At 63.8% G+C, this 223,691-nt stretch carries 215 protein-coding genes and 1 tRNA gene (2 of these 216 only partly in view); 87 read left to right on the top strand and 129 right to left on the bottom strand.

Translation table 11 applies throughout. The annotated features are described in order from the left end of the window. On the top strand, positions 1-1,100 hold the 3' portion of the coding sequence (locus tag ACQY5B_RS04195) for an FAD-binding domain-containing protein (protein WP_420326246.1). It extends 100 nt beyond the left edge of the window; the window shows 1,100 of its 1,200 coding nt (coding positions 101-1,200); the start codon falls outside the window, past its left edge; the stop codon is at positions 1,098-1,100. 4 nt (positions 1,101-1,104) lie between these two features. On the opposite strand, the gene ACQY5B_RS04190 is transcribed toward ACQY5B_RS04195, so the two are convergent. The 12 genes from ACQY5B_RS04190 to ACQY5B_RS04135 all read right to left on the bottom strand — a co-directional run bounded on the left by ACQY5B_RS04190 (position 1,105) and on the right by ACQY5B_RS04135 (position 13,049). After that, the gene (locus ACQY5B_RS04190) at positions 1,105-2,022 is read right to left on the bottom strand and encodes a cation diffusion facilitator family transporter (protein ID WP_420326247.1); all 918 of its coding nucleotides are present in this window, start codon (positions 2,020-2,022) and stop codon (positions 1,105-1,107) included. Positions 2,023-2,236: 214 nt separating this feature from the next. Further along, positions 2,237-3,502, bottom strand: coding sequence for an NAD(P)/FAD-dependent oxidoreductase (locus ACQY5B_RS04185; protein WP_305969508.1), 1,266 nt, complete (start codon positions 3,500-3,502; stop codon positions 2,237-2,239). Positions 3,503-3,938: 436 nt separating this feature from the next. Further along, on the bottom strand, positions 3,939-4,655 hold the full coding sequence (locus ACQY5B_RS04180; protein WP_420326249.1) for a c-type cytochrome: 717 nt from the start codon (positions 4,653-4,655) through the stop codon (positions 3,939-3,941). A gap of 10 nt (positions 4,656-4,665) precedes the next feature. Next, positions 4,666-5,886 carry a c-type cytochrome gene (locus ACQY5B_RS04175; protein ID WP_420326250.1) on the bottom strand — a complete coding sequence of 407 codons (1,221 nt, stop codon included), beginning with the start codon at positions 5,884-5,886 and terminating at the stop codon, positions 4,666-4,668. Continuing rightward, positions 5,870-7,147 (bottom strand): sulfite dehydrogenase, encoded by a 1,278-nt coding sequence (soxC, locus tag ACQY5B_RS04170; protein ID WP_420326251.1) that lies wholly within the window; start codon positions 7,145-7,147, stop codon positions 5,870-5,872. Before soxC ends, ACQY5B_RS04175 begins: the two co-directional genes overlap by 17 nt. 93 nt (positions 7,148-7,240) lie before the next feature. Then, on the bottom strand, positions 7,241-8,938 hold the full coding sequence (soxB, locus tag ACQY5B_RS04165; RefSeq protein ID WP_420326252.1) for a thiosulfohydrolase SoxB: 1,698 nt from the start codon (positions 8,936-8,938) through the stop codon (positions 7,241-7,243). A gap of 97 nt (positions 8,939-9,035) precedes the next feature. Then, positions 9,036-9,887 carry a sulfur oxidation c-type cytochrome SoxA gene (gene soxA / locus ACQY5B_RS04160; protein WP_420326253.1) on the bottom strand — a complete coding sequence of 284 codons (852 nt, stop codon included), beginning with the start codon at positions 9,885-9,887 and terminating at the stop codon, positions 9,036-9,038. A gap of 63 nt (positions 9,888-9,950) precedes the next feature. After that, on the bottom strand, positions 9,951-10,280 hold the full coding sequence (gene soxZ, locus ACQY5B_RS04155) for a thiosulfate oxidation carrier complex protein SoxZ (protein WP_305969514.1): 330 nt from the start codon (positions 10,278-10,280) through the stop codon (positions 9,951-9,953). A 31-nt stretch (positions 10,281-10,311) separates the two neighbouring features. Further along, the gene (soxY, locus tag ACQY5B_RS04150) at positions 10,312-10,746 is read right to left on the bottom strand and encodes a thiosulfate oxidation carrier protein SoxY (RefSeq protein ID WP_305969515.1); all 435 of its coding nucleotides are present in this window, start codon (positions 10,744-10,746) and stop codon (positions 10,312-10,314) included. Positions 10,747-10,771: 25 nt separating this feature from the next. Then, positions 10,772-11,248, bottom strand: coding sequence for a sulfur oxidation c-type cytochrome SoxX (soxX, locus tag ACQY5B_RS04145; RefSeq protein WP_305969516.1), 477 nt, complete (start codon positions 11,246-11,248; stop codon positions 10,772-10,774). Positions 11,249-11,659: 411 nt separating this feature from the next. After that, positions 11,660-12,244 carry a thioredoxin family protein gene (locus ACQY5B_RS04140; protein ID WP_305969517.1) on the bottom strand — a complete coding sequence of 195 codons (585 nt, stop codon included), beginning with the start codon at positions 12,242-12,244 and terminating at the stop codon, positions 11,660-11,662. A 67-nt stretch (positions 12,245-12,311) separates the two neighbouring features. Then, positions 12,312-13,049 carry a cytochrome c biogenesis CcdA family protein gene (locus tag ACQY5B_RS04135; RefSeq protein WP_420326254.1) on the bottom strand — a complete coding sequence of 246 codons (738 nt, stop codon included), beginning with the start codon at positions 13,047-13,049 and terminating at the stop codon, positions 12,312-12,314. 74 nt (positions 13,050-13,123) lie between these two features. On the opposite strand from ACQY5B_RS04135, the gene ACQY5B_RS04130 reads away from it, so the two are divergent. From ACQY5B_RS04130 to ACQY5B_RS04120, 3 genes are all read left to right on the top strand, one after another. Continuing rightward, a complete protein-coding gene (locus ACQY5B_RS04130; RefSeq protein ID WP_420326255.1) occupies positions 13,124-13,507 on the top strand; it encodes a thioredoxin fold domain-containing protein in 384 nt (127 codons plus the stop codon). Between the two features lie 14 nt (positions 13,508-13,521). Next, positions 13,522-13,866 carry an ArsR/SmtB family transcription factor gene (locus ACQY5B_RS04125; RefSeq protein ID WP_305969520.1) on the top strand — a complete coding sequence of 115 codons (345 nt, stop codon included), beginning with the start codon at positions 13,522-13,524 and terminating at the stop codon, positions 13,864-13,866. 102 nt (positions 13,867-13,968) lie between these two features. Then, positions 13,969-15,027: a YeeE/YedE family protein gene (locus ACQY5B_RS04120; protein WP_420326256.1), complete on the top strand. Its 1,059-nt coding sequence runs from the start codon at positions 13,969-13,971 to the stop codon at positions 15,025-15,027. Between the two features lie 56 nt (positions 15,028-15,083). On the opposite strand, the gene ACQY5B_RS04115 is transcribed toward ACQY5B_RS04120, so the two are convergent. Beyond that, positions 15,084-15,671 (bottom strand): riboflavin synthase, encoded by a 588-nt coding sequence (locus ACQY5B_RS04115; protein ID WP_420326257.1) that lies wholly within the window; start codon positions 15,669-15,671, stop codon positions 15,084-15,086. 88 nt (positions 15,672-15,759) lie between these two features. Between ACQY5B_RS04115 and ACQY5B_RS04110 the strand changes: the two genes are divergently transcribed. The 3 genes from ACQY5B_RS04110 (at position 15,760) to ACQY5B_RS04100 (ending at position 20,337) form a co-directional block, all read left to right on the top strand. Next, entirely contained in the window at positions 15,760-17,052 is a 1,293-nt protein-coding gene (locus ACQY5B_RS04110) for a capsule polysaccharide biogenesis protein (protein ID WP_420326258.1), read from the top strand. Positions 17,053-17,148: 96 nt separating this feature from the next. Then, positions 17,149-18,294: a polysaccharide biosynthesis/export family protein gene (locus ACQY5B_RS04105; protein WP_305969524.1), complete on the top strand. Its 1,146-nt coding sequence runs from the start codon at positions 17,149-17,151 to the stop codon at positions 18,292-18,294. A gap of 6 nt (positions 18,295-18,300) precedes the next feature. Next, a complete protein-coding gene (locus ACQY5B_RS04100; protein WP_420326260.1) occupies positions 18,301-20,337 on the top strand; it encodes a capsule polysaccharide biogenesis protein in 2,037 nt (678 codons plus the stop codon). Positions 20,338-20,459: 122 nt separating this feature from the next. Here ACQY5B_RS04100 and ribD read toward each other — a convergent pair whose 3' ends face one another. The 5 genes from ribD to ACQY5B_RS04075 form a co-directional block, all read right to left on the bottom strand. Next, positions 20,460-21,539 carry a bifunctional diaminohydroxyphosphoribosylaminopyrimidine deaminase/5-amino-6-(5-phosphoribosylamino)uracil reductase RibD gene (gene ribD, locus ACQY5B_RS04095; protein WP_420328711.1) on the bottom strand — a complete coding sequence of 360 codons (1,080 nt, stop codon included), beginning with the start codon at positions 21,537-21,539 and terminating at the stop codon, positions 20,460-20,462. A 20-nt stretch (positions 21,540-21,559) separates the two neighbouring features. Continuing rightward, positions 21,560-22,027 carry a transcriptional regulator NrdR gene (gene nrdR / locus ACQY5B_RS04090; RefSeq protein WP_420326261.1) on the bottom strand — a complete coding sequence of 156 codons (468 nt, stop codon included), beginning with the start codon at positions 22,025-22,027 and terminating at the stop codon, positions 21,560-21,562. A gap of 134 nt (positions 22,028-22,161) precedes the next feature. Beyond that, on the bottom strand, positions 22,162-23,700 hold the full coding sequence (locus ACQY5B_RS04085; protein WP_420326262.1) for a zinc-binding metallopeptidase family protein: 1,539 nt from the start codon (positions 23,698-23,700) through the stop codon (positions 22,162-22,164). A 2-nt stretch (positions 23,701-23,702) separates the two neighbouring features. Further along, positions 23,703-24,458 (bottom strand): DUF1353 domain-containing protein, encoded by a 756-nt coding sequence (locus ACQY5B_RS04080; RefSeq protein WP_420326263.1) that lies wholly within the window; start codon positions 24,456-24,458, stop codon positions 23,703-23,705. An 88-nt stretch (positions 24,459-24,546) separates the two neighbouring features. Then, on the bottom strand, positions 24,547-24,969 hold the full coding sequence (locus ACQY5B_RS04075; RefSeq protein ID WP_420326264.1) for a secondary thiamine-phosphate synthase enzyme YjbQ: 423 nt from the start codon (positions 24,967-24,969) through the stop codon (positions 24,547-24,549). A 90-nt stretch (positions 24,970-25,059) separates the two neighbouring features. Between ACQY5B_RS04075 and yghX the strand changes: the two genes are divergently transcribed. Further along, complete coding sequence (yghX, locus tag ACQY5B_RS04070) at positions 25,060-25,965, top strand: YghX family hydrolase (protein WP_305969531.1); 906 nt, start codon at positions 25,060-25,062, stop codon at positions 25,963-25,965. Positions 25,966-26,002: 37 nt separating this feature from the next. Here the strand turns inward: yghX and ACQY5B_RS04065 are convergent, their stop codons facing one another. From ACQY5B_RS04065 to ACQY5B_RS03995, 15 genes are all read right to left on the bottom strand, one after another. After that, entirely contained in the window at positions 26,003-26,338 is a 336-nt protein-coding gene (locus ACQY5B_RS04065) for a DUF1294 domain-containing protein (protein WP_420326265.1), read from the bottom strand. A gap of 17 nt (positions 26,339-26,355) precedes the next feature. Next, positions 26,356-26,637, bottom strand: coding sequence for an HlyU family transcriptional regulator (locus ACQY5B_RS04060; protein WP_420326266.1), 282 nt, complete (start codon positions 26,635-26,637; stop codon positions 26,356-26,358). A gap of 4 nt (positions 26,638-26,641) precedes the next feature. Further along, on the bottom strand, positions 26,642-28,627 hold the full coding sequence (gene rpoD / locus ACQY5B_RS04055) for an RNA polymerase sigma factor RpoD (RefSeq protein ID WP_420326268.1): 1,986 nt from the start codon (positions 28,625-28,627) through the stop codon (positions 26,642-26,644). 124 nt (positions 28,628-28,751) lie between these two features. Beyond that, positions 28,752-30,707, bottom strand: coding sequence for a DNA primase (dnaG, locus tag ACQY5B_RS04050; RefSeq protein ID WP_420326269.1), 1,956 nt, complete (start codon positions 30,705-30,707; stop codon positions 28,752-28,754). A gap of 55 nt (positions 30,708-30,762) precedes the next feature. Beyond that, positions 30,763-31,023: a hypothetical protein gene (locus tag ACQY5B_RS04045; protein ID WP_420326270.1), complete on the bottom strand. Its 261-nt coding sequence runs from the start codon at positions 31,021-31,023 to the stop codon at positions 30,763-30,765. Positions 31,024-31,071: 48 nt separating this feature from the next. Then, positions 31,072-31,623, bottom strand: a complete 552-nt coding sequence (locus ACQY5B_RS04040) for a sarcosine oxidase subunit gamma (RefSeq protein ID WP_420326271.1) — start codon at positions 31,621-31,623, stop codon at positions 31,072-31,074. Then, the gene (locus tag ACQY5B_RS04035; protein ID WP_420326272.1) at positions 31,616-34,552 is read right to left on the bottom strand and encodes a sarcosine oxidase subunit alpha family protein; all 2,937 of its coding nucleotides are present in this window, start codon (positions 34,550-34,552) and stop codon (positions 31,616-31,618) included. The genes ACQY5B_RS04040 and ACQY5B_RS04035 overlap by 8 nt, the downstream gene beginning before the upstream one ends. Further along, positions 34,542-34,808: a sarcosine oxidase subunit delta gene (locus ACQY5B_RS04030; protein ID WP_420326273.1), complete on the bottom strand. Its 267-nt coding sequence runs from the start codon at positions 34,806-34,808 to the stop codon at positions 34,542-34,544. The genes ACQY5B_RS04035 and ACQY5B_RS04030 overlap by 11 nt, the downstream gene beginning before the upstream one ends. Before the next feature lie 4 nt (positions 34,809-34,812). Then, complete coding sequence (locus ACQY5B_RS04025; RefSeq protein ID WP_420326274.1) at positions 34,813-35,325, bottom strand: hypothetical protein; 513 nt, start codon at positions 35,323-35,325, stop codon at positions 34,813-34,815. Positions 35,326-35,345: 20 nt separating this feature from the next. Next, on the bottom strand, positions 35,346-36,599 hold the full coding sequence (locus ACQY5B_RS04020; protein WP_420326275.1) for a sarcosine oxidase subunit beta family protein: 1,254 nt from the start codon (positions 36,597-36,599) through the stop codon (positions 35,346-35,348). 110 nt (positions 36,600-36,709) lie between these two features. Continuing rightward, positions 36,710-37,270 (bottom strand): TadE/TadG family type IV pilus assembly protein, encoded by a 561-nt coding sequence (locus tag ACQY5B_RS04015; protein WP_305969542.1) that lies wholly within the window; start codon positions 37,268-37,270, stop codon positions 36,710-36,712. Between the two features lie 5 nt (positions 37,271-37,275). Further along, entirely contained in the window at positions 37,276-37,812 is a 537-nt protein-coding gene (locus ACQY5B_RS04010; RefSeq protein WP_305969543.1) for a TadE/TadG family type IV pilus assembly protein, read from the bottom strand. Then, positions 37,809-39,650: a TadE/TadG family type IV pilus assembly protein gene (locus ACQY5B_RS04005; protein WP_305969544.1), complete on the bottom strand. Its 1,842-nt coding sequence runs from the start codon at positions 39,648-39,650 to the stop codon at positions 37,809-37,811. The genes ACQY5B_RS04010 and ACQY5B_RS04005 overlap by 4 nt, the downstream gene beginning before the upstream one ends. A gap of 168 nt (positions 39,651-39,818) precedes the next feature. After that, positions 39,819-41,630, bottom strand: a complete 1,812-nt coding sequence (locus tag ACQY5B_RS04000) for a pilus assembly protein TadG-related protein (protein ID WP_305969545.1) — start codon at positions 41,628-41,630, stop codon at positions 39,819-39,821. 192 nt (positions 41,631-41,822) lie between these two features. Continuing rightward, complete coding sequence (locus ACQY5B_RS03995; protein ID WP_305969546.1) at positions 41,823-43,277, bottom strand: Glu/Leu/Phe/Val family dehydrogenase; 1,455 nt, start codon at positions 43,275-43,277, stop codon at positions 41,823-41,825. A gap of 352 nt (positions 43,278-43,629) precedes the next feature. Between ACQY5B_RS03995 and ACQY5B_RS03990 the strand changes: the two genes are divergently transcribed. From ACQY5B_RS03990 to ACQY5B_RS03980, 3 genes are read left to right on the top strand one after another with little or no spacing between them, the layout of a single operon-like run. Beyond that, complete coding sequence (locus ACQY5B_RS03990; protein WP_420326276.1) at positions 43,630-45,663, top strand: pilus assembly protein TadG-related protein; 2,034 nt, start codon at positions 43,630-43,632, stop codon at positions 45,661-45,663. After that, positions 45,660-46,193, top strand: coding sequence for a TadE/TadG family type IV pilus assembly protein (locus ACQY5B_RS03985; protein ID WP_420326277.1), 534 nt, complete (start codon positions 45,660-45,662; stop codon positions 46,191-46,193). Before ACQY5B_RS03990 ends, ACQY5B_RS03985 begins: the two co-directional genes overlap by 4 nt. Before the next feature lie 12 nt (positions 46,194-46,205). After that, positions 46,206-46,757 (top strand): TadE/TadG family type IV pilus assembly protein, encoded by a 552-nt coding sequence (locus ACQY5B_RS03980; RefSeq protein ID WP_420326278.1) that lies wholly within the window; start codon positions 46,206-46,208, stop codon positions 46,755-46,757. A 66-nt stretch (positions 46,758-46,823) separates the two neighbouring features. Here the strand turns inward: ACQY5B_RS03980 and ACQY5B_RS03975 are convergent, their stop codons facing one another. Continuing rightward, positions 46,824-47,300 carry a hypothetical protein gene (locus ACQY5B_RS03975; RefSeq protein ID WP_305969550.1) on the bottom strand — a complete coding sequence of 159 codons (477 nt, stop codon included), beginning with the start codon at positions 47,298-47,300 and terminating at the stop codon, positions 46,824-46,826. 182 nt (positions 47,301-47,482) lie between these two features. On the opposite strand from ACQY5B_RS03975, the gene ACQY5B_RS03970 reads away from it, so the two are divergent. Further along, entirely contained in the window at positions 47,483-49,225 is a 1,743-nt protein-coding gene (locus ACQY5B_RS03970) for an alpha-amylase family glycosyl hydrolase (RefSeq protein WP_420326279.1), read from the top strand. Positions 49,226-49,438: 213 nt separating this feature from the next. Continuing rightward, complete coding sequence (locus ACQY5B_RS03965) at positions 49,439-50,959, top strand: COG3904 family protein (protein ID WP_420326280.1); 1,521 nt, start codon at positions 49,439-49,441, stop codon at positions 50,957-50,959. 120 nt (positions 50,960-51,079) lie between these two features. Here the strand turns inward: ACQY5B_RS03965 and guaD are convergent, their stop codons facing one another. Genes guaD through xdhA (ACQY5B_RS03940) form a run of 5 tightly spaced genes read right to left on the bottom strand, consistent with a single transcriptional unit; the run spans position 51,080 to position 58,780 of the window. After that, positions 51,080-52,402, bottom strand: coding sequence for a guanine deaminase (gene guaD / locus ACQY5B_RS03960; protein ID WP_420326281.1), 1,323 nt, complete (start codon positions 52,400-52,402; stop codon positions 51,080-51,082). A 51-nt stretch (positions 52,403-52,453) separates the two neighbouring features. Beyond that, entirely contained in the window at positions 52,454-54,055 is a 1,602-nt protein-coding gene (locus ACQY5B_RS03955) for a xanthine/uracil/vitamin C permease (RefSeq protein WP_420326282.1), read from the bottom strand. A gap of 42 nt (positions 54,056-54,097) precedes the next feature. After that, complete coding sequence (gene xdhC / locus ACQY5B_RS03950) at positions 54,098-54,979, bottom strand: xanthine dehydrogenase accessory protein XdhC (RefSeq protein WP_420326283.1); 882 nt, start codon at positions 54,977-54,979, stop codon at positions 54,098-54,100. Positions 54,980-54,983: 4 nt separating this feature from the next. After that, complete coding sequence (gene xdhB, locus ACQY5B_RS03945; RefSeq protein ID WP_420326284.1) at positions 54,984-57,302, bottom strand: xanthine dehydrogenase molybdopterin binding subunit; 2,319 nt, start codon at positions 57,300-57,302, stop codon at positions 54,984-54,986. 14 nt (positions 57,303-57,316) lie between these two features. Continuing rightward, positions 57,317-58,780: a xanthine dehydrogenase small subunit gene (gene xdhA, locus ACQY5B_RS03940; protein ID WP_421917708.1), complete on the bottom strand. Its 1,464-nt coding sequence runs from the start codon at positions 58,778-58,780 to the stop codon at positions 57,317-57,319. 163 nt (positions 58,781-58,943) lie between these two features. On the opposite strand from xdhA (ACQY5B_RS03940), the gene ACQY5B_RS03935 reads away from it, so the two are divergent. Further along, a complete protein-coding gene (locus tag ACQY5B_RS03935; protein WP_420326285.1) occupies positions 58,944-59,867 on the top strand; it encodes a LysR family transcriptional regulator in 924 nt (307 codons plus the stop codon). Here ACQY5B_RS03935 and ACQY5B_RS03930 read toward each other — a convergent pair. The 10 genes from ACQY5B_RS03930 to ACQY5B_RS03885 form a co-directional block, all read right to left on the bottom strand. After that, positions 59,864-60,214: a RidA family protein gene (locus ACQY5B_RS03930; RefSeq protein WP_420326286.1), complete on the bottom strand. Its 351-nt coding sequence runs from the start codon at positions 60,212-60,214 to the stop codon at positions 59,864-59,866. The genes ACQY5B_RS03935 and ACQY5B_RS03930 overlap by 4 nt on opposite strands. 16 nt (positions 60,215-60,230) lie before the next feature. Further along, complete coding sequence (locus ACQY5B_RS03925) at positions 60,231-61,331, bottom strand: NAD(P)/FAD-dependent oxidoreductase (protein WP_420326288.1); 1,101 nt, start codon at positions 61,329-61,331, stop codon at positions 60,231-60,233. Beyond that, on the bottom strand, positions 61,328-62,353 hold the full coding sequence (locus ACQY5B_RS03920) for a histone deacetylase family protein (RefSeq protein WP_420326290.1): 1,026 nt from the start codon (positions 62,351-62,353) through the stop codon (positions 61,328-61,330). Before ACQY5B_RS03920 ends, ACQY5B_RS03925 begins: the two co-directional genes overlap by 4 nt. Further along, the gene (locus tag ACQY5B_RS03915; protein ID WP_420326291.1) at positions 62,350-62,829 is read right to left on the bottom strand and encodes a GNAT family N-acetyltransferase; all 480 of its coding nucleotides are present in this window, start codon (positions 62,827-62,829) and stop codon (positions 62,350-62,352) included. Before ACQY5B_RS03915 ends, ACQY5B_RS03920 begins: the two co-directional genes overlap by 4 nt. Then, positions 62,829-63,755 carry a 3,5-dioxohexanoate:acetyl-CoA acetone transferase gene (gene kce / locus ACQY5B_RS03910; RefSeq protein ID WP_420326292.1) on the bottom strand — a complete coding sequence of 309 codons (927 nt, stop codon included), beginning with the start codon at positions 63,753-63,755 and terminating at the stop codon, positions 62,829-62,831. The genes ACQY5B_RS03915 and kce overlap by 1 nt, the downstream gene beginning before the upstream one ends. A 1-nt stretch (position 63,756) precedes the next feature. Continuing rightward, complete coding sequence (locus ACQY5B_RS03905) at positions 63,757-65,094, bottom strand: aminotransferase family protein (protein WP_420326293.1); 1,338 nt, start codon at positions 65,092-65,094, stop codon at positions 63,757-63,759. A 4-nt stretch (positions 65,095-65,098) separates the two neighbouring features. After that, positions 65,099-66,172 (bottom strand): ABC transporter ATP-binding protein, encoded by a 1,074-nt coding sequence (locus ACQY5B_RS03900; RefSeq protein WP_420326294.1) that lies wholly within the window; start codon positions 66,170-66,172, stop codon positions 65,099-65,101. Between the two features lie 69 nt (positions 66,173-66,241). Next, on the bottom strand, positions 66,242-67,390 hold the full coding sequence (locus tag ACQY5B_RS03895; protein WP_420326295.1) for an ABC transporter substrate-binding protein: 1,149 nt from the start codon (positions 67,388-67,390) through the stop codon (positions 66,242-66,244). A 38-nt stretch (positions 67,391-67,428) separates the two neighbouring features. Further along, the gene (locus tag ACQY5B_RS03890) at positions 67,429-68,220 is read right to left on the bottom strand and encodes an ABC transporter permease (RefSeq protein WP_305969566.1); all 792 of its coding nucleotides are present in this window, start codon (positions 68,218-68,220) and stop codon (positions 67,429-67,431) included. Next, positions 68,220-69,005 (bottom strand): ABC transporter permease, encoded by a 786-nt coding sequence (locus ACQY5B_RS03885; protein WP_428400317.1) that lies wholly within the window; start codon positions 69,003-69,005, stop codon positions 68,220-68,222. Before ACQY5B_RS03885 ends, ACQY5B_RS03890 begins: the two co-directional genes overlap by 1 nt. Before the next feature lie 174 nt (positions 69,006-69,179). Between ACQY5B_RS03885 and ACQY5B_RS03880 the strand changes: the two genes are divergently transcribed. Next, positions 69,180-70,160: a LysR family transcriptional regulator gene (locus ACQY5B_RS03880; RefSeq protein ID WP_420326297.1), complete on the top strand. Its 981-nt coding sequence runs from the start codon at positions 69,180-69,182 to the stop codon at positions 70,158-70,160. A 1-nt stretch (position 70,161) separates the two neighbouring features. Here ACQY5B_RS03880 and ACQY5B_RS03875 read toward each other — a convergent pair whose 3' ends face one another. From ACQY5B_RS03875 to ACQY5B_RS03860, 4 genes are all read right to left on the bottom strand, one after another. Next, positions 70,162-71,394: a glycosyltransferase family protein gene (locus ACQY5B_RS03875; protein WP_305969569.1), complete on the bottom strand. Its 1,233-nt coding sequence runs from the start codon at positions 71,392-71,394 to the stop codon at positions 70,162-70,164. Between the two features lie 4 nt (positions 71,395-71,398). After that, positions 71,399-72,169 carry an HAD-IIB family hydrolase gene (locus ACQY5B_RS03870; protein ID WP_305969570.1) on the bottom strand — a complete coding sequence of 257 codons (771 nt, stop codon included), beginning with the start codon at positions 72,167-72,169 and terminating at the stop codon, positions 71,399-71,401. A 136-nt stretch (positions 72,170-72,305) separates the two neighbouring features. Then, on the bottom strand, positions 72,306-72,935 hold the full coding sequence (locus ACQY5B_RS03865; RefSeq protein WP_420326298.1) for a nucleoside triphosphate hydrolase: 630 nt from the start codon (positions 72,933-72,935) through the stop codon (positions 72,306-72,308). A 463-nt stretch (positions 72,936-73,398) separates the two neighbouring features. After that, the gene (locus tag ACQY5B_RS03860) at positions 73,399-73,689 is read right to left on the bottom strand and encodes a hypothetical protein (RefSeq protein WP_420326299.1); all 291 of its coding nucleotides are present in this window, start codon (positions 73,687-73,689) and stop codon (positions 73,399-73,401) included. A 487-nt stretch (positions 73,690-74,176) separates the two neighbouring features. On the opposite strand from ACQY5B_RS03860, the gene ACQY5B_RS03855 reads away from it, so the two are divergent. Further along, the gene (locus tag ACQY5B_RS03855) at positions 74,177-75,028 is read left to right on the top strand and encodes an alpha/beta fold hydrolase (protein ID WP_424976714.1); all 852 of its coding nucleotides are present in this window, start codon (positions 74,177-74,179) and stop codon (positions 75,026-75,028) included. Positions 75,029-75,032: 4 nt separating this feature from the next. Continuing rightward, positions 75,033-76,289 (top strand): DUF2254 domain-containing protein, encoded by a 1,257-nt coding sequence (locus ACQY5B_RS03850; protein ID WP_420326300.1) that lies wholly within the window; start codon positions 75,033-75,035, stop codon positions 76,287-76,289. A gap of 6 nt (positions 76,290-76,295) precedes the next feature. Here the strand turns inward: ACQY5B_RS03850 and ACQY5B_RS03845 are convergent, their stop codons facing one another. From ACQY5B_RS03845 to ACQY5B_RS03820, 6 genes are all read right to left on the bottom strand, one after another. Continuing rightward, on the bottom strand, positions 76,296-77,312 hold the full coding sequence (locus ACQY5B_RS03845; protein WP_420326301.1) for an AI-2E family transporter: 1,017 nt from the start codon (positions 77,310-77,312) through the stop codon (positions 76,296-76,298). A gap of 16 nt (positions 77,313-77,328) precedes the next feature. Continuing rightward, a complete protein-coding gene (locus ACQY5B_RS03840) occupies positions 77,329-77,709 on the bottom strand; it encodes a hypothetical protein (protein ID WP_305969576.1) in 381 nt (126 codons plus the stop codon). Then, the gene (locus ACQY5B_RS03835; protein WP_305969577.1) at positions 77,702-78,097 is read right to left on the bottom strand and encodes a phage holin family protein; all 396 of its coding nucleotides are present in this window, start codon (positions 78,095-78,097) and stop codon (positions 77,702-77,704) included. The genes ACQY5B_RS03840 and ACQY5B_RS03835 overlap by 8 nt, the downstream gene beginning before the upstream one ends. Next, positions 78,084-78,443, bottom strand: coding sequence for a hypothetical protein (locus ACQY5B_RS03830; RefSeq protein WP_305969578.1), 360 nt, complete (start codon positions 78,441-78,443; stop codon positions 78,084-78,086). The genes ACQY5B_RS03835 and ACQY5B_RS03830 overlap by 14 nt, the downstream gene beginning before the upstream one ends. 145 nt (positions 78,444-78,588) lie before the next feature. Continuing rightward, a complete protein-coding gene (locus tag ACQY5B_RS03825) occupies positions 78,589-78,849 on the bottom strand; it encodes a hypothetical protein (protein WP_420326302.1) in 261 nt (86 codons plus the stop codon). A 67-nt stretch (positions 78,850-78,916) separates the two neighbouring features. Further along, a complete protein-coding gene (locus tag ACQY5B_RS03820) occupies positions 78,917-79,078 on the bottom strand; it encodes a DUF1328 family protein (RefSeq protein ID WP_219514833.1) in 162 nt (53 codons plus the stop codon). Positions 79,079-79,322: 244 nt separating this feature from the next. Here ACQY5B_RS03820 and ACQY5B_RS03815 point away from each other — a divergent pair, with 244 nt between their 5' ends. The 5 genes from ACQY5B_RS03815 to ACQY5B_RS03795 all read left to right on the top strand — a co-directional run bounded on the left by ACQY5B_RS03815 (position 79,323) and on the right by ACQY5B_RS03795 (position 84,760). Beyond that, positions 79,323-80,438 carry a GAF domain-containing protein gene (locus ACQY5B_RS03815; RefSeq protein ID WP_420326303.1) on the top strand — a complete coding sequence of 372 codons (1,116 nt, stop codon included), beginning with the start codon at positions 79,323-79,325 and terminating at the stop codon, positions 80,436-80,438. Between the two features lie 293 nt (positions 80,439-80,731). After that, on the top strand, positions 80,732-82,381 hold the full coding sequence (locus tag ACQY5B_RS03810; protein ID WP_420326304.1) for a sensor histidine kinase: 1,650 nt from the start codon (positions 80,732-80,734) through the stop codon (positions 82,379-82,381). Between the two features lie 12 nt (positions 82,382-82,393). Next, on the top strand, positions 82,394-83,869 hold the full coding sequence (locus tag ACQY5B_RS03805; RefSeq protein WP_420326305.1) for a phospholipase D family protein: 1,476 nt from the start codon (positions 82,394-82,396) through the stop codon (positions 83,867-83,869). Between the two features lie 142 nt (positions 83,870-84,011). Continuing rightward, entirely contained in the window at positions 84,012-84,479 is a 468-nt protein-coding gene (locus ACQY5B_RS03800) for a baeRF12 domain-containing protein (RefSeq protein WP_420326306.1), read from the top strand. A gap of 83 nt (positions 84,480-84,562) precedes the next feature. Continuing rightward, positions 84,563-84,760, top strand: a complete 198-nt coding sequence (locus ACQY5B_RS03795; protein WP_305969584.1) for a CsbD family protein — start codon at positions 84,563-84,565, stop codon at positions 84,758-84,760. A 69-nt stretch (positions 84,761-84,829) separates the two neighbouring features. Here ACQY5B_RS03795 and ACQY5B_RS03790 read toward each other — a convergent pair whose 3' ends face one another. After that, positions 84,830-85,531, bottom strand: coding sequence for a gamma-glutamyl-gamma-aminobutyrate hydrolase family protein (locus ACQY5B_RS03790; RefSeq protein ID WP_420326307.1), 702 nt, complete (start codon positions 85,529-85,531; stop codon positions 84,830-84,832). Beyond that, positions 85,528-86,490 (bottom strand): amidoligase family protein, encoded by a 963-nt coding sequence (locus ACQY5B_RS03785; protein ID WP_420326308.1) that lies wholly within the window; start codon positions 86,488-86,490, stop codon positions 85,528-85,530. The genes ACQY5B_RS03790 and ACQY5B_RS03785 overlap by 4 nt, the downstream gene beginning before the upstream one ends. 195 nt (positions 86,491-86,685) lie before the next feature. Between ACQY5B_RS03785 and ACQY5B_RS03780 the strand changes: the two genes are divergently transcribed. The 3 genes from ACQY5B_RS03780 to ACQY5B_RS03770 all read left to right on the top strand — a co-directional run bounded on the left by ACQY5B_RS03780 (position 86,686) and on the right by ACQY5B_RS03770 (position 88,061). After that, a complete protein-coding gene (locus ACQY5B_RS03780) occupies positions 86,686-86,946 on the top strand; it encodes a DUF7218 family protein (RefSeq protein WP_420326309.1) in 261 nt (86 codons plus the stop codon). A 36-nt stretch (positions 86,947-86,982) separates the two neighbouring features. Next, positions 86,983-87,171, top strand: a complete 189-nt coding sequence (locus tag ACQY5B_RS03775; protein WP_371931736.1) for a PLDc N-terminal domain-containing protein — start codon at positions 86,983-86,985, stop codon at positions 87,169-87,171. A 392-nt stretch (positions 87,172-87,563) separates the two neighbouring features. Further along, positions 87,564-88,061, top strand: a complete 498-nt coding sequence (locus ACQY5B_RS03770; protein ID WP_420326310.1) for a Dps family protein — start codon at positions 87,564-87,566, stop codon at positions 88,059-88,061. 71 nt (positions 88,062-88,132) lie between these two features. On the opposite strand, the gene ACQY5B_RS03765 is transcribed toward ACQY5B_RS03770, so the two are convergent. Beyond that, positions 88,133-88,945 (bottom strand): response regulator, encoded by an 813-nt coding sequence (locus tag ACQY5B_RS03765; protein ID WP_420326311.1) that lies wholly within the window; start codon positions 88,943-88,945, stop codon positions 88,133-88,135. A 102-nt stretch (positions 88,946-89,047) separates the two neighbouring features. Between ACQY5B_RS03765 and ACQY5B_RS03760 the strand changes: the two genes are divergently transcribed. Both ACQY5B_RS03760 and ACQY5B_RS03755 read left to right on the top strand, forming a co-directional pair. After that, entirely contained in the window at positions 89,048-89,218 is a 171-nt protein-coding gene (locus ACQY5B_RS03760; RefSeq protein WP_305969592.1) for a NepR family anti-sigma factor, read from the top strand. Then, positions 89,211-89,756 carry an RNA polymerase sigma factor gene (locus tag ACQY5B_RS03755; RefSeq protein ID WP_305969593.1) on the top strand — a complete coding sequence of 182 codons (546 nt, stop codon included), beginning with the start codon at positions 89,211-89,213 and terminating at the stop codon, positions 89,754-89,756. The genes ACQY5B_RS03760 and ACQY5B_RS03755 overlap by 8 nt, the downstream gene beginning before the upstream one ends. A 55-nt stretch (positions 89,757-89,811) precedes the next feature. Here the strand turns inward: ACQY5B_RS03755 and ACQY5B_RS03750 are convergent, their stop codons facing one another. Genes ACQY5B_RS03750 through ACQY5B_RS03735 form a run of 4 tightly spaced genes read right to left on the bottom strand, consistent with a single transcriptional unit; the run spans position 89,812 to position 93,717 of the window. Further along, positions 89,812-90,741, bottom strand: a complete 930-nt coding sequence (locus ACQY5B_RS03750) for a metal ABC transporter permease (protein ID WP_420326312.1) — start codon at positions 90,739-90,741, stop codon at positions 89,812-89,814. After that, positions 90,738-91,955: a metal ABC transporter permease gene (locus tag ACQY5B_RS03745; protein WP_420326313.1), complete on the bottom strand. Its 1,218-nt coding sequence runs from the start codon at positions 91,953-91,955 to the stop codon at positions 90,738-90,740. Before ACQY5B_RS03745 ends, ACQY5B_RS03750 begins: the two co-directional genes overlap by 4 nt. Further along, a complete protein-coding gene (locus tag ACQY5B_RS03740) occupies positions 91,952-92,767 on the bottom strand; it encodes a metal ABC transporter ATP-binding protein (RefSeq protein WP_420326314.1) in 816 nt (271 codons plus the stop codon). The genes ACQY5B_RS03745 and ACQY5B_RS03740 overlap by 4 nt, the downstream gene beginning before the upstream one ends. Next, entirely contained in the window at positions 92,764-93,717 is a 954-nt protein-coding gene (locus ACQY5B_RS03735) for a metal ABC transporter solute-binding protein, Zn/Mn family (RefSeq protein ID WP_420328713.1), read from the bottom strand. Before ACQY5B_RS03735 ends, ACQY5B_RS03740 begins: the two co-directional genes overlap by 4 nt. A 274-nt stretch (positions 93,718-93,991) precedes the next feature. Between ACQY5B_RS03735 and ACQY5B_RS03730 the strand changes: the two genes are divergently transcribed. The 3 genes from ACQY5B_RS03730 to ACQY5B_RS03720 all read left to right on the top strand — a co-directional run bounded on the left by ACQY5B_RS03730 (position 93,992) and on the right by ACQY5B_RS03720 (position 97,704). Beyond that, a complete protein-coding gene (locus ACQY5B_RS03730; RefSeq protein ID WP_420326315.1) occupies positions 93,992-94,876 on the top strand; it encodes a sulfotransferase in 885 nt (294 codons plus the stop codon). Between the two features lie 130 nt (positions 94,877-95,006). After that, positions 95,007-95,276 (top strand): hypothetical protein, encoded by a 270-nt coding sequence (locus ACQY5B_RS03725; RefSeq protein WP_420326316.1) that lies wholly within the window; start codon positions 95,007-95,009, stop codon positions 95,274-95,276. 136 nt (positions 95,277-95,412) lie between these two features. Then, positions 95,413-97,704 carry an adenosylcobalamin-dependent ribonucleoside-diphosphate reductase gene (locus ACQY5B_RS03720; RefSeq protein ID WP_420326317.1) on the top strand — a complete coding sequence of 764 codons (2,292 nt, stop codon included), beginning with the start codon at positions 95,413-95,415 and terminating at the stop codon, positions 97,702-97,704. A gap of 420 nt (positions 97,705-98,124) precedes the next feature. On the opposite strand, the gene ACQY5B_RS03715 is transcribed toward ACQY5B_RS03720, so the two are convergent. Together ACQY5B_RS03715 and ACQY5B_RS03710 are read right to left on the bottom strand one after the other, a co-directional pair. Beyond that, positions 98,125-98,538: a hypothetical protein gene (locus ACQY5B_RS03715; RefSeq protein WP_420326318.1), complete on the bottom strand. Its 414-nt coding sequence runs from the start codon at positions 98,536-98,538 to the stop codon at positions 98,125-98,127. Positions 98,539-98,616: 78 nt separating this feature from the next. After that, a complete protein-coding gene (locus tag ACQY5B_RS03710; RefSeq protein WP_420326319.1) occupies positions 98,617-98,958 on the bottom strand; it encodes a hypothetical protein in 342 nt (113 codons plus the stop codon). Between the two features lie 544 nt (positions 98,959-99,502). On the opposite strand from ACQY5B_RS03710, the gene ACQY5B_RS03705 reads away from it, so the two are divergent. Both ACQY5B_RS03705 and ACQY5B_RS03700 read left to right on the top strand, forming a co-directional pair. Beyond that, entirely contained in the window at positions 99,503-100,891 is a 1,389-nt protein-coding gene (locus ACQY5B_RS03705; protein WP_420326320.1) for a fused MFS/spermidine synthase, read from the top strand. A gap of 194 nt (positions 100,892-101,085) precedes the next feature. Then, positions 101,086-101,859: a DUF3800 domain-containing protein gene (locus ACQY5B_RS03700; protein ID WP_421917710.1), complete on the top strand. Its 774-nt coding sequence runs from the start codon at positions 101,086-101,088 to the stop codon at positions 101,857-101,859. Between the two features lie 68 nt (positions 101,860-101,927). Here the strand turns inward: ACQY5B_RS03700 and ACQY5B_RS03695 are convergent, their stop codons facing one another. Further along, positions 101,928-102,839, bottom strand: a complete 912-nt coding sequence (locus ACQY5B_RS03695) for a LysR substrate-binding domain-containing protein (RefSeq protein WP_420326323.1) — start codon at positions 102,837-102,839, stop codon at positions 101,928-101,930. 120 nt (positions 102,840-102,959) lie between these two features. On the opposite strand from ACQY5B_RS03695, the gene proX reads away from it, so the two are divergent. The 4 genes from proX (at position 102,960) to betC (ending at position 107,424) form a co-directional block, all read left to right on the top strand. Beyond that, positions 102,960-103,916, top strand: coding sequence for a glycine betaine/L-proline ABC transporter substrate-binding protein ProX (gene proX, locus ACQY5B_RS03690; protein WP_420326324.1), 957 nt, complete (start codon positions 102,960-102,962; stop codon positions 103,914-103,916). Positions 103,917-103,980: 64 nt separating this feature from the next. Further along, positions 103,981-105,000, top strand: coding sequence for a quaternary amine ABC transporter ATP-binding protein (locus tag ACQY5B_RS03685; protein WP_420326325.1), 1,020 nt, complete (start codon positions 103,981-103,983; stop codon positions 104,998-105,000). A 9-nt stretch (positions 105,001-105,009) separates the two neighbouring features. Next, positions 105,010-105,927 carry an ABC transporter permease gene (locus tag ACQY5B_RS03680; RefSeq protein WP_420326326.1) on the top strand — a complete coding sequence of 306 codons (918 nt, stop codon included), beginning with the start codon at positions 105,010-105,012 and terminating at the stop codon, positions 105,925-105,927. Positions 105,928-105,930: 3 nt separating this feature from the next. Continuing rightward, positions 105,931-107,424 carry a choline-sulfatase gene (betC, locus tag ACQY5B_RS03675; protein ID WP_420326327.1) on the top strand — a complete coding sequence of 498 codons (1,494 nt, stop codon included), beginning with the start codon at positions 105,931-105,933 and terminating at the stop codon, positions 107,422-107,424. A gap of 118 nt (positions 107,425-107,542) precedes the next feature. Here betC and ACQY5B_RS03670 read toward each other — a convergent pair whose 3' ends face one another. Then, positions 107,543-108,175 (bottom strand): tyrosine-type recombinase/integrase, encoded by a 633-nt coding sequence (locus ACQY5B_RS03670; RefSeq protein ID WP_420326328.1) that lies wholly within the window; start codon positions 108,173-108,175, stop codon positions 107,543-107,545. Between the two features lie 476 nt (positions 108,176-108,651). Here ACQY5B_RS03670 and ACQY5B_RS03665 point away from each other — a divergent pair, with 476 nt between their 5' ends. Then, the gene (locus ACQY5B_RS03665; RefSeq protein WP_420326329.1) at positions 108,652-110,337 is read left to right on the top strand and encodes an AIPR family protein; all 1,686 of its coding nucleotides are present in this window, start codon (positions 108,652-108,654) and stop codon (positions 110,335-110,337) included. Positions 110,338-110,552: 215 nt separating this feature from the next. Here ACQY5B_RS03665 and ACQY5B_RS03660 read toward each other — a convergent pair whose 3' ends face one another. Continuing rightward, on the bottom strand, positions 110,553-113,660 hold the full coding sequence (locus ACQY5B_RS03660) for a DUF3427 domain-containing protein (protein WP_420326330.1): 3,108 nt from the start codon (positions 113,658-113,660) through the stop codon (positions 110,553-110,555). Between the two features lie 54 nt (positions 113,661-113,714). After that, positions 113,715-114,305, bottom strand: a complete 591-nt coding sequence (locus ACQY5B_RS03655; RefSeq protein WP_420326332.1) for a class I SAM-dependent methyltransferase — start codon at positions 114,303-114,305, stop codon at positions 113,715-113,717. Between the two features lie 397 nt (positions 114,306-114,702). On the opposite strand from ACQY5B_RS03655, the gene ACQY5B_RS03650 reads away from it, so the two are divergent. The 9 genes from ACQY5B_RS03650 to ACQY5B_RS03610 all read left to right on the top strand — a co-directional run bounded on the left by ACQY5B_RS03650 (position 114,703) and on the right by ACQY5B_RS03610 (position 127,496). Then, complete coding sequence (locus ACQY5B_RS03650; RefSeq protein WP_420326333.1) at positions 114,703-119,661, top strand: RecQ family ATP-dependent DNA helicase; 4,959 nt, start codon at positions 114,703-114,705, stop codon at positions 119,659-119,661. 313 nt (positions 119,662-119,974) lie between these two features. Further along, positions 119,975-120,649 (top strand): hypothetical protein, encoded by a 675-nt coding sequence (locus tag ACQY5B_RS03645; protein ID WP_420326334.1) that lies wholly within the window; start codon positions 119,975-119,977, stop codon positions 120,647-120,649. Further along, on the top strand, positions 120,649-122,940 hold the full coding sequence (locus ACQY5B_RS03640; protein WP_420326335.1) for a TnsB C-terminal domain-containing protein: 2,292 nt from the start codon (positions 120,649-120,651) through the stop codon (positions 122,938-122,940). The genes ACQY5B_RS03645 and ACQY5B_RS03640 overlap by 1 nt, the downstream gene beginning before the upstream one ends. A 5-nt stretch (positions 122,941-122,945) precedes the next feature. Then, positions 122,946-123,896, top strand: coding sequence for a TniB family NTP-binding protein (locus tag ACQY5B_RS03635; RefSeq protein WP_421917711.1), 951 nt, complete (start codon positions 122,946-122,948; stop codon positions 123,894-123,896). A gap of 50 nt (positions 123,897-123,946) precedes the next feature. Further along, positions 123,947-125,776, top strand: coding sequence for a TniQ family protein (locus ACQY5B_RS03630; RefSeq protein ID WP_420326337.1), 1,830 nt, complete (start codon positions 123,947-123,949; stop codon positions 125,774-125,776). Between the two features lie 86 nt (positions 125,777-125,862). Beyond that, complete coding sequence (locus ACQY5B_RS03625) at positions 125,863-126,087, top strand: AbrB/MazE/SpoVT family DNA-binding domain-containing protein (protein WP_305969614.1); 225 nt, start codon at positions 125,863-125,865, stop codon at positions 126,085-126,087. After that, entirely contained in the window at positions 126,084-126,473 is a 390-nt protein-coding gene (locus tag ACQY5B_RS03620) for a type II toxin-antitoxin system death-on-curing family toxin (protein ID WP_305969615.1), read from the top strand. The genes ACQY5B_RS03625 and ACQY5B_RS03620 overlap by 4 nt, the downstream gene beginning before the upstream one ends. 313 nt (positions 126,474-126,786) lie before the next feature. Beyond that, positions 126,787-127,218 (top strand): DUF1489 family protein, encoded by a 432-nt coding sequence (locus ACQY5B_RS03615; protein ID WP_420326338.1) that lies wholly within the window; start codon positions 126,787-126,789, stop codon positions 127,216-127,218. 83 nt (positions 127,219-127,301) lie between these two features. Beyond that, positions 127,302-127,496, top strand: coding sequence for a hypothetical protein (locus ACQY5B_RS03610; protein WP_420326339.1), 195 nt, complete (start codon positions 127,302-127,304; stop codon positions 127,494-127,496). Between the two features lie 15 nt (positions 127,497-127,511). On the opposite strand, the gene ACQY5B_RS03605 is transcribed toward ACQY5B_RS03610, so the two are convergent. Further along, entirely contained in the window at positions 127,512-128,030 is a 519-nt protein-coding gene (locus ACQY5B_RS03605) for a YdcF family protein (RefSeq protein WP_420326340.1), read from the bottom strand. 52 nt (positions 128,031-128,082) lie between these two features. Between ACQY5B_RS03605 and yghU the strand changes: the two genes are divergently transcribed. Then, positions 128,083-128,928 carry a glutathione-dependent disulfide-bond oxidoreductase gene (gene yghU / locus ACQY5B_RS03600; RefSeq protein ID WP_420326341.1) on the top strand — a complete coding sequence of 282 codons (846 nt, stop codon included), beginning with the start codon at positions 128,083-128,085 and terminating at the stop codon, positions 128,926-128,928. 53 nt (positions 128,929-128,981) lie between these two features. On the opposite strand, the gene hisG is transcribed toward yghU, so the two are convergent. From hisG to hisS, 3 genes are read right to left on the bottom strand one after another with little or no spacing between them, the layout of a single operon-like run. Further along, positions 128,982-129,674: an ATP phosphoribosyltransferase gene (hisG, locus tag ACQY5B_RS03595; RefSeq protein ID WP_420326342.1), complete on the bottom strand. Its 693-nt coding sequence runs from the start codon at positions 129,672-129,674 to the stop codon at positions 128,982-128,984. After that, positions 129,671-130,753, bottom strand: a complete 1,083-nt coding sequence (locus ACQY5B_RS03590) for an ATP phosphoribosyltransferase regulatory subunit (RefSeq protein ID WP_420326343.1) — start codon at positions 130,751-130,753, stop codon at positions 129,671-129,673. Before ACQY5B_RS03590 ends, hisG begins: the two co-directional genes overlap by 4 nt. Beyond that, entirely contained in the window at positions 130,750-132,222 is a 1,473-nt protein-coding gene (gene hisS, locus ACQY5B_RS03585; RefSeq protein WP_420326344.1) for a histidine--tRNA ligase, read from the bottom strand. The genes ACQY5B_RS03590 and hisS overlap by 4 nt, the downstream gene beginning before the upstream one ends. Positions 132,223-132,350: 128 nt before the next feature. On the opposite strand from hisS, the gene ACQY5B_RS03580 reads away from it, so the two are divergent. Then, positions 132,351-132,557: a SlyX family protein gene (locus ACQY5B_RS03580; protein ID WP_420326345.1), complete on the top strand. Its 207-nt coding sequence runs from the start codon at positions 132,351-132,353 to the stop codon at positions 132,555-132,557. Between the two features lie 82 nt (positions 132,558-132,639). Here ACQY5B_RS03580 and ACQY5B_RS03575 read toward each other — a convergent pair whose 3' ends face one another. Both ACQY5B_RS03575 and dnaE read right to left on the bottom strand, forming a co-directional pair. Further along, a complete protein-coding gene (locus ACQY5B_RS03575) occupies positions 132,640-133,458 on the bottom strand; it encodes a hypothetical protein (protein ID WP_420326346.1) in 819 nt (272 codons plus the stop codon). Between the two features lie 97 nt (positions 133,459-133,555). Next, positions 133,556-137,071: a DNA polymerase III subunit alpha gene (gene dnaE / locus ACQY5B_RS03570; RefSeq protein ID WP_420326348.1), complete on the bottom strand. Its 3,516-nt coding sequence runs from the start codon at positions 137,069-137,071 to the stop codon at positions 133,556-133,558. A gap of 267 nt (positions 137,072-137,338) precedes the next feature. On the opposite strand from dnaE, the gene ACQY5B_RS03565 reads away from it, so the two are divergent. Next, the gene (locus tag ACQY5B_RS03565) at positions 137,339-138,190 is read left to right on the top strand and encodes an alpha/beta fold hydrolase (RefSeq protein WP_424976712.1); all 852 of its coding nucleotides are present in this window, start codon (positions 137,339-137,341) and stop codon (positions 138,188-138,190) included. On the opposite strand, the gene ACQY5B_RS03560 is transcribed toward ACQY5B_RS03565, so the two are convergent. Continuing rightward, complete coding sequence (locus tag ACQY5B_RS03560; protein WP_420326351.1) at positions 138,191-139,699, bottom strand: MDR family MFS transporter; 1,509 nt, start codon at positions 139,697-139,699, stop codon at positions 138,191-138,193. A gap of 164 nt (positions 139,700-139,863) precedes the next feature. On the opposite strand from ACQY5B_RS03560, the gene ACQY5B_RS03555 reads away from it, so the two are divergent. From ACQY5B_RS03555 to ACQY5B_RS03520, 8 genes are all read left to right on the top strand, one after another. Beyond that, positions 139,864-140,463: a MarR family winged helix-turn-helix transcriptional regulator gene (locus ACQY5B_RS03555; RefSeq protein WP_305969628.1), complete on the top strand. Its 600-nt coding sequence runs from the start codon at positions 139,864-139,866 to the stop codon at positions 140,461-140,463. Between the two features lie 54 nt (positions 140,464-140,517). Further along, entirely contained in the window at positions 140,518-140,859 is a 342-nt protein-coding gene (locus ACQY5B_RS03550; protein ID WP_420326352.1) for an ArsR/SmtB family transcription factor, read from the top strand. Positions 140,860-140,862: 3 nt separating this feature from the next. After that, complete coding sequence (locus tag ACQY5B_RS03545) at positions 140,863-141,342, top strand: SRPBCC family protein (RefSeq protein ID WP_420326353.1); 480 nt, start codon at positions 140,863-140,865, stop codon at positions 141,340-141,342. Between the two features lie 201 nt (positions 141,343-141,543). Continuing rightward, the gene (gene xdhA, locus ACQY5B_RS03540) at positions 141,544-142,926 is read left to right on the top strand and encodes a xanthine dehydrogenase small subunit (protein ID WP_420326354.1); all 1,383 of its coding nucleotides are present in this window, start codon (positions 141,544-141,546) and stop codon (positions 142,924-142,926) included. Continuing rightward, the gene (gene xdhB / locus ACQY5B_RS03535; protein WP_420326355.1) at positions 142,923-145,265 is read left to right on the top strand and encodes a xanthine dehydrogenase molybdopterin binding subunit; all 2,343 of its coding nucleotides are present in this window, start codon (positions 142,923-142,925) and stop codon (positions 145,263-145,265) included. Before xdhA (ACQY5B_RS03540) ends, xdhB (ACQY5B_RS03535) begins: the two co-directional genes overlap by 4 nt. Continuing rightward, on the top strand, positions 145,262-146,200 hold the full coding sequence (xdhC, locus tag ACQY5B_RS03530; protein WP_420326357.1) for a xanthine dehydrogenase accessory protein XdhC: 939 nt from the start codon (positions 145,262-145,264) through the stop codon (positions 146,198-146,200). The genes xdhB (ACQY5B_RS03535) and xdhC (ACQY5B_RS03530) overlap by 4 nt, the downstream gene beginning before the upstream one ends. After that, positions 146,167-147,690, top strand: a complete 1,524-nt coding sequence (locus ACQY5B_RS03525) for an ABC transporter ATP-binding protein (protein ID WP_420326358.1) — start codon at positions 146,167-146,169, stop codon at positions 147,688-147,690. Before xdhC (ACQY5B_RS03530) ends, ACQY5B_RS03525 begins: the two co-directional genes overlap by 34 nt. A gap of 27 nt (positions 147,691-147,717) precedes the next feature. After that, positions 147,718-148,803 carry an ABC transporter permease gene (locus ACQY5B_RS03520; RefSeq protein ID WP_420326359.1) on the top strand — a complete coding sequence of 362 codons (1,086 nt, stop codon included), beginning with the start codon at positions 147,718-147,720 and terminating at the stop codon, positions 148,801-148,803. Positions 148,804-148,829: 26 nt separating this feature from the next. Here ACQY5B_RS03520 and ACQY5B_RS03515 read toward each other — a convergent pair whose 3' ends face one another. Beyond that, the gene (locus ACQY5B_RS03515) at positions 148,830-149,441 is read right to left on the bottom strand and encodes a type VI secretion system-associated protein TagO (protein ID WP_424976711.1); all 612 of its coding nucleotides are present in this window, start codon (positions 149,439-149,441) and stop codon (positions 148,830-148,832) included. 137 nt (positions 149,442-149,578) lie between these two features. Here ACQY5B_RS03515 and ACQY5B_RS03510 point away from each other — a divergent pair, with 137 nt between their 5' ends. Both ACQY5B_RS03510 and ACQY5B_RS03505 read left to right on the top strand, forming a co-directional pair. After that, complete coding sequence (locus ACQY5B_RS03510; RefSeq protein WP_305969637.1) at positions 149,579-150,502, top strand: ABC transporter permease; 924 nt, start codon at positions 149,579-149,581, stop codon at positions 150,500-150,502. A gap of 30 nt (positions 150,503-150,532) precedes the next feature. Then, the gene (locus tag ACQY5B_RS03505; protein ID WP_305969638.1) at positions 150,533-151,609 is read left to right on the top strand and encodes a BMP family ABC transporter substrate-binding protein; all 1,077 of its coding nucleotides are present in this window, start codon (positions 150,533-150,535) and stop codon (positions 151,607-151,609) included. Between the two features lie 76 nt (positions 151,610-151,685). Here the strand turns inward: ACQY5B_RS03505 and ACQY5B_RS03500 are convergent, their stop codons facing one another. Together ACQY5B_RS03500 and ACQY5B_RS03495 are read right to left on the bottom strand one after the other, a co-directional pair. Beyond that, positions 151,686-152,837 (bottom strand): COG3904 family protein, encoded by a 1,152-nt coding sequence (locus tag ACQY5B_RS03500; protein WP_420326360.1) that lies wholly within the window; start codon positions 152,835-152,837, stop codon positions 151,686-151,688. Between the two features lie 124 nt (positions 152,838-152,961). Beyond that, entirely contained in the window at positions 152,962-153,687 is a 726-nt protein-coding gene (locus ACQY5B_RS03495) for a vWA domain-containing protein (RefSeq protein ID WP_420326361.1), read from the bottom strand. 161 nt (positions 153,688-153,848) lie between these two features. Here ACQY5B_RS03495 and ACQY5B_RS03490 point away from each other — a divergent pair, with 161 nt between their 5' ends. Then, positions 153,849-154,811: an aldo/keto reductase gene (locus ACQY5B_RS03490; protein ID WP_420326362.1), complete on the top strand. Its 963-nt coding sequence runs from the start codon at positions 153,849-153,851 to the stop codon at positions 154,809-154,811. On the opposite strand, the gene ACQY5B_RS03485 is transcribed toward ACQY5B_RS03490, so the two are convergent. The 3 genes from ACQY5B_RS03485 to ACQY5B_RS03475 are packed head-to-tail and all read right to left on the bottom strand — an operon-like array spanning position 154,712 to position 157,570. After that, complete coding sequence (locus ACQY5B_RS03485) at positions 154,712-155,806, bottom strand: trans-3-hydroxy-L-proline dehydratase (RefSeq protein ID WP_420326363.1); 1,095 nt, start codon at positions 155,804-155,806, stop codon at positions 154,712-154,714. The genes ACQY5B_RS03490 and ACQY5B_RS03485 overlap by 100 nt on opposite strands. 22 nt (positions 155,807-155,828) lie before the next feature. Further along, positions 155,829-156,497: a nitroreductase gene (locus ACQY5B_RS03480; protein WP_420326364.1), complete on the bottom strand. Its 669-nt coding sequence runs from the start codon at positions 156,495-156,497 to the stop codon at positions 155,829-155,831. Beyond that, positions 156,494-157,570 carry a CaiB/BaiF CoA transferase family protein gene (locus ACQY5B_RS03475; RefSeq protein WP_420326365.1) on the bottom strand — a complete coding sequence of 359 codons (1,077 nt, stop codon included), beginning with the start codon at positions 157,568-157,570 and terminating at the stop codon, positions 156,494-156,496. The genes ACQY5B_RS03480 and ACQY5B_RS03475 overlap by 4 nt, the downstream gene beginning before the upstream one ends. 110 nt (positions 157,571-157,680) lie before the next feature. Here ACQY5B_RS03475 and ACQY5B_RS03470 point away from each other — a divergent pair, with 110 nt between their 5' ends. The 3 genes from ACQY5B_RS03470 to ACQY5B_RS03460 all read left to right on the top strand — a co-directional run bounded on the left by ACQY5B_RS03470 (position 157,681) and on the right by ACQY5B_RS03460 (position 161,494). After that, the gene (locus ACQY5B_RS03470) at positions 157,681-160,119 is read left to right on the top strand and encodes a ligase-associated DNA damage response DEXH box helicase (protein ID WP_420326366.1); all 2,439 of its coding nucleotides are present in this window, start codon (positions 157,681-157,683) and stop codon (positions 160,117-160,119) included. Between the two features lie 233 nt (positions 160,120-160,352). Beyond that, positions 160,353-161,030 (top strand): ligase-associated DNA damage response endonuclease PdeM, encoded by a 678-nt coding sequence (gene pdeM / locus ACQY5B_RS03465; RefSeq protein ID WP_420326367.1) that lies wholly within the window; start codon positions 160,353-160,355, stop codon positions 161,028-161,030. Between the two features lie 41 nt (positions 161,031-161,071). Further along, positions 161,072-161,494: a PaaI family thioesterase gene (locus ACQY5B_RS03460; RefSeq protein WP_305969647.1), complete on the top strand. Its 423-nt coding sequence runs from the start codon at positions 161,072-161,074 to the stop codon at positions 161,492-161,494. Positions 161,495-161,497: 3 nt separating this feature from the next. Here the strand turns inward: ACQY5B_RS03460 and ACQY5B_RS03455 are convergent, their stop codons facing one another. Together ACQY5B_RS03455 and ACQY5B_RS03450 are read right to left on the bottom strand one after the other, a co-directional pair. Further along, the gene (locus ACQY5B_RS03455; protein ID WP_420326368.1) at positions 161,498-162,385 is read right to left on the bottom strand and encodes an NAD-dependent epimerase/dehydratase family protein; all 888 of its coding nucleotides are present in this window, start codon (positions 162,383-162,385) and stop codon (positions 161,498-161,500) included. A 259-nt stretch (positions 162,386-162,644) separates the two neighbouring features. After that, the gene (locus ACQY5B_RS03450) at positions 162,645-163,217 is read right to left on the bottom strand and encodes a hypothetical protein (protein ID WP_420326369.1); all 573 of its coding nucleotides are present in this window, start codon (positions 163,215-163,217) and stop codon (positions 162,645-162,647) included. Positions 163,218-163,232: 15 nt separating this feature from the next. On the opposite strand from ACQY5B_RS03450, the gene ACQY5B_RS03445 reads away from it, so the two are divergent. Then, positions 163,233-163,664 carry a hypothetical protein gene (locus ACQY5B_RS03445; RefSeq protein ID WP_420326370.1) on the top strand — a complete coding sequence of 144 codons (432 nt, stop codon included), beginning with the start codon at positions 163,233-163,235 and terminating at the stop codon, positions 163,662-163,664. Between the two features lie 330 nt (positions 163,665-163,994). On the opposite strand, the gene folD is transcribed toward ACQY5B_RS03445, so the two are convergent. From folD to ACQY5B_RS03365, 16 genes are all read right to left on the bottom strand, one after another. After that, on the bottom strand, positions 163,995-164,912 hold the full coding sequence (gene folD, locus ACQY5B_RS03440) for a bifunctional methylenetetrahydrofolate dehydrogenase/methenyltetrahydrofolate cyclohydrolase FolD (RefSeq protein ID WP_420326371.1): 918 nt from the start codon (positions 164,910-164,912) through the stop codon (positions 163,995-163,997). Then, complete coding sequence (locus ACQY5B_RS03435) at positions 164,909-165,223, bottom strand: chorismate mutase (RefSeq protein WP_305972705.1); 315 nt, start codon at positions 165,221-165,223, stop codon at positions 164,909-164,911. Before ACQY5B_RS03435 ends, folD begins: the two co-directional genes overlap by 4 nt. Continuing rightward, positions 165,220-165,459 carry a hypothetical protein gene (locus tag ACQY5B_RS03430; protein ID WP_420326372.1) on the bottom strand — a complete coding sequence of 80 codons (240 nt, stop codon included), beginning with the start codon at positions 165,457-165,459 and terminating at the stop codon, positions 165,220-165,222. The genes ACQY5B_RS03435 and ACQY5B_RS03430 overlap by 4 nt, the downstream gene beginning before the upstream one ends. A gap of 45 nt (positions 165,460-165,504) precedes the next feature. Further along, on the bottom strand, positions 165,505-167,181 hold the full coding sequence (locus ACQY5B_RS03425; protein ID WP_420326373.1) for a formate--tetrahydrofolate ligase: 1,677 nt from the start codon (positions 167,179-167,181) through the stop codon (positions 165,505-165,507). A gap of 281 nt (positions 167,182-167,462) precedes the next feature. Beyond that, the gene (locus ACQY5B_RS03420; RefSeq protein ID WP_420326374.1) at positions 167,463-168,050 is read right to left on the bottom strand and encodes an MOSC domain-containing protein; all 588 of its coding nucleotides are present in this window, start codon (positions 168,048-168,050) and stop codon (positions 167,463-167,465) included. 11 nt (positions 168,051-168,061) lie between these two features. Further along, positions 168,062-168,880: a methyltransferase domain-containing protein gene (locus ACQY5B_RS03415; protein ID WP_420326375.1), complete on the bottom strand. Its 819-nt coding sequence runs from the start codon at positions 168,878-168,880 to the stop codon at positions 168,062-168,064. Further along, positions 168,877-170,796: an ATP-dependent zinc metalloprotease FtsH gene (gene ftsH, locus ACQY5B_RS03410; RefSeq protein WP_305972316.1), complete on the bottom strand. Its 1,920-nt coding sequence runs from the start codon at positions 170,794-170,796 to the stop codon at positions 168,877-168,879. Before ftsH ends, ACQY5B_RS03415 begins: the two co-directional genes overlap by 4 nt. 78 nt (positions 170,797-170,874) lie before the next feature. Then, positions 170,875-172,119 (bottom strand): tRNA lysidine(34) synthetase TilS, encoded by a 1,245-nt coding sequence (tilS, locus tag ACQY5B_RS03405; RefSeq protein WP_421917714.1) that lies wholly within the window; start codon positions 172,117-172,119, stop codon positions 170,875-170,877. Positions 172,120-172,123: 4 nt separating this feature from the next. Next, entirely contained in the window at positions 172,124-172,954 is an 831-nt protein-coding gene (gene ybgF, locus ACQY5B_RS03400; protein WP_420326377.1) for a tol-pal system protein YbgF, read from the bottom strand. A gap of 3 nt (positions 172,955-172,957) precedes the next feature. Next, complete coding sequence (gene pal / locus ACQY5B_RS03395; protein WP_420326379.1) at positions 172,958-173,473, bottom strand: peptidoglycan-associated lipoprotein Pal; 516 nt, start codon at positions 173,471-173,473, stop codon at positions 172,958-172,960. A gap of 67 nt (positions 173,474-173,540) precedes the next feature. Continuing rightward, positions 173,541-174,866, bottom strand: a complete 1,326-nt coding sequence (tolB, locus tag ACQY5B_RS03390) for a Tol-Pal system beta propeller repeat protein TolB (RefSeq protein WP_420326380.1) — start codon at positions 174,864-174,866, stop codon at positions 173,541-173,543. Positions 174,867-175,005: 139 nt separating this feature from the next. After that, complete coding sequence (gene tolA / locus ACQY5B_RS03385; protein ID WP_420326381.1) at positions 175,006-176,223, bottom strand: cell envelope integrity protein TolA; 1,218 nt, start codon at positions 176,221-176,223, stop codon at positions 175,006-175,008. 7 nt (positions 176,224-176,230) lie between these two features. Next, positions 176,231-176,707: a protein TolR gene (tolR, locus tag ACQY5B_RS03380; protein ID WP_305972322.1), complete on the bottom strand. Its 477-nt coding sequence runs from the start codon at positions 176,705-176,707 to the stop codon at positions 176,231-176,233. 3 nt (positions 176,708-176,710) lie between these two features. Next, on the bottom strand, positions 176,711-177,406 hold the full coding sequence (gene tolQ / locus ACQY5B_RS03375; protein ID WP_043142103.1) for a protein TolQ: 696 nt from the start codon (positions 177,404-177,406) through the stop codon (positions 176,711-176,713). 215 nt (positions 177,407-177,621) lie between these two features. Further along, positions 177,622-178,008 (bottom strand): tol-pal system-associated acyl-CoA thioesterase, encoded by a 387-nt coding sequence (ybgC, locus tag ACQY5B_RS03370; RefSeq protein ID WP_305972323.1) that lies wholly within the window; start codon positions 178,006-178,008, stop codon positions 177,622-177,624. A 61-nt stretch (positions 178,009-178,069) separates the two neighbouring features. Then, a complete protein-coding gene (locus ACQY5B_RS03365; protein WP_305972332.1) occupies positions 178,070-178,336 on the bottom strand; it encodes an HNH endonuclease in 267 nt (88 codons plus the stop codon). A 106-nt stretch (positions 178,337-178,442) separates the two neighbouring features. Here ACQY5B_RS03365 and ACQY5B_RS03360 point away from each other — a divergent pair, with 106 nt between their 5' ends. Together ACQY5B_RS03360 and ACQY5B_RS03355 are read left to right on the top strand one after the other, a co-directional pair. Further along, positions 178,443-179,792 carry a mechanosensitive ion channel family protein gene (locus ACQY5B_RS03360; protein WP_420326383.1) on the top strand — a complete coding sequence of 450 codons (1,350 nt, stop codon included), beginning with the start codon at positions 178,443-178,445 and terminating at the stop codon, positions 179,790-179,792. 41 nt (positions 179,793-179,833) lie between these two features. Next, entirely contained in the window at positions 179,834-180,997 is a 1,164-nt protein-coding gene (locus ACQY5B_RS03355; protein ID WP_420326384.1) for a TIGR03862 family flavoprotein, read from the top strand. A 7-nt stretch (positions 180,998-181,004) separates the two neighbouring features. Here the strand turns inward: ACQY5B_RS03355 and ACQY5B_RS03350 are convergent, their stop codons facing one another. From ACQY5B_RS03350 to dgcN, 4 genes are all read right to left on the bottom strand, one after another. Continuing rightward, the gene (locus ACQY5B_RS03350) at positions 181,005-183,188 is read right to left on the bottom strand and encodes an OmpA family protein (RefSeq protein ID WP_420326385.1); all 2,184 of its coding nucleotides are present in this window, start codon (positions 183,186-183,188) and stop codon (positions 181,005-181,007) included. Between the two features lie 4 nt (positions 183,189-183,192). Then, positions 183,193-184,056, bottom strand: a complete 864-nt coding sequence (locus ACQY5B_RS03345) for a D-amino-acid transaminase (protein WP_420326386.1) — start codon at positions 184,054-184,056, stop codon at positions 183,193-183,195. Between the two features lie 93 nt (positions 184,057-184,149). Then, positions 184,150-185,115 (bottom strand): N-acetyl-D-Glu racemase DgcA, encoded by a 966-nt coding sequence (gene dgcA, locus ACQY5B_RS03340; protein WP_420326387.1) that lies wholly within the window; start codon positions 185,113-185,115, stop codon positions 184,150-184,152. 160 nt (positions 185,116-185,275) lie between these two features. Beyond that, positions 185,276-186,277, bottom strand: coding sequence for an N-acetyltransferase DgcN (gene dgcN, locus ACQY5B_RS03335; protein ID WP_420326388.1), 1,002 nt, complete (start codon positions 186,275-186,277; stop codon positions 185,276-185,278). Between the two features lie 240 nt (positions 186,278-186,517). Between dgcN and ACQY5B_RS03330 the strand changes: the two genes are divergently transcribed. Then, positions 186,518-187,477, top strand: a complete 960-nt coding sequence (locus ACQY5B_RS03330) for an L-malyl-CoA/beta-methylmalyl-CoA lyase (RefSeq protein WP_420326389.1) — start codon at positions 186,518-186,520, stop codon at positions 187,475-187,477. A 30-nt stretch (positions 187,478-187,507) separates the two neighbouring features. On the opposite strand, the gene ACQY5B_RS03325 is transcribed toward ACQY5B_RS03330, so the two are convergent. Then, on the bottom strand, positions 187,508-188,302 hold the full coding sequence (locus ACQY5B_RS03325; RefSeq protein ID WP_420326390.1) for a hypothetical protein: 795 nt from the start codon (positions 188,300-188,302) through the stop codon (positions 187,508-187,510). A gap of 76 nt (positions 188,303-188,378) precedes the next feature. Continuing rightward, positions 188,379-188,831, bottom strand: coding sequence for an Lrp/AsnC family transcriptional regulator (locus ACQY5B_RS03320; RefSeq protein ID WP_420326391.1), 453 nt, complete (start codon positions 188,829-188,831; stop codon positions 188,379-188,381). 72 nt (positions 188,832-188,903) lie between these two features. Here ACQY5B_RS03320 and ACQY5B_RS03315 point away from each other — a divergent pair, with 72 nt between their 5' ends. The 4 genes from ACQY5B_RS03315 to ACQY5B_RS03300 all read left to right on the top strand — a co-directional run bounded on the left by ACQY5B_RS03315 (position 188,904) and on the right by ACQY5B_RS03300 (position 192,138). Beyond that, positions 188,904-189,497 (top strand): LysE family translocator, encoded by a 594-nt coding sequence (locus ACQY5B_RS03315; RefSeq protein ID WP_420326392.1) that lies wholly within the window; start codon positions 188,904-188,906, stop codon positions 189,495-189,497. 235 nt (positions 189,498-189,732) lie between these two features. Beyond that, on the top strand, positions 189,733-190,695 hold the full coding sequence (locus ACQY5B_RS03310; RefSeq protein ID WP_420326393.1) for an acetyl-CoA carboxylase carboxyltransferase subunit alpha: 963 nt from the start codon (positions 189,733-189,735) through the stop codon (positions 190,693-190,695). A 277-nt stretch (positions 190,696-190,972) separates the two neighbouring features. Beyond that, positions 190,973-191,686 (top strand): cytochrome c biogenesis CcdA family protein, encoded by a 714-nt coding sequence (locus ACQY5B_RS03305; RefSeq protein ID WP_420326394.1) that lies wholly within the window; start codon positions 190,973-190,975, stop codon positions 191,684-191,686. A 38-nt stretch (positions 191,687-191,724) separates the two neighbouring features. Continuing rightward, positions 191,725-192,138: a thioredoxin family protein gene (locus ACQY5B_RS03300; protein WP_420326395.1), complete on the top strand. Its 414-nt coding sequence runs from the start codon at positions 191,725-191,727 to the stop codon at positions 192,136-192,138. A 14-nt stretch (positions 192,139-192,152) separates the two neighbouring features. Here ACQY5B_RS03300 and ACQY5B_RS03295 read toward each other — a convergent pair whose 3' ends face one another. Continuing rightward, a complete protein-coding gene (locus tag ACQY5B_RS03295) occupies positions 192,153-193,328 on the bottom strand; it encodes a cation:proton antiporter (protein WP_420326397.1) in 1,176 nt (391 codons plus the stop codon). A 46-nt stretch (positions 193,329-193,374) separates the two neighbouring features. After that, positions 193,375-194,022 carry a GntR family transcriptional regulator gene (locus tag ACQY5B_RS03290; protein ID WP_305972497.1) on the bottom strand — a complete coding sequence of 216 codons (648 nt, stop codon included), beginning with the start codon at positions 194,020-194,022 and terminating at the stop codon, positions 193,375-193,377. Between the two features lie 188 nt (positions 194,023-194,210). Between ACQY5B_RS03290 and ACQY5B_RS03285 the strand changes: the two genes are divergently transcribed. Next, complete coding sequence (locus ACQY5B_RS03285; RefSeq protein ID WP_420326398.1) at positions 194,211-194,726, top strand: J domain-containing protein; 516 nt, start codon at positions 194,211-194,213, stop codon at positions 194,724-194,726. 93 nt (positions 194,727-194,819) lie between these two features. Next, positions 194,820-195,577 (top strand): IS5 family transposase gene (locus tag ACQY5B_RS03280; protein ID WP_420328558.1). Its coding sequence is split into 2 segments (ribosomal slippage): positions 194,820-195,141 and positions 195,141-195,577, totalling 759 coding nucleotides; the frame shifts between segments, so codons are not numbered across the junction. 19 nt (positions 195,578-195,596) lie between these two features. Here the strand turns inward: ACQY5B_RS03280 and ACQY5B_RS03275 are convergent. Beyond that, positions 195,597-196,286, bottom strand: coding sequence for a M48 family metallopeptidase (locus ACQY5B_RS03275; protein WP_305972499.1), 690 nt, complete (start codon positions 196,284-196,286; stop codon positions 195,597-195,599). A 106-nt stretch (positions 196,287-196,392) separates the two neighbouring features. On the opposite strand from ACQY5B_RS03275, the gene ACQY5B_RS03270 reads away from it, so the two are divergent. Further along, positions 196,393-196,716, top strand: coding sequence for a TIGR02300 family protein (locus ACQY5B_RS03270; protein WP_305972500.1), 324 nt, complete (start codon positions 196,393-196,395; stop codon positions 196,714-196,716). Between the two features lie 194 nt (positions 196,717-196,910). Beyond that, positions 196,911-196,986, top strand: a tRNA-Ala gene (locus ACQY5B_RS03265). Positions 196,987-197,015: 29 nt separating this feature from the next. Here the strand turns inward: ACQY5B_RS03265 and ACQY5B_RS03260 are convergent. Beyond that, complete coding sequence (locus ACQY5B_RS03260) at positions 197,016-197,333, bottom strand: hypothetical protein (RefSeq protein WP_420326399.1); 318 nt, start codon at positions 197,331-197,333, stop codon at positions 197,016-197,018. A gap of 5 nt (positions 197,334-197,338) precedes the next feature. After that, positions 197,339-198,106: a sulfite exporter TauE/SafE family protein gene (locus tag ACQY5B_RS03255; protein ID WP_305969126.1), complete on the bottom strand. Its 768-nt coding sequence runs from the start codon at positions 198,104-198,106 to the stop codon at positions 197,339-197,341. 228 nt (positions 198,107-198,334) lie between these two features. Between ACQY5B_RS03255 and ACQY5B_RS03250 the strand changes: the two genes are divergently transcribed. Both ACQY5B_RS03250 and ACQY5B_RS03245 read left to right on the top strand, forming a co-directional pair. Then, positions 198,335-200,020, top strand: coding sequence for an acyl-CoA dehydrogenase family protein (locus tag ACQY5B_RS03250; protein WP_420326401.1), 1,686 nt, complete (start codon positions 198,335-198,337; stop codon positions 200,018-200,020). 166 nt (positions 200,021-200,186) lie between these two features. Beyond that, complete coding sequence (locus ACQY5B_RS03245) at positions 200,187-200,540, top strand: carboxymuconolactone decarboxylase family protein (RefSeq protein WP_420326402.1); 354 nt, start codon at positions 200,187-200,189, stop codon at positions 200,538-200,540. A 157-nt stretch (positions 200,541-200,697) separates the two neighbouring features. On the opposite strand, the gene pheT is transcribed toward ACQY5B_RS03245, so the two are convergent. Then, complete coding sequence (pheT, locus tag ACQY5B_RS03240; protein WP_420326403.1) at positions 200,698-203,103, bottom strand: phenylalanine--tRNA ligase subunit beta; 2,406 nt, start codon at positions 203,101-203,103, stop codon at positions 200,698-200,700. 226 nt (positions 203,104-203,329) lie between these two features. After that, positions 203,330-204,085 (bottom strand): nitrilase-related carbon-nitrogen hydrolase, encoded by a 756-nt coding sequence (locus ACQY5B_RS03235; protein WP_424976728.1) that lies wholly within the window; start codon positions 204,083-204,085, stop codon positions 203,330-203,332. Here ACQY5B_RS03235 and ACQY5B_RS03230 point away from each other — a divergent pair. Next, the gene (locus tag ACQY5B_RS03230; RefSeq protein WP_420326404.1) at positions 204,011-204,259 is read left to right on the top strand and encodes a hypothetical protein; all 249 of its coding nucleotides are present in this window, start codon (positions 204,011-204,013) and stop codon (positions 204,257-204,259) included. The two genes, ACQY5B_RS03235 and ACQY5B_RS03230, sit on opposite strands and share 75 nt — an antisense overlap. On the opposite strand, the gene ACQY5B_RS03225 is transcribed toward ACQY5B_RS03230, so the two are convergent. From ACQY5B_RS03225 to rpmI, 6 genes are all read right to left on the bottom strand, one after another. Further along, positions 204,247-204,528: a YrhK family protein gene (locus ACQY5B_RS03225; RefSeq protein ID WP_420326405.1), complete on the bottom strand. Its 282-nt coding sequence runs from the start codon at positions 204,526-204,528 to the stop codon at positions 204,247-204,249. The two genes, ACQY5B_RS03230 and ACQY5B_RS03225, sit on opposite strands and share 13 nt — an antisense overlap. A 1-nt stretch (position 204,529) precedes the next feature. Next, positions 204,530-204,919, bottom strand: coding sequence for a hypothetical protein (locus tag ACQY5B_RS03220; RefSeq protein ID WP_420326406.1), 390 nt, complete (start codon positions 204,917-204,919; stop codon positions 204,530-204,532). A gap of 210 nt (positions 204,920-205,129) precedes the next feature. Further along, positions 205,130-206,203, bottom strand: coding sequence for a phenylalanine--tRNA ligase subunit alpha (gene pheS / locus ACQY5B_RS03215; RefSeq protein ID WP_420326407.1), 1,074 nt, complete (start codon positions 206,201-206,203; stop codon positions 205,130-205,132). A gap of 82 nt (positions 206,204-206,285) precedes the next feature. Continuing rightward, complete coding sequence (locus tag ACQY5B_RS03210; RefSeq protein WP_421917717.1) at positions 206,286-207,011, bottom strand: gamma-glutamylcyclotransferase; 726 nt, start codon at positions 207,009-207,011, stop codon at positions 206,286-206,288. A 310-nt stretch (positions 207,012-207,321) separates the two neighbouring features. Further along, a complete protein-coding gene (gene rplT / locus ACQY5B_RS03205) occupies positions 207,322-207,687 on the bottom strand; it encodes a 50S ribosomal protein L20 (protein WP_305969135.1) in 366 nt (121 codons plus the stop codon). A gap of 15 nt (positions 207,688-207,702) precedes the next feature. Continuing rightward, positions 207,703-207,903 carry a 50S ribosomal protein L35 gene (gene rpmI, locus ACQY5B_RS03200; RefSeq protein ID WP_305969136.1) on the bottom strand — a complete coding sequence of 67 codons (201 nt, stop codon included), beginning with the start codon at positions 207,901-207,903 and terminating at the stop codon, positions 207,703-207,705. A gap of 259 nt (positions 207,904-208,162) precedes the next feature. On the opposite strand from rpmI, the gene ACQY5B_RS03195 reads away from it, so the two are divergent. Then, the gene (locus ACQY5B_RS03195; protein ID WP_420326409.1) at positions 208,163-209,314 is read left to right on the top strand and encodes an AI-2E family transporter; all 1,152 of its coding nucleotides are present in this window, start codon (positions 208,163-208,165) and stop codon (positions 209,312-209,314) included. 8 nt (positions 209,315-209,322) lie between these two features. Here the strand turns inward: ACQY5B_RS03195 and ACQY5B_RS03190 are convergent, their stop codons facing one another. Beyond that, positions 209,323-209,547: a hypothetical protein gene (locus ACQY5B_RS03190; protein ID WP_420326410.1), complete on the bottom strand. Its 225-nt coding sequence runs from the start codon at positions 209,545-209,547 to the stop codon at positions 209,323-209,325. A gap of 27 nt (positions 209,548-209,574) precedes the next feature. Continuing rightward, positions 209,575-211,020, bottom strand: a complete 1,446-nt coding sequence (gene pyk, locus ACQY5B_RS03185) for a pyruvate kinase (RefSeq protein ID WP_305969139.1) — start codon at positions 211,018-211,020, stop codon at positions 209,575-209,577. 160 nt (positions 211,021-211,180) lie between these two features. On the opposite strand from pyk, the gene ACQY5B_RS03180 reads away from it, so the two are divergent. The 6 genes from ACQY5B_RS03180 (at position 211,181) to ACQY5B_RS03155 (ending at position 215,506) form a co-directional block, all read left to right on the top strand. Further along, positions 211,181-211,930 carry an N-formylglutamate amidohydrolase gene (locus ACQY5B_RS03180; RefSeq protein ID WP_305969140.1) on the top strand — a complete coding sequence of 250 codons (750 nt, stop codon included), beginning with the start codon at positions 211,181-211,183 and terminating at the stop codon, positions 211,928-211,930. Between the two features lie 5 nt (positions 211,931-211,935). Beyond that, positions 211,936-212,250 carry a DUF1244 domain-containing protein gene (locus ACQY5B_RS03175; RefSeq protein WP_305969141.1) on the top strand — a complete coding sequence of 105 codons (315 nt, stop codon included), beginning with the start codon at positions 211,936-211,938 and terminating at the stop codon, positions 212,248-212,250. Between the two features lie 136 nt (positions 212,251-212,386). After that, complete coding sequence (locus ACQY5B_RS03170; protein WP_420326411.1) at positions 212,387-213,319, top strand: bifunctional riboflavin kinase/FAD synthetase; 933 nt, start codon at positions 212,387-212,389, stop codon at positions 213,317-213,319. After that, the gene (locus ACQY5B_RS03165) at positions 213,316-213,786 is read left to right on the top strand and encodes a YcgN family cysteine cluster protein (protein ID WP_420326412.1); all 471 of its coding nucleotides are present in this window, start codon (positions 213,316-213,318) and stop codon (positions 213,784-213,786) included. The genes ACQY5B_RS03170 and ACQY5B_RS03165 overlap by 4 nt, the downstream gene beginning before the upstream one ends. Beyond that, positions 213,783-214,850 (top strand): threonine aldolase family protein, encoded by a 1,068-nt coding sequence (locus ACQY5B_RS03160; protein ID WP_420326413.1) that lies wholly within the window; start codon positions 213,783-213,785, stop codon positions 214,848-214,850. Before ACQY5B_RS03165 ends, ACQY5B_RS03160 begins: the two co-directional genes overlap by 4 nt. A 62-nt stretch (positions 214,851-214,912) precedes the next feature. Then, positions 214,913-215,506, top strand: a complete 594-nt coding sequence (locus ACQY5B_RS03155; RefSeq protein WP_420326414.1) for a 2-hydroxychromene-2-carboxylate isomerase — start codon at positions 214,913-214,915, stop codon at positions 215,504-215,506. A 25-nt stretch (positions 215,507-215,531) separates the two neighbouring features. Here the strand turns inward: ACQY5B_RS03155 and hspQ are convergent, their stop codons facing one another. After that, a complete protein-coding gene (gene hspQ, locus ACQY5B_RS03150) occupies positions 215,532-215,858 on the bottom strand; it encodes a heat shock protein HspQ (RefSeq protein WP_043142221.1) in 327 nt (108 codons plus the stop codon). 249 nt (positions 215,859-216,107) lie between these two features. Here hspQ and ACQY5B_RS03145 point away from each other — a divergent pair, with 249 nt between their 5' ends. After that, a complete protein-coding gene (locus ACQY5B_RS03145; protein WP_306043507.1) occupies positions 216,108-216,701 on the top strand; it encodes a transglycosylase SLT domain-containing protein in 594 nt (197 codons plus the stop codon). 40 nt (positions 216,702-216,741) lie between these two features. On the opposite strand, the gene ACQY5B_RS03140 is transcribed toward ACQY5B_RS03145, so the two are convergent. From ACQY5B_RS03140 to ACQY5B_RS03125, 4 genes are all read right to left on the bottom strand, one after another. After that, positions 216,742-217,335 carry a LolA family protein gene (locus ACQY5B_RS03140; RefSeq protein ID WP_420326415.1) on the bottom strand — a complete coding sequence of 198 codons (594 nt, stop codon included), beginning with the start codon at positions 217,333-217,335 and terminating at the stop codon, positions 216,742-216,744. A 203-nt stretch (positions 217,336-217,538) separates the two neighbouring features. Continuing rightward, positions 217,539-220,673 carry a DNA translocase FtsK gene (locus ACQY5B_RS03135; RefSeq protein ID WP_420326416.1) on the bottom strand — a complete coding sequence of 1,045 codons (3,135 nt, stop codon included), beginning with the start codon at positions 220,671-220,673 and terminating at the stop codon, positions 217,539-217,541. Between the two features lie 22 nt (positions 220,674-220,695). Further along, complete coding sequence (locus ACQY5B_RS03130; protein ID WP_420328719.1) at positions 220,696-221,874, bottom strand: aminotransferase class I/II-fold pyridoxal phosphate-dependent enzyme; 1,179 nt, start codon at positions 221,872-221,874, stop codon at positions 220,696-220,698. A 140-nt stretch (positions 221,875-222,014) separates the two neighbouring features. Beyond that, positions 222,015-223,343, bottom strand: coding sequence for an amidase (locus ACQY5B_RS03125; protein ID WP_420326417.1), 1,329 nt, complete (start codon positions 223,341-223,343; stop codon positions 222,015-222,017). 48 nt (positions 223,344-223,391) lie between these two features. Here ACQY5B_RS03125 and ACQY5B_RS03120 point away from each other — a divergent pair, with 48 nt between their 5' ends. Continuing rightward, on the top strand, positions 223,392-223,691 hold the 5' end (the start) of the coding sequence (locus tag ACQY5B_RS03120; protein ID WP_420326418.1) for a UbiH/UbiF/VisC/COQ6 family ubiquinone biosynthesis hydroxylase. It continues 948 nt past the right edge of the window; the window shows 300 of its 1,248 coding nt (coding positions 1-300); it begins with the start codon at positions 223,392-223,394; the stop codon falls past the right edge of the window.

Here is a 223,691-nt window from a genome sequence, read left to right as displayed (position 1 = left end):
ACTTCGACCTTGGACCGGGGCGACATCAGGCGGTGTCACAGCTTTCGCCCTACCTCCGGCACCGCGTCCTGACGGAACAGGAGGTACTGCACGCGGTCATTGCGCATCATTCCCCGGACGCGGCAGAGAAATTCATCCAGGAAGTGTTCTGGCGGACCTACTGGAAAGGCTGGCTGGAACTGCGGCCCTCGGTCTGGCAGGAATATCGGGCGCGGCTTTTGCATCAGCTGAACCGGGTCCAGAGCGAGGGCGGCCTGAGACAACGCTGGCAGGCGGCCTGCACCGGAGAAACCGGGATTGCCTGTTTCGACGCCTGGGCAGAGGAACTGGTCCGGACCGGCTATCTGCACAATCACGCGCGGATGTGGTTCGCCTCGATCTGGATCTTCACCCTGAACCTGCCGTGGGAACTGGGCGCGGATTTCTTCCTGCGGCATCTTCTGGACGGCGATCCGGCCTCGAACACGCTAAGCTGGCGCTGGGTTGCGGGGCTGCAGACGCGCGGCAAGGCCTATGTCGCTCAACCCGCCAATATTGCCCGCTTCACCCAAGGCCGGTTCACACCGGCCCACGACGAATTGAACACGGCGGCCACGCCCCTGGATGGCCCGGCCCCGCCGCCGCCCCTGTCGCCCCCTGCGGGCGGGCGGATGGATCCGGACCTGCGGACGCTTTTCGTGCTGCATGAGGATGACCTGTCGCCCGGCTGGATGCTCGACGCGGGTCTGCGTCCGGCAGGAACGGCCCTGCTGACCTCGGGCGCACGCCTCAGCCCTCTGGAACCAGCGCCGCAAGTCACACGGTTCCGCGCGGCGCTGGTGCAGGAGACGGCGGACCGCTGGCAAGACCGGCTTGGCCCCACCCGCAAAGCGCAAACCGCAGAGGATATCGCGGCAATGGCAGGCGACCTGGACGCCGAACAGATCGTCACCGCCTATGCCCCGACAGGTCCCGTGGCCGAGATCCTGCAAGAACTGGACGGCGTCGAGCAGCTGCTGCGCCCCTACGATGCACGGGCCTGGCCGCACGCCACCGCGGGCTTCTTCAAGTTCCGCAAGTCCATTCCCACACTGCTGGCAACCCTGGACAGTCCTGCCTGAAAGTTCAGTGACCGATCCTCTGCACGCCGGAACAGACATGCGCGGCGCATTCCATCTCGAGCGTGACATGGGTCAGGCCGTGAGCTTCCTCCAGACGGGCTTTCACGGTCTGCTTGATCGAATCCGCCTGCGCCCAATCGCCGGTCTTGATCACCATATGGGCCTGCAGGGCGGCCTGGTGCTCATCCATCTGCCACAGATGCGCATGATGCAACCCGGCGACGCCTTCCACCGCCTCGGCAGTGGCCAGCACGCTTTCCGGCGCCAGCCGCGGCGGGCTGCCCAGCATCAGGATCCGGATGACGCCGCCAATCTCGCTCCAGGCCATCCAGAGGATATATCCCGCAATCAAAAGGGTGATCGCCGGGTCCACCCAGACCCAGCCAAAGGCCCAGATCAGCGCCCCGGCCAGGATCACCGCCAAGGATCCCATCGCATCGGCCAGGTTATGCAGAAAGGCGGCACGGATGTTCACGCTGGTCTTCGACATCCTGTAGGTCAGCGCCGCGGTCGCCAGGTCGATCACCAGGGCCACGGCGGCGATGACGATGACCAGCCAGCCGACCACCTCCTGCGGGTCGAAGAACCGCAGGATGGCTTCGTAGACCAGGTAAAGCCCGATCACGATCAGTGTCGTCAGGTTGATCAGCGCCGCCACGACCTCGGCCCGGCCATAGCCGAAGGTCATGTCGGAATCCGCGGGTCGGCGCGCGATGCGCCGGGCGAGGGCCGCAATCATCAGGCTGGCCGCGTCCGAGAAATTGTGCAGCGCATCGGCAATCATCGCCAGAGACCCGGACAGGATCCCGCCCACCACCTGCGCGAGGGTCAGCGCAAGGTTCACGCCGACGGCAGCGGCCATGCGAGCATCGCCCGCCTCCGGATCGACATGCTGGTGATGATGGTGATGTCCGTGGGGCATGGTCAGAAGAAGCGCGCTTTGGCGCCAAAGGTCAACCGGCGCGCCGCGGCGGGTGAGGCGACCGCAGCAGCAGGACGTTGCGCTCCAACCGCCACATGGCCCGCAACCAATGTTTCTTTGGGCGCAAAATACCTCTGGGGGTCCGGGGGCAAAGCCCCCGGCGGATCGCCGCGCCGCAAGGCGCGGCGAACCATCCTGTCACTCCCGCGCTCGTTCAGCCGAACATGTCCGAGGTGATGCCGGCGTACCAGCCGATGCTTTCCTCGTAGGTCGCCTTGCGCAGCGCCGCGTCTTCGCCGGTCTCCGAGATGAAACCGTCTGTCTTGGCGATCTTCTCGTCCGTCGCCTCGTAGGACGCGCCGACCTTGATACCGTCGTCGGCGTCGATCAGCGACCAGCAGGTGTTCGAGAACTTGGCCGGGAAAACGCGACTGCCGGTCAATGCGCCGCGCACCGCCATCGCCGCCACCTTGGCCTGGCTGTTCGCCGAGAAGCCCGATTTCGGCATGTCGCCCTGGTTGGTCGCATCGCCCAGAATATGGATGTTCTCGTCAAGCCGCGATTGCATCGTGTGGCCGGACACCGGCGCCCAGTTGCCCTCGGTCAGCCCGGCAGCGGCGCAGATCGCGCCCGCCTTCTGCGCCGGGATCACGTTGCAGACGTCGGCCTTGACCACCTCGCCGTCGATGTCGACTTCCATCGTGTCCGGGTTCACCGACACGTTGCCGCCGCCAAAGTCCGGGCCGATGCGCTCGATCATCCCGGCATAGTGCTTGTTCCACCCCTCCTCGAACAGAGCCTGTTTCGAGAAATTGGCCTTGGGGTCGGCGATCAGGATCTTGGCCGTCGGATTCGTCGCCTTTAGCACATGCGCCACCATCGAGATCCGCTCATACGGGCCCGGCGGGCAACGGTAGGGGTTGGGCGGCGCGACCATCACATAGGTCCCGCCCTCGGGCATGGATTCGATCTGCGCCTTCAGCAGGGCGGTCTGCGTCCCCGCCTTGTAGGCATGGGGCATGGCCGTCTGCGCCGACAGGTCCCAGCCCGGAACCGCCCCGTCGACGAAATCGATACCGGGAGAGATCACCAGCCGGTCGTAGGGCAGGCTGCCGCCACCGGCCAGCGACACGGTCCTTGCGTCCCGGTCCACGCCCACGGCCCAGTCGTGCACCACGTTGATGCCGTATTCCGAGGCCAGCGTGCTGTAGTCATGGGCGATGGATTGCAGGTCGCGGAAGCCGCCGATGTAGAGGTTGGAAAAGAAGCAGGTGTAATAGGTCCGCGTGGGTTCGATTAGGGTAACGGCGATTTCGCCCTGGCTGTCCTTGGCGATATAGCGTGCGGCAGTGGCACCGCCGGCACCGCCGCCGATCACCACGACGCGCGGCTTGCCGTGGCCGGCGGCCTGCACCATTGGCGCCGACAGAGAGGCCGCCGCCGCGGCGGTGCCCAGAAAAGTGCGTCTGTTCAGAGTCATGTCCGTCTCCTCATTGTTGGACAATCGCTTTTATTGGCGCGCAATCTCTCCCCTTTTTGCTCCCGAAGAGTGTGCACGCGGGTCCCGCCCTCAAACGAAGAACCCCGCGCGGCCAGTGGGGCCGGCGCGGGGTGCCGTAATTGAAGGAAAGATCTTTGGGGCGCGGTGACCCGCCGGCGTCAACTCGGCAGGAGGCCGAAGAACGCCGCCAGCGCCAGAAACGCGCCCAACATTAGGATACGAAGAGCAAAGGACATCCGCATGAGAAATACCATCCACTTGGCACGGGGCCATGCGGACCCGGACCTGAAAAACGGACACGGTGGCGAAATACGCACCTCCGCGGCAGGACGTCCTGTCCTGCGCTGCCAGTCTTGTCCTTGGATTGCCTTCGCTCAATTGCGGAATACCTGACCCTCCCGTGCTCAGCCCCCGGTCATTCCATGCTGGCGAAATAGGCCGCCAGCGCGGCGATTTCCTCATCGCTGAGTCGCCCGGCCATCATCTGCATAACCGGGTGTGGACGCAACTTTCGCTTGTAGGCGTGCATGGCGACGACGAAATCCTCCTCGGGCCATTTCACGATCGAGGGGATGCCCTCGTCCGCGCCATCCCGCTTGTGGCAGGTCAGGCATTCAGAGGCCAGGTATTCGCCGTAGGCCACGTCACCCACGATCGCCAGGATCTCGGGCGACAGTTCCACCTCGCGCGGGACGGCGGTCGGCGCGGATTCCGGGATGTCCTGCGGATTGGCCGTGAAGGCGCGCAGGTAGGCCAGGACATCGTGACGGTCCTGGTCGTCTTTCATGCCCCGATAGGACATGCGCGTGCCCGAGATCAGCACGCGGGGGTTCTCGATATAGGCATCGAGCGTGTCATAGTCCCAAGTCAGCCCGTCGCCAAAGGCGCGTTCCATCGACCTGGAATAGTCGAACCCCTCGACGCTGCCCGCCCGGCGCCCGAAGATGCCGTTGAGATGCGGGCCGATGCGGTTCTTTGCGTCGGGGCCGATCTGATGGCAGCCGATGCATTGGCGAAACAGGTCTTCCCCGCGCTCGGCATCGCCGATCAGCTGGGCCTCCTCCTCTGCGGTTGCTGGCCCCACCAGGGGGGCCAGCGCGACGAGGGCCGTTATGATCAGCCGCTTCATCATGTCATTCCTCCTACTGCGAGAAGGACGAGAGATAGGCAATCAGCGCTTCGACATCCGCGTCCTTGCGCAGCCCGGCAAAGGCCATCTTGGTGCCTTTCACGGTGCCGCGCGGATCGGCGAGAAAGGCCGCCAGGGTCTCTGCATCCCATTCGCCGCCCATGCTACCCATGGCTTTGGAGTATTTGAACCCGTCGACAGAGCCGATCTCGCGTCCGACGATGGCGTTGAGCTGCGGTCCGACGCGGTCCTTGGCACCGTCACCGATCTGGTGGCAGGCCTTGCACTTGTTGAAGACCTTCTCGCCAGCGGCGACGAGTTCCGGGTCCGGCGCGTCCGTTGCTGCGGGGGCTGGCGCGGGTTCTGCCGCAGGTTCGGCGGCGGCAGCCGGTTCCGGGGCCGGGTCCGTCGTGGCGGGGTCTTCGACCGCTTCCTCGGGCGTCACGTCCAGAACGGTGGCGCGCATGGTGATCTCGACCGGCCCATCCTTGCAGTTTTCCATGCAGGGTTCGGACCGCCACTTGCTGTACTCGGTCTCTGCCCTGTCGTCGACGATGAAACCATCGGCATTGGGCAGGACCACCTCTGGCAGCGTGTCCTGATTCAACTCGAAATCATCGTCGATGATGTCGTTCGAGTAGAGGATGTAGGCCACGATGGCATAGGTATCGTCGACCGACAGCGACTGCGCGTTGCCGAAGGGCATCGAACGATGGACGTAGTCCCAGACCGTCGACGTATAGGGCCAGTAGGACCCCACGGTCTTGAGCGGGTCCTCGTCCGCCAGCGTATCCATGCCGCCTGCCAGCTTGGGCCAGTTGCCCACGCCCTCGGCGAAGGAACCATGGCACACCGCGCATTGCTCCTCGAAGATCGCTTCGCCGTCATAGGCGTTACCACTGCCCGCGGGCAGGCCGGTGCCATCCGGGCTGACGTCAAGATCCCATGCGGCGATCTCCTCGGGCAGCGCACCGCGACCCAGGCCGAAACGCAGCCCCTTGCTGTCCCCGTTGTCCGCGTGGGCGGCGCCGACGATGCCACCGTCAACGGCCTCTGGCGCGGCGGCCACCTTGACCGGGGCCTCCGGCTCCGGGATCGGCGCCGGGAGTTCGCCCAGCATCTGCGGGTTCTCAGGGAAATCGGCGATGTTGCGGTCGGCGAAGTTGTAGGCGGCGACCAGCATCAGGCCGACGCCCGCCACGGTGCCGACGTAGAGATTAAGAGACTTCGACATTTTCGGCCTCCCCGTTGGCTTTGACATGCCAGGTCTGGATGCAGTTGTTGTGGTAGATGGAGTTCAACCCGCGCACGTCGCGCAATTGGGCCTTGGTCGGCTGGACATAGCCCGTCTCGTCGATCGCACGGGATTGCAGCAGCATCTCCTCGCCGTTCCAGGTCGTGTCGAGATAGAAGCGGGTCAGCGCCTTGTCCTGCCCTTCGGCGGCCAGACGGGCAGTTTCCCAGGTCATGCCGCCATCCTTGGACACATCGACGCGGGTGATCTTGCCGTGGCCGGACCAGGCCATTCCGGTGATGACCAGCGGGCCGTGGCCATGCGTGATCGGCGCCTGCGGGCTGGGCGAGGTGATGACGGATTTCGCGTCCATGACCCAAGTCCACTTGCGCGAGGTGCCATCAGCCAACGTGTCGGTGTATTTCGAGGTCTCTTCGCGGCTTTCGACGGGGCCATTCACGACCTCGACGCGGCGCAACCATTTGACCCACATGTTGCCTTCCCAACCGGGAACGACGAGGCGGACCGGGTAGCCATGTTCCTTGCGCAGGGCCTCGCCGTTGGCCTTGAAGGCGACCAGAACGTCGTCCATCGCCTTTTCCATCGGGATCGAGCGGCCATTGGACGAGGCATCAGCGCCCTCCACGTAGACCCACTTGTCCTTGAAGTCGCCCGCGGCATCCAGCCCGGCCTCGGCCAGCAGGGTGCGCAGGGGGACACCGGTGTATTCCATGTTGTGGATCATGCCGTGGGTGAATTGCGCGCCGTTCAGTTGCGCGCCCGCCCATTCCATGCCGGTGTTGGCGGCGCATTCGCAGAAATAGACGTGCTGCTCGCGCGGGAACCGTTCCAGGTCGTCGTATGTGAAAATCAGCGGCTGATCGACCAGGCCGTTGATCATCAGGCGATAATCCGGCTTCGACAGTTCAATGGCGCCCGAGTGATGACGTTCAAAGGCACAGCCCTGCGGAGTGATCGTGCCGTCGAGCGCGTGGATCGGTGTGAAGTTGATCGAAGAGATCGTGTCGGCGGTCAGCCATTCCACGTTGCGGCGGATAACGTCGTCTTCGAACTTGATCGGCAGGCCATAGGGGACCTCGTCCACGCCGTGGCCGAAACCGGATGCCCAGTCCTGCACTTCGGTGATCAGCGGATCGGGGCCGGCGGCGCGGGCGCCGGTGGCGGCCACGGCCCCTGCCCCAAGTGCGGCGGCACTGGTCAGGAACTGACGGCGGGAGGTGCCTTTCGTTTCCTTGCTCATTGCGTTCTCCTTACAGATCATTTCATTCATCTATGTGAATGAATAGGCGAGAAATTCGGCGGGCCGAGGCCCGCCGGAAAAACTTGGCTGCGTTCAGGCGCCGACCACTTCGACAGTGTCGCGGGGCTGAATCGTGACGGTGCCCTGCTTGCGGATATGGCTTTCGACCACGTCCCAGATCTGCGGCCCTTCGGTGCCTTCGTTGACCGAGGCCCAGCCGGCGACGACATAGTTCTTGGCCGGGTCGATGGCCTCGCCGGTGCTGAGCAGCACCATGTCCGAGATCCGCTCGCCCTGCGGCTTGGTCACATCGCAGCGATAGCCCATGCCACCAATACGGACCATGTCGCCGCCCTGCTGATAGTAGGGGTCCGGGTTGAAGATGTTGTCGGCCACGTCCTCGAGGATGACCTTGATGAACTCGCCCGTCATCTCTGTGCGGTAGGCCTCGCCGTAGGTCATCGACGTGACGTTCCAGATGTCTTCGCGCGTGATGTCGTCGCCCGGGATCAGGGACGGCCCCCAGCGGACGCCGGGCGACATGGCGATATCGGCTTCGCGCTCGCTCAGCAGAGCATCACAGATGAGGTCATCCCAGCTGCCGTTGAAATTGCCGCGGCGATACAGCAGAGAGTCGGTCTGGCCGATCACCTCTTCGAGGTCTGCCTTGTAGGGCGCGCGCTGCTCTTCGATCAGGGTCGCCATCTCCGGGTCGGGTGCGATCACGTCCGAGAAGATCGGGATCAGCTTGTGCCGGAACCCCATCATGCGACCGTCACGCACGTTCAGGTCAACGCGCGAGACGAACTTGCCGTTGGAGCCGGAGGCGATCAGGATCGTCTCGCCCACCAGAACCGGCTCGGGCAGCGCGTCATGGGTGTGGCCGGTCAGGATCACGTCGATCCCGGTGACCTTCGAGGCCATCTTCTTGTCGACGTCGAACCCGTTGTGGCTGAGGCAGACGACCAGTTCGGCCCCCTGCCCGCGCACCTCGTCGACCATTGCCTGCATGTTTTCATCGCGGATGCCAAAGCTGTATTCCGGGAACATCCAGCTGGGGTTGGCGATCGGCATATAGGGGAAGGCCTGGCCGATGACCGCAATCTTGACGCCGCCACGCTCGAAGAACTTGTAAGGTTTGAACAGTTCCGCAGGCTCGTCCCATTCGGCGTCAAAAATGTTCTGCCCCAGCGCGGCGAAGGGCAGCCCCTCGACCAGTTCGGTCACGCGGTCAGTGCCCAGGGTGAATTCCCAGTGAAAGGTCATCGCGTCGGGCTTCAGCCCGTTCATCACGTTGACCATGTCCTGCCCCTCGGAGTGGTAGCAGGTGTAGGAGCCGTGCCAGGTATCGCCGCCATCCAGCAACAGCGCATCGGGGCGGTCGGCGCGGATCGCGTTCACGACCGTTGCCACGCGATCCATGCCGCCAACCTTGCCATAGGCCTGTGCCAGGGCGCTGAAATCACCGGAGGACAACGCATAATGCGAGCGCGAACCGTCCTCGATCCCGTAGAGCTTGCGGAAATCAGCGCCGGTGACATGCGGGACCGCGCCGCGGTTGGCCCCCACGCCGATGTTGACCGAAGGCTCGCGGAAGTAGATCGGCATCAACTGCGCATGGATGTCGGTGACGTGGATCAGGCTCACGTTGCCGAAGGTGTCGAACTGCAGAAGCTGGTCCTGCGTCAGGCTTTGCTGCGCGGCAAGCCGCGCCCAGTTGCCAAAACCGGAGGTCCCGAGCATCGCCGAGGCCGCCATACTCACCTGCAGGAAATCGCGTCTTGAGATCATGGGGAGGGGTCTTTCTGTCTCATGACACACATGCGCATGTGTGAATTCGTTAAGATGAAGAAACCCCGCGCCAGTCACCTGACGCGGGGTCGTTTATTCAGTTGCGGACGGAGGGACCTTCGACCGACAGGCCGTTGCCACGCGACTTGACGTAAAGCTCAAGCGCGATGAATTCGTCCGAGCCTGGGCTGAAGGTTTCCGCGCGGGTGTCGCGAATGCAGCCCTTGAACCGGCTGTGTGCGCCGTTCAGCTTGGCGTTTTTCAGACGGTACGTCGGAAAGCCGTTGATATGGCCTTGGCTGAGGTGGTCGGCCCGGATGTAGTTGCCGTAGTTTTCCTCGTGGCAGGAGGCGCAGGCAAGCTCGAGCTGGCCATAGCGCGTGTAGTAGATCTCCTTGCCCTTTTCCCAGGCCTCGGCTGCCGGGCCGTCGATGGCGACGTTCACCGGCATGCCGCGCGAATGCGACGCAATCATCGCCTCCATCGAGATGGCATCGGTGGCGTCGTATTTCCATGCGTCGGCGCCCATGCGGTTCACGCGGCAGTCGTTGACCTGCATCTGCACGGTGCGCACTTCGCCAGCGTCCTCGTTCCACTTGGGATAGGTCGCGGCGACACCGGCCATGCTGTCGGCGGGATCGTCGTGGCAGTCGGCGCAGGCCTTGCCCTCGGACCCCTCTGCCGTGTTCCAGATGTCCATGGCCTGATCGACGAAGATCATGCCCTGGTTCTCGAAATCGTCGGTCTGAAGCTGCTGGGTCTCGTCCGAGCGGAAGTGCCAGCCCGAGATGATCTCGTCCAGGGCGCCGTCCAGGTGGGCGGGCGCCGGGGCCTTGGTGGTCATTTCGATGTCGCCGTTGACGACCAGCGTGTCGTCGTCGGCGCCACCCGCGAAGGCCGCGGGCGCAAACAGCAGTGCGGCGATGGCCGTCATTGCCTTGAATTTCATGTTGTTACCCTCCCGATTGGCGATCCTGCCCCGCGGTGCGCAGGGCAGGAATAGCTCTTGTGGTCAGCCGACCGCGACCGACTTGGTCTCTTCGTAGACGTCACCGTCGTCGTCGTACCAGGTAAACTTCAGATCGCCTGCTTCCGGGATGGTCGCTTCGAATTCGAAGTAGGGGTTGGTCGAGATCGCAGGCGCCAAGACGACGTCGACCACGTTCTGACCGTTGAAATCGCAGGTGAAGCGATTGATGATCGAACGCGGGATGACGTTGCCCGAGCTGTCCTTGCGCTGACCCGATTCCATCTTGTGGGAAATCAGGGTCTTGATGGTCACGACCTCACCGGCGGATGCCTTCTTGGGGGCCTTGACGCGGGGTTTGACACCAGATGCCATTTCTCAGAACTCCTCTTGGTTAGCCGCAGGATCAGCCGCCGCAGCCGCCGATTGTGACCTTCACGGTCTTCATCGCGGTCTGGTAGCTGCCGTCGGCCATCTTGGCGATGGCCTGGACATCCTGGGTGCCGGCAAGGCGGATACGGGTGGATGCGGCTTGCGACCCGGCGAGCGGACCAAAGCGGAAGGCGGCGACACCGGGGGTCGGGTTGCCCAGCGCGTATACGCGAACCTCGACGGCACCGGGGGCGTCGATGGAGATCGGAACGGTGTTGCCGTTCTCGGCGATTTCCGGCGCGGTCAGCGTCAGATCGCCAGTGCCGGCATCGGCGCCGGCCAGGAATTCGTCGGGTGCACCGACAAGTTCGGCGTTCGGATCGGCCTGTGCCACGGCGCTCAGCGGAAGCAGGGCCATCGCGGTGGCACCGGCGCCGAGCGCCAGCGTGTCACGTCTCGTGAAGTCCATCATGTTTCTCCTCAGATAAACCCGGTCACTCTTCCTTGAGCGTCAGCAGGAAGGCGACCAAATCTTCGATATCCTGCGCCGACAGGATCGGCGGCAGATCGCCCTCGGGGGCCTTGCCGGTGTATCCGTCGCCCGGACGGATGAAACCGGAAGTCTTGTAGAATGCGGGCATGACTGTGCCCTCGAAGGTGTGCTTGGCGTTGGCGACGATGCCGCGCAGTTCTTCTGCTGAACGGGCCTCTCCGGTCCAGGTCAACTCGGGGCCGACCTCCCCCTGGAAAGGCACATCGGGAAGCTGGGCCACCGCGTGACAGGACACGCAGTTGCCCTTGGACTTGGTCGAAAACACCATGCGGCCGTTGTCTGCGTCGCCCGGCACACCGGTCAGGGATTCATTCACTTCGCCATATTCGCCATACACAACGTCATCGGGGGCGACGGTTTCCGCAAAAGCGGCACCGGCCACCAGGGCCACCGCTGCGGTGATTGCTGTAAGCCTCATGTTCCCTCCCTAGGCTTGCGACCCGATATTGAGATCGGACCTTCGCTCATCGCTATTGGCGTATACCGTAGGCCACAGGGTTGCACGAACGCAACAACAAATTCACGGATATGAATTATTGCTCCGTTTGGTCGCACACTGCGCTTGGCGAACGGGTCCGGGCATCCGCACCTCCGCCACGACGGACCCGCTTATTCCCTCAGCTTGTCATAAGGTTGCGCCGGATCACATGCAGGCGGCCCGCCGATTTCCGGAGTTCATTCCTGTTTTCTCCGAAACCCAACGCCGCGCAATCGAGGGTTGCGCGGCGTCCTTCCCTGCCCGTTCTTGCGGCAGTGCGGGCGGGCCATCAAAACCAGCACGCCCCCGACCCGTCAGTTTCGACAATCGTCGAATCAACCCCGACAGGCGTCAGTCGAAACTGCCGTCGTTGCGTTCCTGGATGCGGCGCGCGTGGTAGCGCTGAAAATCCTCGCCAGTCTCGTCCTGGATCTCGTAGAGCTTCTCGGCCACCCAGGTGAACATGTCCAGCGAGGTCCCCTTGGAAAAGGCGCCCGGCATGACGGCGACCTGCGCGTCCATCGCGCTGGCGCCCTCCGGCACCTCCTCTGGCAGGAAGACGATGGTCGGGGTGAACAACACGCGCCACTTGCGGGCCATCTCCCGCTCCTGCAGCACCTCGCCGTCGAAATCCGTGACCTCTGTGCTGCCATGCAGGTTCAGCTGCACGACAAAATAGTTCTCGTCGATGTACTCCGAAACTTCCGGGTCGGTGAAGACCTCCTCATGCATCTTCTTGCAGTAGATGCAGCCGCGCTGCTCGAAAAACAGAACGAGCCGCTTGCCCTCTGCGTTCGCCTCGTCAAGATCCTCGCGAAGGTCCTTGAAGGTATCGCGCATCCAGGGGCTCTTGTAGAGGCCGTCATCGCCCATTTCCTGCGCCACCACCGGCAGCGCCATGAGCACGGCCAGCGCCGCGCCGATCCAGGTCTTCATCGCCAATCTCCTCTCGGTTTGCGCGACCGGGCCCCTACGGTCCCGTGACCGCGTCTCAGAATTGCCGTCAGCTCAGCGCTGTCCACGCCGGGAAGGTCTCGATCATCCACTGGGCGATGGCGTTCACCGTATCCGTCGCGATGAGAATCGCAAACAGGATGAGCATCCCGCCCATCATCTTTTCGACGTATTGCAGCTTGTCCCGGTGGCGTGCGGTCCAGCGCAGGAAAGGCCCGGAAAAGAGTGCCGCGATGATGAAGGGTGCCGTCATCCCGATGCCATAGACCAGCAACAACAGGCCGCCGCGCGCAATGTCCCCCATGCCGGAGGCGATCATCAGGATCGAGGCCAGCGCCGGCCCCACGCAGGGCGTCCAGCCGAACCCAAAGGCCAGCCCCATCGCGTAGGCGCCCAAAATGGTGGTCGGCTCGGCGCTGCTTTCGATTTTGGCCTCGCGGTATAGCAGGCCGATGCGGATCACGCCCAGGAAATGCAGCCCGAACAGCAGAAGGACCGCGACCGCCACCCATTTCAGGTAGTCCATGTAGTCTGCAAAGGCCTGACCCACGGCCGTGGCCCCCATCCCAAGCAGAACGAAGATCGTCGTCACTCCGGCCGCGAAAAAGACCGACGAGAGGATCAGCCGCCGCTGTGCGCCGGGCGTGATCCCCGCGTCGCCGCGCAGTTCGGACATGGAAATCCCCGCCATGTAACACAGGTAAAAGGGCACCATCGGCAGGATACAGGGCGTGAAGAAGCTTAACAGACCGGCAAAAGCTGCGCCCGCGAATGAAATGTCGAGCACTGATTGCGCCTTTCCTTGATCAATTCACATATTCAGATTAAGTTGTCCGTCAGGCCTGCGTCAATCGGTGCAACATGCGATCTTTCATCTTTCTTCTGGTCACTTGCTTCGGGGTGGCCCTGAGCGCCCTCCCTGCCCTGGCAAGCGAGTATCGTCTTGTCATGGTCGAACAGCCCGGCTGTGCTTACTGCGCGGCCTGGAACGACCAGATCGCGCCCGCCTACCCGCATACGGACGAAGGCCGGTTTGCGCCGCTCGTACGCGCCGATCTGCACATGGGCCCGCCCGAAGGCATAACCTACGCCCGCCGGGTCAACTTCACGCCGACCTTCATACTTGTTAAGGGCGGCGCCGAGATCGCGCGGATGGAAGGCTACGTGGGCGAAGATTTCTTCTGGCCGGTCTTCGCCAAGCTTCTGGGCGAACACACGAGCTTCGAGACTGCCGGTAAGGATTGAGGTGGAGCGGACGCATGGCACTTCCGGTACTGCATGACGATCTGACGGACGACGAGCTTGACGCCATCGTGGACAAGGCAACCGCGGCCTCGTCCTTTCTGAAGGCGATCAGCCACGAAGGGCGCCTGATGATCCTGTGCCACCTTGTCACCGGAGAGAAATCCGTCACCGAGCTGGAAGAGCTGCTGTCCGCGCGCCAGGCCGCCGTCAGCCAGCAGTTGTCGCGCCTTCGGCTGGAAGGGCTGGTGGTGCCGCGCCGGGATGGCAAGGCGATCTATTATCGCCTGGCGGACGACCGGCCGCGCAAGATGCTGGAATGCGTCTACGACCTGTTCTGCCGCGACGAAGACGAGACCTGACCCCGCGCCCGGGCGCCGCGCGTCTCAGGACGCTTGCGCGGTTTCGGGGACACTTGCATGATACAAGGGCCAGGTTTGGCGGGTCAGGAGGAGGGCCCGTGCATGATGGAGTATCTGACCGAGCATCACTTGGTCGCCCTTGTGGGGCTGGCCACAGGTGTGCCCTTGGGGCTTGCCGCGCGGCTTGGCCGCTTCTGCACCCTGGGGGCGATCGAGGATGCGCTTTACGGTGGGTCCACCGTGCGGCTGCGGATGTGGGGCATGGCGATCGGTCTGGCGGTGCTGGGCAGCTTTGCGCTCATGGCCTCGGGCCTGCTGACCGACAGTACGACCTACTACCTTTCGATCCGCTGGATGCCGCTGGCCTCGATCCTCGGCGGGCTTGTCTTCGGCTACGGGATGGCGCTGTCGGGCATGTGCGGTTACGGCGCGATTGCCCGGTTGGGCGGCGGTGACCTGCGCAGTTTCGTGATCGTGCTGGTGATGGGCGTGGCAACCTTCGTCGTGCTCTCCGGCCCGCTGGCGCCGCTGCGCGCGCTCGCCTTCCCGCAAGTGCCGGTCACGACCGAGGTTCCTCCAGGCATCGCGCACCAGCTGGCGGCGCTGAGCGGCATCTCGGTCAATCTGGTCGGCATGGGGATCGGCGCGTTGATCCTGATCGGCTCTGCGGCTTCGCGCGCGGTCTGGGAAAAGCCGTCAAAGGTGGCCTGGGCGGCGACCGTGGGTCTGGCCGTGGTGGGCGCCTGGGCGGGTACGTCCGGGGTGGCACGCACCGGGTTCGAGGCGCTGCCGGTTGTCTCTCACAGCTTTGCCGCCCCGCTGGGCGATACGATCCTGTGGTGGATGACCGGCTCTGCCAGACCCCTGAGCTTTGCCGTCGGGTCGGTGGCGGGCGTCTGGGCCGGGGCCTTCATCGGCTCGCTCTTCAAGGGGCACTTTCGCTGGGAGGCCTGCGAGGATCCGCGTGAACTCCGCCGCCAGATCATCGGGGCGGCCCTCATGGGCGGCGGTGCCGTGATCGCCCTTGGCTGCTCCATCGGGCAGGGACTCAGCGCCTTTTCCGTGCTCGCGATTTCGGCGCCAGTGACCTTTGCGGCCATCTTTGCGGGGGCGGCGCTGGGTTTGCGGCAGCTGATCGAGGGGTTCCAGCCGGCAGAGTGATCCGCGACGGACGCCCCGGATCGCTCAAGTCGGGTCAGAGACGATCCGGAGCGCTCTCAACCCCATTCCTGCAGGCGCGCAACGTAGCGCGCCAGGGTGTCGATCTCGAGGTTGATGCGGTCGCTCAGCTTGGTCCCGCCCCAGGTCGTCACTTCCTTGGTGTGCGGGATGAAGTTGATGCCGAAATCGCAGCCGTCGACCTCGTTCACCGTCAGGGAGGTGCCGTTGAGCGCAACCGATCCCTTGGGCGCGATGAATTTCGCCAGCGCCTCGGGCGCCCGAAAGGTGACACGAGTGCTATCCCCCTCGTCCGACATGCCGACGACCTCGGCGACGCCATCAACATGACCGGACACGATGTGGCCACCCAGCTCGTCACCCACCTTGAGCGCACGTTCCAGGTTGATCCGCGTCCCCTCGGCCCAGTCGCCGATATTTGTCTTGGAGACGCTCTCTGCCGAAATGTCGACATCGAACCAGTCTTCGCCCAGGCCAACGACCGTCAGGCAGACACCATTGCAGGCGATCGACGCCCCCATGTCGATACCGGAGGTGTCATAAGACGTGCCGATGCGCGCACGCAGGTCGCCGCGGTGCTCCAACGTCCGGACGGTGCCCATGTCTGTGACGATGCCTGTGAACATGCCTTGCCCCTTCCCGGCCCTCAAAGCCTTATTTTCGTCGAACTCGCGCGGTAGAACTTTGTTCAGAAACCGGACATATAGCGGCATCATGGTCAAGGCAACTGGCGACAAACGGGTCTTTCTGTTCCTCCAGGGACCGCATGGGCCGTTCTTTTCCCGGCTCGGCACGATGCTGCGAAGGACCGGGGCCGAGGTCTGGCGCGTGGGCTTCAACGCGGGCGACCGCGCCTTCTGGTTCCACTCCAAAAGCTATCTACCCTATCGCGGCACCCCCGAGGAGTGGCGGGGCTGGTTTTGCGACCTGATCGAGGCCCGCGGCGTCACGGACATCGTGCTCTACGGCGACGTGCGCGCAATCCACGCCCAGGCCGCCGAAGAGGCCAAGGCACGCGGCCTGACGGTGCATGTCTTCGAAGAAGGCTACATGCGGCCCTACTGGATCACCTACGAACGCGGTGGATCGAACGGGCATTCGCGGCTGATGCGGATGAGCGTGGGCGACATGCGCCGTGCGCTGGAACTGTCGGACATGGAGGCGCCCTTGCCCCCGGCCCATTGGGGCGACATGCGCCAGCACATCTTTTACGGCGCGCTCTACCACTGGTTCGTGATGTTCCGGAACGGGGATTACCGCAACTTTCGACCGCACCGCTCGCTCAGCGTTTTCCAGGAGTTCCTGCTGTACCTGAAACGCCTGCTGCTGATGCCCTTCAGCTGGGCGGATCGCGTGATCGCGACAACCCGCATCCGCATGGGCGGCTTTCCCTATCACCTTGCACTGATGCAACTGGAACATGATTCCAGCTTTCAGCAGCATTCGCCCTTCGACACGATGCCCGATTTCATCGACCTGGTGATCGCGGGCTTTGCCGAGGGCGCTCCGGGCCATCACCATCTGGTGTTCAAGGCCCATCCATTGGAAGACGGTCGCGCGCGGGTACGCCGGGCCGTGGCGCAATCGGCACTGAAACACGGCGTTGCCGACCGCGTTCACTACGTCCGTGGCGGCAAGCTGGCGCGGCTCCTGAACGATGCCCGCAGCGCGGTGACGGTCAATTCCACGGCGGCGCAGCAGGTGCTGTGGCGCGGCATCCCGATCAAGGTTTTCGGCGACGCGGTCTACGCCAAGCCCGAATTCGTCTCGACCCAGCCGCTGGCAGAGTTCTTTGCCCTGCCCACACGACCGGACAACAAGGCCTACAAGGACTACCGGCGCTACCTGCTGGAGACCTCGCAATTGCCGGGCGGATTCTACTCGGCACGCGGGCGGAGACAACTGCTGCGCCAGGTGGTGGACATGATGCTGTCGCCCGACGACCCCTATGATGCCCTGTCCCGGGGCACCGCGGCGCCACGGCAACAGTTGCGCGTCGTGCACTGACGCGCAAATTCCACCGGACTGGCTTTTTGGGCCGGAGTCCGGTATGTTGCACAAAAAAACCTGAGGCAGAACAATACAGGTCGAGGAGACCGAGCAGTGAAACAACCCCCTCACCGGTGGGCGCGTGGACTCGCGCTTCTGGTCGCGGTATCGCTTGTGGCGTCCTGCGGCCTGCCCCGCGTTGGCCCCAACAAACGCGAAATCTTTGCCGGATCGGTGCAGCGTGAGGGCGATGCATTTATCGTTTCTGTAAACGATCATGTGACGCGCGCGACCGCGGTTGTTCCGGCATTGGGGTTCACCGACAGCTTCAAGAACGCGGGCGTTCTGGGATCTGACACGATCCGCCCGGGTGACACGCTGGGCCTGACCATCTGGGAAAACGTCGACGACGGCCTGCTGGCCGCCGAGGCCGCCAATTCCACCATCCTCGAAGAGGTCCAGGTGGATGGCGCGGGCTTCATATTTGTTCCCTACGCCGGCCGCATCCGCGCGGCGGGCAACACACCCGAACGCATCCGCCGGATCATCACCGAACGGCTCGAAGACCAGACCCCCGACCCGCAGGTCGAGGTGCGCCGCGTCGCAGGCGACGGATCGACGGTCAGCATGGTGGGCGCCGTAGGCGGACAGGGTGTCTACGCCATCGAACGGCCGACACGCACGCTCTCGGCCATGCTGGCGCGCGCCGGCGGCATCTCCATCGATCCCGAGGTGGCCCAGATCACCGTCTTGCGCGGCGATCACAAGGGCAAGATCTGGTTCCAGGATCTCTACGAAAACCCCACGTTCGATATCGCCCTGCGCGGCGGCGACCGCATCCTTGTCGAGGAGGACAGGCGGTCCTTCACCGCGCTGGGAGCCACCGGCACCCAGGCGCGCGTGCCCTTCGACAGCCAGGTCATCTCCGCGGTCGAGGCCATCGCCCAGGTCGGCGGCCTGACGGCAGCCGCGGCTGACCCGACGGGCGTTTTCGTCCTGCGCAACGAACCGGCCGAAGTGGCCAACCAGGTGCTGGGCCGCGACGACCTGATCGGCGCTCAACGCATGGTCTATGTCCTCGACCTGACGGAACCGAACGGCATGTTCATGGCACGTGACTTCGTGATCCGCGACCAGGACACTCTGTACGTGACAGAGGCGCCCTTCACGCAGTGGAACAAGGTGATTGCCGCCCTGACCGGCACGCTGGGCGCGGTCAGCACGCTGTCGACCGCCGCCGACACGCTGTCGGGTGGCTGACCCGCCTTGACGAGCGGACACACGGAACCGGTGAACGCCGGGGGCCCCCGCCCCCGGCGTTTGCACGTCTACAACGGCGGGTTTCTCTGGCAAAGCCGGTTACGCCGCATCCTGCGCCTCGCCGGATACCGCGTCACCCTTGGACGCCCCGGCGCGGATGGCCTTGTGGGTGTCTGGGGGCAATCCCCCTACGCGCACCGTGGAGAGGCCGTGGCCGCGCGCAGCGGTGCCGGGCTGCTCCGGATCGAGGACGCTTTCCTGCGCTCTTTGCATCCCGGGCGCGCCGGAGAGCCACCGCTGGGGCTCTTGATCGACCATAGCGGCGTGCATTTCGATGGGCGCAGGCCATCCGATCTTGAAACCCTGCTGAACACCCACCCCCTGGACGACACTGCGCTGCTGGACCGCGCGCGGGGCGTCATGGCCCGGATGCAGGAGGCGCACCTCAGCAAGTATTCCGCCACCAGGCTGGACGTAGACCCGCCCGAGCCGGGCTATGTTCTGGTGGTCGACCAGACACGCGGCGATGCGTCTGTCCGGGCCAGCGGGGCGGATCGTGCAAGGTTTCTCGAAATGCTCTTCGTTGCGCGCGAGGAGAATCCAGGCGCGCGCATCGTGCTGAAGACCCACCCGGAAACCGGCGCGGGCTATCGCCCAGGACACTACGTGCCGGAAGATGCGGCCGGCGAGGTCGCGCTTTATGACGGACCTGCCTCACCCTGGTCCCTGCTGGAGGGAGCCACCTCGGTCTATACCGTCTCGTCCCAGATGGGGTTCGAGGCAATCCTCGCGGGACACCGCCCTCGCGTGTTCGGCCTGCCCTTCTACGCAGGCTGGGGACTGACACAGGACGAAGAGGTCATCCCGCGCCGGACCGCCCGACTGACACGCGCCCAACTTTGTGCCGGGGCGATGATCCTGTACCCGCACTGGTATGATCCCTATGCCGATCAGCTGTGCGAGATCGAAGAGATCCTTGGCGCACTCGAAGCGCAGGCACGCGCCTGGCGTGAGGACAGAGCTGGCTGGGTCGCCTCCGGCATGCGGCTGTGGAAAAGGCGCCCTTTGCAGAAGTTCTTTGGATATTACAAACGCATACGCTTCGAAGATGATGTGAGTAAAGCGCGGGATATTTCGAAAGGCGAAGGGCTTGGCCACATGGTCTGGGCCAGCAAAGCCAGCGGAAACGCCGTGAGAGTCGAAGATGGCTTTCTCAGATCGCGCGGTTTGGGGGCTGAATTGGTTCCACCACTTTCACTGGTGCTGGATTCTGGCGGAATCTACTATGATCCAACCCGCACCTCGGACCTCGAAAGCTGGATTCACAAGCGTGCGGCGCATTTGCGACCCGACCAAATGCGACGTGCCCACAGGCTGATTCACACACTCATCACAAATAACTTGTCCAAATACAATATTTCCGGAACCTTACCCGATCTTCCTGCAGGTCGCCGTATCCTGGTGCCGGGGCAGGTCGAGGACGACGCCTCGATCCTTGCAGGCAGCCCAGACATTCAGCGCAACGCCGATCTCCTAGCCCGCGTGCGACAGGAAAACCCTGATGCGGTGATCCTGTGGAAGCCGCACCCGGACGTGGAAGCCGGTCTGCGAACGGGCGCCGTGGACACTCCCGGTCGCTGGGCCGATGTCGTGCTGGAGCGTTGCGATATCGGGGCGCTCCTGTGCGAGGTCGACGAGGTCTGGACCATGACCTCTCTCACCGGGTTCGAGGCGCTCTTGCGCGGATGCCGGGTGGTGACACTTGGGGCCCCCTTTTACTCGGGCTGGGGTCTGACCCGGGACATCGGTCCGGTGCCGGCACGCCGGTTACACGGCCCTCGCCCCACGCTTGAGGCGCTGGTCCATGCGGTCTTGATCGATTATCCCCGCTACTTCGACCCGGTGACTGGCCTGCCATGCCCTGTAGAATGCACGGTCAATCGCCTGAAAACCGGCAGGATTCCCTCTCCTGGACCGGCAAACAGGATACTGGCGAAACTGCAGGGCGCGCTGGCCAGCCACTCCAACCTCTGGAGACGTTAAGGCTTTATTACAGTTAAGTGACATATTCGCCTGATAAAAAGTTATTTTCAGACTTATCCACAGGAGATTGACCTTTGGTCAAGACCGAACAAGCGCGATTAACCTTCTGTTAACACTTTGGATTAAGCGCCCTGACGGCGGCGCCAGACGTGCCTGATATCGCCGCCCGCGCCCACAACATCCACAAGGTCGAAACGCGGGGCCTCGTCCAGCCGGGCCACCCCCAGCGCACCAATACCGGGATAGCCCTCGGCCCCAAGCGCCATGCCCGCGGTAAAGACATGCAGTTCGTCCACCAAGTCGTGCAGCAAGAGCGAAGCGGCAAGTTGCCCGCCCCCCTCGCAGAAGACCCGCGTCAGCCCCTCTGCCCCGAGCGCGCGCAACATGGCCAGCGGATCGATACGTCCGCCCGAGATCTGGCAGGGCAGCAGCCGGGCTCCGACACCCTCCCAGGCGGTCTTCAATTCGCTGCGCGCTTCGGGACCGTGGCAGAGCCAAAGCGGCACGTTGCGGGCGCTTTGCGCAAGCTGGCTCATCAAGGGCACATCGATCAGGCGCGAGACGACGACGCGCACAGGCTGACGCCTGTCGCCGAACCCGCGCACCGTCAGCTGGGGATCATCGGACCGGGCGGTGCCCGCGCCGACCATCACCGCGTCGTGGCTGGCGCGCAGGGCGTGAACCGCGCGGCGGGCTTCGGGCCCAGTGATCCACTGGCTTTCGCCAGTCGCCGTGGCAATGCGCCCGTCCACCGTCATGGCCAGTTTCAAGGTCACCCAAGGACGCCCCTGGGAGATACGCAAAAAGAACCCCGCGTGATCCGACAGAGCCTGTTCGGCGCCAATGCCGGTCGTCACCTCGATGCCATTTTTCCGCAGGAAGTCAAAGCCCTGTCCGTCGACCCTCGGGTCGCTGTCGGCGATGGGCGCCACCACGCGGGCGATCCCCGCCTTGGCAAGCGCTTCGCAACAGGGGGGCGTGGCACCGTGATGCGCGCAGGGTTCCAAGGTAACATAAGCGGTCGCGCCCCGCGCGGCCGCACCGACCATATCCAAAGCGATGGTTTCCGCGTGCGGCCTGCCGCCCGGCGCGGTCCAGCCGCGCCCGACGACCCGGCCATCACGGACGATCACGCATCCGACCGCCGGGTTCGGCCAGCATTGCCCCATGCCGCGACGGCCCAGCGCCAGCGCATGGGCCATGTGGCGCCGATCTTCGGATGTCACTTCTCGGCCTGGGTTTCTGGGCGCAACTCGCTGACGAACTTGTCGAAATCGTCCGCGGCCTGGAAATTCTTGTAGACGCTGGCAAAACGCACGTAGGCGACGGTGTCGATCCGGGCGAGTGTCTCCATGACGATCTCGCCAATCATCTTCGACGGGATATCGGTCTCTCCCATGCTTTCCAACCGCCGCACGATGCCGGAAATCATCTGGTCGACGCGCTCGGGCTCTATCGGACGCTTCTGAAGCGCGATCCGGATCGACCGTTCCAGCTTGTCGCGGTCGAAATCCTCGCGCCGCCCGTTCGTCTTGATGACGACCAGATCCCGCAACTGGACCCGTTCGTAAGTGGTGAAGCGACCGCCACAAGCGGGGCAGAACCTGCGCCGCCGGATCGAAACGTGATCCTCTGCCGGGCGCGAGTCCTTCACCTGAGTGTCAATATTTCCGCAAAACGGGCAGCGCATGGGCCCATCCCCTCGTAATTCTTGATATTCCTGCCTCTGGTCATGGGGTTGGGCCCCACTTATCCACAGCCACTATAGGTCAGCCGCCATAATTTGGGTAGAGGGGATTTGAGGCCGCTAGATAAAGCCCGCGCTCAGCCCGGGATATGCCAGTGCCGCCCGCGCGCCGTGGTGACATATTCCGGCCACGGAAGATCGACCGGCGCCGGGTAGTCCGCCAGCGGCGGGATCGGGGCCGCGGCGCGGCGCTCCTCGAACTCGGCCCAGCAGGTCGACCGCGCCGGCTCGTCCGTCAGCAGGCGCAGCGCGGTACGTGACAGCACCCGGCCAGCGGTCTGCACGCTCGGGTCGATCAGCTGGGGAATGCCGCCAAGCGCGTTCATCGCCCAAGGCGGATATGGGCCCCCGCGCAGCGCCGGGCGACCGATGTAGATCCGAGCCGTCGGCGCGTGCCAGCACATGTCCGTGTAATCGTCCGAGGTGCTGTTCAACTGGGCAGGCGGAAGGTCACGACGCAGGATGGCCTCAGCCTCCTGCGGCGCGATTAGGCGGGTACATTCGGGGATGAGCGGATTGTCCGTGGCCACGGCGCCGCAGGCGGTCTGCACCTGTCGCGCAAGGTCCAGCGCCTCTGCACTGTACTCCGGCGCCCCTACGTCCTGCAGTGCCTCCCAGGCGAGACCGGCCAAGGCGTGATTAGGCAGGCCGGGGCGGGACTTGCTCACCCAGATCTTTTCGACCGTGCAACCGGTGATCTGCGCGACATGCTCGGCCAGACGGTCGAGTTGGGCAGTGATCTGTTCGGCCATTTGCAGATCCGGCACACGCATCAGGTACTGCAGGTCGGCCTGCCGTGCGGGCAGATTGTCCGCCGTCGCCTGCCCCGTGGACAGGATCGCCTCTGACACCGACCAGCCGCCGCGATGCGGCAGCATCGACTCTCGCAGGGTGCGGCCCATCTGGTACATCGTCACAAGCGCATCATTGGCACCGGGCGCGCGCACGTCGGAATGGCTTTGCGGGATCGGCGGCGCACCGTCGCCCCCTTGCATCCAGCTCTGCGGCGCCTCGCAACGGAAACGGTAGACAAAGGCATAGGCCGCACCGCAATGGGTATCCCAACGGACGGTATTGGACAGCGGCAGCATGTAGAACGGGTGCCAGGACAGCATCGCCGCCAGCCCGTCATAGTATCCCGCCGCCGCGTGCAGGGGTTTCGAGCCGCGCACCTTTTCCGCCGGTTCACCGGTAATCTGCAAACCGCCGGGAATCCCATGCGCCTGCATGGCCGCCTTCGTCGCCAGGATGCCGGCGAGCGCCCCCATGCCCAGGGCGGAATGCGGATCGGTATGACCTGCAGCCAAAGGGCCAAGCCCCTCACGCGGGGCCTCCCAGGGCACCGGAGCCTGGCAATTGGCGGGCACCGCGTCGTATTCGGCGTACATGCCGATCATCGGGCCGTCGCCCTGCGACCAGCGCGCACAAAAGGCCGTGGGCATCCCGGCCGAGCCTTCCTCGACCTCGAACCCCTCTTCGCGCAGCCGATTGACGTACCATTCGGCCGAGCGATACTCGCGCCAGGCCGGTTCGCCATAGTCGAAAAGCCGTGCGCACCAAGCCGAGAGATCCTCGGCATGGTCCGCGATCCAGCGGTCCGCTGTGTCTTTGCTCACGTTCAGAACTTCCTCGGGTCGGATGCCTCGCGCAGGTAGGCAGGCATGGTCTGCGCCTCCCCCGATAACAGCAACTGGCCCCGGTCTTCCATCCATTGCTCGATTTCTTCGGGCGTGGGATCGACCAGTTCGATCCATTCCAGGCACCACTCCATTTCCTGCAACAGCACCTCGTCCGGGATATGCGCCAGGGAGACGTCCGGCTCGTTCCAGCGCGGCCCGCCCAGGAAGACGGCCGCATACATGATCTTGGCCTTCTTGGGGGGCGTGCCATTGACCAGAAGCGCCTCGTAGAACATGCGGTGGACCTCACGCCAGCCGCGCGTGCGATAGGTGGGCAGTTCCTCGTTGCCGACACCGCAGTAGGCATCGTGCAGAGCCGCCGCCATCAGGTATTCACGGCTTTGCCGGTCCCCGATCAGCGGCGCAAAGATCACCGGGATGGTGGCACCGTCGGTCAGGGTCCGCGGAGGGGCCGTCCAAGTATCGCCGCTTGCGTCGATGAAATCGATCTTGTCCCGAGTGGGCAGGAAAGCATGTTGGAAATTCTCGATAAAGACCGGCTCTCCGGCCATCTGCAGCGGCCCGCCGATGAACCGGCACAGCCGATCGCGGCTCTCGACCTCGAGACAGGTCGAAGCCGAGGCCGCCGCGCTGCGGGCGAGGTATTCAGGCAAACCGATCACCGCCCCGGCCCCGCCTGCGACGAGCAGGAGGCCAACGGCAAAAAGCGCCCGACCTTTCGTCTTGCGTTGCATACGTTCAATCCCGGTTGCGGTCTGGAAACCCTGTCAGGTCTGCGTGGCAGTCTACCAGTGGGGCCCCCCGGAACAATGGCGGAAATCCTCACCCGCCGATGTGGGCAAGAACCTCGCGTCGGTGCGGCGCATCACGGTGTTCGAAAAGGTAAATGCCCTGCCACGTCCCCAGACCCAACCGTCCCCGCAGGAGGGGAATGGACAGGCTGACGGGCAACAAAGCGGCCTTGATATGGGCCGGCATGTCGTCCGGCCCTTCGCATCGGTGAGTCAGGTAGTCCATCGCGGGCGTATCGGCGCGAGGCACCAGGCGGGAGAAATAGGCGTCCAGATCGCGGCGCACATCCGGGTCGGCATTTTCCTGGATCAACAGGCTGGCCGAGGTGTGGCGCAGAAACAGCGTACACAGCCCGTCCCGCACCCCCGCCCCGCTGACCCATTCGTTCACCTCTGTGGTGAACTCATACAGCCCGGCACCTGTCGTGCGGATGGTGAAACTTGTCTGTGGCATGGCTTTCCCCGGCGTTATGACGCACCTATCTTAGTGGCATTCGGCCCCCGGAACCGCAACGGCCCGGACCGGATCACAGGGAGCTTTGCCATGAATGACCAGACACCGCCGCGCCGGATGACGGCTGCGGATTTCGACCAGGAGTTGCTGGACCTTTACGATTTCTACGCCCACGGACGCATTACCAAGCGCGAGTTCCTGGACCGCGCCGGAAAGTTCGCCGTCGGCGGGCTGACGGCGGCCGCGCTGCTGAACATGCTGTCACCGAATTACGCGCTGGCCGAGCAGGTCAGTTTCAACGACCCCGACATCACGCCGGAATACATCGAGTACCCCTCGCCGAACGGTCATGGGTCGGTGCGCGGCTATCTGGTGAAACCGGCCAATGCCACCGGCCCGCTGCCGGCGGTGGTGGTCGTGCATGAGAACCGCGGGTTGAACCCCTATATCGAAGATGTGGCACGGCGCGTGGCCAAGGCCGGTTTCATCGCGCTGGCGCCGGACGGGCTGTCCAGTGTCGGCGGGTATCCGGGCAATGATGCGGACGGGCGTGAACTGCAGCGGACGGTGGACCGCGAGAAACTGATGAACGACTTTTTCGCGGCCTATGAATTCATGGCCGGGCACGATGACACCACGGGCAAGGTCGGCTGCGTCGGTTTCTGCTATGGCGGGGGCGTCTGCAATGCGCTGGCGGTGGCCTACCCGGAACTCGGGGCCTCTGTGCCGTTCTACGGACGGCAGGCGGCTGCCGAGGACGTTCCGCGGATCGAGGCGCCGCTATTGCTGCATTATGCCGAACTGGACGAGCGGATCAACGAAGGCTGGCCCGCTTACGAGGCCGCGCTGCAGGAACACGGCAAGACCTATACAGCGCACATCTACCCGGGCGTGAACCACGGGTTCCACAATGACTCGACCCCGCGCTACGACGAGGCGGCGGCCGAACTGGCCTGGGATCGTACCATCGCCTTTTTCAACGCGCATCTGACCTGAAAGCAGCGGGCCGGAGCCCCCCATCGCACCGGCCCGATCACCCCGTCAACACGGAGAGCAGCCAGCTTCGACTGGACGGGACCGTCATGAGCACCACCGACACGAGGTGCAGCAGGCAGATCGCGTTCAGCAGAAAGCCGAAAGGTTGCTTGGTCGTCTTGTGACGAAACACCCGCTGCCCGAGCTTGGCGCCGATGGAGCCTCCAAGCCCTGCGACAGCCAGCAGGGTGCGCTCCGGCACACGCCACCGCCCCCGCCGCGCGCGTGTCTTGTCCAGCCCAAAAAGGCAGAAAGTCAGCAGGTTCAACAGCAGGAACAGAGCGGCAAGCGCCTGAAGAGAGCCTGCCGCCGCAGGCATCGCGTCGAAATTCATGCTGCGCCGCCCCGGCTTCAGTCGAACAGACGGATCCCCATTTGGTCGATCATCTGTTTTGCCTTCCTGATAGAGGCATCCTCGGCTTCGTCGAGATCGCGGATCATGTCCGCGCGGATCAACTGGTGAGTCCTCAGTTCGCCCTTCACCTCGCCTTCGATCAGCGCGCCGACGCGGTATTGGCCGCCCTCTGCCGCAGGTTGCGGGGTGATCCGGAAGCCTTCGTACTCCACCGTCTTGGCGGGGGGCGCTTCCGCCCCACCGCCCTTGCCGCCGAATAGTCGTTTCAGCAACGACATGCGCTTACTGGTCCAGGAAGCTGCGCAGCTTGCGCGAGCGCGACGGATGCTTGAGCTTGCGCAACGCCTTCGCCTCGATCTGGCGGATCCGTTCCCGGGTCACGCTGAACTGCTGGCCCACTTCCTCCAGCGTATGGTCGGTGTTCATGCCGATGCCGAACCGCATCCGCAGCACACGTTCCTCACGCGGGGTGAGCGAGGACAGAACCCGCGTCGTGGTTTCCTTCAGGTTCTCCTGAATTGCGGAATCCAGCGGCAGGATCGCATTCTTGTCCTCGATGAAATCACCAAGCTGGCTGTCTTCCTCGTCACCGATGGGCGTTTCGAGGGAGATCGGCTCCTTGGCGATCTTCATCACCTTGCGAACCTTTTCCAGCGGCATCTGGAGCTTCTCGGCCAGCTCTTCCGGCGTCGGCTCGCGACCGATCTCGTGCAGCATCTGGCGACCGGTACGGACCAGCTTGTTGATCGTCTCGATCATGTGGACCGGGATACGGATCGTCCGGGCCTGGTCAGCAATCGACCGGGTGATCGCCTGGCGGATCCACCATGTCGCGTAGGTCGAGAACTTGTAGCCGCGGCGGTACTCGAACTTGTCGACGGCCTTCATCAGGCCGATGTTGCCTTCCTGAATGAGATCAAGGAATTGCAGACCACGGTTGGTGTATTTCTTGGCGATGGAAATCACCAGGCGCAGGTTGGCCTCGACCATTTCCTTTTTCGCCTGCCGCGCTTCCTTTTCACCCTTCTGCACCTGGTTCACGATGCGACGGAATTCGCTGATATCCAGGCCGACGTACTGGCCGACCTGCGCCATGTCCGCACGCAGTTCTTCGACCTTGTCAGAGGACCGGTCGATGAACATCTGCCATCCACGCCCGGATTTCTGCGACATGCGCTCCATCCAGTTCGGATCCAGCTCGTGGCCGCGGTATTCCTCCACGAACTCGCGACGGTTGATGCGGGCCTGGTCGGCCAGCTTCACCATCGCGCTGTCGATGGACATGATGCGCTTGTTGATCCCGTACAGCTGGTCGATCAGCGCCTCGATCCGGTTGTTGTGAAGGTGCAGACCATTCACCAGCTCGACGATTTCCGAGCGCAGCTTCTGATAAAGCGCTTCATCCTGCTCGTCGAAGGAACCGTCCTCGTTCAGGGTCGCCGAGATCCGGCTGTCCTGCATCTCGGCCAGCGCCTCGTAATCCTGGGCAATCCGGTCGAGCGTTTCCAGAACACGCGGCTTGAGCGCGGTTTCCATCGCCGCAAGCGACATGTTCGCCTGCTCGTCGTCGTCGTCGTCGTCTTCCTTGGCGATGGGATTGCCGTCGGCGTCGTATTCCGGCTCATCGCTCTTGGGCTTGGCCGAGGTTTCGACGTTCGCGGTATCGACCACCGGTTCCTCGACCTCGCCATCCTCGTCCATCTGGCCCGAGAAGGTGGTCTCAAGGTCGATCACGTCACGCAGGAGAATGTCCTCGGACAGAAGTTCGTCGCGCCAGATCGTGATCGCCTGGAAGGTCAACGGGCTCTCGCAGAGGCCCAGGATCATCGTGTTGCGGCCGGCCTCGATGCGCTTGGCAATGGCGATCTCGCCCTCGCGGCTCAGCAGTTCGACGCTGCCCATCTCGCGCAGATACATGCGCACGGGATCGTCCGTCCGGTCGAGCTTTTCCTGCCCGCCCGAAGAGAGCGCGACCTCGCCGGCCTTCTTGGTTTCGACCAGTTCGGTCGATCCCTTGTTGTCGTCCTCTTCCTGTTCTTCCTCTTCGGTGACCTGGATGCCCATTTCGGACAACATCGACATCACGTCCTCGATCTGGTCGGACGAGACCTGATCGGGCGGCAGAACCTGGTTGAGTTGATCGTAGGTGATGTAACCGCGCTCACGCGCTTCGGCGATCATCTTCTTGACCGCCGCCTGGCTCATGTCGAGGCTGATTTCCTCTTCCTGATCTTCGGACTTTACGTCTTCGTTGTCCTTGGCTGCCATGCGGCTCTCCTGATGAGGGGCTCGGGATCGGGGGCGATTCGATAAACCGACTCATTAGCGCGATTCGGTGATTCGCACACCCGTCTAACCATATTTCTTTACCAGTTCGTCACCAATTCGCTGCTTATTTGCGGCTTTTGTCGAATCGAATCTGTGACAGGAGCGAATCAAACGCACTGCGTTCCTCGCGGTCGATCGGGGCCCCGTTGGGACCAATGTCATATTCTGCGTCATCCTCGTCGCGGCGGCGTCCGGCTTGTGCGCGCACGCGCGCGGCCTCTGCCAGGCGCCAGGTCAGCGCCTCGTCGGCCCGTGCCTCGAGGTCTTCCTGGGCTTCCTTCAATTCCAGTTGCCAGCCATCCTGCGCGGCCAGCTTGGCCAGTTCCTCTGCAACCGTCAGCCGGGCAAGCTCGGCGTTTCCGGGTGCCCGGATACAGGGCACCACGGCGACATGGCGTCCAGATCGCAGGTTTTCAAGGGCCTCGGGGCCAAGTGCCGCCTCGACCACCTCCAACATCCTGTCGCCGTCGCCCAGACCACGCAGGATCGCGTCGCGCAGGGCCGCAAGTTCGCCGTCGGCACAGGCCATGTCCTCCAGCTGGACCTCGAATTCCTCCGCAATCTCGGGCGCCGACAGGATCGCTGCCAGGATCACTTCCTGGCGCAATCGGCGCTCTCCTTCTTCTCCGCCGGAGGCCAACAGCGATGCCTTGGCACCGGGGGTCGGCACCGCGGCCACCTGTTGCTGAAACCGCCCTCCACCTCGGAACGGCCGCTCCGGGCGGGACGGACGGGCCGGGCGGAAAGCCTGGTAGCGCAGTTCCTTGAGTGCCTCGCCGTAGTGATGGCGCAACGTGGGATCCTGGATCTTGCCGATCCGGGTCCGCAAAGCCTTGTCCAGCGCCGCGCGCCGTTCGGGGCTGTCCAGAACCAAACCGTCGGTTTCCTGCCGCCAGAGCAGTTGCACCATCGGCAACGCTCCTTCCAGCACCTTGACCACCGCCTCTGGCCCCTCGGCACGCAACAGATCGTCGGGGTCCTTGCCCTCGGGCATGATGGCAAAGCGCAGTCCCTTGCCCGCCTCCAGCAGCGGCAGGGCCAGGTCGATGACCCGATAGGCCGCGTTCAGGCCCGCCTTGTCACCGTCCAGCGCGATCACCGGCTCGTTCGAAACGCGCCACATCTGCTGGAGTTGCGGTTCGGTCACGGCGGTGCCCAACGGCGCAACAGAAGCGGTGAACCCCGCCTCGCTCAGCGCGATCACGTCCATGTACCCTTCGGCCACGATCAGCCGTTGCCCCCGGCCCGCCGCCTCGCGCGCGGGCTTCAGGTTGAACAGGTTGCGCGACTTGTCGAAAAGTTCGGTTTCCGGCGAATTGAGGTATTTCGCGTTGTCGTTCGGATCCATCGCCCGCCCGCCAAAGGCGATCGCCCGCCCCCGGCCGTCGCGGATCGGGAACATGATGCGGTTTCGGAATACATCGTAGGGCGCGCGCCCCTTGTCAGAGGCCCGCACCAACCCGGCACCCAGCAACAGGTCAATCTCGACACCCCGCCCGGTCAGCGCCTGGCGCAGGTTCTCCCAGCCCGGGGGGGCGAAACCGATTTCCCAGCGTTCCAACGCCGCCTCGTCCAGACCGCGCCGCGCCAGGTAGGCACGCGCCTCGGCCCCGGCGCCGGTCTTGAGCTGAAGTCGGAAGAACCCCACCGCCTGCTCCATGACCTCGCTCAGCAGGGTCCGGCGATCCGCCTTTTCCTGGGCACGCGGGTCCTGCTTGGGCACCTCCATCCCGGCCTCCTGGGCCAGAATCTCGATCGCCTCCATGAAGCCGACATTTTCTGTCTCGCGGACAAAGGAAATCGCGTCACCCTTGGCGTGGCAGCCAAAGCAATAGTAATAGCCCTTGCGGTCATCCACATGAAAAGACGCGGTTTTCTCATGATGGAAGGGGCACGGCGCCCAGAGGTCGCCCTTGCCCTGATTGGATTTCCGATTGTCCCACAACACTTTGCGGCCCACCACCTGAGAAAGGCTGGTGCGGTTGCGCAGCTCGTCAAGGAATCCGGGGGGGAGGCTCATGCCTCTCAATATCGCCCGGCGTGGGCCCTAGGCAAGGGGCAGAGTCAGCCTGGGATCAAAGCGCCTCGCACTGCGCGCGCGCGGCCTTGCCCACCTCGGGCGTCAACTGCGCTTCGGGCAAGAGAAAGATGAAATCCACCAGTTGCCCCGCGGCGTCCTTGCCCATCTCCCGGGTCATGGTACGGCGCACCTTTGCCTTGCTGTCCCCGTCCAGCCGGGCCTGTACGGCCGCATTGAACCAGGTCTCTGTCTGAACGCATCTGTCGACGTCCTGCGCCACGGCGGCGGACGCTCCGAACCCGAGAACAGCGATCATGACCAAAGCGCGCATGGCGGTACCCTTTCTACCAGACTGAACGGCGTTCTAGCCCGCGGCCCTCCGCCCGGCAACCAAGACCATGATATCGGCAATTTCATGCGCAAGCGTCCGCGCCATGGAGCGGAAGCACATGATCTGCAGCCCCTCGGCCCGCCGACTGATCGAGACCGTCATGTGCTGGCAGAGCGTCCGCGCCGCGGCACCTTCGGGAAAGGCCACGGGCCGCAGGTCGATGGGGACAAGGCGCGCCAGGACGTCTTCGGCATCCTCACCGGCCAGCAGGACGACCGCCCAGGCATCGGACTGGTCCGTCATCGCAGCATGATCGGCCAGCGCGGGATCCGGCTCCGGCCCGATCAGAAAGGCCTGGTCCTTTGCCGTCCAGAGACAGGTCGCGCCCTCGGTCTGCTCCACCCTGCCCGGTGCGGGAAAACCCAGTCCATGCGCGCGCTCCAGCGCGGCAGAAAGCGCGGCCCCCTGCCCCCGGAACGGCATCAGCGAGGTGATCCGCCCCGGGTCCAGTTCGCTCAGCGTCACGTTGCCCTTGCGCAGCGGCAACAGCCCGCTGCAGGGCGTCAAAGCCGTCAGATCAACCACGCAACCGCCCTCCATCTTCGTCAAAGGCCACCGGATCGGTCACGATACAGGCCTCTTCCGTGCCCCGGACATGATCCACCATCCTGATCTCCTCGCCGTGCCGCGCGCGCCCGTTCCTGAGAAACCCCAGCCCAAGGAAAGTGCCCAGGGACGGCGAAAACCCGACCGAGGTGATATAGCCCAAATCATTGGCCCGAACCGCCTCTACCCCCTTGTCGAACAGATGCGCCCCGGCGGTCAGAGTCCGGCCCTTGGTGACAGGCCGCAGCCCCACCAACTGTTCGCGGTCCTCCTCGATCATCCCCGGACGTGAGGCCAGCGTCTTGCCGATACAGTCCTTCTTGGCCGAGACCATACGTGCAAAACCGATATCAAAGGCGGTGGTGCGCCCGTGGATCTCGGCATGGGTAATATGGCCCTTCTCGATCCGCAGCACGTTCAGCGCCTCCATTCCGTAGGGTCCACCGCCCAGCGCCTCGGCCCGGCCCAGCAGCACTTCGAAGAGGCTGGCACCATAACGCGCGGGCACTGCGATCTCATAGGCATGTTCGCCGGAAAAGCTGATCCGGAAGAGGCGCGCGGCCACGCCGCCGATGCTGACCGGCCCGCACTGCATGAAAGGAAAGCTGTCATCACTGATCGGGCTGTCCAGCAGCCCGTTCAGCAGTTCGCGCGACTTGGGCCCGGCGACGGCAAACTGGGCCCATTGCTCGGTGACAGAGATGAACCGCACGTCCATCGCGCCACAATATGCCTGCCGTACCCAGTCGAGATGTTTCATGACCTCGCCGGCGGCGGCGGTCGTCGTGGTCATGATCCACTGGGTGTCGGACAATCGCGCGGTGGTGCCGTCATCCATCACATGTCCGTCCTCGCGCAGCATGAGCCCATAGCGCACGCGCCCCGGCTTCAGCGTCGAGAACCTGTTGGCGTAGACGAAATCAAGGAAGGCGCCCACGTCGCGCCCCTGCAGGTCGATCTTGCCCAGTGTCGAGACATCGCAGATGCCCACGCTCTCGCGCACCATCTTCACCTCGCGGTCACAGGACTCGCGCCATGTCTTTTCGCCGGGCTTCGGGAAATACGAGGGCCGGTACCACAACCCCGCCTCGACCATCGGCGCACCGCGCGCGACACTGGCCTCATGCGAGGTAGTAAACCTCTGTGGGGCGAACCCCTTGCCCTGCGACCCGGCCCCCATCGCTGCGATGGCAACGGGCACATAGGGCGGGCGAAAGGTGGTCGTCCCCGTCTCGGGGATGTCGCGCCCGGTGGCATCGGCAAGGATCGCCAGCGCCTGCACGTTCGAGCTCTTGCCCTGGTCGGTTGCCATACCCTGCGTCGTGTAGCGCTTCATGTGCTCGACGCTGCGGTAATTCTCGGTGGCTGCCTGTTTGACGTCCTTCACGGTCACGTCGTTCTGGAAATCCAGCCAGGCCCGCCCCTTGCCCGGCACGGCCCAGAGCCTGCGAACGCGGTACTCTGTATCCTCTGCCGCCGGGATCACCGGAAGCGCGCCGCTGTGCCCCAGCGCCTCGGCCACCGCCAGCCCCGCCTCGGCCCCTTCGCGCAGGCAGGCAGCGGTGGAAAAAGTGCCGCGCGCGGCCCCCGCCACAGTCATCCCCGGGACCGCGCCTTCGCGCGGGACGAAGGCGGCAATGCGCTCGTCCCAGACGGGCTGCCCGTTCAGATGACAGGTCAGGTGCACAGCCGGGTTCCAGCCGCCCGAAACCCCCAGCGCCTCGGCCTGCAACCGCTTTGTCGCGCCCTGCGGACCAATCAGGTCCACGGCCTCCAGGCTCTTGGCCCCATGTGCCCGCGCCACCTGCCATCCCGGGTAGAATGGCACATCCCCGGCCTTGTTGTCCGCATCGTGGCGGCTGTCCACCAGCGCCACGACGTCCAACCCGGCCAGATGCATGTCCCGCGCCGTCCGATGCGCGTCATCGTTGTTGCCAAAGACCGCCACGCGCCGCCCCGGCGCCACGCCCCAGCGATTGAGATAGCCGCGCAGCGCCGCCGCCATCATGACGCCGGGTCGGTCGTTGTCACGAAAGGCGATATGCCGCTCCAGCGCGCCGGTACACAGCACGGCACGCTTTGCCGCGATGCGCCAAAAGCACTCCAGCGGCGCATCGCCCGGATCGGCCAGGTGTTGCGCCACCCGCTCCAACGCGCCATAGGTGCCACCGTCATAGGCGCCGGTCACGGTGGTGCGCGGCATCAGGCGGACATTTTCCATCGTCGCCAATTCGCCAGCCAGCGCCGTGGCCCAGCTGCATCCCGCCTCTCCATCGACCTCTTCGTCCTCGGCCTGCAAACGACCGCCGAAACAGCAATCCTCTGAGGCCAGTATCACCTCTGCCCCGGCCCGTGCCGCCGTCAGCGCCGCCATCAGCCCGGCAGGCCCGCCGCCGATCACCAGCACGTCGCAAAAGGCATAGGCCTTTTCATAGCGGTCCGCGTTGGCTTCGCCCGACAGCGCGCCCAGTCCGGCGGCTCGCCGGATCATCGGCTCGTAGAGCTTCTCCCAAAACGCCTTGGGCCACATGAAGGTCTTGTAGTAGAAGCCCGCGCCAAAGAAGGGCGCGGCAAGGTCGTTCACCCCCAGAACATCGAAGTCGAGCGAGGGCCAGCGATTCTGGCTGACCGCCTCCAGTCCCTCGTAAAGCTCCTGCATCGTGGCGCGGGTGTTCGGGTCGGCCTGCGCCCCATTGCGCACGGTGACAAGCGCGTTGGGTTCTTCGGACCCGGCGGTCAGAACGCCGCGCGGGCGGTGATACTTGAAGCTGCGCCCCATCAGGCGCACATCCGCCCCCAAGAGCGCCGAGGCCAGCGTATCTCCGGCAAAGCCACTGAACGCCTTGCCGTCAAAGGTGAAACTCACCGGGCGGGTCCGATCCACACGCCCCTTGCCATCAATCCGCATCGGCATTCTCCACCAAACCGACCGAGAAAACCTCGTGCGTCAGGGTATCGCGCTCGACCACCAGCCAGGCGGTACAGCCCGCCTCGTGATACCAAAGCTCGCGCGTGCGGCCCGCAGGGTTGTCACGCAGGTGCAGCCAGTCGACCCAGTCCTGCTCCGGGGCCTCCGCCCCGGGCCGGTCCAGCATCACCGCATCGCCCTGGTAATAAAATTCGCGCCGGTCACGCTCGCCGCAGATCGGACAGGTCAATCGCATGGCGTCACATCCCCGTACAATTGGCGTCATCCGTGCGGTACAGGCGGTAGCTGACCCATTGGCCCGGAATCTCGGCCATATCCATCACGCCCCCGCATTCACCGGAATTGCCGACCACCATGTACCGCGTCCGGAACACCATGCCCTGTGCATCCTGCTTGGTGATTTCCATCCGGCCGCCGTCGCATTCGACCTGGCAGATCGGCGCGCCGCTCTCGGTGCCGCAGATCAGGAACTGCTGCAACCGCGCCCCCACCCAGGGCGCGCCACGGGCATGGCCCTGGTTGACGGGCACCACCTCGATCCGCGCCTCGCGCGCGACCTCGGTCATCCAGGGCCCGACCCAAAGCCGCACTGCGCGCACGACCTGTGCCGGCTGGTCCCGCAAATGCGCGTCGGAATAGAACCGCGTGTAGCAGCCGGGCCGGATCTCTTCCGCCTGCACGACGGCCCCTGCGAGCACCTTCATGACCGCAAGCGCGCATACCTGCAGCTTCTTCTCTCCGAAAATACTCATCTTCAGCCCTCCAGAAGCGCCTAGTGCAGGTTATGCTGCGCGCCCGTCCCTTCTTCGTCCATGATCCCGCGCCCGGTGCTGAACCGGTCAAGCCGGAACCCTGCCGCCGGCTCGTGATGCCTGTCTTGGGCGATCAGATGCGCAAAGGAAAAGCCCGAGCCCGGCACAGCCTTGAACCCGCCGTAGCACCAGCCGCAGTTCAGGTAGAGCCCCTCGATCCCCGTCTTGTCGATGATGGGAGAGCCATCGGGCGACATATCCATGATCCCGCCCCAGCTGCGCAGCACCCGCGCCTTGCCGATCATCGGCATCAGCGTCATCGCCGCCTCCATTACATGTTCTGCCATCGGCAGGTTGCCCCGCGCCGCGTAGGACGCGTAGAAATCGAGGTCGCCGCCAAAGACCAGCCCGCCCTTGTCCGATTGACTGATATAGAAGTGCCCCATGCCAAAGGTCACCACCTGGTCGATGCAGGGCTTCAAACCCTCGGTCACAAAGGCCTGCAGGACATGGCTCTCGATCGGCAGGCGCATCCCCGCCAATCCCGCCACCTGCCCCGATCGACCCGCCACGACGATACCCACCTTCCTGGCCCGGATCGCCCCGCGCGTGGTCTGCACGCCTGTGACCCGTCCTTCCTGGACGTCTATGCCGGTCACCTCGCAGTTCTGGATAAGGTCGACGCCGCGAATGTCCGCTCCCCGTGCATAGCCCCAGGCCACCGCGTCGTGCCGCGCCGTGCCGCCGCGCGCATGCCAGAGCCCGCCGTAGATGGGAAAACGCCCGTTGTCGAAATCGAGAAACGGCACCATCTCGCGGACCTGCTCGGGCGTCAGCAGCTCGGCATCGTCGCCCTGGTTGCGCATGGCATTCCCGCGCCGGGCAAAAGCGTCGCGCTGACCATCGGAATGGCACAGGTTCAGCACGCCGCGCTGGCTCATCATGGTGTTGAAGTTCAGCTCCTGTTCCATGCCCTCCCAGAGTTTCAGGGAATGGGAATAGAACTCGGAGTTGCCGGGCAGCCCGTAGTTGGCGCGGACGATGGTGGTGTTGCGGCCAACGTTGCCGCCCCCCAGATACCCCTTTTCAAGCACGGCGACATTGGTCAGCCCGTGTTCCTTGGCCAGGTAGAACGCGGTGGCCAGACCGTGCCCGCCGCCGCCGATGATCACGATATCATATTCGGGTTTCGGCTCCGGGTCACGCCAATGCGGGCGCCATCCGCGATTGCCCGTCAGCCCCTGGGCCAGAACTTTCAAACCGGAAAAGCGCATCGCCCCCTCCAACAGTACCGGAGCGTAGCAAAGCAGCCCCGCCGCCCGGGATCAATTCCCCCAGGCGACGGAACATGACGTTTTCGTGCCTGAAGCGGGCGGCTGAGCGATCAGCCGTCGTTCCAGACGATCTTGGGCGCAAAGCGCGGGCGGGTGAAGCCGTAATTGTAGAACAGTCCCGCTCCCGTCAGGCCCGGGATCGCAAAGGGCGGATCGTAATAGGTCTCGGTCTCGACCACGATCACCCGCTCATTGTGCAGCATCTGGGGCAGCTGATCGTACATGTCCGTGACCTGCGCCGTCTGCAGCGCGCTGAAGGTGCCCCGGGTCTGGGACCACTCGGCCTCGTATGCGGCGGCGTCGCCGTTGTACCGCACCAGCGTCACTCGCAGCGAGGAATCCCCGCCGGGCCGCACAAGGAAGTCCAGCAGTTCGATCATACCGTCGAGGTAGGACCCGTCGATCGGATCCGTCTCGCGCGAGATCGCGTCTGAGATCGTATAGGCTGCCTTGGTGTTCAGCGCCTTGTAGCGGAAGGCATCGTGCAAAGAGAAGGTGGCAGCCAGCAGGAACAGGACGAAGGGCAGCCAGATCAGGCTTTCCAGCGCAACGTTGCCCCGGGTATCGGCGGCGAAGCGGCGCAGGTGGCGAAGTATCGAAGAGCGGATCATGGCACTTACCTCGGTTCCTGGACGAATGCGGATGTGGCGACCAGCTGCGCATAGCCCTGCGGGTCCTTGGGCAGGGCCATGCCAAAGGATGTGGTCGGCATGGCGGGCTTGTATTTCAGGCAGGCGCGCAGCAGCATCATCTGGTTGTCGAGCCCGGGGACGAAATTGCGAACCGGCCGCGGGTCTTCCTCGGCATTGATGCAGTCGGCCGTGGGCGGGACGGCGGCAAAGTTGCGCGGATCGACCTGGATCATTTCCAGACGCAGGTTTTCCGTGCAGCTGTCGACGATCACCGCCTCGTCGCAGATCTTTTGCCGCACCTCATCGTAGGTGGGGATGGCGCCGGTGTTCAGGCGGATTTCCCGCGTCGCCAGGTCCACGCCCCTCTCGAGCAGCGCGTGCCGCAGGTTCATGTAGCCCATCTCGACCGTTGCGGCGAGGATGAAGAAGAAGACCGTGAAGTAGATCGAGAATTCGACGGTACTGGACCCCTCCTCGTCACGGCGGAACCCCTTGAGCATTTCAAACAGACGTTGGGTCATTGGATCAGCCTCAGGTTGTTGATCTGGCGTGCGATCGTATCGAAGGTGTCGTAGATCTCGGCGCCCTGGACGTGGAAGAAATGGCTGGCCGAAGAGGCGCAGGAGAGCATTTCCGCAGCGGCCGCATCATCGGTCTCGAAGGCGATGGTGAAGACGGTCACGCCGCGCTGCCGGGCCAGGTCGCATTGCTTTTGCAGGTTGCTCTTGTTCTTGGACTGCAGAGACATGTTGTAGTACGCGCCTCCACCCTGTTGCAGCAGTTCCACCTCGCCATTGACCGGATCACGAGGATCGTTCGGGCGGAACTGGTCCGTGGTCTGGCCATCGGTCATGAGGACGATGTATTTTTCCGTCTCGGGGTCGTGCCAGTCGATCGGACGACCTTCAAAGCGGGAGTCCACCAGGCCGTTCGCAATCAGGTGGCTGACCTCGTCGCGGTTGGCCGGGTCGAGCAGGGCCAGACCGTACTTCATGCCGTACTGGGTACCTGTTCCGTCGTGCATCCGCATGTCCGCGATGAACTGCAGCAGCGCGTCGCGATCGGCAGAGTAATACTGCACGGCCATCTGCTCACCCGGGCACCAGCCCCAGTCCATGACCTCTTCGTCGATGTCCCAGTGATGGAAATGCGGAACATAGTCGTCGGACAAGGGCAATGCCGTGGTGTCGAACTCGTCATCGTAGATCTCGACACAGGAGGACGGCATGTTGATGTGAACCGGATCTTCGGGGCTTTCGTCGGTCGTGTCCGGGCCGGCAGGCAGATCCCCAAGGTTCGGCGAGACGTAGGATTCCGCCCAGGCGACAAAGTCGATACTGCCGTAGCTATAGGTGCTACCGGGGATCTTGCCGCGGTTCTTGGTCGGGCCCAGGTCCGAGTCCGGTCCGTTCTGGTCGCCCTTGACCTGGAAATACCGCGTTCTTTGCTTGCCGCCCTTGATCGAGATGCCCAGGAACTGGCCGGGATCGCTCAGCTTGTTGTCCTGGGCAATCATGTAGGCCACGGCTCCGCGATAAAAGTCGTCGACGTCGCGCGGGGCGTTCTCGGGGAACCCTTCGATCTTGTGGGCGCGGTTGTAGATATCGTCGCCATCGGTGTCGAAATAGATCACGATGTTCGAAATCGCCTGTTCCCATGGGCTGAAGTAGTCACCGAGATCGACCACGGGTTCGGGATCGGGATCGGGCGTAGGCTCGGGATCCGGGGTGGGGATGTCCGGGCGTTCGCCGCGGAAATAGTCGAACAGGATGTCGCCGGGGTTCACCTGTCCTGCGAAGGGAACCAGGTTCAGCGTGGTCACGCCGTTGGTCTCATCCGTCATCACCTTGTGGACAAAGTTCTGCGCCGCGGGCTTGAGCCGCACCATGCGCTCGTTCCAGCGCATCGACCCCGAAATATCCAGCACCAGGCTGATTTCCACGTTGGCGATCTTTTCCTCGGCAACGCTGAGCGCCGGCGGCGTCAGGCTGTCATGGCCGCTCAACTTGAGGAAATAGGTCGGGATGGTCGTTTCGCCCCAGGCTTTGACCGTCCGGTGATTGAGCCCCCAGTCGACCTGGGTTCCCAGCAGGACGTGTTCCATCCCCGCCTTGTCCATGTAGTCGCGGACGACGTCATCCGAAGACAGGTACTGGTCAAGGTCCGCAGCGGCCAGAACCGCGCGGTCCATCTGCGTCTGCATCCGGGCGCGTGTTGATTCAAACCGCATGATGTCCACCGCGGCGCCGGAGATCACGAGGATCAGCAGCACCATCAAGACTGAAAACACCGTGACATTGCCGTCCTCGGGTTTCAGAAATCGGTGCGCCCGTCCGCGTATCGCTTGGCATCTTTCCATGACCATTCTCCCACTTCGACAGGCCTTTCTGGCCGCAGTAGGGAATGGTTAACAATTGTGCCGCTATTGAGGCGCAAACCGGTACAGTCTTGGATTTTTTCCGTGGTATTGCTGCTTCGGCATATCCAAATGAATAGGTGACACCACCCTCAGGTTCAGCACCCCATGTCATTGGATCAGCCTCAGGTTGTTTATCTGGCGCGCGATACTGTCAAAGGCATCGATGATCTCGGAGCCGTGCACATGGAAGAAATGGCTGTCGGACGAGGCGCAAAGCCGCATTTCCTCTGCCGCTGCGACCGTGGTCTCGAAAGCGATGGTAAAGACCGTGACCCCCCGTTCGCGCGCCAGGTCGCATTGCTGGTAGAAATTGGCCAGGTTGGACGCACGTCCGGTGCGGACGTGATAGCTGGCCGCGCCCTGGTTCAGCAATTCCACCTCACCATTGATCGGCGCGTAGGGATTGTTGGGGCGGAACTGGTCGGTGATCTGACCATCGGTCATCAGGACGATGTATTTCTCGGTCTCCGGGTCGTTCCAGTCGATCGGCCGCCCCTGAAAGCGGGCCTCGATCACGCCTTCGGAAATCAGGTGGCTGACCGCATCGCGCGTCGTCGGATCCAGCAACGCCAGCGCGTATTTCATGCCGAATTGCGCACCCGTACCGTCATGCATCCGGATGTCGTCGATGAATTGCTGCAGGCCGGCAGGATCGGCCGAGTAGTACTGGATCGCGGTGTCGTCCTCGGGGCACCATCCCCAGTCCATCACATCCGGCGCGGTGTCCCAGTGATGAAAATGGGGAACGTATTCGTCGGACACGGGCAGGTTGGAATTGGCGAATTCGAAGCTGTCGATCTCGATGCAGCTGGACGGCATGTTGATATTGATCTCGGCCAGCCCCTGCGCCGCGCCCGGGCCGTCGTAGGACGCCTCCCAACTCTCGAAGTCGATCGACCCGTAGGACACTTCCGTCCCGGGGATCTTGCCCTTGTTCTTGGTGGGACCAAGGTCGGACAAGGGCCCGTTGGAATCGCCCCGCACCGTGAAATACCTGGTGGTCTGTGTGCCCCCCTTGATCGAGATACCCAAAAACTCGCTGGAGGACGACAGGCGCCAGTCCCGTGAAACCGCCTCGGCCACGGCACCGCGAAAAAACTCATCGACGTCGCGCGGCGCGTCCTCGGGGAATCCCTGGATCTTGTGCGCGCGGTCAAAGATATCGTCACCGTCCGTGTCGAAATACATCACGATGTTCGAGATCGCCTGCTCCCAGGGCGGGAAGAAATCCGGTGTGCCGCCGTCAGGCACCTCGAGTTCGACCACCGGGACAGAAGGCCGCTCGCCGCGAAAATACTCGAACATCTCGTCGCCCGGGTTCACCTGGCCCGCGAAGGGGATCAGGTTCAGGGTCGTGACGCTTTCGGCGCTTTCGGACATGACCTTTTGGACAAAGTTCTTGGCGGCCGGCTTGAGATTGTCCAGCCGACCGTTCCAGCGCATCGATCCGGAAATATCCAGCACAAGGCTGATTTCGACGTTGGCGATGCGCTCCTCGGCGGTGGCCAGCGCGTTTGCGGGCAGAACGTCCCGGCCTGACATGCGCAGGAACAGGGTCGACAGGCTGGACGCCGCATCGGCGCCGACGGTGCGTTCGTTCAGGCCCTGGGTGACATTGATACTGGTGACGAACGAATCCAGCCCTGCCTTGGCGACGTAATCGTTCACCACGAAGGTCGGATCCTGGAACTGGTCCAGATCGGCGGCGGCCAGCACCGCGCGGTCAAGTGTCGTCTGCAGTCGCGCCCGCGACGCTTCTTGCCGCATGAGATCGACAGAGGCGCCCATGATCGTCATGGCCAGCAGCGCGATGTAGACCGAATAGATGGTGATGGTGCCGCTCTCGTCGCGGACGAAACGTCCGATCGCGCTTGAGGCGCGCAGCAGGGGGGAGCGGGACGTGAATGCAAATCTTGCCATCTTGGGTCTCCGATTTGACCGCACGGAACGAAACCGGCGGAACGGAACCCGTTTTCGAGTAAGATTCGGTCAACCCTCCGGCCAGAAATGCGGCAGAAGAATGGCCTAAGAAGATGATTTTCTACAAGTTCGGTCGGCTTTCATCACAAAGGGCGACCGATCCGGCCGCCCCTTGCGGTGCATTTGCCGCGATCAGAGCCCCTTGGCGCGATAGCTGGCCGCAACCCTGTCGATGGCCACGATGAAGGCGGCGGTTCGCAGGTCGGTGACATCCTTGCGGCTGTGCCAGACCTCGCTGATGGACTGGTAGGCGATACGCATCGTGTCATCCAGCCCCGAGCGCACCAGTTCCAGTTCGTCCGCCCCGCGCAGGTAGCGCGCCTTGAAGTCCGGCGTCATTGACCACTTGTCGCCCAAATGATCCGACAACCGCTCTAGCTCGCGCACGATCAGCTCGTGCCGAGCCTCTTCCTGGCGGCGCTGCATCCGGCCAAAGCGGATGTGACTCAGGTTCTTGACCCATTCGAAATAGGACACCGTCACACCACCGGCGTTGGCGTACATGTCGGGAATGATGACGACGCCCCTTTCACGCAGGATGTCATCGGCCCCGGCAGTGATCGGGCCGTTCGCGGCCTCGATGATCAGCGAGGCCTTGATGTTATGCGCGTTGCCAAGGTTGATGACCCCTTCCAGCGCGGCCGGGATAAGGATGTCGCATTCCGCTTCCAGCACCTGTGCGCCCTCGGCGGTATGATTGGCGTCCGGATAGCCCGTCACTCCACCATGCCGGACGATCCAGTCGCGCACCGACTGCACGTCCAGCCCGTCTGGATTGAACAGCGCACCGTCCCTCTCGATGATCCCGGTGATCCGGGCGCCGTCTTCCTCCTGCAGGAACTTGGCCGCGTGGAAGCCCACGTTGCCCAGCCCCTGGACGACGATGCGCTTGCCGTCCAGCGTGCCCGCAAGCCCCGCCTTGGCCTTGTCCTCGGTATGGCGAAAGAACTCGCGCAGCGCGTATTGCACGCCGCGACCCGTGGCCTCTGTCCGGCCCTGGATACCGCCGGCATTGGTCGGCTTGCCGGTGACACAGGCGTTGCCGTTGATGTCGGTGGTATGCATGCGCCGGTACTGGTCGGCGATCCAGGCCATCTCGCGCTCGCTGGTGCCCATGTCGGGCGCGGGCACGTTCTGCGAGGGATTGATCAGGTCCCGCTTGATCAGCTCATAGGCAAAGCGCCGGGTGATCTGTTCCAGCTCATGCTCGTCGTATTGGCGGGGATCGACGCAAAGCCCGCCCTTGGACCCGCCGAACGGCGTTTCGACCAGGGCACATTTATAGGTCATCAGTGCGGCCAGGGCCTCGACCTCGTCCTGGTTGACCTCGGGGGCGAAACGGATGCCGCCCTTGACCGGCTCCATGTGTTCCGAGTGCACCGAGCGATAGCCGGTAAACGTCTGGATCTTGCCCCGCAGCCGCACGCCGAAGCGGACCGTGTAGGTCGCGTTGCACACCCTGATCTTTTCCTCCAGGCCGGGCGGCAGGTCCATCAGCGCAACCGCGCGGTTGAACATAAGATCGACTGACTGTCTGAAGGTCGGCTCATTGGACGGCACGGCGGGCCGCTCGGTAACGACGGACATGGGTTTCCTTCCTTTCCAGTGTCCGCGCGGGGCGCGCCGCACCCCGCGCGCATGGCTCCTCTTGACGGGAGCACGCAGGATCAGCCTAGCCCGGCATGGGCCGTGTCCCAACCCCGGATTTGACCGAGTCGCCCGCAGGGCCTGCCACAACCCCTGCGGGACCATCGTCGGCCCAGGTGAAACAATGCCACAAAGCCGCCTCGCACTGTCCCGCCAACCCCTTGAGTTCAGGGAAAACTCGGCCACGACCGCCCAAGTTTGGCCATTTTGAAATGGCATAAAATTGTCATCAAATCTGATCCGTCCACGGCGTTCCGGGGCTGCCGTGGCGACCCGGTTGAAAGGTGTCCGAATGTTTAGATCAACCACCAGCCTCACGGCGCTCGCGTCGTGCGGCGCCGGCCTGCGAAACGAGCTTCGCCGCTTTGCCGCCGACACATCCGGCAACATGTCCTACCTCGCGATCGTCGGATCGCTGGTCATGATGATCTTCGGGGGCGTCGGCGTCGACATGATGCATGCCGAACTGAAGCGCACCAAGGTCCAGAACACGCTTGACCGCGCGGTTCTGGCCGCCGCCAACCTCGACAACGTGCAAGCGCCCGAGACCGTCGTCCGCGACTATCTCACGGTCATGGGGTTGGGCGACGCGCTGACCACGGTGCAGATCGAACAGGACCTGTCTTCGAAACGCGTGGCGGCAAGGGGCGAGGCATCGATCCAATCCGGTTTCATGTCACTGATCGGCGTGGATTCGCTGGACTCTTCCGGCCTTGCCGCAGCCGAGCATTACAGTTCCAACCTGGAAATCTCGATGGTGCTCGACGTGTCGGGGTCGATGGGCAGAAACAGCAAGATCGACAACCTGCGCGACGCCGCACAGGAGTTCGTCAACATCCTGATGCCGCCCGGAACCGACACGGGGGTTTCGATCTCGGTCATTCCCTACAACGCGACCGTCAACATGGGTGCCACGGTATCGCAGTATTTCGCACTGGACCGCCAGCATTTCCATTCGGCCTGCGCCGAGTTCACCGCGACATCTTTTGCGGCGACGGCACTTGCCCCCGACACACCATTGCAACAGGTCGGCCATTTCGACCCCTATTCACGTTCGACCGCCGGGGGCCACACCCCCTACCAATGGTGCCGCGACGGCGACAACGCCGCGATTGTGCCGCACAGTTCCGATGCCACCCAGCTGAAGACGCAGATCGCCGCGCTCGAGGCCTGGGGCAATACGGCAATCGACGTGGGCATGAAATGGGGCACCGCGCTGCTTGATCCCGCAGCCCGCCCGGCAGTTCAGGCAATGGCCGACGATGGCCTTGTCGCCGTGTCCAATGCCGCGCGCCCCGTGGATTTCGACGTGAACAACACGATGAAATACATCGTCGTGATGACGGATGGCGAAAACACCACGCAATTCGACCTGCCTGATAGCATGAAGGATCCCGGCGCGATGACCGGCGTCTGGGTCAACACCAAGGGCACAGAGACATTCGCAGACGATGACTATTCGGTCCGCCTGGAACGCTACAGTACCAGCACGGATATCACCGACTACTTCCCGACCTATTCGAAAGACATTTCGAACGTCGTGTTCTACTTCGACACGAACAACGACGGAATACATGACATCGCGCACAAGATCGAAGGCTTCCCGGACGGGGGCCCGAAGGACGTTGACGATTTCCTTGAAGGTGCAATCGCGACCCTGATCGGGACAGACGCTGATCTGACCGACAGCGCGCAATTCATGGGCGCGTCGGTCAAGGCGGGCAGGACTTCGTTGTACTACGGGGTGAACAACGACACCAATGGCTCCCTGCCCGATTTGGGACCGGTCATGAACCACGAGACGATCCCGGGACGCACCTACAACTATTCGACCTTCGATTTCACAAGCTGGTCAACCGGCACAGAGATCGCGAAATACTACTGGACCCGCACGGCAAGCGACTGGTCCGAACGATACCAGTCCACGGTTGACGGGGTTGGTGGCGATCCCGATCACGTCCACGAACTGAATTACATCGAACTCTACGACCGGTTCGGGACGCAGGCCGCGGCAAGCTACCTTTTCTCTCAGCCGGTCAACCACGGTTTCATCAGCAACGCGCGATACCATACGATCTCGCAGCCTTACGAGGTGGTGGCCGGCCCCAATAGCGCCGATGCGCGGCTGGACGCGATCTGCGACTCCGCCAAGGCGCAGGGGATCGTGGTTTTTGCAATCGGTTTCGAAGCCCCCTCGCGCGGCCTGGAGGCCATGTCGAACTGCGCCTCCTCGCCCGCGCATTTCTTCGATGTCGAAGGCGCCGACCTGCATGACACCTTCGCAGGTATAGCGCGCACCATCACCCAACTGAGGCTGACCCAATGACCCGCGCGTCCTTTCCCGCCCTGCGCCGCTTCTGGTCCGACGAGGCCGGCAACGCGGTTGTCCCCTACGCCCTCTGGGTGCCGCTGTTCGTGGCCATCATCGTCTCGGCGGTCGAAATCGGCATGATCACCGTGCGCCACACCCAATTGGAGCGCGCCCTGGACCAGTCCGTGCGCGAACTGAAGATCGGCGTGACCGCGCCCAGCCATGACGCGCTCAAGACGGCGATCTGTGCCAAGACCACGGTCCTGCCCGGCTGCAACGAGACGCTGCACCTGGAAATGATCCCGCTGGACATGCGCAACTACGTCGCCCCGCCGGCCTCGGCCGATTGCGCGGACATCAGCCAGGAGGCGACGCCCCAGCGCAATTTCAGTCACGGGGCCGGAGGCCAGATGATGTTCCTGCGCGCCTGCTACAAGTTCCGCCCGCTGACACCCGCGTCGACGCTGAACGCCAGCCTGCCCAAGGACACCGAGGGATATACCGCCATCGTGTCGACCTCTGCCTTCGTCTACGAGCCCAGCTGAGGAGATCCAGCCATGCGACTTCCCGCTTTCCTTGCCCGCTTTGCGCGCGACACCCGTGGCTTCGTCAACGTCGAGGCAGTGATCGTATTTCCCGCACTGCTGTTCCTGTTCGGTGTCGGATGGACCTATTTCGACGCCTTCCGACAGCAAGCGGTCAACCAGAAGGCCAACTACGTCATCGGTGACATGCTGTCCCGCGAGACCGGGGCGATCACGCCGGATTACCTGACCAATGCCCGCCACCTCCTGCGCAACCTGACCAAGACCAGCGGCGCCGAGAGCGACCTGCGCATCACGATCGTGCAATACAGCGAAAGCCATGGCGGTTGGCGGGTGAGCTGGTCGCAGCAACGCGGCGACTATCCCAGCCTCGCCGATGCGGACCTGGCGGCCTATGCAGACAAGCTGCCGTCCGGCGTCAACGGTGAACAGCTGATCCTGGTCGAGACATGGGACAACTACAGCCCGGTGTTCAGCGTCGGCCTCGATACTTTCGAGATCCGCACCTACAGTTTCACGCGCCCGCGCTACGCACCGCAAGTCGTCTTCGAGCAGCCGACCTGATTACCCCAATCGGTTGTCCGAAGAGCAAGGGGCCGCGGCATCTGCCGTGGCCCCTTCGCTATCCGATCAGCTCTTTCGCTGGCTCAGCAGGTGGATCATGATATCGGCCACCGGCTTTGTCTGCGAGGCGGCGGTGACGCCGCCAATGGCCACCCTGCGGCCCAGCCGCCACCAAAGGCCCAGCCGCCAGACGCGGCTCCCCGGTTCCTTGAGAATGATGATGAATCCGTTCGACGGCTTCATCGCAAACATGCCGCGGTCGACCTTCTCGATCTCGTCCAGACGGGCCACCACGGTGCCGTCGCTGTCGGTCAGCGCGTCTTCGGTGAGGATTAGGGAATGCCCCGTCGCCTGCCACATCACCTGCCCCGCCCAGAGCGCCCCCGCGCCCAGCGCAATCAGCACGACCTTCCAGCCCAGCGCCATCCCCGCCGTCATGAAGGCCATCCACAGCATCAGGCCACCCAGGCCCAGCATCGAGACGACCCCGATCACCCGGCGCGATGCGGATGTCGTGATGCGTGCCAGTTCTTCCTCTGCCATCTCCGGGCCTCCCGCGGTTGCGCCGGTCCGTCCTACTGTGGGTCCAGCCCGGGGGAAAGACCCCAGCCCGCCCAACATCCGTGCAAAAGGCCTTAAATCGCGCCAGTTACGGCCCGCACCGCTTCCAAGCCCGGGCACGACGCGATTATATGGGTGGCATGACCACAGCCGGACCATCCGCGATGACGCCCCCCGCCCAGCTTTCCAACCGCCTGCGCGCCCTGTTGATGCGCATTTACCCCGACCGTGACACCGATGAGCTGACCACCAGGGTGATCGAGGCATTCTGGCCGGAAAGCGCGACGGCCCGCAAACGCGCCCGCAAGCCGGGAAACTCGCTGTGGTCGCAAAAGGACGCGGTGCTGATCACCTATGGCGACAGCCTCATCGACGGGGTCTACAAGCCGTTGGACCTGCTGCGCGATTTCCTGGGCAACTACATGACGGGCGTGGTCAACGGCGTGCATATCCTGCCCTTCTTTCCCTTCACCTCGGACGACGGATTTGCCGTCACGGATTACCGCAAGGTGAACCCGACGCTGGGGGACTGGCCCGACATCAGCAGGATCGGCGCGGAATGGCACCTGATGTCCGACCTGGTATTGAACCATGTCTCAAGCCAGGGCACCTGGTTCAACGCCTACCGGCAGGGCCAGGAACCCTACGACAAGTTCTTTTACGAGGCCTCGCCCGAGGACGACCTCTCCGCCGTGGTCCGTCCCCGCACCACGCCCCTGTTGCAGGAGGTCGAGACCTCGAACGGGCTCAAGCATGTCTGGTGCACCTTCAGCCACGACCAGGTGGACCTTGATTTCCGCAACCCCGAGGTGCTGCTGGAAATCATTCGCATCATCCGGCTGCACGTCGATGCCGGGGTCAAGATCATCCGGCTGGATGCCGTGGCCTTCATCTGGAAAGAGCCGGGCACCCCCTCGATCCACCTGCCCAAGACCCACGCCATCGTGCAGCTGTTGCGCGTGCTGGCGGATTTCGCCGCCGAACCGATTGTCCTGCTGACCGAAACCAACGTCCCCAAGACGGAAAACCTCAGCTATTTCGGCCAGTTGAACGAGGCGCACTGGATCTACAATTTCCCGCTGCCGCCACTCATCCTGCACGCGATGCTGTCCGGCGATGCGCGGGCGCTGTCCAACTGGCAACGGGCCATGCCCCCTGCCCCGCATGGCTGCGCCTATCTCAACTTCTCGTCCAGCCATGACGGTATCGGGATGCGTCCCGCCGAGGGGCTGTTGCCGGACGAGGAAATCGCCCAGATGATCAAGACGGTCCAGGCGACGGGCGGGCTTGCCTCGATGCGGGCACTGCCCGGCGGCGGCACGGCGGTCTACGAGTTGAACACCACCTTCTTTTCCGCCATGCAGCGCACCTACAAGGGCGAGGACGGGCTGCAGGTGGATCGCTTCATCTGCTCGCAGACCATCGTCATGTCGCTGGAGGGCATCCCGGCCTTCTACATCCACGCCATGCTGGCGACGGAAAACGACCTGGAGGGCGTGGCGCGGCGCGGCATGAACCGGGCGATCAACCGGCATCGCTGGAACTACCCGGAATTGCGGGAAAAGCTGGCCGATCCGGACAGCGACCAGTCCCGCGTGCTGACCGCCCTGTCAGACCGGTTGCGGTTGCGCGCCAAACAACCGGCGTTCCATCCCAACGCCACGAATTTCACGCTCTCCGTGGACGACCGGGTCTTTGCGGTCTGGCGGCAAGCACTGGACCGCAGCCAGTCGATCTTTGCCCTGCACAATGTGTCCGCCGAAGAGGTGGAACTACCGCCCAAGTCGCTCAACCTGATTGCGGACGAGGAATGGGTGGACCTGCTGTCTGGAGAGACGCTGCATCCTGAGGAGGACGGCGTGACGCTGGCCCCTTACCAGTGCCGCTGGATCACCAACAGAGGTTAGGAGAGATGAGCGACGACCCTAACGGTTGATCGCGACGAGCCATCTCAAAATCAGAAACGATCCTTTGCCGGACGGCCTCAACTATATGTCGGCGAAAGGCAAAGTTTGGATCAACCTGACTCGTCAGGGGCACTTTACTTCAGAGCGGAATACTGGACTTGGAAAGGAGCCAATGTCACACTCCGATCACCAAGAAATTCGATGAGGGCTATTATGTCGAGATTTCTCTCTTTGTTGTTTTTCCTTTTCCCCATGCAACTTTTCGCGGCTGACTTCGAGTTGGTAGAGGGGCGCGACTGTGGCATCTTACTCACCGGTCAGATTCAACCCAGAGATCTGGATCGTTTCCGCGATGCCTATGAACAGGCCTACCCGGAAGAGTCCCAGTTCACAAGCGGGCAGACCATCTGCCTGGATAGCCCGGGCGGAAGCATCGCCGAAACGCTGCGGCTTGCCGAAGAAATTCGAAACCTTGGTGTGGGCACGGTTCTGCGTCAGGATACCTCCTGCCTGTCAGCCTGTGCAGTTCTGTTCATGTTCGGAACGAAGACAGGCTTGGACGGGCGGGAATTCAACCGTCGCATGCACTACACAGCCACCCTTGGCTTCCATCGGCCCAGCCTGACAGTTGACGAGACGCAAACGTACAGCGCGGACGCAGTAAGCCAAGGTTTTGACCTGTCCACGGATGTATTGCAGCGCTTGACGGAATTGGGGTCGCAAACTCACCGAAACTCGCCAATTCCCATAATCTCGACCGACATACTTGTCCAGATGATGATATATGAGGGGCAGAACTTTTTTTATATCGACACCGTTGACAAGGCGGGGAAGTGGATGATCGACGTCTACGGCATTCGATCCCGGGAACGATACGGCATGAAAGAAGTGCTGATTGCTTGTGACAATCTCTGGAACTGGAGCAGTTCCGGCCCCTATCAACCCGTGATTGAGCCGACGTTCGATGAAATTAGAGAAAGGGTTCAGAAGGTCTACTACGACAAACGGGAACCATATTCCACATACACAGATGAACAGCTTCGAAACCCCGCTTGGACCCACAACGTTCAGTACTTGGTCCATGCTCGCGCACAAACTAAAATTCAGGGATTCGAGACGGATCGCTTTTGCCGGATTGACGACTCGAATGTTAGCGCCTGCGGGTATGATTCTCCATACGAAACAAATCTACTAAGGCGCGCCCTCCCAAACTCCATTTGTCACTCAGGGATTGATGCTGATGTAGGATTTGATGATTACCAATTAATTTCTCTCGCTCCCTCCAATTTCCTCCTAAAAGATCTGCAAGATTATTTCGACGGATTTGAAAAGGAAACCCTAGAGGATGTCCAGAAATTCGCATTGGACATCGTTGGACACTGCTCGCCGTCTACAGGTTTTGGCGCCATCGTCAAGTCAACCACAACAGATGTGTCAGTCAAGGCCTCACCGGATCCAATTTCAGAAGACGTCGGAAAACTTATCACCCTGGAATGGGTCGAAATTGCCAGCGAAACTCCCAAGTTCAGTGGACCAGCCGACGCCGTCGCAAGATGTAAATCCATTTGTGAAAGCTACGAAGTGGTTTGGGGCGACGACTCGGTAACAAATTGGGCCCCGCTGAACCCGACGCAGAAGGCGCTTCGCCAGTGTCTCGATGATGACATTATCTGGTGGCAGGTCAAAATCAAGAACGGTCCAAAGGGCTGGGTGAGTGTGCGCCACTTCGGGTGAGGAATGTTTTTTCCTGCTGCCCCTTGCAGTTCTGCGCGGGGCAACATGTCGCCAGCATTGAGTTCGCATTCGTCTCCCTGACGCTGGTCTACGACCAGATGCAACGCGACTGATACCAGGTCAAGCCGCCACCCGGGCGGAGTGTGCGCCCGGCGACTTGCTCGCCTGCCCCGCTACATAGACCTCTTCCACCGCCCGATCGTCGCCCATGACTTGCAGGATGAACAGCTCTTCGGCGAGCGTTTCCGCGCGTTCCATGCGCAGCGCCATCGCCTCCGTCGCGCGGGCGTTCAGTACGACGATATCCGCTTCGGAGCCTTCCTCCAGCGTGCCGATCCTGTCGGCCATGCCCAGCACCTCGGCGTTCCCGCGCGAGGCCCAGTCAAAGGCCTGCAACGGGTGCAGGGCCTGCCCCTGCAGTTGCAGCACCTTGTAGCCCTCGTTCAGGGTCTGCAGTATGGAATAGCTGGTGCCCGCGCCCACGTCCGTGGCGATCCCGCTGGTGATCCCGCGCGCGGACAGCCTGCCGTGATCAAACAGGCCGGATCCCAGGAACAGGTTGGAGGTCGGGCAGAACACGGGATGCGCGCAGGTCTCTGCCAAGGCGTCGATCTCGCGCGGTTCCAGGTGGATGGCATGGCCCAGCAGGCTGTTCCCTCGCAGCAGGCCGTAGCCCTGGTAGACGTCCAGATAATCGCGCGCCTGCGGGTACAGCTCCAGCGTATAGGCGATCTCATCTCGGTTTTCCGACAGGTGGGTCTGGATCGGGCACGTCGGGTTTTCCTGAGCCAGCGCCTGCGCCATCTCCATCTGTTCAGGCGTCGAGGTGATCGCGAAGCGCGGCGAGATCACATAGTCGCAGCGCCCCTTGCCGTGCCATCTGCCAATCAGCGCGGTGCTGTCGTCATAGCCCGATTGCGGCGTGTCGCGCAGACCATCGGGCGCGTTGCGGTCCATCAGAACCTTGCCACCCAGCATCCGCATGTTGCGGCGCACAGCCTCGGTGAAAAAAGCATCGACCGAAGTGGAATGCACCGAGCAGAAGGCCACCGCGCTGGTCGTGCCATGCGCCACCAATTGATCCATGAAGGCGGTCGCCATGCGTGCGGCGTGCGCCTCATCGGAAAAGCGCGTTTCCTCGGGGAAGGTGTAGCTGTTCAACCAATCCAGAAGTTGTGCGCCCCAGGAGGCGATCACCTGCACCTGCGGGAAATGGATATGGGTGTCGATGAACCCGGCCAACAGCAGGTGCGGGCGGTGATCTGTCACGGGCACGCCGGGGGCCGTCCTGGCCACTTCGTCGAAATCCCCGCGCCGGACGATCATCCCGTCCCGTAGCCACAGGGCGCCATCCTCGATGTAGGTAAAGGCGTCGGTATCCTTGCCATCCGCCGGGGCGCGGTGAAAGCTCAGGATGCGGCCGCGCAGAAGTGTCTCTGTCATGGGGTTTCTCGTCTGTTGGCGGGGCGGCCTCTGAGGCCGCCCCCTGGTGTGTCAGGCGCGTTGCGCGGGCGGAATATCGTCCATCATGTCCGGTTCATCCGGCACGATCACACGCTCTTCCAGGTCCTCTTTAGGGGCCACGAGCGGGTAGAGGTACAGGAAGGCCCCGATGATGACGTAGCCCAGGGTGATCCCGTCGAACTGCGGCATCTGGAGGGTCGGCGCGTGGATGATCCCCAGCGAGGACATCGCGGCAGCCGCCAGCGCAAAGGCCCCCGCCATGCGGAACCGCGCGTCGATCACGTCGGCAACGATGGCGCCCCAGATCAGCCCGGTCAAGATCGCCCCCTGGCTGAGCGCAAGGTGCCCCTCGTAATGCGCGCCTTCCATCAGCAGGGCGGCGGTCAGGTTCGCATCGCCCAAGGCGGGCAGTCCCTCGACGCCCGAATTGCGCAACGCGTTCATCAGCGACCCCCATTTGACCATCAGGAACTCCGAGATATGCGGCAGGATGGCAAAGGACACGGCGGCCATGTGCATCGGTTTGATCGACCATGCGGTGTTTGTGATGAGGCTCACCGAGACAAAGACGAGCACGGGGGCGGCGGCGGCAATCGGGATCAACCCGGCCAAGAACGACAGGAAGCCCAGAAAGGCAGCGGCGGCGATCACGACAGCGACGCCGACGATATAGCCCGCATGGGCATCCAGTCGCTTGTAGGCCGGGTGGCCGATGTAGACCGTGGTCGGAAAGGGAGAGCCGAAGACCGCGCCGATCATCGTGCCCGCCCCGTCCGTCACCTGGCACAGACCTACGGGATAGCTGTCCCCGGCGGCCTCGGCGCTCTCGACGTTGTTCATCGTCTCGATGAAGTTGTAGATCTGCACCGGGATCAGCACCAGGAACAGTTCCGGGTTGGCGAACAGGTACTGGATACCCGCGATCATGTCGCCGAGATAGGGCACCGGCGGATAGGCCCCGACGCCGGAGAAATCGAACTTTGCCTCGCCCAGAACGATGGCGATCACTGTGCCCGCGCCGATGGCCACAAGCCCCGCAGGCACGTTGCCCGGCAGGCGAAAGCGTCCGATCAGCCCCCAGAGGATGAACAGCAGCGAGGTGAAGCCGATGACCGGGCTTTCAAAGATCTCTGCCAGCGGCACCGACCCGATAAAGACCAGTGCGATCCCGCAAAGCGTCCCCAGCATCCCCGCGCGCGGCGTGATGCGTTTGAGGAAGGGACCGACCACGGCGCCCAGCGCCGCGACGATCCCGCCCATGAAGCCTGCGCCGATGCCGACCTGCCATGCCAGGAGCGGATCCTGCGTCGCCCAGTAGATCGGGCCAATGACGCCAAAGAGATAGACGAACATCACCGGGGTGGAGATGCCGTAGGGCAAGGCCGTCACGTCGCGGCCCTGTCGCGTCGCCGCCCATTTCGCCATGACAGTATAGACCGCGACCCCCGCCAGGATGGCCACCGCCGCGCCCGGCACGATGCGGCCATAGACGATCTCGGCCGGCATCTGGAACACGAACTGGCAGACCCCGGACAGGATCAGCAGGTTTACGAGGTTGTCGGTGAACAGCGCCCAGAAGGCGCTGAAATCGCTGCGTGTGAACAGCCTGTAGGTGTAGCTTGCACCGTCCATGACGGTCTCCTCCTCCGATGTGACCAGCTCCACGGCCCGGTGTCAGGCCGTCAGTCCCTCCTGGTCTTGGTGATGGCCCTTTCGGGCCGCCTGGATTGCCCGCTCTGGGCAGGTCGCGGCAGGTTCAGAGGTCAATTCAGCCATGACTTCGGCCACCACGAAGGCGGCGATCAGGCTGGGCCGCTTGTCGCGGCTACCGCTTGCCCCGATGGGGCAGATCAATGTGTCGATGTCACCGGCCTCGCAGTTCCGGTGCATCCAGTTCCTGAATTTTGCCCGCTTGGTGGCAGAGCCGATCATGCCGACATAGGCCGCGTCACCGCGTTCCAGAGCGGCGGCGGTCAGCAGGAAGTCCAGCGCATGATCATGCGTCAGCACGACAAAGGCGCTGCCCGCCGGGGCCGTCATGATGTCGATCTCGGGGATCGCGCGGACACGCGTGTCGACCTCCGCAGTGCAGAGCGCGATTTCCTCGGGCCGCGTGTCGATGACGATGCAGGTGACCGGCAGGTGCTGAAACAGGTCGGCCAGTGCGCGGCCCACATGGCCCGCGCCCAGAACGTAGACATGCGGGCGGCTGTCCTTGGCGCGCGCCTCGCGGGTGATGGCCGCGCGCCTGTCCGAGGCGCGCAGCCGCGTCAGCCCCATTTCGACCCGCCCGCCACAGCATTGCCCGATCTCGGGTCCCAGCGGCAGGTCCAGCGTTCGGCTCAGAACGCCGTCACGCAGCATCCCGCGCGCCGTTTCGATGGCCCGGAATTCCAACTGACCGCCGCCAATCGTGCCCCAGAGGCCGGAGGCGGCGACGAACATCTCTGTACCCTCGCCGCGCGGAGAAGAGCCGCGCACCCGCGTCAGCTCCACACGGATCACTGCGCCTTCCGCGCCAAGGAACTCCGCCAATGACGTGATTGCGGATGCCATCGGCTCACCCCCCGGCCTGCAGACGGGTGACGGCCATCAGCACGCGTTCCGGCGTGGCCGGGGCATCGAGACGCGGGCAGACGCGGTAATCGGCAACCGAGGCCACCGCCATCGACAGCGCCTCGAAGACCGAGATGCCCAACATGAAGGGCGGCTCGCCCACGGCCTTGGACCGCTTGATCGTCAGTTCGCGGTTCTCCGACCAATCCGCGAGGTTCACGTTGAAGATACGCGGCCGGTCCGAGGCCAGCGGGATCTTGTAGGTCGACGGCGCATGGGTGCGCAGACGGCCCGCGTCGTCCCACCAGAGTTCCTCACTGGTCAGCCAACCCATGCCCTGCACGAAGGCGCCTTCGACCTGCCCCTTGTCCAGCACCGGGTTCAGCGAGCGGCCCACGTCATGCAGGATATCGGTGCGCTCGATCCGGTATTCCCCGGTCAGCGTGTCGATCGTCGCCTCGGAACAGGCGGCGCCATAGGCGTAGTAGTAGAACGGCCGCCCCTGCCCTTTGTCGCGGTCCCAGTGGATCTTGGGGGTCTTGTAGAACCCGGCCGCCGACAATTGGACCCGCGCCATGTAGGCGGCCTTGATGACCGCATCGAAGGACAGAACCTCGTCCCCGATCTGCACCCGATTGGCGAGGAACCGCACCTCTTCCGGCGCGACGCCCCATTTCTCCGCGGCGAACTCCACCAGCCGCGCCTTGATCTGCTCGACCGCGTTCAGCGCAGCCATGCCGTTCAGGTCCGACCCCGAAGACGCCGCGGTGGCCGAAGTATTGGGCACCTTCTCGGTCGTGGTCCTGGTGATCTTGATGCGCTCGAAATCGACCTGGAAGGCATCGGCCACCACCTGCGCGACCTTGGTGTTCAGGCCCTGACCCATCTCTGTCCCGCCATGATTCAGGTGGATGGACCCGTCGTTGTAGACATGCACCAAGGCGCCCGCCTGATTGTAATGCGTCGCTGTAAAGGAGATGCCGAATTTCACCGGCGTCAGCGCGATGCCCTTTTTCAGAACCGGCGACGTTCGGTTGGAAGCGACGATCTCTGCCCGGCGGCGGCGATACTCGGCGCTTTCCTCCAGTTCAGTCACGAGCCGGTCCAAGATGTTGTTCTCGACCTGCTGATGATAGGGGGTCAGGTCGCGCCCCTCTCCGCCATAGAAATTGGCCTTGCGCACATCCAGCGGGTCTTGCCTAGTGGCATAGGCGATTTCCTCGATGATGCGTTCTGCGGCAACCACGCCCTGCGGCCCACCAAAGCCCCGGAAGGCGGTGTTGGAGACCGTGTTCGTCTTCATCGGGCGCGAGGTCAGGCGCACATGGGGATAGAAATAGGCGTTGTCCGCATGGAACAGCGCGCGGTCGGTGACCGGCCCCGAAAGATCGGACGAGTAGCCGCAGCGCGCTGCGAAACTGCCTTCGACTGCCTGAATCCGGCCTCCGTCGTCAAAACTCACGTCATAGTCGATCACGAAATCATGGCGCTTGCCCGTGGCGGTCATGTCCTGATCGCGGTCGGGGCGGATCTTGACGGCGCGGTTCCATTTCTTCGCGGCCACGGCGGCGATGGCACAGAACAGGTTCATCTGGCTTTCCTTGCCGCCGAACCCGCCCCCCATGCGCCGCACGTTCACCGTGACCGCATTGGAGGGCACGCCAAGCACATGGGCCACCATGTGCTGCGCCTCGGAGGGGTGCTGCGTCGAACAATGCACCTGCACGTCATCGTCCTCTCCCGGAATAGCGCAGGCGATATGGACTTCGAGGTACATGTGGTCCTGACCACCGACCTGCATCCGGCCCTTGATCCGATGCACTGCCGCCTGACGCCCGGCCTCCACGTCGCCGCGTTCCAGCTTCAGCGGCGGGGTGACATGGGGATAGCCCGCATCCATGGCCGCCTGCGGATCCAGCGCATGGGGCAGAACCTCGTAGTCCACCTTGGCCAGCGTTGCCGCGCGACGAGCTGCATCGCGGGTTTCGGCGATCACCGCGAACAGGGGCTGGCCGTGGAACTCGATCTTTTCCGTGGGAAAGACCGGCTCGTCGTTGCGGCCCGTGGGGCTGATGTCGTTGACGCCGGGAATGTCGTCGGCAGTCAACACGCCGGTGACGCCGGGCGCGGCCCGGACGGCGGTCAGGTCGATGCCCTTCAACGTGGCATGGGTTACGTCCGAAACACCCAGGTAGGCGTGCAGCGTGCCCTCGGGCAGCGCGACATCGTCGGTGTAGTCGGCGCGCCCGGTGACATGCTTGGTGGCGCTGTCGTGGATACGGTCCTGATGCACGGAGCCGGTGATGGTCACGTTGTCTTTCATCGGTCTGTCCCCTCTCAGGCGGTGGCCAGTTGCACGGGCGCATCCGTCGCCGCGTCGTTTTCAAGGAAGAACCGGCGCAGAAGGTTGCCTGCCGAAAGGCTGCGATAGTCGGCAGAGGCGCGCCAGTCGGTCAGCGGCGTGAAATCCTGCGCGAGAGCGGCGGTCGCCTTGGCGAATGCCTCTTCGGACCAGGCCTGCCCAAGCAGCGCGTTTTCGGCCTTGGCGGCCCGTTTCGGCGTCGCTGCCATGCCCCCAAAGGCGATGCGGCAATCGGTGATCCGGCCCTCTTCGACCGTGACGCGGATGCCCGCCGCAACCGAGGAAATATCCTCGTCCCGGCGCTTGGAAATCTTGTAGGCTGCGTGTCGCTGGCCGGGTTGCGGCAGCGGCACGCGGATCGCCTCGACGAATTCGCCCGCCTGCCGGTCCTGCTTGCCGTAATCGACAAAGAACTCCTGCAGCGGCAGCACACGGCGGGCATCTCCTTTGCGCAGCGTGATCTCTGCCCCCAGCGCGATCAGCACCGGCGGCGTGTCCCCGATGGGTGAGCCGTTGGCGATATTGCCGCCCACGGTCCCCATGTTGCGCACCTGCCAACCTGCGATCCGGTCCCAGTAACCGGCGAGATGCGGAAAGGCGCCGGTCAGTTCATCCTGGCATTCGCTGTAACTGGCCCCCGCCCCGATCCAGAGCGCGTCATCGCGGACCTCGACCGCCTTCAGCCCCTCGAGGTGCCCGGTGAAGATCGCCGGGCCGATGGGCCGCAGGAATTTGGTCACCCAAAGGCCCACATCCGTTGCTCCGGCGACAATGGTCGCCTCCGGATGGTCCAGCAGGCAGGCGGCCAGATCGTCCACATCCGCCGGCAGGATCGCACGGTTGTTCTCGGGGCCGGTCTCCACCCGTTGACCGTCGCGCAGCGCCGTCAGGCGGGCGGTGATCTCTTCGCGTTCACGGGCAATCGGGTCGGCGGCGGGAGAGCCATAGCGGCTGATCGCAACGGCTGCGCGGATGATCGGCGCATAGCCCGTGCAACGGCAGAGATTGCCCTGCAGCGCCGTTTCCACCTGGGCTTCGTTCGGCTCGGGAACCGCCATCCAAAGCGCGTAGAGCGACACGACGAATCCCGGGGTACAGAACCCGCACTGGCTGCCGTGATGATCGACAAGCGCCTGTTGCACCGGGTGCAATCCGCCATCCGCCCCCGCAAGATGTTCGACGGTCACGACGTGGCAGCCATCCAGCGAGGCCAAAAAGCGGATGCAGGCGTTGACCGGGTCATAGCGCAGGCCATCCCGCGTCAGGCGGCCCACCAGAACCGTGCAGGCACCGCAATCGCCCTCGGCGCAGCCTTCCTTGGTGCCGGTCAGGCGACGGTCCAACCGCAGGAAATCCAGCAGGGTGCGATCTGCCCCGACGTCGCTGATGGAAACATCGCGCCCGTTCAGAATGAATCGGATCTCGGATCGGTGCGGCATGACTTCCTCCCTGAAGACTCGCTGGATTGCGGGGTTGCCAGAGAGGCTACAGCTTGCATTAGCCTCAAAAAACATCCGCAAGCGGCAAATACTTTCAACAGGTTGTTGATAATGACCCCCGGGCCTGCAAGGCTGCGACGGGTCTTTCCCGGGGGGTAACGTCATGTCCTACATTGAAAGCCTGCAAGTCTTTGTCCGCGTCACGGAACTGGGCAGCATCACATCGGGCGGGCGCGATCTGCGCCTGACCCCGGCGGTGGCCAGCAAAAGAATCAAGGAGTTGGAGCGCCGCCTCGGCGTTCGGCTGTTCAATCGGACCACCCGATCCATCACGCCGACAGAGGTGGGCCGCGTCTTTTACGAAGAGGCCCGCAGGGTGTTGCAGGCGTTGGAGACCGCCGAGGCACGGGTGGCCAGTTTTTCCGACACCCCGCGCGGCGCGCTGCGCGTGACGGCGCCCCTTGGCGTCGGTCGCCGGATCGTGGCACCGCTGGTGCCCGCCTTCACCGATTCCTTCCCGGAAACAGAGGTGCGGATGCGCCTGTCGGACCGGCGGGTCGACATTCTGGCAGACGGTCAGGACGTGGCATTTTTTATCGGTGCGCCCAAGGACAGCAACATGAAGCTGCGCAAGATCGCCGATTGCGCCCGCGTGCTTTGCGCCTCGCCGGACTACCTGCGCACGGCGGGCACACCCATGCAGCCCGAAGATCTGCTGAACCAGAACCACAACTGCCTGTTGCTGCGCTATCCACGCTCGCCCGAGTATTTCTGGACGCTGAACACCGCCGGAGGTCCCCTGAAACTGGAGGTTCGGGGACGGTTCGATGCCGACGATGGCGACGTTCTCACCGATTGGGCATTGGCCGGGCGCGGGATCGTCAACAAGCCCCGCTTTGACGTTGCCCATCACCTGGCAGACGGGCGGCTGATCGAGGTTCTGTCCGACACGCCGCCCTTGCCGATGATCTTTGGTTGTCTCTATCCGCACAAGAAACTGCAGGACCCGAAGGTCCGGCTGTTCGTGGAACATGTCGCCAGCCACAGCAAGGCACTGCTGGCAGGGTCAGAGACGGCCCCGGTCTAGGCCTTCGCCGCGATGACGATGAATTCGACCTTGTAGTCCGGCGTCGCCAGCTTGGCCTCGCCACAGGCGCGGGCCGGGGCGTGGCCCTCAGGCACCCAGGCGTCCCAGACCGCGTTCATCTCGGCGAAGTCGCCCATGTCCGCCAGCCAGATCACGCATTGCAGGATGCGCGTCTTGTCCGACCCGGCCTCTGCCAGAAGCGCGTCGATCTTTTCCAGGCAATCCAGCGTCTGCTGCGTGACGCTGGCGCCAGCGGTGCCGACCTGGCCCGCCAGGTAGATCGTATCGCCATGTGTCACGATCTGGCTCATGCGCGGGCCGGTATGGCTTCGTGTGATCTCTGTCATGTCTTGCCTCTTGGGATCAGGAAGAAAACCGCGCCGGGGACAGCGCCCCGATGACGGTGTCGGAAACGGGTGGGGCCGTGTCAGTGACAAGCCGGGCGGTGACGCGGGACAGTACGGGCGCGGTCTGCACACCATAGCCCCCCTGGCCCGCCAGCCAGAAGAACCCCGGTTCATCGGGATCTTGGCCGACAACCGGCGTCCGGTCCGGTGTAAAGCTGCGCAGCCCCGCCCAAGTATGTTCGACGCGGGTAACGGGCATCGTGACCGCCTGTTCGAACCTATGCAGTCCCTCGGCCAGCACCATGTCGTCGGCCCAGGCGTCATGAGGTTCCACCGGGTCCTCGTCGGCGGGGCTGACCATCAGCTTGCCTGCTTCGGGTTTGGCGTACCACTGCTCCGAGGCCGATACGAACAGCGGCCAGCGGGTGACGTCGTGATCCTCCGGCGCGGGCAGGATCGCCGCCGAGCGCCGCAAGGGATGCATCGGGATGGTGCGGACGCCAGCCAGGTCCGCCACTTGCGCGGCCCAGGCCCCGGCAGCATTGACGATCAACGGCGCGCGGTAATCCTGCGCGCCGGCGGTGACGACCCACTGCCCCCCCTCGCGCCGGATCTCCGTCACCTGGGCCCCTGTCTCGATCCGGCCACCCCGGCCGCGCAGCAACCGCGCGTAGCCATTCAGCATCCGGTCCACGTCGATGTCCTGCGCGTCCCACTCGATCACCGCCGCGGCGATCAGTTCGGGCCGCAGGATCGGCACCAACTCGACCGCCTGCGCGGCGCTCAGTCGTTCGAGGCCCTGGGCCCCGGCGCAGTAGTCCTCCAGCGTGGCCACCTCGTCCTCGGTGGCCACCATCATCTCGCCGCGCGGCGACAGCAGGCTGCTGTCCGACACGCCCTCGGGCCGTTCCATCAGGCCCGCGGACACCGCGTTGAGTGCCCGCAGCGTCGCATTGCCATAGTTGCGGATGAAGATCGCCGCAGATCGGCCCGTGGAATGATAACCGATCTGGCGCTCACCCTCGAGCACGGTCACCGACATGTCCGCGGCCAGTTCCGCGCCTGCGCTGATCCCGGCGATGCCGCCGCCGATCACGATCACGTCCGAGGTTGTCACGCGCCCTCCTGAAACCCGGTCAGGGTTTTGGTCAGGTTCGCGCCCAGCGTGTCCGAAAGGTATCCGCCCTCCTGGACAAACAGCACGGGCAGGCCGGTGGCGGCGATGGCAGCACCAATGCGGGCAAAACCGTCCTGCGTGACCGCCAGTCCCTGAAAGGGATCGTCGATCGAGGCATCGAGGCCCAGGGCCACCACAAGCGCATCGGTGCCAAAGCTGCGTACCCGCCCCAGCGCCGTGTCCAGCGTCTTGAGGAAATCCGCGTCCCCCGTGCCGCGCGCCAGCGGCAGGTTCAGGTTGCAGCCCATCCCCCGGCCCGCGCCCCGTTCCTGCGCGTGGCCCCAGAAAAACGGGTAGAACCGCGCCGGATCGGCGTGAATGGATACGGTCAGCACGTCGTCGCGGTCATAGAACATGCCTTGCGTGCCGTTGCCGTGGTGCACGTCCACATCAAGGATCGCGGGGCGGAAACCCCAGCCGCGCAAGCGTTCGGCGGCAATGCCCGAGTTGTTGAGGAAGCAGAAGCCCCCCGCCAGGTCCGCAAAGGCATGGTGCCCCGGCGGGCGCGACAGGGCATAGACGGCGCGTTCGTCACTGGCGATCAGGTCGGCCCCGGTGATGGCGCTCTGCGCGGACCAATAGGCCGCCTCCCATGTGCCTTCGGCAATGGGACAGGCGGTGTCGGCCTGGTGATAACCGGCCTGACCCACGGCGGATTTGGGATAGCCATCGGTGCGGTTGGCCGGGTGGATGTTGGGGATAACCTCTTCGCCCGCGCCCTCGATCCGGCGCCAGCGGGTGTAGATGCTTTCGAGAAAGGTCAGGTACTCGGGGGTATGCACCGCCGCGATGGGGCCAAGGCCCGCGTCCTGCGGTCGCTGGAACGCGCAGCCCGCCTCTTCGGCGGCAGCCTTCAGCACCTCGATCCGGCGCGGCTGCTCGGGGTTGGGCATGATCGCCCCGTTGGCCATGAAATGCTTGGGATCATGGCGCCATTGTCGGTCGTCAAAGACGGCTTTCATCGCTCTCCTTCCAGGGCCGCGCATCCGGCCTCATCCAAGAACAGATCGGTGTGACCCTTGGCGGGGACAAAGCCCAGCCGGTCGTAGAAACGGCGCGCCGCGGGGGTCCGGTCATAGACTTGCAGGCGCAGGAAGCAAGCCCCCCAAGCCCGCGCTGCGTCGGCATAGGCCGCGGCCAGCAACCGCCGTCCGAGCCCTCCGGATCGCTGGGCAGGCGACACCCAGAGGTCCGAGACATAGAGCCCCGCACCGCCGCGCATCGTGGACAGCCCCGGCGAGTAGAGCGCCAGCCCGGCCATCGCGCCGCCCTCCTCGGCCAGTTGGGCGCGAAAGGCCGGAACGTCTCCCCAGCCCGCACGCGCCAGAACCTCGGGCGAGGCGTTGTAGGTATCACCCAGGTCCCGCGCCAGGGCGGCAAGCGCCTGGTCGAGCCGCTCCACGTCAGAGCGTGCGCCCGTCCTGATCATCAATCCCATCAGATCGCCGTCCTGTCCGCGCCCTTCAGCCCCAGCATTCGGCGGGCATCCTCCGGCGTGGCAACCTCGCGGCCCATGTCCTCGACGATGCGGCGGATCTTGGCCACCTGCTCGGCATTGCTCCGCGCCAGTTGCCCGCGCGCGATCATCAGGCTGTCTTCCAGCCCGACGCGCACATGCCCACCCATCGCAGCGGCCATGCTGGTCAGCGGGATCTGGTGCCGTCCGGCCGCCAGAACCGAAAACATGTAATCCTCGCCGAATAGCTTGTCGGCGATGGTCTTCATGTGATTCAGGTTCTCCGGGTCCGGTCCCATCCCCCCCAGCACGCCAAAGACGAACTGGATGAAGAACGGCGCCTCTACCAATCCGCGATCCGCGAAATGGCGCAGCATGTAGAGGTGACTCAGGTCGTAGCATTCAAATTCGAACCGCGCGCCGCGCTCCTTGCCCATCGTCTGCAGGATGCCTGCGATGTCGCGCGGCGTGTTCTTGAAGACGAGGTCGTCGGAGTTTTCCAGGAACGGCTGTTCCCAGTCGTGTTTCCATTCGTCGATCCGCGCCGCCGCAGGATAAAGCGCAAAGTTCATCGACCCCATGTTCAGGCTGCACATCTCCGGTTCGGCCAACTTGGGCGCGGCTAGCCGCTGGTCCAGCGTCATCACCGCGCTGCCGCCGGTGGAAATGTTCAGGACCGCGCCTGTCGCTTGCTTGATCCGCGGCAGGAAAGCCATGAAATGCGCCGGGTCGGCAGAGGGCTGCCCGGTCGCGGGATCGCGGGCGTGCAGGTGCAGGATCGATGCCCCGGCCTCTGCAGCGCCAACGGCGTGTTCGGTGATCTGATCCGCCGTCACCGGCAGGTGGGGCGACATCGATGGCGTATGGATCGAGCCGGTGACAGCGCAGGTGATGAGGATCTTGCTCATGTCATCCGGCCTGCATCGCGGGTGCGATTTCCTGCGCGAACTGGACAAGGGACGCATCCAGCCCCTCGATGATCTCGTCGATATGCCCCTCGTTCAGGATCAGCGGCGGGCAGACAAGAATGTGATCCCCTTCCAGACCGTCGCGTGTGCGACGCGAATAGACGATCAACCCCTTGTCATAGGCGATGTCCACGAACCGCTGATGCGCGTTCAGGTGTTTCGGCAGGGGCGCCTTTGTGCTCCGGTCCGACATGAACTCGAAGGCGGTCAACAGGCCCTTGCCGCGCACGTCCCCGATGATGTCGTGGCGTTGCATCAAGCCGTTCAGCCGCGCCAGCAGTTTTTCCCCCATCGCGGCGGCATTGGCGCAAAGATCTTGCCTGTCGATCTCATCCAGAACGGCCAGGCCCGCCGCGCAGGCCAACGGGTTGCCCGCATACGTGAACCCATGCGCAAACCCGCCCGCGTCCAGCACGGGGTCCACCAGTCGCCTGTCGGCAACCATCGCGCCCAGAGGCGCATAGCCAGAGCCGATCCCTTTGGACAGAACCACGATGTCGGGCCGCACGCCCCAGTGATCGACTCCCAGAAAGGCGCCGGTGCGCCCCGCCCCGGTCATGACCTCGTCGAGGATCAGCAGGATACCATAGGCGTCGCAGATCTCGCGCACCCGTGCGAGATAACCCGGCGGAGAGACCAGCGCCCCCGTCGAGGCACCGCCGATCGGCTCGACGATGAAGGCCAGCACGCTGTCCGGGCCCTCCTCTTCGATCCTCTGGGCCAGCATGTCGGCATAGTGCCGCCCCGTCGCCGCGTTCTCTGGGTCCAGCCCGTCGAGATAGGCGCGCGGCGCCGGCACCTTTGGCATGACCCGCATCATGGGTTCAAACGGCGCGGTCAGCGTGGTGTAGCCGGTGGTTGCCAGCGCCCCCAAAGTGCAGCCGTGATAGGAGGGCGTGCGCGAAATGATCTTCCACCGGCTGCCCTGCCCCACCGCCAGCGCGTATTGCCGCGCCAGTTTCATCGCGCTCTCCACCGCCTCGGACCCGCCGGAGACAAAGAACACGCGGTCCAGCCCCTCGGGCATTTTCTCGGCCAGTTTCTCGGCCATGTTTTCCGAGGCTTCGGTTTCGAAATGCAGACGATAGCCAAAGGTGGATTTTTCCATCTGGCGCTGCATCGCCGCCAGCACATGTTCGTTGGAATGACCGATATTGCAGACCATCGCGCCGGACGACCCGTCAAGATAGCGGCGCCCGTTCTTGTCCCACATGTAGACGCCGCGGGCCTGGTCCAGCACCGGTTTGCGCCCGCGGCCCTGGTAGAAAAGCTTGCTCATCCCGTCACCCCGGCAATGCAGCGCAATCGATGGGCCGAAACCCTGCTGTCACTGTCGTGCCTTCGGCAAAGGGATGACCGTCGATCATGTTGATCGCCTGGAACTGGCGATCACCGGCACGGATGAAATAGCGCACGGTCTGGCCCTGGTAGTCGACGGTTTCCACCACCGCCTCGGATGTGACCATGCCGGTCGTGTCCGCGCCCTGCGGCATCAATTGCAGTTTCTCGGCCCGCAGCACCAGCTTGGCCGCGCCTTCGCTGACCTGCGGCGCCTTGTCGGCGGGCACCGGCACATGGCCGAACACCGGTACGTCCAGCACAGCCGTCTCGGCATCCTTGCCGGTGCATTTGCCCTCGATGATGTTGGAGGCACCCAGGAAATTGGCGACGAATTCGCTGGCTGGGCGGTTATAGACCTCTTCCGGCGTGCCGACCTGTTCGACGCGGCCCGCGCTCATGACGACGATCTGGTCGGACATGGCCAGCGCTTCGGACTGGTCATGCGTGACAAAGACGGTCGTGACACCGATCTGGTCCTGGATGCGCTTCAACTCCACGCGCATGTCCTCGCGCAGGTTGGCATCCAGTGCGGACAGCGGTTCGTCCAGCAACAGCACGTCCGGTTCGATGACGATGGCGCGGGCCAGCGCGATGCGTTGTTGCTGACCGCCCGACAGTTCCTTGGGATAGCGGCCGCCCACATCGGGCAATTGCACCAGGTCCAGCGCCTTTTGCACGCGGCCCGGGATCTCGGAGGCGGGCACATCGCGGTATTTCAGGCCAAAGGCCACGTTGTCGGCCACGCTCTTGTGCGGGAACAGGGCGTAGTTCTGGAACACGATCCCAAGGTTGCGCTTGTGGATCGGCACGTTGTTCACGCTTTTGCCACCGATGCGGATTTCGCCCTCGGTCGGGTCCAGCAGGCCGGCGATCATCCGCAGGTTGGTCGTCTTGCCACAGCCCGATGGTCCGAGCAGAGTCAGGAAGGTGCCCTCGGGGATTTCCAGGTTGGTCGGATGCACGGCGGTGAAGGTGCCGAACCGCTTGACGATATTGTCCAGGGTGACGGTACTCATGGGCAAGGTCCTGCGACAGAGGGGCGCCCGCCCCGGCACGCTGGCCGGGGCAGGCAGGTTGGATTGGGGTCAGTAGCCCTTCTGGACACGGCCGAAGGTCTTCGACCAGGCGGCCTCGTGGCCGTTCCAGTAGTCCGGATCGGCAAAGGTAAGACCATCCAGCGTGCCCGTGGGGTCGAAGGCAGGCAGCGTCGGGATCTTGTCACCCAGGTCGACCTTCTGCGGGTCCAGTGCAGGCGGATAGCTCTGCCCCTCGGCCACGGCGATCGAGGTCGCCGGATCAAGCATGAAGTTCAGCAGTTCCTCGCAGGCCTCCAGCGGCGAGCCCTTGATGACGAACATGCATTCCTGCCAGCCAAAGCCGTTGGGCGGGTCCATGTAGCCGATGTCATGCCCCTGCTCCTGCAGGGCGTAGATGCGGCCGGACCAGCCCTCGGTGACGTGGATCTCTTCCTCGGCCAAGAGGCTCATCAGCTCGGCGCCCGAACCCCAGTATTTCAGCGCGAGGTCGCGGTGCTGGCGCACGGCATCCCAGCAGGCCTCTTCGTCGGTGACGCCGTTCGGATCCTGCCCGGTCTGCAGAGAGGCATACCACATCCGCGTACGCCAGTCGGACCAACCGCCGATCTTGCCCTTGTGGGCTTCGTCGATCAGGATCTTGGCGCCCTTTTCCTGCATCTCCTCGTCCGAGATGTACTTGCGGTTATAGGCCAGCCCGGTGGTGCCGTAATCATAGGGCACGCAGCTGAGCGATCCGTCGGTGACGTTCCGGAAGACGTCGACCAGCTTGGGGATCACGAACTGCAGGTTGGGGATCCTTTCCTCGTTCAGCTTGGTGGTCAGGCCCAGCCCGTGATAGCGCGCGTAGTCGAAAACGCCCGACAGGTGGGCGATGTTGTATTCGCCCGGCTGACTGGCCTTGACCCGGCTGAGGTATTCGTCACCGCCGCCGAACGTGCCGTCGACCACCTCGATGCCGGTTTTCGCGGTGAACGGGTCGAAGGCATTGGCGCGCAGCGCCTCGGAGACCACGCCGCCCCAGCCGTCGAACCGGACCTGGCTGACGCTTTGTGCCAAGGCGCGGTAGGGTGTCACAAGGCCGTAGGCCGCGCCTGCGGCGCCCAGAAGGCCCAGGAAACTGCGGCGGTCCAGCCCACCGTTCATGTAGCGCTCGCGCAGGCGTTCATAACGCGTCGTGTCGTCGATTTTCCGTGTCATCTTCATCTCCTTGTCGGGTCGTGGATATGCAGGCGGTTCTATGTGCCGCTCTTGCGGGCGAGTTGCCGTGCGATCGCCGCCCCGATCAGGGGCAGACCGACCGTCATGACAATCATGACTGTTCCGAGCGCGTTGATCTCGGGACTGATGGAATTGCGCAGCATGGCAAAGATCTGCGTCGGCACGGTTTCCACCCCGCCGGGCTTCCAGAACAGAGTGCCGGTGATGTCGTCGAAGCTGATGGTGAAGGCAAAGAGCGCCCCCGCCAGCACCGCCGGCATCATCAGCGGCAGCGTGATCTGAAAGAACGTCTGGACCGGGCTGGCGCCAAGGCTCATCGCCGCTTCCTCGACGTCGCGGCGGATGGAAACCAACCGCGCCTGAACCACGAGGATCACGAAGGGCAGCGTAAAGATCACATGGCCGAACAGCAGCAGGGCAAAGCTCTTGTGCAGGCCGAGAAAGTTGAGGAACAGCAGGAGCGCCACCGCCAGCACCACTTCCGGCACCAGGATGGGCGCGATCAGAAGGGTCGAGATCATGTTGGCGCCCGGCACCTTGTACCGGACCAGCGCGAGGCTGGCCAAGACGCCCAAAGTGGTCGAGATCAGTGCCGTCATCAGGCCAAGCACGATAGAGGTGCGAAAGGCACGCATGATCGCGTCGTTGTTCCACAGTTCCACGAACCAGCGGAAGGAAAAGCCCGTCATCGGAAAACTGCCGAACTGGCTGGCGTTGAAGCTCAGCAGAACCACGACTGCCACTGGCAGGAACATGAAACCGTAGACAAGCAGGCTCCACAGGCGGATCAGGTGCCATCCCCAGCGCATCAGCCCAGCCCCTTCATCAGTTGCGCCATGCCCAGATAGCGGTTGTAGATCATGACCAGCGCCCCCAGCACGACCAGCAGCATCAGGCTGAGTGCAGACCCCAGCGGCCAGTTGAGCTGCGTGATGATCGCCTCGAAGACGAGGTTGGCGAACATGGCGTCACGCGGTCCGCCCAACACCAGCGGCGTGATGTATGTCCCCGCGCCCAGCACGAAACACAGCAGCCCGCCCGCTGCGAGACCGGGCAACGACAGCGGCAGCGTGACCTGAATGAAGGACTGCCACTTGGTTGCACCCAGCGAATTTGCGGCATCCTCGAGATTGGTGTCGATGCCGTCGAGGCTGACAAAGACGTTCAGCACCATGAAGGGCAGCAGGAAATGCACGAGGCCGAGGATCACCGTGGTCTCGTTGTAGAGCATGTTCAGCGGCTCGCTGATGATGCCCACGCTCATCAGCAGCGTGTTCAGCGCGCCCGAGACGCCCAGGATATTGATCCAGCTCATCGTGCGGATGATGTAGCTGATCCAGAACGGCAGCATCAGAAGCAGCAGCAAGAGCACCTTGTTGCCGCGCGACCGCGCGATGAAATAGGCCGCCGGATAGCCCATCAGGGCGCAGACAATCGTGGTGATCGCGGCAATCCGCAGGGTGCTGAACAGGATGTCGCGGTAGAAGCGGTCGGTCAGCGCCTCGCGCCAGTTGTCGAGGTAGAAGCCGACCTGGTCGGCCCCCGTGGCGGTACGCAGCCAGAAGCTGTAGACCACGATGAAGATCAGCGGCACCAGAAGCAGCAGAGTGACCGCGCTGATGGCCGGGGCCAGCAGGATCCAGGTTGGCGCGCCTCACGGGCTTCGACGGACATGCGTTTCCTCGTGTCTGGAGACTTGCGGAAACCATGCGAAGCGGACAATCATAGATCAAATAGATATGCAGAATGATGACTATAGGCGCAGTCTATGACCCCAGCCGATCCCGCAAGCGATCCACGCTATGAACCAGAGCGTATTGCACGCGAGCTGGACTGGAACCTGTTGCGTACTTTCGTGGTGCTGGCGGACAGTCACTCGATCACCGAGGCGGCACAGCGACTGAGGCTGAAGCAACCCTCTGTTTCCGCGGCACTTCAAAGGCTTGAGGACCGGATCGGCCGCAAGCTGGTCAACCGGTCGCCGGGGCATTTCCAACTGACAGATGCGGGTCGCCTGCTGTACCGCGAAGCGGTGGAAATCAATGGCTCGGTCCTGCGCCTGTCGACCCTGGTGCGCGAACTGACGGACGAGGTGCAGGGCCACGTCAAGATCGAGGTGGCCAGCCACGTCGTCTGCCCGGTTTTTGACCAGACACTGGCCGCGTTCCACCGCTCTCATCCCCGCGCCAGCCTGTCGATCGAGGTCCGTTCCAGCGCCGAGGCCATCGCCGAGGTCCTTGCCAAGCGCGCGTCCTTCGCCATCTGCCTGGTGCGGGATCACAGCCCCAAGCTGGAATATCGGCGCCTCTACCGCGAGTTTTTCGGCCTGTTCTGCGGGCCGGAACATGCGCTTTTCGGCCGGGACGACCTGTCGATCAGTGATCTTGCGGGGCTGGGGTCCGTCAGTTTCGAAACCGACCGGCTGCAGGATGTGCTGCGGCCCGTCACGCTGATGCGGGCCCAGGCCGACCTGGGCCAGCGGATCACCGGCGTCTCGACCAATCTCGAAGAGGTGCGGCGCATGATCATCGCCGGACTGGGCATCGGCCCCCTGCCCGTCCATGTGGCGGCGCGCGATGTACACGACGGGTTGCTGTGGCAACTGCCCCCCTACACCGACCTGCCCGCCATCGACGTGCACGTGGTCTGGAACCCGAAGGCGGTCAAGAACCGGGCCGAGGACCTGCTCCTGGCCGCCCTGCTGGAAGCCATCGAGGCCACGCCGATGGAGGAGCGCACCTACCGCTGACTCAGAACGCCATCGGAGTGAATTCCTCGTTGTCCGCGGCGACGGCGGCCCGCAATTCGCCCACGACGCCCGGGTCGGCGGCGTTCACGCGGCTCCAGTTCGGGACGAAGGGCGTCTCGTTGGGGTTGTCGAGAAAGACCTTGCCCGCCTCCACGATATTGTTGGCGAAAAGCTCGACCGTCAGTTCCTCGCGGTGGCGGTCGATGGTCAGCCCGTTCATCTTGGCGTCGTTGTCGTAGAACTCGATCAGGTCCAGCGCCACGCGGTAGTAGGTGGCCTTGAGCGCGCGGAAGACATTGGGCGTAAAGACGGTGCCATCTGCCGCCAGCTTGCGGAAGACCGCCTTGCAGATGTCCATCGACATGCGGTTGAGACCCGTGGCCGCGTCCTCTTCGCTGACCTGCTGGTGCTTGTGGTCATAGGCATCCGCGATTTCAACCTGGCAGACGGAATGCCGGCCCAGATTCCGCCAGACCTCTGACAGGACGCCGATTTCCAGTCCCCAGTCCGAGGGAATGCGCAGATCAGGCAAGAGCGACGTGCGCAGGGCAAACTCGCCCGACAGCGGGTAACGGAAGGCGCGCAGGTAATCGATGTAGTCGCGGTCCCCGATGGTACGTTTCAGCGCGATCAGCAACGGCGACACCAACAGGCGCGTGACCCGCCCGTTCAGCTTTCCATCGCCGATGCGCGGATAATAACCCTTGGACAGCTGGTAGCGGAAATTCGGGTTCACGACGGGGTAGACCAGCCGGTCGAGCAGGTCGCGTTTGTAGGTGACGATATCGCAGTCGTGCAGCGCCATGACCGAGGTATCGGCGCAGGAGATCAGGTAGCCCATGCAGGTCCACATGTTCTTGCCCTTGCCCTGTTCCTGCGGCGCCAGCCCCATCTCGGCCAGTTTGGCGTCCAGCTTTCGCATCCGGGGGCTGTCGTTCCAGAGGACAACGTGATCCTGCGGCAGCCGGGCAAAGAAATCTCGGGCGCGGCGGAACTGCTGTTCGGTGGCACGGTCGAGCCCGATGATGATCCGGTGCAGATAGGTGATCTTGCTCAGCTCATCGAGGATATTGCCCATCGCCGGCCCTTCGAGCTCGGAGTAGAGACAGGGCAGGACGAGCGTGATCTTGCGGGTCTGGGCGTAGGTCTCGATCTCGTAGATCAGCTCTTCCAGAGGGCGACTGCGCAGGTTGTGAAACTGCGCGATATTGCCGTTCTGATGGAAATCAGACATGAGATCAGTCCTTTATGTCGTTCAGTATGGCGAGGACCGCCGTATTCCAGCCTTCGGGGCCGGGACGCGCGGTGCGCCGAATGGTGCCTTGGCCCTCACCCGGAAGGGTCGGGATGCCGGGCCCGTGGTCGTTGCGCACGATCACGCCAAGGTCGGCGGCCTGCAGCATGTCGGTGTCATTGGGCGCATCGCCCAACGCCAGCGTCCGTTCGGCCCCAAGCTCGGCGGCAATCTCGCGCAGCCCGTCGGCCTTGGTGCGCCCATGCGACAGCGTCAGAAAACGCCCGCCGGACCTGCACGCGATGCCCCTGTCCGCCAGGGCTGCAAGGAATGTCTCCCGCATGGTCTCGTTCCCCTGCCAGAGTCCCGGCTCGGAATGTTGCCGTTGGCGCGCCAACGAGGCGGCTTCGGGGGTCAGGCCGGTGATCTCTGCCACTTCGGCATCGCTCATATCGCCAAAGCCCCTGAACGGCGCGCGCAAATCCGGCGGCAAGGCGTCCAGTGCGGACCGCAGGGCAACATAGGGCGTGGCGTCCCCTGCCGCGCGGCCGGGGCGATAGATCCCGGCCCCGTTCTCGACGATGGCGGGCCGGTCGCCCAGCGACAAGGCCGCGTGCAGGACGGCGACCTCGGCAGCCGTCTTGGAGGTGGCAAGGATCAGCGGAATGCCTCGCGCGGCCAATGCGTCCAGCGCGGGCTGCGCCGGGGCGAAAGAGTAATTTGCATGATCCAGAAGCGTTCCGTCCAGATCGCTGAAGACAACGAGTTTGTTCACATGGTCAACCGTTCATCCCACCCATGTGTGGACTATGGCCGTACCAAAGGTCGCTGGCCACAGCCAGCCAGGGCAACTCACGCAGCGCGCCCAATACATGAGCAAATGCACGCCATGCAGGCGGCACGCCCAATTTTTAGGCAATTTGTGAATGACGCAGTACTATGTCCACTGCCTCACGCTCGGCCATGACACGGCGGGCGTTGGGGATGTCATTGGCCAGCGCCTTGCGTTGCGCGGTTTCCTCGTCGAACCCGAATCCCAACCAGCGCGCCATCAGGCGGCGTTCCAGCTCTGCTTCGGGAACCTCCAGGAAGACCGACAGATCCCAGAGCGGCATCAGATCGGACCAGGGCGGTTCGGCGAAACACAGGTAATTGCCTTCGGCCACCACGATGCGCGTTTCCGGCCCGATTTCCTGGGCCCCGGCGATGGCGATCTCGCGCGAACGGTCAAAGACAGGCAGGAAGACCGAGGGATCCGCGGCGACGCGTCCCAGCGCGGTTTTCAGCCCGTCGAAATCAAAGGTCTCGGGCGCGCCCTTGCGCGACAACAGCCCGCGCGACTCCAGCAGGCGATCATCCAGATGGAACCCGTCCATCGGCATCAGGGCTGCCTCCGGGCCGAGTTGCTCCACCAGCGTTTCGGCCAGGGTGGATTTGCCCGACCCGGGCGGACCGGCCACCGCAACCATCAGGCGGCGCCCCTTGGGCGTGATCCCCGACAGCCGATCGGTGATGTCGCGAAGATGTGTTTCCGGGATCATCGGTCAGACCTCCTGCGCTGCGGCGACGGCGCCATTCCAGGCAGCACTTTGTGCAGCGGTTTCCCGCATTTTTGGCCAGTGCGCCCGTCGCCCGAAGATGTCTGACGGGACGTGCCTCGTCCAGCCCCAAGCGCACATGCGGCTGTTCACCCGAAGCACCGTGTTGTTTGAACTTGTCCCATCCGCCTGCCTCGCGTCCAAATGGCTGAGGGGCTGGCAGCCAGGATCGGGACAACCGGTCTTGCCGGCGCAAAAAAGATGCTCTTGACGGGAACCAATTGCTGCCTCGTGCATTCTCCAAATGACAGGCACGTCACGTGCGGGCGCAAATCTTTCCCCCAACGCCCGCACCAATCGCCCCCGCCCATTTTTTCCGGCGGGGGCTTTTTTTCGATCAAAAAGCAACGACAAAGCCGCGCACCCGACCGGGAGCGCGGCTTTGACAGCGGACAGCCCGATTTGATCAGTTACGCAGGGACGAATGAAGTGTTGGCGCGTCGCCATGCATGTCCACATGGCGCAGCGCGTCATGGTCTTGAAGGATCTCGTGGATCGCCATGACCTTGGCCACATGCGACGCGTCTGGGTGATCGACGATCACCTGCAGTCGGGCCTGCTCTGTTGCGGGTACCTGTGACAGCTCGAAGGCCTCGACGAAATTCCGCAGATCGGAGGCGAGCGCGTCCCGGACCTGCGCCTCGGCAGTGCCCACCATCAATGTGGCGGCGATAGAAAGGGCAAGAAAGCGGAGCATTGGGCAGCCTCCTGTTCTTTGGGTCGTCGAGGTTCGGGCAAAACTTGCCCAACCGGCCAAGCCACCTTGGCCTGGTCGGATGTCACAATCTGCGGATCGGGGTGTATTTCGCTTCAGCGCCGCATCTACGGAAACATGGGAAACGGGCGCGTCCAGTAAAAGGGGAAAGAATCGCGCGACAGGCCCCTTTGGGATGATGATACGTTGATCGTGTTCATCGCGTTCATTCCTTTACACGTCGGCGTGCCCGCCTCTGCGGCACCGCGGATTGCGGCACCCCGGCGGAGGGTTCTTGTCTGTGCAGGCGCATTTGCCTGCGGACGTGGACCTCCTTCCGCCGTCTTCGCAAATTCAACGCACGCATCGACCGAGAAGTTCCGCCCGGTCGATAATTCGCCGGGCAAGTCCGTACCGGGAACCGCAGAGACGCCCGCCGCGTTGTCACCGAGCCGGAGGCTTGTCTCCGACAGATGGCCAAAGGTTTCCGATGAACGTGATGTCCCTGCCCGATTGTCACCGCCCCCCCGGCAAGCACCCCTTGCGCGGCGGGGGCCCCTTGGTCTTTCTGCCCGGTCTCTTCATGACATGCGAGGCTTGGCTGCCGTTGTGCCAAGACATGGGGTTGCGCAACCGGTTGTTCCTCGACCTGCCAGGCCACGGGCCGCAGGAAGATCCAGAGACGGTGGCGCAGGATCTGGCATCGGGCAAATGGCTGGACCTGATGCTGGAGCGGATCATGGCGTTTTCCGGCGGTCGGCCCGTGCACCTCGTCGGCCATTCCAGCGGCGGACTCGTCAGCCTGCTGCTGGCGCGTCGTGCCCCGGAACTCGTGCGGTCACTCGTTCTGGTGGGATCGCCGGTCACGGGACACCGCGACCTGCCGCGAGACATCGGCGCGGCGATCCTCGCGCATGACATGGCCGGGCGCTGGTCGCTGCCGATGATGTGGCGCCTGAGCCTTGCCACGCGCGGGAATTTCGAGCGTGCAATGGCGACGGTTTTGCCACGCAAGGCCGCCGCCGGTGTGCCCGACGAGATGCGCCTGGCCCTGCAGTATCGCACCCCCGAAGCGATCCGCCAATTCGGCAAATGGGTGCTGAAGCAGGACATCACAGGGAACATGGCCGAGATCGCCCAGCCCTGCCTCGCCGTGATCGGACGGCAGGACACGGTCGTTCCGCCGCATCACCAGCTGAAGCTCTTGCGCCACCTGCCCCGGTCCCATGCCCAGCTTGTGCAAGGCGGGCACCTGCCCTTCATCGAACACCCGCGCGGCTTTTCCCGCGCGCTACGCGGCTGGCTTGCGCTTGACCATTCCCCCGGAATGGTGGCCTGCTGACCGCATGGCAGGCAAGCACACGATGAAACTGGTCCAGACGATGCTGACCCTGCGTCGGATCAGCCGCATTCTCTGGGTCCGGGTCGCATTGCTGTCCGCTCTGTCGGTACTGGCCGCACTGTCGGCTGAACTGCTGGGGCCGTTGATCCCGGACGGCCCGCGTGATCGCTTTTCCGAAGACGCGACCATGCCGATCCTGACCATCCTTGCCAATGGCATGCTGGCTGTGGCCACCTTTTCGCTGGGGGTCATGGTTTCGACCCACCGCACGCTGGCCCAGCAGACCACGCCGCGCATTCACCGCCTGCTGATGGAAGACACCTCGACCCAGACGATGCTGGCGACCTTCATCGGGGCCTTCGTCTTTGCCCTCTCCTCGATCATCCTTTACCGCGCCGGATACTATTCCGACAGCGCCTCGGTGATCGTCTTTGCCGTCACGGTTTTCGTAGTGGCCGCCATCGTGGTCTCGCTGGTGCGCTGGATCGGGCAATTGTCGCGGATCGGCAGCTTGGAATATGCGTTGCTGCGCGCCGAACAGACCGCGCGTGAAATCCTGTACCAACAGCGGCGCCTGCCCCGGCTGGGGGGCTGCAAGCTGGCGGAGATGCCCGCGGACGGCGTCGCAATCGAGGCGTCGCGCTCTGGCTTTCTGCGGCGCATCGACATGGACGAGTTGCAGAAACTGGCGAAATCCCATGAGGCCCGGGTCCATCTGGACCATCTGCCCGGAGACATCGTTCTGCGCAGTCAGCGTCTGGGCCTGTTGCACGGCTGCGACGAGCCCGAGAAGTTCGCCGCCTGTTTTGTGCTGGCCACCGACCGAACCTATGAACAGGACCCGGCCTATGCGCTGCAGGCGCTCAGGGAATCCGCCTCCAAGGCGCTGTCTCCCGGGATCAACGACCCCAAGACCGCCATCGACGTGATCGCGCGGCTGGAACGGCTGCTGTGGGACTGGGCGCTGAACCCGCCCGAAACCGAAGACCCTGTCTATGACCGCGTGTTCCTGGGCGAACTGGGCGCCGGTGATCTGGTCGAAGCCGGCTTTCGCGACATCACCCGTGACGCGGCAGGTTTCGGCGATGTGCTGACCGCGGTGGCAGAGGCGCTGGTGCGGCTGCGCGGCGCGATGCCAGAGGACGGTCGCAACGCCATTTCGGACCTGCTGGACGACCTGCGCGCGCATGGCGAGGCAGGGCTGATGACCGCGCGAGAACGCCGGCGGCTGACCGACCGGCTGGCCGATCTGGACGCCTGACCGCGCCTACTCTGCCGGTTGCAACTGCTCGGCACCCGATGGTCGCTTCAGCATCTCGGGTCTCATCAAGACGCCGAACCACAGCAACACCGGAAGCGCCACGATTGCCCCGACCGGCCCCCAGAGCCAGAGGCCAAAGACGATTGCCACGAAGACCCCCAGCGGATTCATCGCCAGCCTCTGCCCGACCACCCAGGGGGTGACGAAATTGGCCTCGGTGAAATTGGCCAGCAGGAACAAGGCAGGCGGCAGCAGGGACATGGCGCCGGTAAACTGCAACAACCCGGCGATGGCCAGACCGAAGATGATCAGCAGCGGCCCAAGGTACAGCATGTAATTCAGGATGGCGGCCGCCAGCCCCCAGAGCATGGGATACTCGACACCGATGGCCAGCATGATCAACGCCGTCACGACGCCCAGCCCCGCGTTGACCAGCGTCACGGCGGCAAAGTAGCGGGCCACGGCGCGGTCGGCCTTGCGCAGTTTCGGCTCCAACGAGCCGACGGCGGAATAAAGATCGTTGCGGGTGAGCACGAAGAAGAACAGCGTGCCGACAAAGACAAAGAACTGCGCACCAAAGTTGGGCGCCATCCACAGCGCGTCCCGCACGGTTGGCAGCGCGCTTTCACCGTCTTCGGCCGCGGGCTTGGCGCCTTCGATCTCTTCGCTGATTGTCTCGATCCCGCGAAGCACGTCCGAGAGCGAGGCGATCCAGCGTGTCGCCGCGGCCTTGAGCCGGGGCAGTTGTTCGATGAACATGTTGAGGAGCGGCTCGATCATCAGGATCAGCAGCGCGATCAGGCTGGTCGTGACCAGCAGCAAGAGGATCGCAACCGCGACCCGCGGGATGCCAACGTCGGTCAGGCGTTCGGCCAAAGGTGAAACGACGATGCCCAAGACCACCGCAAAGACAATGGGCGCAAGCAGTTGCTGACCCAGTTGCAGGGCGCCGGTCAAGGCGATCACGGTGAGGATCAGCAGCATCACGCGTTGCGCGCGTTCGCTGAGAACGGTGGTGAGCATGGTCAGGTCTCGCAGATCAATCGTCGCCGTGACTGTCACGGCCCAAGCCAGGCAGAAGCGCGCCGGCCAAGGCGCCTGCACCAAGGACCAGCGCCCCGGCTGTCAACATCGGTGCGCGGCTTTTCGGGGCATCATCCTTGGCAGAGCCGGAGGATCGTGCCCCCGTTCCCGTTGCGAACAGGCCCACGCCAAGGCCGATCAGCGCCGCAGCCGTCGGGTTGCGGCCCGCCGCGCCGACAGCGCCCCGGCCCAGGCGTCCGGCCTGTCCCATCGCGGCCCCGGTCAACGGCGCGGCGATGGCGCTTTTGCTGGTGCTTCCGCCCAGCGCCTCCAGCGCGATTTTCAGCCGGGCGCGGTCTTCGGCCGCCCGCATTTCGAGTTTCTCGATCTCAGCCACGGCGGACCTCCTGCAGGGTTTCCAGATCGCGTTTGACGTTGTTCAGGCTGCGCTTGGGCGTCAGGACCCGGGCGTTGATCCGTTTGCGGGCGATCAACACGCAAATCAGGGCAAGCACCAAGAGGCCGCCCCCCATTCCGCCCGCAGCCTCGACCAGCGTCAGGCCGCGCGTTTCCATCCAGGCGATCCCGGCGGTCGCGAGCGCATTCACTCCCGCGATGATCAGGACCAACGCCAAGGCGTAGAACACCAGGCCCGTCCCGGCCCGCGACAGGTTCTCCCCGATTTCGGCCCGCGCAAGCCGCATCTCGCTTTGCAGCAGGGAGGTCACCTGGCGCAGAACCTCGGTCAGAATGCGCGGTGCGTCGCGCAGGTCAGGACCGCTCATCATGTTCCTCCATCTGCATCCGTGTCAGAAGGTTGCGGTGATCCTGAGCGGGTGGGTGGGCGCCTCGGGCGCCGCTGTTGCGCGGCGCCCATGCATCGCGCACCTTGGTGTCGCGGGGCGGCAGATATGTTCCGCGCCGCTGCGCACGGCGACCGGCTGCGTAACCGGCCAAGGCGGTGGCCGCCAAGGCGAGTGCCGGATACCGGCGGGCGACGCCCAACGCCTGCGAGATCAGCCCCGCAGGACCGCCCGCGCCGGCGCGCAGCGCCAAGGTGCCCGCGTCGCGCGCAGCTTGCTTTTTTCCGGTAGAGCGAGAGGGTTTGCGGTCTTGCGTCTTGCGGGTCATCGGAAGGTGTCCCCTGGATTGCGTCCGTTGCAAAATGAACTGCCGGCGGCGCGAAAGGTTCCGCCTTCGGTCGCCGAACCGTCCGCCGAAAGGAAAAGGGCGCCGCTGATGCGGCGCCCTTTTCAACGGCCAAGTCACTGGCAGATCATCCCTTCTTGCGCATTGCCAGTCCCAGCAGGAGCCCGACACCAACGGCACCGGCAACAGCAAGGACAGGGTTGTCCCGCACCATCTGCGTGGAGTGGCGCGCGGCACGCTCGATCTCGTCCCGGCCTTCTTCGATGGCCCGGTCGATGGACGCCTGCGCCTCATCCAGCCGATCGCCTGCGGCGCGGGCATAGGCGGCGCCTGCCTCTGCGGCGTCGGAGGCGCCGTTGCGATGGCGGTCTTGGGTGTTCTTGCTCATGTCGTCCGTCCTTTGTCAGTGACTTTGGAAGATGCGCGGCCCGGACCTTGCCGGGCCGAGGCTCAAGTCATCCTCGGACCACGCGCGCCACCAGCGACACGACGAAGAGAACGAGGAAAACGAAGAACAGGATTTGCGCAATCCCGGCAGATGCGCCGGCGATGCCGCCGAACCCAAGTGCAGCGGCGATAAGTGCGATGATGAGGAACGTCAGGGCCCAGCCAAGCATGGTAAGTCTCCTTGTGTTTTTCCCTATGCGCCGTCCGTGGCGCTCTGGCAAAGGAACGTGCCCTGCCGCATAAAGGTTCCCGCCTTCCTGGTCGGAGACATGCCAACCTCCCGGGCGGAGAGGCAAAAAAACGCCTGAAGGGGCTTTCTTTTGGCCTTTCAATCCTACTTACCCAAGGTGATGCATTGATGATTGGGTTGGTCCGATGAAAGATACTCCGGAATTCACGACAAAGGTTGAGGACGTGACCCACCAAGACCGGCTTCGGGACCGGGAACGCCTGCAGGCGCTGGAACGGACCGGGCTGATGGACAGCCCCGCACCCGGAGCACACCAACGAGCCGCGCGCATCGCTGCACGCCTGATGGATGTTCCCGTCAGCCTCGTGTCGTTCGTGGACGACGAACGGCAATTCTTCTCCGCCGAGACCGGGCTGACCGGAGACGTCGCCGAGCAGCGCGGTACGCCGCTCAGCCATTCCTTCTGCCAGCACGTCGTCTCTTCCGAGGAACCGCTGGTTGTGCCGAATGCAGAGGCCGACAGCCGGGTCTGTGACAATGGCGCGGTCCGGGACATGAATGTCAGGGCCTACCTCGGCGTGCCGATCCGGTCCCCCGACGGCCATGTGCTGGGGTCGTTCTGCGTCATCGACGACAAGCCGCGCGACTGGACGCCAGATGACATCGCCAATATGCGCGACATCGCGGACATGATCGAATCCGACCTTCGCCTGCGAGAGACGCTCGAAGAGCGCGATATCGTCATGCAGGAGTTGACGCACCGCGTGAAGAACCTCTTTACCGTCATCAACAGCATCCTGCGCATGGAGCGCAACGCGCACGAGACCGCCGAGGCCCTGGCGGCAAGCGTGGGCGCGCGGCTCAAGGCGTTGAGCGATGCGCATGAGATGATCGTGCCCGTTGTCAACGTTCGCCGCAGCGAAGGGGCGACCACCACGCTGGATGCACTGACCCACAAGCTCTTGGCACCGCATGGGTCGGGACACGAGACGCGGATCACGATCGACGGCGAACATGTGCCCGTGGGTCCCAAGGCCGCAGTCTATCTGACACTGGCCCTGCACGAGCTGGCGACCAATGCGGCCAAGTATGGCGGCCTCTCCACCGACGGCGGGCAGCTAACGGTGAAATGGGAACGCAGCGGGTCCGAAGATGTCGTCATCAACTGGGAAGAGACCGGCCTGTCCTGGGACACCGAGGCCCGGCCGCGTTCGGGTTTCGGCTCTCGTCTTCTTTCGATCGCGGTCGAGGGGCAGCTTGCGGGTGAGATGACCACCCAGATAGAAGCGGGCATGTTCCAGAGACGGTTGCAGATTCCCCTGACCAGCCTGCAGGCCTGAGCCTCGAGAAAATCTTGGGAACCAATTCGGGACTTGCGGCATTCGCCCTTAGGGGACTGTAATTTCAGATGGGGATACTGCATGAGCAGGCAACGGCGAAATCCGCGTGAGCGGCGCGTGGGATCGAGGACATGTCCCGCCATGCACCGACGGCATGTGCCCCCGATAGCGGCCATTGCCGCCCCGCGTGTCCTCGCCCGTCCCCTTGCCTTTGCGTCCCGCCTTTCATGCCCAAGCGTCTGAACAGCCTCTATCGACTTGCACGCAGCCTGCCGGCACGCATTGCCTGCCTGATGACAATTGCGATGTTGCCGGTGGGTCTGATCGCAGTCTACCAGACCCAGGCCGTGATCGAGAGCGCGCGCGAACAGAACCGCGCCGCGCTGATGGCACAGTTGCGCGCCGAGGCCTCGCCTCAGGCCGAGACCATCGAAAGCGCCCTGGCCGCGGCACAGGGGCTTTCGGTGCTGATCACCAAGCTCGGCGCGGAAGACTGCAGCGACATCCTGAAGGGCTTTGTCGAAAGCAACGAGACCTATGCCTTTGCCGGGTTCATCGAATCCTCGGGCTGGCTGACCTGCAGTTCGACCGCCGACCGGATGGACCTGTCGCGCCGCGCGCCATTCAAGACCGTGATGGCCCGCGGCGGCGACAGCGTGCAGGTCAACCCCGAGGGTGCCGTGACGGGGCGCGATATCGTCATGGTGACGCATCCCGTGCGCGAAGGCGGCGAGATGGTCGGCTTTGTCTCGTTGTCGATCCCCCACGCGACCCTGAATGAAACCCTGGAAGATCCCGACCACGACGGGGCGTTGCGGCTGGCGGCGCTGGACATAGAGGGCGAGATCCTTGCCGCGTCGCTGGGACGTGACGCAGCACCTGACTACCTGCCGCGCGACATGGCCATGTCAGAGATCCTCCGGGAGCCGGGCCGGACGTTCCGTGCGGTCAGTGGTTCGGGCGAAACGCGCTATTTCGCCGTCACGCAGATGGTGCCGGGCAAGGTCATGCTTCTGGGCAGCTGGCCGCTTTCGGCCGTGCCCGATGCGGATAGCCGGCTGCAAAGCGCGATTGCCACCTCGCTGCCAGTGCTGATGTGGCTGGCCGGGGTCGGCGTGGCCCTGTTCGGCATCCAACGGCTCGTGATCCGCCATGTCGCGCAACTGCGCAACGCGATGCGCCGCTTTGCCCTGGGCGAACGCCAAGAAACGACGCTGGACCTGCGCGACCCGCCGGCGGAACTGGAGGAGGCTCAGCGCGCCTTCAACCGCATGGCCTTGCTGATCGCCGAGGGCGAACAACGCCGCGAACAGGATCTCAAGGACAAGGAAGTGCTGCTGCGCGAGGTGCATCACCGGGTCAAGAACAACCTGCAACTGATCGCCTCGATCATGAACATGCAGTCGCGTGACCTGGAAACCGACGAGGCCAAGCACGTCGTGTCCGAGCTTCAGCGTCGGGTGCGCGGCATGGCCGTGCTGCACCGCGCGCTTTACAACACGCCGACCAGCACGACGGTGGACGCCGCTGACCTGGTGCAGGCGGTGGTCCGCGATACGCAGGACCTCGTCGGCGCGCGCGGCAAGATCGAAATCGACACCGCGCTCGAGCATGTGGCCCTCTATCCCGACCAGGCCATCCCGCTGTCGCTGTTCGTGGCCGAGACGCTGAACACCGCGATCCGGCAAACCTGCAATGCGGACCCGCGCGACCGGATCGGCGTCCGGCTGTCCTCGAGCGGCGGTGACGAGGTGCAGCTGTGCATCGACAGCTCCCCCGCCGATCCCCTGGCCGCCGGGGCAGAGGCACCGCTCCCGGACGGCATGGCGCAGAAGATGATTGCCGCCTTTCTGCGGCAATTGGACGGAAAGATGGAAACCACATCGGATGATGGACGTTACCGGGTGACAGTCATGTTTCCACGCGCCGCCTACGGCGCCTGACAGGGGGGCCGGATGGCCGGCGACTTCGAAGTGATGATCACGGCCGACGAGGCCTGGCCGGCGTTCGAGCGGGCGGTGCTGGCTGCACGCAAGCACGTGGTGGCCGGTTTCCGGATCTTCGACCTGTCGACCAAGCTGCGCAGCGCCGAGGCCCGCGAGATCGGCACGGACTGGTTCGACCTGCTCGCCCATGCCGTGCAGCGCGGCGTGCGGATCGACCTGACCGTCAGCGATTTCGACCCGGTCATGGCCACTGAACTGCATGAACTCAGCTGGCGGACCGTGCGACAGGGTGTGGCCCTGTCCGAGGCGACAGGCGCGGGCAAGGATCAGCTGAACATCCGCGCCCACCAGCACAGCGCGCGCGCCGGGATGCTGCCGCGCCTGGCCTTCCTGCCAGCGGTCCTGCGCCGACGCTGGGAACGCCTGCGCGAAACGACCCCGGTCGAACGCCGGTTCGAGGCGGTCGGCCTGCAACGGACCGTCATGCCGAACCTGCACACGGTGTCCCATCACCACAAGGCGGCCGTTATCGACGACGAATGGCTTTATGTCGGTGGATTGGACCTGAACGAAAGGCGCTACGACACCCCAGATCATGATCGGCCTGCGCGGCACACCTGGTCTGACGTGCAGGTCATGCTGCGCGGCCCCGAGGCTGCCGCCGCACGTGCGCACCTCGAAAGTTTTCAAAAGGTGACCGAGGGCCGCGCGCCGCCGCCGCCCTGCCCCGGGCTGAAACGGACATTGTCGGCGCCTCGGCGCCTGCAACTGCCTTATCTCTCGCCCCGCACGCTGGTGTCCGAAATCGAGGAGGCACACCTGGAGGCCTTTCGCAAGGCACGCCACCTGGTCCATATCGAGACCCAGTTCATCCGTTCCAGCCGGATCGCCGAGGCGCTGGCAGAGGCCGCAGCGCGCAATCGCGACCTGAACGCCATCATCGTCATGCCGGGACTGCCCGAGGACGTGGCCTTCGACTCCTCCGAGAGCCTGGACGCCCGCTATGGTCTTGCCCTGCGCCAGCAGGCGGTTGCCACCCTGCGCGAGGCGTTCGGCGACCGGCTGACGATCGCGACGCCGGTGCGCCCGGTGCTGGCCGCCCGCGATAGTTGCGAGACGCTGGCCGGGTCGCCGCTGATCCATGTGCACAACAAGGTGCTGATCCGCGATGCGGCCTCTGTCCTGATCGGCTCCGCCAACCTGAACGGGCGGTCAATGCGCTGGGATACGGAACTGGCGGTCGAGATCACCCAGCCGGACCGCGTGGCGCGGGCGCGTCACCGGCTGTTGTCGCACTGGTGGCATGAACCGCTTGCCCCCGAGGCGATGTCGCCGGACACGCTTTATCCCCTGTGGCGCGACGAGATCCGCCGCAACGGCCTGCGTCGCCCCGAGAACCGGAGCGGTTTCCTGGTGCCCTTCGACGCCGCAGAAGGCGCCGACCTCGCGCAGGAACTGCCTGGCGTGACCGAAGACATCGTCTGAGCAGGGAACACCGGCCCGCATTCGCGCGTTGGTTTCTTGCCAGCGTGCAGAGCGAACGCGCTCTGCGCCCGGGCAGTCGCTGCCTGCGAGCAGCCGGCTGGCCGCCCCGATGTCACCACGGACAACAAAGGAGGATCACGACATGATGAGAGCCAAGGGCGTGCCGCATGGCACCTGGGTGCTGATCGCCGATGGAGAAAAGGCGCTGTATCTGGTGAACAAGGGCGACAAGGCGCATCTGCACCTGGTGGTGCGGGACCGCGCGGATCAGGAAAATCCCAAGGCACAGGACTGGGCCGAGAACCGCCCCGGCCGTTTCAACGACGGGCCCGGCGCACAGCGCTCTGCCGTGGATGACACCGATTGGCACGAGTTGGAAAAGGAACGCTTTGCCAAGACCATCAGCGAGGACCTCTACAAGGCCGCCCATGCCGGCAAGTTCGACCGGCTTATCATCGCTGCGAGCCGCCCGGTGCTGAGCGCTCTGCGCGAGGAAATGCACGAGGAGGTCACCTCCAAACTGGTGCTGGACCTGCCGAAGGTACTGACCAACCATCCGCTGGACGAGATCGAGACTGCAATCACCCGCGCTCTGGAAGACGCCGCCTGAGGTGGAACGGATCGCCCCGCGGGGCGTTCTACCAACAGAGGCCCGGAACGGCTCCGGGCAATGAGATGCAAAGGAGATATCCGATGGACAGGGATCGCCTCGAAGGAAAATGGACAGAGATCAAAGGCCGGCTGCGCGAAGCCTATGGCGTTCTTTCGGAAGACGAACTGGAAGAGGCTCGCGGCGACCGCGAGCAGCTGGAAGGCAAACTGCAGCAGCGGCTGGGCCAGACCAAGGACGAAGCCCGCAAGACGCTGGATGACATCCTGGCAAAGGTCTGAACAACAAACGGCTGACAAGAACAAAAGGCCCGCCACTCCGGCGGGCCTTTTTCCGTGTTCAGGGGGCATTCATGCGGGCGAGAGGATTTGCGACCGGTCTTCTGAATAGGCCAATGCAGCGCGGCTTAGCGCGCGAAAGATCGCGCGCTGCCGATGTGCATAAAACAGGTGTTCGGGATGCCACTGCACGCCCAGCGCAAAGGGATCGTGACAGCGTTCGATGGCCTGCACCATGCCGTGCGTATCGCGCGCGGCGACGCGAAATTCCCGGCCCAGCCGATCGACGGCCTGGGTATGCAGGGCGTTGACGGCCATCGGCGCCTCACCCGACCAGGCTGCCAGTTGCGTCCCTGCTTGGACATGTACCTCGCGCCGCGGCAGGATGGTCTTGATCGGCTGGGCCTCGGGATAGAGGGACCAGGCATCCTGGTGCAGAGTCCCCCCCGCCGCGACGTTGAGCATCTGTGCCCCGCGGCAGATGCCCAGCACGGGGATGCCGCTGGACAGCGCCTTGCGCGCGATGTCGTGTTCCATCGCGTCGCGGTCATGGTCCAACCGCGCGGTTACTTCAAGACGGGCACCGTACAGATCGGGCGAGATGTCGTCGCCGCCACCGATGATGACGCCGTCGACGCGGTCAAGGTCGATGTCCGACCGCGTTGTCCACCGCAGGGCACGCGCCCCGGCCAACCAGAGATTCAGTCGCACCAGCGGAAAAATGCGCCACCCCGAGCGTGTCGAGGTGGTCACTGCGATCAACGGGCGGCTCACCGGAACAGCTCCTCGCCGTTCTTGCCGATCACCTGGATCACTTCCTCTACCCAGCGCCCGCCATGTCCGCCACCACGCCGCCAGGCCTCGTGCAAATTGTCAAAGCGGGCCTCGTCCGTCGCCAGCGCTTCGACCAGCCACCATCGGTCCCATTCGTCCGCGATCGACCATTCCGGCTCATCCAGACGGCAATCCGGCAGGCGAAAGTGAAAGGCAGGACGGGCGCCGCTGGCCTCCTTTCCGAAGGTCGCCGCAAACCCATCGGGGTCATGCGCATGCAGGATCGGCAAGAGATCCAGCCCGTAGTTCCGCCCGTGGAGATGTTTGTGAACCAAGTCCCGGAGCACCGCCAGGTCCAGATCCTCGGCTGTGACAAGCGCATCGGTGAACTGCACGGGCCAAGGATCGACAAAGGGAAGGATGCGGCGCGACATGTCCAGCGGGCGCCAGTCGCGCAGCCAAGGTTCCAGAAGGCCATAGGCGACCACCGTACGCAGCATGTAGGGATCGTCGTATCCGGTGATCTCGGGATTGAAATGGATGCCGAACCCGGCAAATAGGCTGTCAGACGTACCCTTGCCACCAGCGTTTCGAAGAGCCTCGGTCAGGTCCAGCACCCGGTCCATCTGCTCTGGCGTCAATGGGGGCGTGACCACTTCGACGGGCACGACGGCGCGGGCGGCATCCAGCACACCTTCGGGCAGGAACTGCTGTCCGGGCTTTGCATACCGCGTGTCCAGCTCGACGCAGATCGTGCCAAGGCCACTGTCCTCGATCGTGAACAGATGCTGCCCCTGTTGCTTGACCACGCCGCCCAGCGTCCGGGCCACGATCTGCGCGGTATTCGCCTCGTCAACTCCCGAAAACTCTATTTCGATTCCGCAACGGCGCAGTTTGCCGGCACGCGTTTTCTCATTGGGCAGGGCGCGAAACCCGCCGACACGATTGCTGTTGTCCATGCCTGCGCAACGCTCCTTCTCGCCTGCCGGTTCCCGAAAAAAACCGCGTAGTTTGGTGGCTGCGGCGCGAAACGCAGGGAACCGCCAAGGGCGCCGGGCGTTTCACCCCTGAACAGTTTCGCACGTTCAAACCGGCCGGCAATGCAAAATCGCCAAGCCGGTCGCACGCGGGACATGTATGCAGGAGACGAAGCGATGGCCAAGCAACACGGCCCCTCGATCAAGGACGACGAAACCTACCAGGCGCTGCGAGACAAGGGCTATGCCAAGCCGAAGGCCGCGGCGATCGCCAATGCACAGGCGAACGACAACATGGCCCCGTCCCGCAAGGGCGGCAAGGCGGCCCCTTACGAAGAGTGGACCCGCGATGAACTGTACGACTGGGCGCGCGAACTGGATGTCGATGGCCGCTCGAAGATGACCAAGTCGGAACTGATCGACGCACTGCGCGGCTGAACCGCGACACGAAACCGAAAGGAGACTATCATGGGTATCGAAATTGCAGGTTTGGGCGGATTGATCCTGTTGGGCCTCGCGGTCTGGGCAATCGTCAACATCGTCAATTCCAGCGCAAGCACCGGCGGAAAGGTCCTGTGGACGCTGTTCGTGCTGTTGCTGCCACTGCTGGGCTTCATCATCTGGCTGATCGCGGGCCCGCGCGCCACGCGCCGCCTGGCCTGACCGAACTGCCAGATCCGATCACGGAAAAGGCCCACGCTGGTACAGCGTGGGCCTTTTCATCTGCGGCGGTCAATCAGCGTATGTCACGGCTCCGGTGCGCCCGTCGATCTGTGTCTCTGCCCCCTCGGGCGCATCGGCGCTCACGGTGATGTAGACCAGAAGACCTGCCAACAATACCGCGGCGACCGCTCCTGCGGTTCCGATGCCGGTCAATGCAGGACGATGGCGGCGCGTTTGTCTTTCGATGTCAGTGTCAGGTGGGGACATTTTGCTTCCTCTGCGGTTGTTCTTAGGAAAACGCCCACCTCTCTCCTTGCGTTCCGCGACACCTTGTCCGGAACCTTTCCGGATGCTGTTCGTTGTCTGATTAACCAACGAAACAGGAGACTTAGATGACTGACTCGCTGAAGGTCGTTCCCACCGAAGATTCCGTTTCCACCGGGGTCAAGGACACCGAAACCCTGGCAAGCGGCCTGTCGGACGTATTGGCCGACACCTACCGGTTGCTGTTCAAGACCCACGCAATTCACTGGAACGTCGAAGGGCCGCTGTTCTTTTCCGTTCACAACCTGACCGAAGAACAGTATCAGGATCTCTTTGCCGCGGCTGATGAACTGGCCGAACGGATCCGCGCCCTGGGCCATCTTGCGCCGGCGCGTCTGGACGACATCACCAACAGATCGCGGGTCGACGACGTGTCCGCCAAGGCGACAACCGCCGACATGATCGAGGAACTGGCCCATGATCACGAGAAACTGGCACACCGGCTGCATGCGCTGATCGCATTGGCCGACACGCATCGTGACCCTGTGACCGAAGACTTGGCGACCGCGCGCAGCGCCTTTCACGAAAAGGCAGCCTGGATGCTGCGCGCTCTGGCAAAAAGCTGAGGCACCGACCTGCGCAAACAAAAGGCCCGCCGAAACCGGCGGGCCTTTTCTTGTTCGCACCAGCGATCCGGTCAGCGGATCAATGTCTCTGTCGAGGCAAAGAACAGCGCCTGGCTGACCGCCGACCGCACCTGGTTTTCGGTGTACGGCTTGGAAATCAGGAAGGCCGGCTCCGGCCCCTCGCCTGTCAGCAGACGTTCCGGGAAGGCGGTGATGAAGATCACGGGCCGCTCTCCGTCGCGGGCAAGGATCTGGTTGACCGCGTCGATACCGCTGGAGTCATCCGCCAGCTGGATGTCCGACAGGATCAGGTCCGGGGCTTCGCTGCCGGCAAGATCCAACGCCGCCGCCTCGGTCCGGGCGACCCCGGTCACACGGTGTCCCATGTCCATCACGATGCTTTCAAGATCCATCGCGATGACCGCTTCGTCCTCGATGATCATGATCTTGCCGGAAATCGCATCGCGCATCTCCAGGAAGGCCGTGTCGACATATTGTCCCGCTTCCTCGGCCGAGACCTGCATGATCTGGGCGACCTCCTCGATCGAAAATTCCTCGATCGTGTGCAGCAAAAGCGCCTCGCGCGTGTTTTCCGTCAAGCGCGACAGGTGTTTCTGCGCCCGCGCCGCCAGCCCTGTCTCGCCCCCATCTTCGACCGGCATGCCCGAGGACATCCAGATCGCATGGAACACGCGGAACAACGCGACCTTGTCGGTCAGGCCGGCATCGTACAGTTCGGGGTCGTTCAGGATCGCCTCAAGCGCTGCAGCGGCATAGCGGTCGCCGCTGTCCTGGCGCCCGGTGAGTGCGCGGGCGTAGCGGCGCAGGTAGGGAAGGTTGCCGCCGATTGCGGTTGTCATGTCCGAAGATGACTGAGCCGTCATGCTTGTTGCTCCAAATATTAGTGCTACCTATGGAACCGAACGCAGGCTGCAACGTTTTGGTTCCGTAATGAGGCGTTGCGAGATCCAAAGATGACAAGACACATGACGCGAAAACAACTCAATTCAAGAGTCGTCGATGAAATCGACCGGAACTTGAGGCAGGCCTTCGATGATATGGCCCAACAGCCCGTGCCTGATCGGTTCACCGATCTGCTGGCACAATTGAAGGCTGCCGAAGAAAAGAAAAGCAGCGGGGGCCAGCAAGATGCGTGACCCCCGCGAGGAACTGACCGATCATATCGGCTCGTTGCGCGCCTTTGCGCTGTCGCTGACCCGGAACGCCGCGACGGCGGATGACTTGGTGCAGGAGACGCTGGTCAAGGCATGGACGAACATCGACAGCTTTCAGCAAGGCACCAACATGCGGGCTTGGCTGTTCACGATCCTGCGCAACACGTTCTATTCGCTGCGGCGCAAACGCAAGCGCGAGGTCGAGGATGCCGACGGCACGATGGGTGAAAGTCTTGCGACCAAACCGGATCACGATGGCCGTCTGAACCTTCGCGATTTCAAGGTGGCCTTTGACCAGTTGCCCGATACCCAGCGCGAGGCGCTGGTGCTGATCGGCGCTCAGGGCCTGGCCTACGAAGAGGCGGCAGAGGTCTGCGGCGTCGCCGTAGGCACGATCAAGAGCCGCGTGGGCCGCGCCCGCACCCGCCTTGCTGAATTGATGGAACTGTCCGAGGAGGAAAGCCTCGAGATCACGGACTCCGTCACGCAGGGCGTCGTGGGGTCTCGCCCGGCCGCCTGATCCGTTTCGCCGCCTCACACAACTCGGCCCGCCTGATGCGGGCCGTTTTTTCGTTTCAGACCTCTGCGCGCGCGCCCACGCGTGCGCGATGGGGGCCAAAGGCGCAGGCCAGCGCCAGGATGATCCCCGAAACAGTGGCAATCATGCCCGCAGCGCTGACGGCATTTTCGCCGCCCAACCAGAGCGGCCCGTAGCCCGCCAGGACATACCCCAGCACCGCAGATATCACGGCGAACAGCACCGACCACCAGACCTGCCGCTCCAGCCCGTTGGTCATCATCCTCGCCGCCGCAGGCGGGCAGATGAACATGGCGATCACGATGATCGACCCCACCGCGTCGAAGGCGGCCACGGCAGCCACCGCAGCCGTGATGACCAGCCCCATGCCGATCGCACCCACCGGCAGGCCCAAAGCCTGGGCAAAGCCCTCGTCAAATGTGGAAATCTTCAGCCAGCGCCAGAAGACCAGCGTCAGCAGCATCACGCCCGCGCAGACCACGGCAATGCGCGGCAATTCTTCGGGCACGCCGGCCAGCGCCCAAGGATCGATCAGCGAGGACCAGTCCGTCGCGCGCAGCCAGACCAGCGATTCAAGATTGCCCATCAGCGCGTGCTCCACGTCCAGGTGGACGCTGGACGTATCGCTTTGTTCAAGCAGCAAGACGCCGCCGGCAAAAAGCGTGGTAAAGGTCACGCCCATCGCCGCGCCCGGCTCGATCCGGCCAAGGCGCTTGATCGCCTCGATCAGAACAACCGCCACCACGGCGGCCCCGGCGGCCCCCAACAACATCGGGATCGCAGCCACGACGCCTGTCAGCAGAAAAGCCACCACGATCCCGGGCAGGACAACGTGGCTGATGGCATCGCCGATCAACGCCTGCCGCCGCAGGATCAGGAAATTCCCCGGCAGGGCGCAGGCGACAGAGGCCAGCACGCCGATCAGCATCGGCGTCAGAGAGAACATGACGAATTCGCTGCCCATCACGGCCCCTCTTGTATGGCGCGCGGACCGCCGATGCGACGGTCGAACTCGGCGATCTCGTCAGGGGCAAAGACCTCCTCGATCGGGGTCAGCCCGTCATAGCGCCCGGTCAGCCCTGTATCCTGATGGATTTCGCGCGCAACGTCCCAACGGCGTTCGTCGCGGGCGATCTTGGCCGCCTGGGCCCGTCCCGTTTCGGTGGCCACGCCATCTGCACGGATCAGCCCCTCACCCCGCAGGACACGCAGGGTCAACTCGTCGTGGATCGGCTCCCGTCGTGCCAGCGCCAGCAACCCTTGCCGCCGGTGCACCTTGCGCTGAAAGCGCCGATGCCGGAACACCGCTGCCGCCACGCCGCGTGCGGGCGCCAGGAACAACGACAGCAGGAACAGCAGCGCGGCGACCAGCACGATGATCGGCCCGGTGGGCAGATCCGGGGCCGAGGCCGAAAACGCCGCGCCCAGGTAGCCGGACACACCGCCGATGCCCCCGGCGTACCAGATCAGAGACTGGCTGCGCTCTGTCCAGAACCGGGCGGTGACCGGCGGGATGATCAGCATCGCCACGATCAGGATCAGCCCGACGATCTTGAGTCCGATCACAGTGACCGCCATGACCAGCGCCATCATTAGCCGGTCGATCCCCGGCACGTTGACGCCGCTCGCCGCCGCGTATTCCGCGTCAAAGGCCACCAGCGTCATCGGCCGCCGCATCACCCAGGTCGCCAGAACCGCCAATGAGCCCCCCACGGCGATCACGATGGCATCCTGAAACAGCATCCCGGCGGTCGAGCCCAGCAGAAAGCTCTCGAGCCCCGCCTGGCGGCCGGAACTCATGGTCTGGATCACGGTCAGGATGACGATCCCCAGCCCGAAAAAGACCGAGAGCACCGCACCGATGGCCGCGTCCTCGCTCAGCCGGGTGCGCCGGGTCATCCATTCCACCGCCAAGAGGCCGATCCCGGCGGTCACGGCGGACCCGGTCAACAATCCCAGCAGGTTGCGTCCGTCCCCGCCCAGCCAGACCATCGCGATGAAGGCTAGCCCGACGCCCGGCAGCGTGGCATGAGCGACGGCGTCCGAGACCAGCGCGCGCTTGCGCAGGAAAAGAAAAGTCCCGGCGGCGCCTGCAGCAAAGCCCAGCAGAGCGGCGCCCACCGCGACCAGCGCTGCGTTGTATCCCGCCTGCAGCAGTAGCGCCTCGATCAGCGGTGTCACGCGCCCTCCACCAGATTCAACTGATCGATGTGCGTCGCGGCCAGGCGCCCGCCATAGGTGGCGTTCAGCGTTTCTCCGTTGAAGGTGGTCGCAACAGGCCCTTCGGCGATGCCGCGCACGTTGATCATGAAGACATTGTCGAAATAGTCGCGCACCGTGGCCAGGTCATGGTGGACGCAGACCACCGCCTTGCCTTCGGACTTGAGCGATTTCAGCACGTCGATGATCGCCCGTTCGGTCGCGGCGTCCACCCCGGCAAAAGGTTCGTCCAGCAGGTAGAGATCCGCGTCCTGCGCCAGGGCCCGTGCCAGAAAGACCCGTTGCTGCTGACCACCGGAGAGCTGGCCGATCTGGCGGTCGGCAAAACTGGCCATGCCAACCCGGTCGAGGCAGGACAGCGCCCGCGCCTTCAGCGCGCCGGTCAGCCGCCCCAGCAGGCCGACCTGCCGATACAGACCCATCATCACCACGTCGATCACCGTGGTCGGGAAATCCCAGTCGACGCTGGCGCGCTGAGGGACATAGGCGATGCGCCCGCGAACCGTCTCGATCGGTTGTCCAAAGACGCTGACCTCACCCGACAGCCGCGGGATCACGCCCAGTGCCGCCTTGAGCAAGGTCGACTTGCCGGCGCCATTCGGCCCGATGATGGCGGTCATCTCGCCCGCCGGAAACGCCGCATCGACGGAAAATACAGCGGGCTTCTCACCGTAGGACACCGTCAGCCCGCGCAGGCTCAGGGCGGCATCCGGGCGTACCGGCGCCGCCGTCTGTCCGCCGGATGCGGCCAGGGTCACGGAAGGATCGGTCATCCGTTCAACAATCCTTTCATGCCGTCAGGGGGCACGTCGCCGCCCAGGGCCCCGGCAATGGTGGTCGCGTTGTGGTCGATCATGCCGATATAGGTGCCGACATAGGTGCCCGGCTCGCCCATCGCGTCCGAGAACAGCTCGCCACCGATGACAACCTCGTGCCCCTTGGCGGCGGCGCCTTCGATCAGCGCACGGATGTTGCGGTCGGAGACCGAGCTTTCGACAAAGACCGCGCCGATCCGGCGATCCACCAGCACATCCACAAGATCCGCGATCCGGCGCAGCCCGGCCTCGGACTCTGTCGAGATGCCCTGGATGCCCATGACCTCGAACCCGTAGGCCTGCCCGAAGTAGTTGAAGGCATCATGCGCCGTGACCAGCACGCGGCTTTCCTCGGGCACGCTGGCAAGGATACCGGCGGCATAGGTGGCCAGTTCGTCCAGTTCTGCCAGGTGCGCGGCGGCATTGGCGGCAAAGACCTCGGCACTGTCGGGCCGGGCCGCGCTCAATGCATCGCGCACGTTTTCCACGACATGCTTCCAGAGATCGGGCACCATCCAGACGTGCGGGTCGAACTTGTCGTCGTAGTCGTCATGGGCCAGCAGCAGGTCGCGCGGCATCCTCTCGGCCACTGCGGTAACGGTGCCACGGTCGCCAAGGTCCTGAAGAAACTCCTCCATCTGCGCCTCGAGGTAGAGCCCATGCCAGAGCACCACATCCGCGCGGGCCATCGCCACGATGTCGCTGCGGGTCTGGCGATAGCTGTGCGGGTCGACACCGGGCCCCATCAGGCCACGGACCTCGACTAGATCGCCCCCGACCTGCCGCGCCGCGTCTGCGATCATGCCCGTGGTCGCGACCACGGTTGTCACGCCCTGCGCCGCCAGGCCTTTGGCCGACAGTGCCAACGGCAGGGTCGCCAGTCCGGCAAGAAGCTCTCGCTTGGTCAAAGTCACTGTGCACCTCCTCAAGACGACACCCCGGCGATGCACTCGCCGAGGCGTTTCTACATGCGAGATATAGTGCGACTAATTCGCAAGAGTCAATGAAATTGAGAATTACTCGCAACTAAGAGATCAGAACCCATCCATGCAAAACAAGTTCGCCCGTTTCTTCAGCATTTTCGCCGCCGCGGGTTTGCCCTGTGCAAGGCGTCTGCGGGCTTGAGCGCTGTCCGGCGCCGTGTCAGCCTGACCTCCTGTTGCGAAATGGCAGGAGGCGCGCATGGCGGAGGGGCTTGCGCATATCCGGCATTACCCCGAGCTGGACGGCAAGACACTGCTGGTCTGCGTCGGCGCCATGAAATGCGCCACAAGCTGGCTTCACGCCTACATGGGCGAACTGGAGGGCGTCACGCCTTCGCCCCTCAAAGAGCTGCATTTCTTCAACCGAGGTTACCCGGAACATGCCCTGAGTGACATCGACCTTCTGGCAGTTCGTCGCCTGACGCTTTTCCTGTCGCAAGAGGGCCACCCGGCAGAGCATCTGGCCGTTTCGCCGATGATCCAGGCTGCGCTGGATCGGGTACAGATGATCTACGACGAAAACGCCTATTTCGGTCACATGGCCCGGATCAGCACGCCTCGGACACGGGTGATTTGCGATGTCACCCCGGCCTATTCGGTGCTGGGGACGGCCGGTTTTGCCCGGATGCGGGCCTTTTGCGCCACGCAGGACATCCGGCTGAAACTGTTGTTCGTCTTGCGCGACCCTGTCGCGCGGCTGTGGTCGCAATTGCGGCACATGCAGCAGCAGGGCCTGACCGAAGATGCCACGCAGGCCTGGAGCGACGCCCTGGGCGCGCCAGCGATCATGGCACGGGGCGACTATCGGGCGACGGTCACGGCGCTGGACGACTGTTTCGCGCCCGAGGATCTCTTGTACCTCTTCTACGAGGATCTGGCGGAGGGCGATGCCCTGCCCCGGCTATGTCACTTTCTTGGCACCCCCTGGCAGGCGCCGGGCCCCGGACTGCGCCGGAATGCCACCACGGTCGAGACCGCCCTGCCCCGTGACGCGCACGAGGCCCTGGCCGCGGCCCTGGCGCCGCAATACGCGTTCTGCCGCGCACGGTTCGGCAGAGACCTGCCGGGGCAATGGCAAGGTTAACCTGACTGTCCGCAATGCGACGGATGCGGGATATTGGCAGGCACACCGCTGACACCGGTGCAGGCCTGAGACTTCCTTGACCAGTAGTCCCGCCCCTCGGTTCGGGGCGCCCATCCAGGAGACCAGACCCATGCCCGAAGACTGTATCATCATCGACGACATCGGCTTTCGTTTTTTCAGCGAGGACAACGGCCCCTTCATCGCAAATGACCGCGCCGTGCTGCAGACATTCGACCAACTGGCGGATCGCATCGTCCAGGAAGCCGCGTTCGACCACCTTGGCGCCGCCAGCGAGGCCGTTCAAAACGCCGCAAGCCGTAAATTCGCCGAAGAGCCGAAGGACCAACCGGGTCCGCAGCACATCGAGGATTACGTGCCCGGAGACGAGTTCTTTTTCTGAACAAGTGGCAATGTGCCGGAGCAAACCACTTGCATTCGGCGCATGATCTGGGGGACATGCCGGCAAGGCTGTCAATCTGTTGTGGAAAACTCGGGTTGCAGCTACATTGTTCAGCCTGCCACCTGAGGGAATCGCCATGACCCGCTTTGCCGCCCCCATCGCCGAACAGATCTGGGACATGAAATACCGCCTGAAACAGGCGGACGGCACGCCGCTTGACCTCAGCGTCGAGGACAGCTGGCGCCGCATCGCCAGGGCCCTTGCCACGGTCGAAAAGGACCCGGCCCACTGGGAAGAGCGGTTCTACGAAGCGCTTGAGGACTTCAAGTACCTGCCCGCGGGTCGGATCACAGCAGGCGCCGGCACCGACCGCAGCGTGACCCTGTTCAACTGTTTCGTCATGGGCACCATCCCCGACAACATGGGCGGCATTTTCGACCAGCTGCGCGAGGCGGCGCTGACCATGCAGCAGGGCGGCGGGATCGGTTACGATTTCTCGACCATCCGGCCCAAGGGCGCGCCCGTGGCAGGCGTGGCGGCGGACGCTTCCGGGCCGCTGTCGTTCATGGACGTCTGGGACGCCATGTGCCGAACGATCATGTCCGCAGGTTCGCGCCGCGGGGCGATGATGGCAACCATGCGCTGCGATCACCCGGACATCGAGGATTTCATCGGCGCCAAGGCCGACAGCGCGCGCCTGCGCATGTTCAACCTCTCGGTCCTGGTCACGGATGCCTTCATGGAGGCGGTCAAGGCGGACGGCCCCTGGGACCTCGTCTTTGACGGGGTCGTCTATCACACGCTGCCTGCGCGCGACCTGTGGAACCGGATCATGCGCGCCACCTATGATTACGCCGAGCCCGGCGTGATCTTCATCGACCGGATCAACCAGGCCAACAACCTCAGCTACTGCGAAACGATTGCCGCCACGAACCCGTGCGGCGAACAGCCCCTGCCCCCCTACGGCGCCTGCCTGCTGGGCTCGGTCAACCTGGCCCGGCTTGTGAACGCCCCCTTCACCGGCGATGCACACCTCGACGAAGAAGCGCTGGACGAGCTGGTCGCCACCGCCGTCAGGATGATGGACAACGTGGTCGATGCCTCGCGCTTTCCGCTGGAAGAACAGCGCCAGGAGGCCCTGAACAAGCGCCGTATCGGGCTGGGCGTGACCGGCCTTGCCGATGCCCTGCTGATGGTACGGCTGCGTTACGGATCCGAGGAAGCGGCGCGTCAGACCGAGTGCTGGTTGCACCGGATCGCCCGCGCCGCCTACCTGGCTTCGGTGCAATTGGCGAAGGAAAAAGGCGCCTTTCCGCTCTTTGACGCCGAGGCTTACCTGGACAGCGGCACGATGCTGGGCATGGACGAGGACGTGCGCAGCGCCATTCGCGAACACGGCATCCGCAACGCCCTGGTCACCTCGATTGCACCCACGGGGACGATCTCGCTTTATGCCGGGAACGTCTCGTCGGGGATCGAGCCGGTCTTTGCCTATGCCTACACCCGCAAGGTGCTGCAAAAGGACGGGACACGGACCGAGGAAGAAGTCGTCGACTATGCGGTGCAGATGTACCGTGAGACCTTTGGCGCCGAAGCCGCCCTGCCCGAGTATTTCGTGAATGCCCAGACACTGGCTCCGCTGGATCATGTCCGGATGCAGGCGGCGGCGCAGAAATGGGTCGACTCGTCGATCTCCAAGACCATCAACTGCCCCGAGGACATTTCCTTCGAGGACTTCAAGGATGTTTACCTGCAAGCCTACGAGACAGGCTGCAAGGGCTGCACCACCTATCGTCCGAACGACGTCACGGGATCGGTGCTGAGCGTGTCCGAGGTCGAGGACGTGGCCCCCGGCGAAGCCCCGGATCAGGTCCGGGGCGAAGGCGCCCAAGGCGCCGAGGTGGTCTACATGTCCGAACCTCTGGACCGGCCCCAGACGCTCGAGGGCGCGACCTACAAGCTGAAATGGCCCGACAGTGAGCATGCCATCTACCTGACGATCAACGATATCATCGTCGGCGGCCGCCGGCGGCCCTTCGAGGTCTTCATCAACTCGAAGAACATGGAGCATTTCGCCTGGACCGTGGCGCTGACGCGAATGATCTCTGCTGTCTTCCGCCGCGGTGGCGACGTAAGCTTTGTCGTCGAGGAACTGAAGGCCGTCTTCGACCCGCGCGGCGGCGCCTGGGTTCAGGGCAAGTACATCCCTTCGATCCTCGCGGCGATCGGCGGCGTTATCGAGCGCCACATGATCGCGACAGGCTTCCTCGAAGGCGAAGGCATGGGCCTGAAAAGCGACCCGACCGCCCAAGTGGTGAACCTGGACCAACCCCGCGGCCCGGCTTGCCCCAATTGCGGGCAATACGACATGCGCATGGTAGAGGGCTGCATGACCTGTGCCTCTTGTGGGCATTCGAAGTGTGGCTAGGCTATCGACCTTTCGGCGGTGATGTAGGGACAAGTGAAACATGTCCATTCCGCCGGGTTTCGTGTCCATTTTACAAGAGATACGTGACCATTGGTGTGAGAGCGGCCTGAGAGGGCCGTTTTCACCGGATTTCCGGGTCATTCGCTCAAGCAGGTAGCCCCTGGCCCGGGGTCGCCAAAGAAAACACGGCTGGGCTTGCTGAAGAAAGCTTTGGGCGGCTTCGCGCTGTGTTCTGGCGCGATCTGAGCCTGAAAGCACTTTGCGTTTGATTTGAATCGCAACCCGCTTCTATCGGCTCACGCTAGAACGCGGAACGCGATACTGACTTCCTCAGATGAAACGCAAAGTGCTGTAAACGACAGAGGGCCGGCCACGGGTGATCCGTGACCGGCCTTTTTCGTCTGCGGGGTGGGTTGGGCGTCAGAAAGCGCCGAGCTGTGCGCGCCGTTCGAGGGCGACCTCCGCTTCGAGCGCGTGGCTGACGTAGCTGGCCTTGGTGATAAACTGATCGAGGCAGCGTTCGACCTCGGACAGCGCGCGGCTTTCATCCGTGCCGCCGAGCCAGAGCAGATCGCCTTCGTCGCTTCGCGCGGGCATCGGCGCGCCGCCGCAGCTGTCGATGTCCCGGATCAGGCGCTGCTGCAGCGCGCAGGCATGGTCCAGCACGGCGGGATCGAAAATCCCGGCCTCCTGGGTTTCCTTCATGAGTTTGCCGAAGCCGTGGCGCAGCGACACGGTCAGCAGGTCATGCGCGCCGTTCAGCAACTCCCGCAAGGCCGCGCAGTCGAGCATGGCCTGCAGGGCGATATCTTCGGTGGAAAAGGATGAGGACATATCTGGCTCCTTGATTGTTCCGGGGGACGGCGGCTCTCATGACCGCAACAAGGACGGCGCCACATGGCGCCGGGGGCTTCAGACGAGCCAGATTTCCTGCTTCCGCGCCTCATGAAGGCCGTCAAGCAACATGCAGATGTCTTCGACAACCGGATCGCACGGGTCGATCGCCGCGAACCGCGCGGCCTCGATGCGGTCTTCATCATGCACATGGCGCAGCGAAAGCAGGTCTTCGAGCGCGTCGAGTTCGCGGTGATGGCGGCGGGTCAGCATCGGCGCTGTGGTCAACTCGTCCACGAGCTTGCGCAGGCGCTTCTGTGCCGCAGGGCCGCCCAGCAGCAGCGCCGCGTTGTCCAGCGCGGTGCAGTGGGCGACAATGAACGTCGCGGCGGGCGCGACATGGAAGAGGTCTTTGGGCATCGGCAGTCTCCTTCGTTTGCCGTTGGGGTTGCTGCGCCGACAGTTTTCGGGTCGGCATTCAAGACCGCCGCGCAGTGCCTATCTGCGCCTTGGCAAAAATGAGATTGGCCACATCGCCGAGGGGCGAAGCGAATTCTGGAAAAAATTGTCGGGGAGGTTTGGCTTGTCGTTCAGCGGCTCCATTGGTGGTTTCGGGGTATTGAGAAGGAGGAGGCGCCCGCGGCATCAGGCGCCTCGTTCCGGTTCTTGCGCCGTCTGCGGCGGCGCGTGTCTTTGAGCGGAACCACCAGAGTGCGTCGAAGGCCCCGGCCTGGGCCTTGTCGTCACGCTGGCTGGAACGCTCAGGCAGAAGATCGTTCGTTCCGGATGCAGCGGAAGCAGAATCTTGGCCCCGTCCATCTTTGCGTCCGCAAAACCATGATTTTCCGACAAAACCCGCTACGTCAAATGAACGGAGGGGCGCTGGCCCTTTATCATCCAAACCGACAAGGAGATCCCCATCCGCTTTCCCGTCACCATCGTCCTGATCCTCGTCCTGTCCGCCGTGGGCCTGACCTACGAGATCGCCGCGGGCCGCGTGCTCGCGCCGTTCTTCGGCACGTCGCTGCTGACCTGGACAACCGTTATCGCGACGGTGCTGGGCGGCTTCTCCCTGGGCAGCGCGCTCGGCGGGATCATCGCGGAGCGCCCGCGCGCCATCGCATTGAAGAACGTCCGCAGCGCGCTTGTCGCGACGGCGGTGCTGATGGCGGTGTCGCCGACGCTGCTGGGCTTGTTCCATTCATGGGGTGCGCGCGGCACGGATGGCATGATGATCAGCGTCTTCCTCGTCTTCTTCCCGGCCTCGGTCTGCGTGACGCTGCCATCGCCCTTGCTGGCCAAGCTCGCCATCGAAGCGCGGCCGGGCCGAGAGGGATCTTCCCTGGGCTTTGTGTTGGCGGCCGGATCGGTTGGCGCGATCTTTGGCGCGATCCTCGCCGGGTTCGTGACCCTGCCGCTGATCGGATCGACGGCGACCTTCGCCGCCTGCGGGGCGGTGGCGCTGCTCTGCCTGCCGTTCGTGCGGGGCGGGGAGCGGGGCCAGACGGGCGTGACTGTCGCAGCGGGAGCCTTCGTCGCCTTCGCGGGCCTCGCGGGATCGCCTGCCTGCCAATTCGAAAGCGGCCTGTCCTGCCTCCATGTTGCGCAACGCGGCGCCGAGGTGCGCCTGATCTCGGACGGCACCATCCAGGCCGCGGAGCGGATCACGCCGGGCGAAGACACGGTGGAACTGGCCCTGAGCTACACCGATTGGCTCTGGGCACGCATGGATCAGGATCTGGGACCCGAGGCATCGGTGCTGTTCATCGGCGGTGGAGGCTATTCCCTGCCCACCAAGCTGCTCGCCTCGCGGCCAGAGGCACAGGCTGTGGCCGTCGAGATCGACCCGCTGGTGACAGAGGTCGTGCGCGAGCACATGCCACGGGCGTCAGCCATGCTCGCTGAAGCCGGATATGAGGTCGGTCGGAAAGGCGCCGAAGGCCGACTTGGTATCGTCCACGCGGACGGACGCGTTTACCTGAACGAGACAGGGCACCGCTTCGACGCGGCCGTGATGGATGCGTTCTCCTCCAGCTCAGTCCCCGCGCACCTCGCCACCCATGAAACCTTCGCCCGCCTGCAAGAGATCGTCGATGGCCCCATCTATGTGAACCTCCTGGATGCCCCCAACGGCCCCCTCGCCCGCGGCGTCCACGCGATCCTTCGCGGCCTGTATCCCCATGTCGAGGTCGTGCAAGGCGAGATCAACGCCTTGGGCCGGACGAACATCCTGCTCGCAGCAGCACATAATCCGTTTGCAGGCCTGAGCGCGTCTCCGGGCGACTACATCCCCACCCAAATCGCCGAAGCGCGCGCATTCACGGATGATCGAGGCTGGGTCGGGCATAGGTGAAGTGATCGAGCATGTTCTCCGAGCTTGCGGCCCGTTGCGACCCTTCGCCAAGATGGCCCTCGCTGTGGCGTAGCTTCTCCGGACCGTTCATCCATGGCACCATGCTCAGTCATGCCAGATCGCAAAGCCGGGTAGGCAGAGGTGAGTTAGTCGTCAGCACTTCCCACAAAGGCAATAGTCTCCTATGTTGCGGCATGGCATACTTGTACTTAGATGATAGCAAACATCATCAGTTTGGATTTTCGTTGGCTGCGTTCGTTATTTGCGATGATGATCCAACAGAGGAAATTGCCAAAATCTTTAATAGAAGCGGTTTTGACCCATCATCGTTTGAGTATAAGTCTTCGGCCAAGATGAAAGGCGATGATAGACTGCAAGCGCTGCGTAGCGCATTGAAGTTGTACATTGGTAGAAAATGCAAGATTGCCATTTGCGTGGTGGATGGCGACAAGAATTTGGGGCCTGCGGCTCTGAAACTTTTGAGCACCGCGCTTGACCATCCCGACCTCACCGAACAGCGACACCAGGTATTCTTCGACGAAGGGTTATTTTCATCAAAGAAGGCCGCATATGAATTGGCTGGGAGTGAAGTTGCGCTTGCGTGTTGTGAGTTTCACTTCGAACAGGACTCGCGGCATCTTCTGGGCATACAGCTCGCTGACATTGTAGCGCATACTTGCAGCACGATGTTGCTCGAAAAACTTGGGCATGTCACCAAGATGATCGTTTTCAACAACCCGATGGACAGCGTCTACCATGGGTTGGAAATCGAATTGGGGTTTGAGATGTGGGCTGGTATTCGCTGCGCTTTTCTAAGCCAGAACAAGGCAAACCCCAAGGATGACTTCGACTTAGCAAACGTTGATGTCTATCCTTGGGGCTTGTTCGTTGACGAAAGTGTGGGCGAAACGATTTCTATCGCCGCGATGGAGCGATTCGGCGAGAACTATCTTGGCTGCATTCACTAACGGCCCAGAGCCGTCATTCGCTGCACAAAACCTGAATATCCGCTTACAAGAACTCGTCGTTGATCCGGTTAAGTGGATTGGGAAAACAACTGCGCTTTTTCCTTTACCCAATCGCAAAACACCTGCGCGTCCTTTCGGTTGTCCGTGGCGTCGATCAGGAAAAAGTAATCCCTCTCGATTTCCGGAAAATCCTCCAGTTTTTTCAGAGACCCATCACTCAAATATGGGTCGATCAATGGATTGCCTGCCAGGGCAACGCCTTGCCCTGCAATCGCCGCCTGAAGCATGTTGATGTAGGTGTTCAGCACAACACCACTGGCTTCGGGTGGCGGAGTAATGTCGCAATTGCGAAACCAGTTCGGCCAACGGGCACCCGGGCGATAGATTCCCGAGAGGTGGAGCAGATTTTCCCTCAGCAGATCTTTAGGGGACGTGAGATCAGTGTGTGCTTTGTACAGCGGGCTACAAACGGGAAAAATCCGCTCTCGCATCAAGGGTATTACCTTGCCCCATGGAGGTGGCGTCTCCGCATACCGGATTGCGATGTCGATCCCCTCGGCTTCCAGGTCCAACATGCGGTCGGAAACCACGAGGTTGAGTTCGATTTCCGGGTGCTGGTTGCTGAAGTCAACAAGCCGCGGCATCAGCCAATACGTGGCGAAAGCCGACGTCGTGGTGACAGTCAGACGCTCATCGCCGGCGCGGGAAGCAACGGATTTCAGTGCAGAGGCGATCTGGTGCAAGGCGGGTGACACCTCGGATTCGAGTGCACGCCCGGACTGCGTCAGCGTGACCTTGCGGTGATCGCGGTAGAACAGTTTGGCTCCAAGTGCCTCTTCCAACTCGGCAATCTGTCGACTGACCGAGACTCGCGTCACGCCCAGATCCTCTGCCGCTCTTGTAAAATTGGAGTGTCGGCACGCCGCTTCGAAAGTGATGAGATGCGGTAATTTCGTAAGGGTCTTGCGCAGGTTTGCCATAACGCTCCGGTTAACAGATTGCGCCGGATTTTGGAACTTCACAAACCGACGCCCTTGAAAAATCATTCAAGGCAGTATCAGTCGCGGCTTGGAACGGGTCGCATTCCACGCGAGGACAACATGAAACAGTTTATCAATCTTGCGCTCGCAACGGCGCTATCAGCAACGCTCGCAGTGCCTGCATCGAGCGAGGAACTGCCCGGATCGGGCGTGACGGTCTCCCCGATCAAGGGCTCACCTGCAAACGCCTGGTTTCAGCACATGGTCCTGCAACTGGGTCTGGAAGCACTTGGCTACGAGGTCGAGGAAACGCTGGAGGCGGATTTCCCGGCGCTGCATCTTGCCGTTGCGTCCGGCGATGCGGATTATACCTTCAACCACTGGAAGCCGCTGCATAACGATTTTTTCGACAAATTGGGCGGCGAGAGTGTGATGACGCGGGTGAATGCCGCGATCAAGGGCGCTGGCCAAGGCTATTACATCGACAAGAAAACGGCCGAGGCCAACGGGATCACCCATATCGGGCAACTCACCGATCCGGCCTTGGCGGCAATCTTTGACAGCGACGGTGACGGGCGCGCCAACCTGTCGGGATGCAACCCCGGTTGGGGCTGTGAACTGGCCATCGAGGATCACCTCGATGCCTACGGTTTGCGCGACACGATCCAGCACGATCAGGGCAGCTATTTTGCCATCATGGCCGACACCATCACCCGCTATAACGAGGGCGGCGCCATCCTCTACTACACCTGGACGCCGAACTGGATCAGCGATGTGCTGGTGCCGGGAACGGACGTGGTTCAGATCGGGGTCCCCAGTGAGGGAGACTTCGACGCGGGTTTTCCGGTAAACGACGTCTACATCGTCGCAAACAATGACTTTCTCGACGACAACCCGGCCGCGGCAAAGCTGTTCGAACTGGTCGACATCCCGATTGGCGCGGTGAACGCAGCACAGGTCAAGCTGCGCGACGGAGAGAACACGCTGGACGATTTCCGCCGCCATGCGTCCGACTGGGTTGCTGCCAACCAGGACGTCTTTGACGGCTGGATCGCCGAGGCCAAACAGGCCAACTGAGTCACTCCCCCCAACTGGCAGGCGCGGCCCAGGTCGCGCCCTTTTTCCCCGAAAGGAGTGCGTCGTGAGCGATGCGCAAATCGAATGCCGTGACCTGTGGAAGATCTACGGGCGACGGGCGGACGAGGCGATGAAAGCCGTGCTGGCCGAGGGGCTGAGCAAGGAAGAGGTGCGCGACCGATTTGACTGCGTCCTTGGTGTGCGCAATGCCAGCTTCAGCGTCCGCAAGGGCGAGATCTTTTGCATCATGGGCCTGTCGGGGTCCGGCAAATCGACGCTGGTGCGCCACGTCAACCGCCTGATCGACCCGACTTCGGGCGAGATCCATGTTGCGGGGCAGCGCGTCGACACGATGGGCGAGACCGAACTGCTGGACCTGCGGTCGCGGACCATCGGCATGGTGTTCCAGCACATGGCGCTGTGGCCGCACCGGACGCTGGGCGACAACGTGGGCTTCGGGCTTGAGGTGCGCGGCATCGGCGCGGCCGAGCGGCGCGCGGCCGCCAAAAAGGCGCTGGAGGCGATGGATCTGGGCGGCTGGATCGACCATTACCCGGACCAGTTGTCAGGAGGAATGCAGCAGCGGGTGGGCCTTGCCCGCGCGCTGGCCGCGGACCCGGAAATCCTGTTGATGGACGAACCGTTCTCGGCGCTGGATCCGCTGATACGTCGGCAGTTGCAGGACCAGTTCCTGAATCTCTCGGCCCATATGGACAAGACCACGCTGTTCATCACCCATGACCTGGACGAAGCCATCCGCATGGGCGACCACATCGCGATCATGAACGATGGCGAGATCGTGCAGATCGGCACGCCCGAGGAAATCGTCACCAAGCCCACGGATGACTACGTGGCCGAATTCGTCAAGGGCATCAGCCGCGTGGGTCTGGTGCGGGCCGAAACCATCATGGAACGGCTGGACGGTCGCGAGCCGACGGCCAAGCAGGTCGCACTGAACGCCGAACTGGGCGAGATCATCGAATTTTTCATGGAGGATCAGGACCCCGTCACCGTGGTCAGCCCGGATGGGCCGCCGGTGGGGCAGATCACCATCAAGGCCGCGCTGACGGCGCTGCGCGGATAGGGGGACGTCATGGACCTGTGGAACATCTTTGACGAGGAATGGGTGCCGGTTGGCCTCTGGGTCGAAAGCGCCCTGCAATGGGTCGTGGCCAATTTCCGGTTCATCTTTCAGGCGATCAAGGTGCCCTTCGACATCGTTCTGACCGGGCTGGAAGACGGGCTGACCGAGGCGCCGGACCTCCTGATCCTAACGCTGATCGTGTTGATCGCCTGGCAGGCGGGGGGACGCAAGCTGGGCCTGATCTCGCTGGCCTGCATGTTGGGCATAGGTCTGATGGGCGCGTGGGAAGAAAGCATGACCACCCTGTCGATCGTGCTGACCTGCGTGGTCTTCTGTTCGCTGATCGGCATCCCGCTGGGCGTGTTCGCGGCCAAGAACGACCGCTTCTGGATGGTGCTGCAACCCTTCCTTGACCTGATGCAGACGATCCCTTCGTTTGTCTACCTCGTGCCCATCGTGATGCTGTTCTCCATCGGCAATGTCTCGGGCGTGATCGTGACCTTCATCTATGCCCTGCCGCCGGTGGTGCGCCTGACCAATCTTGGGATCCGACAGGTGCGGGCCGATATGGTCGAGGCGGCGCGGGCCTTTGGTGCCTCGAAACGGCAGACGCTGTACAAGGTTGAACTGCCGCTGGCGATGCCCACGATCATGGCCGGGGTGAACCAGACCATCATGATGGCGCTGTCCATGGTCGTCGTTTCGTCGATGATCTCTGTCACCGGGCTGGGCCAGATGGTGCTGCGCGGGATCGGGCGGCTGGACATGGGGCTGGCCACTGTCGGCGGTCTGGGCATCGTCCTTCTGGCCATCGTCATCGACCGCACTTCGCAAAGCTTTGGCATCTCGGCCCGCGACCGAAACCACCGCAAATGGTACGAAACCGGACCGGTCGGCGCCCTGCGCGCGCTGGTCAACAAAGGATAATCCATGTCTGACCGTCCAAACATCCTATTCATTCAGGTCGATCAGCTGACAGCGGGCGCCCTGCGCGCCTACGGCGACCAGATCTGTCACGCGCCCACCCTCGACGCACTGGCCAAGGCCGGTGCGGTGTTCGAAAATGCTTATTGCAACTACCCGCTTTGCGCGCCCTCGCGGTTTTCCATGGCGACGGGCCAGTTGGCGGGCAAGGTCGGGGCCTATGACAATGCGGCAGAGTTCTCGGCCGAGATCCCGACCTATGCGCATTACCTGCGCGCGGCGGGGTATCAGACGGCGCTGTCGGGCAAGATGCACTTTATCGGACCGGACCAGTTCCACGGCTTTGAAAAGCGTCTGACAGCGGATCTGTACCCGGCGGATTTTGCCTGGGTGCCGAACTGGAACAATGAGGGCAAGCGCGACACCAATGATCCGCGCGCCGTGCGCATCGCCGGGGTCTGCGAAAGGACCGTCCAGATCGACTATGACGAAGAGGTCACTTTCAAGGCGGTGCAGCACATCTTTGACATGGCGCGATCAGAGGATGACCGGCCGTTCTTCCTGCAGGTTTCGTACACCCATCCGCATGAACCCTATCTGTGCCGCAAGGAGTTCTGGGAACTCTACGAGGATGTGGACATTCCGATGCCGCGCGTTCCCGCCCTGCCAGAGCAGGAGCACGATCCGCATTCCGCGCGTCTGCTCAAGGATTTCGGCATGTTGGGCATCCGGTTCAGCGACGAGGATGTGCGGCGCGCGATCCGCGCCTATTACGGCTCGATCAGCTATATCGACAGCCTCGTGAAACGGGTGCTGGACGCGCTGAAGGCGACCGGCGCAGATCAGAACACGGTGATCGTGTTCACCTCGGACCACGGCGAGATGCTGGGCGAACGCGGCATGTGGTTCAAGAAGCACTTCTTCGAGAAATCGCTGCGCGTGCCGCTGATCGTCACCGCCCCGGGGCTGGATCCGCAGCGGGTGCGTGAGCTGACCTCGCTGGTGGACCTGGTGCCCACCTTCAATGCGATCGCAGGCGTCGAGGAGTTGAGCGAACCGCTGGAGGGTGGCGATCTGCTGAGCCTGACCGACAAGGGCGATCCTGAACCGCAACGTGCCGTCTATGCCGAATATCTGGCCGAGGCGACGCCGGTGCCGATCTTCATGATCCGTCGCGGGCGGTTCAAGTTTATCTCTTCGTCGCATGATGGAGAATTGCTTTTCGATTTGGAAGATGATCCAGACGAAAGGATCAACCTGGCAGCGTGTGCCAATCATCAGGAGGTTGTTGCCCGCTTTCGCGAAGAAGTTGCCCATAAATGGAACGAAGACCGGCTAACCCGCGAGATTCTGCTAAGTCAGAAACGCAGGGCCATCGTGAGAGATGCAATGGGGAAAGGGCAAAAACAACGTTGGAACCATGGCGAGAATGGTGCTGATCAGGTGATTTGGTATCGAGGCGAGCGGGGTTACAACGAATGGGCGTTTGACTATATCTGAGCCGAGACACTTCGTGCCTCAGGCGTCAAATTTTGTAACACGTGGCACCCAAAGCAGACGTTTATGACGTAACTAACCATTGTCTGTTCTGGGCCGTCCGTGAAGACGGCCCAAGTCTTCAGATTTCTACGGCTTCCGCGATTGCCAAGGCGTCTTCAAGTTCTACGCCCAGGTACCGCACGGTGCTGTCCATCTTGGTGTGGCCGAGCAGTAACTGCACCGCACGCAGGTTGCCTGTCTTTCGGTAGATCTGCGCCACCTTGGTACGACGCATGGAATGGGTACCATAAGCGCTTGGTTCCAGCCCGATTGATTTCACCCAATCACGGACCAGGCGTGCGTATTGTCGCGTCGAGATGTGCAACCGCTCGTGGAACCGCCCAGGCCAAAGGTATTCAGAACCGATCATCAACGGCTCATCCATCCAACGCAGGAGCGATTTCCGCGTGCCTTCGGTGATCTCGAAGAGGACGGGTTTTTGCGTCTTGCTCTGGATGATCGAGGCCCGCTCTTTGACCTGACCTGCAGCGAAAACATCAGCCACCAGCAGTTTCACCAGATCGCATCCACGCAGTTTGCTGTCGATGGCAAGGTTGAACAGCGCTAAATCACGATAGTTCTCGGCAATCTCCAGTCGCACACGGATCGCCCAGACATGTTTGGGCATCAGCGGCCGTTTCTGACCGACTATGCGTCCCTTGTTCCAGGCGGGACGGAGAGCGCGAATGGCAGGTAAATTTGGTGTATGCATGATGGTTCCTCCAATCCACCACGCCCTGCCACAGCGCCAACCAAACGTTGGCTCAGCAGTCTAACACATGCCGGTGCCGATGTAGCGAACTTCCGGAAGGAGCCCACTTTACCAAATGCTACGCCCTGGTCGAATGACAGGGAAGCGCAGATAGCGCCCTTTGCAAAGTCGAGGTGATCGGAAGCGACTTCTGGCCCGACCGGCCCAGAGCCGCCTTTCCTTGCTGTCATGCGCAATAGCGGCTTTTCGGCCGACCGCTCTGTCTACACCTTCAGACCTTTCCCAATGGTCAGTCTCGCAACAGTCGTCCGCTTGCACATGGCCAACACAATAGTTCGATCGCGGCGAACTTCAGGCGCAAAACATCGCCACGGGATGACGATGAGACGGTTGTCGACCTTTGCGACGCTATCTTCTATGGTGAAGAAATCCAAAGATAACATTTCACCCCGCCAAGAAGGCCAGGACGCAAAAATATGGAAGCAAAAAACCTCAGGCACTCTGAATTCTCTAACGTCTTGGAAAAGCACTACTCTGGTCGTGCGCCTGACTTTTCCAAGAGATTCCTAAAGTGGTTTCTTGAGAACATTTTTAGGCTCGATGAATTTGCAGCCGATGATGCTTGCGTTGACGCGAAACACGACAAAGGCGTGGATGCAATTTACGTCGATGATATTTCCGAAGTTGTCTATGTAATACAGGCCAAGACAAAAACGAATGACAAGGCTGCACTTGGAGATACTGAGTTAAAGGATTTTTACGGAACTCTGGTTCAATTTGATAGTGCCGAGAAGATTGAGGAACTCGCAAAAGAAACAAAAAACGAGCGACTTAGGCAAGCGATAACAAGAAATGAGGTGTCCGAGAAGGTTGCCGCCGGCTATGACGTGCAAGGTATCTTTATCACCAACGTTCCGGCGAATGAAGATGCTTACAACTACATTGAAAAAGCCGAGGTTATCGATCTGTATGACGCTACAGAGATTGCCGCGGATTATGTCGATTTGGATGTTGACGGTGGCATCTCCGAAAGGTTTGATTTCGACGTTTCCGATAGCGATGTCATCGAGTATGACGCTGGAGGCGCCTCCGCCCGAATTTTTCTCGCATCTGCCTTGAACCTCACAAAAATGAAGGGAATTTCCGACGGCGCCCTTTTCGAGCAAAACGTCCGATTGTCCTTGGGGAACACAAAGGTTAACAAGAGCATCAAGGCAAGCATTCGCGAAAAGAAAGAGCATGGAAACTTTCCATTGTACCACAATGGCATAAATGTTCTTTGCCGAGAGATACTCGAAGAAAGTGACCAAACCATTTCAGTAGACGACTATGTGGTAGTTAACGGCGCACAAAGTCTGACCTCATTGCTCTCCGAGCGATCTAAAATCACTGATGATCTGAAAATTCTTGTCAAACTCATAGAGGTCAAAGGCGACGTTTCCCTATCCCAGAAAATCACACGCAACAGCAATAACCAGAACGCGATCAAGGCGCGCGATATGAAGTCAAACCACAACTTGCAGCAACGTCTTAAAGCTGAAGTTAGCAAAGTAAGTGATGGCAATTTTGCGTATGAGATAAAGCAAGGCGAGAACAATAAAGGGAAGGAAATTATTTCCAACGAATCTGCTGGCTTGGTGTTGCTGGCTGCGGATCTTGAGCAGCCTTGGAGTTGCCATCAAAAATACAAAGTCATGGACGACCTCCATTCGGAAATCTTTGGTCGACTGGGCGTTACAGGTGCAAGAATTCTTGCACTATGGAAATGTTTTCAAGAGATACCTACAGTCCTGGACGAGCTGGAAAATAAACCGTTCGCAAATTACGCCCTTACAAAATATTTTCTTTTCTTTTCTGTGATCCAAATCATTAAGGATAGCTCGGAGGGTGTGCATATCCTAAAATCACTGGATGAGTTCTCAAAGAACGACCAACTTGATAAGCTTGCCGCAGGTTTTGCGATCTTGGCTCGGAATGCTGCGATTGATCTGAATGCTGAGCTTGCGCCGGAAGAAGACGATTACTTCGACTACAAAAACGATCTAAAGAGCCCGAAATGGTGTAGGGCCATGTCGGCAAAACTGCTCGCTCAGCATAAGAAGGATGTCCGGCGCGATAAGGCTGATTCAGTGGCTGATGCCTTCGATGAGTTGCTTGAATAACTGGTGTCTTTTCTTGGCATAACAGCTTCCTTGATGCGATCATCCATCTCTTGTCACAAAGCCGCAGCGAGCTTGTAGGCCGGATCATCAATGCTTTGGCTCAACCAATCGGCACGCCTTTTTGAATGTTCCCCTTCGTATTGCGGACTTTCCTCCCGAGTGCGGCGAACTTCCGCTCCCCGCCCGTCCTGCAGCAATTACCCAAAGCACAATTGTCACTCGAGGCCAAACAGCAGCCTCAGGGCTTCGGGTACAGGTTCATTCAGATCCCATTGAACCGTGATCGGTGCCTCTCCGTCCCAGCCGGCAAAACGGACGGGGCCTGCGTAGCGGAATGGCGCGGCGCGTCCATCTCGGAGTTTGGATTTTCGAACGAACAGGTGGATCGTCCAGCCGGGCTCTTCTCCGGATATGATCTTGCCGCGGCTGCTGGCCCGTCGGGTGCTGGTCTGGGTTTGCCAGACAAAGCGGGTTGGGCTGGCGAATTCGTCGGCGTAGTGATCGCCAACCGACATGCTGCTCTTGTCCATGGTGACGAGTAGGATCATGGCTTTGACGTCCTTGATCACAACGATGCCGGAGTTCCAAGAGCCCGTGTTGAACACGGCGCCGAATAGAGGCGGGATTTTTTCGCGGGAGTATTCTTCCCAGATCTTGGGACCTAATGCGGGCGGGACTGGTCGAGAGCCTGGCGGCTCTGCTGCCGGCGCGTATGAAGGATTGACATCCTGCTCGTAGGTAATGCTTCGGGTCTGAAAATGCCGAAGTAGACGCCAATCGACCAGTTCCGACGCCAATGCTGACAACTGAGCTTCATGGCTTTCGCTGATTGTTGTCTCGAAGGTTCCAGGACCAAGGCGGAACCATTCGGTTTCGCCGAGCAGCTTTAGTGGGAACTTGGTGAGCAAAGTTCGGATCGCTGCAGTGTCATCGGGATCGACGCTTAGATCCGATTTAATTTCGGGGTTGCGCCGGGCAAGACGACTGACACGTTCGGCGAGATCTGCAACGGCAATGCGGCCCGGGAATGCGCTTGCCTCGATCAATCCGCGCAGGGCCAACATCTTGTAGCTGCGCGTCATTCGCGTGGTCTCAAGCTCGTCCAGGAGGCCTTTGTGGACGGTCCAAGCGGCATGCATATCACCCGTCAGATCGCCCATATCGTTGACGAAGCCAAGCCAACCAGCGTGGCCAGTTCGACCAGGATTGAACCCTGCGTGCTGAACTTCAGAGGCAGTTGGCCGAACCCCGTGCCGGTCGCGGAAATCGCGGTAGAAGGCGGCCAGTTCTTCTCCGTCGCGCGGTTGGCGGATCAGGGATTTGAGGATGTCGAGGGCTTCAAGATCGTAGGTGACTTCGCAACCCGCCGGAAAGCTCATCTCATGGCGTTCAAGTTTTTCCAGAGCGATCCGGAGCGCACCTTCGCCTGCGCCGATGCGCAACAGCGTTCTGGCTTTGGTCAGGAAGATGCGGTGGTTGCCGATATAGTCGATAACAGCCAGATGCGTTTTCTCGGCTGATCGCCGCAGCCCCCGTCCAAGTTGCTGCAACCAGATCACTGGGCTTTCGGTCGGACGCAGCATTAATACGGTGTCGATCGAGGGAACATCGACGCCTTCGTTGAACATGTCGACCGCGTAGACGATGTCGAGGTCTCCGTTCTCGAGCGCTTTCAACGCGCTGGCGCGAGGGGCCGATGTCTCGCCGGAATGGACGGCCACAGCGCGCAAGCCAAGCGCCAAAGAAAACTCAGCCATGAAATCTGCGTGGCGGCGCGAGACGCAGAAGCCGATCGCCTTTTTGCCGCCACGCCGCGCCAGTTGATCCAGCGCGTTTTCAGCCCTTGCCTGCGTGGCGACGGCTTCGGTCAGGGCGGCCTCATCGAATTTGCCGCTGCGCCATGGGATCTGCGCGTATTCCACCGGATCAGGTACGCCGAAATACTTGAAAGTAGAAAGCAATTCGCGATCTATGCCAGACCAGAGATCACATTCATAGACGAGGTTTTCCTCGCACAGCCCGAGCAGATCGCCGCCATCACTGCGGTCTGGTGTTGCCGTCAGGCCCAGCAGGAATTGCGGGGTAAAGTGATCGATGATCCTGCGATAGGTCGTGGCGGCGGCGTGGTGGAATTCATCCACTACGATGTAGTCGAAGGCGTCAGGGGCAAATCGGTTTAGGTGCTGCGTGCGCGAGAGCGTCTGGATCGAGGCAAAGAGCACATCAGCACCGAAATCTTTCTCGCCGCCGCTGAACCGGCCCAGCCGCGCTTTGGGCCGGACCGCGCGGAAGGCAGCCATGGCTTGTGTCAGGATCTCTTCGCGATGGGCGACGAACAGGACGCGCGCCGCAGGCTGGCTGTCAAATGCGGCAAGGAAGGTTTTGCCGAGGCCGGTTGCCAGAACGACTAGCCCGGCGCGATAGCCTTTGGCGCGTGTCGCAGCGAGGGCGTGGAGTGCCTCTTTTTGGATAGCGTGCGGCTTAGGAGTGTCTTCGGGTGCTTCCGCTTGAACGCCGGATTGCATAGGCAATGGCGCGATCCGGCGGGCCTCGTAGTTATCGATCCAGTCGGCAGTGAGATCGGTGACCTCAGGCCGTGCCAGGAGGTTTTCGAAGGCTGCGCGGGCATTTGTCAGTGGCAGGGCGTCGGATCGGTCGAAATGGCGCAGGTTCCATTCGACACTTTCGGTCAGAGCGGACCGCGACAGGTTCGATGATCCAACGATCAGGGCGCCTGCGCCGTCCGCAAAGGAAAACATCCAGGCCTTGGGGTGAAACGGAATGCGGTCTGCCTGAAAGATGTAGAGGTGCCGGTCGTGTTCGAGATCCTGCAATAGGCGCAGTGCCGTCGGCTCCGTCACGTCCAGATAGTCGCCAGTGAGCAGCCGTAGCCGCCCTCCGCGGTCCAACAAGTCGCGCAGATGCGGCAGGACCAGCCGCGCGCCCGAGGTCATGAGAAACGAAACTGCCAGATCGATGGATTGCGCCTGGTCGATCAGGGGGCGCAGATGAGCATGGAGGGCGTCATCGCCACCGGAAATCAGCGGGCTGTCATGTGGCGCGCCGGGTATGGGGCCGATTGCGGTGGCGGGCGCTTCCAGCCGGAGATGGAAATGAGGTTCGGTCTCTATGAGGGCGACCGGGGCCTGACCTTCATCCGTTTCCAAAAGCTTTTGCGCCGGGGTCACGCGCGCCATGAGAGCAATCTGCTCCGCCTCGGTCAGATCACGCCAGCGCTTCACGTGCCGACGCGGTGCAAGGACAAGGCCACCACCATTCCGGATCAGGATAACCTGGGTATCACACTCGATCACGGTATCCATGATCGGGGTGCACAACGGACATGGGGTGGTGGCGGAAATTTCAGCGGGCACGCGTCAGGATTTTCTTAGCAAGGCATTGAGCCAAATATCTTCTTTTCGATCAGGTCGGCGATCGTTGGTCCGCCACAGTTCAACCTGCCGCAGTGCGGGGCATTCGTCCAGGAGCGCCGACAAAGATTCTTCGGTCATGTCGGTGAAATGTCGTCCGTTCTTTTGCCGGTCGCCGGACCCGAGCTTGAAGGACGCGTAGAGAATGCCGTCTGTGACCATGTGGTCGGCGAGGCGGCGCATGACAAAGGGCAGGTCCTTGCGCGCGACGTGAAGTAACGAAGCACAGGCCCATATCCCCTCGAACGAGTGGTCCCAGGAGAAGTCTTCGAACCGCATTTGCTGCACAGGAAGCCCGGCAAAATCCGCAGCTGCTTTCACCATGGTGGGCGAGACGTCGAAGGCGGCCACCTGATATCCAGCGCGGTGGAAGGCTCGCGCGTCGCGGCCCGATCCGGTCCCTGCGTCAAGGATGCGCACCGTGTCGCCAGGGGCTTGCGGTAGTAAGATGAGAAATCGGTCGCGCAGCGCCGACATGTCAACGTGCCGGGTGTCTTTCAAGAATTGCTCGGCATTGGTGTCGTAAAAATCAATCATCGAAGGCGCCTGTGTATCGGTACTACCGCAGCATTCCAGGGGTGGCGATTTAGTGTCAATCAGATGCCCTTCCTATCGTGGAACAGGTGCGGTTGGTCACTAATAGACCAGGCCCCGTTGGGCGGCAAAGCCGGTGCTCCGCGAACACAGGTATTGCTTTCCGACAGGGCGATATTTCGTGTCGTTCTTGACCCCAATGGTTGTGCCGGGCCACATATGTTATTGATTTGCAAAGCTTCGCTGGTGCGCCCTGTTAAAAGCCGTCCAACAGCCTGACCCATTCCTGGCGCAATGCCTGTCCGTCGACCTTGAAGTCGACCCGAAAACCGCGCGGGTTTTCGATCTGGCGGCGGTACACTGTGACGATGCCCCCGCCATGCGGGGCCAAAAGAGCGAGATGGCTGCGGCGCTGGATCGGCTTGAGGCTGAGCTTGGTGATACACGGCACCTGATCGGGCACAACATCCTGCGCCACGATCTACCGCATCTGATGGCGATGCGCCCCCGGTTAGCAAAGCTGGCCGAAGCGCCGATCGACACGCTCTGGCTCAATCCATTGGCGTTTCCCAGGAACCCCTATCATCACCTTGTCAAACACTATCATGATGGGCGTTTGCTTTCTGGGCACGTCAACGATCCCGAGGCGGATGCACGGCTGGTTTTTGATGTCTTGACCAACCAGATGGAGGCTTTTCGGGGGTTGAATGCGAGGGCGCCGGAAACGCTGGTAGCCTACCACTACCTGACGACACGCGGCGAACAGGATCAGGGTTTCGATGCGGTGTTCGGCCATGTGCGCGAAACCTCTGTCCCATCCGCAGGACAAGCGCGACAGGTGCTCGGGCGGTTGCTGGAGGGGGAAGCCTGCAAGACAGCCATGCGGCACATGTTGGAACAGGTCGGTTCACCGCAGACAGGATGGCCGCTGGCCTACGCGCTCGCCTGGATCTCTGTCGCGGGCGGGGACTCCGTCATGCCGCCCTGGGTGCGGATGCAGTTCCCAGATGCCGCGCGCATGGTCAAATGGTTGCGCGACACAACCTGCGAGGCTCCCGATTGCACTTGGTGCCGCGAGAAGAGCGATCCGGTGAAAGCCCTGTCTCGCTGGTTTGGCTTCGACGGATTTCGTCCAACGCCAACCGATGCCGATGGCCGCCCCCTGCAAGAACGCATCGTCGATGAGGGCATGCGTGGCAACAGCGTGCTGGGCATCCTGCCAACCGGGACGGGCAAATCCGTTTGTTACCAGATCCCGGCACTGGCCAAGTTTGATCGGACAGGCGCTCTGACGGTCGTGATCTCGCCACTGGTCGCGCTCATGGCCGACCAGGTTGCGGGTATGGAGCGTACGGGCATTTCCGCGGCAGTGACGGTGAACGGAATGCTCTCGCTACCCGAACGGCAGGATGCCTTGGACAAGGTGCGCATGGGTGACGCCGCGATGCTGTTGATCTCACCGGAGCAGTTGCGCAGCGTGTCGGTGCGATCCGTTCTCAAGCAACGCGAGATTGGATTGTGGGTTCTGGACGAGGCGCACTGCGTCTCGAAATGGGGTCACGATTTCCGGCCTGACTATCGCTACGTCTCCCGGTTCATCCGGGAAACAGTGGGTGATGAGGACCCGGCGCCGGTGATCTGTCTGACGGCAACAGCCAAACCGGAGGTGGTGCGCGATATTCGGGACCATTTTCACCAAAGGCTCGGCACGGATCTGTTGTTGCTGGATGGCGGGGCCTCACGGACAAACCTGAGTTTCGAGGTGCGCTCAACCGGCAAACGCACCAAGCTGGCGGATATCTTGTCAGTCATCGAACAGCGATTGCCGCCCGAAGGCGCATCCGGTGCCGTGGTCTATTGCGCGACACGCAAGGCGACTGAGGATGTGGCGCAGTTCCTGCAACAGCAGGGGCTGTCGGCGGAACGCTACCACGCGGGCCTGACGCCTGACGAGAAGAAGACCATTCAAGAAAAATTCCGCGTCGGTGATCTGCGGGTCATCGCGGCAACGAACGCCTTTGGCATGGGGATCGACAAGCCTGACATCCGACTTGTTGTCCATGGAGACATTCCCGGATCGCTGGAAAACTACCTGCAAGAGGCAGGGCGCGCCGGACGAGACAGAGATCACGCCAATTGTGTGTTGCTCTATGCACCGGATGACGTGGAACGGCAGTTCCAACTGTCAGCACGCTCCCGGCTGGACCGTCGCGAAATCGGCGCGATCTTGAAGGCCGTTCGACGCATGGACCAGCGGACGCGCAGTACCGGGACCGTCGTTGCCACCTCGGGCGAGATCGTAAGGCAAGAGCATGATCGTGAATTCCAGCGCGAGAGCGCCACGGATGACACGCGGGTCAAGACGGCGATCTCCTGGCTGGAAGAGGCCAAGCTCCTGTCGCGCGAGGAAAACCGGGTGCAGGTTTTCCCGTCATCGCTTCGGGTTCGCAGCCTCGATGAAGCGGGGTCGCGGATCGACAAGGCGCAGATCACTGGGATGCGGCGAACGCAATTGATGGACCTCGTGCGTCACCTGATGAACGCTTCGCCGGACGAGGGGATCTCCACCGACGAATTGACAGGCAACAGCGGGCTGACCGGTGGGCAACTGACCAAGGCGCTGGCCGATCTGGAAAGCCTCGGTATCGCGCGCAACGACACGGCGGTGACGGTTTTTGTGCATTCCGGTGTCTCAGACGACTCCCGTAAACGCTTGAGCCAGGCAACGCAGTTGGAAACCGACCTAATTGCCCTAATGCGGGAAGAGGCACCTGATGCCGAGGATCAGGCCAGCACCCCCTTCAACCTTCAATTGGCTTGCCAGAAACTGCGAGATGCGGGCCACAGCCATGTTCGACCAGATGTGATTGAAAAACTGCTGCGGGGCATGGCACGCGATGGGCGCGACCTCGATGGCGGCAAGGGGAATGTACGCCTGCGCAAGGCATCGCGAGATACGCTTTTCGTTGCCCTGCAACGCAGTTGGGCCGTTCTGGAGCAGTCGGCGGCGCTGCGAAGGCAAGCCGGAGAGGCTCTGGTCGAACATTTGCTTGGACGTCTCGCGAAAGGTCAGCGCGGCAAGGATCAGCAGGTCGAAACGACGTTGGGTGACATGCTGGCAAGCCTGACTGGCGACGCTTTCTTGCGCGGGCAGGTCAAAGAGATGACGCGTCTGATGGACCGCGCTCTTCTATGGTTGCACGAGCAGGACGTAGTGACCCTTGGCAAGGGCCTGACTGTCTTTCGACCGGCGATGACCGTGCAGCTGGCTCCCGGAAAAACCCAGTTTCTGGTCAAAGACTTTGCACCCCTACAGGAACATTACGACGAGCAGACGGTGCAGACGCATGTGATGGCGACCTATGCTGAAACAGGCATATCGTCGATGTCTGACGCTATGCGCCTATCCGAGGACTATTTCGCGCTCGATCAAGAAGCCTTCATGGGCCGCTGGATGAAGGGGCGAACGACTGAGGTCAAAAGGCAAACCACCGGGAAATCCTGGGCCAGCGTTGTCGAGTCTCTGGGCAATTCAGTTCAGCAGAAGATCGTCGCCGATGATCGGGACGCCACGAATGTGCTTGTTCTTGCCGGACCGGGTTCGGGCAAGACACGGGTGCTGGTGCATCGCATCGCCTATCTGATCCGCGTGCGTCGCGAAGATCCGCGCAGCATTCTTGTGCTGAGCTACAATCGCCATGCGGCAGTGGAAATCCGTGCGCGGCTGAGACACCTGATCGGTGATGAAGCCTTTGGCGTGACGGTTTCGACGTGCCATGCCATGGCCATGCGGCTGGTGGGCGCGAGCTTCGCCGGGGCGCAGGCCGAAAGTCGCGATTTCGACGGCATCGTCATGGAGGCGGTGCGCCAATTGAACGGCGAAGGGCTCACCAAGGCCGAGGCGGAGGCGCAACGCGAGACGTTAATCCAGGGGTATCGCTGGATCCTGGTCGACGAGTATCAAGATATTGGCCCCGAAGAATACGCCTTGATCGCGGCTGTTGCCGGACGGACGATCGACGATGAGGACATGAAGCTCAGCCTCTTTGCTGTGGGCGATGATGATCAAAATATCTACGCCTTTGCCGGCGCGTCCATCCGCTACATCCGCCAATTCGAACAGGATTATCGGGCACGACCAGAATATTTGGTCGAGAACTACCGCTCGACAGGCCATATCATCGCGGCGTCGAACACCGTGATCGCCGGTGCGACGGACCGCATGAAAATCGGCCATGACATCACCATAGACCGCAATCGTCGAAAAGAACCTCCGGGCGGCATCATGGCCGAGGGCGATCCCGTGGGACAGGGGCGCGTGCAACTGCTGCAATGCCCGCCGGGGGATCGTGCACAGGCGGTCGCGGCCGTGACAGAGCTCCAACGGCTGGAGGCCCTGGAACCAGGGTGGAATTGGTCGCGCACAGCGATCATCGCCCGGAACTGGCGACAGCTTGCTTCGGTGCGCGCTTATGCCGAAGCTCAGGGCATACCGGTCGAAATGGCAAACGAAAGCTTGCCCAGAGTTTGGCGGCTGCGGGAAATGCGGCAGTTCATAGAAGGCATCAGCCGGGATCGCACACGCCTGCTCGATGTGACGGATTTGTTGGAGGTCGTGAACGGGCTGCCGCGAAATCGCTGGTCGGACCTGATTGCTGAGGGTGTGGCCGCGCTGGTGCAGGAAATCGGGGCGGGGTCGGCCTCGGTCCCCGATCTGGTCGAGTGGTTTGGAGAATGGTCACGAGATGCCCGCGGCGAACAGCATGGCTTGTTGTTGATGACTGCGCACAGGGCAAAGGGGCTGGAATTCGACGATGTGGTGATCCTGAACGGGGGCTGGGACAGACCTTCCCGAAACGAAGATCTCGATGCACCGCGCCGCCTGTTCTACGTTGCCATGACCCGCGCCCGCCGCAGCCTTGCGGTCATAACCCAGGGAGCGCACCCCTTCCTGCCTGCGGAGGGCGACAGCATCCTGCGTCGCCCTGCGGCTTTGCCTGAGGTGAACGACCTGCCGCCAGACCGGGCCTACTTCATGCCTGAAATGAGCCAAGTGTTCATCGACTGGGCCGGGCGACTGAGGGCTCGCGATGTGAGTCTCCAAGCCATCGCTCAAGCGCGGACCGGTGACCCTGTCACTCTGAACCAACAGAATGGTCGCTGGTGGGTGACGGATCAACAGGGGCGAAGGCTGATCGGTATGAAAGGCGGATGGGGGGTGCCGGCTGGTCGCCGCATCGTCTCCGCGGCAATCGGGGCGATCGTTGCGCGCCATGCGCATGAAAGCGGTGAAGACCATCGCGACAAGCTTCAGCAGGAACGCTGGGAGGTTGTCCTGCCAGAGATCATTCTGGAGTAACCGGGCTCGTTCTCGGCGCAGGCAAAATAAAATAATGTAGATCTTCTTGCATCGATGCTCCGCGAAGATCTCATGTAATATATTGAAAATAATAAGACTATCTCCGGCTCGCCTCAGCGCTGCGCAGTTTCCAAAATGGAAACCGATTGTTCATTTCCGAAATTTTTCGTTCAGCCAATTTCCCGCTCGGACACGCCAAGGCCGGACGTAGGGACAAGACCGGCCGCGAGCTGTGAGGACGCAGAAGCGCCACGGACAACCCTGAATTCATTCGGGCTGTCTGCCTCACTGCAATTCAGAGCGGAGATGACACATGCACGTCACGCCGACTGGCGGCTACACGCTGCCAAAGCAGACCGTCTATGAGCGCAAGGTCGCGAAAGGACGTAAGGAGCACTTCACCGGACATATCGTATTGGGCGCTTCAGGAGACGAGCGCATTCTCGACATCGAAAGCCATACGGAATTGATGGTTGGGATGGTCTTGAACGCGCGCCCCGAGGTCGTTGCGGTCGAAAACCAGGTTCCGTTCCGTTGGCGGCAGGCCGATGGCCGCACAGCCACTCACTTCTTTGATTTCCGCGCCAATCTGCTGGACGGCACCCGGATCGCCGTCATGGTCAAAAGCGCATACCGGTTCCGGAGCGATCAGGTCCGCCGCGAACTCGAGGACATTGCCGCGCGGGTCACGCCGGATTTCGCAGACCATGTCTGTGCCATGACGGAAGAACATCTCGACCGCATCGAGACGCACAACGCCACGATCATGCATGACATGCGCGAGAGCGAACCGGAGGTCGATGCGGCGGCGCGTCGGGTAATGGCGGCACTGCATGGGGAAATCCGCATCGGTGATCTTCAGAGCGCAATCGGCTGTGGCGGACAAGGCTTTCCGGCGATTGTCCGTCTCCTTGCGAACGGCGATCTGAAACTGGTTCGCCATGAGCGGATTGCTCACGATGCACGCGTTCGTCGGAGGACAAACTGATGCTTGATTTCCAGCCCAGCGGCATCACCCCGAGATATGCGTTCGAGATTGGCGATGAGGTCGTTCTCGACAAAACCAAATGGATCGTCAGCGACCTGCGTGAAGACCGCTATGTGTTCGTTCAGAAAGACGGGCAGAAGCTTGCGCAGGAATTCACCACAGCGCACATCGCCTACCACGCCGCCAATGGCACTTTGGCACACCATCCGCGCCGCCCGTCGCAGGTGTCGACCCAGGCGACCGAAGAGGCGACAGCGATGTTCCTGGTATCGCGCACGGAGGAAGAGCATCGCTCCGCGAAATACCGTGAGTCGTATGTTCTGGCGCTTTTGCACCTTCACGCGAAAGGGAAGGTCAAATTCACGGACGACTCGATAAAAGCCGCGATGGCAGAGATTCAGGTGGAAGCCTGCCGGATCTACGCCAGCAAATTCGACGGGGATAGCATCTTCCTCGAAGAGCACGCGCCGAAGACACTGATTCGTTGGAAAAACCTCTACAAGAAGGGGGGATTGGCAGCGCTTTACGACAACAGGCGCGCGCGCGGTGATCGCCGAGCGCGCATGGCGCCAGAGGTCTATGCGTTGATGCAGCCAATTGTCTTTGGCTACATGGACCGAAATCAGCCCAGCAAAGATACCATTTGGACCAACGTGCAAACGGCCTTTCAGCTGGACAACGAACGCCGCAAAAAGCTGGGGCTGCCTCAGCTCAAATGCCCGTCACGCGAAACGGTTCGCCAAGCGATCGACGCGCTGGATCCCTTCGAAGTGGTGCTGTTTCGCGAAGGCAAGACCGCAGCGAGGAGGAAATTCTCGCCGGTTGGGCAGGGATTGGACATTTACAGGCCGATGCAGCGCATCGAAATCGACGAATGGCGGGTCGATTTGATGAAACTGCTCGCAACATCCGGTCTTCTGGAGCAACTCACTCAAGAGGAGCTGGAAAGCCTCGGGCTGAACAAAAAGTCGGTCCGTGCACTTGTCACTGTGGCGATAGATGTTGCGACCCGATGCATCGTGGGCATGAAGATCTCGCTCGAAGGAAGCTCCGACAGCTCGCTTCAATGCGTCGAGATGATCCTCGAGGACAAAGGTATTTACGCTGATGCGGTGGGTGCTCTGAGCCCGTGGCACATGTCCGGGAAGCCTTCGCATATTGTGACGGACTGCGCCAAATATAACATCTCCAATAAAACCAAACGCGCGATTGGAGCGCTTGGTATCACGCTCGAGCATTGTCCGGCCGGAGAGCCGGCAATGAAGGGTACGATCGAGCGGATCTTCAAGACCTTGGCGACGATGCTTCTTCCGCGTCTCAGCGGTCGGACGTTCAGCGATGTGGTCCGCAAAGGTGATGCGAACCCGGAGGCGCAGGCAGCCCTGACAATTGAAGAGTTCTGCTCGGTCCTGGTGCGTTGGGTGGTCGATGTCTACCACCGCAAACCGCATCGCGGCTTGCAAGGCGACACGCCGTTGGAGGCGTGGAACCGCTTGACGGATCAATACGGAGTCGCGCCGCCCCCCAACGCGACAGCGCGAAAGCTGGCCTTCGGCCAAGAGGAAACGCGCGTGCTTCAGCGCAACGGTCTGACGCTTATGAATATCCCATATCATGACGAGCGCCTGGCCGAGTATTTCATGCACAGACGTCAGCGGGAGCTGAATATCCGTTGGCACCCCTCCGATCTTGGTTCGATCTTTGTCGAACTGCGTGGGAAATGGATCGAGGTGAAGGCGGCCCCGGCATGGGCGCAGGGGTTGAACGCTGCGAACTGGGAACTGACCTTGCGCGAACTCAATGCCCGCCGGAAGCGGAACGAAGAGCTGTCTGCGTCGGTCATCGCAAGGGCCATCGCGGACATCACCGCCGTCAACGAAAATGCCATGCGCCGCGAGGGGATCCTGGTCGAGGTCTGGAGCAAGGAGCGGATCGAGCGGCTGGAAGACAGCATGATCGGATACGCCGATTTCGGCCACGACGACGCGCAGGACGTAGAAGAAACAACGCCGAGTATCGGTCGCTTCGGCATGATGCTGAGCGCACCTGGTGCTGGTCAGGCCTCGTCGGTTGCTCAGAACGAGGAGCCCAGCGAAGTCCATGACCCGGAAACCCCTCAGGAAATGGACCGTTACGACACATCTAACGCTCCAGTAACCACGTCGTCCGAAACCGACCCGAAAAGTTTTTCCGCGCCGGACACTTCGAACGTAATTCCCCGGCGTCGACGGAGCGGGCGCGGCACGCCCAAGGCATCCGACGACACCAACGGATTTACCTTCGAGGAATGACACTCATGTGCACCATGGAAACCCTTCCTGGCCAGGACCTTGGTCAGGAGCTGCGGGATGCGTACATCGCGACCGCGCGCGACAGGAAATTTGAAGCCGTTTTTGATCGGCTTCTTCGCAACGACGGACACGGCAACCCCCTGCCGATGCCGCGCCACTTTACCGACACCTTTGAGACCCGTGGCCTCATGGTTCTGGCCAAGTCCGGCGCGGGCAAGACGCGGATGATCAAGCGCGCTCTTTCGCGCCATCCGGCGCTGCAACCCGACGCAACGCGTCAGCGTCCCTGGATTGCAGCCCGCGTGCCCAGCCCGGCCACGACGAAAGGTCTTGGTGTCGCGATCCTCAAAGCCACTGGATACCTGGACGTGAACAAACGGCGGGTGGAACGGGAAATTTGGGATCTCGTGCGGCACCGGCTGGCCGAGCTGGGGACCATCGTCCTCTGGATGGACGAAGCGCAAGACCTGTTTGGCAAATCGAGCCCGACCGAAACTCAGAATATCCTCAACCTCCTGAAGGCGCAGATGCAGGGCGAGGGCTCTGTCATCGTCATCCTAAGCGGAGTTGATGCCCTCCAGCAGATCGCAGCGACTGATCGGCAGATCACGCGGCGTTTCAACAAGATGCGTCTTCAGGATATCGATGCGGGCGCTGATGCAGCCATGCTGCACGGTATCGTCGAAAGCTACTGCCGGAAAGCCGGACTGGACGTGCCGAGCTTTGAGGATGAGTTGCTTGGCCGGATGATCCATGTTGCTCAGTCGCGCCTGGGGCAGTTCATCGAATACCTTCTCGATACGATCGACATTGCCTTGGATGATGGCGCGCCCGCGCTGGAACGCGGGCATTTTGTCGAAGCGTATGCGACCAAGTCCAGCTGCGCACCTGCGGACAACGTCTATCTCTCGCGTCATTGGTCGCGTGTCGATGTGGAACGTATCGCCGAAGACTGACGCCTTCAAAGCGTCGCCTTTTCTTTCCTGCAATCTCTGGAGACAGTCCCATGTCGCTTCTCAAGCCTCACTTCGCATTCGATGCGCTGGAATCTGCTCTGTCCTTTGCCGCCCGTCTGGCGGCGTTTCATACCGGCGGGCGACTGACGGCTTTCCTGCGTGACATCGGGATCGCACCCATGGCTATGGTTTCTGGAGAACCGGAAGCCATTGCCCGGTTGGCTGAGGCCTCGGGGGTTGAGCAGGCGGCGCTTGAACACAACACGCCGGTCCGCGTCGGCAAGCGGGCGTATCGTTTGCGCGGGCATGTGCTGCCGGCAGAGTTCTTCGTACGGCCGAAGACGGCATATTGTCCGGCGTGCCTGCATGATGATGACGCCGCAGGCGGACAACCCGCCAAAGTGCGTCGTCATCGCTGGATCTGGGCGCTCGACGTCGTCCGGACCTGTCCGGAGCACGGCATTGCTCTGGTCCGGCTCGAAAAGGATTTCCATGACGGCGAGTTGCACGAATTGGGCTACCGCGCTCCGGCGCCGGGTTCTGCGCTGCTGGCGGAAATCTCGGCCCAGACCGCGCGCCCGGTCTCGCCGGTGCAAACCTACGTCGTCGTGCGTCTTGAGGGGCAGTCGGGTCCGGCATGGCTCGATGCTCAGGCGCTGGACTGCGTGGTTCGCGCCGCCGAATTGCTGGGCGCCGTGGTCGCCTTCGGCACGTCGGTCAACCTGGCCGAACTCACCGATGATCAGCGCGACGAAGCGGGGCGCGTGGGTTATGCGATCATGGCGCAAGGAGAGGCAGGCGTCCGCGCTTGCCTGAACAACATGTTCGATGCTTTCGAGCATGGCAGCAGCAAGCCCGGACCGCAGAAGATCTTCGGTCGCCTCTACACCGCAATGAGTGGCACGCGTTCGTTTGGCAAACACGGCGCGCTGACCGATATCGTGGGCGAGGTGATCTTCGAGCGTTTCGCGCTGGAGGCCGGGACAGAAGTCTTGGGCAAGACGCTCTCGGAGCGTCGTTTGCACACGGTTGCGTCGCTGGCCTCCGAGCAGGGGCTTGACCCGCGCACTCTGCGCAAGCTGCTGATCGCGCGGGGCCTCGTCCCGTCCGACGAGCAGGTGCATCACGCGTTCGACGCACAGGCCGGCCGCACGGTTGCTGCGCAAATGCAGCGCATGGTGACGGTCATCTCGTTGCCGAAGGCACTGGGGTGCAGCCGCCCTCTGGCGGATCAGCTCATGGACGATCGTCTGCTGACTCCGCTGGCGGGGGACCGCCCGGACGCCTCGGGTCGGACCCGCAAGGCGGTGGCCCAGGATGAAATTGACGGGGTTCTTGCGCGGGTCGCACAGGCAGCGCCTCGGGTCACTGCCGCGCCGGCAGACTTCGTGCCCATTGCGAAAGCCGCAGAAAAGGCGAAGTGCCGTGGCGTTGACGTCCTGCATCTTCTTTTCGCTGGCCACCTGTGCGGAGCGGTTCGGGTTGAAGGCGATGGTCTGGCCGCGCTGCGCGTCGATCCGGTCGCGGTCAAGGCGTTGGTCTGCGACCTGCTGACGGGACTGTCTTCGCAAAAGGCCTTCGAAGTCCTGCGCGTGCCGAGCGAGGTGGGCTGGGCGTTGGTGGATCGCGGCATCCTGCCCTCGCGGCTCATCCAGCCGGGGCAGGGGTCTCATGTCATCCACCGTTTCCATGCTGATGAGGTGGCCCGGGTCGCGGCAAACCTGATCAGCCCGTCCCGGTCACTCGAGCTGTTCGGAATGGGCGCGGAACAGTATTCTCGTCGCATGCGCCACGCCCGTATCCGCCCCGCATTTTCCCACGCTGAAATTGGTGCAGACCTCTACCATCGGGCCGATACATATCGACTCCTTGGCATGTAACATAATGGGCCTTGTCGCCCCCGGGCTGAACCTTGCCTTTTGCTGCCGCATACTGTATATACTTTCGTGAATACGAAGGCGTGGCAATGATTGAAACAAGAATCCGCAAGGTCGGCAATTCTGCCGTGATGACCTTGACGACTGAGATGCTGACGATCCTGGATGCCAAGGAAGGGGATACGCTCTTCGTCGTGCGTGGTGATGATGGCAGTCTCAAGCTCATGGCGCACGACCCATCGGTAGCAGAAGCACTCGCAGCGGCCGAGATCGTCATGGATGAGAACCGGGATATGCTGCAAGCTCTCGCATGACGCACTTCGTGTGGGTGCCGGTTGCCGCGGTCACAGTCATCCATGATCGGCAGATTGCGCGTCACGGTGGCGCGTCAGGCCTGCGCGACCGGGCACTACTGGAAATGGGCTGCGCGCGGGCGATGAACCTTTCTGCCTACGCTGACGCCAGTCTTGTTGAGGTCGCCGCCGCCTACGCATTTGGCATCGGAAAAGCCCATGCATTCGTCGATGGCAACAAGCGGACAGCCTTCGTCACGGCTGTTACATTCCTCAGGCTCAACGGCTTCACCTTCGGGCCGGACGCGATCGAGGGTGTTCGAATGATGGAAGGCCTGGCATCGGGCGATGTGAGCGAAGCTGAATTTGCCAAGTGGCTTTCCGTCGGCATGTCACCGCTTGAATGAATTCTTTAGAACCCGAAAATCAAGTAGCCCTGCCGACTCTTCGGCGGGGCTTTCTTGCATTTCGAGAGGGCAATTTATCATTGCCTTTCGATTTCGAAAAATGGACAGGTATCGCTCGCGGAATAGACATCTCCATCGCGCAGCCAGGAAGCGAAGCAAGAAAAATTAATAGGTTGGTTGCTGCGAGTGGACGTTTATTGGTTGCGCCGACAGGTGATCACCAATCTGGACCAGGATACAGACAGGGACCATATCCCCCTTGCTTGAACCCGAGGCGGGCACCGCTATGATCCCCGGCAGCCAGGGGGACGACATGGGCAAGACAACTCACCTGATCAAACTGAGCGCGGGCACGGAGAGCGTCGACAGCCTGATGGACTGGCAGGGCATGCGGCGCGCCCAGACCGAAGACGGTCTGCCCCGCCATGTCACCCGCATGTGGCCCCGGCGCGAGCAAGAGGTGCTGAACGGTGGTTCGATCTACTGGGTCATCAAGGGGCTGATCCAATGCCGCCAGCGTATCCTGCGGCTCGACCCTGTCACCGGTGCGGATGGGATCAATCGTTGCGCCCTTGTGCTGAACCCGGAAATCACCCGCACCGCGGCAGCACCCAAGCGCGCCTTTCAGGGCTGGCGCTACCTTGCCGTCGCCGATGCCCCGCCCGACCTGCCGGGAAACCGGGCCGAGGAAGACCCCCTTCCACCCGAACTTGCCGGGGCGCTGGCGGAGATCGGCGTACTCTGACCCCGCGACTGGTCTGCACCAAGAAGCGGTGAAGCCACCGGGGCCAGGCGTCCATCATCGCCAACAGATGATAGGAGGCCGACATGAAGCGCCGCCTCCTTCTTTCCGCTCTCGCCTTCGACCCGCTTTTGCCCGCCTGCATGCCGGCAGAGCAGGTTGTTAGATCCACCCCCGCCTTCATCGGGCCGCGGGATCTGTACGACACCAAGGGCGCCCGGCCGGAGCAGACGGCCAACAGCGGCGACATGCGATACATCGAGGTCCTCCTGCCCGGATGACATGCCGGGACCGTATCAGCGCCCGGCCCCGCGCAGCCAGTACCAGGCCAGCGCCACCGCCTCGCGCGCCCAGGCGCGCACCACTCGCCACCAGGGGGCGCCGGTCAGTCGTGGGCAACTGGCCGTAGCCCGCAACCCTGCCCGCCGCGCAACCAGCCGCGCCCGCGCGGTGTGATACCGGTCGGTCACGATCACCACGTCGCGACAACCCAGATCGCCAAGCAAGGGGAGCGCAAGCCGCATGTTGTCCTCGGTGGTCAATGCGCGCGTTTCCATCAGAAGGGCCTCGTCCGGCACGCCTGCCTCACGGCAGATTCGGGCCATGACCTCGGCCTCTGTGCGCGGATGGGTGCGGGCGCCGCCGGACAATACCAGCAGGCTCACCCTGCCCGCCTGCCACAACGCGACCGCATGCCTGACCCGACGCGTCAACGCGGGCGACGGACTGCCATCCGGGCGCACTGCCGCGCCCAGCACCAGAGCCACCCCTTGTGTCTTCGCACATGCTGTGTGCACCTCTGCCCCCTCTGGCATTCCGCTTCAGGACCTATAGGTTCTGCGACGAGACATGAGAAGGAAACGCGCCATGAGTGAACAGTATACGCCCCCCAAGGTCTGGACCTGGGAAAAGGAAAACGGCGGCACATGGGGGTCGCTGAACCGCCCCATCGCCGGCGCCACCCATGACAAGGAACTGCCCGTCGGGGACCACCCGTTCCAGCTATATTCGCAGGGCACGCCGAACGGGGTCAAGGTCACGATCATGCTGGAAGAGCTGCTGGCCGCCGGGCATGACGCCGAATACGACGCCTGGCTGATCCGTATCGGCAAGGGCGATCAGTTCGGGTCCGGCTTTGTCGAGGTCAACCCGAACTCCAAGATCCCCGCCCTGATGGATCGGTCCGGGACGGAGCCGGTTCGCGTCTTCGAATCCGGTGCCATCCTGATGCATCTGGCCGAGAAATTCGACGCCTTCCAGGGTCCCCGCGCCAAACGAGCGGAAATGCTCAGCTGGTTGTTCTGGCAGATGGGCAGCGCGCCCTACCTGGGCGGCGGCTTCGGTCATTTCTATGCCTATGCGCCCTACCCGATGGAATATCCGATCAACCGCTTCGCGATGGAAACCAAGCGCCAGTTGGATGTCCTCGACAGGCACCTGGCCGAGAACCGCTACATGGTGGGCGAGGATTACACGATTGCCGACATGGCCATCTGGCCCTGGTACGGGCGCACCGTGCACGGCGAATCCTACAACGCGGGCGAGTTCCTGAACGTGAAGAGCTATACAAACGTGCTGCGTTGGGCCAACGAGATCCTGGAACGTCCGGCGGTACAACGCGGTCGCCTCGTGAACCGGACCGACGAAGGCATGCTGCCCGAACGTCACGCCGCCAGCGACTTCGAAACCGGGCTGCTCGCCAAGGCAGAGTAACAAGACCCCCGGGTCCGCGGCGCGGACCCGGGGTCATTCCGTTGCGCGTGGATCTACAGCCCCAGGCAGTCCTGCAAGAGCCGCATCGTCTCGCGCTCCCCCGCTTCCAGCGGCGCAATGCGCGATTTGAACAGCGTTGCCTGGCTGCGCAGGACCGGCTCTTCGGCCAGGATCTTGAGATGGTTTGCGCGCAGGGTTTCCCCCGACGACGTAATGTCGGCAATGGCTTCTGCCGTCAGGTTCTTGACCGTCCCTTCGGTCGCGCCCTGGCTGTCGACAAGCTGGTAATCCGAAACACCGCCCTCGTGCAGGTAGGCGCGCACCAGCCGGTGATACTTGGTCGCGATCCGCATCCGGAATCCGTGCCGCGCACGAAAGGCCGCAGCCGCCGCATCCAGATCGTCCAACGTGTTCACGTCAACCCAGCAAGAGGGCACCGCCACGATCAGATCGGCATGGCCAAAGCCCAGCTCCGCCAGCGGCGCCACCTTCTGATCCCACTGGACCAGCTTTTCCTGCACCAGGTCGGTGCCCGTGACGCCCAGGTGAATGCGCCCCGCCGCCAGTTCACGCGGGATCTCCCCGGCGCTGAGCAGCACCAGTTCGACGCCGTCGACGCCCGTCACCTCGCCCGAATACTCGCGCTCTGACCCGCTGCGGGCCAACCCGATACCGCGCGCGCCGAACCAGTCAAAGGTCTTGTCCATCAGCCGCCCCTTGGAGGGCACCCCAAGCTTGACGCTCATGCCGCCTCCTCCAGGTCGACCAGCAGGCCGGGCCTGATCACACCGCCCACTGCCGGGATCTCTCGCCCCTGCCCCAGCTGCCGGGTCAGCGCGTCATAGCGCCCTCCGGAGGCCACCAGAGGCCAATCGGGCCGCCCGCGCGCCGTAAATCCGAAGACGAACCCGTCGTAATATTCCATCGACGTCCGGCCAAAATTCGCGTCGAACATCAGCGAGGACACGTCGATCCCTCGAGCCGCCAGCGCCTCGCACCGCGCGGCCATGCGGTCGACCGCGCCGGCGATCGCCGGCATGTCCACCGCGATGTCCCGCAGTTGTTCCAGCGCATTGCCGCAGGTCTCGGAAACCCTCACCAGCGCCTCCAGAAGCTCCACCTGGTCGCCCGACAGCGGCGGGTCCTGCGCGTCTGCCCGCAGGGCATCGACGCGCGCCGCGATCTCTGCCGCGCCTCTTAGCCCGATCATCGGCCCGGCCAGCGACAGCGGGTCCGGTGAGGCCAGCAGCGCGGCCCGGCTGGACGGCACCGCCGCCCGGCCCGCGTAACGATCCAACAGCGCCCGGAACCGGCGCGGCCGCCAGATGTGCCGCATCAAGGCGGCTTTGCGTGCCTCGCTGGCCTCCAGCCCCGCGACGGCGGCAATCAGGATACCGATATCGCCCACCACGGCCCGCAGCCCGTAAGGTGTGAGAACCTCCGAAAAGCGGGCAAAGACCTCGGCATCGGCGCCCGCCGGGTCAGCCCGGTCAAAGACCTCGTAGCCGACCTGGTGATACTCGGAGGGGCGTTCCGGGTGCTCTTCCTGCCGCCGAAAGATTTCTCCGGCATAGGTATAGCGGGCGGGCTCCGCCCCTTCGGCCATGTGTTTCTGCACCACGGGCACGGTGAAGTCCGGGCGCAGGATGACCTCGCCCCGCACCGGGTCATGGGTCAGGAAGGCTCGGGTACGGATGTCCTCACCGTAGAGATCCAGCAACGTGTCCGCAGGCAGCAGCACGGGGCAATCCACCGGCTGCGCACCGCTATCGACGAACCGCGCCTTGAGCGCGGCCGCCTTTTCCTTGATCGCGGCAAGACTCATTTGTGCAGGTCCAGGATCTCTTGGACCTTGGCCACCAGCTGGTCGCGCGGCACCTCGTACTGGCTTGGATGGTCCTTCCATTCCTCCAGGCTGGCATCCTCGGCCAGCTTGGCGCCCAGGATCAGGTCCTTGATCTGCACCACGCCCTTGTCCTTCTCGTCGCCGCCTTCGATCACGGCGACGGGGCTCTGGCGCTTGTCCGCGTATTTCAGCTGGTTGCCAAAGTTCTTGGGATTGCCAAGGTAGACCTCGGCCCGCAGCCCGGCCTGGCGCAGCTCGGCCACCATCGCCTGGTAGTCGCCCATGCGGTCGCGGTCCATCACGGTCACGACCACCGGCCCCTCTACGCTGCCGCCGATCCGCCCCTTTTCGCGCAGCGCGGCCAGCAGCCGGTCGACCCCGATGCTGACGCCGGTTGCAGGCACCGCCTGCCCGGTGAACCGCTTGACCAGATCGTCATAACGTCCGCCACCAGCAACCGAACCGAACTGCCGCTTGCGGCCCTTCTCGTCGAGGATCTCGAAGGTCAGTTCGGCCTCGAAGACCGGGCCGGTGTAGTACCCCAGGCCACGGACAACGGACGGGTCGATGATGATGCGGTCGGTGCCGTAGCCCTGCGCGGCCAGCATCTCGGCAATCTGTTCCAGTTCGGAAACACCCTCTTCGCCCACCTTGGACGCACCGATCGCGGCGCGCAGGTTGGCCAGCGTCTCCGCCGCTTCCAGTCTGCCAGAGGTCAGGAATGCGACGACCGGTTCGGCCTGTTCATCGCTCAGCCCCACTCCGTCGATATAAGCGCCCGAGGCATCCAGCCGGCCCTTGCCCAGCAGCTCGCGCACCCCGGCCTCGCCGACTTTGTCGAACTTGTCGATGGTCCGCAGCACCGCGTCGCGCTGGCTATCATCGTCCAGCCCCATGCATTCCAGCACGCCGTTCAGAACCTTCCGGTTGTTGACCCGGATCAGGTAGTCGCCACGCGGAATGCCGACCTTTTCCAAGGTATCCGCCAGCATCGCGCAGATCTCGGCATCTGCGGCCACACTGCCCGCCCCCACGGTATCCGCGTCGCACTGGTAGAACTGCCGATAGCGCCCCGGCCCCGGCTTTTCGTTCCGCCAGACCGGCCCCATCGCGTAGCGCCGGTAGGGCAGCGGCAGATCGTTGCGGTGCTGGGCATAGACCCGTGCCAACGGCGCCGTCAGGTCATAGCGCAGCGCCATCCAGCTGTCGTCCTCGTCCTGCCAGGCAAAGACGCCCTCGTTCGGGCGGTCCACATCCGGCAGGAACTTGCCCAGCGCCTCGACCGTCTCGACGCCCGAGCTTTCCAGCGCATCGAATCCGTATTGATGGTAAACCCCGGCGATGGTGTTCAGCATCTCGGCGCGCTCGGTCACTTCGGGACCGAAATAATCGCGGAACCCCTTGGGTGTCTGCGCCTTTGGACGCGGGGCTTTCTTCTGCTTGGCCATGAGTCATCCCGGTTGTCGGATATGTCGCGCTTCCTCTATCCCTTCGACCGGGGCGGGGCAAGCAGAGCGGCTTGCGGCTTCTTCCCTGTAGAAATACTCACCCCAGACCAAACCACGGAGCGCAGCCCATGACCGACAGAACCGATCAACTGGAAGAGGGTCTCGCCCACGCTTTGCGGGCGCTCGACGATCTCTCCGAAACCGTCGCCCGGCAGGACCGGGAGATCGCCCGCCTCACCACGCGGGTCGAGATGCTGTTGCAACGCGAAGCCTCGCGCGAGGCGGAAGGGTCCGGAGGGGTCATCTTCGGAGACGAGAAACCACCGCATTACTAGGTCACCGTCGCCATCCTGACGGGACGGCGGGCGGGGCGATCTGTGGCCTGAAAGGACGCAGGAGCGCCGTCCGACGGCCGCGTCAGTCCTTCATGTCCATCGCGACGACTTCTCCGTCGTGCAACAGGATGTCCTTCCAGCGGGGGTTGCTGCCGAACCGCTCATAGACGCTGACAAAGACCGTGTCGCGCTCCAGCCGGCGCATCCTGGACCCGCAAGGTTTGCCCTTGCGGGCACCGCAGACACGCCGCTTGATCTTCTCATAGGCCTTGTCCGTCTCCGAGATCGGCTGAGCCTCTCCGGAAGGGCCATAATGGATCTGCTCGTAGCTTTCGGGTGAGCCGAAGATCACCAACGCCGCGGTGAATTGGCGGGCACATCCATCGTCGAACCCTGTCAGATAGAAGGTCCGCGCACTGCTCATGTCCGGTGCACTGTCGTAGAGATCATAGGTGCTGCGACGCTCGGGGTAGCCTTCGATCTTCTTGCCCAGCTTGCGGCGGGGCGCATCGCAGACGCGGGCAATCTGGCCATAAGGCAGGCGCGTGCCAAAGGGCACCTCAAGCGCATCCGGCGCCCCCGGACGCGGCGCGCGGGCACGAGCCTTGGGCCTGTCGGCATCTTCGTCCAGGGCCCCGCCCCCCGCTGCGGCCAGTTCGGGAGTGTCCTCACGCTTGGCCGCGGCGGCGCGGGCGCCAAATAGGCCCAAGAGACCGCGGCGGGGCGGTTCTTCGGTCACGGGCCTGCGCGGGGTTTCCGGCGCGATCACATCGGCCTGCCCTGCATCATCGGCCAATGGCACGTCCTGGTACTTGGGAACGCCGGACAGCGGATCACCACATCCAGCCAGAAAAAGTCCCACGCAGAGGACAAATCCCCCCTTGAACACGCGAACGCCCATGTCGTTCTCCCCGAAACCCCCTGAGGTTGTAGCGCGGTCTCGGGTGTCACGTCCACCACAGCCGTCGACAGATTGTGCCGACCATCGCCGATCCAGCTCAGATTTCCTCGACCGCCAGCACCCCGTCGAGCGATTTCACCGCACCCTTGATTTCGGGGCTGACGGGGAATTCGAGTCCGGCGTCCAGTTCGACCTCACCCGGCAGACTGGGGTCGCTGAGGCACAGCTGGATCGGTCCGCGCGCCGCCTTGGGCATCTGTTCCGCCGCGCGTCCAAGGACAGAGGCGACCTGCGGCAGGGCGCCCGCGGATTCGACATAGATGCGCAAGCCGCTGCCCCCGGCCCCGGCCACCACCGTTTCGACCGGCGCGACCGACCGCCCCAGCAATTTAAGCTGATCCGATTCCATCGTCGCCTCGACCGTGACCAACACCTTGGAGCCGCTTTCCAGGTACTCGCGCGACTTCTCCAGCGCTTCCGAGAAGAGCGTCACCTCGTAGGCGCCGGTCGGATCCGACAGCTGGGCAAAGGCAAAACGGTTGCCACGCGCCGATTTGCGTTCCTGCCGCCCGGCCACGACGCCCGCGAGCTTGGCCAGCATCGGTCCATTGGACTGCACCTTGTGGGTCAGCTCATCCAAGGTCACGAAACTGCCATTGCGTTCGACCCGGCGCAGCTGCGCCATGTAGTCGTCCAGCGGGTGGCCCGAAAGGTAGAAACCGACCGCCTTGAATTCCTCGGCCAACCGTTCCGCGGGCAACCAGTCGGACACCGGCGACAGGCGCGGTTCCGGCAGGTCCTCGCCCGCTTCGCCGAACAGGGACACCTGTGCACTGGCCTTCTGTTCGTGGATCGCCGCCGAATAAGCCACCAGAGCGTCCAGCGAGTCGAAGATCCGCCGACGGTTGGAATCCAGCACGTCGAAACAACCCGCCCGTGCCATCATCTCCAGCGGACGCTTGCCGATCTTCTTCAGGTCGACCCGGCGCGCAAAGTCATAGATGTTGACGAACTCCGTCTCACCACGCCCCTCGACGACCAGCCGCATGACCTCCAGACCGACGTTCTTCAGCGCACCTAGCGCATAGACCAGTTCGCCGTTCACCACGTCGAATGTCGCCTGACTGCGGTTCACGCAGGGCGGCACCCAGGGCAGTTTCAACCCTTTGCGGACCTCTTCGAAATAAACGGCCAGCTTGTCGGTCAGGTGGATATCGCAGTTCATGACCCCGGCCATGAACTCGACCGCGTGGTTCGCCTTCAACCAGGCGGTCTGATAGCTGACAACCGCATAGGCCGCCGCGTGCGACTTGTTGAAACCGTAGTTTGCGAATTTCTCCAGCAGGTCGAAGACCTCAGAGGCCTTCTTGGCCTCGACGCCGTTTTCCGCCGCACCCTTGATGAACTTGGGGCGTTCGGCGTCCATCGCCTCCTTGATCTTCTTGCCCATCGCGCGGCGCAACAGGTCGGCACCGCCCAGCGTGTATTTCGCCATGACCTGGGCGATCTGCATCACCTGTTCCTGGTAGACGATGATGCCCTGCGTCTCTTCGAGGATGTGGTCGATCAGCGGATGCACAGAGGTGATCTCGCGCAGGCCGTTCTTGACCTCGCAGTAGACCGGGATGTTCTCCATGGGCCCCGGACGATACAGCGCCACCAGCGCGACGATGTCCTCGATACAGGTGGGCTTCATGCGCTTGAGCGCATCCATCATGCCCGAGCTTTCAACCTGGAACACCGCCACCGTCTTGGCCGAGGCATAGAGCTTGTAGGTCGCCTCATCGTCCAGCGGGATGGCGTTGATGTGGTTTTCCGCCCCTTCCGCCGGCTCGTACAGTTCGGTGCCATCCGCCGCGACGTGCAGGGGGCGCCCGGACTTGAAGATCAGGTCCATCGCGTTCTGGATCACGGTCAGCGTCTTCAGGCCCAGAAAGTCGAATTTCACGAGGCCGGCCTGTTCGACCCATTTCATGTTGAACTGCGTCGCCGGCATGTCCGAGCGCGGATCGCGGTAGAGCGGCACCAGTTCATCCGTGGGACGGTCGGCGATGACCACCCCCGCCGCGTGGGTACCGGCAGAGCGCAACAGCCCCTCGACCTGCATCCCGTATTTCAGCAGCCGGTCAACGACCTCCTCGTTGCGCGCCTCTTCGGCCAGGCGCGGTTCATCCTGCAGCGCCTTCTCGATCGAGACGGGTTTCACGCCTTCGACCGGGATCATCTTGGACAGCCGGTCCACCTGCCCGTAGGGCATCTGCAGCACGCGCCCCATGTCGCGCACCGCCGCCTTGGACAGAAGCGCGCCAAAGGTGATGATCTGCGCCACCTTGTCGTGGCCGTACTTGTCCTGAACGTAGCGGATCACCTCTTCGCGCCGATCCATGCAAAAGTCGATGTCGAAGTCCGGCATCGACACCCGTTCCGGGTTCAGGAAGCGTTCGAACAGCAGCGAATAGCGCAGCGGGTCAAGGTCGGTGATGGTCAGGGCGTAGGCCACCAGCGAACCGGCGCCCGACCCCCGCCCCGGTCCGACCGGGATCGTGTTGTCCTTGGCCCACTGGATAAAATCCGCAACGATCAGGAAGTAGCCCGGAAAGCCCATCCCTTCGATGATGCCCAGCTCGAAGTCCAAGCGCTCCTGGTATTCCTCGACGCTGACCGCATGGGGGATCACCGCAAGCCGGGCCTGCAAGCCTTCGTTGGCCATGCGGCGCAGTTCGGCAACCTCGTCGTCAGCGAATTTCGGCAGGATCGGCGGGCGCTTGTAGGCCATGAAGGCGCAGCGCCTGGCGATCTCGACGGTGTTGTCCAATGCCTCCGGCAAGTCGGCGAACAGCACGGCCATTTCCTGCGGGCTCTTGAAATAATGCTGTGGCGTCAGGCGACGGCGGGGTTCCTGCTGGTCGACATAGGCACCGTCCGCGATGCAGATCATCGCGTCATGCGCCTCGTACATGTTTTCCTTGGGGAAATAGACGTCGTTGGTCGCGACCAGAGGCAGGTTCATCTCATAGGCCATTTCGACGAAGCCGCGCTCTGTCAGCCGCTCGGCCTCGGGCGGCGTGCCGTCCTCGCCCGAGTGGCGCTGCAATTCGACATACAGCCTGTCGCCGAAAATCTCGGCCAGCCGCGTCATCAGGGCCTGCGCCGCCCCGCGATGGCCCTGTCTCAGGTGGCGCCCCACCGGCCCGTCCGGCCCGCCGGACAGGCAGATCACGTCCTCGGAATGCGCGGCCAGCTCGTCCAGTGTCACATGCGCCAGCTCTGTGTCCTTGCGCAGGTAGAGGCACGAATTGAGCTTCATCAGATGCTCATACCCGGTCTCGGTCTGGGCCAGCAGGACCAGCGGCGCGGGCGGTTTCGGGCGCTCTCCCGGCTGCGGATCGATATAGCGCAGATCGACCTGGCAACCGATGATAGGCTGCACCCCGGCGCCGCTGGCACCCACGGAAAACTCCAACGCGGCAAAGAGGTTGTTGGTGTCGGTCACGGCCACCGCAGGCATACCCATGTCGGCGCAGAGTCCGGGCAGCTTTTTCAGCCGCACGGCGCCTTCAAGAAGGGAATATTCGGTGTGGACACGCAGGTGAATGAATCGGGGATCAGCCATCCGCATACCCTATGCTGTGGTTTGCTTCCGCAAAAGCCCCAATCCGTGATCCATGACCTGACGGAGCGGCTTTGAACCGGACGGCCCTTGGCAAAGCACATTCCCGCCAAAGTCATGCCCTGTTTGCATTTTATGATAGGCCTGTGCCCACGCCAGTTACATGCCGTCGACGGGATTTCAGTACCAGTCATGCAGACCCATGCAGATAGTTTTCCGGGTGCCGATCCGACTACCGAAGCGGCCGCCCCCACCAGTTCCGCGCCAATCGTGTCACCAAGCAAAAGCCTGCGTGCAAGGCTGCGCCGTGCCGTGTTGCTGTCCGCGACCGTGCTTGCGCCGCGTCTGGCTGCCAACAAACTGGCGCGACGCTACCTGACTTCGGACCAGGCCGTGCTGGATGCCCTTGCGGGTCGGTCACATGGGTTCGAGATCATCGATCTGGGGCAGGACTGCTTTGTCTTGCGTTCGCGCTTTCGCATGAACGCGGCCAACGCGCCCCGCGTGCTGATCGCCCCCGGTCACGACGGGCATATCCGCCAATTCACCCGCGTTGTCCGCGCCCTTCAGAAACGCGGCGCAACGGTCGATATGCTGATCTATCCCGGCCACGGCCACGCTGCACGCCAGATCTGCAGCCTTGGCGACATCGTGGATACGATCTGCCGGGCGGCGCGGTCCGAAGGCCCCTACGCCGGGATCGTCGCCCATTGCGTCGCTGCCAACGCCATGTTCCATGCGCTTGAACGGGGCGTCTCGGCACCTCGAATAACTCTGATCTCGGTGCCACTGGACCTGCCCGGACTGATCCGTCTCGGCGGGCGGCAATACGGGCTGTCCGGCCGCTGCCTCGACCAGTTCGTCGACCGGGTGAGCGCGCTCGGCGCCCCCTGCACGATCTACAAGCCATGGCAACCGGTGGCAGCAACGCGGGAAGAGGACCTGTTGATCGTCCAGTCGCGCAACGATTACGCCGCGCCGATAGAAAAGGCCCGCCCCCTTGCCGCCGTCTGGCCCGGCGCAAAAATGGAAGAATTCGACCACGGCGGGCACAACGGCATCCTGAACGTCACCTCCGCGATCAATCGCATCGCCGAATTCATGGTGACGGAGAAATCCTGATCAGGTTTCGCCCAGCGGTTCCTCGCGCAGCAGCATCGAGGCAAGGCAGGCCAGCAAAGCCGCTGCCGCCGCGGCCCAGAAGATCGGGTGCAGAGCGTCCGAGAATCCGTCGAGCACGCGCGCCTGGGCCTCTTTCGGCAGAGCCTGCACCACGTTGGCGCCCAGCGCACCGATGCCGCCCGAGACGCCTTCCGGGAGCTCTCCGGCGATGTTGCGCATCAACCCGGCACTGAACATCGCGCCAAAGACCGCAGTGCCAACAGAGCCGCCGATCAGCCGGAACATGTTGGTCGAGGCCGTGCCCACCCCCATCATGGACCGCGGCACAGCGTTCTGGACCGCAGCCACACCTACGGCAAAGACCGGCCCCAACCCCAAGCCCACCAGCACCATGACAGCGCCGATGGACCACAGTGCGCTGGAGGCATCCAGCCGCGACATGCCCAGCAGCGCGAGGGCCAGCAACCCCGTCGACAGCACTGGCATCAGCTTGTAGTGCCCGGTCGCGGACATGATCCTGCCCGCCAGGGTGGACGACAGGATCAACCCGCCCATCATCGGGACCAGGAACAGGCCCGAGGCGGTCGGGCTGACGTCCTTCACCATCTGCAGGAACAGCGGCAGAAAGGTGATGGTGCCGAACATGCCCATGCCCACCAGGAAACCGACTGCATTGGTCACCAGGAAGGTGTTGTTGGAAAACAGCGGCAACGGCAGGATCGGCTCAGCGGCGCGCCGCTCTGTCCGAATGAAGCCGGCCAGGGCCAAACCAAGGCCGACGAGCAACCATGTCACCGGCTGGCTGGACCAGCCATGGCTGCCCGCGATGCTGGGCAAGAGAACGATGCACCCGAGGATCGCCGCCAGCAGCGCCGCACCTAGGTAATCGACGGGCTTGCCCGACCGCTCCAACGGCGAGGGCAGCGCGCGATTCAGAACGACAAAGGCCACCACGCCCACCGGCAGGTTGACGAAAAAGATCCAGTGCCAGCCGATGCTTTGCACGATCGCCCCGCCCAGAAGCGGGCCGATGACCGTCGACACCCCGAAGGCCGCACCGAGGAAACCCTGCGCCTTGCCCCGCTCACGCGGCGGCATCAGGTCGCCCACGGCTGTCATGCAGGTGACGATCAATCCGCCGCCGCCCAGCCCCTGCACCACGCGCCCGGCGATCACCATCTCCATCGAGCCGGCAGTCCCGCAGATCACCGCGCCCATCACGAAGACCAGGATGCCGCCCTGCAGGACGATCTTGCGTCCGTAGAGATCGGAAAGCTTTCCGGCCACAGGCGCGCCGATGGTCGACGCCATGAGGTAGGCAGTGATCACCCATGTGATATGATCCATACCGCCCAGGTCCGCGACCATGATCGGCATTGCGGTGGACACGATGGTCTGACCAAGAGAGGCAAAGAGCAAGGTCGCCGCGATCGCGATCAGTGCCAGGCGCAGCGTCGCCGGGTCAGGTCGGTCGTCGGCAAGGGCAACAGGGGTTTCGGCCAGGGACATGAAGACTTCCTTGAAACGGGGACAGCGGGCCCGCACCGGGCGGATTCGGCGCAGGCGACAGGATTGCATCGCTCGGGATCTGCGCCTAGATATGTGCCAAACACAAAAGCATGTCAACGTCATGCATTTGCTGTGCGCACGCATTTTTGCACATTGGGGGCTGCATGACCGCGCGGGATGACAGATTGAAGGCCCGGCTGGACCGCGCCGGGATCGGGGGAGAGGTGGCCGAGGCCGCCTTTGACATCGACGCCGTGCTGCAAAGCTGGCGCCGCAAGGTGGTAAAACGAGAGCTGGGCCTGCGCGCACTCGAGGACCTTGGCCTGCGGTTGGAGCTTGCCGAGCTGGATGTGCTGATGGCGGTCTCGGCACCGGTCAACGAATTCGGCGAGGCCTCTGGCGAGGAAACGATGGTCTCGACCGTGGCGACACGTCTGGCCATCGACCCGTCGCGCGCCAGCCGCCTGACCAGCCAGCTGATCAAACGCGGGCTCTTGCGGCGCGCGGTCAGCCAGCAGGACGCGCGCCGCGCCGTGCTTGAACTGACCGAAACAGGCAAACGGGCGGTCGAGGCGGTGCGCAGCTACAAGTTCCTCGTGCTTGGGTCCTACCTCAAGGACTGGACCATGGAAGAGATCCAGACCTTCCTCCCGCTGCTTGAACGCTTTTCGGCCTGGTCGGAACGGGCGGCCTGCCCTTCGGGTCCGGTGGCCGAGGAGATTGCCAAGCTGCGCGACGGCCTCTCGCAAGGCGAAAACACCTAGCCATGCGGCTAGGTTTTTCTTGACTCGGGAAGGACCGACCAGAAAGATAGCCACATGGCTAACGAACTCGACAGTTTCTTCGGTGCCATGGCCGACCCCACCCGCCGCGCGGTGATCGAACGGTTGGTTGGCGGCCCTGCCCCGGTCTCCGAACTGCATGCCCCGCATGACATGGCCCTGCCCTCTTTCCTCAAGCATCTCGGCAAGCTTGAGGCAGCCGGCCTCGTCCGTTCGGAAAAGCGCGGGCGCGTCCGCATGGTCCATATTGAAGCCGCCCCCCTGGCACAGGCGGAACACTGGCTGGCCCGGCAAAGGCGGCACTGGGAAGGTCGGACCGACCGGCTGGAGAGTCTGGCCAAGTCACTCGAAGCAGAGCACCCCCCGCGAAAGGACTGACCGATGTTCGACCTTGATCCCGCGCTCGACCTGCGACTGGAACGCATGATGGATGTCCAGCCTGCCACGCTCTGGCGCTGCTGGACGGAACCCGACCTGCTGAAACAGTGGTTCTGCCCCAAACCTTGGCAGGTGACTGAGGCGGTGGTGGATCTGCGCCCCGGTGGCCGCTTCTTTACCCGCATGGCGGGGCCGCTGCCCGACGGCAGCCAGGCCGACATGCCGAACGAAGGGTGCTTCCTTGCCGTCGAACCCGAAAGCAGGCTGGTCTTTACCGACGCCCTGCACGCCGGCTGGCGGCCGGCGGCAAAGCCGTTCATGACCGCCATCGTGACGTTCGAACCCCGGGACGGCGGCACCTTCTACACCGCCACGGCCCTGCACAATGACACTGCAGCACGCGACAAGCACGAGGAAATGGGCTTCACCGAGGGCTGGAACACAGCCGCCGACCAGATGCTGGAACTGGCACAGACCCTCTGAGCGCAAGGCGGCCGCCCGTTTTGACGCCGAAACAGGCGGCGACGATCAATCCGCAGGCGTTTTTTCCTTGCCTTGCCGCGTCCTGCCCGCCTAGCCTGACGGCCGATAACTGGGACAAGGGCGCGCTTTCTACGCCGCATCGAGGGCGCGCACCCTGCGGAATACCGCAGGGGATTCGGTAAGGCGGCGGGTCACAACCTGATGAACATCGCCTTTCTTCTCAATGGAGAGAGCGTCGAGCTGGCTGAGGTGTCACCCACCGAAACGCTGCTTGACTGGCTGCGCGAGAGGCGCGGCATGACCGGCACCAAGGAAGGCTGCAACGAGGGCGACTGCGGCGCCTGCACCGTCATGGTGACGGACGAGCGTGGCGCCCGAGCACTGAACGCCTGCATCCTTTTCCTGCCGCAACTGCACGGCAAGGCCGTGCGCACGGTCGAGGGGCTCTCCGGCCCGGATGGAACTCTGCATCCGGTGCAACAGGCGCTGGTGGATTGTCACGGCAGCCAGTGTGGTTTCTGCACCCCCGGTTTCGCGGTTTCGATGGCGACGGCGCATCTGAACGGCGACACCGGGCACAAGGATGCCCTGGCCGGCAATCTGTGCCGCTGCACGGGCTATGCGCCCATCCTGCGTGCCGCCCGTGCAGCGGAAGGGCAACCGGTGCCCGACTGGCTGAGTGCCGATCAGGCGTTCCGCGGCCCGGAGATGGCGGACAGCCCCTCGCCCACCTGCCACGCCCCCCGGACCACCGATGAGCTCGCGCGGCTCTACGCCAAGCATCCCGAGGCAACCCTGGTCGCCGGGGCGACGGACGTCGGCCTTTGGGTGACGAAACAGCTGCGCGACCTCGATACGGTGATTTTCCTGAACCGCTGCGCCGATCTGCAAGAGATCGAAGAAACCGAGAGCGGCTATCGCATCGGTGCCGGGGTCACGATGGACCGGGTACACGCGCTGATGACACCTCTGTGCCCCAGCTATGCCGAGATGATCCGCCGCTATGGGTCGACCCAGGTGCGCAACGCCGCCACCATCGGCGGCAACATCGCCAACGGCTCGCCCATCGGGGACAACCCGCCCGCGCTGATCGCCGCGGGCGCGACACTGCATCTGCGCCGCGGCGATGCCCGGCGTGCGTTGCCGCTGGAGGATTTCTTTCTGGACTACGGCAGGCAGGACCGTGCCCCCGGCGAGTTCGTCGAGGCAGTGACCGTTCCAAAGGCCCTGACCTCCTTGCGAGTCTACAAGCTGTCCAAGCGCTTTGACCAGGACATCTCGGCGGTCTGCGGCGCCTTCAACCTGGCCGTAGAGGGCGGCATCGTGACCGGCGCCTGCATCGCCTTTGGCGGCATGGCCGGCATCCCCAAGCGCGCACCCCATGTAGAGGCCGCGCTGATCGGCCAGCCCTGGACTGAAGCCACGATTGATGCCACCGCCGCCGCCTGGGCCAAGGACTTTGCCCCCATGAGCGACATGCGCGCCAGCGCCGACTATCGCCTGACCGCCGCGCGCAACATGCTCCGCCGCTACTGGGCAGAGGGCATGGGTCGGGCCACGAACGTGCTGGAAGTACAGCCATGAGCGTCGCGAAACCCCTCCCGCATGACGCCGCGCCGCTGCATGTGACCGGCAAGGCGCGTTATGTCGACGACATCCCGACGCCCGGCAACTGCCTGCACCTCGCCTTTGGCCTTTCGCCCATCGCTGCCGGGCGGTTGACCGCGCTCGACCTCGACGCGGTGCGCGCCGCGCCAGGTGTCTTGGGCGTCTGGACCTACGACGACCTGCCGTCGGAATGCGACTGCTCACCCTCGCTGCATGACGAACCGCTGCTGTCGGACGGCAGCCTGCACTACCAGGGTCAGCCGGTCTTCCTCGTCGCTGCGGAAAGCCACCTTGCCGCGCGCCGCGCCGTCGCAAAGGCGCGGATCGAGACCGAGGCCACCCGCCCGATCCTGACCATCGAAGAGGCCCTGGCTGCCGACAGCCGGTTCGAGGAAGGCCCGCGCATTTGGGCGCGCGGCGACGTGGAGGCCGCCATCGACAGCGCGCCGCATGTCATCGAAGGCCGGATCGAGATGGGCGGGCAGGAGCATTTCTACCTCGAAGGTCAGGCCGCCCTGGTCTTTCCGCAGGAAGACGGCGACATGCTGGTGCATTCCTCGACCCAGCACCCGACCGAGATCCAGCACAAGGTGGCCGATGGCTTGGGCCTGCAGATGCACAACGTCCGCGTCGAGACACGGCGCATGGGCGGCGGCTTCGGCGGCAAGGAAAGCCAGGGCAACGCGCTGGCCGTGGCCTGCGCGGTGGTGGCCGCGGCCACCGGACGCCCCGCAAAGATGCGCTATGACCGCGACGATGACATGGTGATCACCGGAAAGCGGCATGATTTCCGCATCGACTACCGCGTGGGCGTCGATGCACAGGGCGTGGTGCAAGGGATCGCGTTCCAGCAATACACCCGCTGCGGGTGGTCGCAGGACCTGTCCCTGCCGGTGGCGGATCGCGCCATGCTGCACGCGGACAACGCCTATTTCCTGCCCGCCGTGCGGATCGAGAGCCACCGCCTGCGCACGAACATGTGCAGCGCCACCGCCTATCGCGGCTTTGGCGGCCCGCAGGGCATGGTGGGGATCGAACGCGTCATGGATCACGTCGCGCATGCGCTTGGCCGTGATCCGCTGGCGGTGCGGAAGGCGAATTACTACGACCCGATGGTGGGGGGCGCTGCCCCCCGCTTGCCGGAGGCAAGCCCCCCCCGGAGTATTTCTGCAGAGAAGAAGCCCAGGAATGTCACGCCCTACGGCCAGACGGTCGAGGATTTCATCCTGCACGAGATGACCGAGGCGCTGGAGGCCTCTTGCGACTACGCGGCGCGGCGGGCCGCCGTGGCAGAGTGGAACGCCGCCAACCCGATCCTGAAGAAGGGGCTTGCCCTTACGCCGGTGAAATTCGGCATCTCCTTTACGCTCACGCATCTCAACCAGGCGGGCGCGCTGGTGCATGTCTACCAGGACGGCTCCATCGCCATGAACCACGGCGGAACCGAAATGGGACAGGGGCTGTTCCAGAAGGTGGCGCAGGTGGCGGCTTCGGCCTTTGGCGTGCCGCAAGAGGTGGTGCGCATCACCGCGACGGATACCGCGAAGGTGCCCAACACCTCGGCCACTGCTGCCTCATCGGGGTCGGACCTGAACGGGGCGGCGGTCAAGGTTGCCTGCGAGACGATACGCGCCCGCATGGCGGAGCACCTGGCGCAACTGCACCAGTGCCGACCTGACGAGGTCCTGTTCCGGGATGGTCGGGTGCAGGCTGGCGCACAGGAGATGAGCTTTGCCGAGGCCGCGGCCTTTTGTTACGCGGGCCGGGTCAGCCTGTCGGCCACAGGGTTCTACAAGACGCCGAAACTTTCCTGGGACCGAATGAAGGGCGAAGGGCGGCCGTTCTTCTACTTTGCCCACGGCGCCGCCTGCACCGAGGTGGTCATCGACACGCTGACCGGCGAATACCGGATGCTGCGCACCGACATCCTGCATGACGCGGGCGCCTCTTTGAACCCGGCCATCGACATCGGCCAGGTCGAGGGCGGGTTCGTACAGGGCGCGGGCTGGCTGACGACCGAGGAACTTGTCTGGGACGCAGAGGGACGGCTGCGCACCCATGCCCCCTCGACCTACAAGATCCCGGCCTGTTCCGATGCGCCAGAGGTGTTCAACGTCGCGCTCTGGGAGGGTGAGAACCGCGAGGAGACGGTCTATCGATCCAAGGCGGTGGGCGAGCCGCCTTTCATGCTGGGGATTTCGGCACTGATGGCACTATCGGACGCCGTCGCGGCCTGTGGGCCGGGCTATCCGGCGCTGGACGCCCCTGCAACGCCGGAACGGGTGCTGGCAGCGATTGCACGGGTGCAGGGATGAGTTTCGACCTCGCCCCCCTTCGCCGCGCGGTCGAGCGACACGGGCGTGTCGCCCGGGTCGTCGTGGCCGAGGTTGCGGGCTCTGCCCCGCGCGAGGTTGGCGCCGCCATGCTGGTTTGGAGCGGAGGGCAAGACGGCACCATCGGCGGCGGGGCGCTGGAACTAATGGCGGCCCGATCTGCGCTGAACCACGCAGGACTGACGCGGCATCCGCTGGGGCCGGAGCTGGGCCAATGCTGCGGCGGGGCGGTGACCCTGCTGACCGAGCACTATGATGCGCAGGCCCTGACCGGTCTCGAGGGGCGCGACGTGATCGCGCGCGGGGCCGGGGATATGCCGCTGGCGGTGCGCCGGGTGATCGACCGGGCCAGGGCGAGGGGCGAGGCGCCCAGACCACAGTTCCTGCAAGGCTGGATGGTGGAACCGGTCCGCCGCCCGGCCTTGCCGATCTGGATCTGGGGCGCGGGCCATGTCGGCCGCGCGCTGGTCTCGGTCCTTGCGCCTTTGCCGGACGTGGCGCTGACCTGGGTCGACACCGGGCCGGAGCGGTTTCCCGATACCATTCCAGAGGCCGTCACCGCCCTGCCCGCCCCGGCGCCGGAACGGGCCATGCCACACGCGCCCCAAGACGCCGCCCATCTGATCCTGTCCTACAGCCACGAGATCGACCTGGCCCTTTGCCACGCGGCGCTGTCGCATGGATTCGCCTTTTGCGGACTGATCGGATCGGACACGAAATGGGCCCGTTTCCGTAAGCGATTGCAGGCGCTTGGCCACAAACCCGCCCAAATCGACGCCATCTGCTGTCCAATCGGGCACAAAGCGCTTGGCAAACATCCGCAGGCCATTGCCATAGGCACGGTGACGCAGCTACTCAACTGGCAGCAAGAGAGGGACCACGCGTGGCCGACACACTCCTCAGTCTCCAGGGCCTGACCAAGATCTACCCGGGCGTGATCGCCAACGACGACGTGACCTTCGACATCGGGCGAGGCGAGATCCACGCGCTGTTGGGCGAGAACGGCGCCGGCAAATCGACGCTGGTCAAGATGATCTACGGGCTGAACGCGCCGGACAAGGGCCAAATGCTGCTGGACGGCACGCCTTACAAGCCGTCGAAACCCTCCGAGGCGCGGCAGGCCGGTATCGCGATGGTGTTCCAGCACTTCTCGCTCTTTGATGCACTGGACGTTGCCGAAAACGTGGCGCTGGGGATGGAAACGCCGCCGCCCATGTCCGACCTTGCCCGCCAGATCCGCGAGGTGTCCGAGACCTACGGGCTGCCGCTGGACCCCACGCGCACCGTCGGCACGCTGTCGGCGGGTGAACGGCAGCGGGTGGAGATCATCCGCTGCCTGCTGCAGAATCCCCGACTGCTCATCATGGACGAACCGACCAGCGTCCTGACCCCGCAGGAGGTCGAGATCCTGTTCGAGACCCTGCGCAAGCTCAAGGCCGAGGGCACCTCGATCCTCTATATCTCGCACAAGCTGGAAGAAATCCGCGCGCTTTGCGACACGGCCACGATCCTGCGGCTGGGCAAGAAGGTGGCCACCTGCACGCCGGCAGAGACCTCGGCCCGAAACCTGGCCGAGATGATGGTGGGCGCCAGTTTCGCGACGCCCGAAGCCAGGGGCGGCAAGACCCTCGAGGTGCTGCTTGCGGTGAACGAGTTGTCCCTGCCTGCGCCCGGTGCCTTTGGCACGCCCCTGCGCGAGGTCAGTTTCGAGGTGCGCGCGGGCGAAGTGCTGGGCATCGGCGGGGTCGCGGGCAACGGGCAGGACGAACTGCTGGCAACACTGTCCGGCGAACGCATGGCCCCAGCCGGGTCCATCATTCTGGAAGGCAAGGACATCAGCCGGGCCGGCCCTGTCGCGCGCCGCGATCTTGGCGTGCTGTCAGGGCCGGAGGAACGGTTGGGCCACGCGGCGGCCCCGGACATGAGCCTGGTCGAAAACGGTGTGCTGACGGCGGCGCGGCGCGAGGGAATGCTGAAGAACGGTTTCATCTCCTGGGGCAAGGCCCGTCAGTTCGCCGAGGAGGTGATCGGTCATTTCGACGTGCGCACGCCGGGGTCGGGCACGGCGGCGCGGGCGCTTTCGGGGGGCAACCTGCAGAAATTCGTCGTCGGCCGCGAGATCCTGCAAGGCCCGCGCGTGCTGGTGCTGAACCAGCCCACATGGGGCGTGGACGCGGCGGCGGCGGCCTTTATCCGGCAGTCGATCCTGGACCTGGCCGCCAAGGGCGGCGCCGTCGTGGTCATCAGCCAGGATCTTGACGAGCTGATGGAGGTCTCGGACCGGTTCGGCGCCCTGAACGAAGGGAGACTGTCCCCCACACGTCCGGTCGCCAGCCTGGATATCGAACAGATCGGCCTGATGATGGGCGGCGCGCATGACATGGAGGTGGCCCATGTGGACGAGTGAGGCCGCCGGCCAAGGGGGGACACGCCCATGATCCGGCTTGAAAAACGCCCCCAACCTTCGAAGCTCTGGACCTACCTGACCCCGGTGCTGGCCGTGCTGCTGACAATGCTCGTCGGCGGCGTGCTCTTTGCCTTCCTCGGCGCCAACCCGGTCGAGGCGATCCGCACGATTTTCTGGGATCCTCTGTTCAACGCACAATTCGCCGGGTTCACGCGGCCACAGCTGCTGGTCAAGGCGGGACCGCTGATCCTGATCGCCATCGGCCTCAGCATCGGCTTTCGCGCCGGGATCTGGAACATCGGCGCCGAAGGTCAATACATCATGGGCGCCATCTGCGGCGCCGCTGCCGGGCTTGCCTTCTACCCCGCTGAAAGTGTCCTGATCTTCCCGATCATGATCGTCGCGGGCGCGCTTGGCGGCTGGGCCTGGGCGATGATCCCGGCCATCCTGAAAACGAAGTTCGGCACCAACGAGATCCTTGTCTCCCTGATGCTGGTCTATGTGGCCGAAACCATCCTCGGCTCCGTTTCCACCGGCCTGTTGCGCAACCCCGAGGGGCGCGGCTTTCCCGGATCGCGCAATTTCAAGCAATGGGACGCGGCGCATAACAGCGACCTGATCGCCAACACCGGCATGCATTGGGGCGTCGTCTTTGCCTTCATCGCGGTGATCGGCGCCTATGTCCTGCTGACCCGGCACATGCTGGGCTTCAACATCCGCCTGACCGGCGAGGCGCCGCGCGCGGCCCGCTTTTCCGGCGTCAACCCGGCGCGCATTATCCTGATCTGCCTCGGCCTCTCGGGCGCGCTGGCCGGCATGGCAGGTCTGTTCGAAGTCACCGGCCCCGCGGGCCAGATCAGCATCGACTTCGGCTCGGGCTATGGATTCACCGCGATCATCGTGGCCTTTCTCGGCCGGCTACACCCTATCGGTATCCTGTTGGCGGGGCTTCTCATGGCGCTGACCTATATCGGCGGCGAGCTGGCGCAACTGATGCTGGGCCTGCCCGGTGCCTCGATCCAGCTGTTCCAGGGGATGCTGCTGTTCTTCCTGCTGGCCATGGACGTCTTCACCAACTTCCGCCTGCGCTGGGCCAAGAGGGAGGTGGCATGACAGGTCTCGCCCAAGTCAAAATGAACCTACCAGCTACAAGAGCTCCTCAATTCGTCAATCGAATCCTCCAACCCCGTGATATCGAACTTGGCGGTTACTGGGCTTTGACTGAACGGAGTAAACCGGACAAGCAACGAATGGCCGCCAAAGAACTCTTTGACCAAGGGAATGGAACGACCGCCACTCCAGAGGCCCAGCGCGCTATTGTCAGTGCTCGCGTCGAAATTCCTGGACTTTGCCGGACGGTCATCCACCCGGTATTCGACCTTGCCGTAGCCCTGAAAGCCGGATGCCAAATGGCAATCGGTATGAATGATGAGGCTAGTGGTATTCTCAAGACAGCGAACCATCAGCGTTGCAGGGCGCGACGGCCCAAACCGATTGCAGGTCAATGGTTCTTCGGAACGGACCGTCATATAGACGTCGGTCGTATCCTTGAAATCCGACTTCTCCGTCTGAACCTGCCATTTGCCGTTTTCTTTCGGCAGATCCTGAACGGTTGCATCTCGACCGAGGGCCTTGTCATAGCAGGAAAGCCGATCGAGGTCGTTTTCGATCGGAACGCATCCACCCGGATCGGCAAGAGCCGGCTGGGCAAGGACGACCGAAGCCAAGAGAGTAAAGGCAGCGAATTTCATATAGGCAATCCCAATTCGGTACGATTCATTGCAACCGTGCGGCATCTGGCCTTCAGTATTGCGCACGTCTTTATAACAAACCTAGCGCGGCGCCTGAAACAAGATGAGAGTAAGAATTTTCCGGAACAGGAGATTGCATGGACCTGAGCAGCATCAATCCCATCCTCCTCGTGGCCTCCATCATGGTTTCGGCCACGCCCATCCTGCTGGCTGCCATCGGTGAGATGGTGGTCGAGAAATCCGGCGTGCTGAACTTGGGCGTCGAGGGAATGATGATCACCGGCGCCGTGGTGGGATTTGCCGTGGCGGTCAATTCCACTTCGCCTGCGCTGGGGTTTGTTGCCGCTGCACTGGCCTCGGCGCTGCTTGCGCTCTCCTTCGGCCTGCTGACGCAGTTCCTGCTGTCGAACCAGGTTGCCACCGGGCTTGGCCTGACGCTGGTGGGTCTTGGCCTGTCCAGCCTGATCGGCAAACCCTACGAGGGCATCAAGAGCCCAACCCTGCCAAAGCTCGACATTCCCCTGCTATCGGACATCCCGGTTCTGGGGAGGATGCTCTTCAGCCATGACATGATGGTCTATTTCAGCCTCGCTCTGGTGGTCGCGGTCTGGGGCTTCCTGAAATACACCCGCGCCGGGCTGATCCTGCGCGCGGTCGGTGAAAGCCACGACAGCGCCCATGCGCTTGGCTACAAGGTGGTCATCATCCGCCTCATGGCGATCCTCTTTGGCGGTGCCTGCGCGGGCCTTGGCGGCGCCTACCTCAGCCTGGTGCGCGTCCCGCAATGGACCGAAGGCATGACCGCCGGCGCCGGCTGGATCGCTCTGGCCATCGTCGTCTTCGCCAGTTGGCGACCGGGGCGCGTGGCCATCGGGGCTTATCTGTTTGGCGGGGTCACGGTGCTGCAACTGAACCTGCAGGCGGCGGGCGCCGCCGTGCCGGTCGCGCTCTTGTCGGCCTCGCCCTATCTTGTCACGATCCTCGTGCTCGTGATCATCTCGGCCCGCGGCGCGCATGCCGCGCCCGCCTCGCTGGGCCGGCCTTTCCACGCCTCGAGCTGAGGCAAAGACATCAACCAACAGGGGACACACATGAACAGAAGAACCCTTCTTTCCACCGCAGCGGTTGCGCTGACGCTCGGCTTCGGCTCTGCCGCCGCTGCGCAGGACGTGACCGCCGGCTTCATCTACGTCGGCCCGGTGGGCGACGGTGGCTGGACCTACGAACACGATCAGGCCCGGCAGAAGGTCGAAGAGCACTTTGGCGACAAGGTGAAGACCATCTACCAGGAAAGCGTGCCCGAAGGCGCCGATGCCGAACGCGCGATCACCCAGATGGCTCTCAGCGGCGCCGACATCATCTTTACCACCTCCTTCGGCTACATGGACCCGACCATCGCCGTGGCCGAGAAATTCCCGAACGTGAAGTTCGAGCACGCCACCGGCTACAAGACCGCAGACAACGTCAGCGTCTACTCGGCCCGCTTCTACGAAGGCCGCGCCATCCAGGGCCACATCGCCGGCTCCATGACCAAGACCAACAAGATCGGCTACATCGCCTCCTACCCGATCCCCGAGGTCATCCGCGGCATCAACTCGGCCTATATCCACGCCAAGAAGGTGAACCCGGATGTCGAATTCTCGATCATCTGGGCCTACACTTGGTTCGACCCGGCGAAAGAGGCGGACGCCGCCCGCGCCCTGATCGAGAACGGCGCCGACGTGATCCTGCAGCACACCGACTCCACCGCGCCGCATGCGGCGGCGGCCGAGGCGGGCGATGTGGTCACCTTCGGCCAGGCCTCGGACATGGCGGACTACGCCCCCTTCCCGCGTGTTTCGTCGATCATCGACGACTGGGCCCCCTACTACATCGATCGCGTTCAGGCGGTCATGGACGGGACATGGACCAGCACCGAGACATGGGACGGCATCGGCCCGGGCATGGTCGGCATCGGCGAGATCACCGACGCTGTCCCGGCAGAGGTCAAGGCCGAGGCGCTGGCCCTGAAGGACGCGATCGCCGCGGGCGACTACCACCCCTTCACCGGCCCGCTGAACAAGGCCGACGGCACGCCCTGGCTGGCCGAGGGCGAAGTGGCCGATGACGGCACCCTGCTGGGCATGGATTTTTACGTCGAAGGCATCGACGCCGAGATCCCGCAGTAAGCGGCAAGTGTCCTACCCCAAAAAAAGAAAGGCCCCGAACCGTCGGGGCCTTTTCCATTTCCATCAGCATCCGGGCTCACTTCGCCTGCAAGTCCCGCAACGGGGTCTCGGCGTCGTAGAGCGCGTAGAACGGCACCTTGATGCTTCGGGTCGTGCCCTGGGAATGTTCGCTCGCCAGCTTCTGCTCCAGCGCCTCCCAGGTTTCTTCGGCATCTTCCATCATGAGAAAGTCGAATGTCTCTATCCGGACCCAGATTTCCGGCTGATAAACCCGCCCATTGGGATAGAGATCATTCCGTCGGTTGTACTTTTTTGCCTCTGAAATATAGCTCCCGAAGGTTTCGTCGTCGATGAGGCAGAGGTGGCCAGACCGCCGGTAATAGTACATTCGCACCGCCCAGACCTCTTCATTGATATAGCCGACGCGCTCGCCGTCCACGGTGCGTCCGCGCAGATACCGCAGGTGGCTGGCCGCATCGGTCATCTCTTCCTCGGCCCGTCCCGGGTCGATCAGCACCCCCTGCTCCATCAGGAACGCGTTTTCGCACAGCGCCAGGATGTTCGCCCGCGTCAGCGTTTCGGGCGCGCGCGCCGCAGACACCTGCACATTGGCCAACAGCGCCTCGCCCACGGTATCGACGTGGTACATGTCGTGCCCAGGCGTTTCCAGGATGCGCGCATAGAGATAGTCATTCAACGCATCCGCGTCGTCCTGCGTGGTCAGCTTGATGTCGAAGAGCCCTTCGGCCGCTTTCAATGCAATGCCAAATGCATCCTCGACCTGGCCGGCTGGATAATTGTTGTCCGGCGGCAGGTTCAGGCTGGGCGCGTGAAACCCCAATACCGCGCCCGGCTGAATACTGCGCGAGGGGAAATTGATCGCCAGCGTCCCTTCGGACACTCCCCCACCTAGCCAGGCCAGCGCGCAGGCGGACTCGCAGCGATCGCCTGCGATCACACGGGTATGCATCTGCTTGTTCCAGATCACGTCGAACATGGCGATGCCCTCGGACAACGACCCGCCGGGGCTGTCCAGGCACAACGATGCACCACCAGCGCCAAAGGTGTTCAACGCCTTGACCTTTGCCGCATCACCCGGTTCCACCTGTCCGGTGAACTTGTAGGTGCATTCACTGTCAAAATCACCGACTTCACTAATCTCACCTGCAAAAACCGGCCCGGCCGCAATGCAAAGCGCCAGAGCCGAACGCCCAAGAGTCTTCAACAAATCCAGTCTCCCTCATGTCGTTCCTGCACCCTAGGAACGGCAAGGCCTTGGGAGAAAGGACGAAATCCGAACTAATTGAACATGTTGTGTTGCGACCACGCCGGAGGCAAGCCGCACGAAACGCCTAGTTGACGCGTCGGGGCCCGAACGAACGCGCCCCCAGCACGTTGCAGCCCAGCGTCACCCGCAGCGCCCCGATCAGCTCGTCCACGTTCTCGGCGCGGACATAGCGCCCGCCGGTCCGGTCAGCGAGGCAGCGCGCGATGGTGGTGGCCACCTGAGCGTTCGTGTTGGACCAGTCGAAATGATCGCTCCGCACCTTGAACCCGATCACATGCACGGTCAGCTCCGGCGCCACTGCAGCGATCTCGGCGGCGAGGCTGCACGGCGCCCCGCCGCAAGTTTCCTTGCCGTCCGTCACCAGCACCACGGTCCCGGGCCGATTGAGATAATCCAGCGCCTCTGCCGCACGCCGGACGCTTTCGGTAAGCGAAGTCCCCCCGGCGGGCCGCAGCGCATCGACATCCGCCAGGATCCGCGGACCTGCCTGCCATTGCGGCGGAAACCGCAGATCCGTGTTGGCGCAGGTGCGGTCCCCGGCCGGGCCGTAGATCACCAGCCCCAGCCGACGCGCCGCCGCGACAGAGGGGATCACCCGGCGCATCGCCATCCGTGCCTCGGAGATGCGCGGCACGCCGATGGCATTGTAGCCGATTTCTGCCATGCTGCCGGAGCCGTCGAAGACGATCATCGCATCTTCGGTGCAACTTTCGCCGGCGCCCGTCGCCAATGGCGCAGAGGTTGCAGCGGCCAGACAGGCCGCGCCGGCCAGTCGGGGCAGCAGGCGCATAGGCATGGCTCCTTTTACGGACAGCATGGCAGGCCCCCGCGAGTCTGTCGAGCCGGCATCCCCCCGCGACCGTTGCTGAGGATCGCTGGCGGATGGACGCTTGCCGCCAATACCCCCTGAAACCGCTTTGCCTTTGGGATGCCGCGTGGCAGGTTGCCGGCATGACACTGACCACCCTTTCGGGCGCTACGCCCGCCCGCTTTGCCTTTGGCTGCATGCAGTTCGGGGGCCGTGCCTCCGAGGCCGACAGCCGCGCCATGTTCGACGCCTGCCGCGCAGCGGGCATCGCCCATTTCGACACCGCCTATGTCTATACCGACGGCGCCTCGGAGCGCCTGCTGGGCCAGTTCGCTGCCGCCGCGCGCGAGGATCTGTTCATCGCCACCAAGGCGAATTTCCCCGGCGGTGCCGGCCGTGACAACATCCGGACCTCTCTGGACGAAAGCCGCAAGCGCCTGAACATGGAGGTGATCGACCTTTTCTACCTGCATCGCTGGGACGACGACACCCCGCTCGAAGAGAGCCTCGAGACGCTCGCAGAACTGCAGCAGGCCGGAACCATCCGCCATATCGGCGTGTCCAACTATGCCGCCTGGCAGGTGATGAAGGCCCAGGCAGTGGCCGCGCGTTTCGACACCCGGATCGACGTGCTGCAACCCATGTACAACCTCGTGAAACGCCAGGCCGAGGTGGAAATCCTGCCCATGTGCGCCGCAGAGGGCATCATGCCAGTGCCCTATTCGCCGCTGGGCGGTGGCTTGCTGACCGGCAAGTATGCCCGTGGTGGCGGTGGCCGCCTGTCCGAGGACGACCGCTACGCCAACCGCTATGCCCGCCCCGAGATGCACCAGGCGGCCGAGGCCCTGGCCGAGATCGCTGCTGAACTGGGCACGCAGGCGGCCACGCTGGCCGTGGCTTGGGTGGCCGCCCATCCGTCCGGACCGACGCCGATCCTGTCTGCGCGCAACGCGGCCCAGTTGCAGTCCTCTCTGGCAGGCATGTCCTACAAGATGGATGAGGCGCTTTATGCCCGCATTTCGGCCCTCAGCCCAACGCCGCCGCCAGCGACGGACCGGCTGGAAGAAGCCACTTCGCGCGCGCCCCAGGTATCGCTCAGACGATAGCCGCGCGGCCAGGGATCATCCGGGTCCAGCATGTGCTGATGAATGCCGGTGATCCAGCCGCGCCCGCTGATCTCGGGCCAAATGGCGGGCAGATCGCCCACCGAACCCGTCCCGGCAATGCGTCCCGAGAAGGTCGAGCCGATCAGCGAGGTCGCGGTCAATGTCTCTCCTTCGGCCATGTCCCCGCGCGCATGCAGGACTGCCATGCGCGCGGACAGCGCCGTGCCCGTGGGCGAACGATCGACCTTGCCCGGCTGGATCGCCACCGCCGCCCTTGCGCGCAAACCTTCGGGTCCGCGTTCCAGCGGACCGGCAAAGAGGCAGAAGGAGATATGCCGCCAGTCCGGGTTCGTCGGATGGTGAAAGCCCAGCTGTTCCGTGGCCGCCCGGGCGATCCGCGCGCCTGTCCGGGCGATCTCGTGCGCCTCGTCGGGCACCAGTTCCAGTCCCAGCGCCTGCGCATCCACGATGACGAAACTGTCACCGCCGAATGCCGTGTCCACGGTCAGCCTGCCCAGCCCTTCGACCTCCAGCGCGGCCGCCAGTTTCTGCGCGAAACTGGGCAGGTTGCGGACATGGATCCGCTGCGCCTTTCCGTCGCGACACTCTGCCCGCACCCGAACGAGGCCGCCCGGTGCCTCCAGAGTGAATTCGGTCACCGGCTCCTGCATCGGCAGGATGCCTCCGTCCAGCAGGACCGTCGACACGCAGATCGAATTGGACCCGGACATCGGTGGCGTGTCTTCCGGCTCCATGATGATGAAAGCCGCATCCGCATCCGGGTGTTTCGGCGGCACCAGCAGGTTGACGTGCCGAAAGACGCCCCCGCGCGGCTCGTTCAGAACGAAATCCCGCAAGGCGCCGTCCCGCGCGATCCACCGGCTTTGCTCCCAGAGCGTCTCTCCCGGCGGCGGCGCGACACCGCCAACGATCACGTCGCCCACCTCGCCCTCGGCATGGGCCGAGATGACGTGTATCGTCTTGTTGCTGCGCATGGTCTGCCCCCTGCTTTCGCGTTCAATGCCAATCCACGACCTCTGACAGGTCGGCCCGTTCGGTGCGATAGGAATTGGCCGGATGATCCGGATCGGCATGGCCAAAGGCAATCGCGCAGACCAGGTCGCGATCCTCGGCGATTTCGTAGCGGTCGCGCACGAATGGCGAAAAGCTGGCCACCGCCGCCATCGCGATACTGGCCAGCCCGCGAGCCTGCAAAGCCAGCATGACCGCCGTGACATAGGCCCCGCAATCAAGCACGCCGTAGGTGCCAAGGTCCTTGGGCGCGGTGATCAGCAGGCAGTGGGGCGCCCCGAAGAGGCGGAAATTCTCGCGCATCTGCCTGCCCGAGGCCTCTCGGTCGCCCTTCTGGATTCCCAACGCGCCATACAACTGCCAACCGCAACTCCGCCGCCGCTCTCGGTAGATGCCTTCGTACCGCAACGGAAAGGGGATGTCGCTTTGCCGTTGTCCGGTTTCCACATGGGCATAGAAGGACTCGGCGAATGCAGCGGTTTCCGGCGCCGTCAGGGCGATCACCTGCCAGGGCTGCACGTTGTTCCAGCTGGGCACCTTCTGTGCGTCGCGCAAAGCGCATTCGATCACCTCACGCGGGACCGGGTCGGGCCGGTAGGCCCGGCAGGAATAACGCGCCTTCAACAGGGTCGCGAATGTCTCGGCTTCGTTCACAACAGGCCCCTTTCCCGCAACTCATTGAGGATCGCCGCCCCGTCCTGCCCCGGTTCCGGCGCAGGACCTGTCGCCCGCACCCCACCATCGAAACGCGGCGCCGGCAGAGCGCTGCCCGGCCCGTGCCCGCGCGCCGTCATGTGCGGATCACGGGCCGCCTCGTCCGGGGACAGGACCGGCGCAAGACAGGCATCGCTGTCCTTGAACAACGCCGCCCAGTGGTCACGCGGCTGCGTGGTAAAGATCCGTTCCAGCCGAGCGCCCTGCACCGACCAAAGGTCGGGGTCGAACTGCTCCGCGAAATCGGGATCCTCTGCCAGGCCCATCCGTTCCAAGAACAGGGCATGGAATTTCGGCTCCAGGCATTGCAGGGCCACATGCCCGCCGCAGGAACAGGCATAGCATCGCGACCAATGCGGCCCGTCCAGCAAGGATCGCCCACGTACGCCAGTGTCGAACCCCGCCCCCATCGACCGCAACAGCGCCATCATATGCTGCGCCCCGTCCACGATGGCGGCATCGACAACCGTTCCGCGCCCCGTTTCCCGCGCCTGCAACAGCCCGGCCAGCATCCCAACGGTCAGGTACAATGCACCGGCACCAATATCGCCCAACATCGTCGGCGGCACGCCGGGCACCTGTCCCGGCAAGCCGGCGTAGAAAAGGGCCCCGGACAGGCCGAGGTAATTCAGGTCGTGCCCGGCAAGCGCCGCGCGCGGCCCGTCCTGTCCCCAGCCCGTCATGCGCCCGTAGACCAGCCGTGGATTGCGCGCCTGCGCCTCTTCGGGCCCCAACCCCAACCGCTCCATCACGCCCGGGCGCAAACCCTCGATCAGCCCGTCCGCGGATCGGATCAGCGCGTGCGCAATGCCCAGATCACCCGCCTCCTTGAGATCCAGCGCGATGGACCGCTTGCCCCTGTCCAGCAGGCGGCTGGCACCCTTGGCCGGGTTTGCGCCCCCGGCCTTGCGCTGTACCACGATCACCTCCGCACCAAGGTCCGCCAGGTGCATGGCGGAGAAGGGCCCCGGCCCCAGCGCCTCGAACTCGATGATGCGAATGCCGTTCAGCATGGTGATCCTCCCCGCACGCAGTGAAACCGAGCGCGAGGGGAAAGGAAAGAGGCGTGCGACGGTCGGCGCGAGCGCTGTTGCTTTCCGATGGAGCGGGTTATCTCTCGACCATGACACGGCTACCCGACAGTCTGCACAGCTGGTTCGACGCGCGCGGATGGCAGATCCATCCGCACCAGCGCGCCATGTTGGAACGTGCCGCTGACCCGGCGCTGCTGCTGATTGCCCCCACCGGCGGCGGCAAGACGCTGGCCGGGTTCCTGCCCACGCTTTCCGAACTTGCCGATGCGCCACGAAACGGGTTGCACACGCTCTATATCTCGCCGCTCAAGGCGCTGGCCGCCGACATCCGGCGCAACCTGCTGATCCCCATCGAAGAGGCGGGCCTGCCCATCCGGGTCGAGGACCGCACCGGCGACACGCCCGCCAGCCGCAAGAAACGCCAGCGCGCCGACCCGCCCCATATCCTGCTGACCACGCCCGAAAGCCTTGCCCTGCTCACCTCTTACGAGGACGCGCCGCGCATGTTCGCCGGGCTGCAACGGGCGGTGGTCGATGAAATCCACGCGCTTGCGGAATCCAAACGCGGCGACCAGTTGATGCTGGCGCTGGCACGGCTTCAGGCGCTCTGCCCCGGCCTGCGCCGCGTCGGCCTCTCGGCCACGGTCGAGGACCCGAAAGCCATTGCGCGGCTCATGGCGCACGGCGATCAGCCCTGCGAAATCCTGCAGGCCGATCCCGGGCCGGACCCGGATATTTCCATGCTGGTCACCGATCAGGCCCCGCCCTGGGCCGGAGGCGGTGCAGCCTACTCCATCCCCGCCGTTCTGGAACAGGTCAAACGCCACAAGACCACGCTGATCTTTCACAACACCCGCGCCCAGGCAGAGATCTATTTCCACAACCTCTGGCTCGCCAACGAGGACGCCCTGCCCATCGGCATCCACCACGGCTCGCTCGACCGCGGTCAGCGCGAAAAAGTCGAGGCCGCCATGGTGCGCGGCGACCTGCGCGCCATCGTCTGCACCGGGTCGCTGGACCTTGGCATCGACTGGGGCGACGTGGATCTCGTGATCCAGGTCGGCGCGCCAAAGAACGTCAAACGACTTGTGCAGAGGATCGGGCGGGCCAATCACCGCTACAACGCGCCGTCCAAGGCGATCCTTGTCCCCGCCAACCGTTTCGAGGTGGTCGAATGCCTTGCCGCGCTGGAGGCGGTCAAGGAACACGACTTGGACGGCGATCCGCGTGGGCCGGGTCCGCGCGATGTGCTCTGCCAGCATATCCTGATCGCTGCTGCCTCTGGCCCCTTCGACGCGGACGCGCTGTATGAGGAAATGCGCGGCGCCGGGGCCTATGCTGGTCTGACCCGCACGCAATTCGACGCTTGTCTGGATTTCTGCGCGACCGGCGGCTACGCGCTGCGCGCCTATGACCAGTGGCAGCGCCTGCAACAGCGGCCCGACGGGCTCTGGCAGTTGCGCGACCCGCGTTCTGCCACCCGCATCCGCCAGAATATCGGCACGATACAGGACACCGACACGCTCAAGGTGAAATGGCGCGGTCGCGGCGGCGCACCTCTGGGCGAGGTCGAAGAGGGCTTTGCCGCCTCGCTGACAAAGGGCGACACCTTCCTGATCGGCGGCCAGATCGTCCGCTACGAGGGGCTGCGCGAACTGGTGGTCGAGGTGACGCGCGATCCCGGGCGCAAGCCCAAGATCGCCACTTTCATGGGCACGAAATTCTCGACCTCCACACAGCTGAGTGACCGGATCCTGCGCATGTTCCGTGCCGACGACTGGCCCGATTTGCCGCCCCACACCCGCGATTGGCTGCACCTGCAACGCGAGGTGTCGCGCCTGCCCGAACCCGGCCGCCTGCTGGTCGAGAGCTTTCCTCACGACGGGCGGCAGCAACTGGTGGTCTATGGATTTGCGGGCCGCAACGCGCAGCAGACGCTGGGCCTGTTGCTGACCAAGCGGATGGAGGAGATGGGATTGGCCCCGATGGGGTTCGTCAGCACCGATTACGCGACGCTGATCTGGGGTTTGGACTCGGTGACGGACCCCGCGCCGCTGTTCGATCTGGAGGCGCTGGAAAACGGGCTGGACACCTGGTTGGCGGGCAACGCGGTGATGAAACGCACCTTTCGCGCCAGTGCCACCATCGCCGGGCTGATCGAACGGCAGGTGGGCGGCCAGCGCAAGACCGGGCGGCAGGCCACCATGTCCTCGGACATCCTTTATGACACGCTGCTGAAATACGACCCCGACCACCTGCTGATGCAGATCACCCGAGAAGAGGCCATGCGCGGTCTAGTCGATTTCGCCCGCATCCGCGAGATGTCCGAGCGCGTCGGCGACCGCATCGATCATCTGCGCCTTTCCCGCATCACGCCGTTGGCCGCGCCGCTTTTCCTTGAACCCGGGCGGGTGCCGGTCAACGGGCTGGCGGACGAACGATTGATGGAAGAAGAAGTCACCCGCCTGCTGAACGAAAGCGGCCTTGCGCAGGTCGAGACGAAACCGGCCTGGCGGGTGCCCTGGTAGGCGCTACAAGCAAGGCGTTCCGATACGCGGGCTTTGCATCCATGAAGGTCGAGCGTTGGATAAAATGATTGGGGCAAGTGTCCGGCGCTGGCCGATCTGACGAAAGATCTTGTCTGGTGTGGTTCGCCCAGAATGTCCTGACCGGCTGACCCGCACCGGGCCGGGACGTGTACATGGCCCCCTGTGCCGTGCAACCGCTTGCGGACACCGCCTTGGCGTGTCAAGAACAAGCCATGAACACGTACGGTTTCACCTTTCATGGCGCCGTCCTGCAGGCCCTGCCGTCCGGGGCACTGCACTGGCCCGAGGCCGCGATACTGGTGGTTTCGGACCTGCATCTGGGCAAGTCCGCCCGGCTGTCCGCCGTGGGTGGCGCGCAGCTGCCGCCCTACGAGACGCGGGAAACCCTGCAACGTCTGGACGATGATCTTGCCGCCACCAAGGCCCAAAGGGTCATCTGCCTGGGCGACAGTTTTGATGCCCCGGGCATAGAGGCCGCGCTGCCGCAAGAGGACCTTCTGTGGATCACACGCCTGCAAGCCGGGCGAGAGTGGATCTGGATCGCAGGCAACCACGATCCGGCCCCTGTGACACTGAAGGGCGCGCACCGGGCCGAACACACCGAGGGCGCGCTGACCTTTCGCCATATTGCCACGGCGGACGGGCGGGCTGAGGTCTCGGGCCATTATCATCCCAAGGCGCGACTGTCCCTCAGGGGGCGCAGCGTGACCCGCCCCTGTTTCCTGATCGACGACACGCGCCTGATCCTGCCCGCCTACGGGGCCTACACCGGCGGGCTGCACTGCGACGCACCCGTCCTGTCCGACCTGATGGGGCCGGCGGCACAGGCCATCCTGACCGGTTCACGGCCTGTGGCCATTCCGATGCCCCGGCGCGCCAGAGCCAGCTGACCCCTCTTGCCCTCACCTGCGCGGCATGGCCAAGTCGTGACATGACCCTAGACACCCGCATCCGCACCAGTTTCAATCGCCAGGGGATGCTTGTCACCCTCGGCGCCTCTTTGACCCGCATCGCCCCCGGCGAAATCGAGATCGAGGTGCCGATCCGGCCCGAGGTGTCACAGCAACAGGGATATGCGCACGGCGCCCTGCCCTTTGCCATCGGCGACAGCGCGGCCGGCTATGCCGCCGTCACCCTGCTGGACGAAGACAGTGACGTGGTCACGTCAGAGATGGCGATCCACTACCTTGCTCCCGGCTTCGGGGATCGACTTGTCGCGCGTGGCAGCGTGTTAAAACCCGGAAAACGGATGCTGGTCACGCAGGCCGATGTCTTTGCCGTCACCGGTACCGAGGAACGGCACATCGCCCGACTGACCGGGACGATGGTCCGTGTCCCGCTGCGACAGGAGTGAGCCTTATCCCAGCACGTCACGCCAGCTGTGGCGCGGCTGGTAGCCCAGCAACTCCTTGGCCTTGCGGCTGCTGTACAGCGTCTCGGTCTCGCCCAACGCACCCTTGACCGGCACGCCCTCGTAGAACCTCTCGATCAGTTCCGGCGTTGTCAGCGCGACGGAATGATCATCATTGGAAACGTTGAAGACCTCGTAGCCCAGCCCGTCGGTCGCAAGGCACCTGTCGACCATCTGCCCCAGATCTCGCGCGTCGATATAGGCAAAGATGTTGCGCCGCCGCACCTCCGGATTCTCCATGTAGGCCGGAAAGCTCTCGGCGTATTCATGCGGCTCGATCACGTTGTTGATCCGCAGGCCGTAGATGTCGAAACCACTGCGTGCCTGAAAGCTGCGGGCGGAGACCTCGTTGCAGACCTTGGACATGGCATAGCTGTCCTCGGGCACGGTCGGGTGATCCTCGTCGATGGGCAGGTAATCGGGCTTGCGCTCGCCATCGGCGAAACAGACGCCATAGGTGGTCTCGGACGAGGCAAAGACGATCTTTCGGATGCCGAATTTCACCGCGGCGTCGATGATGTTGTAGGTGCCCAGCGTGTTGACCCGATAGCATTCGTTGTCCGAAGTCACGAGGATGCGCGGGATGGCCGCGAAATGCACCACCGCGTCGAATTTCGGCACGCCGGTCCCGGGCTCCAATTCATCGAGACCGGCAAGACTGCTCATGACGTCATAGACCTGGCCCGCGTCGGTGATATCGGCGATGCGGTTGTCGACGCCTTCAAGAGCCAGTGGCACCCGGTCGACGTTCAGGACCCGGTGCCCCTGTTCCAGCAGGTAGGCAACGACGTGGCGCCCGGCCTTGCCCGCCCCGCCCGTGAATAAGATCCGCATGATGCCTGCTCCTCCTGATTTTCCGTCCCCTGTGGAACTGTCAGTGCAAGGTAGCACCACGGCCCCAGACCGTCCAATTGAACGGATGCGCAATACACAGGCTCTCGATGGACAAATACGGGACCTCACCCCATGCAATGCCCTGCTTTAATAAAAAGTTACCAAAAAGCTAATGACAGACTAACCTTTCTTGGCTACACAACCTCAGGGGGTGCGTGATTCCCCCTTAAGTAGAGGATTAACGATGGCTCTGGATAGTTTAATTGGTGATGGTGGTCTGATTGGCGGACTTCTGGATGAGATCGAAATCAGCAGCGCCGTACTTGGCAGCGACGATCTTCTCGGAGACGCATTGAGCGGCGATCTGATTGGCCACGTGTCTGGCACCGTGCAAGGCGTACTGGGCGGCAACCTGATCGGCAACCTGCTGGGGGGCGATCTGCTTGGTGGTGACCTGCTTGGCGGCGTTCTCGGCGGCGATCTTCTGAGTGGCGTGCTGGGCGGCGACCTGCTCGGCGACGTGCTGGAAGGTGACCTGATCGGTGATCTGCTGGGCGGCGATCTCCTTGGCGACCTGCTGGGTGGCGATCTGCTCGGCGACGTCCTGGGCGGCGATCTGCTGGGCGGTGATCTGCTCGGCGACGTCCTGGGCGGCGATCTGCTGGGCGGTGATCTTCTGGGCGGCCTGCCGGGTAGCGATCTCGTAGACGGCGCTCTCGGCGATGTGACCGGCCTCCTCGGTGCGGTGACCGAAGTGCTCGGCGATCTGGGTGACAACGGCGTCGAAACCGCCCTTAGTGCCGTGACCGCAATCTTGGGCGAGGTTGTTCAAGGGGTTGTTTCGGTTGTGAACTTCGCCGGACCGCTGACCGATGAAGCCGGCAACATCGTCGCCGATCTTGTTGACGGCGCAGTCGAAGCGCTGGCCTTCGTGATCGATCCGGCACTGGGCGGTCTCTCCGGTCTGACCGACGGTCAACTGGCTGACCTGGAAAGCCTCGCAGCCGACCTGCTGGGCGACGGCACCGTGCTCCTGCCCGCGATCGATGCTCTGGGAACTGCGGACGCGTTGATCTTCGTGAACTCCGATTCCGATGCCGGAGATATCGACGGCCTGGTTGGCGTTTCGCTTCTGCCCGGTCTCGACCTGCCGCTTGGCGATCTCTACGAAACGCTGAGCGACATCGACGAGACACTGGGCCTGGACGCACAGGTCAACCTGACTCTCGAAAACGGCACCGGTCTTGACGTGACTGTCGATCTGTTCGACACGCTCTAAGAGACTTCAGGAAAGCGCTCATTCCTTTTCGTTGTGCCCCGAATAGACCCGGGGCACAACCTTTCGGAATTGGCACACTTGATCAAATTCAAATAACACTTCGGCGCAGCAATAAGAGATTGCGCGCAGAAATAAATAAGACCTCTTGGCCAGAGCATCTGACAGACACATTGAAATACGCGAAATATTGAGATGATCAGCGCAATATTCGCGTAATGCCTGAACATCAGACAAATCCAACCCCATTGAATAGCTATATCCGGCAGGAGAAACAGCCCGCCGGGGGCGCGAAACACGCGCCCCTGCCGATCCAGCTTCAGACCGACGACATCATGCGGTCAGCCCCTCCGGCTCATCCAGTCCGTTGGCCCGGCAGCAGGCGGTCAGCGTGTTGGCCAGCAGGCAGGCGATGGTCATCGGGCCGACGCCGCCGGGGACCGGCGTGATCGCCCCTGCCACCGCGGCACAGCTCTCGTAGTGCGCGTCGCCGACCAGGCGGGTCTTGACGCTGCCATCTTCCCTGGTGCCCTTTTCCGGCGCGTCGATACGGTTGATGCCCACGTCGATCACCGTGGCCCCCGGCTTGATCCAGTCGCCCGGCACCATCTCGGGGCGGCCCACGGCGGCGACGACGATATCGGCGCGGCGCACGACCTCGGGCAGGTCCTTGGTGCGGCTGTGGGCAATCGTCACCGTGCAGCTGTCGCCCAGCAGCAGTTGCGCCATCGGCTTGCCGACGATGTTCGACCGGCCGATCACAACCGCGTCCAGGCCACTCAGCGAGCCGTGGTGATCGCGCAGCATCATCAGGCAGCCCAGCGGCGTGCAGGGCACCATGGATTTCTGCCCCGTGCCCAGCAGGCCGACGTTGGAAATGTGAAAGCCGTCCACGTCCTTGGCCGGGTCGATCGCGTTGATCACCAGGTCCTCGTCGAGGTGTTTCGGCAAGGGCAGCTGCACCAGGATGCCATGCACCGCCGGGTCCTTGTTCAGCTTGTCGATCAGCGCCAGAAGGTCCGCCTCGGAGGTATCGGCCTCCAGCTTGTGCTCGTAGGAGTTCATGCCGGTCTCGACGGTCTGCTTGCCCTTCGAGCGGACGTAGACCTGGCTGGCCGGGTCCTCTCCCACCAGCACCACCGCCAGGCCGGGCGTGATGCCGTTTTCATCCTTCAGCCGCGCCACATGCGCCGCCACCTTCTCGCGGACCGTGGCCGCAAAGGCCTTGCCGTCAATGATTGTTGCGCTCATCCGTCTTTTCCTTCCTTGCCGATCACCCGTTCCTCACGGGCAATCACCGTCTCGATCATGAGTGTCCAAATCGCCCGGGCGAGTTCCGGATCCAGCCCCTCGGCCCGGGCCCTGTCGCCAACATTGGCCAGAACCGCCTCGATCCGGCGCGGCGCCCGGGCCGCGATGCCCTCGCGGGCCTTCAGGTCGGGCGCGCGGTCGGTATAGCCTTCACGCTCTGCCAGAAGGCGCACCAGCTCGCGGTCGATCTCGTCGATACAGAGCCGAAGTTCCGCCATGGTCTCAATGGTTTCGGGGGCAGGACGCGTCATGGATTTCCCTTTTCGCAATGGAACCTGCCCATCCCTACCGTCATTTTCCGGCGCCGTCCGGCCCCGGGAAAGCCATCCCGCAAAATTCCGGGAATTTTTTTCCAGAGCCACAGAACCGGCAGCAGCAGCACGAACCCGAGTCGGCCTTCCCTGCCGCTGCCTCCCGGGATCAGCCAACGTGCCAGCGTCACCCCGATCACCGCCGTCACGATGGTCAGGACCGGCAAACCGAACACGCCCGCGACGATGATCGTACCGCGCGGGCGTGCCCTCTTTGTCGCTCAGAACAGGCCCTCGATCTGGCCCGCGTCGTTCAGGCGGATGCTTTCCGACGCCGGCACCCTGGGCAGGCCCGGCATGGTCATGATCTCGCCGCAGACGACGACGATAAAGCCCGCCCCCGCCGACAGCCGCACCTCGCGCACCGGCACCGAATGGCCGGTGGGCGCGCCACGCAGGTTCGGATCGGTCGAGAAGGAATACTGCGTCTTGGCCATGCAGACCGGCAGGTTGCCATAGCCCTGCTCTTCCCAGAGCTTCAGCTGATCGCGGATCTTCTTGTCCATCAGCGCCTCGTCGGCGCGGTAGATCCGCTTGCAGATGGTCTGGATCTTCTCGGCCAGCGGCATCTCGTCGGGATAGATCGGCGAGAAGTTGGCGCTTTCGCCCTCTGCCACCGCCACGACCTTGCGGGCAAGATCGGCCGAGCCTTCCGACCCCAGTTCCCAGTGACGGCTCAGCACCGCCTCGGCACCGTGGCTGGCGACATAGTCCTTGATCGCCGCGACCTCGGCATCGGTATCGGTGACGAAGTGGTTGATCGCCACGACAACCGGCACGCCGAAGGATTTGAGGTTCTCGATGTGACGGCCCAGGTTCGGACAGCCCTTCTTGACCGCATCCACGTTCTCGGCGCCCAGGTCGGCCTTGGCCACGCCGCCGTTCATCTTCATCGCGCGCACGGTGGCCACGCAGACCACGGCGGACGGCGCAAGACCGGCCTTGCGGCACTTGATGTTCATGAACTTCTCGGCCCCCAGGTCGGCGCCAAAGCCCGCCTCGGTCACGACGTAGTCGGCCAGTTTCAGCGCCGTGGTCGTCGCGATGACCGAGTTGCAGCCGTGCGCGATATTGGCGAAGGGGCCACCGTGCACGAAGGCCGGGTTGTTCTCCAGCGTCTGCACCAGGTTCGGCTGCATCGCGTCCTTGAGCAGCACGGTCATCGCGCCCTCGGCCTTGATGTCGCGGCAGAAGACCGGCGACTTGTCGCGGCGATAGGCGATGATCATCGCGCCCAGGCGCTCTTCGAGGTCCTTGAGATCCTTGGCAAGGCAGAGGATCGCCATGACCTCGGAGGCCACGGTGATGTCGAACCCATCCTCACGCGGGAACCCGTTGGCCACGCCGCCCAGCGACGAGGTGATCTGCCGCAGCGAGCGGTCGTTCATGTCGACGACCCGGCGCCACTGGACCCGGCGCAGGTCGATCTCCTGCGCGTTGCCCCAGTAGATGTGGTTGTCGATCATCGCCGACAGCAGGCTGTGCGCGCTGGTGATGGCGTGGAAGTCGCCGGTGAAATGGAGGTTCATCTCCTCCATCGGCACGACCTGCGCCTTGCCGCCCCCGGCGGCGCCGCCCTTCATGCCGAAGTTCGGTCCAAGCGAGGCCTCGCGGATGCAGATCATCGCCTTCTTGCCGATCTTGTTCAGACCGTCGCCAAGACCCACCGTCGTCGTCGTCTTGCCCTCGCCCGCAGGCGTCGGGTTGATCGCCGTCACCAGGATCAGCTTGCCGTCCGGACGGTCCTGAACCGAGTTGATGAAATCCTGGCTCACCTTCGCCTTGTCGTGACCGTAGGGCAGCAGGTGCTCACCCGGAATGTTCAGCGCATCACCAATCTCCTGGATCGGCTTCTTGTTCGCCTCGCGGGCTATTTCGATGTCGGACTTGAATGCCATCTTGGTGCTGTCCCTGTTGCAGATGGTTTCGCGATGGCCCAGCCATAGCGATGTGCCGGACCGTCTGTGAAAGCGAATCCGACCTTTTCTTGCGAAACTGCGGCGAAGGTTGACCGCGTCACGAGCCATGTGCCGCTGATCGGAAACCCAAGGCTCTGGCGGGGCGAATGGTCATCGCGTTGCGCCTATAGATCACTGCTGCACCGGCGCAGAGCAACACGAACTTTCGTATCGGAAATTTTGATCCCTGCGCGTTGAACAGGGCCCTGTCCGGCGGGGGATCAGTGCTCGGGTTGCCAGGCCCGTTGGTCGGGGACGTGAAGGCGCAGGACATCGCCGATCGCCACGCGGCCCTCGCGGGCGACAGAGGCGGTCACGCCGCGCCGTCCAGCGGCAGCAGGTTTGAAGCCGCGTCCCTTGCCGGGTGCTACCGTTTCGATGCTCTTGGCGGGAAATTGGCAAGGACGGTTCTGCATGTCCACGGTCAGCGTCGCCCCGGACGGCGCTTGCAGCCTGGACGACGGCGGGACAAAGCTGAAGTCCGGCAATCCACTGAGAACCATGGAGGCGCCCAACCGTGCGGGATCTATCGCGTCCACCCCGATCAGGGCCGCGATTTCGGCCAGTTCCTCGGCACTGATGAGGCTCAGTTGGCGTTCGTTCCGGATTTCCGTTCCCTTGGGATACTGCGACTTGACCCGCGAACAGGAAAGCCGCGTCGCCCCACCGTGAAACGACCCCGCCACCCCGTCAAAGGTCAGGTCCAGGCGCTCTCGCGGTTCGGCCAGAAGTTCGACACGATCTGCGTTCGTCACGACGCCCAGCCATGTGACGGTTGCGGTGTAATCAGTGGGCTTGAGCGCGGGCATGGGGGGCCTTTCTAGGGGGCAGGAACGGATCGCCCTGCACGGGCCAAGGTAAAGAACATACGCCGCAGGGGGAACAATGCGCTTCCGTCGGTGGACAACGGGTAGGCCTTGGGAATGAGCTCGTCATAGGCGGCCACCAACCGGGCACGGGCCGTTTCGGGCATGGCCCGCAGGATGGGCCGGGCATAGGTCGCCTCTGTGAATCGGCGCACGGGGTGCCCCTCGTCGCAGGGCGGCAGTTTCTGGAAATACTCGGTCTCCCAGAGGCTGATCTCGCCCAGGCCTTCGAGCAGGTGGTAATACTGCGCCGGTTTCAGAACCTCCGGCAGGTGAACCTCCTCCACCTGGCCCGGGCAGAGTTCCTCTGCCAATGTGCGCCAAAGCCGGTGCGAGGGTGCGTTGTTCTGATGCGGCACCTGAACGGCCAGAATCCCCCCCGGAACCAGAGCATCGACCAAACCCGGCAAAAAGGCTTCGTGCCCGTCGACCCAGTGCAAAGCGGCATTGGAGAATATCAGCGCCGGGGCTTCTTGCGGCTGCCATTCTGCAATGTCTCTCTCTTCCAGCCGATCATAGACCCCCTGCCCCCTCGCCTGTTCCAGCATCGCCGGGGAACTGTCGACTCCGATCAGCCTGGCTCCGGTCGTCTTGCAGAACCGCAGGTGAAGGTCCGGCGCCACATCCCCGGCGCCACAGCCCAGGTCGATCACGTCGCCTAGGGGCAATGGCCCGATCCGCGCCAAGAGGTCCAGCGCGGGCAGCAAACGATAACCCCGGAACCTGTGGTAGGTCCCGGGGTCCCAATCGTCTTCTGTCTTCCCGGTCGTCATGCCGAGGGCTCAGGCTCCAGTCCCCCATCACCCGAGGGTTTGGACTTGGGCTTGGTCTTGGGGATCGCGGTCAGCGACGGCTTTTCCTCGACCGCGCCAGAGCCGTCGTCGTCGTCGCCCGAATGGGGCGGATCGCCCCGCATCACGCGCTTGATCTCTTCGCCGGTCAGGGTTTCATATTCCAGCAGCCCTTTCGCCAGGCGCTCCCACTCGTCCTTGCGGTCGGTGAGGATCTGGTAGGCGCGTTCATAGGCTTCCTGGATGAAGCGTTTGACCTCGTCCTCGATCAGTTCCTTGGTGTGCGCCGACACCGACAGACCCGCGGTGTTGCCCTGATAGCCCTCGTGCGCCTCGGCATAGTCGATATTGCCCACCTTGTCGGACATGCCCCAGCGCAAGACCATCGCGCGGGCCAGCGCGCTGGCCTGCTGGATGTCGCCCGCCGGGCCGTTCGAGACGTTGGGCTCGCCGTACTTGATGATCTCGGCGGCCTTGCCGGCCATCGTCATCGCCATCTTTTCCTCGCACTCGGACTTGTGCCAGTTCAGACGGTCGATTTCCGGCAGGCTGACCACCATGCCAAGCGCGCCGCCACGCGGGATGATCGTTGCCTTGTAGACCGGGTCGCATTGCGGCAGGGCCAGCCCGACCACCGCGTGACCGGCTTCGTGGTAGGCGGTCTTTTCCTTCTGGTCATCGGTCAGGACCATGCTGCGCCGCTCGGCGCCCATCATCACCTTGTCCTTGGCGTTCTCGAAGTCTTCCATGGTCACGAAACGGCGGCCGACACGCGCCGCCATCAGCGCCGCTTCGTTCACGAGGTTGGCAAGGTCGGCACCCGAGAAACCCGGCGTGCCGCGCGCAATGATGCGCAGATCGACATCCGGACCCAGAGGGGTCTTGCGCGCATGCACGCCAAGGATCTTTTCACGGCCCTTGATGTCGGGGTTCGGCACCGTCACCTGGCGGTCGAAACGGCCCGGACGCAGCAGCGCCGGGTCCAGAACGTCGCGCCGGTTGGTGGCGGCCACGATGATGACACCCTCGTTGGCCTCGAACCCGTCCATCTCGACCAGCAGCTGGTTGAGCGTCTGTTCGCGTTCGTCGTTGCCACCGCCATAGCCCTGGCCACGGGCACGGCCCACGGCGTCGATCTCGTCGATGAAAACGATACAGGGGGCGTTCTTCTTCGCCTGCTCGAACATGTCGCGGACACGGCTGGCGCCGACACCGACGAACATTTCAACGAAATCGGACCCCGAGATGGTGAAGAAAGGCACGCCGGCCTCGCCAGCGATTGCGCGCGCCAGCAGCGTTTTACCAGTACCCGGAGGGCCAACCAGCAACGCGCCCTTGGGGATCTTGCCGCCCAGACGGCTGAATTTCTGCGGGTTGCGCAGGAATTCGACGATCTCTTCGAGTTCTTCCTTGGCCTCGTCGATGCCTGCCACGTCGTCAAATGTCACGCGGCCATGTTTCTCGGTCAGCAGTTTGGCCTTGGACTTGCCAAAGCCCATCGCACCGCCTTTGCCGCCGCCCTGCATCCGGTTCATGAAGTAGATCCAGACACCGATCAGCAGCAGGAAGGGCAGAAGCGACAGCAGGAAGGACTGGAAGCCCGACTGCTCCTGCGCCTCGGCCTTGACCGGAATGTTGTTGTCCAACAGCAGGTTGGTCAGTTCCGCATCCTCGGGTTTGATGGTGACATAGTCCTGCCCCTCGTTGGTGCGATAGCGCACCTGTTCACCGTCGATGGTCACAGAGCTGACGTTCTGCGTCTCGACCGCGCGGACGAAATCGGAGTAGCCGACCTCGCGACTCTGCAGCGTGGTGCCGCCGCCCGAGAACAGGTTGAAGAGCGCCAGGATCAGGAGGAACAGAACGACCCAGAAGGCGATGTTTCTTGCGTTACCCAAGGGGGGAACTCCTTTGTAAGCTTTGCAGGCTCATAGCACAGCGAGTTGTAGTGTAACATAGAGATCGGCGCCCTGGCTTCAATGCGAGAGCAGGAAGTCGCGGAACACCTCGGCGCGGCACAGGCGCGCAGTTTTGCCAGGGCCAATACCCAGGGCGTCACAGGCCAGCAAGGTGTCGTTCCGCCAGATCGACGGCAGGGACAGGGCGGCGCGAAACGGCGGCGCGCCCGGCGGCTTCTCGGCGACCTGCCGCCAGCCGTCCTCTCCCAATGCGCGGATCGTGCATCCCGCGTAGTCGGGCGCCGTGACCTGCCACCGTCCGTCCCATGTGCCACCAGGGGTGATCACGGCCCTCTGGGCGACGGCAGCCACCTCGCGGAACATCAGCACCCGGCCCCGGTGGTGGATCACCTCGCAACCGTGCAGCGTTCCGCCGCCCCCGCTGACCAGCCGATCACGCAGCCCTTCCAAGGCCTCGGCCCGTGGCGGGTACTCTGCACCGGACACAAAGCGCAGCATGGCTGACAAAAGGCGGCGCTGCGTGGCAGGTTCGACCCTCACGTACCAATCAGGCTTCAGAACCAAGCCGCCCCAGTCGGATTGCGTGCCAACCAAATCCCATATCGTTGCGGCACGCTGGCCCAGAGCGAGGCGGTCCTCTCGCAGGCGGGCGGCCGTGTCGGCCAGGGTTTCGGCCCCCAGCCCCTCGGCCTGCAAATCCGCGAGCAGCCGGCGCATCCTTACCCGTCCATAGGTCGGGTCATCGTTGGACGGATCTTCGACCCAGGTGCCTTTCAGAACAGTCAGGTAATGGCGCAATTCGGCCCGCCCCATGTCCAGGCAGGGGCGCAAGACCTGCATGCCGCCCACTTGCCGCCGCGCTGACATTGCCGCCAACCCGTCCACACCAGAGCCACGCGCCAGGCGCATCAGGAATGTCTCGGCCACGTCGTCCCGCGTATGGGCCATCAGCACATGGGACAGCGAGCCGCGCCATGCGTCGATCAACGCAAGCCGCCCACGCCGCGCGGCGTCCATCTTGTTGCCGGTGCCATCCCAGTGCCAGCACAGCGTGTCATGGGGCCAACCCAGTGCGGCGCATTCCGCCGCCACCATCGCGGCTTCGTCCGCCGACTCGGGGCGCAGCCCGTGATCCACGGTGACCACTCGCAGGCCCACGCCCCAGTGTCTGGTCCAATTATGCGCGAGCGTCAGCATCGCCATGCTGTCGCCCCCGCCAGAGACGGCCAGACCGATTTCGGCAGGGAAATCCGGGCCAAGCAACTGGCCCATCGCCTCGGCAAACCGCTGGTCGAGGTTCACCGTATTACTGGCACCCAAGGCTCTGCCGGCTGGCTGTCGCGCGGGCCACCGCATCCGATCCGGGGTAGCGCGCCGCGACCTCACCCAACGTGATACAGGCCTCGCTCACCGAACCCAGCGCGCCCAGGGCATCGCCCAGGCGCCACAGAGCCTCGGGCGCGACCTTGGAGTCGGGAAAGCCCGAGTAGGCCGACAGGTAGCGCCGCGCGGCCTCGCGCGTGTCGCCCTGTGCCTCCAGCGCCCGTCCCTCGCCGATCAGCGCCGCAGGCTCCAGCGGTCCCATCGGGTAGGTTTCGCGGAACTGGGCAAACAGCATTTCGGCGCCCGAGTAGTCGCCCGCGTCCAGCGCCTCGAGCGCAGCCCGGAAATCCGCCTCTTCGCTGATGGCAAGTTCCCCGTCGAAAGGCAGCGCATCGGTGGCCGGCTCCGGCGCCGGCTGCGCCGGGGCGGGTGCCGGCGCGGCGTCCCCACCCAGCGGATCGGTCTCGGCCAGCTTGCCGATGTCACAACCGGGTTCCAGCTCGCAGATGCGGAATTTCAGATCGCCGATCCGGTTGGTTCCGTCCTTGACGACACGGCCCAGACGGAACTCCAGTTCCTCGGTCTTGGCGGTCAGGCGCTGCAGCTCGCTCTCGATGGCGGTGATGCGGTCCAGCGCGGACCCGCCCACCGCAACAGAGGGCGCGCCGGTGGTGTTCAACTCGGCGCGCAGCTTGCGCAATTCGACGGTCAGGACAGCAAGGTCCTGCTTGACGTCGGCCAGCGTCTCGCCCTGCTGGGCCGTTGCCATACCGCCTGCCAGCAGGCAGGCCCCGAACACCACGGCACGCAGCATGTCTTACCCCGTCAGGCTGCTGACCGAGATCACGGTCACGGCGCGGCGGTTCTTGGCATAGCATGCCTCTTCCGAGCAGATCTCGAGCGGGCGCTCCTTGCCGTAGCTGACGAATTTCAGGCGGCTTTGCGGGATACCCTTGGCCACCAGGTATTCCATCACCGCATTGGCACGGCGGGCGCCCAGCGCGAGGTTGTATTCCCGCGTGCCCTGTTCGTCGGCGTGACCTTCGATGATCGCCAGGTAATCCGGGTTGTCCATCAGCCACTTGGCCTGACCGTCCAGCACCACGCGCGCCTCGGGCGACAGCGAAGACTGGTCGACCGCGAACAGCACCCGGTCGCCGACGCGGGCCGAGAAATAGGCCGGCGAATTGGGGTCGTCGACGCTGCCGGGTGCATAGGTGCCCGGACCGCCCGCCCCCCGCGAAGCGTCGTCGCCACCGAACCGCGACGGGTTGGTACAGGCCGCGGTGGCAAGTGCCGCGCCGATCAGGATGGCCTTGGTGAGATGTTTCATGGATCAGGTCCTGCTCTTGTCATTGCGGCCTATCTATCACAGGGCGCAATATATGGGAAATGACGTCTTATTGCAGCGGGCCCCAGCTGGGGTCCGAGGCGCCCGCCGGGGTGCGCACCCGCTTCAGGTTGCGCCCCGAGATATCGACCGAGTACAACGCCGACGAGCCCTGCGCCCCCTGTGTCTCGCGCGAGAACATGATGACACGGCCGTTGGGGGCCCATGTCGGGCCTTCGTCCAGGAAAGAGGCGGTCAAGAGCCGCTCCTCGCTGCCGTCGGTGCGCATTACACCGATATGGAACCGGCCAGCGTTCTGCTTGGTAAAGGCGATACGATCGCCGCGCGGGCTCCAGACCGGGGTGCCGTAGCGCCCGTCGCCAAAACTGATCCGCTGCGCCTCTCCGCCCGTCGCAGGCATGACATACAGCTGCTGGGTGCCCGACCGGTCGCTTTCAAAAACGATCTGCTGCCCATCGGGCGAAAAGCTGGGCGCGGTTTCGATAGACGGGGCCGAGGTCAGGCGCCGTGTCGCGCCGCTGGCAAGATCCATCGCGAAGATATCGGTATTCGATCCCTGCGTCAGCGAATAGACCACCATCCGCCCGTCCGGCGAGAACCGCGGCGCAAAGCTCATCACGCCCTCACCTACCTGCAGGATCTGGCTGGCCACGTCGCCAACCGTCAGGACGTGGATACGGGGAAAGCCCGTTTCGTAGCTGGTATAAAGCACCCGCCCACCATTGGGCGAAAAGCGCGGCGCCAGCACCAGGGAGGAGTCGTCGGTCAGGTACTGCACGTTGGCGCCGTCGTAATCCATGATCGCCAGGCGTTTCTGGCGCGCATCCTTGGGTCCGGTTTCAGAGACAAAGACCACGCGACTGTCGAAATAGGGCGTCTCGCCGGTCAGCCGGCTGTAGACCTGATCGGCCACCTTGTGCGCCAGCCGGCGAAAGCCGCTGGCGTCAGAGGCGAACTGCATCCCCTGCCCCAGTTCCTGGCCGGCAAAGACGTCCCAGACCCGGAACTTGACCACCACCCGGCCCGAGGCATCGGCAGACACCGACCCGGTGATCAGAGCCTGCGCGTTGATCGCCTTCCAGTCCGCGAACTGGACCGGGGCGCCAAAGCTGCTGACCCGGGCGATATGCGCATCGCGCGGGATTTCGCGGAAAAGACCGGTGCCGGTCAGGTCGGCGGCGACAACGCGGCTGATCTCGGCCGCGAACTGTTCCGCAGCCTGGGTTTCGGCGACGAAATCGGGCACCGCGTAGGGCAAGGGTTCGATAACACCTTCGGTGATCTCGATGCGCAGGGGGCCGGACTGAGCCTGAACAGCCACAGGCAGGAAAGCCGTGGCACAGGCAAGGACCAAGGCGACTAGACGTGCGATCATCTCGGAAAACCCTCCTTCGGGCGCTGCTCGGGCCGGATCTGGCAGGTCTGTGCCCGCCCTGCGTTAACCTATCCTGATTTCCCCCGCCGCAAAACCGGCAATACCGGACCGCAGAGGGGGAATTTGCGCAGGAAATCGCTCACCGCAACCTCATCTGCTCCGGGTTGAAGGTCATCTCGATCTCTTTCCACTGCTCGTATTTCTCGGCCGGCAGGTCGTACCCGCCCTTCTCGCAGCGCAGGACCGCGCGCCGTGCCGCCTGAAAGGCAGTCTGCACCGCCGCCGAGCTGCCCTCGGAGGCTCCGATCATGCGCAGGCTGCCCGGCACGACGCGCCCGTCCTGATCGAGTTCCATCCCGACCGTCACCGTGACGTTCGACGCCTCGGACCCGTTGTCGACGATCCAGCAGGCTTGCACCGCCAGTCGCAACGCCTCGCGCTCGCCCCGCGTCATGGGGGGACCTTCGGGGACATCCGGCGGGGCGGCGGAAAGGGCATCGGCCAGCGCCGCCGTGATATCGGCGTTGACGTCCGGCAGATCCGGCGCCGCGGGTTCCGGGTCCGGCGTAGCGGTCGGTTCCGGGGGTGCATCGGGGACCGCATCGGGAGCGGGATCGGGACGCGGCGTCGCCGCCTGGGCCACGCGGGGCGTGCGCGCCTGCGGACGCAATGATTCCGTCGGCGCGAAACGCGGGCCGCCCTCGGGCACGATCTCGGTCGCGGTTTCGGGCGGCGCCGTCGGGTCGCGCTCTTCCTCGACGATCTCGGGGGCGTCCGCCTCGGGGTCCACCGCCTCGACACGTTCTTCGGCGCGCTCGGTGTTCGGATCGGGCGGCGCCACGGGTTCGCTTGCCACGCGGTCCGCCGGGCGCGCCTGGGGCCGCAAGGAGTCACTGGGCGCACGCGTCGAGGGCACCGGCGCAGGCTGCGGCGCGATCGGCGCCGGGACAGGTTCAGGATCCGGCAACGGCGCCGGGGCCGGCACGGGATCGGGTTCCGGGACCGGCTGCGGTTCCGGTACGGGTTCAGGTTCGGGTTGCGGCTCGGGCTGGGGTTCGGGCGCCGGTTGCGGTTCGGGTTCGGGCTCCGGGACGGGCTCCGGCTCCGGCGCGGGGACCGGTTCGGGTTCTGGCGCGGGTTCGGGCTCGGGCTCCGGAGGCGGTGCCACGGGTGTTTCCGCTTCGGGCTCCGGCTCCGGGACCGGCGGCGCCGTCAACAGGGCGAAATCCTCTTCGCTCAGAACGGTCACGTCCGAGACCTGCATCTCCGGCGGCTCTGCCGAGAACACGTCGCCCAGCAGCAGCCAGGCAAACAGCAGGGCATGTGCCCCGCCGGATATATAGAGATAGCGGTTCATCCGCGCCTCAGCCGCCGTCGGGTCCGTCAAGTGCCGGGCCGCCCACGTCCGTCACCAGGCCGATCGACGAGAACCCGCCCGCGTTCAAAGCCCCCATGATCTGGGCCACGTCGCTATAGGACACCGACCCGTCCGCGCGCAGGTAGACCCGGTCGTCCGAGCGTTCCGCCGCAACGGCCCGCAGCCGGTTGACCAGCTCGTCGCGGGCGATCTCGGAGTTCTGGATCAAGATCGTGCCATCCGCCGACAGCGTGACCGTCAACGGTTCCTGCGGATCGCTGGGCAGGGCCTGCGCGGCTGTCTTGGGCAACTCTACCGGCACGCCCACCGTCAGCAGAGGTGCCGCCACCATGAAGATGATCAGCAGCACCAGCATGACGTCCACGAAGGGCGTCACGTTGATTTCGGCCATCGGCTGTGCGCGGCTCCTGCGCGATCCGCGCCGCCGTTTGCCGCCTCCGGATTTGACGACCCCTGCTCCCATCGGTCAGGAATCCAGCTGGCGCGAGAGGATGGTCGCGAACTCGTCGGCAAACGCCTCGTAGTTGCCCACGATCCGGTCCGCGTCGGCGGAGAACTTGTTGTAGAAGACAACCGCCGGAATGGCGGCCAGCAGGCCGAGGCCCGTCGCCAGCAGCGCTTCGGCGATACCCGGCGCCACCACCACCAGCGAGGTGTTCTGCTGTTCGGCAATCTGGATGAAGGAGTGCATGATCCCGAAGACCGTGCCGAACAGACCGATGAAGGGCGCGGTCGAGCCGACCGTGGCCAGAACCGGCAGCCCCCTCTGCAACTGGTCCGCCTCTTTCTGGATTGCGACATCCATGGACCTGTCGATCCGGCTTTGCGCATTGGCGATCAGCCCGCCGTCCTCGCGGTGGCTGCGGCGCCATTCCATCATGCCCGCCGCAAAAACGCGTTCCGACCGCCCCGAAGGTTCCGGGCCAAGCTGCTCGAAGAGCTCGTCCAGCGGCTCCCCTGACCAGAAGGCGCGGTCAAAGCGCGTCGCCTCGCGCCGGGCGCGGCGGTAGCTGACGAATTTCTCGATGATGATCGCCCAGGCCCAGACCGAGGCGACCATCAGCAACAGCATGACGAGTTTGACCGTCAGCGTCGCGCGCATGAAAAGACCCCAGAAGGAGAAATCGATCTCCGAGGCGAGGGCAAGCGTTCCTGCTTCCATAGACCTGCTCATTTCCTGTCGGCCCCTGTGGCCGGGGCTCTGATTACCGGGATATGTAGCCGATTTGCAGGGGAAAGGCTACTGAATTGGCAGCATTCCGCTGGCACGGACCGCTTCCCATAGGCGGGGGTTTGCCCTTGCGCCCGCCGCGGCATGGCAAAGGCCGTTTCCGGGGCAGGCAAATGCCCGCTGGAGCAAGGGCTGCGCCGGCTCGTTCAATGCACCCTTTGCCGCAGCGCCGCGGGCAACCGCGCGGGCTGGCCTTCGCGGGTGACGCAGACCGCCGTCACCTCGGCGCGAAAGATCACCTCTTCGCCCCGCACGACTTCTTGCGACATGACAAGGCGCACGCCGGTCATGCTCTTGACGGTCGTCCGCACCTCGAGCGCGTCGTCGTACCGGGCAGTCATGAGGTAATCCGCCTCGATCCGCCGCACGACAAAGACGATCCCGTCGTCCTCGCGCATGGCGTTCTGGTCCAGCCCCTGTTCCTTAACCCAGTCGCTGCGGGCGCGCTCGATGAATTTCAGGTAGTTGGCGTGGTAGACGATGCCCGCCATGTCGGTGTCTTCATAGTAGACGCGGATCGGGAAACGATGCATGGGCGGGCTCCTTCCTGGCAGCGCGACCCTAGGCGCGGCGCAGGATACGGGCAACCCCGTCTCACCGCTTGCGCCGTCCCCCGGCGCTGCGGCTGTGAAAGGCGGGCGGCCGCTTGGCGACCCAGGCGAGGAATTTCGCCATGTCAGGATGCGCGCGCAGTTTCTCGACCGTGTTTAGATCGCGCGCCAGTTCGGCCTCGGTGAACCGGGCGTGGATCTCGCTGTGACAGATCTGGTGCAACAGGACGACGGGTCCGCCCTTGCCACCTTTCAGGCGCGGTACAAGGTGGTGCAGGCTTTGCCGTGCCTCCGGCGGAATGCGGCGCAGGCACAACGGACAAATAGGTTCTGATCCCTGTTCCAAATCGCTCCCCTTGTGGCCGATACTGGCATTGGGCAAGAGAATGTGACAACGCCGCCAAGGATCAAGCCATATGGATTTCGACCTGACCAACCAGCCCGAGATCGTGCAGCAGGCCTATGCCTATCTCATGCAGGGCTGGGAGATCGCGCGTGAATGGCTGATTTCGCCGGCCGCCTGGTCGCAGTTCGGATTGCTGGCCGCCGCTTTCCTTCTGGCCTGGCTTCTGACCCGACGGCTGCGGCCCTGGCTGACCCGCATCCTGACGCCAGAGGCCTCGCGCCAGTCCCTGCTGGCCTCGGCGCGCCGGTTCCTGCTGATCTTCGTGCCGCTGCTGTTGCCCATCCTGGCCTGGGCCTTTACCGGCATCGGCGAAAGCCTGACGCGGGCGATCTTCAACTCGGGCGCGGTGATCGCTTTCGGCAAACGCGTCTTCCTGTTCCTGGCCGCACGCATCCTGGTGCGCGAGATCATGCAGGATGGCTTCCTCAAGATGCTTGGCCGGGTGATCCTGCTGCCGGTCATGGCGCTGTATACCGTGGGTCTGCTGGACGTGGCCACGGACCGCCTGAACGAAATGACGATCAGCCTGGGCAACATCGAGTTCACCTTGATGTCGGTGATCCGGGGCATCATCGCCGGGTCGATCCTGTTCTGGCTGGGCCGCTGGTCCAACGACCAGACCGGTGCCTATATCCACAAGCAGGCGGACATGCGTCCCGCCACGCGGCAACTGGCCGCCAAGGCCGCCGAATTCAGCATCTTCGGCATCGCCTTCCTGCTGCTCATGAACATCGTCGGCATTCCCCTGACCTCGCTGGCGGTCCTCGGCGGTGCCATCGGTGTGGGTCTCGGCCTCGGCCTGCAAAAGATCGCGTCCAACTACATCTCGGGCATCATCCTGCTGCTGGAAGGGCAGGCCACGGTGGGCGACTACGTCGAACTGGACAGCGGCGAGGCCGGCACCATCGTCAAGACCACCGCGCGGGCGATGATCCTTGAGACCTATGATGGCCGCTGGATCGTTGTCCCGAACGAGGATTTCATCACCACCCGCGTGATCAACTATTCCGATCAGGGCAGCGCCAACCGCTACGAGGCGCCCTTTTCGGTCAGCTACAATACCGACATCAATCTTGTTCCCGACATCGTCGAGGCGGCCGTGGCCAAGCACCCCGGAGTGCTGTCGGCACCTTACCCGCCGGATTGCGAACTGCGCGGCTTTGGCGACTCGGGCATCGATTTCGCGGTGGAATTCTGGGTCAACGGCATCGACGACGGGCCGAACAAGTACACCTCGGACGTGCTGTTCCTGATCTGGAACGCGCTCAAGGACCACGACATCGAGATCCCGTATCCGCACCGCGTCGTCCAGTTGCAGCACCCGACCGAAAGCCCCGCGCCCGAGGCGCAGGAGGCGTGACGGGACAGGCGCTTGTGATTGGCGGGGGGCCTGCGGGGCTCATGGCTGCCGATGCCCTGCTGTCCGCAGGTCACACGGTGACACTGGTCGAAGCCAAACCGTCTTTGGCGCGCAAGCTGCTGATGGCCGGCAAGTCCGGGCTGAACCTGACCAAGATGGAAGAGCCGGAGCGTTTTCTGGCCGCCTATGGCGCGGCAGTGTCCGACCTCGCGCCAATGATTGGCGCCTTTGGCCCCGGCGAGGTCGCGGCCTGGACCGAGGGGCTGGGACAGAAGACCTTTACCGGCTCGACCCTGCGGCTGTTTCCCGAGGTCATGAAGGCCTCTCCCCTGCTGCGCGCCTGGCTGACGCGGCTGGATGGCATGGGGCTGGAGATCCGGACCCGCTGGCGCTGGCTGGGCTGGGACCCGGATGGCGACCTGTCGTTCGACACGCCCAAGGGGCAACGGACCGAACATCCCGCCGTCACCGTTCTGGCCCTTGGCGGCGCCAGTTGGGCGCGGCTGGGATCGGACGGGGTCTGGGCCGGGCATTTCCGGCAGGCCGGCCTTCAGGTCACCCCCTTCGCCCCCTCCAATGTCGGTTTGTCGGTGGACTGGTCCGACCACATGAAACGGCACTTCGGAGAACCGCTGAAGAACATCACGCTCACCGCCAGGGACATGACCAGCCGCGGCGAGGTCGTGATCTCGGCCCGGGGATTGGAAGGCGGCGGCATCTACCCGCTGACACCTGCGCTGCGAACCGGCCACCCGCTGCGGATCGACCTGAAACCGGATATGGACATCGCCTCGCTGACGGCACGGCTGTCCCGTCCACGGGGCAAGCAGAGCCGCGCCAACGCCCTGCGCAAGGCCTTGGCGCTTTCCCCCGCCGCGCGGGCCCTGCTGATGGAATGCGCGCGCCCCCTACCGGATGATGCGCAGGCGCTGGCGAAGATCGTCAAGTCACTGAACCTGAAGGGCGCAACCCCCAGACCGATGGACGAGGCGATTTCGACGGCGGGCGGCGTGCCGTTTGCGGCCTTGGATCGCGGGCTAATGCTGCGCGACCTGCCCGGCACCTTTTGCGCGGGCGAGATGCTCGATTGGGAGGCGCCGACCGGCGGCTACCTGCTGACCGGCTGTCTGGCCACCGGGTTGTGGGCCGGGCGCCACGCGGCAGACTGGCTGTCCGCGCATCTTATGCGCGATCAGGCTAACTGAAACTGTCCTACCGGACCGCCTGAACCGGCGTCGACCAGACCAGCGAGATGCGGCGGTTGCGCGCCCGCCCCACCGGCGTCGCATTATTTGCCACGGGCCGATCCGGGCCATAGGCTATCACCTCGATCGCGGTTTCGGGAACGCCGCGCCTGGCGATCTCTTTCGCCACGACCTCGGCCCGCAGGCGGCTCAGCAACCGGTTGATGCCCTCGGCGCCGAAGTTGTCGCTATGCCCCTCGACGCGCAAGGCCAACCCGCCCTGCCCCACGCAGATCCGCGCCACAGCCGAAAGCGCGTTCACGCCCCGGATCGACCGCGCGTCCAGCCGTGTTTCTCCCGCGAGGAACCGCACCTGCTCATCGCCTTGGGCACGGCGGCTCTGCCGGGCGCATTCGGCCACGGAGGGCTCGAATTCAATAAGCGGCAACCAAAAGCCCGCCTGAAAGACCTGCTCTGCCCCAAGGGCCGCGTTCTGTCGCTGCGTTCCGGCTGCCGGGTAGTCCTGCAGCACGGACAGCGACAGCTTGTCATCAGGCCCAAGCGCGGCGCGTGTTGACGCCTCGACCAGTTCCACGTCGACACCGGGCGGGAGGACACCCTCGACCGAAAGCTGCCCAACCGCCAGCGTGATGGTCAGCGCTTCGGCCTCTCCCAGCCAGCGTTCGACGGCCCTCAACAAGGGCGCCGCACTCGGCAGCGCGGTATCCAGGTCCTGCTGAACATCCCCGCTGGCGGGCGGCAGCCCGAGTAGACCGGCTATCTCGGCGGCGTCCAGATCGACAGGCAGCACACCGCCAAGCGCCAGGCCCGTTTCGGGATGATAGGTCAGGGTCGCGTCCGGATCGCGGCCATCGCTCTGCAACTCGACATGGCTGCGCAGGTCGGTGCCCTGCGGCAAGGCCGCAAGCCGTGTTTCGACCCGGGCCGCTCTGTCGGGATCAGCCAGAACCGCGTTCAGCGTGACGGATGTCTCTTCCAGCAGGATGCTGCCCTCGATCACCTCGGCAAAGGCGCCTTGCACCGCCGCCACGCTGGCAATCCAGTCGAGCGTGTCGGGCAATGGTGATTGCAAAAGGCGAGAGACGTCGGCACCCAGCGCGCTGCCCAGATCCTCGGACCCGATGCCGTCGGGCAGGACACCCGTTGCCGTAACCGCCCCATTGCGCCGCTCGAGCAGCAGCCAGAACGGCCTTGGCGGCGCCTCGGGCAATGTCGATACGTCCAGACGGTAGTTGGCAGGCAGATCCGCGCGCAGGGTCGTCAGCGCGCTGTCCATCTCAGGGCCACCGTCCAAACCGGTCAGAACCACGGAACCGGGCATCACCACGGCCACCCCCTGCCTTGCAGCGCCAAGTACCTTGATCGCACCAGTCATGGTCGGTCCCAGATCGGGCAGGCCGGGGTCGACCGGGCCGTTCACCAAGGCATTCTCCTGAACTCTGTCGAATACGCCTGCGAGGGCCTGCACGTTTAGCCCCGGAGGAAGCTTGCCGCGCAGGAAAACACCCCGGTGGGGGTGTCGCTCTGCCACCAGCAGAAAAGGCGCACCGTCGTCACGCACGCTGATCTCTCGCTTGATCGACAGTTCCGCGGGCAAATTGTCGAGCAGGGCCGTCACTGCCTGCGCATCTGCGGGCCAGAGCGCCTCTCCCCGGATCGTGCCGCTTGTCGCGCTGACCTCGATCTCCGCCCTGTCCAGGATAGCGGCGCTTTCGGTCAGCGCCAGAATGGCGGCATCCCAATCCCCCAGGGGCGCGCCTCGTGCGATCTGCAAGGTGGTCGCATCCGCTCCAGAGATCCGACCCAATGCCTCGGCGGTGGTGGCTGTAGTGACGTGACCGCTGAGACGCGTCCCCGTGTCGTCCTTGCGCAGGCTGTAGGTGAACTGCGCGACGCTGGGCAGAACCTGGAGGCGTACACGCACCTCTTCGACACCGTCGATCCCGCGCAGCGCGCTCTCGATCGCGCGCATGTCCGCGCGGCTCTGGACCAGACCCTCGACCGTGATCACCCGTCCATCGACGGTCAGCACGGGCGGATCGGGATACCCGGACATGAGCACCTTGGCCTGCGCGCGCAGTCCGGCCTCGATTGTCGGTTCCTCGCTGGGCACATGGAACAGTCCAAGCGCCGCCAGAATCAGGAAGATGACCAGCGCGCCGATGACTTCGACAAGCGCCCTGGCCGTCATCGGATCAGATCGCTGCCTTGCGGCTCTCGTCGAGGTAGATATCTCGCAGGCGCAGGGCACGTTGTCCCGGCGTGCCATCGCCCAGTGCCACGCCGTCGATCTCGACCACCGGCATCACGAAGGTCGAGGCAGAGGTGATGAAGGCCTCGTCGGCCCCCTGCGCTTCCTCGATGGTGAAATTGCGTTCTTCGACTTCCATCTGCGCCTCGCGCGCGAACCGCAGGACGGCGGCACGGGTGATCCCGTGCAGGATGTCATTGGACAGGGCACGGGTGACGATCTTGTTGCCCTTGATGAAATAGGCGTTGTTCGAGGTGCCCTCGGTCACGAAACCATCCTCGACCATCCAGGCGTCATCGGCACCGGCCTTTTTGGCCATCATCTTGCCCATGGAGGGATAGAGCAACTGCACCGTCTTGATATCGCGCCGGCCCCAGCGTGCATCCTCGATCGAGATCACCTTGATGCCCTTCTTCGCCGCCGGGCTTTCCGCAAGACCGGGCTTGTTCTGGGTGAACAGAACGATGGTCGGCGTCGTGGTCTCGGGGTCGGGGAAAACAAAGTCGCGGTCGTCGGGCGCGCCCCGCGTGATCTGCAGATAGACCAGCCCGTCCACGATCCCGTTCTTTTCAACCAGGTCGCGGTGGATCTGCAGCAGCTCCTCTGCGGTGACGGGGTTGCGCATCTCCAGCTCATCCAGCGACCGCTGCAGCCGTTTCGCGTGGCCGTCGAAATCGATCAGCTTGCCGTCCAGGACCGACGTGACCTCGTAGACGCCATCGGCCATGAGAAAGGCCCGGTCGAAGATCGAGACCTTGGCCTCGTGTTCAGGCAGGAAGTCTCCGTTCACATAGACGGTACGGGTCATGGGCGTGATCCTTGAAAGCGGTGTTCAGCATCTTTTAGGCAGGGCGTCTGCAGGCTGCAAGCCTCGGCCCGAGGGCAGCGGCGGCATGCCTTTTCAGCCCCAGAGCGTCGCCACGGGCGGGTGAACGCCCTTGGCATCAAATGTCAGCGGCACGTCCCGGTCCTCGGCCAACAGCAAGGGCCCGTCCAGATCGGTGACCAGAGCCCCCTGGGCCACCAGCACCGCCGGGGCCATCGCCAGGGACGAGCCGACCATGCAGCCCACCATGACATCGTATCCTTCGGCCAGCGCCGCATCGCGCAGGGCCAGCGCCTCGGTCAGGCCGCCGGTCTTGTCCAGCTTGATGTTCACCACGTCGTACTTGCCCTTGAGCGCGGGCAGCGAGGCACGGTCATGACAGCTCTCGTCGGCACAGACGGGCACCGGGCGCTCCATCCCGATCAGCGCCTCGTCCTCGCCGGCTGGCAGTGGCTGTTCGACAAGCGCGACCCCCAGCCGCACCAGGTGCGGCGCGAGATCGGCATAGACCTCGGCACTCCAGCCCTCGTTGGCATCGACGATGATCCTTGCATCGGGCGCACCGCGGCGCACCGCCTCCAGCCGGGGCATGTCGTCAGGCGTGCCCAGCTTGATCTTGAGCAAGGGCCGTGCCGCGTGTTTGCGCGCCGAGGCCTCCATCTTCTCCGGCGTGTCCAGCGACAGGGTATAGGCGGTGATCTCGGGCCCCGGTTTCGCCAGACCGGCCAGTTCCCAGGCGCGATGTCCGGCGGCCTTCGCCTCCATATCCCAAAGCGCACAATCCAAGGCGTTGCGCGCCGCCCCGGCGGGCAGAGCCTCTTGCAGCGCCATGCGAGAAATCCCCTCGGGCAAGGCTTCGATCTCGGCGGTTACGCTGTCCAGCGTCTCGTCATAGCGGGCATAGGGCACGCATTCGCCCCACCCCATGACCTTGCCGCGCGTGACCCGCACGGTCAGGACTTGCGCCTCGGTCCGGCTGCCCCGCGAAATGGTAAAGGCCTCGGCGAGCCGGAACACGTCTCGTGAAACACTGATCGTCATGCCCGTCCTTCCTGCTTCTTCTCTTTGAAAATACTCTGACGCCGCAACCTGTCGTCCCGCGCGCCGCAACGCAGGGAGCGCCCAAAGGGACGGCGGGCGGGGCGTCTTTCACGCCCGAAGGCGCGAAACAGCGTCCGCCCAAAGGCCGGACCGCCCGTCGTCAGAGCGCCTCGAGCGCCTCGGCCAACCGGTCCGCACCGTGCCGGAACGGGTCCACCGTGGGCAGGCCAAGACGCGCCTCGACCTCTTCGCAATAGCGCACCGCTTCGGCTTCGCCCATGTGCTGCGTGTTGATCGAAACGCCAACCACTTGGCAACCGGGGTTGGCGACCTTTGCCAGCGACATCGACAGGTCCCGCACCTCTTCCAGCGAGGGCAGGTCATAGTCCGGCAGGCCGCGCATATGGGTCCGCGTCGGCTCGTGGCACAGGATCAGCGCGTCGGGCTGGCCGCCGTGGATCAGGGCCATGGTCACGCCGGAAAAGGACACGTGGAACAGGCTGCCCTGTCCTTCGATCACGTCCCAATGGTCGGCATCGTTGTCGGGCGTCAGCCATTCGATGCTGCCGGCCATGAAATCCGCCACAACCGCATCCAGCGGCACGCCATCACCGGTGATCAGGATGCCGGTCTGGCCGGTGGCGCGGAAGGTCGATTTCATGCCCCGGTCGCGCATCGCCTTGTCCAGCGCCAGGGTGGTGTACATCTTGCCCACCGAACAATCGGTGCCCACGGCCAGAACGCGCTTGCCGGTCCGCATCTTGCCATCCGCGATCGGATAGTCGACCTCGGGCACCCGCACGTCGTGCAGGGCGCGGCCCGTGGCCTCGGCCACGGCCTTCAGGTCGGGCTCGTCCCGCAGCAGGTTGTGAAGCCCCGAGGCCAGGTCGAACCCTTCCTCGAGGGCCTCGACCAGGACCTTTTTCCAGGTCTGGCTGATCTTGCCGCCGCGGTTGGCCACGCCGATCACCAACGTCTTGGCGCCCGCCTCCTTGGCCGCCGCCAGGTCCATGTCCGTCAGCCCAAGGTCGGCCTTGCAACCATCCAGGCGCAACTGGCCGACACAGTTTTCCGGCCGCCAATCGCGGATTCCCTGGGCCACCTTGGCCGCCAGCGGGTCGGGCGCATCGCCCAGGAACAGAAGATAGGGTGTCTCGATCATGGACGCCTCCGAATTCAGAATTTGCCCGACCATGCCTGAGTCGCCGCCGAACTGCCTTGCGTTCCTGCGCCGATACGCGGAAATCTTCGACGTTTCTTGCAGGTTTCGACCAAAATGCCGAAGAATCATGCATGCGATGCGGAATGCCGCTCTGCAGCGAAATCCGCTTGCAGCGGCTTGCGCAGTTTTATAACCCGTATACCAACGCACACGCAACTTTATGACCGAAAGGCCCTGCCCATGTCCTTCCGCATCCAGCCCGCCGCCCCGGCCCGCCCCAACCGCTGCCAGTTGTTCGGCCCCGGTTCGCGCCCGGCGATCTTTGAAAAGATGGCAGGCTCGGCGGCCGATGTCATCAATCTCGACCTCGAGGATTCGGTGGCCCCGACCGACAAGGACAGCGCGCGTGCCAATATCATCAAGGCCATCGGCGAGGTCGACTGGGGCAACAAGACCCTGTCGGTGCGGATCAACGGTCTGGACACGCCCTATTGGTACCGCGACGTGGTGGACCTGCTGGAACAGGCGTCCGAGCGGCTTGACCAGATCATGATCCCCAAGGTCGGCTGCGCCGGGGACATCTATGCCGTCGATGCGCTGGTGACGGCGGTGGAACGCGCCAAGGGCCGGACCAAGCCGATCAAGTTCGAGGTCATCATCGAAAGCGCCGCAGGCATCGCCCATGTCGAGGAGATCGCCGCCGCGTCGCCCCGGCTTGAGGCGATGAGCCTCGGCGCCGCCGATTTCGCGGCCTCGATGGGCATGGCGACCACCGGCATCGGCGGCACCCAGGAAAACTACTACATGATCCGCGAAGGCCAAAAGCACTGGTCCGATCCCTGGCACTGGGCCCAGGCCGCGATCGTGGCCGCCTGCCGCACCCACGGCGTGCTGCCCGTGGACGGGCCGTTCGGCGACTTCAGCGACGACGAGGGGTTCCGCGCCCAGGCGCTGCGCTCGGCCACGCTGGGCATGGTGGGCAAATGGGCGATCCACCCAAAGCAGGTGACGCTGGCCAATGAGGTCTTCACGCCCACCGAAGAGGCCGTGAACGAGGCCCGCGAGATCCTTGCCGCGATGGAAGAAGCCAAGGCCAAGGGCGAAGGCGCCACCGTCTACAAGGGGCGCTTGGTGGACATCGCCTCGATCAAGCAGGCGGAGGTCATCGTCCGCCAGGCCGAGATGATCGCGGCCAACTGAGGTGTCGGGCCGGACCTTCGGGTCCGGCCCCTACTCCGTGCGGGTTCTGCCCGCCCTGCGCAACCGTTTCAGCAGGGCCGTCTTGGCAGCGCCCAGAGCGTCATCGTCAAGGTCGGACCGGTTGAGCGCCAACAGGTCCTCGGCTGCCTTTGCCGGTTGCACGTTCTGTCGCACAAGGGGCCGCAGTCCGGCGCGCGATACCTGCAGCCGGTCCAGCGCCACGCCCAATGGCCCCAGCGGATCAGCGCCGCACTCTTCCAACCGTGTGGCGGACACGTCGACATGACGGCCCAACCGCGCCGCCACCCTTGCCACGATGCTCTCCAGCTCTGCCGCGTCTCGAAAATCTTCGGCGAACTGCTCTGGCCCCTCGGTCAGCCTCTGGCTGCGCAGCAGTTGCCAGTAGAGGCTTTGCAGCCAGGCCTCTGGCGCGCGGGTGGTGAACCAGATGGACAGGGGCAGGTCCGGAAGCTGACCTGCCAGGACCTCGACCATTTGCCCCAGCAGCTCTGGCGCGGCTGCGTAGGTGGTGACGGATTTCCGCCCCGGCAGCAAACCGCAGAGATGTTCCGAGCTGACAAGCAGCGGGCGCGCATCAATAGGGTCGATGCCTTGCGCAAACTCGGCCACCGCCGCGCGAAATGCCACGATGCGCTTGGCGTTGCTTCCCACCGAGACACGCCGGGCGGCAAAATTCACCGGCTCGATGTGATGCGGCAAGACCAGCCGCAGGCGCGGGGCAAGGATCTCGCGCTGTGCGTCGGCCCCGCGTTGCAGACTGGTGGTGCCTGTCTTGTGGAACCCGGGATGGATCAACATCCGCATGTCCTGCCTCCCGTCACGCCGCTTCGCCCCTTCCCTAGCAGACCCGGGGATGTAGCGCGATACGCGGCGGGTATGCTCAGGCCCGCTCGTCCTTGGGCGATCCCATGACGACATAGGATGTCAGCGTACGCACCTGCGGCAGCGCGCCCAGGATATCGGTATGGAAATGTTTGTAGGCGGCCAGATCGGCCACCTCGACCCGCAACAGGTATTCCACCGGCCCGGTGATATTGTGACATTCACGCACCTGGGGCGCCGCTGCCATCGCCTGCTCAAAGGCCAGTTGCGCGGGCTTGGTATGCTGGTTCAACCCCACGGTGATATAGGCTGTAAAGCCGATGCCACGCTTTTCTGCGCTGAGCACCGCGCGATACCCCAGTATCACCCCGGTCTTTTCCAGTGCCTGCGTGCGGCGCAGACAGGCGGACGGCGACAAGCCGACCCGCTCTGCAAGGGCCAGGTTGCTCAACCTCCCGTCACCGGAAAGCTCTCGCAATATCTTGCGATCTATGGCATCCATTTCGATCATTGATTGCAGAAATACGCCGCGAGCGCCACAAAATGCAATCAAATAGCGGCATAAACCGGCGACCATTGCTCCATGACGCCTGACTTACTCCTTGCCCTTGCGCTGTTTGCCGCCGCCACCGTGTTCTCACCCGGGCCCAACAACCTGATGCTGATGACATCGGGGGCGAATTTCGGTCTGCGCCGGACACTGCCGCACCTGGCGGGCGTGGCCTACGGGTTTCCACTGATGATCCTTCCGGTCGGCCTGGGCGTGATGCAGGTCTTTGAAATCTGGCCCTTTGCCCACACCCTGCTAAAGGTCGTTGCGTTCGCATACCTGCTTTGGCTGGCCTGGAAGATCGCCAACCAAGCGGCGCCGGGCGAGGCGGGCAGGAATGCTCGCCCGCTCAGCTTTCTGCAGGCGGCGGCCTTTCAGTGGGTCAACCCAAAGGCCTGGTCGATGGCCCTGGGCGCGATCACGCTCTATGCCACCAGCCGAGATTTTGCCGCCGTGGCCTGGGTTTCAGGCACCTACGCGGTGATCGGAACCGCCTCGGCCGTGACGTGGACGGTCCTTGGCACAGGACTGCGCCGCTGGCTGAACCAGCCCGGGCGATTGCGCCTGTTCAACTGGAGCATGGCAGCAATCCTTCTGGCCGCGATGGTGCCGGTCCTGTTCGGCTGAGGTCACTCCGGAAGCGGCAACCGGTTTTCCGCCAGCACAACCTCTGGCGGCGGATCGACGAAGTGGCGCATGGCACTGCGAATGCTGGCCTCACGCGTGGCGGCGGGGTGGTTCTGTCAGGTCATCACGGGTGTCCCTAGCCCCTTCGGATCCTGGATCGGCCGGTTGCGACAAATCTTGCTTTATTGCATCCCGTGCGCGGCGAGGCCATATAGCGGCCTGCAAGGAGACCCGGATGACTCATTACCTCGACTTCGAAAAACCCCTGGCCGAAATCGAAGGCAAAGCCGAAGAGCTGCGCCGCATGGCGCGTGACAACGAGGAAATGGACGTGTCGGCAGAGGCGGCCGCGCTCGACCGCAAGGCCGAGACCTTGCTCAAGGATCTCTATGCCAAGCTGACGCCTTGGCGGAAATGCCAGGTCGCCCGCCACCCCGACCGGCCGCATTGCAAGGACTATGTCGAGGCCCTGTTCACCGAGTTCACGCCGCTGGCCGGTGATCGCGGCTTTGCTGACGACCATGCCGTGATGGGCGGCCTCGCCCGGCTGGACGATCGCCCTGTGGTGGTGATCGGCCATGAAAAGGGCAACGACACCAGATCGCGCATCACCCACAATTTCGGCATGGCCCGCCCCGAAGGCTATCGCAAGGCGATGCGCCTGATGGACATGGCCGACAAGTTCGGCCTGCCGGTGGTCACGCTGATCGACACGCCAGGCGCCTACCCCGGCAAGGGGGCAGAGGAACGCGGCCAGTCCGAAGCCATTGCGCGATCGACCGAGAAATGCCTGCAGATCGGCGTGCCGTTGGTCTCTGTCGTGATCGGCGAAGGCGGCTCGGGCGGGGCTGTCGCCTTTGCCACTGCCAACCGGGTCGCGATGCTGGAACACGCGGTCTACTCGGTGATCTCGCCCGAGGGCTGCGCCTCGATCCTGTGGAAGGATTCCGACAAGATGCGCGAGGCGGCCGAGGCCCTGCGCCTGACCGCGCAGGATCTCTTTCAGCTTGGCGTCTGCGACCGGGTGATCCCGGAACCGCTGGGCGGCGCGCACCGCGACGGCGAGGCCTCCATCGCCGCCGTGCGCAGTGCCATCGGCGGCCTTCTTGGCGATCTTGACGGCATGTCGCGCGAAGACCTGATCCGCGCCCGCCGCGACAAGTTCCTGAACATGGGCTCCAAGGGTCTGGCGGCCTGAGCCATCGCACGTCGCACTGAAATGGCCTGATCCCGCCTCTCTCAACCTACAGTTGCAGGTTGGGCGTGCAGATCCATGAACTTCCGAACCTAGGCCGCCGCCGTCGCGCTGGATGTCGCGGTGACGGCGCATGTTTCTGCGCAATCCTGTGTTCGTCGGTAACGGGAGGCCGCCGATGGCCCGAGCGCCAAGGCGAAACAATTTGCACGCGCTCGTGACGATGCGTCAGGGCTTTGTCGGGTGACAGGGGCGCCTGCGACCCGGCACTATCCCCATCATGGAACTGTTATTCGCATATGGGGCCGGGCTGCTGACCCTGATTAATCCCTGCGTGGTGCCGGTGCTGCCGATCGTCATCGCCACTGCCCTGCAGGCCAGCCGGGCCGGACCATTGGTCATGGCGGCGGGGCTCAGCCTCTCCTTTGTCGTGCTGGGCGTCGGCGTCACGGCCTTTGGCCATGCGCTGGGAATCGGCATCGACACCGTGTCCCGGGTGGGCGCCGTGCTGATGGTGCTTTTCGGCCTGGCGCTGTTGCTGCCACAGGCGGCAGGCGTGCTTGAGACGGCCACCGCCGGTCTGTCGGCCCGTGCCGATGCGCAGATCGACCAGCTCGACCGGGGTGCGCTGCGCGGGCAATTCCTGGGAGGGCTGCTTCTGGGTGCGGTCTGGAGCCCCTGTATCGGCCCGACGCTGGGCGGTGCCATTTCGCTGGCCAGCCAGGGACAGGATCTTGGCTGGGCCGCGTTGATCATGTTGTTCTTTGCGCTTGGCGTCTCGACCCTGATCCTGGGCCTGGCCTATGGTACGCGTGGCGCGATCGGCCGCTACAACAGCCAGTTGCGCGCCCTTGCGGTCCGTGCGCGCCCGATCCTGGGCGCGACCTTCGTGGCCGTGGGGCTGGCGCTTTTCTTCAATCTTAATCACCTGGTCGAAGCCTGGCTCATCGGCGTCTTGCCACCCTGGCTGATCGACCTTTCCGTTTCCCTCTGACCTCACCCCAAGACATGGACTTGCAAAGGAGCCTTCTCATGGATCGACGCCGCTTTCTGACCCTGACCGCCGGATCGGCCCTTGCCCTGCCCCTTGCCGCCCATGCGGCACCGCTGGCCTACAAGCCCGGTCTCGTGACAAAGCACCTGGACAAGGGCGAGACCGTCTTTCTGGATTTCAAGGCCAGCTGGTGTTCGACCTGCGCCGCGCAGGAACGTGTCATCAATGTGCTGAAATCGGAAAACCCGGACTACGAGGCGCAAATCACCTTTATCGACGTGGATTGGGACGAATACGGCCGGTCCGAACTGGTCCGCTCGCTGAAAATCCCGCGGCGGTCCACACTGGTTGTCCTGAAAGGACAGGCGGAACTGGGCCGGATCGTCGCCCAGACCTCGCGCGCGTCGATCAAGGGGCTGATGGACACCGCCCTGTCCGCGGCGATGGCCTGACGCCCGGCGGGGCGTCAGGCCCCGCTATCAGCCTTGCGTACAGCACGCAAGGCCAAAAGCGTGACCACCGGGCCGATCAGTTCAAAGACCACGGTGGTCCCGATGGTCAGGGTCAGCAGGATGTCCCCAACAGCCGGCAGTTCGGCCGTGGCGACCAGCGCCATGCCCACCGCGACACCGGCCTGCGGCAGCAGCGCCGGGCCGACCCAGCGGCGTTGGGCAGGCGTCAGCCCGCCGAACAGGCCGCCCAGCCATCCTCCGACAAGGCGTCCGAGGATACGCAGGACCACATAGCCCACCCCGATCCAACCAACCGCGGAAAGTGCGTCCAACTGCATCGACGCCCCGGCCAACAGGAAAAAGAGGATTAGGAAAGGCCGCTCGACCATCTCGATTTCGTGGAAGGCATGTTCGTGGTGCTGCGCCCTGTTGGCGATCACCGACCCCGCCGCCATACCTGCCAAGAGGAACGACACCTCCAGCCAGAGCGCCAGCCCGGCGGTCAGGAAGACAAGGCCCAGCGCCTCGATCCGTGTCGGCTCACCCGGGCGCAGGCGCCCGGTCAGAACGGCACCGGGCAGACCGATGACAAGGCCAAGCACCAGCGCGCCACCCACCTCCCAGAGGGCCACAAGCAGCAACCCGGGATCAAAGCCACCGTTGGCGACAGCCTGTGCGGCTACGACCGCCAGGGCAAAGACCATCATGCCCCAGGCATCGTCGATGGCCACGATGCCGCGCAAGGTATCGGCGAAATCGCCCTCGCTCCCAGCCTCACGCAGGGTTTCCTGCGTCGCGGCCGGATCGGTCGCCGTGGCCACCGCACCGATCAGGATTGCCAGTTCCGGCGGCAAGCCCGCCAGCCAGAGACCCACCGCGACGACACCCATCGTCGCCAGCACCACCGCCATGGAGACCGTCAGGATCGCCCGCCCGTGCGCCGCGACCTTGTCATGGCGCAGCGACGACCCCAGCAAAAAGGCCACCATCGTCAACGCCACGATGGACAGCGGTTCGTACCAGAGGATGGCCGCCTCCGGCAGCAGCGCCAGCCCGGACGATCCGATCAGCACGCCCATCACCAGCAGCAAGGTCACGCCGGGCACGCGCGTGCGTCGCCCCAGGGCGTCAGCCGCAAGCCCCGCCAGGAACAAGATGCCCAGCGCGATGAAGACCGGTCCGAATTCCATGCGTCTTTCATGCCGCATCGCGGCACGCCTGCCAATGCGGCGCGTGTCAGCCCGCTAGCATCCGCAACCCCTGCGTGACATCCGAGCGCACGGCCAGCCGCAGGCCCGGCTCGTCGCCAGCCTTCAGCGCCGCGATGATCAGGCGGTGATACTGTGGCGGTTCCGACCGCCGTAGCCGACCGTAGAGCGCCCGCATCGTCGGCCCCAGTTGCAGCCAGACGGTTTCCGCCATCGCCAGCATCGCGGGCGCCTGGGCCCGCAGGTAAAGCGTGCGGTGGAACTCCAGGTTGGTACGGATATAGCCCACCGAATCGCGGTTCGACACGACGTCGGCGATGGTGGCATTGATGGTCTGCAACCGGTCGATCAGCGCGATATGCGCCCGCGGCAAGGCGCGCGAGGCCAGTTCGACCTCGATCAGGGCACGCAGGGCGGCCAGTTCCTCGATCCGTTCGTTCGACAGTTCAGGCGTGGACACCCGCCCCGACGATGACATGGTCAGCGCGCCCTCGGCCACCAGACGGTTCACGGCCTCGCGGGCGGGGGTCATCGAGACATCGAATTCCCGGCCGATACCGCGCAGGGTCAGCGCCTGACCGGGCGCCATCTGCCCATGCATGATCCGCGTACGCAGCCCGCGATAGACGCGGTCATGGGCGGAAGCGGCGATCTCTGCTTTGGGTACGGCTTGCATGGCTTGTTTGTGATCACATTTTCGGCGCGGGTCAATGGGTCGTGACGGGCCTCCTGGCGGCGTTAACCCTTGCAGACGAAACAGGCTACACGTCGTGCATGAATCAAAGTTATCTTCAATTTGAGATTTATCCGACGGTTCCGGGGGGCGAACCGCGGACAGTGCCATGCACCGCAAGAGAGTTTGTCATGACCCGTACCGCACCGATGTCCGCCTACAAGACGCTTGGCGTCACGCCCGAGGACGACTTTGCCACCATCCGGCGCGCGTGGATCAGGCTGGTCAAGGCGCACCATCCTGACGTCATCGGAGGCGATATCGAGGAAGGCGCGCGCAAGCTTGCCGAGCTGAACGACGCCTATGACGCATTGCGTTGGCACAACCCCGAGAAATTGCGCATCATCGCAGAGCGCGAGGCGCGGGACAGACGCGACTACCAAGGCGACCCGGCACCTCTCCGCAAAGCGCCGGCAGAGGAAGCTCGTGCGGACAACACGCAGGCCGATCTGAAATCGCAAGCGCGGCACGAGGCCGGCCCGCAGGATGCGTCGCACCCCCAGCAAGAAGCGCCCCGATATGAAAGGCGGGAAACGCTGTGGGCCGACTTCATCTCTGCGCGGGCGCAAGAGCGTTTCCGCGCCGGTCAGCGCATTTGCACCCCCGCATCGCAGGTCGCCAGGCGCAGGATGCTCTGCCGCGCCTGACCCGCCTGCTCTTGTGGATCCGAAGGTCTAGGGTCAGGACCCATTGATTTCAGAGGGGTGTCGTGATTCACGGTTCGAAAAAGAGCGGTGAACATGTCTGATCTATTCTGGCTGACCGATGCTCAGGTGGCGCGTCTCGAGCCTTTCTTTCCGAAGTCCCACGGCAAACCCCGCGTCGATGATCGGCGTGTGCTGAGTGGGATTATCTTTATCAACCGCAATGGGTTACGATGGCGCGATGCGCCTGCAGCCTATGGTCCACACAAGACGCTCTACAACCGCTGGAAGCGATGGAGTGATAAAGGCGTTTTTGCCCGAATGATGGCTGGTTTGGCTGCTGAACACGGTGAGACGAAGACAGTCATGATCGACGCGACATACCTCAAGGCCCACCGGACAGCGACCAGCATGGGCGTCAAAAAGGGGGGCGTGGGCGCCTGATTGGTCGCACCAAGGGCGGCATGAACACCAAGCTGCATGCCATCTGCGACAGCCAAGGACGCCCGCTTGATCTGTTCGTGACCGCCGGACAGGTGAGCGACTACATCGGGGCGCGCGCCTTGCTCAGCAGCCTGCCGAACGTCGATTGGTTGCTTGGTGACCGCGGCTATGATGCCGACTGGTTCCGAGAAGCGTTGCAAGACAAAGGGATACGCGCATGTATCCCCGGTCGAAAGCAGCGCAAGAAACCTGTAAAGTACGACAAGCGTCGCTACAAACGGCGCAACCGGATCGAGATCATGTTCGGCAGGCTGAAGGACTGGCGGCGTGTTGCGACCCGGTACGACAGATGCCCGAAGGTCTTCCTATCAGCCATCGCTCTCGCCGCAGCCGTCATCTACTGGCTTTGAAACTCAATGAGTCCAGACCCTAGTCGAACCGGTATCGGTGCAATTCGGCACCGTGTTCCTTCAACCATTTGCGGGGACTGCGCCAATCGCCATATAGCGCCTCGACCTGCTGCCAGAAGGCGGCGGAATGATCCATGTGACGCAGGTGCGCGACCTCATGTGCGGCGACATAGTCCAGTACCTCTGGGTGGCCCAGGATCAGCCGCCAGGAATACATCAGGCCGCCGTCGTGGGTGCAGCTGCCCCAGCGTGACCGCGTATCCCGCAATGTCAGGCGGCTATACCCCCGCCCCAACCGCGCCGAATACCGGTCAGAGGCCTCCGCCAGCCGGTCGCGCGCCCGCGTCCGCAGCCACCCCTTAAGACGCGCCGCCATCCGGTCCTCGGGGCCCGGGACCAGCAATACCCCATCGGATTGCCGCACCTGGCGACCGCTTCCCGGCCGCACCTCGTGCAGGACGCCTTCGACGGGCAGCCGCGCGCCCGGCCCGACGACCACCGGCCCCGAGACCCCGGCGAGATGCCCGCGCAGCCAGCTTTCCTTGGCGCGCAAAAAGGCAAGCCCCTCGGACTCGGGCACTTTCTGCGGCAAGGTCAGCGTGACCCGCCCGTCCAGTTGCGAAATCCGCAGGGACAGGCGGCGAGCTCGCGCCGACCGCCGCAGGACGACCGAAACCGGAGGGTTGCCACCCAAGGTGATTTGCCCCATATGCCCCCTGCCCCGCTGCCTGTCGTCAAAGCTTTTGACATCCCTCATCTGATATGGCAGGGGGCGTGGATTGTCGACAGACACTGAGAGTTGAAGGGGATCACCCATGCCCAAGGAAGAATGGGGCACCAAGCGTGTCTGCCCCACCACTGGCAAGCGTTTCTACGACCTGAACCGCGACCCGATCGTCAGCCCCTACACCGGCGAGGTGGTCAACCTCGAAACCGGCAAGCGGAGCATGATCGCTGCGGATTCGGCAGATGCGGCCAACAAGTCCAAGGCCAAGGAGTCCGAGGAAGAAGTCGATCTGATCGACGACGATGACGTCAACGTCGATCTCGACGATGACGATGTTCTCGAGGACGAAGACGACGACAACGTTTCCCTGGACGATATCACGGACGTCTCGAACGAAGACGACGAGTCCTGATCGCTGGTCACCAGCGCTGAACACGGCAACGCCGGTCGGTTTTCCGACCGGCGTTTTTCTTTGTTTCCTCTGCCGCCACAGGCCCTACCGAGGCTTCGCGAGGAAATTCTCTCTCCGCCGCAATTTTCCGCTTGATCCCATTCGCGGCAGGGCGTAATCACCCCCGCACGGCGCCGCTGGCGTCGCCCGGGAATGGGGCCTTAGCTCAGCTGGGAGAGCGCTACAATGGCATTGTAGAGGTCAGGGGTTCGATCCCCCTAGGCTCCACCATCCCCCCTCCATCACGATGATAGGACACCTCAGACCGAGGCAAAACAGCCCAACGCCGGGCCGTGAACGCCTATGTCCAGCGGTCCGAAATCGCTGTCCACGCAAAGGCTGAAATAGCCCGCCGTCGGCAGGAAGAGCACCGTGTAGGCACCGTCTGAACGGGTCACGCTGTAACAGGTCAGGGTCAGCCCCCCGCTGAAATTGACGGTTATGGGGCGCGGACGCCGCACGCGCATACGTGCAAACTCCTCCAGCAACAAGCGGTCGCCCTGGCTTTCCACCGCAAAGCCCGCCAGTTCATCCTCAACAAGCCGCGTCACATGCGCGGGCCAATCCTGCTGCGTCATGGACCTCAGATTAAGGCGCGACGCACAAGGTTCAAGCCCGCGACCAGCAGCACAAGCAAGGTCGCCCGCCGAAAGGCGCGCTGGTCGATCCGGTTCTGCACCCGCGACCCGATCCACATGCCCGCCAGCGCCGGCGGCACCAATGCCAGCGACAGCCAGACGGTCGCCGCGTTCAACACGCCCGAGCCGATATGGGCCAGCGTCAGCGCCACCGCGCCCAGCCCGTAGATCACGCCCTGTACGCGCATCTGTTCGCGCTTTTCGGTGCCCATCGCTGTCAGGTAGGCCACGGTAGGCGGCCCCCAGACGCCCGAGAACCCGCCGATGAACCCGGCGAACACCCCGATCCCGATTTCCAGCCCCCGGTGCCCCTCGCGTGCGACACTAGGCTGCCAGCCTGCAAGCTGCAGGATCGCGAACAGGGTGATCGGTGCGCCGATCATCAGCAACAGGACCTGCCCCGGCAGCACCGCCACCAGTTGCGCCGACAACAGCAGCATCACGCAGGCAACACCCAGGAAAACCCGGAACCGGCGTACGGATTGCACGGCGGCGCCTGGCCCCTGGGCCATCGCCTGGAATCCGTTTGTCACCAATGTCGGAAGGATCAATCCCGCCAGGGCCAGTTCCGGCGCCACGAGGCTGCCGAGCCCCGAGACGAGAATCATCGGCATGGCAAAACCGACCAATCCCTTGATCACACCGGCGAGCGACGCAATTCCAATGGCAATGAGGACTGTAAGCGGGGTCAGATCTGCAAGAATTCCGGGCATGAGGGCCTCTTAGCATGTCCTGCAATGACCGCATCCGGAATCAACGGCGCGCAACAATTGAACAATACCAAATAGCCATCGGTATTTTTGTTGCGCTGCACCTGCAAAGTGGCTAGGACCATCGGGACGATGTAATTTGACCGCAAACTCTGGAACGCACGTTTCACTACACGCGCGACGGAATGGCCACGCCAGCCCGCACGGCGACAAAGAGAGAGGACCTGTTGAATGGCGCATGACGGACAAGACCTGAGCCTTGGCAGCGTGATTCTGCCCGATCTTCTGACCCTGACCGGCGATTCGATTGCCCCGATCGAAGGCATCCTGGAAACCGCCCGCGCCCATGTCCGGGACATGGTGCTGGCCGATGGCCGCGTGTCCGGCGCCTTGGTCGAGCAGAACCAGTTTGCCGCCCACGGGCTGGCCTGGCTGGCCACCTACGTCGAATCGCTGCGCCAGATGCAGGCCTGGGCCAAGCGACTGGATAGCGATGGCACCTTCGGCGAGGTCGAGCAGCTGATCCACCAGATCGCCTTTGGCGAGTACCTGTCGCAGATCCACGGCGGCATCCAGATGAACCAGGGCGAGATCGTGCGCCTGTCCGACATGGGCCTGAACCAGGATGAACGCCGCGCCATGCTGACCGATCAGGTCGAACACCTCATGCAGCACGGCAACAATCCGGGCGCCCGCACCCGGCTGGTGCAACTGATGGAGGAACGGCAGGCCGAGGTCACGCATGGCCGCACCGGGCTGGACGAAGAACTGGAGATGATCCGCGACCAGTTCCGCCGTTATGCCGTGGAAAAGGTCGAGCCTTACGCGCATGAATGGCACCTCAAGGATGAGCTGATCCCGATGGAAATCATCGAGGAACTGGCGGAAATGGGTGTCTTCGGCCTGACAATCCCCGAGGAATACGGCGGCCTTGGCCTCTCCAAGGCCTCGATGTGCGTGGTGTCCGAGGAACTCTCGCGCGGGTATATCGGTGTCGGATCCCTGGGCACCCGGTCCGAGATCGCCGCCGAACTGGTTATCGCGGGCGGCACGGAAGAGCAGAAGCAGAAATGGCTTCCGCGCTTTGCCAGCGGTGAAACTCTGCCGACGGCAGTCTTCACCGAACCCAACACCGGATCAGACCTGGGGTCTCTGCGGACCCGCGCCGTCAAGGACGAGAATGGCGACTACGGCATCACCGGCAACAAGACCTGGATCACCCATGCCGCGCGTACGCATGTGATGACCCTGCTGGCACGTACCGATCCGTCGACGGACAACTACAAGGGCCTGTCGATGTTCCTGGCCGAGAAAACCCCCGGCACGGATGAGGATCCCTTCCCCACCGAGGGCATGACCGGCGGAGAGATCGAGGTGCTGGGGTATCGCGGCATGAAGGAGTACGAGCTTGGCTTCGACGACTTCAAGGTCAAGGGCGAGAACCTGCTTGGGGGCGAGGAAGGCAACGGCTTCAAGCAGTTGATGGAAACCTTCGAATCGGCCCGCATCCAGACCGCCGCGCGTGCCATCGGCGTGGCCCAGGCGGCGCTGGACGTGGGCATGCAATACGCCATCGACCGCAAGCAGTTCGGCAAGTCGCTGATCAACTTCCCCCGCGTCTCGGGCAAGCTGGCCATGATGGCAGTGGAAATCATGATCGCCCGCCAGTTGACCTATTTCTCGGCCTGGGAAAAGGACCACGGGCGGCGCTGCGACCTCGAGGCCGGCATGGCCAAGCTACTTGGCGCGCGCGTGGCCTGGGCCAACGCGGACAACGCGCTGCAGATCCACGGCGGCAACGGCTTTGCGCTGGAATACACGGTCAGCCGCATTCTCTGCGATGCGCGCATCCTCAACATCTTTGAAGGCGCCGCCGAGATCCAAGCACAGGTGATCGCGCGCCGCCTGCTGGCATAATTCGGAAACGAACCGGTTCAGGGCCCCGCCAGGAATGGCGGGGCCTTTTTTCTTGATCACTTGTCCGTTTGACCACGCGCCATCCGCCCGACAATCTGATCCGGATCAAGGTTTCGGCCACTCTGGCGTGATCTGACACCGGCGATCACAACACCGGAGTCGCTCCATGAGTTACAAGGAATCGCTCGCCGCGTTGAAACCGCAGGTGAAAGAATTCAACGCCGCCATCGGGGAAACCGCCCAGGGTTTTGGCGCAATTGCCAAGAGCCTGCACGGCGACGGCGCGCTGACCCACAAGCAAAAGGAATTGGTCGCACTGGGCATCGCGGTGGCGATACGATGCGAACCCTGCATCATGTTCCACATCGAAGCTTTGGTGCGCCTTGGCGCCACGCGCCAAGAAATCGCGGAAACACTGGCGGTTTGCGTGGAAATGGGCGGCGGCCCGGGCGTGATGTACGGCACAAAGGCACTGGCCGCCTTCGACGAATTCAACGCCAAAGCCAAGTCGGCGGAATGATATCAAGACAAGGGATGGCCATCACCGATGATGGTGTGGCCCGCCCAGACTTTGGCCGCGGCAGGGACATGAGTGCCGGAAAACCGATCTTGCCGGAGCAAGACAAAGGGCGGGGAAGTCCCCGCCCTTTTCCATACTTCCATGACTGGCCTGGGTCTTATCCCCGCAGCGTACCGCCTGTGGCCTTGGTCACCTTCTCGACGATCTTCGCCGCGACCGCCTCGATGTCCTTTTCCTTCAGCGTCTTGCCCGTCGGCTGAAGGCGCACGGTGATGGCAAGGGATTTCTTGCCCTCGCCCAGGCTGCCGCCGATGAACTCGTCAAAGACGCGCACCTCTTCGATCAACGCCTTGTCGGCGCCCTGAGCCGCATTGACCAGCGTCAGCGCCTCGACATCCGCATTCACGACAAAGGCAAAGTCGCGCTCGACCGCCTGCAGATCATTCAGAACCAGCGCGGGCCGGGTCGCGCCGCTCTTGCGCGGCATCGGCACCTCTTGCGGCCAGAGGGTAAAGCCCACGGCCGGCCCCTTGACGTCCATCGCGGCCAGAACCTTGGGATGCAGTTCGCCAAAGACGCCCAGCACCTTCTTGGGGCCAAGGCAAAACTTGCCGTGCCGCCCCGGATGCCACCATTCCCGCGCCCCGCGCAGGATCTGCATCTTGGCCGGTGCGCCCATCGCGGCCAGTACCGCCTCGGCATCGGCCTTGGCATCGTAGAGATCCACGGGCCGCGAGGCACCGTGCACGTCCTTGGGCCCGCTGCGCCCCACCAGCAGGCCGGTGACCTGCACATGCTGTTCGCCAGGCTCGCCGCCGTGGAAGGCATGGCCGACTTCGAACAGGGCCTGGTCCATGAAACCGCGTGCCTGGTTGCGTGCCGCAGCCTGCAAGAGGCCCGGCATCAGCGCGGGCCGCATGTGGCTCATCTCCGAGCTGATCGGGTTGGCCAGCATATGCGCGTCGTCACCGCCGCCAAACAGCGCCGCCGCCGCCTGGTCGATAAAGGTATAGGTCACACATTCATTGTAGCCCAGCGCCGCCACGGTCCGCCGCGCGCTGCGTTCACGCAGTTGCATCGGCGACAGGACGGGGCGGGTCACGCCATCACTGAGGCGAGGCAGTGGCTTGCCCTGAAGCTTGGTCAACGAGGCGACGCGCGCCACCTCCTCGACAAGATCCGCCTCACCCAACACGTCGGGACGCCAGGACGGGACATGCGCCATGTCACCTTCCATGACAAACCCCAGCGCCTCCAGCGTGCGGCGTTGCTCATCGGCGGGGATGTCCATACCAACCAGCGAAATGACGCGGTCCGTGTCCAGCTTGTAGGCGCGCGCCGTGTCCGGCACCGCGCCCGCAACGACAACCTCAGAGGCTTCGCCGCCGCAGAGATCGAGGATCATCTGCGCCGCATCTTCCATCGCCTGCATGTTGTACGCCGGGTCGATGCCGCGTTCGTTGCGATAGCGCGCGTCAGAGTTGATCTTGAGCGCGCGTCCGGTGTGGGCGATCTGGATACGATCCCAGACGGCGGCCTCGAGGAAGACATTGGTCGTCTCTTCGGTACAGCCGGTTTCCAGCCCGCCCATGATGCCACCAATGGACTCGATGCTTTCGGCGTCGGAAATCACCACCTGCCCGTCCGAGAAGGCATAGGGTTTTTCGTCCAGGCCCAACAACGTGTCGCCCTGATTGGCGCGATGGATGCGCAGGGTCTCGCCCTTGACCTTGTCCGCATCGAAAACGTGCAGCGGACGGTTGCGGTCGAAGGTGAAGAAGTTGGTGATATCCACGAGGATTGAGCGCGGGCGCAGTCCGATGGCCCGCAGGCGGTCCTGCAGCCAGGCGGGCGACGGGCCGTTCTTCACGCCCCGGATCAGGCGACCCGCGAAGACGTGGCAGCCCCCCTCGCCCTGGGTGTCCTCGTCGATGGTCACGCTGATCGGACAGGGGAACTGGCCCGCGACCTTTTCGACCTTAAGCGCTTTCAGCGTACCGAGGCCGCGTGCAGCCAGATCGCGCGCGATGCCGTGCACGCCCAGCGCATCCTGCCGGTTGGGGGTGATGGCGATCTCGATCACCGGGTCGACCTTGGCCGGGTCGTTCTGCGCCAACCAGTGGGTGAACTTCTGGCCGACCTCCCCCGAAGGCAGTTCGATGATGCCGTCATGTTCGTCGCTGAGTTCAAGCTCGCGTTCCGAAGCCATCATTCCGTGGCTTTCGACACCCCGGATATTGCCCACCGACAGCGTCACGTCGATGCCGGGCACGTAGTCGCCCGGCTTGGCCAACACCACGGTGATCCCGGCCCGCGCGTTGGGTGCGCCGCAGACGATCTGTTTCACGCCCTCGTCGGTTTCCACCTTGCAGACACGCAGGCGGTCGGCATCGGGATGCTGTTCGGCCTCCTGCACCTTGGCCAGCGTAAAGGCGGAAAGCGATTTCGCCGGATCGACGACCTCCTCGACCTCGAGGCCGAGATCGGTCAGCGCCTCGGCGATCTCGTCGACCGAAGCTTCGGTGTCGAGGTGTTCCTTGAGCCAGGAGAGGGTGAATTTCATCGCTTCATGCCCCGCATATGCGTCACGTCGCGCCGTCCATAGCGGATCGGGTGATGGGAGGAAAGAGGGGGGTGGGCCTCGCGCGACGCGCCGGTTTGATCCGCGGGCAAAAGGGGGCTCTACCCCCTCGGCCTGCGGCCTTCACCCCCGGAGGTATCTGGATGCCCAAAGATACATGGAAACACGCCAAGATCGGTTCGTTCCTGCACGGGTGGCGGCCGCTGGATCAATCATCGTCGCGGATGATGTCAGGCACCCCCAATCGGTCGATCAGGCGGTTCATCTCGCGTTCGACCAGTCCGATGTTGCTGTCCCGCACGGTGGGCAAAAGGGCACGGGCGCGGCGCACCTGCGCATAATCCAACTCGGCGGTGATCAGCTCCGGGGTCTGTCCGGCGATGGCCAGAGGATGGCCGAACGGATCGAGGATCCGCGAGCCGCCCCAGAAATTCAGGTCTTCTTCCAGTCCGGTCCGGTTCACCATGATCGAGGGCGCGCCGTACATCATCGAGTAGAAGTGCATCGTCGCGGTCCAACCGGAGGGGTTGTCGAAAGCCTCTCCGACCGCCTCGACCCCGCTGGAGATCGGTGAAACCAGCAGTGTCGCGCCGTGCAGGAAGGCCAGGTGCACCAGCGCCGGGTTCCAGAGGTCGGCGCAGATCAGCAAGCCCAGCCGCCAGTCCTCGGTGATCTCCTGCGTGTCCACGAAACGGCCCTGGGCGTAGTATTTCGTCTCGATCAGCTTGCCGTAGGAGGGGAGATTGATCTTGCGGTGGATGTAGATCAGCTTGCCGTTCTTGTAGACACCCGCCGCGTTGTAGAACTGCGCCGCCGGCCCTTCCTCGACAAAGCCGAGGATCAGGATCGTGTCTCCCGCCGCCCGGCTGAGATCGATAAGGCGCGGATCGTGCCGTTTCATCGTCACGTCCAGCAGGTTCTCGGCACCGTAATGGCCAACGAGGCTGAGTTCGGGAAAGACCAGCAGGTCCAGGCCTTTCGCGCGGCTGACCTAGCGGTGGTGTTCCTCGAAGTTGGCGTCGAGATCGCCGATCCGGCTGCCGAACTGAGCAGCGCCGACGGTGAGCGTTCCGGACATCATGTGCCTCCTTTTTCGCTCGGCCTGCCACGGTCGGCCGGCAGGCGTCAATCGCGGTAGCGTTCCGCCAGGTCCTCGGCGTCGCCCATTGCCGCCAACCGAAGTTCGCGAACCAGCCGAAGGCTCGGTTTCAGCGCGAAAAAGACCGATCCGATGACGAAAAGCCAGACCGCCTGCGTCTCCCAAACCGGCCAGAAAAACAGGATCGAGCCGATCAGGAAACAGAAGGCGGCGATGAAATCGACGGTGGTATGGGCGATCTCGAAGGCGGCATAGACGCGGCGTGCGTCGGCGCTGCGCTGGCGGTTTTCATGGGTAAAGAGGGTCATGTCAGCGTGCGAGGGCCCGGAAGGATGTGGTCATCGGGCCAAAGCATTCGCCCAGCGAGAGGGTAAAGGAGGTCGGGAAGGCGGGCCCGTCGAAACTGACAAGTGCCTCGCCCCAGTCGTGGCTGGGGTGACCGCCGAGGCTCATGGCGGCAAAGCAGGTGCCCGGCCCCTGCCCGACCCAGAAGGCCCGGTGCACGGCGCGGTCCTGATAGTTGCCCGCCAATCCCGGGATGACCAGCGTGGACGGATAGCCGTTCGGATGCGTGAAGGACAGGACAGCCGCGCCGCCGGTGTCCTCTTCGTAGACGACAGGGCCTTGCGCGCTGTCCCAGACCTCATCGGCGAGGGCGGGAGATGCGAGAAGGGCGGCAAGGGTGAGAGCGCGGAACATGGCAGGTCTCCGTTTGAAATCACTGGTCGGAGAGTTGCACGGAAGTGCCGGTGAAGACAGAGGCTTGGTACAGTTGGGCGCTTTGACGACGAGCCTTGGAGCAGCCCGTCATTTCGAAAGACATGCTTCCGATATGACGGTGTGACTGCATATGGCCAAGTTGCGCCGGGGATACACCGGCGCCAAGAGCCAGACGACGCGCAGGCTCTGTTAGCGCGAAAGCCCCGCCGCCGTCGTCGGAACGTCCAGCGCGGCAAAGCCGTAGTGGCGCAGCCAGCGCAGGTCGGAATCGAAGAAGGCGCGCAGGTCGGGGATGCCGTATTTCAGCATCGCGATCCGGTCGATCCCCATGCCGAAGGCAAAGCCCTGCCATTCGTCCGGGTCCACGCCGGAGTTCTTCAGCACCTGCGGATGCACCATGCCGGAGCCGAGGATTTCGAGCCAGTCGTCGCCCTCGCCCACCTTCAGCACGCCGCCTTCCCAGGAACACTGGATGTCGACCTCGGCAGAAGGTTCGGTGAAGGGGAAATGCGAGGCGCGGAAGCGCAGTTCGACGTGGTCGACCTCGAAATAGGCCTTCACGAATTCCTCGAGCACCCATTTCAGGTTCGCCATCGAGATGTCGCGGTCGATGGCCAGCCCTTCGACCTGGTGGAACATCGGCGTGTGCGTCTGGTCATAGTCGGCGCGGTAGACGCGGCCTGGGGCGATGATCCGACAAGGGGCGCCGTGCGCCTCCATGTGGCGGATCTGCACGGGGCTGGTATGCGTCCGCAAGACATGCGGCGGGCGGTTGTCGCCCTCGGCACGGTGCATGTAGAACGTGTCCATTTCGGCCCGCGCCGGATGGTGGGAGGGGATGTTCAGCGCGTCGAAATTGTACCAGTCGCTGTCGATCTGCGGCCCTTCGGCGACGGAAAAGCCGAGGTCGGCGAAGATCGCGGTGATCTCTTCCATGACCTGGCTGACCGGGTGGATCGTACCGCGGCGCATCGGGCGCCCCGGCAAAGTCACGTCCAGCCATTCGGTCTTCAGGCGCTCCTCGAGCGCGACGTCCGCCAGTGCGGCCTTCTTTGCCGCGAGCGCTGCGTTGATCTCGTCCTTGAGCTTGTTCAGCGCGGGGCCGGCGACCTGCCGCTCCTCCGGGCTCATCTTGCCCAGTTCACGCATCTTGAGGCTGATCTCGCCCTTCTTGCCCACTGCGGCCACGCGCAGGTCCTCAAGCGCGGCTTCGTCGCCCGCCTTGGCAATCAGGTCGATGTATTTCTCGCGCAGGTCTTCCATATCACGTCCCTCAGGCTTGCCCGCGACGGGTTAGCCCCGCCATGCCGGGTTTGCAACCTTGCTTTGCCCCGGGCGGCGGCGCCTAGCCCGAGGCGAAGGCACGCACATCGGTCACGAGCCGTGTGACCTCTGCATCCTCGATCTTCATCTCTTTGAAATGCGTGGCGAGGTTTTCAAGGTATTCGCGGCTGGTGCCGAGAAATCCCTCACCGGTCGCGATCAGGCGCACCTGCTCCTCGTGGGTCAGATCCCCCTTGATATTGCCCGCCGCATGGTCGGCAAGAAAGGCAAGCGCCTCTTCGGTGCCGTGATCGGTTTCGACAGGAATGAAACGCGGCAGATAGGCCTCGCCCAGCCGCTCGCGATGCCAGAGGCAGCGGGTCTCGGCGGGCACGTCCTTGGCCGCGATCCGAAAGATCAGACCGTGACACCCCTGCCCTGTGTCCAGCGCAGCCATCAGGCCCGGTTGATCTTCTGTGCCGCGCCCGCCGTTGATGTCAAAGAGGATGAAGCGCCGCTCGGCCCCCGGGGCAAAGCCGCGCCTCACCTCGGCAAAGCGAACGCCCGGATCCCACATCAGCGAGCCATAGGCAAAGACCCAGAGGTCGCGATCCATCCGCCCGGCCAGCGCCCGCTTCCTGTCCGCCTCGATCTCGGCTTCGGTCAGGATCCAGTCCGTGGCGCGCCCGTGCAGCTTGCCGATCTCGATGGCCTTGTCGATGTGGAAATTCGCGAAAAAACTGTCTTCGCGCGGCTTGATCAGAGGGCGCAAGCCGGGGTGGTGACGGAAAGGATCGTTGGTTGTCATGTATTCTGCGCCGGGGACATTTGGCGCCCAACTTGCACGGGCGTGCTGGAAAAGCAAAGGCGGCGGTGGCGACCGCGACGGGATTCGACCACGCAGCACCCGGATAGACAGTCCGGTGCTCTCCCGTTGATCGACGTGACCCACGCGCCCGGCCAGGCAAGGAGAATGGGATTCAATGCCGCGGTATCCGCTCGACAAGCGGGTATCATGTCCCCCTGCCCCCCGATGGCACATTCCCAAGGCACCCATGCAACAGAAAAGGCCCGGGCGATGCGCCCGGGCCTTTGTCAATTTTCCATTTGCGCTCGGCTCAGGCCGGCAGTGCGCCTTTCGCCTGGTCGACGATGGCGGCAAAAGCCTCGGGCTCGTGCACGGCCAGATCGGCCAGGACCTTGCGGTCGACCTCGATGCCGGCCAGCGTCAGGCCGTTGATGAACCGCGAGTAGGTCAGCGATTCGTCATGTGCGCGCACGGCTGCGTTGATCCGCTGGATCCACAGGGCGCGGAAGTTGCGCTTGCGATTCTTGCGGTCGCGCGTGGCGTACTGGTTCGCCTTGTCGACAGCCTGTGCCGCCACCTTGAAGGTGTTCTTGCGGCGGCCATAGTAACCTTTGGCCTGGCTGGTGATCTTCTTGTGACGCGCGTGGGTAACGGTTCCGCCTTTGGTACGGGGCATATCTTATCCTCCTGATCAGCGGTCGTAGGGCATGTACTGCTTGACGATCTTCGCGTCAGGCTTGGACATGACTGTGGTTCCGCGCGCATCGCGGATGAATTTCTTGGTGCGCTTGATCATGCCGTGGCGCTTGCCGGCCTGGGCCGTCAGCACCTTGCCGCTGGCGCTCACCTTGAAGCGCTTCTTGGCGCTCGACTTGGTCTTCATCTTGGGCATTTCAATCTCCGTTACTTGGCGCGACTCGGCATGCCACTGGTGGCCGGCCGCGCGGTTGGAAGGCGCCGTATAGGAGGGTGCAAGAGATTTGGCAAGGGTAGAAGCGCCCCACCCGGACGGCCTCGCGCGATCAGTGAACGGGCACTGCGGGACACTTCCGGCAAACGGGACGGCACCTGTCCTTGCCCGTAGCGGAACACCTCACTATCCTCGCACGGTGCATTTGCAACCACAAAGACCAGAGTTCCCAATCCCCCGAATGTCCGACACTCCCGAACAAGACCAGTCAACGCGCCCGGAAATTTCGGAAATCCGAAAGGCACAGACCTGGTTTCTCGGCATCATCGCCTTCGCGGTGATCCTCTTCCTGCTGGTGCAGGCCAAGTTCCTGCTGATCTCGCTGGCCATCGCGATCATGCTTTTCTCGCTGACCTCTGACGCGATCAACTATTTCCAACGCATGCGCATCGGCAGCGCGCGGGTCTCGATTTGGATCGCCTCGGTTCTGGCTGTCCTGCTGATCGCCACAATCATGATCTCCGCCTCGCTGATCATCATCGCGCAGGCCAACACGGTGGTGATCACGATCCTGCAATACGCGGACCCCGCCCAGCAGGCGGTTGCGGACATGGTCGGCTGGATGGGCGCAGACGTCGAGACCGCCGTTCTGGACTGGATGAAGTCGATCCAGCTGGGCCCCTACCTGTCTTCGCTGGCAGGACAGGCCGGCAACATCGCCTCGGGCGCGGTGCTGGTCACGCTGTTCGTGGGGTTCATGTTCCTCGAACGCCTCTGGTTCCCGACCAAGCTGGCCAGTCTCATGGGCGATGAGCGGCGCGCGCGACGGGTCGAGCGGATCATCTCCTCGATCATCCACAGGGTGAACCGCTATCTGGTGGTCAAGGTGGTCATCAGTTCCGTGACCGGGGCGCTGGTCTACGCGGTGATGACGGTCTTTGCACTGGACCTGGCGATGCCTATGGCGGTGCTGACCTTTATCCTGAACTTCATTCCCAACATCGGTTCGATCGTGGCAACGGTTGTGGTCGCGCTGGTCAGCTACGTCCAGACCGGCGACGCCTTTACCGGCCTCACGGTCCTGTCGATCGTGACGGTGATCCAATTCACCGTGGGTCAGGTGCTGGACCCCCTCCTGCTTGGCAAGACCCTGCGCCTGTCCTCCTTTGGCATCATCGCCAGCCTGGCCTTCTGGGCCGCGGTGTGGGGGATCGTCGGGATGTTCCTGGCGGTGCCCATCATGGTGTCGATCATGATCATCTGTTCGCATATCCCGCGCGTGCGCCCGGTGGCGATCCTGTTGTCCCGCGAAGGACTGCCGGACCTCGACCTGGAGATGGAGCAGGAACAGGATCCGGCAAAGGAGCCTGTGGAGCCCCGCCCCTCTTCCTGAAACTACGGTCAGTTCAGGATCTGACCGATCACGCCATAGACAGCGTCAGGGACATCCTGCACGCGATAGCTGCCTTCCTTTTCACGGAATGCCCAGAATACTAGACCGGCGCCCCCGAACAAAACGAGGGCGCCCACACGGGGCGCCCGGTTGTCGGCCCAGGCCGCGAAGATCGCCGGCAAGGACAGAACCACCAGCAACATGCCGGTGACCAGCATCATGTCAGGATGCATTGGCCTGCCCCTCTTGCAGGGGACGGATTATTCAGGATCTGTCGAAAAGATCAAACGCTCGTTGCAGGGGGCTACGCGCAGAATGTTCGTCGTGCCCGGCTGGTTGAAAGGCACGCCGGCAGTCACGACGATCTGGTCCTTTTCGCCGGCATAGCCCTGCGCGCGCGCGGCGCGGGCGGCATTGACGACCGCTTGCTTGAACCGCTCCAGCTCGCCGGTCATGACGCATTGCGTGCCCCAGGTCAGAGAGAGGCGACGCGCTGCGCCCGTCATCGGGGTCATGGCAATGATCGGAACGCGGGGGCGTTCGCGCGCAACCAGCGCCGCGGTGGTGCCCGACGAGGTAAAGCAGCAGATCGCCTTGATCTCCGTCGTCTCCGCGATCTCGCGCGCCGCAGCGACGATACCGTCCGCGACAGAGGTCCGGACTGCATTGCGCGAGGCCTCTATCACGTCGCGGTAGGTCGGGTCGCTCTCGACCGAGATGGCCACGTTGTTCATCGTGGTGACGGCCTCGATCGGGTACTGACCTGCCGCCGATTCCGCCGACAGCATGATCGCGTCGGTGCCTTCGTAGATGGCGCCGGAGACGTCCGACACCTCGGCCCGGGTCGGCATCGGGGATTCGATCATGGATTCCAGCATCTGCGTCGCGACGATCACCGGCTTGGCCGCCGCACGGCACTTGCGCACCAGGCGTTTCTGAATCGGCGGGACCGCCTGCACCGGCAGTTCGACCCCCAGGTCGCCACGGGCAACCATGATCCCGTCCGAAACTTCGAGGATCTCGTCGAAGGCCTCGACTGCCGAGGGCTTCTCGATTTTCGAGACAATCGCGGCCCGGCCCCAGACCAGGCGCCGCGCTTCTTCGACGTCCTCGACCCTCTGCACGAAGGACAGCGCGATCCAGTCCACGCCCAGCCCGCAGGCGAACTCCAGGTCGCGGCGGTCCTTGTCGCTGAGCGCCGCCAGGGGCAGCACCACGTCGGGTACGTTCACGCCCTTGCGGTTGGAAATGGTGCCGCCCGCCTCGACGATGCAATTGGCGTGGTCCTTGCCGCAATCGGCCACCCGCAAGCGGATCTTGCCGTCATTGACCAAAAGGTGCGACCCGCCGGTCAGGGCAGCAAAGATCTCGGGGTGCGGCAGCTGAACCCGCGTCGAGTCGCCCGGCGTTTCGTCCAGGTCGAGCCTGAATTTCTGGCCCCATTCCAGCTCTTCGGAGCCGTTGGCGAATTCGCCCACGCGCAGCTTGGGCCCCTGGAGGTCGGCAAGGATCGCGATCGGGCTATCCAGATCCTTTTCGACCTGCCGGATTATCTTGTGGCGCTCCTCGATTTCCTCGTGGGTGCCGTGACTCATGTTCAGGCGAAAGACATCCGCCCCGGCCTCGTGCAGGGCCCGGATCATCTCGTAGGTGTTGGATGCGGGGCCCAGCGTGGCCACGATCTTGACGTTACGGTCGCGTTTCATGTCTTTCTCCCTGCCCGGTCGGCTGTGGCGGCCAGTCGCGTCCATGGGTGCGCGCTGGCAAATGCAGTTGCGGCGTTACCGCTAACGGCGCCCGCTTTATCCCGTATTTCCCTTTGCCGCGCAACTGGCATATGTGTAGCGGGCCAAAGACGACGAGACCATGACATATTCCCCCTGCCAGATCATCGGCGAAACCCGCCAGAGCCGGTTCCTGATCACCTGTGACCATGCCGCCAACATCGTTCCGCCGGATCTTGGCGGCTCTCTCGGCCTGCCGGTTTCTGACATGGCGCGCCACATCGCCTACGATGTGGGCGCCGCCGGTGTGGCCCGGGAACTGGGCGAGTTGCTGGATGCCCCGGTTGTGCTGTCGAATTTCTCGCGCCTCGTGATCGACCCGAACCGGGGCGAAGACGACCCGACCTTGCTGATGAAGCTGTACGACGGTTCGGTGATCCCCGGCAACCGCCATGCGGACGCCGAGGAAAAGGAACGCCGCCTGAACGCCTATTACCGCCCCTACGACGCCGCTTTGGCGAAAATGGTGGCGCGGCGCGAAGATGCCGCCATCGTCTCGATCCATTCCTTCACGCCGCAACTGCATGGCCGCCCCCCCCGGCCCTGGCATGTTGGCGTGCTGCATGCCGCATGGGATGCGCGCCTGTCAGATCCGCTCATTGACATGCTGGGGGCAGAGCCCGATCTGGTGGTGGGACGCAACCAGCCCTACCCCGGCCACCTGCCCGGCGATGCGATCGACCGCCACGCTCTGGGCGCAGGCCGCCTGAACACGCTGATCGAGGTCCGCAACGACCTGATCGAGGAAGAGGTCGGCCAGCGACACTGGGCGGCGCGCCTGGCGCCGCTGCTGGAAAAGGCGCTGGCCGCCGCGACGGAGAAAGAGGAGTGACAGAGATGGACGATCAGACCCGCATCGAGATCGAGGCCGCGGCCTTTCGCCGGTTGCGCCAGCACCTGATGGAAGACCGGCAGGATGTGCAGAACATCGACATGATGAACCTGGCCGGTTTCTGCCGCAACTGCCTGAGCCGCTGGTACCAGGAAGCGGCGAACGAAAAAGGCATCGAGATGGGCAAGGAAGAGGCCCGCGAAATCTACTACGGGATGCCCTATTCCGAATGGAAAGATAAATTCCAGACCGAGGCCGGGGCCGACAAACAGGCCGCGTTCGAAAAGTCCTTCAAGGAAAACGTGACCGACAAGGGCTGAACTCGCCCTCAGGCGGTCAGGTTATCTTGCCGCCCGCGCACCGTCGCGCGGGCGGCATCACGAATCGGGGCATTGGCGCCACGCTCGCTCCGGGGGATGCTTGCGCACGGGCGCGCGTGCCGGTAACGGGAAACGCATGCGGATCGTTCACGACTATCAGTACACCCGGCCCGAAGATCAGGGCGCCAGCGCCGCCATCGGCAACTTTGACGGCGTCCATCTGGGCCACCAGGCGGTGATCGACCTCGCGCGTCGTTCGGCGCCCGGGGCACCTTTGGGCGTGATGACCTTTGAACCGCATCCTCGCGAGTATTTCGCCCCCGACTCTCCGCCCTTTCGCCTGATGAGCGCCGAAACCCGCGCCGCGCGGCTTGAAAAGCTCGGCGTCGAGCGGCTGTACCAGTTGAATTTCAACACGGCCCTTGCCTCGCTGACCCCGCGCGAATTCGCGGACCGCGTTATCTGCAAGGGTTTTGGCCTGACCAACGTGGTCGTCGGCGCGGATTTCTGTTTCGGCAAGGGTCGCGCGGGCAATGTCGCGGACCTGCAGGCTTTTGGCTCCGAGATGGGGTTTGGCGTAACGGTGTCGAACCTCTTGGAAACCGGCGGCGTTCAGGTCTCTTCGACCGCGATCCGCGACGCGCTGTCCGAGGGCCGCCCGCGCGATGCCGCGGCCCTGCTCGGCCATTGGCACCGGATCGAAGGCAAGGTCGTGGGCGGCGAACAGCGCGGCCGCGTTCTGGGCTATCCCACGGCCAACATGTCCATCGACGGGCTGCATCCGCCGCATTTTGGCGTCTATGCCGTGCTGGTGGACGTAAGGGACGGCCCGCACAAGGGCAGCTATCGCGGCGCCGCCAGCATCGGGGTCCGCCCGATGTTCAACGGCGAGGTGCCCAACATCGAAACCTACCTCTTCGACTTCAAGGGCGACCTCTACGGTGCGACGCTGTCGGTCGGGCTGGTCGAGTACCTGCGCCCCGAGTTGAAATTCGACGGGCTGGATGCGCTGATCACCCAGATGGACGCGGACTGCCTGAAGGCGCGCGAGATCCTGGCCGCCGAATGACCGACCCGATTGCCCGCACAGGCCTGACGCCGCGCTTCTGGGAGCGCAAGCGCCTGCAGGACATGTCGGACGCAGAGTGGGAGGCGCTTTGCGACGGCTGCGGCAAATGCTGCCTGAACAAGCTCGAGGACGAGGACAGCGGCGAGGTGGCCCTGACCCGTGTCGCCTGCCGCCTGTTCGACGACAGCACCTGCCGGTGTTCCCAGTACGAGATCCGGCACCAGTTCGTGCCGGAATGCATCGTGTTGCGGCCCGCGAACATCGCCAAGAACCATTACTGGATGCCCGAGACCTGCGCCTACAAGCTGCTCTACGAGGGCAAGCCCCTGTACGACTGGCACCCGCTGATCTCGGGCACGCCGGACTCCGTTCACGCGGCGGGTGTTTCGATGCAGGGCGGCACGGTGCCCGAGTTCGAAGTGGATGAGGACGACTGGGAAGACCATATCATCGAGGAGCCGCTATGAACTTTGCATCCGACAATGCGAGCCCTGTTCCGCAGCAGGTTCTTGACGTCCTGGCGCGGGTGAACAGCGGCGCGGCGGCCAGCTATGGCGCTGACGACGTTACGGCAGAAGTGGCCGACCGGGTCCGCGACCTGTTTGATGCGCCGGGCGCGGCGGTCTACTTGGTGGCCACCGGTACAGCTGCGAATGCGCTGTCGCTGGCCACGCTCTGTGCGCCATTCCAAACGATCTTCTGTTCCGAGCACGCGCATATCCACGAGGATGAGTGCAACGCGCCCGAGTTCTACACCGGCGGCGCCAAGCTGACGCTTGTGCATGGTGGCGACGTGATGACGCCGCCTGCGCTGCGGACCGCCATCCTGGGCGAAGGCAACCGCGGCGTGCATGGCCCGCAGCGCGGTCCGGTCTCGATCACCAATGTGACCGAGGGCGGGAATGTATATTCGCTGTCCGATGTCGGGGCGCTGTGTGCGGTGGCGCGGGAATACGGGTTGCCGGTGCACCTTGACGGCGCGCGTTTTGCCAACGCCTGCGTCAAGCTTGGCTGCACCCCGGCCGAGATGACCTGGAAGGCAGGCGTGGACATCGCCGTTTTCGGCGGCACCAAGAACGGGCTGATGGACGCCGAGGCAGTTGTGATCTTCGATCCCGAGGCACCCGCCAGCAGCGGGTTTACCCGGGCGCAAGAATTCGAGCTGCGGGTGAAGCGCGCGGGCCATCTCTATTCAAAGCACCGCTATGTCGCCGCCCAGATGCTGGCCTACCTCGAGGACGACCTGTGGCGCGATCTGGCGCAACAGGCCAACGACCGCTGCGAAGCGTTGGCTCGGGGCCTCCAGGAGATGGGCCTGGAGATCGTGAACCCGACCCGCGCCAACATGCTCTTCTTTCGCGCGCCCCTGCGGGCGCACGAGGCAGCCCAGGCGGCGGGGGCGGTCTATGCGCTTTGGGGCAACCCGCCCGATAACGCCGATGACCCGGCGCTTGCGCGGCTGGTGTGTAACTGGTCCACGACTGAGGCCGAAATCGCGGAATTTCTGGACGTCATGCGCGCCGCGCTGTGACCGGGGGCTTCACAGCATGCCCTGCCTGCCGCTAGACTGACGTGGCGGCAGGAGGTTCCCACATGGCCCGGCTGGATTTCTGGTATTCGATCGGCAGCACCTACAGTTACCTGACAGTCGCGCGGATGCGAAAGTATGCGCGGGATCACGGCCTGCAGGTGACATGGCGTCCCTTTGACGTGCGCCGGATCATGATGGCCCAGAACAACATCCCCTTCCGCGACAAGCCGATCAAGACCGCCTACATGTGGCGCGACATGGAACGGCGGGCCGAGCTCTTTGGTCTGCCAATCAATGTGCCCGCCCCCTACCCGCTGCCCGACCTGCCCCTGGCCAACAAGGTGGCGGTTCTGGGCATGACGGAGGGCTGGGGAGAGGATTACACGATCGAGACCTACCGCCGCTGGTTCATGGAGGGGCAGGAGGCGGGCAGCGATCCGAACCTGTCGGACAGCCTGCGGGCCGTGGGACAGGACCCCGCCGCAGTGCTGGCCCGGGCCGCTGGCGAGGAAGGCACAGAGCTGCTGACCGCTGAAACCGACAAGGCCGAGGCCCTGGGCATATTTGGCAGTCCCTCTTTCGTCGTGGGGGACGAATTGTTCTGGGGCGACGACCGGCTGGACGAGGCGGCGGCATGGGCTGCACGGGCGGCATGATCCCGCCCGGACCGGTACGGCCTGCTCAGTTCATCTGGAAATGCAGCGCGTAAGAACCATCCTCGAAGGCGCCGAAGAGATCGGGAATATCGGGATGGTCCACCGGCTCGCCGGAATAGTCGGCGACGAGGTTCTGTTCGGACACATAGGCCACATAAAAGCTCTGATCGTTTTCCGCCAACAGATGATAGAACGGCTGCTTCTTGGACGGGCGGCTGTCCTCGGGGATGGATTCGTACCATTCCTCGGTGTTGGAGAATTCGGGATCGACATCGAACACCACGCCCCGGAAGGGGTGCTTGCGGTGGCGGACAACCTGACCCAAGTGATATTTCGCGCGATTGTGCAACATAACGAACCTCTTCCTGCCTCCTTGATACCGTTTCCGCCAGTGTCTTGTCCAACTTTCGCCTCAAATTGGCGGGAAACACTCTGTGAAACACACGCCAACAGTGCAAATCATGCGGCAAGGACACAGGTTTCCCGACGCCATGCCTCATAACAGCGGCCACCCGCTGGACGTGAGGAAATGTGATTCCCTCGCTCGGCGCAATCAGCTAAAATGAGCATCAATAAAAAGACAAAGCGAGGCGAGTGGCAAATGAGCAGAGTCCTTCGCGCCTTGGTGATCGTGCTTCTGGCGGCCTCCTGTGGGGGTGGCGGCGGATCTGGCACGTCTCCGCGCAACCTGGACAACGCCTGTTCGATTCTCGAACAGCGACCCGGATATTATCGTGCCTTCCGCAGTGCCGAACGGCGCTGGGGTGTACCAGTGCACGTCCAGATGGCAACGATCTACCAGGAGAGCAAGTTCGACAGCGACGCGCGAACCCCCTTCCGGTACAGCCTGGGCGTGATCCCGATCGGGCGGCAAAGCTCGGCCTTCGGTTACAGCCAGGCGCTGGACGGCACCTGGGACGAATACCTGGCCGACGTGGGCCGGCGCGGCGCGCGCCGCGACAACATCCGCGACGCGACCGATTTCATGGGCTGGTACATGGATCTGTCGCGCAAGGAGCTTGGCATCCCGATGTCTGACGCGCGGCGCCACTACCTTGCCTACCACGAGGGGCGCGCAGGCTATCGTCGGGGCAGCTACAACGCCAAGTCCTGGCTGCTGCGCGTCTCGACCCAGGTCGGCGAGCGCGCGGTGCTCTACGAACGGCAACTCCGGAACTGCCGCGCCGCACGGTAAGGCGGATGTGCGGCCCCCCGTGCGGGGCCGCACGATCAACTCAGCGTTTGAGCTTGGACAGTTCCTTGTCGATCGAGAAGACGCTGTTGGGCAGATCGGCCTTTTCCAGCCCGCCCAGGATCACCGTGGTCTGGCTGCCATTGCCGTCGGTAATGATCCACTGCCGCAATTCCACCGGTGCGCCGGTGAACTTCAGCTGGATGGTGCCATAATCCGGATTGTTCGGATCCTGCGCGGTGACGGTTGTCGCCGTGCCGTCATACCCATGCCCCACCACCATGCCGGCGCGGCTCAGATCCACCTGACGCGCCAGGATGATCGACAGCGGCGTCTGGCGCAGCGGATAGGTGTCCGGTCGGGCGCCCAGCTTGCGGTCGAGGATATAGACCGCCCCGGCGCTGGCCATGACCAGTGCCCGCTCCGGCGGGTTATAGTCGAAACGCACCTTGCCCGGACGCTTGATCGCGATGTCGCCGGTCGAGATCGTGCCGTCGGCATTGATCTGGGTGAATGTGCCCGTGGCCGAGGTGATCGAGTTCAGGTAACGCGAGATCTCGTTCAACGAAAGTTGTTGCGCCGAGAGCGGCGCGGCAAGGGTGACAACCGCCAGGGCGGCGAAAAGGGTGCGGAGCATCTTTGGTCCTTCCTGCTCGGATTGCCCGCTGACATGGCACAGCGCGCGGCGCTATGCGATAGCAGGCCTCTTGCAGGTCAATATCGGGGCGGAAAGCCGCCCCTTCAATGCCCTCGCCGCCCATGCTTCTTCTCTGCAAAAATACTCCGGGGGTGAATGCGCCGCAGGCGCAGAGGGGGCCGCGCCCCCTCCCTGCCCCGGTCTCAGGCCTGTTCCGGCACCAGGATCTCGCGCTTGCCGACATGGTTGGCGGGGCTGACGACGCCCTCGTCCTCCATCTGCTCGACCAGGCGCGCGGCCTTGTTGTAGCCGATGCCCAGCTTGCGCTGGATGTAGGAGGTCGAACACTTACGGTCCTTGATGACGATCTGCACCGCCTGATCGTAAAGCGCATCCTCGCCGCCGGTATTGCCCCCGGTGTTCAGGCCCAGCACCGCGTCGATGTTGTCGGCCTTTTCCTCGTCGGGGCCGGAAACGACCCCGCCGACATATTCCGGCGGACCGAAGGCCTTGAGGTGGTTGACGATTTCCTCGACCTCCTCGTCCGACACGAACGGCCCGTGGCACCGGGTGATCTTGGCCCCGCCCGCCATGTAGAGCATGTCGCCCATGCCCAGCAGTTGCTCGGCCCCCATCTCGCCCAGGATGGTGCGGCTGTCGATCTTGGACGTCACCTGGAAGGAAATCCGGGTGGGGAAGTTGGCCTTGATCGTACCGGTGATGACATCGACCGAGGGGCGCTGCGTGGCCATGATCAGGTGGATGCCCGAAGCACGCGCCATCTGCGCAAGACGCTGGATGCAGGCCTCGATCTCTTTCCCCGCGACCATCATAAGGTCGGCCATCTCGTCGACGATGACCACGATGTAGGGCATCTTCTTGGGTTCGAATTCCTCGGTCTCGAACACCGGTTCGCCGGTCTCATCGTCGAACCCGGTCTGAACCGTGCGGCTGAACATCTCGCCCTTGGACAGCGCATCTTCGACCCGGCTGTTGTAGCCGTCGATGTTCCGCACGCCCATCTTGGACATCTTGCGATAGCGGTCCTCCATTTCGCCCACGACCCATTTCAGCGCGACCACGGCCTTTTTCGGGTCGGTCACAACGGGCGACAGCAGGTGCGGGATGCCGTCATAGACGGAGAGTTCCAGCATCTTGGGGTCGATCATCACCAGCCGCAGGTCTTCCGGCGACAGCTTGTAGAGCAGCGACAGGATCATGGTGTTGATCGCCACCGACTTGCCCGAGCCGGTGGTCCCCGCGATGAGCAGGTGGGGCATCTTGGCAAGGTTGGCCACCAGAGGCTCGCCGCCGATGTTCTTGCCCAGGGCCAGCGGCAGCTTGTGCTTGCCGTCACCGTAGTCGCGGCCCGCCAGAATCTCGCGGAACGAGACCATCTCGCGGTTGTCATTGGGCAGTTCGATGCCGATCACGCTGCGGCCCGGCACGGTCGAGACACGGGCCGAAAGCGCCGACATGGACCGTGCGATGTCGTCAGCCAGGCCGATGACGCGGCTGGCCTTCAGGCCCGGCGCGGGTTCCAGTTCGTACATGGTGACAACCGGGCCAGGGCGAACGCTGACGATCTCGCCCTTGATGCCATAGTCGTCCAGCACGGTTTCCAGCATCCGGGCGTTTTCCTCCAGCGCCTCGTCGGACAGGACATGGCGCTCGATCTTGTCCGGCGACATGAGCAACGAAAGCGGCGGCAGTTCGTATTCCGGCTTGTCGTCGTCAAAACGCAGTTGCGGCTGGGCCTCGGCTTGGGCGCGTCTTGAGGGCTGCACGGGCTTGCGCACCGGCTGCTGGACCACCTTCTTTGGTTCCGGCAGCGGCACGGCGGCGCGCTGCTGCGTCGCGGCCTGCGGGTGGTAGTCGTCGCTCAGCACCTCGGCCTCGTCCGCGTAGTCGTCCTCGACGTCATCCTGGTCGCCGTAGTCGTCGAAATCGCTGAGGTCCGAGTAGAGTTCGGCATCCACCTCGGGGTCCGCGACCGGGGTACGCGGTAGGACGCGCGGCGCCGGTTCCGCAGCCTCTTCCGCGATGGGCGCGGTCCGGGGGGCCGGTGCCATTTCCGGCGCGGGCGCAGGTTCGGCGGCGGTGAGGCGCGGCTCGGGCGGCAAAGGGCGGTCTGCCGCGGTCAACGGCGGTTCGGGCGGCAGCGCAGGCTGGCGCGGCGTGTCGCGGAAGACGATGGGTTGCGGACCATAGCCACGCCCCTTGGTCAACGGCTTGTCTGCCATGATGCCGGGTGTCTGGCGCCCCGGCAGCACCGTGCTGCGGGATTTCACCGCACGGGCGATCTTGGCGCGAATGCGTTCCTCTCCCGGCACGTCGACGTCATGGTCGATCAGCTCCTCGACCAGCTCGGGTTCCGGCAGCGGATCGGGGTCCGCCCGGCGGATCATGCGCGACAGAAAGCCCTGTTTCTCGGGCTGCGGTGCAGGAGCTTCTTCGAGGATGTCCTCGTCCGGGTCATAGAACCCTGTTTCGGGCGAAGGCGGCACGCCCATGTCCGCACGCAGCACACGCGAGGCAGACGGCACTGCGGCGGGCGCCGGTTCGGCGGTGGCGGCAAAATCGGCCTCTTGCGCGGCTTCGGCGGCGGTGGCCCGACGCTCGGCCCGGGCGGCGCGGCGTTCAGCATTGGCGGCCTGCATCCGCTGCGCCATCGTCATCGTGCCGCTGGCGCCCCGCCCCATCAGGCGCACCAGCGTCGCGTAGGTCATGACCAGGCTGACCAGCAGGAAGCGACCCAGCGATTTCAACTCCTCGCGGGTAAAGCCCAGCACGAAGGCGCCCAGCGCGAGGATTCCGGCGCCCAGCCCCAGTTGCATGATCTTCAGTCCTGTGGCCGGGGCGAAGGGCAGCACGTTGAGAGCAGAGCCCATCATCATGTCACCAAAGAGCCCGCCAAGGCCAAAGTGGTGCGTCCATCCGGCGGATTCGTGCAGGCCCGAGGCATAGACCGCACAAAGCGCCACCCAGATGGGCGAGAAGATCAGGCAGGAAAAGGCGCGGCCATTGCCCTGGTGCAGGGCCAGGCGCCCCCCCCAGGCCAGGAAGACGGCTGCCAGCGCCCAGGTCCCGAGGCCGATGATCATGAACAGCGGCGCGGCGACATAGGCACCAAGCCGCCCCATCCAGTTCTGCACCGGCGCGTCCGTGGCCGACAGCCAGGACGGATCATCCGGCGTGTACGAGGCGATCATGGCCGCCACCATCAGCCCCAGCGCAACCAGCGCCAGCCCGATCAGCTCGCGACCGCGCTTTTCCAGCGTCGCGGCGGTGTTGGTGTCGAACAGGGGATCACGGCCCCGTGCCTGGAAAGATGCCATCTTCGCCTCGTCTTTTTTTTAATTATGTGAACAGGCAGTCCCGGATCCGGGTCAGCCCATCCCTTGTCTCGTCCTGAGGCGCGACAAGCGCCGCGCGGATGTACCCCTGCCCCGGGTTTCCATCCGCCGTGTCGCGCGACAGGTAAGCGCCGGGCAGAACCCGGACGCCGGTTTCCGTCCACAGCTTGAACGTCGCCGCCTCGCCGTCCTCGACCGGCAACCAGACGAACATGCCCGCCCGCGGGGACATGTAGCCCGGGACATTGCCCAGGATCTCGTCCGCCAGGGCGTATTTCTGCGCCCAGAGCGCACGGTTCTCGCGCACATGTTCCTCGTCCGTCCAGAGCGCCTCTGACACATGTTGCAGAGGCAACGGCACCGGGGCGCCGGAATAGGCTCGCAGCTGGCGCAGGCGCGCGATGCTATCGGGCCCGCCCGCCACGAAACCGGAGCGCAGGCCCGGCAGGTTCGAGCGTTTGGACAGCGAATGCAGCGACAGCACCCGTTCGGGATGCGCGCCCATCGCGGCGGCCACCTCCAGCGCGCCGACGGGCGGCGTGTCGCGGTACAGCTCGGCGTAACATTCATCTGCCACGATCTGGAAGTCGTGCTCTTCCGCAAGGCCGATCAATTCGCGCCAATAGGCCTCGTCCGCCATGACCCCCTGCGGGTTTGCGGGCGAGCAGATGTAGCACAGCGCGGTGCGGTCCAGAACCTCGGCCGGCAGGCCGGCAAAGTCCGGCAGGTGCCCGGTCTCTGCGGTGGCGGGTGCAAAGACCGGGTCGGCCCCGACCGAAATCGCCGAAATCATGTAAACTTGGTAGAACGGGTTGGGCATCAGCACCGCCGGGCGCTGGCCCCGCTTCTGCTCGGGGCAAAGCGCCATGCCGATATTGTACAGCCCCTCGCGCGTGCCGTTCAGGTTCATGACCTGCGTCGCCGGATCGAGGCTGACGCCGTAACGCCGGTTCAGCCAGCCCGCGATGGCGCCGCGCAGCTCTGCGGTGCCTTCGTTCGGCGGGTAGCGGCCGAAATCGGCGGCATGGCGCGCGATGATCTCGGAAATCCATGCCGGAAACGGGTGTTTCGGCTCTCCGATGGACATGTGCAGCACAGAACCGCCCGGATCATGATGATCCAGAAGCGCGCGCAGGCGCGGGAACGCATAGGCCGGTAGGTTCGAAAACCGCTCGGGGAACATCGTGACTGCCTCAATAAGTAGCGGGATCATTCGCGTGCCCCGCGTTTGTCCGCAGGATACGGAAAAACGAGGGGTTCTGTCCAGAATCAAGGACCTGCAGGGGGGCGCTGTGGCGCCAAAGACGCAGTGGCGCGGAAATCTCAGCCGATGGCGGCCTCGGCGGCGGCAGCGATCCGCAACAGGTGATGTTCGCCCATCTGCGTACCCATCAACGAGATGCCGCAGGACGGTATGCCGGTCGGCAGGGTGACGATGGCGCCACCGATCAGGTTGCCGATCCGCGTGTTGCGCAGGGTGCGCAGGTTGGCCTGCACATAGGTCTCGCCCAGTTCCATCAGGGTTTCGACCTTTTCCGGCAGGTTCGGCGCGGTCGGGCACAGGACAGCGTCATAGCCCGCGGTCACCTCGGCCCAGCGGGCGCGCATGGCGTGCACGGTTTTCCAGCCGGCAACGAAATCGGCAGCGGCATGCGCGGCGCCGGCCTCGAATCGCTCGCGGATGGGCGCGAACATGACATCTGGCTGGGCCATGATCTCGTCGCGCCAGGTCGCCCAGGCCTCCGAGGTGTAGAGCATGGCCGACTGTTCGTGTGGCGTGATGATCTCGGGGAAGTCCAGTTCCTCGATGGTGGCCCCGGCGGCGCGCAGCTTGTCCAGCGCAGCGGCGTATGCCTGCGCCGGGGCTGGGTCCAGGTCGTCCATGACCACGGTCTGCAGCGCGGCGAACCTGCGTCCCTTCAGACTGGTCCCGCGTAGGTCGGGCGCGGGCACGCCTTCTAGCGCCGAGAGCATCAGCGCCGCATCTTCTACCGTGCGGCACAGCGGCCCAACCGTGTCGAAACTGGCGATCAACGGGACCGCGCCGTCCAGGCTGAGCCTGCCGGAGGTGGTCTTGAGGCCCACGAGGTCATTCCAGCAGGCCGGCAGTCGCACGGACCCGCCCGTGTCAGAGCCGACGCCTGCTGGCGCCAGCCCGAAGGCGACCGAGGCCGCGGCTCCGGAGGACGACCCGCCCGCCACCGCTTCGGGATCGTTCACGCAGGGCGCGGTGGCCGTCACCGGGTTCAGACCAAGACCGGAAAAGGCCAGTTCGGACAGGTGGGTCTTGCCCAGGCATACAAGCCCGTTCTGCGTCGCCGTCCGCAGCACCTCGGCATCGCGGGCGGGGATGCGGCCAGCCAACAGAGCAGAGCCAGCCTCGGTCACCGTGCCTGCGGTATCGAAGAGGTCTTTCCAGCTGATCGGCACACCGTCCAGAGGATGCATCCGCAATCCACGCTCGGCGCGGGATTTCGCCGCGGCAGCTTCGGCGAGGGCGCGGTCGGGGGTCAGCCGGGCATAGATCCGGTCACGCAGAGGGTGGGCGTTGATTTCATTCAGGAAATGCTCGGTCAACGCGACCGGGTCGATTTCTTTCCTGCCGATCCCTCGTCCCAGGTCCGCGGCACTCATCTCTGTCCAATTCGTCATGCTTGTCTTTCCTGTCCTCGCGCGGCGACGGTAGCGGCAGGCGGGCGCATGGACAATCCCGTGCGCAAGTTCATATTGCGGCGCATGGAACATGACCTGATCATCGTCGGCGGCGGATTGAACGGCCCCGCCCTTGCCTTGGCCGCGGCGCAGGCCGGGTTGAGCAGTTGCGTGGTGGATGCCCTGCCCCTCGACACGAGGGCGGCGGAGGACTTCGATGGCCGCTCCTACGCTCTGGCAAGGTCGTCGCAGCGGATGCTGGACCGGCTGGGGATCTGGCGAGCGCTGGCCGATCACGCCCAACCGATGAACGAGATCAAGGTTTCTGACGGACGCGTGGGCGATGCG

It is taken from the genome of Antarctobacter sp. (genome assembly GCF_965277915.1).
Lineage (GTDB): Bacteria > Pseudomonadota > Alphaproteobacteria > Rhodobacterales > Rhodobacteraceae > Antarctobacter.
This window is presented reverse-complemented; position numbering and strand designations above follow the sequence as displayed.

Excerpts from the sequence above, each read along its gene's own strand:
- ybgF (WP_420326377.1), bottom strand. The coding sequence starts at position 172,954 with ATGCTGCGTGCCGTGGTGTTCGGGGCCTGCCTGCTGGCAGGCGGTATG.
- ACQY5B_RS03135 (WP_420326416.1), bottom strand. The coding sequence starts at position 220,673 with ATGGCATCTTTCCAGGCACGGGGCCGTGATCCCCTGTTCGACACCAAC.
- tolQ (WP_043142103.1), bottom strand. The coding sequence starts at position 177,406 with ATGGAAGCAGGAACGCTTGCCCTCGCCTCGGAGATCGATTTCTCCTTC.
- rpoD (WP_420326268.1), bottom strand. The coding sequence starts at position 28,627 with ATGGCAGCCAAGGACAACGAAGACGTAAAGTCCGAAGATCAGGAAGAG.
- ACQY5B_RS03360 (WP_420326383.1), top strand. The coding sequence starts at position 178,443 with ATGGATTTCGACCTGACCAACCAGCCCGAGATCGTGCAGCAGGCCTAT.
- ACQY5B_RS03920 (WP_420326290.1), bottom strand. The coding sequence starts at position 62,353 with ATGAAAGCCGTCTTTGACGACCGACAATGGCGCCATGATCCCAAGCAT.
- ACQY5B_RS04030 (WP_420326273.1), bottom strand. The coding sequence starts at position 34,808 with ATGCGATTGACCTGTCCGATCTGCGGCGAGCGTGACCGGCGCGAATTT.
- ACQY5B_RS03765 (WP_420326311.1), bottom strand. The coding sequence starts at position 88,945 with ATGACGGCTCAGTCATCTTCGGACATGACAACCGCAATCGGCGGCAAC.
- ACQY5B_RS03660 (WP_420326330.1), bottom strand. The coding sequence starts at position 113,660 with ATGGATACCGTGATCGAGTGTGATACCCAGGTTATCCTGATCCGGAAT.
- ACQY5B_RS03165 (WP_420326412.1), top strand. The coding sequence starts at position 213,316 with ATGACCGACCCGATTGCCCGCACAGGCCTGACGCCGCGCTTCTGGGAG.
- kce (WP_420326292.1), bottom strand. The coding sequence starts at position 63,755 with ATGAGCAAGATCCTCATCACCTGCGCTGTCACCGGCTCGATCCATACG.
- ACQY5B_RS03810 (WP_420326304.1), top strand. The coding sequence starts at position 80,732 with ATGACAATTGCGATGTTGCCGGTGGGTCTGATCGCAGTCTACCAGACC.
- ACQY5B_RS03190 (WP_420326410.1), bottom strand. The coding sequence starts at position 209,547 with ATGCATCCTGACATGATGCTGGTCACCGGCATGTTGCTGGTGGTTCTG.
- ACQY5B_RS03725 (WP_420326316.1), top strand. The coding sequence starts at position 95,007 with ATGCCCGAAGACTGTATCATCATCGACGACATCGGCTTTCGTTTTTTC.
- pyk (WP_305969139.1), bottom strand. The coding sequence starts at position 211,020 with ATGAAACGCGACCGTAACGTCAAGATCGTGGCCACGCTGGGCCCCGCA.
- ACQY5B_RS03250 (WP_420326401.1), top strand. The coding sequence starts at position 198,335 with ATGGCGCATGACGGACAAGACCTGAGCCTTGGCAGCGTGATTCTGCCC.
- ACQY5B_RS03420 (WP_420326374.1), bottom strand. The coding sequence starts at position 168,050 with ATGCCCGCGCTCAAGCCCACTGATTACACCGCAACCGTCACATGGCTG.
- hisS (WP_420326344.1), bottom strand. The coding sequence starts at position 132,222 with ATGGCCAAGCAGAAGAAAGCCCCGCGTCCAAAGGCGCAGACACCCAAG.
- ACQY5B_RS03605 (WP_420326340.1), bottom strand. The coding sequence starts at position 128,030 with ATGCCAGAGGGGGCAGAGGTGCACACAGCATGTGCGAAGACACAAGGG.
- ACQY5B_RS03470 (WP_420326366.1), top strand. The coding sequence starts at position 157,681 with ATGACACGGCTACCCGACAGTCTGCACAGCTGGTTCGACGCGCGCGGA.
- dgcN (WP_420326388.1), bottom strand. The coding sequence starts at position 186,277 with ATGATCGAGACACCCTATCTTCTGTTCCTGGGCGATGCGCCCGACCCG.
- ACQY5B_RS03880 (WP_420326297.1), top strand. The coding sequence starts at position 69,180 with ATGACCCCAGCCGATCCCGCAAGCGATCCACGCTATGAACCAGAGCGT.
- ACQY5B_RS03180 (WP_305969140.1), top strand. The coding sequence starts at position 211,181 with ATGACATATTCCCCCTGCCAGATCATCGGCGAAACCCGCCAGAGCCGG.
- ACQY5B_RS04020 (WP_420326275.1), bottom strand. The coding sequence starts at position 36,599 with ATGCGCTTTTCCGGTTTGAAAGTTCTGGCCCAGGGGCTGACGGGCAAT.
- ACQY5B_RS03580 (WP_420326345.1), top strand. The coding sequence starts at position 132,351 with ATGACCGACAGAACCGATCAACTGGAAGAGGGTCTCGCCCACGCTTTG.
- ACQY5B_RS04185 (WP_305969508.1), bottom strand. The coding sequence starts at position 3,502 with ATGACTCTGAACAGACGCACTTTTCTGGGCACCGCCGCGGCGGCGGCC.
- ACQY5B_RS03985 (WP_420326277.1), top strand. The coding sequence starts at position 45,660 with ATGACCCGCGCGTCCTTTCCCGCCCTGCGCCGCTTCTGGTCCGACGAG.
- ACQY5B_RS03830 (WP_305969578.1), bottom strand. The coding sequence starts at position 78,443 with ATGACCCGCAAGACGCAAGACCGCAAACCCTCTCGCTCTACCGGAAAA.
- ACQY5B_RS03615 (WP_420326338.1), top strand. The coding sequence starts at position 126,787 with ATGGGCAAGACAACTCACCTGATCAAACTGAGCGCGGGCACGGAGAGC.
- xdhC (WP_420326283.1), bottom strand. The coding sequence starts at position 54,979 with ATGGCATCCGCAATCACGTCATTGGCGGAGTTCCTTGGCGCGGAAGGC.
- ACQY5B_RS03125 (WP_420326417.1), bottom strand. The coding sequence starts at position 223,343 with ATGACGAATTGGACAGAGATGAGTGCCGCGGACCTGGGACGAGGGATC.
- ACQY5B_RS03325 (WP_420326390.1), bottom strand. The coding sequence starts at position 188,302 with ATGCGGATGTTGATCCATCCCGGGTTCCACAAGACAGGCACCACCAGT.
- ACQY5B_RS03865 (WP_420326298.1), bottom strand. The coding sequence starts at position 72,935 with ATGATCCCGGAAACACATCTTCGCGACATCACCGATCGGCTGTCGGGG.
- ACQY5B_RS03515 (WP_424976711.1), bottom strand. The coding sequence starts at position 149,441 with ATGAAATTCGCTGCCTTTACTCTCTTGGCTTCGGTCGTCCTTGCCCAG.
- soxC (WP_420326251.1), bottom strand. The coding sequence starts at position 7,147 with ATGAGCAAGGAAACGAAAGGCACCTCCCGCCGTCAGTTCCTGACCAGT.
- ACQY5B_RS03965 (WP_420326280.1), top strand. The coding sequence starts at position 49,439 with ATGTCGAGATTTCTCTCTTTGTTGTTTTTCCTTTTCCCCATGCAACTT.
- yghU (WP_420326341.1), top strand. The coding sequence starts at position 128,083 with ATGAGTGAACAGTATACGCCCCCCAAGGTCTGGACCTGGGAAAAGGAA.
- ACQY5B_RS03835 (WP_305969577.1), bottom strand. The coding sequence starts at position 78,097 with ATGAGCGGTCCTGACCTGCGCGACGCACCGCGCATTCTGACCGAGGTT.
- soxX (WP_305969516.1), bottom strand. The coding sequence starts at position 11,248 with ATGAGGCTTACAGCAATCACCGCAGCGGTGGCCCTGGTGGCCGGTGCC.
- ACQY5B_RS03760 (WP_305969592.1), top strand. The coding sequence starts at position 89,048 with ATGACGCGAAAACAACTCAATTCAAGAGTCGTCGATGAAATCGACCGG.
- ACQY5B_RS03805 (WP_420326305.1), top strand. The coding sequence starts at position 82,394 with ATGGCCGGCGACTTCGAAGTGATGATCACGGCCGACGAGGCCTGGCCG.
- ACQY5B_RS03825 (WP_420326302.1), bottom strand. The coding sequence starts at position 78,849 with ATGAGCAAGAACACCCAAGACCGCCATCGCAACGGCGCCTCCGACGCC.
- ACQY5B_RS03625 (WP_305969614.1), top strand. The coding sequence starts at position 125,863 with ATGATTGAAACAAGAATCCGCAAGGTCGGCAATTCTGCCGTGATGACC.
- ACQY5B_RS03855 (WP_424976714.1), top strand. The coding sequence starts at position 74,177 with ATGAACGTGATGTCCCTGCCCGATTGTCACCGCCCCCCCGGCAAGCAC.
- ybgC (WP_305972323.1), bottom strand. The coding sequence starts at position 178,008 with ATGCATCGTTTCCCGATCCGCGTCTACTATGAAGACACCGACATGGCG.
- ACQY5B_RS03670 (WP_420326328.1), bottom strand. The coding sequence starts at position 108,175 with ATGCATACACCAAATTTACCTGCCATTCGCGCTCTCCGTCCCGCCTGG.
- ACQY5B_RS03160 (WP_420326413.1), top strand. The coding sequence starts at position 213,783 with ATGAACTTTGCATCCGACAATGCGAGCCCTGTTCCGCAGCAGGTTCTT.
- ACQY5B_RS03795 (WP_305969584.1), top strand. The coding sequence starts at position 84,563 with ATGGACAGGGATCGCCTCGAAGGAAAATGGACAGAGATCAAAGGCCGG.
- ACQY5B_RS03520 (WP_420326359.1), top strand. The coding sequence starts at position 147,718 with ATGATCCGGCTTGAAAAACGCCCCCAACCTTCGAAGCTCTGGACCTAC.
- ACQY5B_RS03245 (WP_420326402.1), top strand. The coding sequence starts at position 200,187 with ATGAGTTACAAGGAATCGCTCGCCGCGTTGAAACCGCAGGTGAAAGAA.
- ACQY5B_RS03720 (WP_420326317.1), top strand. The coding sequence starts at position 95,413 with ATGACCCGCTTTGCCGCCCCCATCGCCGAACAGATCTGGGACATGAAA.
- ACQY5B_RS03890 (WP_305969566.1), bottom strand. The coding sequence starts at position 68,220 with ATGCGCTGGGGATGGCACCTGATCCGCCTGTGGAGCCTGCTTGTCTAC.
- ACQY5B_RS03695 (WP_420326323.1), bottom strand. The coding sequence starts at position 102,839 with ATGGCAAACCTGCGCAAGACCCTTACGAAATTACCGCATCTCATCACT.
- ACQY5B_RS03755 (WP_305969593.1), top strand. The coding sequence starts at position 89,211 with ATGCGTGACCCCCGCGAGGAACTGACCGATCATATCGGCTCGTTGCGC.
- ACQY5B_RS03680 (WP_420326326.1), top strand. The coding sequence starts at position 105,010 with ATGGACCTGTGGAACATCTTTGACGAGGAATGGGTGCCGGTTGGCCTC.
- ACQY5B_RS03820 (WP_219514833.1), bottom strand. The coding sequence starts at position 79,078 with ATGCTTGGCTGGGCCCTGACGTTCCTCATCATCGCACTTATCGCCGCT.
- ACQY5B_RS03195 (WP_420326409.1), top strand. The coding sequence starts at position 208,163 with ATGTCCGACACTCCCGAACAAGACCAGTCAACGCGCCCGGAAATTTCG.
- ACQY5B_RS04000 (WP_305969545.1), bottom strand. The coding sequence starts at position 41,630 with ATGGCAAGATTTGCATTCACGTCCCGCTCCCCCCTGCTGCGCGCCTCA.
- ACQY5B_RS03640 (WP_420326335.1), top strand. The coding sequence starts at position 120,649 with ATGCTTGATTTCCAGCCCAGCGGCATCACCCCGAGATATGCGTTCGAG.
- ACQY5B_RS03415 (WP_420326375.1), bottom strand. The coding sequence starts at position 168,880 with ATGACGACCGGGAAGACAGAAGACGATTGGGACCCCGGGACCTACCAC.
- ACQY5B_RS04045 (WP_420326270.1), bottom strand. The coding sequence starts at position 31,023 with ATGATCGCTGTTCTCGGGTTCGGAGCGTCCGCCGCCGTGGCGCAGGAC.
- ACQY5B_RS03305 (WP_420326394.1), top strand. The coding sequence starts at position 190,973 with ATGGAACTGTTATTCGCATATGGGGCCGGGCTGCTGACCCTGATTAAT.
- ACQY5B_RS04080 (WP_420326263.1), bottom strand. The coding sequence starts at position 24,458 with ATGCAACGCAAGACGAAAGGTCGGGCGCTTTTTGCCGTTGGCCTCCTG.
- pheT (WP_420326403.1), bottom strand. The coding sequence starts at position 203,103 with ATGAAATTCACCCTCTCCTGGCTCAAGGAACACCTCGACACCGAAGCT.
- ACQY5B_RS03590 (WP_420326343.1), bottom strand. The coding sequence starts at position 130,753 with ATGAGTCTTGCCGCGATCAAGGAAAAGGCGGCCGCGCTCAAGGCGCGG.
- ACQY5B_RS03780 (WP_420326309.1), top strand. The coding sequence starts at position 86,686 with ATGGCCAAGCAACACGGCCCCTCGATCAAGGACGACGAAACCTACCAG.
- ACQY5B_RS03980 (WP_420326278.1), top strand. The coding sequence starts at position 46,206 with ATGCGACTTCCCGCTTTCCTTGCCCGCTTTGCGCGCGACACCCGTGGC.
- ACQY5B_RS03710 (WP_420326319.1), bottom strand. The coding sequence starts at position 98,958 with ATGCCCAAAGACCTCTTCCATGTCGCGCCCGCCGCGACGTTCATTGTC.
- ACQY5B_RS03905 (WP_420326293.1), bottom strand. The coding sequence starts at position 65,094 with ATGAGCAAGCTTTTCTACCAGGGCCGCGGGCGCAAACCGGTGCTGGAC.
- ACQY5B_RS04190 (WP_420326247.1), bottom strand. The coding sequence starts at position 2,022 with ATGCCCCACGGACATCACCATCATCACCAGCATGTCGATCCGGAGGCG.
- ACQY5B_RS04075 (WP_420326264.1), bottom strand. The coding sequence starts at position 24,969 with ATGCCACAGACAAGTTTCACCATCCGCACGACAGGTGCCGGGCTGTAT.
- ACQY5B_RS03740 (WP_420326314.1), bottom strand. The coding sequence starts at position 92,767 with ATGACCGATCCTTCCGTGACCCTGGCCGCATCCGGCGGACAGACGGCG.
- ACQY5B_RS03460 (WP_305969647.1), top strand. The coding sequence starts at position 161,072 with ATGACCCTAGACACCCGCATCCGCACCAGTTTCAATCGCCAGGGGATG.
- ACQY5B_RS03175 (WP_305969141.1), top strand. The coding sequence starts at position 211,936 with ATGGACGATCAGACCCGCATCGAGATCGAGGCCGCGGCCTTTCGCCGG.
- dnaG (WP_420326269.1), bottom strand. The coding sequence starts at position 30,707 with ATGAGCCTCCCCCCCGGATTCCTTGACGAGCTGCGCAACCGCACCAGC.
- betC (WP_420326327.1), top strand. The coding sequence starts at position 105,931 with ATGTCTGACCGTCCAAACATCCTATTCATTCAGGTCGATCAGCTGACA.
- ACQY5B_RS04025 (WP_420326274.1), bottom strand. The coding sequence starts at position 35,325 with ATGAGTATTTTCGGAGAGAAGAAGCTGCAGGTATGCGCGCTTGCGGTC.
- ACQY5B_RS04015 (WP_305969542.1), bottom strand. The coding sequence starts at position 37,270 with ATGATCCGCTCTTCGATACTTCGCCACCTGCGCCGCTTCGCCGCCGAT.
- ACQY5B_RS03210 (WP_421917717.1), bottom strand. The coding sequence starts at position 207,011 with ATGACAACCAACGATCCTTTCCGTCACCACCCCGGCTTGCGCCCTCTG.
- xdhC (WP_420326357.1), top strand. The coding sequence starts at position 145,262 with ATGAGTTTCGACCTCGCCCCCCTTCGCCGCGCGGTCGAGCGACACGGG.
- ACQY5B_RS03145 (WP_306043507.1), top strand. The coding sequence starts at position 216,108 with ATGAGCAGAGTCCTTCGCGCCTTGGTGATCGTGCTTCTGGCGGCCTCC.
- hspQ (WP_043142221.1), bottom strand. The coding sequence starts at position 215,858 with ATGTTGCACAATCGCGCGAAATATCACTTGGGTCAGGTTGTCCGCCAC.
- ACQY5B_RS03645 (WP_420326334.1), top strand. The coding sequence starts at position 119,975 with ATGCACGTCACGCCGACTGGCGGCTACACGCTGCCAAAGCAGACCGTC.
- dnaE (WP_420326348.1), bottom strand. The coding sequence starts at position 137,071 with ATGGCTGATCCCCGATTCATTCACCTGCGTGTCCACACCGAATATTCC.
- soxA (WP_420326253.1), bottom strand. The coding sequence starts at position 9,887 with ATGAAATTCAAGGCAATGACGGCCATCGCCGCACTGCTGTTTGCGCCC.
- xdhB (WP_420326284.1), bottom strand. The coding sequence starts at position 57,302 with ATGAAAGACAACGTGACCATCACCGGCTCCGTGCATCAGGACCGTATC.
- guaD (WP_420326281.1), bottom strand. The coding sequence starts at position 52,402 with ATGACAGAGACACTTCTGCGCGGCCGCATCCTGAGCTTTCACCGCGCC.
- ACQY5B_RS03915 (WP_420326291.1), bottom strand. The coding sequence starts at position 62,829 with ATGGGATTGATGATCAGGACGGGCGCACGCTCTGACGTGGAGCGGCTC.
- ACQY5B_RS03655 (WP_420326332.1), bottom strand. The coding sequence starts at position 114,305 with ATGATTGATTTTTACGACACCAATGCCGAGCAATTCTTGAAAGACACC.
- soxZ (WP_305969514.1), bottom strand. The coding sequence starts at position 10,280 with ATGGCATCTGGTGTCAAACCCCGCGTCAAGGCCCCCAAGAAGGCATCC.
- proX (WP_420326324.1), top strand. The coding sequence starts at position 102,960 with ATGAAACAGTTTATCAATCTTGCGCTCGCAACGGCGCTATCAGCAACG.
- ACQY5B_RS03860 (WP_420326299.1), bottom strand. The coding sequence starts at position 73,689 with ATGCTCCGCTTTCTTGCCCTTTCTATCGCCGCCACATTGATGGTGGGC.
- ACQY5B_RS03330 (WP_420326389.1), top strand. The coding sequence starts at position 186,518 with ATGTCCTTCCGCATCCAGCCCGCCGCCCCGGCCCGCCCCAACCGCTGC.
- ACQY5B_RS04010 (WP_305969543.1), bottom strand. The coding sequence starts at position 37,812 with ATGACCCAACGTCTGTTTGAAATGCTCAAGGGGTTCCGCCGTGACGAG.
- ACQY5B_RS03355 (WP_420326384.1), top strand. The coding sequence starts at position 179,834 with ATGGCTGCCGATGCCCTGCTGTCCGCAGGTCACACGGTGACACTGGTC.
- ACQY5B_RS03620 (WP_305969615.1), top strand. The coding sequence starts at position 126,084 with ATGACGCACTTCGTGTGGGTGCCGGTTGCCGCGGTCACAGTCATCCAT.
- folD (WP_420326371.1), bottom strand. The coding sequence starts at position 164,912 with ATGAGCGCAACAATCATTGACGGCAAGGCCTTTGCGGCCACGGTCCGC.
- ACQY5B_RS03270 (WP_305972500.1), top strand. The coding sequence starts at position 196,393 with ATGCCCAAGGAAGAATGGGGCACCAAGCGTGTCTGCCCCACCACTGGC.
- ACQY5B_RS03300 (WP_420326395.1), top strand. The coding sequence starts at position 191,725 with ATGGATCGACGCCGCTTTCTGACCCTGACCGCCGGATCGGCCCTTGCC.
- ACQY5B_RS03550 (WP_420326352.1), top strand. The coding sequence starts at position 140,518 with ATGGCTAACGAACTCGACAGTTTCTTCGGTGCCATGGCCGACCCCACC.
- pdeM (WP_420326367.1), top strand. The coding sequence starts at position 160,353 with ATGAACACGTACGGTTTCACCTTTCATGGCGCCGTCCTGCAGGCCCTG.
- ribD (WP_420328711.1), bottom strand. The coding sequence starts at position 21,539 with ATGGCCCATGCGCTGGCGCTGGGCCGTCGCGGCATGGGGCAATGCTGG.
- ACQY5B_RS03955 (WP_420326282.1), bottom strand. The coding sequence starts at position 54,055 with ATGGACGGTGCAAGCTACACCTACAGGCTGTTCACACGCAGCGATTTC.
- ACQY5B_RS03275 (WP_305972499.1), bottom strand. The coding sequence starts at position 196,286 with ATGGGGCAAATCACCTTGGGTGGCAACCCTCCGGTTTCGGTCGTCCTG.
- xdhB (WP_420326355.1), top strand. The coding sequence starts at position 142,923 with ATGAGCGTCGCGAAACCCCTCCCGCATGACGCCGCGCCGCTGCATGTG.
- ACQY5B_RS03255 (WP_305969126.1), bottom strand. The coding sequence starts at position 198,106 with ATGCCCGGAATTCTTGCAGATCTGACCCCGCTTACAGTCCTCATTGCC.
- xdhA (WP_420326354.1), top strand. The coding sequence starts at position 141,544 with ATGAACATCGCCTTTCTTCTCAATGGAGAGAGCGTCGAGCTGGCTGAG.
- ACQY5B_RS03130 (WP_420328719.1), bottom strand. The coding sequence starts at position 221,874 with ATGTTCCCCGAGCGGTTTTCGAACCTACCGGCCTATGCGTTCCCGCGC.
- ACQY5B_RS03555 (WP_305969628.1), top strand. The coding sequence starts at position 139,864 with ATGACCGCGCGGGATGACAGATTGAAGGCCCGGCTGGACCGCGCCGGG.
- ACQY5B_RS04180 (WP_420326249.1), bottom strand. The coding sequence starts at position 4,655 with ATGATGAAGCGGCTGATCATAACGGCCCTCGTCGCGCTGGCCCCCCTG.
- soxY (WP_305969515.1), bottom strand. The coding sequence starts at position 10,746 with ATGGACTTCACGAGACGTGACACGCTGGCGCTCGGCGCCGGTGCCACC.
- ACQY5B_RS03800 (WP_420326306.1), top strand. The coding sequence starts at position 84,012 with ATGATGAGAGCCAAGGGCGTGCCGCATGGCACCTGGGTGCTGATCGCC.
- ACQY5B_RS03930 (WP_420326286.1), bottom strand. The coding sequence starts at position 60,214 with ATGACAGAGATCACACGAAGCCATACCGGCCCGCGCATGAGCCAGATC.
- ACQY5B_RS03730 (WP_420326315.1), top strand. The coding sequence starts at position 93,992 with ATGGCGGAGGGGCTTGCGCATATCCGGCATTACCCCGAGCTGGACGGC.
- ACQY5B_RS04130 (WP_420326255.1), top strand. The coding sequence starts at position 13,124 with ATGCGATCTTTCATCTTTCTTCTGGTCACTTGCTTCGGGGTGGCCCTG.
- ACQY5B_RS04120 (WP_420326256.1), top strand. The coding sequence starts at position 13,969 with ATGATGGAGTATCTGACCGAGCATCACTTGGTCGCCCTTGTGGGGCTG.
- ACQY5B_RS03975 (WP_305969550.1), bottom strand. The coding sequence starts at position 47,300 with ATGGCAGAGGAAGAACTGGCACGCATCACGACATCCGCATCGCGCCGG.
- ACQY5B_RS03435 (WP_305972705.1), bottom strand. The coding sequence starts at position 165,223 with ATGACGCGTCCTGCCCCCGAAACCATTGAGACCATGGCGGAACTTCGG.
- ACQY5B_RS03155 (WP_420326414.1), top strand. The coding sequence starts at position 214,913 with ATGGCCCGGCTGGATTTCTGGTATTCGATCGGCAGCACCTACAGTTAC.
- soxB (WP_420326252.1), bottom strand. The coding sequence starts at position 8,938 with ATGATCTCAAGACGCGATTTCCTGCAGGTGAGTATGGCGGCCTCGGCG.
- ACQY5B_RS03320 (WP_420326391.1), bottom strand. The coding sequence starts at position 188,831 with ATGATCGAAATGGATGCCATAGATCGCAAGATATTGCGAGAGCTTTCC.
- ACQY5B_RS03455 (WP_420326368.1), bottom strand. The coding sequence starts at position 162,385 with ATGCGGATCTTATTCACGGGCGGGGCGGGCAAGGCCGGGCGCCACGTC.
- ACQY5B_RS03495 (WP_420326361.1), bottom strand. The coding sequence starts at position 153,687 with ATGCGCCTGCTGCCCCGACTGGCCGGCGCGGCCTGTCTGGCCGCTGCA.
- ACQY5B_RS04115 (WP_420326257.1), bottom strand. The coding sequence starts at position 15,671 with ATGTTCACAGGCATCGTCACAGACATGGGCACCGTCCGGACGTTGGAG.
- ACQY5B_RS03785 (WP_420326308.1), bottom strand. The coding sequence starts at position 86,490 with ATGGACAACAGCAATCGTGTCGGCGGGTTTCGCGCCCTGCCCAATGAG.
- ACQY5B_RS03990 (WP_420326276.1), top strand. The coding sequence starts at position 43,630 with ATGTTTAGATCAACCACCAGCCTCACGGCGCTCGCGTCGTGCGGCGCC.
- ACQY5B_RS03310 (WP_420326393.1), top strand. The coding sequence starts at position 189,733 with ATGACTCATTACCTCGACTTCGAAAAACCCCTGGCCGAAATCGAAGGC.
- ACQY5B_RS03140 (WP_420326415.1), bottom strand. The coding sequence starts at position 217,335 with ATGCTCCGCACCCTTTTCGCCGCCCTGGCGGTTGTCACCCTTGCCGCG.
- ACQY5B_RS03560 (WP_420326351.1), bottom strand. The coding sequence starts at position 139,699 with ATGTCCCTGGCCGAAACCCCTGTTGCCCTTGCCGACGACCGACCTGAC.
- tolA (WP_420326381.1), bottom strand. The coding sequence starts at position 176,223 with ATGAACCGCTATCTCTATATATCCGGCGGGGCACATGCCCTGCTGTTT.
- yghX (WP_305969531.1), top strand. The coding sequence starts at position 25,060 with ATGAATGACCAGACACCGCCGCGCCGGATGACGGCTGCGGATTTCGAC.
- nrdR (WP_420326261.1), bottom strand. The coding sequence starts at position 22,027 with ATGCGCTGCCCGTTTTGCGGAAATATTGACACTCAGGTGAAGGACTCG.
- hisG (WP_420326342.1), bottom strand. The coding sequence starts at position 129,674 with ATGAGCGTCAAGCTTGGGGTGCCCTCCAAGGGGCGGCTGATGGACAAG.
- ACQY5B_RS03485 (WP_420326363.1), bottom strand. The coding sequence starts at position 155,806 with ATGCGCAGCAACAAGACGATACACGTCATCTCGGCCCATGCCGAGGGC.
- ACQY5B_RS04140 (WP_305969517.1), bottom strand. The coding sequence starts at position 12,244 with ATGAAGACCTGGATCGGCGCGGCGCTGGCCGTGCTCATGGCGCTGCCG.
- ACQY5B_RS03715 (WP_420326318.1), bottom strand. The coding sequence starts at position 98,538 with ATGTCCTCATCCTTTTCCACCGAAGATATCGCCCTGCAGGCCATGCTC.
- rpmI (WP_305969136.1), bottom strand. The coding sequence starts at position 207,903 with ATGCCCAAGATGAAGACCAAGTCGAGCGCCAAGAAGCGCTTCAAGGTG.
- ACQY5B_RS03350 (WP_420326385.1), bottom strand. The coding sequence starts at position 183,188 with ATGACGGCCAGGGCGCTTGTCGAAGTCATCGGCGCGCTGGTCATCTTC.
- pheS (WP_420326407.1), bottom strand. The coding sequence starts at position 206,203 with ATGGAAGACCTGCGCGAGAAATACATCGACCTGATTGCCAAGGCGGGC.
- ACQY5B_RS03290 (WP_305972497.1), bottom strand. The coding sequence starts at position 194,022 with ATGCAAGCCGTACCCAAAGCAGAGATCGCCGCTTCCGCCCATGACCGC.
- ACQY5B_RS03850 (WP_420326300.1), top strand. The coding sequence starts at position 75,033 with ATGGCAGGCAAGCACACGATGAAACTGGTCCAGACGATGCTGACCCTG.
- ACQY5B_RS03220 (WP_420326406.1), bottom strand. The coding sequence starts at position 204,919 with ATGTTCCGCGCTCTCACCCTTGCCGCCCTTCTCGCATCTCCCGCCCTC.
- ACQY5B_RS03845 (WP_420326301.1), bottom strand. The coding sequence starts at position 77,312 with ATGCTCACCACCGTTCTCAGCGAACGCGCGCAACGCGTGATGCTGCTG.
- tolR (WP_305972322.1), bottom strand. The coding sequence starts at position 176,707 with ATGGGAGCAGGGGTCGTCAAATCCGGAGGCGGCAAACGGCGGCGCGGA.
- ACQY5B_RS04065 (WP_420326265.1), bottom strand. The coding sequence starts at position 26,338 with ATGAATTTCGACGCGATGCCTGCGGCGGCAGGCTCTCTTCAGGCGCTT.
- ACQY5B_RS03665 (WP_420326329.1), top strand. The coding sequence starts at position 108,652 with ATGGAAGCAAAAAACCTCAGGCACTCTGAATTCTCTAACGTCTTGGAA.
- ACQY5B_RS03900 (WP_420326294.1), bottom strand. The coding sequence starts at position 66,172 with ATGAGTACCGTCACCCTGGACAATATCGTCAAGCGGTTCGGCACCTTC.
- ACQY5B_RS04125 (WP_305969520.1), top strand. The coding sequence starts at position 13,522 with ATGGCACTTCCGGTACTGCATGACGATCTGACGGACGACGAGCTTGAC.
- ACQY5B_RS03295 (WP_420326397.1), bottom strand. The coding sequence starts at position 193,328 with ATGGAATTCGGACCGGTCTTCATCGCGCTGGGCATCTTGTTCCTGGCG.
- rplT (WP_305969135.1), bottom strand. The coding sequence starts at position 207,687 with ATGCCCCGTACCAAAGGCGGAACCGTTACCCACGCGCGTCACAAGAAG.
- tolB (WP_420326380.1), bottom strand. The coding sequence starts at position 174,866 with ATGATCGCACGTCTAGTCGCCTTGGTCCTTGCCTGTGCCACGGCTTTC.
- ACQY5B_RS03635 (WP_421917711.1), top strand. The coding sequence starts at position 122,946 with ATGTGCACCATGGAAACCCTTCCTGGCCAGGACCTTGGTCAGGAGCTG.
- ACQY5B_RS03505 (WP_305969638.1), top strand. The coding sequence starts at position 150,533 with ATGAACAGAAGAACCCTTCTTTCCACCGCAGCGGTTGCGCTGACGCTC.
- ACQY5B_RS03345 (WP_420326386.1), bottom strand. The coding sequence starts at position 184,056 with ATGACCCGTACCGTCTATGTGAACGGAGACTTCCTGCCTGAACACGAG.
- pal (WP_420326379.1), bottom strand. The coding sequence starts at position 173,473 with ATGAAACATCTCACCAAGGCCATCCTGATCGGCGCGGCACTTGCCACC.
- ACQY5B_RS03425 (WP_420326373.1), bottom strand. The coding sequence starts at position 167,181 with ATGGCATTCAAGTCCGACATCGAAATAGCCCGCGAGGCGAACAAGAAG.
- ACQY5B_RS03895 (WP_420326295.1), bottom strand. The coding sequence starts at position 67,390 with ATGACACGGAAAATCGACGACACGACGCGTTATGAACGCCTGCGCGAG.
- ACQY5B_RS03970 (WP_420326279.1), top strand. The coding sequence starts at position 47,483 with ATGACGCCCCCCGCCCAGCTTTCCAACCGCCTGCGCGCCCTGTTGATG.
- ACQY5B_RS03170 (WP_420326411.1), top strand. The coding sequence starts at position 212,387 with ATGCGGATCGTTCACGACTATCAGTACACCCGGCCCGAAGATCAGGGC.
- ACQY5B_RS03935 (WP_420326285.1), top strand. The coding sequence starts at position 58,944 with ATGTCCTACATTGAAAGCCTGCAAGTCTTTGTCCGCGTCACGGAACTG.
- ACQY5B_RS04175 (WP_420326250.1), bottom strand. The coding sequence starts at position 5,886 with ATGTCGAAGTCTCTTAATCTCTACGTCGGCACCGTGGCGGGCGTCGGC.
- ACQY5B_RS03770 (WP_420326310.1), top strand. The coding sequence starts at position 87,564 with ATGACTGACTCGCTGAAGGTCGTTCCCACCGAAGATTCCGTTTCCACC.
- ACQY5B_RS04110 (WP_420326258.1), top strand. The coding sequence starts at position 15,760 with ATGGTCAAGGCAACTGGCGACAAACGGGTCTTTCTGTTCCTCCAGGGA.
- ACQY5B_RS03610 (WP_420326339.1), top strand. The coding sequence starts at position 127,302 with ATGAAGCGCCGCCTCCTTCTTTCCGCTCTCGCCTTCGACCCGCTTTTG.
- ACQY5B_RS03490 (WP_420326362.1), top strand. The coding sequence starts at position 153,849 with ATGACACTGACCACCCTTTCGGGCGCTACGCCCGCCCGCTTTGCCTTT.
- ACQY5B_RS03225 (WP_420326405.1), bottom strand. The coding sequence starts at position 204,528 with ATGACCCTCTTTACCCATGAAAACCGCCAGCGCAGCGCCGACGCACGC.
- ACQY5B_RS03700 (WP_421917710.1), top strand. The coding sequence starts at position 101,086 with ATGGCATACTTGTACTTAGATGATAGCAAACATCATCAGTTTGGATTT.
- ACQY5B_RS04035 (WP_420326272.1), bottom strand. The coding sequence starts at position 34,552 with ATGCGGATTGATGGCAAGGGGCGTGTGGATCGGACCCGCCCGGTGAGT.
- ACQY5B_RS03315 (WP_420326392.1), top strand. The coding sequence starts at position 188,904 with ATGACGCCTGACTTACTCCTTGCCCTTGCGCTGTTTGCCGCCGCCACC.
- ACQY5B_RS03995 (WP_305969546.1), bottom strand. The coding sequence starts at position 43,277 with ATGTCCGTCGTTACCGAGCGGCCCGCCGTGCCGTCCAATGAGCCGACC.
- ACQY5B_RS03630 (WP_420326337.1), top strand. The coding sequence starts at position 123,947 with ATGTCGCTTCTCAAGCCTCACTTCGCATTCGATGCGCTGGAATCTGCT.
- ACQY5B_RS03475 (WP_420326365.1), bottom strand. The coding sequence starts at position 157,570 with ATGCTGAACGGCATTCGCATCATCGAGTTCGAGGCGCTGGGGCCGGGG.
- ACQY5B_RS03285 (WP_420326398.1), top strand. The coding sequence starts at position 194,211 with ATGACCCGTACCGCACCGATGTCCGCCTACAAGACGCTTGGCGTCACG.
- ACQY5B_RS03875 (WP_305969569.1), bottom strand. The coding sequence starts at position 71,394 with ATGTCTGATTTCCATCAGAACGGCAATATCGCGCAGTTTCACAACCTG.
- ACQY5B_RS04060 (WP_420326266.1), bottom strand. The coding sequence starts at position 26,637 with ATGTCGTTGCTGAAACGACTATTCGGCGGCAAGGGCGGTGGGGCGGAA.
- ACQY5B_RS03260 (WP_420326399.1), bottom strand. The coding sequence starts at position 197,333 with ATGACGCAGCAGGATTGGCCCGCGCATGTGACGCGGCTTGTTGAGGAT.
- ACQY5B_RS03545 (WP_420326353.1), top strand. The coding sequence starts at position 140,863 with ATGTTCGACCTTGATCCCGCGCTCGACCTGCGACTGGAACGCATGATG.
- ACQY5B_RS03650 (WP_420326333.1), top strand. The coding sequence starts at position 114,703 with ATGGCTGCGGCGCTGGATCGGCTTGAGGCTGAGCTTGGTGATACACGG.
- ACQY5B_RS03575 (WP_420326346.1), bottom strand. The coding sequence starts at position 133,458 with ATGGGCGTTCGCGTGTTCAAGGGGGGATTTGTCCTCTGCGTGGGACTT.
- ACQY5B_RS03510 (WP_305969637.1), top strand. The coding sequence starts at position 149,579 with ATGGACCTGAGCAGCATCAATCCCATCCTCCTCGTGGCCTCCATCATG.
- xdhA (WP_421917708.1), bottom strand. The coding sequence starts at position 58,780 with ATGCCGCACCGATCCGAGATCCGATTCATTCTGAACGGGCGCGATGTT.
- ACQY5B_RS04005 (WP_305969544.1), bottom strand. The coding sequence starts at position 39,650 with ATGGAAAGATGCCAAGCGATACGCGGACGGGCGCACCGATTTCTGAAA.
- dgcA (WP_420326387.1), bottom strand. The coding sequence starts at position 185,115 with ATGACGATCAGTGTTTCACGAGACGTGTTCCGGCTCGCCGAGGCCTTT.